The sequence below is a fragment of the Roseomonas sp. BN140053 genome (assembly GCF_047690175.1).
Taxonomy (GTDB): domain Bacteria; phylum Pseudomonadota; class Alphaproteobacteria; order Acetobacterales; family Acetobacteraceae; genus Roseomonas.
The window spans coordinates 1-164,151 of record NZ_JBLLEB010000010.1; the positions used below are offsets into that span (position 1 = coordinate 1).

143 protein-coding genes, 1 tRNA gene and 3 pseudogenes are annotated in these 164,151 nt (G+C 73.9%); 82 read left to right on the forward strand and 65 right to left on the reverse strand.

The features are described from left to right. The 4 genes from ACLIBK_RS11630 to ACLIBK_RS11645 form a co-directional block, all read right to left on the reverse strand. On the reverse strand, positions 1 to 150 hold a 150-nt coding region (locus tag ACLIBK_RS11630), incomplete at its 3' end, for a transposase (protein ID WP_415387560.1). A 357-nt stretch (positions 151 to 507) separates the two neighbouring features. Next, positions 508 to 1,017, reverse strand: a complete 510-nt coding sequence (locus ACLIBK_RS11635; RefSeq protein WP_415387422.1) for a ferritin-like domain-containing protein — start codon at positions 1,015 to 1,017, stop codon at positions 508 to 510. Between the two features lie 74 nt (positions 1,018 to 1,091). Beyond that, complete coding sequence (locus ACLIBK_RS11640) at positions 1,092 to 1,589, reverse strand: ferritin-like domain-containing protein (protein ID WP_415387423.1); 498 nt, start codon at positions 1,587 to 1,589, stop codon at positions 1,092 to 1,094. Positions 1,590 to 1,939: 350 nt separating this feature from the next. After that, positions 1,940 to 3,379, reverse strand: coding sequence for a lipopolysaccharide biosynthesis protein (locus ACLIBK_RS11645; RefSeq protein WP_415387424.1), 1,440 nt, complete (start codon positions 3,377 to 3,379; stop codon positions 1,940 to 1,942). A gap of 283 nt (positions 3,380 to 3,662) precedes the next feature. Between ACLIBK_RS11645 and ACLIBK_RS11650 the strand changes: the two genes are divergently transcribed. The 4 genes from ACLIBK_RS11650 (at position 3,663) to spt (ending at position 8,386) form a co-directional block, all read left to right on the forward strand. Then, entirely contained in the window at positions 3,663 to 5,489 is a 1,827-nt protein-coding gene (locus tag ACLIBK_RS11650) for an AMP-binding protein (RefSeq protein WP_415387425.1), read from the forward strand. Positions 5,490 to 5,807: 318 nt separating this feature from the next. Beyond that, positions 5,808 to 6,782 (forward strand): NAD-dependent epimerase/dehydratase family protein, encoded by a 975-nt coding sequence (locus ACLIBK_RS11655; RefSeq protein WP_415387426.1) that lies wholly within the window; start codon positions 5,808 to 5,810, stop codon positions 6,780 to 6,782. 123 nt (positions 6,783 to 6,905) lie between these two features. Continuing rightward, positions 6,906 to 7,172, forward strand: coding sequence for an acyl carrier protein (locus ACLIBK_RS11660; RefSeq protein WP_415387427.1), 267 nt, complete (start codon positions 6,906 to 6,908; stop codon positions 7,170 to 7,172). Between the two features lie 2 nt (positions 7,173 to 7,174). Beyond that, entirely contained in the window at positions 7,175 to 8,386 is a 1,212-nt protein-coding gene (gene spt, locus ACLIBK_RS11665; protein ID WP_415387428.1) for a serine palmitoyltransferase, read from the forward strand. A 296-nt stretch (positions 8,387 to 8,682) separates the two neighbouring features. On the opposite strand, the gene ACLIBK_RS11670 is transcribed toward spt, so the two are convergent. Genes ACLIBK_RS11670 through ACLIBK_RS11680 form a run of 3 tightly spaced genes read right to left on the reverse strand, consistent with a single transcriptional unit; the run spans position 8,683 to position 11,857 of the window. Further along, complete coding sequence (locus ACLIBK_RS11670; protein WP_415387429.1) at positions 8,683 to 9,666, reverse strand: hypothetical protein; 984 nt, start codon at positions 9,664 to 9,666, stop codon at positions 8,683 to 8,685. Then, positions 9,663 to 10,619, reverse strand: coding sequence for a diacylglycerol kinase family protein (locus ACLIBK_RS11675; protein WP_415387430.1), 957 nt, complete (start codon positions 10,617 to 10,619; stop codon positions 9,663 to 9,665). Before ACLIBK_RS11675 ends, ACLIBK_RS11670 begins: the two co-directional genes overlap by 4 nt. Next, on the reverse strand, positions 10,616 to 11,857 hold the full coding sequence (locus ACLIBK_RS11680) for a CDP-alcohol phosphatidyltransferase family protein (RefSeq protein ID WP_415387431.1): 1,242 nt from the start codon (positions 11,855 to 11,857) through the stop codon (positions 10,616 to 10,618). The genes ACLIBK_RS11675 and ACLIBK_RS11680 overlap by 4 nt, the downstream gene beginning before the upstream one ends. On the opposite strand from ACLIBK_RS11680, the gene ACLIBK_RS11685 reads away from it, so the two are divergent. The 7 genes from ACLIBK_RS11685 to ACLIBK_RS11715 all read left to right on the forward strand — a co-directional run bounded on the left by ACLIBK_RS11685 (position 11,856) and on the right by ACLIBK_RS11715 (position 19,311). Continuing rightward, positions 11,856 to 12,890, forward strand: coding sequence for a metallophosphoesterase family protein (locus tag ACLIBK_RS11685; RefSeq protein WP_415387432.1), 1,035 nt, complete (start codon positions 11,856 to 11,858; stop codon positions 12,888 to 12,890). The two genes, ACLIBK_RS11680 and ACLIBK_RS11685, sit on opposite strands and share 2 nt — an antisense overlap. A gap of 31 nt (positions 12,891 to 12,921) precedes the next feature. Further along, positions 12,922 to 13,368: an HIT family protein gene (locus ACLIBK_RS11690; protein WP_415387433.1), complete on the forward strand. Its 447-nt coding sequence runs from the start codon at positions 12,922 to 12,924 to the stop codon at positions 13,366 to 13,368. Between the two features lie 144 nt (positions 13,369 to 13,512). Next, a complete protein-coding gene (locus tag ACLIBK_RS11695; protein ID WP_415387434.1) occupies positions 13,513 to 14,835 on the forward strand; it encodes an LptF/LptG family permease in 1,323 nt (440 codons plus the stop codon). A gap of 214 nt (positions 14,836 to 15,049) precedes the next feature. Then, a complete protein-coding gene (locus ACLIBK_RS11700; RefSeq protein WP_415387435.1) occupies positions 15,050 to 16,111 on the forward strand; it encodes an LptF/LptG family permease in 1,062 nt (353 codons plus the stop codon). A 428-nt stretch (positions 16,112 to 16,539) separates the two neighbouring features. Then, on the forward strand, positions 16,540 to 17,331 hold the full coding sequence (locus ACLIBK_RS11705; protein ID WP_415387436.1) for a sterol desaturase family protein: 792 nt from the start codon (positions 16,540 to 16,542) through the stop codon (positions 17,329 to 17,331). A 14-nt stretch (positions 17,332 to 17,345) separates the two neighbouring features. After that, the gene (locus tag ACLIBK_RS11710; RefSeq protein ID WP_415387437.1) at positions 17,346 to 18,473 is read left to right on the forward strand and encodes a dATP pyrophosphohydrolase; all 1,128 of its coding nucleotides are present in this window, start codon (positions 17,346 to 17,348) and stop codon (positions 18,471 to 18,473) included. Between the two features lie 52 nt (positions 18,474 to 18,525). Then, the gene (locus tag ACLIBK_RS11715) at positions 18,526 to 19,311 is read left to right on the forward strand and encodes an NTP transferase domain-containing protein (RefSeq protein ID WP_415387438.1); all 786 of its coding nucleotides are present in this window, start codon (positions 18,526 to 18,528) and stop codon (positions 19,309 to 19,311) included. 10 nt (positions 19,312 to 19,321) lie between these two features. Here the strand turns inward: ACLIBK_RS11715 and ACLIBK_RS11720 are convergent, their stop codons facing one another. From ACLIBK_RS11720 to ACLIBK_RS11730, 3 genes are all read right to left on the reverse strand, one after another. Further along, positions 19,322 to 19,648, reverse strand: coding sequence for an Hpt domain-containing protein (locus tag ACLIBK_RS11720; protein ID WP_415387439.1), 327 nt, complete (start codon positions 19,646 to 19,648; stop codon positions 19,322 to 19,324). 286 nt (positions 19,649 to 19,934) lie between these two features. Next, positions 19,935 to 20,780 (reverse strand): TIGR01459 family HAD-type hydrolase, encoded by an 846-nt coding sequence (locus ACLIBK_RS11725; RefSeq protein ID WP_415387440.1) that lies wholly within the window; start codon positions 20,778 to 20,780, stop codon positions 19,935 to 19,937. Further along, entirely contained in the window at positions 20,777 to 21,862 is a 1,086-nt protein-coding gene (locus ACLIBK_RS11730) for a quinone-dependent dihydroorotate dehydrogenase (protein WP_415387441.1), read from the reverse strand. The genes ACLIBK_RS11725 and ACLIBK_RS11730 overlap by 4 nt, the downstream gene beginning before the upstream one ends. A 132-nt stretch (positions 21,863 to 21,994) precedes the next feature. On the opposite strand from ACLIBK_RS11730, the gene ACLIBK_RS11735 reads away from it, so the two are divergent. The 10 genes and pseudogenes from ACLIBK_RS11735 to rbfA all read left to right on the forward strand — a co-directional run bounded on the left by ACLIBK_RS11735 (position 21,995) and on the right by rbfA (position 33,201). Then, complete coding sequence (locus ACLIBK_RS11735) at positions 21,995 to 22,852, forward strand: DMT family transporter (RefSeq protein ID WP_415387442.1); 858 nt, start codon at positions 21,995 to 21,997, stop codon at positions 22,850 to 22,852. Between the two features lie 113 nt (positions 22,853 to 22,965). After that, positions 22,966 to 24,153 (forward strand): methionine adenosyltransferase, encoded by a 1,188-nt coding sequence (gene metK / locus ACLIBK_RS11740; RefSeq protein ID WP_415387443.1) that lies wholly within the window; start codon positions 22,966 to 22,968, stop codon positions 24,151 to 24,153. 94 nt (positions 24,154 to 24,247) lie between these two features. After that, positions 24,248 to 24,982: a tRNA (guanine(46)-N(7))-methyltransferase TrmB gene (gene trmB / locus ACLIBK_RS11745; RefSeq protein ID WP_415387444.1), complete on the forward strand. Its 735-nt coding sequence runs from the start codon at positions 24,248 to 24,250 to the stop codon at positions 24,980 to 24,982. A gap of 15 nt (positions 24,983 to 24,997) precedes the next feature. Further along, positions 24,998 to 25,888, forward strand: coding sequence for a mechanosensitive ion channel family protein (locus tag ACLIBK_RS11750; RefSeq protein WP_415387445.1), 891 nt, complete (start codon positions 24,998 to 25,000; stop codon positions 25,886 to 25,888). A gap of 426 nt (positions 25,889 to 26,314) precedes the next feature. After that, the gene (gene rimP / locus ACLIBK_RS11755; protein ID WP_415387446.1) at positions 26,315 to 26,863 is read left to right on the forward strand and encodes a ribosome maturation factor RimP; all 549 of its coding nucleotides are present in this window, start codon (positions 26,315 to 26,317) and stop codon (positions 26,861 to 26,863) included. 4 nt (positions 26,864 to 26,867) lie between these two features. Beyond that, positions 26,868 to 28,487, forward strand: a complete 1,620-nt coding sequence (gene nusA / locus ACLIBK_RS11760) for a transcription termination factor NusA (RefSeq protein ID WP_415387447.1) — start codon at positions 26,868 to 26,870, stop codon at positions 28,485 to 28,487. 52 nt (positions 28,488 to 28,539) lie between these two features. Then, positions 28,540 to 29,391: an RNA-binding protein gene (locus ACLIBK_RS11765; protein ID WP_415387448.1), complete on the forward strand. Its 852-nt coding sequence runs from the start codon at positions 28,540 to 28,542 to the stop codon at positions 29,389 to 29,391. Positions 29,392 to 29,482: 91 nt separating this feature from the next. Beyond that, positions 29,483 to 29,569: pseudogene (locus tag ACLIBK_RS11770) on the forward strand (translation initiation factor IF-2 associated domain-containing protein); the annotation flags it as partial. Between the two features lie 961 nt (positions 29,570 to 30,530). Continuing rightward, positions 30,531 to 32,695, forward strand: a pseudogene (gene infB, locus ACLIBK_RS11775) (translation initiation factor IF-2); the annotation flags it as partial. Positions 32,696 to 32,772: 77 nt separating this feature from the next. Beyond that, the gene (gene rbfA, locus ACLIBK_RS11780; RefSeq protein WP_415387449.1) at positions 32,773 to 33,201 is read left to right on the forward strand and encodes a 30S ribosome-binding factor RbfA; all 429 of its coding nucleotides are present in this window, start codon (positions 32,773 to 32,775) and stop codon (positions 33,199 to 33,201) included. A gap of 251 nt (positions 33,202 to 33,452) precedes the next feature. Here the strand turns inward: rbfA and ACLIBK_RS11785 are convergent, their stop codons facing one another. The 3 genes from ACLIBK_RS11785 to ACLIBK_RS11795 all read right to left on the reverse strand — a co-directional run bounded on the left by ACLIBK_RS11785 (position 33,453) and on the right by ACLIBK_RS11795 (position 35,421). Continuing rightward, a complete protein-coding gene (locus ACLIBK_RS11785; protein WP_415387450.1) occupies positions 33,453 to 34,427 on the reverse strand; it encodes a UDP-glucuronic acid decarboxylase family protein in 975 nt (324 codons plus the stop codon). Between the two features lie 161 nt (positions 34,428 to 34,588). Then, entirely contained in the window at positions 34,589 to 34,813 is a 225-nt protein-coding gene (locus ACLIBK_RS11790; protein ID WP_415387451.1) for a hypothetical protein, read from the reverse strand. A 68-nt stretch (positions 34,814 to 34,881) separates the two neighbouring features. Then, positions 34,882 to 35,421 carry a TlpA family protein disulfide reductase gene (locus tag ACLIBK_RS11795; RefSeq protein ID WP_415387452.1) on the reverse strand — a complete coding sequence of 180 codons (540 nt, stop codon included), beginning with the start codon at positions 35,419 to 35,421 and terminating at the stop codon, positions 34,882 to 34,884. 5 nt (positions 35,422 to 35,426) lie between these two features. Here ACLIBK_RS11795 and argH point away from each other — a divergent pair, with 5 nt between their 5' ends. Further along, the gene (gene argH, locus ACLIBK_RS11800) at positions 35,427 to 36,914 is read left to right on the forward strand and encodes an argininosuccinate lyase (RefSeq protein ID WP_415387453.1); all 1,488 of its coding nucleotides are present in this window, start codon (positions 35,427 to 35,429) and stop codon (positions 36,912 to 36,914) included. Beyond that, complete coding sequence (locus tag ACLIBK_RS11805; RefSeq protein WP_415387454.1) at positions 36,911 to 37,039, forward strand: hypothetical protein; 129 nt, start codon at positions 36,911 to 36,913, stop codon at positions 37,037 to 37,039. Before argH ends, ACLIBK_RS11805 begins: the two co-directional genes overlap by 4 nt. 388 nt (positions 37,040 to 37,427) lie before the next feature. Here the strand turns inward: ACLIBK_RS11805 and ACLIBK_RS11810 are convergent, their stop codons facing one another. Beyond that, positions 37,428 to 38,096, reverse strand: coding sequence for a hypothetical protein (locus ACLIBK_RS11810; RefSeq protein WP_415387455.1), 669 nt, complete (start codon positions 38,094 to 38,096; stop codon positions 37,428 to 37,430). A 346-nt stretch (positions 38,097 to 38,442) separates the two neighbouring features. Between ACLIBK_RS11810 and ACLIBK_RS11815 the strand changes: the two genes are divergently transcribed. Both ACLIBK_RS11815 and ACLIBK_RS11820 read left to right on the forward strand, forming a co-directional pair. Further along, positions 38,443 to 39,291, forward strand: a complete 849-nt coding sequence (locus tag ACLIBK_RS11815; RefSeq protein ID WP_415387456.1) for a VacJ family lipoprotein — start codon at positions 38,443 to 38,445, stop codon at positions 39,289 to 39,291. A gap of 28 nt (positions 39,292 to 39,319) precedes the next feature. After that, positions 39,320 to 39,952, forward strand: coding sequence for an MlaC/ttg2D family ABC transporter substrate-binding protein (locus ACLIBK_RS11820; RefSeq protein ID WP_415387457.1), 633 nt, complete (start codon positions 39,320 to 39,322; stop codon positions 39,950 to 39,952). Positions 39,953 to 40,037: 85 nt separating this feature from the next. On the opposite strand, the gene ACLIBK_RS11825 is transcribed toward ACLIBK_RS11820, so the two are convergent. From ACLIBK_RS11825 to ACLIBK_RS11870, 10 genes are all read right to left on the reverse strand, one after another. Beyond that, positions 40,038 to 40,568: a GNAT family N-acetyltransferase gene (locus ACLIBK_RS11825; protein WP_415387458.1), complete on the reverse strand. Its 531-nt coding sequence runs from the start codon at positions 40,566 to 40,568 to the stop codon at positions 40,038 to 40,040. Positions 40,569 to 40,650: 82 nt separating this feature from the next. Continuing rightward, positions 40,651 to 42,330, reverse strand: coding sequence for an energy-dependent translational throttle protein EttA (gene ettA, locus ACLIBK_RS11830; RefSeq protein ID WP_415387459.1), 1,680 nt, complete (start codon positions 42,328 to 42,330; stop codon positions 40,651 to 40,653). Between the two features lie 299 nt (positions 42,331 to 42,629). Next, on the reverse strand, positions 42,630 to 42,998 hold the full coding sequence (locus ACLIBK_RS11835) for a restriction endonuclease (RefSeq protein WP_415387460.1): 369 nt from the start codon (positions 42,996 to 42,998) through the stop codon (positions 42,630 to 42,632). A gap of 75 nt (positions 42,999 to 43,073) precedes the next feature. Then, positions 43,074 to 43,544, reverse strand: coding sequence for a hypothetical protein (locus tag ACLIBK_RS11840; protein WP_415387461.1), 471 nt, complete (start codon positions 43,542 to 43,544; stop codon positions 43,074 to 43,076). A 227-nt stretch (positions 43,545 to 43,771) separates the two neighbouring features. Next, positions 43,772 to 44,440: an RraA family protein gene (locus ACLIBK_RS11845; RefSeq protein WP_415387462.1), complete on the reverse strand. Its 669-nt coding sequence runs from the start codon at positions 44,438 to 44,440 to the stop codon at positions 43,772 to 43,774. A 5-nt stretch (positions 44,441 to 44,445) separates the two neighbouring features. Further along, positions 44,446 to 45,234, reverse strand: a complete 789-nt coding sequence (locus ACLIBK_RS11850; RefSeq protein ID WP_415387463.1) for an ABC transporter permease — start codon at positions 45,232 to 45,234, stop codon at positions 44,446 to 44,448. Between the two features lie 295 nt (positions 45,235 to 45,529). Next, positions 45,530 to 46,360: an ABC transporter permease gene (locus tag ACLIBK_RS11855; RefSeq protein ID WP_415387464.1), complete on the reverse strand. Its 831-nt coding sequence runs from the start codon at positions 46,358 to 46,360 to the stop codon at positions 45,530 to 45,532. Next, positions 46,357 to 47,640: an ATP-binding cassette domain-containing protein gene (locus ACLIBK_RS11860; RefSeq protein ID WP_415387465.1), complete on the reverse strand. Its 1,284-nt coding sequence runs from the start codon at positions 47,638 to 47,640 to the stop codon at positions 46,357 to 46,359. The genes ACLIBK_RS11855 and ACLIBK_RS11860 overlap by 4 nt, the downstream gene beginning before the upstream one ends. After that, positions 47,640 to 48,767 (reverse strand): extracellular solute-binding protein, encoded by a 1,128-nt coding sequence (locus ACLIBK_RS11865; RefSeq protein WP_415387466.1) that lies wholly within the window; start codon positions 48,765 to 48,767, stop codon positions 47,640 to 47,642. Before ACLIBK_RS11865 ends, ACLIBK_RS11860 begins: the two co-directional genes overlap by 1 nt. A gap of 48 nt (positions 48,768 to 48,815) precedes the next feature. After that, a tRNA-Ile gene (locus ACLIBK_RS11870) sits at positions 48,816 to 48,888 on the reverse strand. A gap of 488 nt (positions 48,889 to 49,376) precedes the next feature. Between ACLIBK_RS11870 and ACLIBK_RS11875 the strand changes: the two genes are divergently transcribed. Continuing rightward, positions 49,377 to 50,315 (forward strand): hypothetical protein, encoded by a 939-nt coding sequence (locus tag ACLIBK_RS11875; protein ID WP_415387467.1) that lies wholly within the window; start codon positions 49,377 to 49,379, stop codon positions 50,313 to 50,315. Between the two features lie 328 nt (positions 50,316 to 50,643). On the opposite strand, the gene ACLIBK_RS11880 is transcribed toward ACLIBK_RS11875, so the two are convergent. Continuing rightward, positions 50,644 to 51,840, reverse strand: coding sequence for an E22 family MetX-like putative esterase (locus ACLIBK_RS11880; protein WP_415387468.1), 1,197 nt, complete (start codon positions 51,838 to 51,840; stop codon positions 50,644 to 50,646). 261 nt (positions 51,841 to 52,101) lie between these two features. Between ACLIBK_RS11880 and ppa the strand changes: the two genes are divergently transcribed. Then, a complete protein-coding gene (ppa, locus tag ACLIBK_RS11885; protein WP_415387469.1) occupies positions 52,102 to 52,632 on the forward strand; it encodes an inorganic diphosphatase in 531 nt (176 codons plus the stop codon). A 157-nt stretch (positions 52,633 to 52,789) separates the two neighbouring features. Continuing rightward, positions 52,790 to 53,965, forward strand: a complete 1,176-nt coding sequence (locus tag ACLIBK_RS11890) for a CaiB/BaiF CoA transferase family protein (protein WP_415387470.1) — start codon at positions 52,790 to 52,792, stop codon at positions 53,963 to 53,965. 58 nt (positions 53,966 to 54,023) lie between these two features. On the opposite strand, the gene ACLIBK_RS11895 is transcribed toward ACLIBK_RS11890, so the two are convergent. After that, positions 54,024 to 55,301 carry an alpha-hydroxy acid oxidase gene (locus ACLIBK_RS11895; protein WP_415387471.1) on the reverse strand — a complete coding sequence of 426 codons (1,278 nt, stop codon included), beginning with the start codon at positions 55,299 to 55,301 and terminating at the stop codon, positions 54,024 to 54,026. Positions 55,302 to 55,612: 311 nt separating this feature from the next. On the opposite strand from ACLIBK_RS11895, the gene ACLIBK_RS11900 reads away from it, so the two are divergent. Genes ACLIBK_RS11900 through ACLIBK_RS11955 form a run of 12 tightly spaced genes read left to right on the forward strand, consistent with a single transcriptional unit; the run spans position 55,613 to position 67,576 of the window. After that, complete coding sequence (locus ACLIBK_RS11900) at positions 55,613 to 56,269, forward strand: cytochrome c3 family protein (protein ID WP_415387472.1); 657 nt, start codon at positions 55,613 to 55,615, stop codon at positions 56,267 to 56,269. Further along, positions 56,257 to 59,247 carry a 4Fe-4S dicluster domain-containing protein gene (locus ACLIBK_RS11905; protein WP_415387473.1) on the forward strand — a complete coding sequence of 997 codons (2,991 nt, stop codon included), beginning with the start codon at positions 56,257 to 56,259 and terminating at the stop codon, positions 59,245 to 59,247. The genes ACLIBK_RS11900 and ACLIBK_RS11905 overlap by 13 nt, the downstream gene beginning before the upstream one ends. Beyond that, positions 59,244 to 60,593 carry an NrfD/PsrC family molybdoenzyme membrane anchor subunit gene (gene nrfD, locus ACLIBK_RS11910; protein ID WP_415387474.1) on the forward strand — a complete coding sequence of 450 codons (1,350 nt, stop codon included), beginning with the start codon at positions 59,244 to 59,246 and terminating at the stop codon, positions 60,591 to 60,593. The genes ACLIBK_RS11905 and nrfD overlap by 4 nt, the downstream gene beginning before the upstream one ends. Further along, a complete protein-coding gene (locus ACLIBK_RS11915; RefSeq protein ID WP_415387475.1) occupies positions 60,590 to 61,120 on the forward strand; it encodes a DUF3341 domain-containing protein in 531 nt (176 codons plus the stop codon). The genes nrfD and ACLIBK_RS11915 overlap by 4 nt, the downstream gene beginning before the upstream one ends. Continuing rightward, positions 61,117 to 61,641 (forward strand): c-type cytochrome, encoded by a 525-nt coding sequence (locus ACLIBK_RS11920; RefSeq protein ID WP_415387476.1) that lies wholly within the window; start codon positions 61,117 to 61,119, stop codon positions 61,639 to 61,641. Before ACLIBK_RS11915 ends, ACLIBK_RS11920 begins: the two co-directional genes overlap by 4 nt. Further along, positions 61,638 to 62,762, forward strand: coding sequence for a hypothetical protein (locus ACLIBK_RS11925; protein ID WP_415387477.1), 1,125 nt, complete (start codon positions 61,638 to 61,640; stop codon positions 62,760 to 62,762). Before ACLIBK_RS11920 ends, ACLIBK_RS11925 begins: the two co-directional genes overlap by 4 nt. Continuing rightward, positions 62,752 to 63,174, forward strand: a complete 423-nt coding sequence (locus ACLIBK_RS11930) for a hypothetical protein (protein ID WP_415387478.1) — start codon at positions 62,752 to 62,754, stop codon at positions 63,172 to 63,174. Before ACLIBK_RS11925 ends, ACLIBK_RS11930 begins: the two co-directional genes overlap by 11 nt. Further along, positions 63,171 to 63,956: a hypothetical protein gene (locus ACLIBK_RS11935; RefSeq protein WP_415387479.1), complete on the forward strand. Its 786-nt coding sequence runs from the start codon at positions 63,171 to 63,173 to the stop codon at positions 63,954 to 63,956. Before ACLIBK_RS11930 ends, ACLIBK_RS11935 begins: the two co-directional genes overlap by 4 nt. Beyond that, positions 63,953 to 64,888 (forward strand): cytochrome c oxidase subunit II, encoded by a 936-nt coding sequence (gene coxB / locus ACLIBK_RS11940; RefSeq protein WP_415387480.1) that lies wholly within the window; start codon positions 63,953 to 63,955, stop codon positions 64,886 to 64,888. Before ACLIBK_RS11935 ends, coxB begins: the two co-directional genes overlap by 4 nt. Before the next feature lie 5 nt (positions 64,889 to 64,893). Beyond that, positions 64,894 to 66,585, forward strand: a complete 1,692-nt coding sequence (locus ACLIBK_RS11945; RefSeq protein ID WP_415387561.1) for a cytochrome c oxidase subunit I — start codon at positions 64,894 to 64,896, stop codon at positions 66,583 to 66,585. After that, positions 66,582 to 67,205, forward strand: coding sequence for a cytochrome c oxidase subunit 3 (locus tag ACLIBK_RS11950; RefSeq protein WP_415387481.1), 624 nt, complete (start codon positions 66,582 to 66,584; stop codon positions 67,203 to 67,205). Before ACLIBK_RS11945 ends, ACLIBK_RS11950 begins: the two co-directional genes overlap by 4 nt. Then, on the forward strand, positions 67,202 to 67,576 hold the full coding sequence (locus ACLIBK_RS11955; RefSeq protein ID WP_415387482.1) for a cytochrome C oxidase subunit IV family protein: 375 nt from the start codon (positions 67,202 to 67,204) through the stop codon (positions 67,574 to 67,576). The genes ACLIBK_RS11950 and ACLIBK_RS11955 overlap by 4 nt, the downstream gene beginning before the upstream one ends. A gap of 93 nt (positions 67,577 to 67,669) precedes the next feature. Here the strand turns inward: ACLIBK_RS11955 and ACLIBK_RS11960 are convergent, their stop codons facing one another. After that, complete coding sequence (locus ACLIBK_RS11960) at positions 67,670 to 69,166, reverse strand: aldehyde dehydrogenase (RefSeq protein ID WP_415387483.1); 1,497 nt, start codon at positions 69,164 to 69,166, stop codon at positions 67,670 to 67,672. Positions 69,167 to 69,757: 591 nt separating this feature from the next. Between ACLIBK_RS11960 and ACLIBK_RS11965 the strand changes: the two genes are divergently transcribed. Next, positions 69,758 to 71,344, forward strand: coding sequence for a Na+/H+ antiporter (locus ACLIBK_RS11965; RefSeq protein ID WP_415387484.1), 1,587 nt, complete (start codon positions 69,758 to 69,760; stop codon positions 71,342 to 71,344). A gap of 31 nt (positions 71,345 to 71,375) precedes the next feature. Here ACLIBK_RS11965 and ACLIBK_RS11970 read toward each other — a convergent pair whose 3' ends face one another. The 5 genes from ACLIBK_RS11970 to ACLIBK_RS11990 all read right to left on the reverse strand — a co-directional run bounded on the left by ACLIBK_RS11970 (position 71,376) and on the right by ACLIBK_RS11990 (position 76,453). Continuing rightward, the gene (locus tag ACLIBK_RS11970) at positions 71,376 to 72,164 is read right to left on the reverse strand and encodes an ATP-binding cassette domain-containing protein (protein ID WP_415387485.1); all 789 of its coding nucleotides are present in this window, start codon (positions 72,162 to 72,164) and stop codon (positions 71,376 to 71,378) included. Next, positions 72,161 to 73,117: a sugar ABC transporter substrate-binding protein gene (locus tag ACLIBK_RS11975; RefSeq protein WP_415387486.1), complete on the reverse strand. Its 957-nt coding sequence runs from the start codon at positions 73,115 to 73,117 to the stop codon at positions 72,161 to 72,163. The genes ACLIBK_RS11970 and ACLIBK_RS11975 overlap by 4 nt, the downstream gene beginning before the upstream one ends. Positions 73,118 to 73,134: 17 nt before the next feature. Continuing rightward, the gene (locus ACLIBK_RS11980; protein ID WP_415387487.1) at positions 73,135 to 74,106 is read right to left on the reverse strand and encodes an ABC transporter permease; all 972 of its coding nucleotides are present in this window, start codon (positions 74,104 to 74,106) and stop codon (positions 73,135 to 73,137) included. A gap of 33 nt (positions 74,107 to 74,139) precedes the next feature. After that, the gene (locus ACLIBK_RS11985) at positions 74,140 to 75,675 is read right to left on the reverse strand and encodes a xylulokinase (RefSeq protein ID WP_415387488.1); all 1,536 of its coding nucleotides are present in this window, start codon (positions 75,673 to 75,675) and stop codon (positions 74,140 to 74,142) included. A gap of 241 nt (positions 75,676 to 75,916) precedes the next feature. Next, positions 75,917 to 76,453, reverse strand: a complete 537-nt coding sequence (locus ACLIBK_RS11990) for a septal ring lytic transglycosylase RlpA family protein (protein ID WP_415387489.1) — start codon at positions 76,451 to 76,453, stop codon at positions 75,917 to 75,919. 280 nt (positions 76,454 to 76,733) lie between these two features. Between ACLIBK_RS11990 and ACLIBK_RS11995 the strand changes: the two genes are divergently transcribed. Together ACLIBK_RS11995 and ACLIBK_RS12000 are read left to right on the forward strand one after the other, a co-directional pair. Beyond that, positions 76,734 to 77,783, forward strand: coding sequence for an SDR family oxidoreductase (locus ACLIBK_RS11995; protein WP_415387490.1), 1,050 nt, complete (start codon positions 76,734 to 76,736; stop codon positions 77,781 to 77,783). A gap of 7 nt (positions 77,784 to 77,790) precedes the next feature. Further along, positions 77,791 to 78,999 carry a patatin-like phospholipase family protein gene (locus ACLIBK_RS12000; protein WP_415387491.1) on the forward strand — a complete coding sequence of 403 codons (1,209 nt, stop codon included), beginning with the start codon at positions 77,791 to 77,793 and terminating at the stop codon, positions 78,997 to 78,999. 256 nt (positions 79,000 to 79,255) lie between these two features. On the opposite strand, the gene ACLIBK_RS12005 is transcribed toward ACLIBK_RS12000, so the two are convergent. The 6 genes from ACLIBK_RS12005 to ACLIBK_RS12030 form a co-directional block, all read right to left on the reverse strand. Next, the gene (locus tag ACLIBK_RS12005) at positions 79,256 to 80,260 is read right to left on the reverse strand and encodes a hypothetical protein (RefSeq protein WP_415387492.1); all 1,005 of its coding nucleotides are present in this window, start codon (positions 80,258 to 80,260) and stop codon (positions 79,256 to 79,258) included. Beyond that, the gene (locus ACLIBK_RS12010) at positions 80,224 to 80,718 is read right to left on the reverse strand and encodes a MaoC/PaaZ C-terminal domain-containing protein (protein ID WP_415387493.1); all 495 of its coding nucleotides are present in this window, start codon (positions 80,716 to 80,718) and stop codon (positions 80,224 to 80,226) included. Before ACLIBK_RS12010 ends, ACLIBK_RS12005 begins: the two co-directional genes overlap by 37 nt. Beyond that, positions 80,708 to 81,721: an NAD(P)-dependent oxidoreductase gene (locus ACLIBK_RS12015; protein WP_415387494.1), complete on the reverse strand. Its 1,014-nt coding sequence runs from the start codon at positions 81,719 to 81,721 to the stop codon at positions 80,708 to 80,710. Before ACLIBK_RS12015 ends, ACLIBK_RS12010 begins: the two co-directional genes overlap by 11 nt. Beyond that, positions 81,718 to 83,562 (reverse strand): feruloyl-CoA synthase, encoded by a 1,845-nt coding sequence (locus ACLIBK_RS12020; protein WP_415387495.1) that lies wholly within the window; start codon positions 83,560 to 83,562, stop codon positions 81,718 to 81,720. Before ACLIBK_RS12020 ends, ACLIBK_RS12015 begins: the two co-directional genes overlap by 4 nt. A gap of 193 nt (positions 83,563 to 83,755) precedes the next feature. Continuing rightward, positions 83,756 to 84,508 carry a class II aldolase/adducin family protein gene (locus tag ACLIBK_RS12025; protein WP_415387496.1) on the reverse strand — a complete coding sequence of 251 codons (753 nt, stop codon included), beginning with the start codon at positions 84,506 to 84,508 and terminating at the stop codon, positions 83,756 to 83,758. Beyond that, positions 84,508 to 85,359, reverse strand: coding sequence for a TetR family transcriptional regulator (locus ACLIBK_RS12030; RefSeq protein ID WP_415387497.1), 852 nt, complete (start codon positions 85,357 to 85,359; stop codon positions 84,508 to 84,510). Before ACLIBK_RS12030 ends, ACLIBK_RS12025 begins: the two co-directional genes overlap by 1 nt. Before the next feature lie 248 nt (positions 85,360 to 85,607). On the opposite strand from ACLIBK_RS12030, the pseudogene ACLIBK_RS12035 reads away from it, so the two are divergent. The 5 genes and pseudogenes from ACLIBK_RS12035 to ACLIBK_RS12055 form a co-directional block, all read left to right on the forward strand. Further along, positions 85,608 to 86,339: pseudogene (locus ACLIBK_RS12035) on the forward strand (hypothetical protein); the annotation flags it as partial. A 45-nt stretch (positions 86,340 to 86,384) separates the two neighbouring features. Beyond that, positions 86,385 to 86,813, forward strand: a complete 429-nt coding sequence (locus ACLIBK_RS12040; protein WP_415387562.1) for a hypothetical protein — start codon at positions 86,385 to 86,387, stop codon at positions 86,811 to 86,813. Next, on the forward strand, positions 86,810 to 88,333 hold the full coding sequence (locus ACLIBK_RS12045) for an AMP-binding protein (protein ID WP_415387498.1): 1,524 nt from the start codon (positions 86,810 to 86,812) through the stop codon (positions 88,331 to 88,333). Before ACLIBK_RS12040 ends, ACLIBK_RS12045 begins: the two co-directional genes overlap by 4 nt. A gap of 281 nt (positions 88,334 to 88,614) precedes the next feature. Further along, positions 88,615 to 89,727, forward strand: a complete 1,113-nt coding sequence (locus ACLIBK_RS12050) for a hypothetical protein (protein WP_415387499.1) — start codon at positions 88,615 to 88,617, stop codon at positions 89,725 to 89,727. Between the two features lie 140 nt (positions 89,728 to 89,867). Next, on the forward strand, positions 89,868 to 91,055 hold the full coding sequence (locus ACLIBK_RS12055) for a hypothetical protein (RefSeq protein WP_415387500.1): 1,188 nt from the start codon (positions 89,868 to 89,870) through the stop codon (positions 91,053 to 91,055). A 266-nt stretch (positions 91,056 to 91,321) separates the two neighbouring features. On the opposite strand, the gene cysG is transcribed toward ACLIBK_RS12055, so the two are convergent. The 4 genes from cysG to ACLIBK_RS12075 all read right to left on the reverse strand — a co-directional run bounded on the left by cysG (position 91,322) and on the right by ACLIBK_RS12075 (position 94,837). Next, entirely contained in the window at positions 91,322 to 92,644 is a 1,323-nt protein-coding gene (gene cysG, locus ACLIBK_RS12060) for a siroheme synthase CysG (protein WP_415387501.1), read from the reverse strand. Positions 92,645 to 93,133: 489 nt separating this feature from the next. Then, entirely contained in the window at positions 93,134 to 93,454 is a 321-nt protein-coding gene (locus ACLIBK_RS12065) for an AzlD family protein (RefSeq protein ID WP_415387502.1), read from the reverse strand. After that, the gene (locus tag ACLIBK_RS12070) at positions 93,451 to 94,137 is read right to left on the reverse strand and encodes an AzlC family ABC transporter permease (RefSeq protein ID WP_415387503.1); all 687 of its coding nucleotides are present in this window, start codon (positions 94,135 to 94,137) and stop codon (positions 93,451 to 93,453) included. The genes ACLIBK_RS12065 and ACLIBK_RS12070 overlap by 4 nt, the downstream gene beginning before the upstream one ends. 46 nt (positions 94,138 to 94,183) lie before the next feature. Further along, positions 94,184 to 94,837, reverse strand: a complete 654-nt coding sequence (locus ACLIBK_RS12075) for a RecX family transcriptional regulator (protein ID WP_415387504.1) — start codon at positions 94,835 to 94,837, stop codon at positions 94,184 to 94,186. A gap of 174 nt (positions 94,838 to 95,011) precedes the next feature. On the opposite strand from ACLIBK_RS12075, the gene ACLIBK_RS12080 reads away from it, so the two are divergent. The 4 genes from ACLIBK_RS12080 (at position 95,012) to argF (ending at position 98,842) form a co-directional block, all read left to right on the forward strand. Beyond that, positions 95,012 to 95,917 (forward strand): PRC-barrel domain-containing protein, encoded by a 906-nt coding sequence (locus tag ACLIBK_RS12080; RefSeq protein ID WP_415387505.1) that lies wholly within the window; start codon positions 95,012 to 95,014, stop codon positions 95,915 to 95,917. Between the two features lie 206 nt (positions 95,918 to 96,123). Beyond that, on the forward strand, positions 96,124 to 96,474 hold the full coding sequence (locus tag ACLIBK_RS12085; RefSeq protein WP_415387506.1) for a hypothetical protein: 351 nt from the start codon (positions 96,124 to 96,126) through the stop codon (positions 96,472 to 96,474). A 209-nt stretch (positions 96,475 to 96,683) separates the two neighbouring features. Further along, the gene (locus ACLIBK_RS12090; protein WP_415387563.1) at positions 96,684 to 97,886 is read left to right on the forward strand and encodes an aspartate aminotransferase family protein; all 1,203 of its coding nucleotides are present in this window, start codon (positions 96,684 to 96,686) and stop codon (positions 97,884 to 97,886) included. Next, positions 97,883 to 98,842, forward strand: coding sequence for an ornithine carbamoyltransferase (gene argF / locus ACLIBK_RS12095; protein ID WP_415387507.1), 960 nt, complete (start codon positions 97,883 to 97,885; stop codon positions 98,840 to 98,842). The genes ACLIBK_RS12090 and argF overlap by 4 nt, the downstream gene beginning before the upstream one ends. A 319-nt stretch (positions 98,843 to 99,161) precedes the next feature. Here the strand turns inward: argF and ACLIBK_RS12100 are convergent, their stop codons facing one another. Beyond that, a complete protein-coding gene (locus tag ACLIBK_RS12100; protein WP_415387508.1) occupies positions 99,162 to 99,740 on the reverse strand; it encodes an NADH-quinone oxidoreductase subunit B family protein in 579 nt (192 codons plus the stop codon). A 267-nt stretch (positions 99,741 to 100,007) separates the two neighbouring features. On the opposite strand from ACLIBK_RS12100, the gene ACLIBK_RS12105 reads away from it, so the two are divergent. After that, a complete protein-coding gene (locus tag ACLIBK_RS12105; RefSeq protein ID WP_415387509.1) occupies positions 100,008 to 100,394 on the forward strand; it encodes a DOPA 4,5-dioxygenase family protein in 387 nt (128 codons plus the stop codon). A 190-nt stretch (positions 100,395 to 100,584) separates the two neighbouring features. Here the strand turns inward: ACLIBK_RS12105 and ACLIBK_RS12110 are convergent, their stop codons facing one another. From ACLIBK_RS12110 to ACLIBK_RS12130, 5 genes are all read right to left on the reverse strand, one after another. Continuing rightward, positions 100,585 to 102,102 carry a hydrogenase expression protein HypE gene (locus ACLIBK_RS12110; protein WP_415387510.1) on the reverse strand — a complete coding sequence of 506 codons (1,518 nt, stop codon included), beginning with the start codon at positions 102,100 to 102,102 and terminating at the stop codon, positions 100,585 to 100,587. 265 nt (positions 102,103 to 102,367) lie between these two features. After that, the gene (locus tag ACLIBK_RS12115; RefSeq protein ID WP_415387511.1) at positions 102,368 to 103,768 is read right to left on the reverse strand and encodes a proton-conducting transporter membrane subunit; all 1,401 of its coding nucleotides are present in this window, start codon (positions 103,766 to 103,768) and stop codon (positions 102,368 to 102,370) included. Then, positions 103,768 to 104,412, reverse strand: coding sequence for a hypothetical protein (locus ACLIBK_RS12120; protein WP_415387512.1), 645 nt, complete (start codon positions 104,410 to 104,412; stop codon positions 103,768 to 103,770). The genes ACLIBK_RS12115 and ACLIBK_RS12120 overlap by 1 nt, the downstream gene beginning before the upstream one ends. A 1-nt stretch (position 104,413) precedes the next feature. Beyond that, positions 104,414 to 105,361: a formate hydrogenlyase gene (locus tag ACLIBK_RS12125; RefSeq protein ID WP_415387513.1), complete on the reverse strand. Its 948-nt coding sequence runs from the start codon at positions 105,359 to 105,361 to the stop codon at positions 104,414 to 104,416. Positions 105,362 to 105,431: 70 nt separating this feature from the next. After that, positions 105,432 to 107,450, reverse strand: a complete 2,019-nt coding sequence (locus ACLIBK_RS12130; RefSeq protein ID WP_415387514.1) for a proton-conducting transporter membrane subunit — start codon at positions 107,448 to 107,450, stop codon at positions 105,432 to 105,434. Positions 107,451 to 107,595: 145 nt separating this feature from the next. On the opposite strand from ACLIBK_RS12130, the gene ACLIBK_RS12135 reads away from it, so the two are divergent. The 4 genes from ACLIBK_RS12135 to ACLIBK_RS12150 all read left to right on the forward strand — a co-directional run bounded on the left by ACLIBK_RS12135 (position 107,596) and on the right by ACLIBK_RS12150 (position 112,841). Next, positions 107,596 to 108,738 carry a TRAP transporter substrate-binding protein gene (locus ACLIBK_RS12135; protein WP_415387515.1) on the forward strand — a complete coding sequence of 381 codons (1,143 nt, stop codon included), beginning with the start codon at positions 107,596 to 107,598 and terminating at the stop codon, positions 108,736 to 108,738. Between the two features lie 28 nt (positions 108,739 to 108,766). Then, entirely contained in the window at positions 108,767 to 109,315 is a 549-nt protein-coding gene (locus ACLIBK_RS12140; RefSeq protein ID WP_415387516.1) for a TRAP transporter small permease subunit, read from the forward strand. A 13-nt stretch (positions 109,316 to 109,328) separates the two neighbouring features. Further along, complete coding sequence (locus ACLIBK_RS12145) at positions 109,329 to 110,735, forward strand: TRAP transporter large permease (RefSeq protein WP_415387517.1); 1,407 nt, start codon at positions 109,329 to 109,331, stop codon at positions 110,733 to 110,735. A gap of 123 nt (positions 110,736 to 110,858) precedes the next feature. Further along, positions 110,859 to 112,841, forward strand: a complete 1,983-nt coding sequence (locus tag ACLIBK_RS12150) for an amino acid permease (RefSeq protein WP_415387518.1) — start codon at positions 110,859 to 110,861, stop codon at positions 112,839 to 112,841. A gap of 131 nt (positions 112,842 to 112,972) precedes the next feature. Here ACLIBK_RS12150 and ACLIBK_RS12155 read toward each other — a convergent pair whose 3' ends face one another. Together ACLIBK_RS12155 and ACLIBK_RS12160 are read right to left on the reverse strand one after the other, a co-directional pair. After that, on the reverse strand, positions 112,973 to 114,211 hold the full coding sequence (locus tag ACLIBK_RS12155; protein WP_415387519.1) for an NAD(P)/FAD-dependent oxidoreductase: 1,239 nt from the start codon (positions 114,209 to 114,211) through the stop codon (positions 112,973 to 112,975). Positions 114,212 to 114,332: 121 nt separating this feature from the next. Beyond that, a complete protein-coding gene (locus ACLIBK_RS12160; RefSeq protein WP_415387520.1) occupies positions 114,333 to 115,235 on the reverse strand; it encodes a hypothetical protein in 903 nt (300 codons plus the stop codon). A gap of 129 nt (positions 115,236 to 115,364) precedes the next feature. Between ACLIBK_RS12160 and ACLIBK_RS12165 the strand changes: the two genes are divergently transcribed. Next, a complete protein-coding gene (locus tag ACLIBK_RS12165; protein ID WP_415387521.1) occupies positions 115,365 to 116,228 on the forward strand; it encodes an SDR family oxidoreductase in 864 nt (287 codons plus the stop codon). An 82-nt stretch (positions 116,229 to 116,310) separates the two neighbouring features. After that, positions 116,311 to 117,456, forward strand: coding sequence for an epoxide hydrolase family protein (locus ACLIBK_RS12170; protein ID WP_415387522.1), 1,146 nt, complete (start codon positions 116,311 to 116,313; stop codon positions 117,454 to 117,456). Positions 117,457 to 117,708: 252 nt separating this feature from the next. On the opposite strand, the gene ACLIBK_RS12175 is transcribed toward ACLIBK_RS12170, so the two are convergent. The 3 genes from ACLIBK_RS12175 to ACLIBK_RS12185 form a co-directional block, all read right to left on the reverse strand. Then, positions 117,709 to 118,935 (reverse strand): ABC transporter substrate-binding protein, encoded by a 1,227-nt coding sequence (locus ACLIBK_RS12175; RefSeq protein WP_415387523.1) that lies wholly within the window; start codon positions 118,933 to 118,935, stop codon positions 117,709 to 117,711. Between the two features lie 230 nt (positions 118,936 to 119,165). Continuing rightward, complete coding sequence (locus ACLIBK_RS12180) at positions 119,166 to 119,489, reverse strand: 2Fe-2S iron-sulfur cluster-binding protein (RefSeq protein WP_415387524.1); 324 nt, start codon at positions 119,487 to 119,489, stop codon at positions 119,166 to 119,168. An 11-nt stretch (positions 119,490 to 119,500) separates the two neighbouring features. After that, complete coding sequence (locus tag ACLIBK_RS12185; RefSeq protein ID WP_415387525.1) at positions 119,501 to 120,736, reverse strand: cytochrome P450; 1,236 nt, start codon at positions 120,734 to 120,736, stop codon at positions 119,501 to 119,503. Between the two features lie 518 nt (positions 120,737 to 121,254). Here ACLIBK_RS12185 and modA point away from each other — a divergent pair. The 4 genes from modA to ACLIBK_RS12205 all read left to right on the forward strand — a co-directional run bounded on the left by modA (position 121,255) and on the right by ACLIBK_RS12205 (position 124,430). Next, positions 121,255 to 122,046, forward strand: a complete 792-nt coding sequence (gene modA, locus ACLIBK_RS12190; RefSeq protein WP_415387526.1) for a molybdate ABC transporter substrate-binding protein — start codon at positions 121,255 to 121,257, stop codon at positions 122,044 to 122,046. A 28-nt stretch (positions 122,047 to 122,074) separates the two neighbouring features. Next, positions 122,075 to 122,797 carry a molybdate ABC transporter permease subunit gene (modB, locus tag ACLIBK_RS12195; protein ID WP_415387527.1) on the forward strand — a complete coding sequence of 241 codons (723 nt, stop codon included), beginning with the start codon at positions 122,075 to 122,077 and terminating at the stop codon, positions 122,795 to 122,797. 13 nt (positions 122,798 to 122,810) lie between these two features. Continuing rightward, complete coding sequence (gene modC / locus ACLIBK_RS12200; RefSeq protein WP_415387528.1) at positions 122,811 to 123,923, forward strand: molybdenum ABC transporter ATP-binding protein; 1,113 nt, start codon at positions 122,811 to 122,813, stop codon at positions 123,921 to 123,923. A 126-nt stretch (positions 123,924 to 124,049) separates the two neighbouring features. Beyond that, positions 124,050 to 124,430, forward strand: coding sequence for a winged helix-turn-helix domain-containing protein (locus ACLIBK_RS12205; RefSeq protein WP_415387529.1), 381 nt, complete (start codon positions 124,050 to 124,052; stop codon positions 124,428 to 124,430). A gap of 117 nt (positions 124,431 to 124,547) precedes the next feature. On the opposite strand, the gene ACLIBK_RS12210 is transcribed toward ACLIBK_RS12205, so the two are convergent. The 4 genes from ACLIBK_RS12210 to ACLIBK_RS12225 form a co-directional block, all read right to left on the reverse strand. Next, the gene (locus ACLIBK_RS12210) at positions 124,548 to 125,585 is read right to left on the reverse strand and encodes an MYG1 family protein (protein ID WP_415387530.1); all 1,038 of its coding nucleotides are present in this window, start codon (positions 125,583 to 125,585) and stop codon (positions 124,548 to 124,550) included. A 187-nt stretch (positions 125,586 to 125,772) separates the two neighbouring features. After that, entirely contained in the window at positions 125,773 to 127,206 is a 1,434-nt protein-coding gene (locus ACLIBK_RS12215; protein ID WP_415387531.1) for an NAD-dependent succinate-semialdehyde dehydrogenase, read from the reverse strand. 463 nt (positions 127,207 to 127,669) lie between these two features. Beyond that, on the reverse strand, positions 127,670 to 128,245 hold the full coding sequence (locus tag ACLIBK_RS12220; RefSeq protein ID WP_415387532.1) for a CsbD family protein: 576 nt from the start codon (positions 128,243 to 128,245) through the stop codon (positions 127,670 to 127,672). Between the two features lie 41 nt (positions 128,246 to 128,286). Beyond that, a complete protein-coding gene (locus ACLIBK_RS12225; RefSeq protein WP_415387533.1) occupies positions 128,287 to 128,544 on the reverse strand; it encodes a GlsB/YeaQ/YmgE family stress response membrane protein in 258 nt (85 codons plus the stop codon). Positions 128,545 to 128,774: 230 nt separating this feature from the next. On the opposite strand from ACLIBK_RS12225, the gene ACLIBK_RS12230 reads away from it, so the two are divergent. Together ACLIBK_RS12230 and ACLIBK_RS12235 are read left to right on the forward strand one after the other, a co-directional pair. Then, positions 128,775 to 129,752, forward strand: coding sequence for a polysaccharide pyruvyl transferase family protein (locus tag ACLIBK_RS12230; protein WP_415387534.1), 978 nt, complete (start codon positions 128,775 to 128,777; stop codon positions 129,750 to 129,752). A gap of 10 nt (positions 129,753 to 129,762) precedes the next feature. Then, positions 129,763 to 130,719, forward strand: coding sequence for a hypothetical protein (locus ACLIBK_RS12235; RefSeq protein ID WP_415387535.1), 957 nt, complete (start codon positions 129,763 to 129,765; stop codon positions 130,717 to 130,719). Here the strand turns inward: ACLIBK_RS12235 and rsmI are convergent. Then, positions 130,698 to 131,657: a 16S rRNA (cytidine(1402)-2'-O)-methyltransferase gene (gene rsmI / locus ACLIBK_RS12240; RefSeq protein WP_415387564.1), complete on the reverse strand. Its 960-nt coding sequence runs from the start codon at positions 131,655 to 131,657 to the stop codon at positions 130,698 to 130,700. The two genes, ACLIBK_RS12235 and rsmI, sit on opposite strands and share 22 nt — an antisense overlap. A gap of 197 nt (positions 131,658 to 131,854) precedes the next feature. Here rsmI and ACLIBK_RS12245 point away from each other — a divergent pair, with 197 nt between their 5' ends. Further along, positions 131,855 to 132,973: a penicillin-binding protein activator gene (locus ACLIBK_RS12245; protein WP_415387536.1), complete on the forward strand. Its 1,119-nt coding sequence runs from the start codon at positions 131,855 to 131,857 to the stop codon at positions 132,971 to 132,973. A gap of 521 nt (positions 132,974 to 133,494) precedes the next feature. Further along, positions 133,495 to 134,844 carry an ATP-binding protein gene (locus tag ACLIBK_RS12250; RefSeq protein WP_415387537.1) on the forward strand — a complete coding sequence of 450 codons (1,350 nt, stop codon included), beginning with the start codon at positions 133,495 to 133,497 and terminating at the stop codon, positions 134,842 to 134,844. A 422-nt stretch (positions 134,845 to 135,266) separates the two neighbouring features. On the opposite strand, the gene ACLIBK_RS12255 is transcribed toward ACLIBK_RS12250, so the two are convergent. Continuing rightward, complete coding sequence (locus ACLIBK_RS12255) at positions 135,267 to 135,623, reverse strand: plasmid stabilization protein (RefSeq protein ID WP_415387538.1); 357 nt, start codon at positions 135,621 to 135,623, stop codon at positions 135,267 to 135,269. Between the two features lie 301 nt (positions 135,624 to 135,924). Between ACLIBK_RS12255 and ACLIBK_RS12260 the strand changes: the two genes are divergently transcribed. The 3 genes from ACLIBK_RS12260 to ACLIBK_RS12270 all read left to right on the forward strand — a co-directional run bounded on the left by ACLIBK_RS12260 (position 135,925) and on the right by ACLIBK_RS12270 (position 138,953). Further along, positions 135,925 to 136,905 carry a CobW family GTP-binding protein gene (locus ACLIBK_RS12260; protein WP_415387539.1) on the forward strand — a complete coding sequence of 327 codons (981 nt, stop codon included), beginning with the start codon at positions 135,925 to 135,927 and terminating at the stop codon, positions 136,903 to 136,905. Beyond that, positions 136,905 to 137,987, forward strand: coding sequence for a WD40 repeat domain-containing protein (locus ACLIBK_RS12265; RefSeq protein WP_415387540.1), 1,083 nt, complete (start codon positions 136,905 to 136,907; stop codon positions 137,985 to 137,987). The genes ACLIBK_RS12260 and ACLIBK_RS12265 overlap by 1 nt, the downstream gene beginning before the upstream one ends. A 126-nt stretch (positions 137,988 to 138,113) precedes the next feature. After that, positions 138,114 to 138,953, forward strand: coding sequence for an aldo/keto reductase (locus ACLIBK_RS12270; RefSeq protein WP_415387541.1), 840 nt, complete (start codon positions 138,114 to 138,116; stop codon positions 138,951 to 138,953). 311 nt (positions 138,954 to 139,264) lie between these two features. On the opposite strand, the gene ACLIBK_RS12275 is transcribed toward ACLIBK_RS12270, so the two are convergent. Genes ACLIBK_RS12275 through ACLIBK_RS12290 form a run of 4 tightly spaced genes read right to left on the reverse strand, consistent with a single transcriptional unit; the run spans position 139,265 to position 144,289 of the window. Then, the gene (locus tag ACLIBK_RS12275; RefSeq protein WP_415387542.1) at positions 139,265 to 141,094 is read right to left on the reverse strand and encodes an acyclic terpene utilization AtuA family protein; all 1,830 of its coding nucleotides are present in this window, start codon (positions 141,092 to 141,094) and stop codon (positions 139,265 to 139,267) included. Beyond that, positions 141,091 to 141,882, reverse strand: coding sequence for an enoyl-CoA hydratase-related protein (locus ACLIBK_RS12280; RefSeq protein WP_415387543.1), 792 nt, complete (start codon positions 141,880 to 141,882; stop codon positions 141,091 to 141,093). The genes ACLIBK_RS12275 and ACLIBK_RS12280 overlap by 4 nt, the downstream gene beginning before the upstream one ends. An 11-nt stretch (positions 141,883 to 141,893) precedes the next feature. Further along, complete coding sequence (locus tag ACLIBK_RS12285; RefSeq protein WP_415387544.1) at positions 141,894 to 143,072, reverse strand: acyl-CoA dehydrogenase family protein; 1,179 nt, start codon at positions 143,070 to 143,072, stop codon at positions 141,894 to 141,896. Next, positions 143,069 to 144,289, reverse strand: coding sequence for a CaiB/BaiF CoA transferase family protein (locus ACLIBK_RS12290; protein ID WP_415387545.1), 1,221 nt, complete (start codon positions 144,287 to 144,289; stop codon positions 143,069 to 143,071). Before ACLIBK_RS12290 ends, ACLIBK_RS12285 begins: the two co-directional genes overlap by 4 nt. A 217-nt stretch (positions 144,290 to 144,506) precedes the next feature. Here ACLIBK_RS12290 and ACLIBK_RS12295 point away from each other — a divergent pair, with 217 nt between their 5' ends. After that, the gene (locus ACLIBK_RS12295; protein WP_415387546.1) at positions 144,507 to 145,562 is read left to right on the forward strand and encodes an NAD(P)-dependent oxidoreductase; all 1,056 of its coding nucleotides are present in this window, start codon (positions 144,507 to 144,509) and stop codon (positions 145,560 to 145,562) included. Positions 145,563 to 145,886: 324 nt separating this feature from the next. On the opposite strand, the gene ACLIBK_RS12300 is transcribed toward ACLIBK_RS12295, so the two are convergent. Further along, a complete protein-coding gene (locus ACLIBK_RS12300; protein ID WP_415387547.1) occupies positions 145,887 to 146,996 on the reverse strand; it encodes an NAD(P)-dependent alcohol dehydrogenase in 1,110 nt (369 codons plus the stop codon). Positions 146,997 to 147,284: 288 nt separating this feature from the next. Here ACLIBK_RS12300 and ACLIBK_RS12305 point away from each other — a divergent pair, with 288 nt between their 5' ends. The 8 genes from ACLIBK_RS12305 (at position 147,285) to ACLIBK_RS12340 (ending at position 159,071) form a co-directional block, all read left to right on the forward strand. Beyond that, entirely contained in the window at positions 147,285 to 148,505 is a 1,221-nt protein-coding gene (locus tag ACLIBK_RS12305) for an ABC transporter substrate-binding protein (RefSeq protein WP_415387548.1), read from the forward strand. 452 nt (positions 148,506 to 148,957) lie between these two features. Then, positions 148,958 to 150,541, forward strand: coding sequence for a phytoene desaturase family protein (gene crtI / locus ACLIBK_RS12310; RefSeq protein WP_415387549.1), 1,584 nt, complete (start codon positions 148,958 to 148,960; stop codon positions 150,539 to 150,541). A 12-nt stretch (positions 150,542 to 150,553) separates the two neighbouring features. Next, entirely contained in the window at positions 150,554 to 152,179 is a 1,626-nt protein-coding gene (locus ACLIBK_RS12315; RefSeq protein WP_415387550.1) for a phytoene desaturase family protein, read from the forward strand. 11 nt (positions 152,180 to 152,190) lie between these two features. Continuing rightward, entirely contained in the window at positions 152,191 to 152,991 is an 801-nt protein-coding gene (locus tag ACLIBK_RS12320; protein ID WP_415387551.1) for a lysophospholipid acyltransferase family protein, read from the forward strand. A 288-nt stretch (positions 152,992 to 153,279) separates the two neighbouring features. Then, positions 153,280 to 154,488 (forward strand): glycosyltransferase, encoded by a 1,209-nt coding sequence (locus ACLIBK_RS12325; protein WP_415387552.1) that lies wholly within the window; start codon positions 153,280 to 153,282, stop codon positions 154,486 to 154,488. After that, on the forward strand, positions 154,485 to 156,200 hold the full coding sequence (locus tag ACLIBK_RS12330; protein WP_415387553.1) for a squalene/phytoene synthase family protein: 1,716 nt from the start codon (positions 154,485 to 154,487) through the stop codon (positions 156,198 to 156,200). The genes ACLIBK_RS12325 and ACLIBK_RS12330 overlap by 4 nt, the downstream gene beginning before the upstream one ends. Beyond that, a complete protein-coding gene (locus tag ACLIBK_RS12335) occupies positions 156,197 to 157,414 on the forward strand; it encodes an FAD-dependent oxidoreductase (protein WP_415387554.1) in 1,218 nt (405 codons plus the stop codon). Before ACLIBK_RS12330 ends, ACLIBK_RS12335 begins: the two co-directional genes overlap by 4 nt. A 367-nt stretch (positions 157,415 to 157,781) precedes the next feature. Continuing rightward, positions 157,782 to 159,071: an aldehyde dehydrogenase family protein gene (locus ACLIBK_RS12340; protein WP_415387555.1), complete on the forward strand. Its 1,290-nt coding sequence runs from the start codon at positions 157,782 to 157,784 to the stop codon at positions 159,069 to 159,071. Between the two features lie 408 nt (positions 159,072 to 159,479). On the opposite strand, the gene ACLIBK_RS12345 is transcribed toward ACLIBK_RS12340, so the two are convergent. Beyond that, a complete protein-coding gene (locus tag ACLIBK_RS12345) occupies positions 159,480 to 161,156 on the reverse strand; it encodes a bifunctional metallophosphatase/5'-nucleotidase (RefSeq protein ID WP_415387556.1) in 1,677 nt (558 codons plus the stop codon). A gap of 180 nt (positions 161,157 to 161,336) precedes the next feature. On the opposite strand from ACLIBK_RS12345, the gene ACLIBK_RS12350 reads away from it, so the two are divergent. The 3 genes from ACLIBK_RS12350 (at position 161,337) to ACLIBK_RS12360 (ending at position 163,915) form a co-directional block, all read left to right on the forward strand. Then, positions 161,337 to 162,248, forward strand: a complete 912-nt coding sequence (locus ACLIBK_RS12350) for a sulfite exporter TauE/SafE family protein (protein WP_415387557.1) — start codon at positions 161,337 to 161,339, stop codon at positions 162,246 to 162,248. 44 nt (positions 162,249 to 162,292) lie between these two features. After that, positions 162,293 to 163,246, forward strand: a complete 954-nt coding sequence (locus ACLIBK_RS12355; protein WP_415387558.1) for a TIGR02186 family protein — start codon at positions 162,293 to 162,295, stop codon at positions 163,244 to 163,246. Between the two features lie 201 nt (positions 163,247 to 163,447). Further along, positions 163,448 to 163,915, forward strand: coding sequence for a universal stress protein (locus ACLIBK_RS12360; RefSeq protein WP_415387559.1), 468 nt, complete (start codon positions 163,448 to 163,450; stop codon positions 163,913 to 163,915). Positions 163,916 to 164,151 lie beyond the last annotated feature (236 nt).

Consider the following 164,151-nt stretch of genomic DNA (forward strand, 5'->3'; position numbering starts at 1 on the left):
GCCTGTCTTGACCACGTAGCGCAGCCCGTTGAACACCTCGCGCAGAGCGTGCCGCCGCTGCCCCGCCGCCTCGGGCAGCAGCACGAGGTAGGGTGCGACCAGACCCCATTCCTCATCGGATACGTCGGACGGATAAGCCTTGCGGGTCATCCCGCAAATCTGGACCTCCCCTCAGTCCACAACAGCCTCTAGGGTGTTCTGGCCTGGGCCAGAGGGGCTCTGCCCCTCTGGACACCCCGCGAGGAGCCCGGGGCTCCTCGACCTCATGAGTGCCTCCGGCGGGGGCGGGTTGGCCGACGGTGCCCGCCATGCCCGACGTGGATCATCCCGCCCCCGCCGGAGGCACTCAACGTGGGGGCCGGGGAGTTCGTAACTCCCCGGCGGAGGTCCAGGAGGCAGAGCCTCCTGGCCACGGCCAGGGTCACCCAGAACCAACCGGACCCACGCGAACCGGAGCCCCCGCCCGGAACCCGGACGGCGCTGAGGCGCCGCCGGGGGTGGGCGGTGTCAGATGCCGGCCTTGGCGCCCTGGGCGGTGAGGGTGGAGTACTTGCGCACGGTGGCTTCGAGGTTGTCGCTGCACCACTGGGCCATGCGCTCTTCCTCGGCCAGGGACTGGCGCAGGGCGGTGGGGCCCTGGTTGTCGCCGGCGAGTTCCGCCATCACCAGCAGCGAGCGGTAGGAGGCGATCTCGAAGTGCTCGAAGGCGTAGTTCGCCATGGAGTTCTTCAGGATCTCGTCCTGCATGGGCGCATGCGCCAGCGCGGCGAGGTTGCCCATCAGCCCGGTGACCACGTCCTTCACGCCGGAAGCGGAGGTGCCCAGCGAGGACAGGATGCTGTCGAGGCGGTCGCGCTGTTGCTCGCTCTCGGCGATGTGGCGGCGCAGGGCCTCTGCCATCTCGGGGTAGCTGTCGATGCGCTCGACCTGGCGGGACAGCAGCTGGATGGCCTGGGTTTCCAGCGCGCGCGCGTTCACGAGGCCGGTGACGTAGAGCTCCTGATAGCTTTCCTGCATGGTTCCGTCTTTCCTTGTGGTGGTGTGAAGGCCGGGTCGGGCGCGCCGCCTGCGGGCCTGCGCGCCGGGCCCGGTTATTCCGCCTCGGCTTCCAGGGCCGCGGGCAGGATGGCGCTGCGCGTGACGTCCGTGAGCGCTTCGTCCTGCGACTTTTCTTCCGCCAGAGTCTGCGCCAGCAGTTCCGCCACCCCATCCTGGCCGAGCGCCTTGGACAGCTCCACCATCGTGCCGTAGGCGGAAATCTCGTAGTGCTCCATGCGCTGCTGGCTGGCGATGATCACCAGGTCCAGCACGGGGCCCTTCTCGTATTCCTCGACCTCGTGCTGCGCTTCCTCGACCAGGCCGCGCATCGCTTCGCAGACCTTGCGGCCCGGGCGGGCGCCCAGCTTCTCCAACGCCTGCTCGACGCGATCACGCTGTTCCTCGGTCTGGGCGATATGCGCTTCCAGGCCTTCGCGCAGCTTGGGGTCGGTGGCCTTGCGCAGCATCCGCTTCATCGCCTGGATGCCTTGCTTCTCGGCGCTGAAGGCATCCTTCAGCTGGTCGACCATCATCTCGTTCAGCGGCGTCATGCTTGCTTCCGTCGTTGGCTGGCGTGCTGGTGGCGCAGGGAAACGGTGCGGTGCGCGATCCCTGCGTCCCGGTCCCGGCGTGACCGTGTCGTCTGCCGATCCAACGCGGCGGTTCCGCGAGCGTCGCCGCGGGCGGACCTGACATTCGCGCTATCGAGGGAAGGCTTTGCGGGCATCCGGGAAGGGTGCGGTGCGGGCGGGCAACGGCGACGTGGCGCAACGATACGGACGGCCCGCGGCAGCGGCGGCGCCGATGCTCAGAAACAACGGATGCGCGGCTCCTATGCCGGCGCCATGGGGCAGCCGCAGTTGCTGTCCGGAACCCCGGTTCCCGAAGCCCGGAGCGCGGCTCAGGACCTCGCGCCGCGCCGCATGGCGGCCACCGCCGCCAGCATGGTGGCGGCCATGGCGGCGCTGCCGAGCACATAGGCCAGGGCGGCCCCCGGCAGGCCCCAGGTCGCGGCCAGGAACCAGAGCACCCCGAGGTAGAGCAGTGTCACCACGGCCCGAACCAGCAGCGCCGTGCCGGCGCGGCCCAGCGTCAGCAGCAGCGGCTCCAGCGGAAAGGCCGGCACGGTGGCCAGCAGGGACGCGGCCATGATCGCCAGCAGCGGCGCCGCCTCGGCGTAGTTCGCCCCGAAGGCGAGGCGCATGAAGGGCCCCGCCGCCGCCATCACGATCAACATCACCGCGCCCGCGCCCAGTGCCGCCAGGGCGGCGGAGCGGGTGGACAGGCGCCAGAACTCGGCCGTGCGCGCCGCTTCGCGCAGCCGCGCGGCTTCGGGGTAGAAAACGCGGGCCAGCAGCTCGGCCGGCTTGCCCAGAGCGTCCACCACGGTTTGCGCCACCCGGTAGAAGCCGGCTGCCGCCGGCCCCAGCAGCGCCCCCACCACTAGGTTGGACAAGGGCCCCCAGGCCACGCCCAGGGAGGAGCCGAGATTGGCGAACCACACGAAGGGCCAGATCCCCTGCCCCGGCCGCAGCGCCGCGCGCCAGTTCACCCGCACGCCCCGCCGCAGGCCGCGCCGGCCCAGCTCGCGCCAGGCGACCCAGCCGAGCACGAGGTCACCCGCCAGGTCCGAGGCCCACCAGCAGAGCACATAGGCCCAGAAGGGCAGCCCCACCCCCCAGCACAGCAGCACCCCCGCCAGCCGCAGCCCCGGCAGCGTCAGGCTCTGCCAAGCCATCAGGTCGAAGCGGTCCAGCAGGCGCAGGACGCCGCTGGGGGTGGCGATCGTCATGGTCGGCACCAGCGTGGCGTAGGCGATGCAGAGCGGCACCAGCGCCTCGGGGATGCCCAGGCGTTCGCCCAGAAAGGGCAGCAGCGCCATCGCCCCCAGCATGCCCAGCACCCCCGTGCCGAGGTCTAGCACCAGGGCGAAGAGCAGCACGTCCGCCAGTTCCTGCGGGTGGCCGCCCGCGTGCTCGATGCGGTGCAGGGCGGGAGTGCCGAACTGGATGATGGCCTGCCAGGACTGGAAGCGGGCCAGGCCGCTGGCGGTCAGGGCATAGGTGTTGATCAGCACCAGCACGCCGAAGGCGTCCGGCCCCAGGGCGCGGGCGGCCACGGCCAGCCCGAGGAGGTGCAGCAGCGCCCCCGCTCCCTTGCCGGACACCAGCAGCCCGGCATTGCGCAGGATCGCCCGCAGCGCCCGGTCGCCGCGCCAGGCCTCCAGCCAGCGCCGGGGCTTCGCGCCGGGGGAGGCAGCGGAGGAAACGCCGGCGGATGCGCCAGCGGAGGCGCCTGCGGGGGCACCGGGTGAGGTGCCGGCGGAGGCGCCGGGGGCCATGGCGGGCGGTGCGACGAGGGGGGGCGCGGTAGGGTCTGATCCGGGGCCGGGAAACATCCGGCGTCTTGTGCGAGGGGCGTGCCGCCGCGTCCAGCCACCGGCCCACAACCCCCGGCCAGTTGACGCTCGCCCGGCCGTGCCGCTACCGGGAAGCGCCGACCGACCCCGGCGCGCCTTTCGGCGTGCCCCGGCCGGCGGCCCCATTTCCCCACCCCATCCGGCGGTGCGGGGCGCGGCGCTCCTGCCCGCGTCCTGCCTCCCCGGCGGAATGCCGCACCCCACCATGCCGACGCCGACCCCCACCGAGAGCGGCCTGCCCCTGCGCCCGGCCGACTTCGCGACCTTGCCGGAGGCGCTGGACTACGCCGCGCGCGGGGCGAGCGGGCTGAACCTGTATTCCGGCCGGGGCGACCTCCTGGAAGCCCTGCCCTGGTGCGACCTGCGGGAACGCGCCGCGGCCATGGCGCGGCGGCTGCTGGGGGCCGGGCTGCGGCGGGGCGACCGGGTCGGGGTGGTGGCCTCGGCGGACGGGGACTTCGCCCGCTGCTTCCTGGCCTGCCAGCTGGCCGGGCTGCTGCCGGCGCCGCTGCCGCTGCCGCTCGCCTTCGGGGGGCGCGACGCCTATGCCGAGCATGTCGGCCGCCTGGCCGCGGCGGCGCGGATCTCGGCGCTGATCGCCCCGCCGGCGCTGGCCGGCTGGCTGGAAGGGCTGCGCGAGATGCCGGCGCTGCGCCTGCTGGCCACCGCGGCGGAGCTGGACGCGCGGCCGGATGCGGCGGCGGACCTCGTGCCGTCCGGGCCGGAGGAGGTCGGCTACCTGCAGTTCTCGTCGGGCAGCACGCGCTTCCCGATGGGTGTGGCGGTGACGCAGCGGGCGCTGATGAGCAACCTGGGCGGCATCACCCGGTACGGCCTGCGCATCGGCGCCGCCGACCGCACTGTCAGCTGGCTGCCGCTGTACCACGACATGGGCCTGGTGGGCTTCTTCCTGGCCCCCCTGGCCAGCCAGCGCTCGCTGGACTGGCTGCCCACGGCGGAATTCGCCCGCCGGCCGCTGGAATGGCTGCGGCTGATCTCGCGCAACCGCGGCACGCTCTCCTTCAGCCCCTCCTTCGGCTACGAGCTGTGCGTGCGCCGGCTGCGCGGCGCCCTGCCGGAAGGGCTGGACCTGTCCTGCTGGCGCGGGGCGGGGATCGGCGGCGACATGATCCGGCCGCACCACTTGGCCGCCTTTTCCGACGCCTTCGCCGCCGCCGGCTTCCGCCGCGAAGCCTTCGTGCCGAGCTACGGCATGGCGGAGGCCACGCTGGCCCTGTCCTTCGCCCCCCTGGACCGCGGCGCCGAGGTGGACCGCGTGGACCTGGACCGGCTGGAGCGGGACGGCGTGGCGGTGCCGCCCGAGGCGGCAGTGCCGTCCGGGACCGCAGTGCCGTCCGGGACAGGGATGTCGTCCGAGACCGTGACGCCGCCCGGGGCAGCGACGCCGCCCGGGGGCGAGCGGACGCGCGACCTCGTGCTCTGCGGCCCCGCCCTGCCCGGCCACGCGCTGGAAGCCCGCGACGAGCTCGGCCGGGCCCTGCCCGACCGGCAGGTGGGGCGCATCTTCGCCAGCGGCCCCTCCCTGATGCAGGGCTACGACAACCAGCCGGGCGAAACCGCCGCGGTGCTGGGCGCCGACGGCTGGCTGGACACGGGCGACCTCGGCTACCGGCTGGACGGGGCGCTGGTGATCACCGGGCGGGCCAAGGACCTGATCATCGTCAACGGCCGCAACGTGTGGCCGCAGGACCTGGAATGGACGGTGGAGCACGCCATGGCCGGCGGCCGCGGCGGCGTGGCGGCGTTTTCCCTGGAAGGCGGCGAGGCCGGCGAGGCGCTGGTGGTGCTGGTGGAAGCCCGCACCTCCGACCCGCAGGCGCGGGAACAGCTGCGGCAGGACGCGCTGCTGGCGCTGCGCGGGGCGCACGGGCTGGAAGCCCAGGTGATCCTGGTGCCGCCCGGCAGCCTGCCGCACACCTCCTCGGGCAAGCTGAGCCGCAGCCGGGCGCGCGCCCTGTTCCTGGACGGCGCCTTCGCCCCCGCCGCACCCCTGCCGGCCGCGGTGGAATGACGGCGGCCGGCCGCGGCGCGCGCTGGCCCGCACCCGGGGCTGTTCGGGGTCTTCGGGGCTCCGGCGTTGGCCAGGGGGCGCCGCCCCCTGGACCCCCGCCGGGGAGTTTAAACTCCCCGGGCCCCACGTTGAGTGCCTCCGGCGGGGGCGGGATGATCCACGGCAGTCATGGCGGGCACCCTCGGCCATCCCGCCCCCGCCGGAGGCACTCATGAGGTCCAGGAGCCTAAGCTCCTGGCGGGGGTCCCAAGGGGGCAGAGCCCCCTTGGCCGCGGCCGAACACCCCAGACCCGACCGCCCGGGCCGGGAGCCCGCGGCGTGAGCGCCCCGCTCGCGGCCATCACGGGCGGCACGGGGTTTCTCGGCCGCTACGTGGTGCGGGCGCTGGCGGAGGCGGGCTGGCGGGTCCGGCTGCTGACCCGGCGCGATCCCGCCCATCCCCTGCTGGACGACCTGCCGCTGGAGCTGGAGCTGGGCGACCTCGGCGACTCGGCGGCGCTGGACCGGCTGGTGCGGGGTGCCGCGGCGGTGGTGCACGCGGCGGGGCTGATCAAGGCGCTGCGGGCGGAGGATTTCGTGGCGGTCAACGTCGGCGGCAGCGCCGCCTTGGCGGGGGCGGTGGCCCGGACGACGCCGGGGGCGCGGCTGGTGGTGGTGTCCTCGCAGGCCGCGCGCGCCCCCGGGGTGTCGCCCTATGCCGCCAGCAAGCGGGCCGGGGAGGATGCGGCGGTGGCGGCGGCCGGCGGCGCGCCCTGGGTGGTGGTGCGCCCCTGCGCCATCTACGGCGCCTGGGACGACGCGAGCCTGTCGCTGCTGCGCCTGGCCGCCCTGCCCGCCGTGCCGACGCCGCGCGGGCGGGAACCGCGGCTGGCCATGATCCACGCCGCCGATGCCGCCGCGGCGATCGCCCAGCTGTGCCGGGCGGAAGCGCCGGCCGGGGCGCGCTTCGAGCTGTGCGACGCCCGCACCGACGGCTACGGCTGGCGCGAACTGCTGGGCCAGTGCGCCGCGGCGATCGGCCGTCCGGCCCCGCCGCGCTTCCTGCCGCTGCCCGACGGCGCCTTCCGCCTGGCCGGCGCGGCGGCCGCCGGCTGGGCCGCGGCGACCCGGCGAGCCGGCTTCTTCGGCCCCGGCAAGGTGGGGGAGATGCTGCACCGGGACTGGGCGCCCGATCCGGCCGCGCTGTTGCCGCCGGCGGTGTGGCAACCCCATATCGGGTTGCCGGAAGGGCTGGCCGAGATGGCGGCCTGGGACCGCCGGATGCGGTGTAGCCGCGGGGCCGCACCGGGCTGAGGAGCGGCGGGCGCCGGTGGAAGACACTTGCGTCGCGACTTCGCGATCCTACAGTGCTGTCTCAGACTTGTTGCAGTTGCGAGGCGGGGCCGGGACGCCCACGCCGGGGGATAGTGGTTCGACATGACGGATGACGATGAAGTCCTGCTCCTGATCGAGCAGGAACTGAGACCCCTGTTGCGCGAAAGCCGGGAGATCACCCCGGACTCGCAGATCATGGCGGATCTCGGCCTCGACTCCCTGGCGGTGATGGATTTCATCATGGTGCTCGAGGAGCGTTTCGAAATCGTTATCCCCGTGGACCAGCTGGCCGATGTGCGCACCGTGCGCGACCTCGCCCGGACGGTGCAGGAGATCCGCGCCCGGACCCCGGCCAGCACCGCCGCCTGACCATGAACATCCTCGACAAGTTCGCGCCCCTGCGGGCCGCCTATGCGGGCGTGCGCGCCGCCGGGCAGGACCCCTTCGCCGTGCGCTTCGAGCGCATCGCCTCCCCCACCGAGGGCATCCTCAACGGGCGGCCGGTGCTGCTGCTGGGCACCAACAACTACCTGGGCCTGACCTTCGACCCGGCCTGCCTGGAAGCCGCGGTCAGCGCCACGGAACAGGCCGGCACGGGCACCACCGGGTCGCGCATCGCGAATGGCACCTATGGCAGCCACGCGGCGCTGGAAGCGCGCATCGCGAACTTCTTCGGCCGCCGTGCCGGCATGGTGTTCACCACCGGCTACCAGGCCAACCTGGGCATCCTGTCCACCCTGGCCGGGCGCGACGACCACCTGGTGCTGGACGCCGACAGCCACGCCAGCATCTACGACGGCGCCAAGCTGAGCGAGGCGCGGGTGACGCGCTTCCGCCACAACGACCCCGAGGACCTGGCCCGCCGCCTGCGCCTGCTGCGCGACGTGCCCGGCCACAAGCTGATCGTGGTCGAGGGCATCTATTCCATGCTGGGCGACACTGCGCCGCTACGCGAGATCGCCGCCGTCAAGCGCGAGGCCGGCGCCACGCTGCTGGTGGACGAGGCGCATTCGCTGGGCGTGCTGGGCGCCCGCGGCCGCGGCCTGGCGGAAGCCGCGGGCGTGGAAGCCGACGTGGACTTCGTGGTCGGGACCTTTTCCAAGTCCCTGGGCGCGATCGGCGGCTTCTGCGTGTCCGACATGGACGGCTTCGAGTCGCTGCGGGTGGCCTGCCGCCCCTACATGTTCACCGCCTCCCTGCCGCCCTCCGTCACCGCCTCGGTGACGCAGGCGCTGGCGGAGCTGGAAGCGCGGCCGGAGTTGCGGACGTCCCTGACCCGCAACGCCCGGCAGCTCTATGACGGGCTGGTGGCGGCGGGCTTCCTGCTGGGCCCGGCGGCCAGCCCGATCGTGGCGGTGCGCCTGTCCTCGCCCGAGCGGGCCGTGGCCGCCTGGAACGCGCTGCTGGCGCGCGGCGTCTACGTCAACCTCGCCCTGCCGCCCGCCACGCCGCGCGGCGAGGCCTTGCTGCGCCTGTCCGTGTCCGCCGCCCATACGCCCGAGCAGATCGCCCGCGCGGTGGACGCCGTGGCCGAGGTCGGCAGCATGCTGGGGCTGACGGATACGCTGCTGGCGGCGGAGTAGCGCCGGGGCGTGGCGCTGGGTGGCCCACGAGGGCGCTCTGCCCCCTCGCGCTCCCCCGCCAGGAACCTGATGTTCCTGGACCTCCCATTCGTAAAAGTATGGCGCTGGTGGACAGGTGGGTCCCCCCCGCGGCGGCTTCGCCCGCGGGGGGGACCCACCTGTTCACCAGCGCCAACTCACGGCGGGGTCCGGGGACCTACGAGGTCCCCGGCGGGGGTGCAGGGGGCGGCGCCCCCTGCGGGGCCACCCGGTGTGCCGCCTCCGAGCCCAGCGCACCGCTTCCCAGCCCACCTCCATCACCGCACCGCCCCCGCCCGTCGCAGCCGCCACAGCAGGGCCGGGGCGGCCAGGATGGGGTGGCGGCGCTGCCAGGGGGTCAGGTGCAGCGCCACGCCGGAATGGCGCTCCACCTTCCAGGCGAGGTAGTCGGCGCCGCCGGCAAAGGTGAAGGCGGCCTTCACCAGGCGCGCGACGTTGAGCGGCTTGCCCAGGGCCCGGCGCAGCGCCCAGCCGCGCCGGGCGGCGGCGCGCTGCGCCGGGCCCAGCCGCGGGCGCAGGCGGCCGTCCGGGGCCGGCGCGGCGTCGGGCAGCGCGGCGCGCAGCAGGGCGTCGTAGCGATCGGCGGCGGCGGCGTGCACCAGGGCGGCGCGGTCGCCGCGCTCGGCCCGCAGCTCGGCGCCGTAGGTGGCGCGGAACAGCGCCCGCCAGTAGTCGGCGGGCGTGCCCTCCTCCGGGCCCAGCCGGACGGCCCAGTTGACGGCGGTGCGGACCGCGGCGGCCACGCCGGCCCGGGCCTCGGCGCGGGCGGCGTCGTCGCGGGCGTGCAGCAGGGCGACGGGCTGGCAGAAGCGAGCCCAGATCGTGGTGTCCAGCGAGGCCGGGCGTAGGGCGCGCCGGAAGCGGGCGCGCGGGATGATCGCCACCTTGGCGCGCAGGGTCCGGTCGCCCTGCGCCACCGTCCAGTGCTCCACGTCGGGCGGCAGCAGGGCGGTCAGGGCGGCGCGCAGCCCGGGGCCGCCGTGCCAGTCGCGCGGGCGGTCCACCAGCACGTAGAAGTCCAGCAGCCCGGACGGGTCGCCGGTGCGCAGGCAGGAGCCGTAGAACAGGATTGCCGCCACCGCCGCGCCGTGTTGGGCCAGGATGGCCGCGGCCATCGCCCGGGCCTCGGGCATCACGGGCTGGTCCAGCTCGGCGGCCAGGATGGCCTCCACCGGGCTCGCGGCCCAGCGTTCCGCCGGTTCCTGCGCCGGCCATCCCGGCCCGTTCCCGCCCGAACTCACGGCGGCGACACGAAGACCTGGGTGGTGGGGGCGGACAGCACCACGCCCCCCGGGCCGGGCGCATAGGCTTCGCCGTCCAGCACGAAGGGCTGCTCGGCGGCGAGCTCGATCCGCGCGGCGCGGCCGCCGGCATGGCCGGGGCGCGGCGGGCCGGGCCGGCCGCGGCGGGCTTCCCACAGCGCGCGGAGGAGCTGCCGGGGCGGCGCCGCCACGTCCAGCCAGTGCAGCGGGCCCTGCCCGGCCTCGCGAAACGGCCACAGGCCCAGGGGCAGCCGTTCCAGCGTGGTGGCCAGCACCAGGAAGTGCCGTTCCTCCGGCGCGGGGGCACCGTCCGCCCGCAGCCGCATCGCCTCGCCCGCCGCCAGGGCCCCGCCGCCGCCGAGCAGGGCGCGCCCGAGCACCGCGGCCACGGCCAGGCCGACGGCGACGTTGCCGAAGGCGCCGCCGGGGTGCAGGCGCTGGTTGGCGACGCGGTGGCCGTGGGCGAAGGCGGCGGCGCCGCACAGGAAACCGCGCAGCCGGCGCTGCGGCTCGCCGGGCCAGTCCACCTCCAGCACCGGGCGGGTTTCCCGGCGCAGCGGCGCGCCGCGCTCCAGCGCGTCCAGCAGGCGGCCCAGCCCCCTCGCGCCGCGGCCGGCGCCGCCGACGTCGCCGGCCGCGAGGTCGGTCTTGCCGGCCGGCAGCAGGGCGACCGCCGGGGCGGGGCCGGTCCAGGCCGTGGGCAGGGCGGTCAGCACCTCGCGCAGCGTGCCGTCGCCGCCGCTCACCGCCAGGATCGGCAGCCCCGCCGCGGCGAAGCCCGCCAGGGCGTCGCGCAGGGCGTCGCGGGTGGCGGGCTCGGCCAGGATCACGCCGGGATGGCCGGCTGCCAGGGCGCGCAGGGCTTCCCCGGTCCGGCCCTGCGCGCCGTGGCTGCGGGGGTTGCGGATCAGCCCGATCGGGGGCGGCGTCACCCGGCCAGCCAGGAAGTGGGCGGCTGCCCGCGGGCGGTGGCGCGAAACGCCTGGGCGATCTGGGCGGTGTGCACGACCAGCGAGAGCAGCGTCCAGGCGGCCACCGCCAGCATGCCCCAGTCCGGGCGGCCGGCCAGGGCGAAGGCGCTGAGCAGCAGCAGGTTGGGGTTGCGGCGCGCGGTGACGGAGCGGAAGGCGCTGTCGAAGCGGCGCCAGACATGCATCTCGATGCCGAAGCGGGAAATGAACAGCCCTTCCTCCAGCCGCTGCAGCACGTAGCCGCCCAGCACGACCGCCAGCACCCACCAGGGCTGCGGCACGGGCATCCCGACATGGGCCAGCCCGACCACCCAGGCGTAGTACCAGAAGGGCGGGTGGATCAGGTCGGTGCCGTGGTCCAGCACGTTGCCGAACTTGGTGGAGCGCAGGGTGGTACGGGCCAGCTTGCCGTCCACCGTGTCCAGAAAGGTCATGCCCCAGGCGGCCAGCAAGCCGGGCAGGAAATGCCCCTGGGCGAACAGCCACATGGCCAGGAACACCAGCCCCAGGCTGACCCAGGTCACGGGGTTGGGCCCGATGCCCAGCGCGGCGCACAGCCGGGTGACGTGAAAGGCGGGCACCGGCCAGACATGCTTGGTGACGATGTCCGTGACGCCCTTGTAGGAGCCGGTGAAGGTGCGCCATTCCGCCGCCCGCACGGTGTCGGCGCGCAGCGGCAGCAGGTAGGGGACCTCGCGCTTGCGCAGCGCCTTGTTGTGGGCGTCGCCCAGCTCGGCCGGGCCGCCGGCGCGCATGGCGGCAAAGGCGGGGTCGGTGCGGGGCGCCCCGGCCAGCAGCGCGGCGGCGACGCCGGCGGCCCGGTCGGCGGTGCCGGCACCGGTCCGGTTCGCGGTGCCGATACCGGTTCCGGCCGTGGCGGCGTCGCCGGTTCCGTCCGCGGCGCCAGCGGCAGCCCCATCGGCGGCGAGGTGGGCCGCCACGGGCAGGCCGCCCTCGGGCGAAAGCAGCAGCGTGCCGGGCTGCCGGACCAGGGCGGCGATCAGGCCGGGGTCGTAGACCTGGTCGGCGCGCAGCAGCAGCAGGCCGCGGTCGGGGGCGGCGGTGCCGGGCCAGGGCGCGACATCCTCCACCCCGGCGCGGCTGAGGGAGCGGCGCAGGCGCTCGGCGGAGCTCATGCTCCAGATCGGCACCGGGGCCTCGCCCAGGATGCGGGCCGCCGGCGGCGGGGCGTCAGCCATGCCGGCCGGCCCGCCCGGGGTTGCCCGCGCCCTGCCCTGGGCGGGGCGGGAGCCGCCGCGCTATCCTGCCGCCCCGCAGCACGGCGCCGGCATGCACCAGCCCTTCACCCTCGCGCATCTGTCCGACCCGCACCTGCCTCTGTCCCCCGGGCTCGCGCCGTCCTGGCGGCAACTCGCGAGCAAGCGGTCCCTGGCCTTTCTGTCCTGGCGGCGCAAGCGGGGGCGCGCGCATTCCTCGGCCGGGCTGGCCGCGCTGCTGGCCGACATCGCCGCGGCGCGGCCCGACCTGGTGGCGGTGACGGGGGACCTGGTGAACCTCGCCCTGCCGGGGGAGTTCGCGGCGGCCCGCGACTGGCTGGCGGAACTGGGGCCGCCCGCGCGGGTGGTGCTGGTGCCCGGCAACCACGACGCGCTGGTGCCCGTCCCCGCGGCCGAGGGCCTGGACCTTTGGGCACCCTGGCTGGCGGGCGATGCCGGGCCGGGCTTTCCCAGCCTGCGGGTGCGGGATGGGGTGGCGGTGCTCGGGCTCAGCTCCGCCGTGCCCACCCTGCCGCTGCTGGCCGGCGGGCGGCTGGGCGCGGCGCAGGTGGCGGCGGCGGAGCGGATGCTGGGGGAACTCGGCCGGCGCGGGCTGTTCCGGGTGGTGCTGGTGCACCATTCCCCCGTGGCCGGGCCGGGCGGCTGGCGCAAGGCGCTGTGGGACGCGGGGCCGCTGCGCGACGCCCTGGCGCGCGCGGGGGCGGAGCTGGTGCTGCACGGCCACCACCACGTCCGCCGCTTCGCGGTGCTGCCGGGGCCGGGGGGCGGCCGGATCCCCGTGCTGGGCGTGCCGGCGGCCGCCTTGGGCGCGCATGGCGGCAGCTGGCACCGGCACGTGGTCGCGCCCGACCCGGCGGGCGGCTGGTGGCTCGACACGGAGCGGCGCGCCTGGGACCCGGCGCGGGGCGGCTTCCGCGCCGCCGGGCGCTGGCGGCTGCACCTGGCGCCGGGCCCGCCGGCGGCGCGGCACGGCCCCGCGCGGCCGGCGGCTTGACGCCGCCCCGGGAAAGGGGCGGAGATCGCGCATGGTCCAGGCCACGCTGCAGAAATTCGGCTACCCCGGCACGCTGGTGGCGGAAACGCCGCGCTGGGCGGTGCTGTGCCGGCCGCAGCAGCCCACCCTCGGTTCCCTGGTGCTGGTGTGCCGCGAACCGGTGACCGCCTTCGGCGCCGCCAGCCCCGCCGCCTTCGCCGAGCTGGGCGGCGTGGTCGCGGCCGCCGAGCGGGTCCTGGCCGGCTTCACCGGCTACAGCCGCATCAACTACCTGATGCTGATGATGGTGGACCCCGACGTCCATTTCCACGTGATCCCCCGCTACGAGGGCGGGCGCGACTTCGGCGGGCTGCACTTCCCCGATGCCGGCTGGCCCGCGGCGCCGGCGCTGGGCACCTTCGTGGAGCCGCCGCCGGAGGTCCTCGCCGCGCTGGTGGCGGCGCTGCGCGACCGCTGGCAGGGCGCTTCCCCGGCGTGACCCCCCGGCGGCTCTGCCGTCCGGCCCGGCGGCTCGGCCGTCCGACGGGGTGGCTCTGCCGTCCGACTCGGCGGCCCAGCCGTCCGGCGGAGTGGCCCGGCCGTGGGCGCAACCTTGCGGCCCGCCGCGACGGTACCTGATCCTTTGGCGGACCTGCCCATCCCCTCGCCGGAAGCGGCCGGGAACTCCCCCGCGCCGCCCAGCCCCTTGCCGGTGCGCCGGGCGCCCCCACGGCGCCGGGGCGGCCGGCCGGCGCGGCTGGACCGCTACATGCTGGCGCAGCTGCGCGCGCCCCTGCTGGCGGCGCTGCCGGTGCTGCTGCTGGCGCTGCTGCTGGAACGGCTGCTGCGGCTGCTGGACATCGCCGCCCGCACCGGCGGACCGCTGGACCTGGTGGTGGGGATGGTGGTGAACCTCGGCCCGCACTACCTCGGCCTGGCGGTGCCGGCGGCCTTCTTCGCCAGCATCTACGTCGCCGTCAGCCGGCTGGGCGAGGCGCACGAGCTGGACGCCATCTGGGGCACCGGCCTGTCGCTGGCGCGGCTGGCGCGGCCCTTCGTGCTGCTGGGGCTGGTGCTGGGGCTCGGCGGGGTGGGCCTGTACGGCTACGCCCAGCCCTACGGCCGCTACGCGTACCGGGCGCTGTACGACGCCTTCATTCACGCGCCCTGGAACGTCACCGTGCCGGCCGGGGTCTTTACCCCCGTGGGCAGCGGCGTCACCGTCACCGCCGATGCCGCCGCCCCCGGCGGCCGCGTGCTGCAGCGGGTCTTCGTGCACCAGCGCCACCCCGACGGCACGGAAACGGTCACCACCGCCCGCCGCGGTCAGCTGGAGCCCACGCCCGAGGGCGGGCGCATCGCCCTGCTGCTGGAGGATGGCGAACGGCTGGAAACCCTGCCCGACGGCCGCGGGCGCCTCACCCGCTTCACCGAGGCTTCGGCGCTTCGCGACGCCGCCCTGGCCCTGCCGCCCTTCCGCCCGCGCGGCGACGACGAGCGCGAGATGCTGCTGGACGAGCTCTGGGCCGGTCGCGCCGCCACCGGCAACGCGCCGCCGCCCGCCACGCGCATCCGCTCGGAACTGCACGCCCGGCTGGCGCGGGCGGCGTCGCTGCCGCTGCTGGCGCTGCTGGCGGTGCCGATGGGGCTGGCGGCGCAGCGGTCGCGCCGCTGGCACGGGGCGGCGCTGGCCGCGGTGATCCTGGTGGCCTACCAGCACGCGCTGCAGCTGGGCGAGGCGCTGGGCGATGTCGGCCGGGTGGACCCGCGCCCGGCGATCTGGGGCGCCTGGGGCATCTTCGCGATCTTCTGCCTGCTGGTGTTCCGCCGCGCCAACCAGCACCCCTCCGAGGGTCCCTTCGACGCGGCACTGGAAATCCTGGACCGCGGGGCGCGCAGCCTGGGCCGGGCGCTGACGCCGTGGCGCCGCGCGGCCCGGCGGCGACGCTCCCTGGCGGCGCCGTGATGCCGATGAAGTTCGGGGCCCGCTCGGGGAAGGCAGGAAGCCGGGGGGAGGTATCCCCCCGGACCCCCTTCTATTTTCGGGAGTCTGGGAGCGCGCCCCTGGCCACCGGAGCTCTCCTACTCCCGAAAAAAGGAGGGGGCCTCGGGGGAGTTCACTCCCCCGACCTTCCCTTCCCCCTCGGGCCCCGCCACCCGCCCGGCGGCACGGGGGCCCCGTGAGCGTCCTGTCCCGCCACCTGTCACGGCTGTTCCTGGGCCGCTGGCTGGCGGCGCTGCTCGCGTTGTCCGTGCTGCTGCAGATGCTGGACCTGCTGGACAACGCCACGGCCGTGCTGACCCGCGGCGGCGGCGCGCTGGGGGTGCTGCACTACGCCGCGCTGCGCCTGCCCTCGGCCGCCGAGCGGCTGGTGCCGCTGGCCGCGCTGCTGGCGGCGCTGCTGACCTTCGCCCGCCTCGCCGCCGGGTCGGAGGCCGCGACGCTGCGCGCCCTGGGCGTCGGCGGCCCGGGAATGGTGCGGGCGCTGCTGCCGGCCTGCGTGCTGGTGGCGGGGCTGCAATTTGTCCTGACCGACCAGGTCGTGCCGCGCACCCAGCGCGCCTTCGCCGACTGGTGGGCGGCGCTGCCCAAGGCCGACCCGCCCTCCGACAATGACCGCCTGTGGCTGCGGCTGGGCGACGACATCCTGGCGGTGCGCCGGGTGGAGGAGCGCGGCACCCGCCTGTCCGGCGTGCTGCTGGTGCGCCGCGACGCGGAGGGCGAGGCGGTGGCGCGGCTGGACGCCGCCGGCGCCGCCTTCAGGCCGCAGGGCTGGGAACTGCGCGACGTCCGCGTCGCCTCGCTGGACGGCAGCCTGCCCCGGCAGGTGGCCGCCATGCCCTGGCCGGAAGGGCCGCGGCCGCGCAACCTCGCGGAACTGGCGCTGCCGATCGAGTCGGTGCCGCTGGAACAGATCCTGCGCGTGCTGGACGGCCGCTGGGTCGGCAACCGCGGCGAGGGCTTCTACCGCACCCGGCTGCAGGAACGCCTCGCGGCGCTGCCCTCCGCGGCGATCATGCTGCTGCTGGCCTTTCCCGCCACCCTGGCCCTGCCGCGCCGCGGCGGCGCGGGACGCTGGGCGGCGCTGAGCCTGCTGCTCGGCCTGGGCTACGTCGCCCTGGGCGGCGGCCTGGCCGCACTGGGTGAGGCCGGCGTGCTGATGCCCGCCCTGGCCGCCTGGACCGCCCCGGTGGCCTTCGGCTGCGCCGGCCTGGTCCTGCTGCTGCACCTGGAAGGCTGACCCCACAGAACAGCCGTCGCCACTTCGGGCCGGGCGCCCTCCGGTTTCCTCCGAGTGGTGTCCGTTGCGCCTGGGTGTTCGGCCGCGGCCAAGGGGGCGCTGCCCCCTTGGAGCCCCCGCGAGGAGCTTAGGCTCCTCGACCTCATGAGTGCCTCCGGCGGGGGCGGGATGGCCGACGGCAGCCATGATGGACAGCGCTGTCCAACCCGCCCCCGCCGGAGGCACTCAACGTGGGGTCCGGGGAGTTTAAACTCCCCGGCGGGGTCCAGGGGCAGCGCCCCTGGCCACGGTCGAACACCAAAGGACCAACCGACACCACCCGAGGCAAACCGGAGGCCCCCAGCCCAAAGCGGTGATGGCTGATCTTCGGGGGGCAGGCTTGCAGGCTGGAACTGGAAGGGCGGGCGCGGAGGGGCTAAATCCCGGGCATGTATCAGCGTTGGCGACATCACGGCCGCAGCTTCGACCTCGGGCGCATGACCCTGCGGGAGCTGCTGGTGGCCTGGGGCACGCATCCCGCCATCCACGCCTATGCCGTGCTGGCGGTGTTGTCCGGCGCCTGGGCCGTGCAGCGGACGCTGGCGGACGGCACGCCGCTGTGGCGGCTGCTGCTGGCCGTGGTGCTGGCGGAGGCCGCCTATCCGGTGGTGTGGTACGGACTGCACCGCTTCGTGCTGCACGGGCGCTGGCTGTACCGCTCGCGCTGGACGGCGGCGCTGTGGAAGCGGGTGCATTTCGACCACCACCAGGACCCGCACCGGCTGGACGTGCTGTTCGGCTCGCCGCTGAACGTGATCCCCACCATCGTGCTGCTGCTGTGTCCGGTGGGCTGGCTGGTGGGCGGCTGGGCCGGGGCGGGGGCGGCGCTGTGCGCGGGGTTCCTGACGACCTGCGCCTACGAGCTGGTGCATTCCATGCAGCACCTGAACTACAAACCGCGCGCCGCCTGGCTGCGCCGGGCCAAGGAACTGCACCTCGCGCACCACTTCCACCATGAGGGCGGGAATTACGGCATCACGGAATTCGCCGTGGATCGCGCGCTCGGCACCTTCTACGCCGGGGTGCGGGACCGGCCGCGCTCGCCGCACGTGTTCAACCTCGGCTACGACCGGGCGGAGGCGGAGCGCTTTCCCTGGGTGGCGGAGCTGAGCGGCGGCCCGCCGCGCGACCGCCCGCCGCCGGCGCGGGACCGGCAGGCAGCGCCCGGCCCGGCGGAGTGAGCGCGGGGATCGAGGTGGTCCCCGTCCGGGGCCGCCTCGCCCTGGACCGCTTCATCCGGCTGCCCTCCCGCCTGCAGGCCGCCGACCCGGCCTGGGTGCCGCCCTTGCGGATGGAGCGACGCGACGCGCTGTCGCGGGAAAAGAACCCGTATTTCGAACACGCCGAGGCTGCCTACTGGATCGCCCGGCGGGACGGCCGCGACGTCGGCCGCATCAGCGCCCAGGAGGACCGGCTGGCGCCGCCGGACGCGGACGGCACGCGGCCCGGGCATTTCGGCCTGCTGGCGGCGGAGGACGACCCGGCAGTGCTGCGCGCCCTGCTGGACACGGCCGAGAACTGGCTGCGGGCGCGCGGGCTGCGGCGGGTGCTGGGCCCCTTCAGCCTGAGCATCAACGAGGAAACCGGCCTGCTGGTGGACGGCTTCGACACGCCGCCGATGCTGATGATGCCGCACGACGCGCCGCATCTCGGCCCTCGGCTGGAAGCGCTGGGCTACGCGAAGGCGCGGGACGTGCTGGCCTATCGCTTCGACCCGCGCGAGGAACTGCCGCGCGGGGCGCGCGCCGCCCTGGCCCGCGGGGTGCCGGCGGGGGTGGTGCTGCGGCCGCTGCGCCTGGCCGAATACCGCGGCGAGATCGGCCGCATCGTGGCGATCTTCAACGACGCGTGGTCGGGCAACTGGGGCTTCACGCCGCTGACGGCGGCGGAGCTGGACCACATGGCGACGCAGATGCGCCCGCTGATCCACGAGCGGCTGGTCTGGATCGCCGAGGTCCACGGCGAGGCAGCGGCCTTCATCGTCTGCCTGCCCAACCTGAACGAGGCGATCCGCGACCTCGGCGGCCGGCTGCTGCCCTTCGGCTGGGCCAGGCTGCTGTGGCGGCTGCGGTGGCGCCTGCCGCGCACCGCCCGGGTGCCGCTGATGGGGGTGCGCCGCGCCCATGCCTCGGGCGTGCTGGGGGCGATGCTGCCCTTCCTGCTGATCGAGGCGCTGCGCCGCGAGGCGGCGCTGCGGGGACTGCACGCCGTGGAACTGTCCTGGATCCTGGAAGACAACGCGCCGATGCGCCGCATGATCGAGGCGCTGGGCGCGCAGGCCTACAAGACCTACCGCATCTACGAGAAGGCGCTGGTGCCGTGAGCGGGGGGCGGCGGCCACCCCGCGGGCGTGACGGCATGGGCGGGGCGGCGCGGTGAGCGGCATCGCGGCCCTGGTGCTGGCCGGCAGCCGCGGCGGTGCCGCGGACCCGGTGGCCGCCCTGGCCGGCGTGTCGCACAAGGCGCTCGCCCCCGTGGCGGGGGTGGCGATGCTGGACCGCGTGGTGGCCGCCCTGGCCGCCAGCCCGGGCGTCGGGCGCATCCACCTGTCCGGCGCGCCGGAGGAGGCCGCCCGGGCGCTGCCGGGGGTGGCGGCGCTGCTGGCGGCGGGGCGGCTGGGCTTCCTGCCGGCCACCCTCTCCCCCAGCGGAAGCGTCGCGGCGGCGCTGGAGGCGCTGGGCACGCCGCTGCTGGTGACCACGGCCGACCACGCGCTGCTGACGCCCGCCATGGTGGCGCATGTGTTGCGGGCGGTGCCGCCCGAGGCGGATGCCGCGGCGGCGCTGGCCCCGGCGGCGCTGCTGCGGGCCGCCTTCCCGAACTCGCGCCGTACCTTCCTGCGCTTCCGCGACGGCGCCTGGAGCGGCTGCAACCTGTTCCTGTTCCGCAGCCCGCGCGCCGCGGGGGCCGTGCGTTTCTGGCAACGGCTGGAAGCGGAGCGCAAGCGGCCGCTGCGGATGCTGTGGCTAGTGTCGCCGCTGCTCGTGCTGCGGCACGCGCTGGGGCTGCTGACGCTGCGCGGCGCGCTGGACGCGCTGGGCCGCCGCACCGGGGCGCGGCTGGAGGTGGTGGAGATGCCGGAAGCGGAAGCGGCGGTGGACGTGGACTCCGCCGCCGACCTGGCGCTGACGGAAGCGATCCTGGCGGCGCGGGCGGGCTGAGGCGGGCGCTTCAGCCCAGCATCCGGCCCAGCGCCGCCACGGCGTTTCGGGCGCCGTTCTGCAGCTCGGCCAGCAGGTCGGCGTCCGGCTCGGCCCCCGGCCGCATCGCGCCGCGCGCCAGGGCTTCCAGCTGCTGGGCGCCCACGCCGCCGGCCGCGCCGGCCAGCCCGTGCGCTGCGTCCCGCCAGGCCGCGGCATCGCCGCTGGCGGCCGCCGCGGCCATGGTGCGCAGCAGCCGCGACTGGTCCTCGGTGAAGCTTTCCACGAGGCTCTGCACCACCTCGCGGGGGAAGTCCTGGCTGAATTGCCGCGCCGTTTCGGGATCGATGGCGTCCAACGCTCGACTTCCTGCTCCCTGTTCCCGCCGGCGATCGACGGGCTGCGTTTCGCATGAGGCATCGCGCCGGGCAGGATGCAAGACGGCACCGGCCAGGAGATCACGATTTCGTTATGGCACCTATCCCGGCGTGGGGCCCGGAAGGTTGGGCGCGCTTTCCCCGGCGTGATGCGGCCGAGGGTGGTGCCTGCCGGTGCGCGGGGCCTGGAGGCGGCTGAGACGGCGGGCACCGCCGGGGAGCAAGGAGGGACAGCCCGGGGCAGCGGGGGACGCCCGGAGGCGCCGCCTACCAGCGCAGGGCGCGCAGGGCGGCGATGGGGGCGACGCCCTCGGCCGCCGCCACCTCGTCCAGGGTTTCGGGGTCCAGCCCCGCCGACAGCCCGCCCAGCACCCAGACCGCTTCCAGCCCCGCCGCCGCAGCCCCGGCGAGGTCGGTGCGCGGCCCGTCGCCCAGCGCCAGCACGCGCTCGCGCGGCAGGCCGAGGCGGCGCAGCACCGGGCCGTAGACGGTGGGGTCGGGCTTACCGACCTCGAAGACCGGCCCGCCGCCCAGGGCGCGGTAGCGGTCGGCGAAGGCGCCGGCGCAGAGCAGGACTTGGCCGCCCACCACCACCTCGCGGTCGGGGTTGACGCAGACCATGGGCAGGCCGCGGGCGGCGCAGCGCTGCAGCAAGGGCTCGTAGGGCAGCAGGGCGCCGGGGCCGAGTTCCGGGTCCGGGCCGGTGTTCAGGATGAACTCCGCCTCTTCCGGGGTGGCCACCAGGGAGAGGTCCAGCTCCTCCACCACGGAGCGGTCGCTTTCCGGGCCGAGCTGCCAGGCGCGTCGGCCCAGGGCGGCGAACCAGGGGTGGGTGCGGTCGCGCAGCAGCTCCCAGGTCACCTCGCCCGAGGTCACCACCGCCGTGTACAGGTCCCGCGCGATGCCGAAGCGCGCGAGCTGCGCTTCCGCCACCCAGGCGCGGCGCGGCACGTTGCTGAGGAACACCACCGGCTTGCCGGCGTCGCGCAGCGCGGCCAGGGCTTCCGAGGCGCCGGGCAGGGCCTGGCGGCCGTCATGCACCACGCCCCAAAGGTCGATCACGAAGCCGTCGTAGCGCTCCGCCAGGGGGGCAACGCTGTCCAGGACCTTCATGCCGCAACTCCCTCGCGCGCATCCACGCCCACCGCTTCCGCCACCGAGCGGAAGCCGTCGCGCCGCAGCAGTTCCGCCAGGCCGCGCTTGAGCCGGGGCACCAGCGCCGGCCCCTCATAGGCCAGGGCGGCATAGAGCTGCACCAGCGCGGCCCCGGCGCGGATCTTGGCATAGGCCTGTTCCGGGCTGCCGACGCCGCCGGCGCCGATCAGCACCAGCCGCCCCTGCGCCAGCCGAAAGGTCCGCGCCAGCACGGCGGTGGACAGGGCAAACAAGGGTGGCCCCGACAGCCCGCCGGTTTCCGGCGCGTGGCGCGAGCGCAGCGTGTCCGGGCGGGAGATGGTGGTGTTGGACACGATCAGCCCGGCCACCCCGGCGGCCACGCAGGTCTCGATCAGGGCGGGCAGCGCGTCCTCGGCCAGGTCGGGGGCGATCTTCACCAGCAGCGGCGGCTGCCGCTTCAGGGTGGCGCGGGTGGCGGCGGTGGCGGCGGTGGCGGCCAGGATGGCGGCCAGCTGCGCCTCGCCCTGCAGGTCGCGCAGCCCGGGCGTGTTGGGGGAGGACACGTTGAAGGTGACGTAGTCAGCCGTCTCCGCCACCGCGGCGTAGAGGGCGGGATAGTCGCGCTCCGGCACCGCGCCTTCCTTGTTGATGCCGACATTGGCGCCCAGCACCGCCGGCAGCGGCCGCGGCAGGGCGGCGAGCCGGGCGGCGAAGGCGTCCAGCCCGCGGTTGTTCATGCCCATGCGGTTGATCACCGCGCGGTCCTCGCTCAGCCGGAACAGCCGCGGGCGCGGGTTGCCCTCCTGCGGGCGGGGGGTGGCGGTGCCGGCTTCCACCAGGCCGAAGCCCAGCCGCATCAGCGGCAGGATCGCCGCGCCGTTCTTGTCGAAGCCCGCCGCCAGCCCGATCGGGTTGCGGAAGCGCAGCCCCAGGGCTTCCGTGGCGAGGATCGGGTCCTCGGCCCCGCGGTCCCGCCCGGCCAGCCCGGCCGCCAGGGCGCGCAGCGACCAGCCATGCGCCCGCTCCGGGTCCATCAGTCGCGCGAGGGGCATCAGCCGGGAAGCCAGGGCGGGGGTCATCGCCCGCCCTTATGGCGGCGGCGGGGGTGGCGGGGAAGCGTTGCTCCACTTCGTCGGGAGGCGGGCCGCCGCGTTGACGCCGCCCGTGCCGGCGGGACACAAGGCGGCGCCGGGTTGGGGAAAGAACGGGTTTTGCGCGGACCGCTGTTGCTGCTGGCCGCGCTGGGCCTGTTTGCCGTGCTGGACACCAACAGCAAGCTGCTGTCCGGCACCTATCCGCCGGCCGAGGTCATCGCCATCCGCCACGTCACGCTGCTGGCGCTGCTAGTCGTGCTGCGCCTCGGCTGGACGCCGGCGCAGACCACGCTGGCGACGCGGCATCCCGGGCTGCACCTGCTGCGCGCCGGGGGGATGCTCGGCTCCTCCTTCGGCTTCTTCCTGGCGCTGCGCTCGCTGCCATTGGCGGAAGCCTACCTGGTGTACTTCACCGCCCCCTTCATGACGCTGACCCTATCGGTGCTGTTCCTGGGGGAACGAGTGCCGGCCGCCGCCTGGGGCTGGTGCGTGGTGGGCTTCGGCGGCGTGCTGCTGGCGCTGTTTCCCGGGCTTTCCGCCGGCGGGGCGCTGTCCGCCTATCTCTGGGCGCTGCTGGGCACCGCCTCCTACGCCCTGGTGATGACCATCAATCGCGGGCTGAAGCACGAGACGGGCTTCGCACGGCTGGTGCTGTGGTCCTCGGCGCCGGGGCTGCTGGCGGTGCTGCCCTTCGCGGCCAACCACTGGGTGGCGCCCGGGCTGGTGGATTTTCTGGCCCTGGCCGGCAACGGCGTGCTGTCCGGCGCCGCGACGCTGTGCTTGGCCGGCGCCTTCCGGGCCGCCCCGGCCTCCCGCCTCGCACCGCTGGAATTCTCCGCCCTGGCCTGGGGGCTGCTGGCGGATTTCGCGGTCTGGGGCGTGCTGCCGGGGGCCTGGACCCTGGCCGGGGCGGCGGTGGTGGTGCTGGCAGGGCTGATGAGCCAGCGGGTCACGGTGGCGCCGGGCGCCGGTTGACCGCGGCGTGACCCCCGGTTGACCCCCCCGCGGCGCGCTGCGAAACATCCGCGCCCGCCGGGTCCCCGGGGTGGCGTTTCCCAATCCACCGCGACAAGAGGACGAAGCGAGCCATGCGCGACAAGGGTGAGTACCTGTTCACCTCGGAGTCCGTTTCCGAAGGCCATCCCGACAAGGTCGCGGACCGCATCAGCGACACCGTTCTGGACGCCTACCTGCGGGAGGACCCGTATTCGCGCGTCGCCTGCGAAACGCTGGTCACCACCAACCGCATCGTGCTGGCGGGCGAAACCCGCGGCCCCGGCAACGTGACGCCCGAGCTGCTGATGCACCTCGCGCGGCTGGCCGTGCACGACATCGGCTACGACCAGGACGGCTTCTCCTGGAAGCGCGCACACATCGAGTGCCACCTGCACGCCCAGTCCGCCCATATCGCCCAGGGCGTGGACGCGGCCGGCAACAAGGATGAGGGCGCCGGCGACCAGGGCATCATGTTCGGCTTCGCCTGCACCGAAACGCCCGAGCTGATGCCCGCCCCGCTGTACTACGCCCACCTGATCCTGCGCCGGATCAGCGAGCTGCGGCGCAACAACGACCAGTCCGTGGCCGGGCTGCTGCCCGATGCCAAGTCCCAGGTTACCCTGCGCTACGTGGACGGCAAGCCGGTGGGCGCGACCTCCGTGGTGGTGTCCACCCAGCACGAGGAAGGGCTGAACCAGGAGCAGATCAAGGCCATGCTGCGGCCGCTGATCGCCTCCACCCTGCCCGAGGGCTGGATGCCCGGGGACGACGAGATCTACGTCAACCCGACCGGCACCTTCATCATCGGCGGCCCGGACGGCGACTGCGGCCTGACGGGCCGCAAGATCATCGTGGACACCTATGGCGGCGCGGCCCCGCACGGCGGCGGCGCCTTCTCGGGCAAGGACCCCACCAAGGTGGACCGTTCCGCGGCCTATGCCGCGCGCTACGTCGCCAAGAACGTGGTGGCGGCCGGGCTGGCCGAGCGCTGCACCATCCAGGTCTCTTACGCCATCGGCGTGAGCAAGCCGCTGTCGGTGTATTTCGACCTGCACGGCACCGGCCGCGACGTGGACGAGGTGAAGCTGGCCAAGGTGGTGGACGAGATGGTGAACCTCTCCCCCCGCGGCATCCGCGAGCACCTGCATCTCAACCGGGCGATCTACGTGCCGACCTCGGCCTACGGCCATTTCGGCCGCACGCCGGACGAGGAGAAGGGCACCTTCACCTGGGAACGCACGGACCTGGCCGCCGAGCTGCGCCGGGCCTTCGGGCGCTGAGGCCGCCGGTGCCGTCGCGCGGCGCGGCCCGGAGCGGGCGCCCGGCGGCGGCACCGCCGCGCCCCGTCCGGGCCTTCCGGCCGGGGAAGGAAGCGTGACCGCGGAACGGCCGGGCACCGCCCCGGACCGTCCGCCCGCGCCGGTCGAGGGCGTCCCCGACCGGCTCTATGGCCGCCGCCGCGGGCACCCGCTGCGCGCGCGGCAGCAGGCGCTGCTGGATGCCGCGCTGCCGCGGCTGTCGCTGCGGCCCGAACAGCTCGGCGATCCCGCTGCCGCGTTTACCATCCGCCCGGAACAGGTCTGGCTGGAGATCGGCTTCGGCGGCGGCGAACATGCCGATGCGCTGGCCCGCGCCCATCCCGGGGTGGGGCTCATCGCCTCGGAAGTGTTCGAGAACGGCATCTGTTCCCTGCTGTCCCGGCTGGTGCCGGAAGGCGAGGAAGCCACCGGCCCCGGCCTGCCCAACCTGCGCTTCTGGACCCGCGACGCCCGGCACCTGCTGGCCGCCCTGCCCGCCGGCGCGCTGTCGCGCCTTTACCTGATGTTTCCCGATCCCTGGCCGAAGGCGCGGCATAGCAAGCGCCGCTTCGTGCATCCCGCCACCCTGCCGCTGGTGGCCCGTGCCCTGCCCTCCGGCGGCGAATGGCGCATCGCCAGCGACCACCCGGTCTACCAGGCCTGGGTGGAGGAGGTGATGGCGGCGCAGGCGCTGTTCGACCCTGCCCTGGACACCACGGAACGCCCCGCCGACTGGTTCCCCACCCGCTACGAGGGCAAGGCGCACCGGGAAGGCCGCACCCCGCGCTACTGGATCTGGCGCCGGCGCTGACGGGAGCCATCGGGTATGGAGCATCCGGAGCAGCTGACCGACCACAAGCTGCAAAGCATGGCCGAGGGCTTCTTCTGGCTTCTGCCCAACATCGGCATCGGCCTCCTCGTGCTGCTGGGCTTCATCCTGGGCGGCTACGCGGCCTCCCGCACCGTGCGTTTCGCCTTCGGCCGCCGCGGCCGGGCGGAGCTGGGCGACCTGCTGGGCGCCTTTCTGCGCTGGGGGCTGATCTTCGTCGGCGCGCTGGTGTTCTGCACGGTGGTGTTTCCCTCGGTGAAGCCCTCCGACCTGCTGGCGACGCTGGGCGTGGGCTCCGTCGCGGTGGGGCTGGCCTTTCGCGACATCCTGCAGAACTGGCTGTCAGGCCTGCTGATCCTGTATTCTCGTCCCTTCCGCGCCGGCGACCAGATCGTGTCGGGCGCGCATGAGGGCACGGTGGAGCGGGTGGAAGCCCGCGCCACGCTGCTCAAGACCTATGACGGGCAGCGCGTGCTGATCCCCAACAGCAACCTCTACACGCGCTCCATCATCGTGCGGACGCATTTCCCGGTGCGCCGCACCGCCGTGGTGGTGGGCATCCGCCACGATGCCGACCTGGCCGCCGCGCGGGAGGTGGTGCTGTCGGCCGTACGGGAGGTGGAGGGCGTGGTCGCCGACCCCGCCCCCGACGCCATGGCCTGGGAATTCGGCGACAGCGCCGTGGTGATGCGGGTGCGCTGGTGGACCAAGTCCCGCCGCAACGAGGTGGTGGCCGCCCGCGGCCGCGCCGTGGCCGCCATCCGCCACGCCCTGGCCGAGGCCAAAATCGACCTCGCCTTCCCCATCCGCGACCTGCGCGTGCACGAGATGCACGACGAGGACACCGGCAACGACGCCCTGTTCCCGGCGCCCAGCGCCCGCGGCTGAGGGCCGGCCCGGATCGGGGGCGCCTGGGTGTTCGGGCCGTGGCCAGAGGGGCCCTGCTCCTCTGGACACCCCGCGAGGAGCTTAGGCTCCTCGACCTCATGAGTGCCTCCGGCGGGGGCGGGATGGCCGAGGGCAGTCATCCGGGACGACGTGTGACATCCCGCCCCCGCCGGAGGCACTCAACGCGGGGTCCGGGGAGTTCGTAACTCCCCGGCGGGGGTCCAGGGGGCAGCGCCCCCTGGCCAACGCCTGAACACTCAGGCGCAACTCATCAGGCAGCCATGGCCCGGGCGAGCGGGGCGCCGGCAACGGGCCGGGCGTTGCGATGGTGAAACCCCTTGCTCCTACTCGGGCGGGGTACTACATGCTGCTGCGTTGACAATCCGCCTATTCAGGGGGGTGGCCTTCGCGGGCCGCCTTTTTTTGTTGCCGAAGCCTGACGCCACCGAAGACGCTGCCCTGCACGAAGGGCTGGAAGCTCGCCTCGCCCGCGCGATCGAGCCGGCCATCACCGGCATGGGCTATGAGCTGGTGCGCGTGCAGGTGTCGGGGACCCGGACGCCGACGGTGCAGATCATGGCCGACCGGGCCGATGGCTCGCTGATCGGCGTCGAGGATTGCGAGGCGATCTCCCACGCCGCCGGCGCGGTGCTGGACGTCGAGGACCCCTTCACCGGGGAATGGAACCTGGAAGTGTCCTCGGCCGGCATCGACCGGCCGCTGACCCGCACCAAGGACTGGGTGCGCTTCGCCGGCCACCTGGCCACCGCGGAGCTGGCCGTGCCCATGGAAGGCCGCCGGCGCTTCAAGGGCCGCATCCTGGCGGCGGACGACAACGAGGTGCGGCTGCGGCTGGACGAGGGTGGCGAGGTCACGCTGCCTCGCGACGCCATTCGCCGCGCCAAGCTGGTGCTGACCGACGAACTGATGGCCGCCACCGCGGCCGATGCCCAAGCGGCAGAGAAGAGGAACTAAGGCCATGGCCCTGGACGCCTCCGTCCTTCGCCCGGAACTGTTGCAGGTCGCCGACGCCGTGGCGCGCGAGAAGATGATCGAGCGCGACGAGGTGCTGGAGGCCATGGAGCAGGCCATCCAGAAGGCCGGCCGCGCCAAGTACGGCGCCGAGAAGGACATCCGCGCCACCATCGACCGCCGCAACGGCGAGGTGAAGCTGAGCCGCTGGACCGAGGTGGTGGACACCGACACGGTCGAGAACGAGGAAACGCAGATCCCGCTGCGGATCGCGCTGAAGTTCCGCCCGGGCATCTCGGCCGGCGAGTTCATCGTGGACCCGCTGCCGCCGATCGACTTCGGCCGCATCGCCGCGCAGACCGCCAAGCAGGTGATCGTGCAGCGCGTGCGCGAGGTGGAGCGCAAGAAGCAGTTCGACGAGTACAAGGACCGCGTGGGCGAGGTCATCAACGGCGTCGTCAAGCGCACCGAGTACGGCAACCTGATGGTGGATCTCGGTCGCGCCGAGGCGCTGCTGCGCCGCGACGAGACTATCCCGCGTGAAGCCTTCCGCAACGGCGACCGCGTGCGCGCCTACATTTACGACGTACGCGAGGAAGCCCGCGGGCCGCAGATCTTCCTGTCCCGCACGCATCCGGGCTTCCTGGCCAAGCTCTTCGCCCAGGAAGTGCCCGAGATCTACGACGGCATCATCGAGATCAAGGCGGTGGCCCGCGACCCCGGTTCCCGCGCCAAGATGGCGGTGATTTCCCGCGACAGCTCCATCGACCCGGTGGGCGCCTGCGTCGGCATGCGCGGCTCGCGCGTGCAAGCCGTCGTCGCCGAACTGCAGGGCGAGCGCATCGACATCATTCCCTGGGCGCAGGACCCCGCCACCTTCCTGGTGAACGCGCTGGCCCCCGCCGAGGTGAGCAAGGTGGTGCTGGACGACGAGGGCCGCCGCGTCGAGGTGGTGGTGCCGGATGACCAGCTCTCGCTCGCCATCGGCCGGCGCGGGCAGAACGTCCGCCTCGCCTCGCAGCTGACGCGCTTCGACATCGACATCCAGACGGAGGCCGAGGAGAGCGAGCGCCGGCAGGAGGACTTCCGCAAGCGCACCAGCCTCTTCGTGGAAGGGCTGGACGTGGACGACGTGATCGCCGGCCTGCTGGTGGCCGAGGGCTTCGGCACGATCGAGGAGATCGTGGACACCGCCGATGAGGAGCTGGCGGAGATCGAGGGCTTCGACGAGAGCGTGGCGCAGGAGCTGAAGCGCCGCGGCATGGCCTGGCTGGAAAGCCGCGACGCCGAGCTGGACGAGAAGCGCCGCGCCCTGGGCGTCGAGGACGCGGTGGCGGAAGCCGGCGGCTTCTCCCCGGCCCTGCTGGTGACGCTGGGCGAGAAGGGCATCAAGACGCTGGACGACCTGGGCGACCTCGCGGCCGACGAGCTGATCGAGATCCTGGGCGAAGGCGCCGTGGACGAGGAAACCGCCAACGCCATCATCATGGCGGCGCGGCAGCACTGGTTCGAGGGCGAGAACGGCGCGGAAGGCGGGGATGCGGCGAATGACGCCGATCCTGCCGCCACCGCCGGCAGCCCCGTCCCGGGTGGCGAGGAGACGAACAACGTCCCCCCCGCACCATGACCGGCGCCATGTCGCACCACTAGACGGCGGAGGTTCCGCGGCGGCGGGCAAGATGCCCGCCGCCGCGGACCGGCCCGTCGACCTGTCCGAGGCTCCGTCCGCAGCGCCGGCCGGTTCCCCTTCCCCCGCACCGGGCAAGCCCGGCCGGGCGGATCTGGGCCGGCGGCGGCGTGCCACAGGGTCGGGAAAGCCCGGCCCGGGCGGTTCGGAACGCAAGGCCCCGACGGGGCCGGGCCGTTCCGATCCGGCGGCACCGAGAACGTCCGGCGCGGCGGGATCAGGGGAACCTGACCCGGCGACACCGGGCGAGCCCGACCCGGAGGAGAAGGGTCCGCTGCGCCGCTGCGTGGCCACGCGGACCAGCCTGCCCAAGGACGGGATGCTCCGTTTCGTGCTCGGACCAGGTCGGGAACTCGTTCCCGACCTCGGCGAGCGGCTGCCCGGACGGGGAATGTGGTTGAGTGCGCGAGCCGATGTGCTAGAAGCCGCCCTCAAACGCGGTGCTTTCGCCAAGGCGGCCCGCGGGCAGGTGCAAGCCCCCCCCGACCTGAGCATGCGGATCGAGGCCGGACTGAGGCATCGCCTTCGCGACCTCGTCGGCTTTGCCCGTCGCGCCGGGCAGGCGGTGTGCGGCTTTCAGCAGGCGCGGGAATGGCTGCAGTCCGGTCGGGCCGGGCTGGTGGTGCAGGCCTCGGACGGCAGCGCGTCGGAACGCGCGCGGCTGGTCGGGTCAAAGGAGGTCCCGGTGGTCGCTGCCCTTTCGGCGGCGGAACTGGGAAGCGTTTTCGGGCGCGACCACACGGTGCACGTGGCGGTGGCGCGGGGCCGGCTGGCCCAGGAGATCGCGCGGGAGGCGGCCCGTCTGGGTGGCTTCACCAGCGCCGTGGAGAGTGTGCGTGGCTGACGAGAATTCGGGTGCAGACGGCGGGCGGATGAGCGACGGGAACGAGCAGGACGCGGCCAAGAACCGGCTGAGCCTTCGGCCCGGCGGACGGATGGAGCTCGGCAACAAGACGGTGGATGCGGGCAGCGTCCGCCAGTCCTTCAGCCATGGCCGCTCCAAGACCGTGCAGGTCGAGGTGGTGAAGAAGCGCAACCCTGCCCCCGCGGCGGCCGCGACCGGGGCCCGCCCCGCCGCCACCGGTCCCGGTGGGCGGGCGAGCGGCCCGGCGCGTCCGGGCAGCGGCGGCGCGGGTGCCCCCCGCGGCGCGGCGCCGCAGGCCGGCCGGCCGCTGACCCAGGCCGAGCTGGCCACCCGCCAGCGCGTGCTGGAAGAACAGCGCCGCGTCGAGAGCCAGCGCCAGCGCGAGGAGCGCGAGCGCCAGGCGCTGATGGTGCGCTCCGCCGCCGAGGAAGCCGCCCGCAAGGCGGAAGAGGATGCGCGCCGCGCTGCCGAGGCCGCGGAAGAAGCGGCCGAGGCCCGGCGCCGCCAGGCCGAGGAAGAGCGGCAGCGCGCCGCCGAGGCCGCGCAGCGCGCCGCCGAGCAGGCGGCCGCCCCGGCGGCAGCGCCCGAGGCGCCCGCCCCTGCCCCGCGCCCCGCCGCGCCCGAGCCGATCGCCGCGCGCGCCCCGGTTGCCCGTCCGCCGGTGCGGGAAGACGTCCGTCCGCCGCTGCGCGACGAGCGCCCGCGCGACGACCGCGACATGCGCGGCCCGCCGCCGCGTGACGGCGGCCGCGACGCCGGCGGCTACGCGCCGCGCAGCCCGGGTGCGGGCGGCGGCTACGGCGCCCGTGCGCCCGGCGGTGCCGGTGCGGGTGCCGGCTACGCGCCGCGCTCGCCCGGCGGTGCCGGCGGCGGCTACGCCCCGCGTGCGCCCGGTGGTCCCGGCGGTGCCGGTGGCGGTTACGCCGCCCGCGGCCCGGGTGGTCCCGGCGGTGCCGGTGGCGGTTACGCCGCCCGCGGCCCGGGTGGTCCCGGCGGTGCCGGTGGCGGCTACGCTGCCCGCGGCCCGGGTGGTCCCGGCGGTGCCGGTGGTGGTTATGCGGCGCGCGGCCCGGGTGGTCCCGGCGGCGCCGGTGGTGGTTATGCGGCGCGCGGCCCGGGTGGTCCCGGCGGCGCCGGTGGCGGCTACGCCGCCCGTGGTCCGGGTGGCCCCGGCGGTGCCGGCGGCGGCTTCGCCGCCCGCGGCCCCGGCGGTGCGGCCGGTGCGCCCGGAGCGCGCCTGTCCCTTCCCCCCGGCCGTCCCGGCGAGGGCGAGGACACCGAGCGCCGGCTACCGACGCGGCGGCTCGGCCCGCCCGCGACCCCGGCCACGCGTCGCCCGGTGGCGACCCCTGCCCGCAAGCCCCCCGTCGGCGCCGACAAGCGCCGCGAGGGCCGCATCGACGTGCAGGCGGCGATCGAGGGCGAGGACGACCGGTCCCGGTCCCTGGCCTCCGTCCGCCGCGCCCGTGAGCGCGAGCGGCGGCAGGCGGAGCTCGCCCGGCTGCGCTCGGACGGCGTCAAGGTGGTGCGCGACGTCACCATCCCCGACGTCATCACCGTGCAGGAACTGGCCAACCGCATGGCCGCCCGCGGCGGCGAGGTGGTGAAGGCGCTGTTCCGCATGGGCGTCATGGCGACGCTGACGCAGAGCATCGACGCCGACACCGCCGAGCTGGTGGTGCAGGAATTCGGCCACCGTCCGCGCCGCGTGTCGGAAAGCGACGTCGAGCTGGGCCTGGAAGGCGCGCTGGACGAGGAAGAGGCGCTGCTGCCGCGGCCGCCCGTGGTCACCATCATGGGCCACGTGGACCACGGCAAGACCTCGCTGCTGGATGCGCTGCGCAAGACCGACGTCGCCGCCCGCGAGGCCGGCGGCATCACGCAGCACATCGGCGCCTACCAGATCAGCACCCCCGACGGTCAGCGCGTGACGTTCATCGACACGCCCGGCCACGAGGCCTTCACCGCCATGCGCGCCCGCGGCGCCAGCGTCACCGACATGGTGGTGCTGGTGGTGGCGGCCGATGACGGCGTGATGCCCCAGACCATCGAGGCGATCCGCCACGCCCGCGCGGCGCAGGTGCCGCTGATCATCGCCGTCAACAAGATCGACAAGCCCGGGGTGAACCCCGACCGCGTGCGGCAGGAACTGCTGCAGCACGAGGTGGTGGTGGAATCCCTCGGCGGCGAGACGCAGGAGGTCGAGGTTTCGGCGCTCAAGAGCACCAACCTGGATGGGCTGCTGGAAGCGATCTTCCTGCAGGCCGAGGTGCTGGACCTGCGCGCCAACCCCGATCGCGCCGGCGAAGGCACGGTGATCGAGAGCAAGCTGGACAAAGGCCGCGGCCCGGTGGCCACCGTGCTGGTGCAGAAAGGTACGCTGCGCCAGGGCGACATCGTGGTGGCCGGCACCGAATGGGGCCGGGTGCGGGCGCTGAACAACGACCTCGCCAAGCAGGTCAAGGAAGCCGGCCCGTCGCTGCCGGTGGAGATCCTGGGCCTGAGTGGCGTGCCGTCGGCCGGCGAGAACTTCGTCGCCGTGGAGAACGAGACCCAGGCGCGCGAGGTCAGCGAGTTCCGTCAGCGCAAGGCGCGCGAGAAGCAGGCGGCTTCCGTCAGCGCCGCCCGCGGCACCCTCAACGACATGCTGGCCCGCATTCAGGCGGGCGAGCAGAAGGAGGTTGCGGTCGTCGTCAAGGCGGACGTGCAGGGTTCCGCCGAGGCGCTCGGCGTCACCCTGGCCAAGCTGAGCCGCGACGAGGTGAAGGTGCGGATGCTGCACAGCGGCGTCGGCCAGATCACCGAGAGCGACATCCAGCTGGCCAAGGCCTCCGACGCCGTGGTGGTGGCCTTCAACGTCCGCGCCACGACCCAGGCGCGGGAGCTGGCACAGCGCGACGGGGTGGAGATCCGCTACTACTCCATCATCTACGAGGTGGCCGACGACATCGAGAAGCTGGTCAAGGGCAAGCTCGCCCCGATCCAGCGCGAGAAGTTCCTGGGCTACGCGCAGATCCTGCAGGTCTTCGAGGTCAAGCGGCTGGGCAACATCGCCGGCTGCCGCGTGACCGAGGGCGTGGTGAAGCGCGGCGCCGGCGTCCGCCTGCTGCGCGACGGCGTGGTGATCCACCAGGGCACCCTGTCCACGCTGCGGCGCTTCAAGGACGACGTCCGCGAGGTCGCCAACGGTTACGAATGCGGCATGTCCTTCTCGAACTACAACGACATCCGCGTGGACGACCAGATCGAGTGCTACGAGACGGAGACCGTCGCCGCCGACTGAGGCGCGGCCTTCCCCGTTGCGAACCGGACCCCCGCGACTCATCTCGCGGGGGTTCTGCTTTTTCAGGACCCATACCCATGAGCAAGAAGCCGCCCCGCCGGGGATCGGAGGACGGGCCGACCCAGCGTCAGCTCCGCGTGGCCGAGGAAATCCGCCACGCCCTGGCCGCCGTGCTGGCGCGCGGCGACGTGCGCGACCCCGAACTGTCCGAGGCGCGCGTCACCGTGACCGAGGTGCGCGCCTCGCCCGACCTGAAGCACATGACGGTGTTCGTGTCGCGGCTGGGCCAGACGGCGGACAAGCCGCTGCTGGACGCGCTGAAGCGCTCGCAGCCCTACCTGCGCACGCAGGTGGCCAAGGCCGTGCGCCTGCGCGTGGCGCCGGAACTGCACTTCCAGGCCGACACCGCCCTGGACCACGCCATGCACATCGACGCCCTGATGCGCCGGCCGGAGGTCGCGCAGGACCTGGGCAAGCCCGCGGAGGAGAGCGAGGCCGAGGGGTAATGCTTCGGGGTTCGGGCCGCGGCCAGAGGGGCTCTGCCCCTCTGGACACCCCGCGAGGAGCTTAGGCTCCTCGACCTCATGAGTGCCTCCGGCGGGGGCGGGCCGGACGCCGTTGTCCCCCATGACTACCGTCAGCCATCCCGCCCCCGCCGGAGGCACTCAACGCGGGGTCCGGGGAGTTCGTAACTCCCCGGCGGGGGTTCAGGGGGCGGCGCCCCCTGGCCACGGCTAGAACACGAAGCGCTACCCCCTCAGACCCGCATCAGCTCACGGCTGCCCGGCTCACTCAGCAGGCGGTCGAAGTGGGCGATGGTGGAGCGCAGGCCGTCGCGCAGGGCGATGGCGGGCTTCCAGCCCAGCAGGCTCTCGGCCTTGGTGATGTCGGGGCGGCGCTGGCGGGGGTCGTCGCTGGGCAGCGGCTTGCTGATGATGGAGCCGCCGCGGCCGACCTCGGCGATCACCAGCTCGGCCAGCTCGCGGATGGTGAACTCGACGGGGTTGCCGAGGTTGATGGGGCCGGTGACGTCGGCCTCGGAGTCCATCAGCCGCACCAGCCCGTCCACCAGATCAGAGACGTAGCAGAAGGACCGCGTCTGGGAGCCGTCGCCGTAGATGGTGATGGGCTTGCCCAGCAGCGCCTGGATAATGAAGTTCGACACCACCCGCCCGTCATTGGGGTGCATGCGCGGGCCGTAGGTGTTGAAAATCCGCGCCACCTTGATCTCCAGCTGGTGCTGGCGGTGGTAGTCGAAGAACAGCGTTTCGGCGCAGCGCTTGCCCTCGTCGTAGCAGGAGCGCAGGCCGATCGGGTTGACGTGGCCCCAGTACTCCTCGCGCTGCGGGTGCATGGCGGGGTCGCCGTAGACCTCGCTGGTGGAGGCTTGCAGGATCCGCGCCTTCAGCCGCTTGGCGAGGCCCAGCATGTTGATGGCGCCGTGCACGCTGGTCTTGGTGGTCTGCACCGGGTCGTGCTGGTAGTGGATCGGCGAGGCCGGGCAGGCCAGGTTGTAGATCCGGTCGACCTCCAGATAGATCGGGAAGGTCACGTCATGCCGGATCACCTCGAAGAACGGGTTGCCGATCAGGTGCGCGATGTTGTCGCGCGTGCCGGTGAAGTAGTTGTCCAGGCACAGCACGTGTTCGCCGCGGTTCAGCAGCACCTCGCAGAGATGCGACCCCAGGAAGCCGGCCCCGCCGGTCACCAGAACGCGCTTGCGCAGATGCATTCGTTGTCGGCTCCTGGTCCGGGTCGGCGAGGCAGAGGTTCAGGCGAGCGAGGCCGAGGCCCCGGCATTGCTGCCCCGTCCTAACACGAAGCGGCGGCTGCCGCTTCCCCCGGCCGGGCAGGATGCCATTCCGGCCCGGCGCCCGCGTCCCGGTGACGGGATCAGTTCTCCCGCGGGGGCGCCGCCTCGTCCTCCTCGTCCTCGTCATCGTCGTACTGGACCTCGGCACCGCCCACCACGGCCAGGCAATCGGCGTAGGTGGACAGGATCCAGTCGCGGTCGAGGCTCGCCGCCGCCTCGCCCTGGGCCTGCATGATCAGCTGCAACAGGGCCAGCGCCACCGCCGGCTCGCTGTCGCCCTGAATCTCCACCTTCGGCTCGGTCACAGTGTTTCCCTTCTCCGCATTCGCACGAACCCGTGCATCCCCTGCAACGCGGGAAAGGGCGCGCCGGTTCAGGTGGCCGTGGGCTGCCCGGGCGCCGCAGGCTGCCCGGGCGTCGCGGGGGCAAGGATCAGGCGGCGGATGGTGGCCAGCATGTCCGGCCGGTCCCATTCGGTGGAGCCTTCCAGCCGCGCCCGCTCCTGGCCCTGGCGGTCCACCAGCACCGTGGTCGGCAGCCCGCGCAGGCCCAGGGCGCGGCCAGCGGCGCCGCGCGGGTCCAGCCAGATGCCCAGCTTGGTCAGCCGGCGCGCGGCGTAGAAGGGTTCCACCTGCGTCCGGCCGCCGCGGTCGGAGGAAAGCGGCAGCACCTTCAGCCCCTCGCCACCCAGGGCCGCCTGCAGCCGGTCCAGCGCCGGCATCTCCGCCACGCAGGGCGGGCACCAGGTGGCCCAGAAGTTCAGCAGCAGCGACTGCCCGGTGAAATCGGCCAGGCTCTTCGCGTCGCCCTCGGCGTCGGTGAAGGTGAAGGCCGGCAGCGGGCGGGGCGGCGTTTCCATCAGCCGGCCCAGGTTGGGCGACTGCGCCCGTGCTGGACGGGCCGGAAGGGCCATGCTCAATGGGGCTCCCGCCGCCAGCAGGCCCAGTGTCAGCGCGCGGCGCTCGATCCTCAGCAACGGGAAACCCTCCGTTCGTGTCCGACAAGAGCAGCAACAGCCAGTGGGGCGGCCGCTACGCCGAGGGCCCCTCGGCCGTGATGCAGGCCATCAACGCCTCCATCGGCTTCGACCGGAAGATGTGGCGCCAGGACATCCGCGGCAGCCTCGCCCATGCCGCCATGCTGGCGCATGTGGGGATCATCTCCGGCGATGACGAGGCCGCGATCCGCGCCGGGCTGGAGAGCATCGCCGGCGAGATCGAGCGCGGCGAGTTCCCCTTCTCCGAGGCGCTGGAGGACATCCACATGAACGTGGAGGCCCGCCTGACCGAGCGCATCGGCGAAGCGGGCAAGCGGCTGCACACCGGCCGTTCGCGCAATGACCAGGTGGCGCTAGACGTGCGGCTCTGGGTGCGCGACGCCATCGACGGGCTGGACGCCCAGATCGCCGACTGCATGCGCGCCCTGGTGGAACGCGCCGCCGAGCACGCCGGCACCGTGATGCCGGGCTTCACCCACCTGCAGCCGGCGCAGCCCACCACGCTGGGCCACCACCTGCTGGCCTATACCGAGATGCTGTCGCGCGACCGCGGCCGGCTGCGCGACGCCCGCGTCCGGATGAACGAGAGCCCGCTGGGCGCCGCGGCCCTGTGCGGCACTGGCTTCCCCATCGACCGGCACATGACCGCGGCAGCCCTGGGCTTCGACGGCCCGACCCGCAACAGCCTCGACAGCGTCGCCTCGCGCGACTACGCGATCGAGTTCCTCGCCGCCTGCGCCATCTGCGCCACGCACCTGTCGCGGCTGGCCGAGGAGCTGGTGATCTGGACCAGCCCCTATTTCGGCTTCGTGCGGCTGTCGGATGCCTACACCACCGGCTCCTCCATCATGCCGCAGAAGCGCAACCCGGACGCGGCGGAGCTGGTGCGGGCCAAGACCGGCCGCATCGCCGGCGCGCTGGTGGGGCTGCTGACCGTGATGAAGGGCCTGCCGCTGACCTACGGCAAGGACATGCAGGAGGACAAGGAAGGCCTGTTCGACGCCGCCGCCTCCCTGTCGCTCGCCCTGGCGGCCACCGCCGGCATGGTGCGCGACCTGCAGCCCGACGTGGCGCGGCTGCGCGAAGCGGCAGGGGCCGGCTTCTCCACCGCCACCGACCTGGCGGACTGGCTGGTGCGCGAGCTGAAGCTGCCCTTCCGCGACGCCCACCACGTCACCGGCAAGCTGGTCGCCGCCGCCGAGCGCCGCGGCCTGGACCTGTCCGGCCTGAGCCTGGAGGAGTTGCGCGCCGAGGAGCCGCGCATCCACGATGGCGTTTACGGCGTCCTGTCGGTGGAAGCCTCCGTCGCTTCCCGCACCTCCTTCGGCGGCACGGCCCCGGCCAACGTGGCCGAAGCGGCGGCGCTCTGGACCGAGCAACTGCGCGACACGGGGGAGAACCCGGCATGACCCGCACCCTGCTGCTGTTCCTGGCTGCCGGTCTGCTACTGGCCGCCTGCGGCCGCCCCGGCCCGATCCGCGCCCCCGGCCCGCAGGATCAGATCACCTATCCCCGGACCTACCCGTCCAGCTGACGACCGGCCGCCCGCGGCAGCCCCGCGCAGAGGCCGCCATCCTCGGTCCGCCTCGGAAGGGTTGTCGGTCCGGGTGAGGCTGGTGGCGCTTCGGTGTTCGGGCCGTGGCCAAGGGGGCTCTGCCCCCTTGGAGCCCCCGCCAGGAGCTTAGGCTCCTGGACCTCATGAGTGCCTGCGGCGGGGGCGGGTTGGCCGACGGTGCCCGCCATGACCAACGTCGGACATCCCGCCCCCGCCGGAGGCACTCAACGTGGGGCCCGGGGAGTTTAAACTCCCCGGCGGGGTCCAGGGGCAGCGCCCCTGGCCAACGCCAGCAAACCCAGGCGCAACCGCATCCACCAGACCAACAGCCCTCCCAACGCCGGCCCGGTGATCGCGACCTTTCGCGTCAGGCGCCTGGGCGGGCGGGAGGTGCGGTGCCCTCGGCCAGCCAGCGGTCCAGCACGCCCGGCTCCAGACTGCGCGTGAGGTTCTGCCGCGCCCGTGCTTCCCAGTCCGGCGGGGTGGCGGGGTGCTGGAACAGGCGGGGGTGCTGCAGCACGCCGCGCAGAAAGGCGGCCCGCCCTGCGGCGAAACCGGCATCGGTGACGCCGGGGTATTCCCGGCGCAGCGCCAGCGTGTCGGCCCGGTAGCCGTCCCAGCTCCCGGCCAAGCCGGACAGGTCGAGGTCGCACAGCGCCGCCGCCAGGGCGGAGCCGGCGGGTGAGAAATGGTCGGCGGTGGCCAGGATGGCGGCCGCCACGGCGTCCACTTGGTCCGGCGGCAGTCGCAACGGGCCCGCCGCGGCGCGGAACCAGGCGGCCGAGGCGGCCTCGTCCGCTCCGCGCGCGGTGGCGGGGTTGAGCACGAAGTCGTGGAAGGCGATGGCCAGGGCCATGGCGTCCCGGTCCACCGCCCAGCCGCCGGCCTCGAAGAGCTGCCACAGGCGGGCGAGGTGGGAAGGGCCGTGGTAATGGCAGCGCGGCTCGCGCCCGACGGCCTCCGCCACCCAGCGCCCGGCTTCCCCGGGCAGGTGGTGCAGCAGCGCCGACAGGGCAGGTTCCGGCGAAGGGGACATCGGCTTCTCCAGGTCGGGCACGGCGGCGGTCGCGGGCCAGAGGGTAGCCCCGGGAACGGACCCCAGGGATGGTTCTGCAGATGGGCCCCCAGGGAGCGTTCCAGGGAGTGGCCCCGGATGGCCCGGACCTGGCCCAGGGAAGCTGGCCCGCGGCGGTGGGGCAGAGATGCCGGCCGCGGGTGGAACACGGCCAGGCGCCTGCGCTCCGCGATCACGCCGCGGCATGGCAGCACGGCTCGCCGCAGGACGCTATGTCGCTGTTCACGGCTTCGGTCTAGAGATGGCGGTTCAACCGTTCGGCCGCCCTCCCCCGGGGGCGGTTCCGCCGAGGAGCCACGACCCCGAGATGCGTTCCCTTCGCCTCCTCGTTCTCTGCCTCGCCCTGGGCGCCTCGGCCTGCGCCACCCGCCCCGACCCGTCCGACCCCGACGCGGTGGCGGAGTTCGAGCAGAACAACGACCCGCTGGAGCCGACCAACCGCGCCCTGTTCTCCGTGCACCAGACGATCGACAGGGCGGTGCTGCGCCCGGCCGCCGTGGCCTATCGCGCCGTGGTGCCGCCGCCGGTGCGCACGGGCATCCGCAACGTGCTGGGCAACCTGCGCGCGCCGGTGATCTTCCTCAACGACGCGCTGCAGGGGAACCCGGAACGCGCCCGCGACACGCTGGCGCGCTTCATGCTCAACAGCACCGTGGGCCTGGGCGGCATCTTCGACGTTGCCGCCGCCATGGGCCTGCCCGGCCACACCGAGGATTTCGGCCAAACGCTGGCGGCCGCCGGGCTGGGCGAGGGTCCCTACCTGTTCATCCCGCTGCTCGGGCCCAGCAACCCGCGCGACCTAGTGGGCACGGGCGTCGACATCGTTTCCAACCCCTTCACCTACCTAACCTTCGGCAGCGACGGCTTGAACAACGCCTACGACTACGGCGTGCCCGTGGCGCGCGGCCTAGACCTGCGCGAGGGCGTGATCGAGACGCTGGATGCCGTGAACAGCACCAGCCTCGACCCCTACGCCACCATCCGCTCCGGCTACCGTCAGCAGCGCAACCGCGAAATCCGCAACGCCGAAAGGGTGCCGACGCCGGGGGCTTCGCCCGCCTCCTCCAGCACCGGGCTCGGGGTCGGCTCGCCCGACAGCGGTTCCGCCGCCGGGGCCGGCACCGGCGGGGGAACCGCGCCTGCGCCGGCGCGTTGACCCCCGAGCGCATACGAACAGGACCAGCATGACCACGTCGCGACGCACCCTGCTGACCGCCAGCCTGACACTTCCCGCCCTGCTGGCGATCCGCCACCCGGCCCTGGCCCAGGTGGATACGGGGCAGGCGGCGTCCTTTATCCAGTCCACCGGCCAGGAGCTGGTGGCGGCCATCAACGGCAACGCCCCGGTGGCGCAGCGGCGGCAGCAGGTGGCCGGCATCCTGCGCCGTGCGGTGGATGTGGACGGGGTCGGCCGCTTCATCCTCGGGCGCTGGTGGAACCAGGCCAGCCCAGCCGAGCAGGGGCAGTACCGCCAGCTGTTCGAGGAGACCCTGATCCGCAACCTGTCCGCCCGCTTCGGCGAGTACCAGGGCGTGCGCTTCTCTCTCGGCCGCACCCAGCAGCGGAGCGAGGAGGATGTGCTGGTCAACACGGTGGTGGAGCGTCCCGGCAACCCCGCTTTCGGGCTGGACTGGCGGGTGGGCCAGGTGAACGGCCAGCTGCGCATCGTGGACGTGATCGCGGAGGGCGCCTCGCTACGGCTGACGCAGCGGAGCGAGTATTCTTCCGTGATCAGCCGCAACGGTGGCCGGGTCTCGGCCCTGCTGGACGCCATGCGCAACCAGATCGCTCAGCTGGCGGCCCGCGAAGGGCGCTGAGCCGCCCGCCGCCTCCGGCATCCACGTGAGGCCGGGGTCTTACGCGACTGCGGGCAGGGCTTGAGCGTCTGGGCCTAGCCCCCGGTCAGGCGCCGCGGCGGCTCTCGAAAGTCAGCATGCGGTGGCCCTGGTAGGTGAACTCCCCGCAGGGCGTCATGCCGAGGTCGGTCAGCACGGCGCGGGAAGCGGCGTTGCTGTCGCGGGCCACGGCGATGATGCGGGGCAGGCCCGCCGTGTGGCCGAATTCCAGGGCGGCGCGGGCCGCTTCCCGGGCGTAGCCCTTGCCGCGGCATTCCGGCCAGAGGGCGAAGCGCAACGCCACGCCGCGGCCGTCGGGGCGCTCCATCAACCCAGCGAGGCCCAGGAAGTTCCCGGTTTCCCGCTCGAAGACGCTCCAGGTGCCGTAGCCGCGCACCAGCCAGAACTCGATGTCGTCCTCCAGCTCCTCGCGCGTGCGCTCGGGCGTGCGGACGCCGTGCAGCATCAGGCCGAAGGCCTGCTCGTCACCTTTCAGCCGAATCAGCTCGGGCAGGTGATCCCGGCTGGGCGGCCGCAGCGAGAGCCGCGCGGTGGTGATCCCGCGCGGCGCCGAAACGAGGTGGCCACGCTCGATCACCGCAGGCCCACCCGGAACCAACTCCCGAAAGAAGATGGGGGCTCGGGGGAATTCCTTCCCCCGACCTTCCCCTCCCCCGGGATCACCGGGTCAGCGGCCGGTACTTGAGCCGGTGCGGCTCGTCCGCCGCCGCTCCCATGCGTCGCTTCTTGTCGGCCTCGTAGGCCTGGTAGTTGCCCTCGAACCACTCGACGTGGCTGTCGCCCTCGAAGGCCAGGATGTGCGTGGCCAGCCGGTCCAGGAACCAGCGGTCGTGCGAGATGATCACGGCGCAGCCCGCGAAGTCGGCCAGGGCTTCTTCCAGGGCGCGCAGCGTGTCCACGTCCAGGTCGTTGGTGGGCTCGTCCAGCAGCAGCACGTTGTGCGGCGTCTTGAGCATCTTGGCGAGGTGGACGCGGTTCCGCTCACCACCCGACAGCACGCCCACCGGCTTCTGCTGGTCGCCGCCCTTGAAGTTGAAGGCGGCGCAATAGGCGCGCGAGGGCACCGCGCGCTTGCCCATGGTGATCAGGTCCATGCCGTCGGAGATTTCCTGCCAGACGGTCTTCTTGTCATCCAGGCTGTCGCGGCTCTGGTCGACGTAGCCCAGTTCGACGCTGTCGCCGACGCGCAGCGTGCCGCTGTCGGGCTGCTCGGAGCCGGTGATCATGCGGAACAGCGTGGTCTTGCCGGCGCCGTTGGGGCCGATCACGCCGACGATGCCGCCGGGCGGCAGCTTGAAGGACAAGTCGTCGATCAGCAGGCGGTTGCCGTAGCCCTTGCGGACCTGCTCGGCCACGATGACCGTGTTGCCCAGGCGCGGAGCCGGCGGGATCTGGATCTCGGTCGGGTCCGGGGCGCGGTCCTGCGACTTGAGCAGCAGCTCCTCATAGGCCTGGATGCGGGCCTTGCTCTTGGCCTGGCGCGCGGCCGGCGAGCGGCCGATCCATTCCTGCTCCTCGGCCAGCTGGCGCTGCCGGGTGCTCTCCTCCTTTTCCTCCTGCTTCAGGCGCTTGCGCTTCTGGTCGAGGTAGGCGGAGTAGTTGCCCTGGTAGGGGATGCCCCGGCCGCGGTCGATCTCCAGGATCCAGTTGGTGACGTTGTCCAGGAAGTAGCGGTCGTGGGTGACGATCAGCACCGCGCCCTCATAGTCGCGCAGCGTCTTTTCCAGCCAGGACACGCTCTCGGCGTCGAGGTGGTTGGTGGGCTCGTCGAGCAGCAGCATCTCGGGCTTCTCGAGCAGCAGCTTGCACAGCGCCACGCGCCGGCGCTCGCCGCCCGAGAGCTTGGTGACCGGGCTGTCGAAGGGCGGGCAGCGCAGGGCGTCGAGGGCGATCTCGACGGTGCGGTCGATCTCCCAGCCATTGGCGGCGTCGATGCGCTCCTGCAGCTCCGCCTGTTCGGCGAGCAGGGTGTTCATCTGGTCGTCGTCCATCGGCTCGGCGAAGGCGTTGGAGATCTCGTTGAAGCGGGCGAGATCGGCCTGCACCGCGGCGAAGGCTTCCATGACGTTCTCGCCCACCGTCTTGGTCGGGTCGAGATGCGGTTCCTGGCTGAGGTAGCCGACGCGCACGCCCTCCGCGGCCCAGGCCTCGCCGCCGTATTCCTTGTCCTGGCCCGCCATGATGCGCATCAGCGTGGACTTGCCGGCGCCGTTGGGGCCGAGCACGCCGATCTTCACGTCCGGCAGGAAGCTCAGGGTGATGCCTTTGAAGACCTCGCGGCCACCCTGGTAGGACTTGGTGAGGTCCTTCATCACGTAGGCATACTGGTAAGCGGGCATGGGGCGGTCTCTTCGGCAAAACGGGGGGAGCGTCGAGGCCGGTTCTACCGGCCGGGGGATGGGGCGTCGAGCATGGCGCGGTTTCCGGCCCGGTGCGCTGATGCGGCCGGGCGTTCATTCCGGTGCTGCGGGGTAAGAAAGCCGGGGGAAGGTATTCCCCCGGACCCCCCTCTATTTTCGGGAGTTTTCGGGTGCGCCTGTGGAGCCGGGCACACCCGAAAACTCCCGAAAGAAGGAGGGGGACCGGGGGAGTTCACTCCCCCGGCCTTCCTGATCCGAGGCTGAAACATTTGCGCCGGTCAGCGCCACTTGCCCGTGCGGGACTTGGCGGCGCGGGTCGGCGCGTGAAAGCCGGGCGGCTTGCTGCCGACCCAGTGCAGGAAGCCCGCGAGTTCCGGCGCCGCGCGCAGCGCCTCCGGCTCGGCCAGGTGCCGGGCCAGCTCGGCTTCCGTGAAGCGAGCGTGGATGGCGCTGTGGCAGAGCTGGTGCAGCCGCACCGTGCCCAGATGCGTGCCGCCCTTGAGGCGGGGCGTCAGGTGGTGGCGGCTGGAACGCGCTTCCGCCGGAATGGGGCGGCGGCACAGCACGCAGATCTCGTCGGCGGGGGGCGGTAGGGGGTCGGCCCGCCGCTCGTCGCGGGCCGCGCGCCGTTGATGGCGTCGGGACACGCCCGGAATATGAGAAGCCGCCCCGCCGGGGAGAAGGGGCGGGAACGCGCGACGCGCACCCCCGCCGGCCCTGGCTCAGCGCCCGTTGGTGGCGCGGTCCACGGCCCGGCCCACCGCCGTGCCGGGCGGGTTGGCGGCGGTGCCGTCGGACTGCGACGGGTAGGCGCCGGAAGTGTTGGTGCCGGCCGCCCGGTCCACCGCCCGTTCCGCCGCGGTGCCCGGCGGGTTGCGGGTGCCGGCGGTGCCCGTCGTGGTGCGCCGCTGGGTCGCCGTAGTGTTGCGGTGGGTCGTCGTGGCGCGGCGGGTGCTGCTGGTCGCGCGGTCGGCGGCGCGACCCGCGGCGGTGCCGGGCGGGTTGGCGCGGGTGCCGTCGGACTGCGACGGGTAGGCGCCGGAAGTGTTGGTGCCGGCGGCGCGGTCCACGGCGCGGCCCACCGCCGTGCCGGGCGGGTTGCCGGGGGTGCCGTCGGCCTGGGCCCAGGCAGGGGCGGAAGCGGACAGCAGCGCCGCGGCGGCGAGGCCGAACAGAGAATGGCGGATCAGCATGACAGGTTCAGCCCTCCAGGTCCGGCACGGATCGGCCGGTCTCGGAAAGGCAACCGAGGAGTTGCCCTCAGGGTTTCGTGAAGCCCACGACAGATTCCGCTCGGCCTAGACGACGGAAGCGTGCGGGCGCACGCCCATCCGCGCCGGCCCACCGGGCCGCGGCCGGGATCGGCCGGCGCAGCCCAGCCCCGTCGGCCCGAGCAGCCCGTGCCGGCCGGGTGGCCGGCTCAGCCCAGCCCGGCCAGCACCTTGGCCGTGGCGCCGCTGATGTCGCCCAGCTTCTCGCCGGCCGCCACCCGGGCCTGGGTGCGCAACCCGCGCTCCTGCCGGGCGATGGCCTCGCGCGCCTCGGCCTCGGCCTCCTCCGGCGGCAGCACCAGCACGCCGGAATCGTCGCACAGCACCGCGTCGCCCGGCGTTACCACCACGCCGCCGATCGCCACGGGGACGTTGATCCGCCCGCCCAGGTCGTAGCCGCGGGTGGTGATCGGCGCCATGCCGCGGCACCACAGCGGGAAGTCGGAGGCCTCGACCTCCTCCTCATCCGTGCAGGGCCCGTCTACCACCCCCGCCACCGCGCCGGCCGCCTTGGCCGCCACCGTGACGCCGCCGCCCCAGCAGGCGTGGCGGTCGTCGCCCAGCCGGTCCACTACCAGCACGTCGCCGGGACGCAGCAGCCCCAGCGCGTGGTGCAGCAGGGTGGAATCCGGCCCGGTGATCTGCACCGTCACCGCGGTGCCGGCGACACGGCGGCGCTTCAGCACCGGCTGCACGCGGCGGTCCACGAAGCCCCAGTGGCGCCAATGGCCGACGGTGGCCGTCTCGGTCTGCTGCAGCAGCGCGATGACCTCGGCGCTGATCTGTGGCGCCATGGGTCCGACGACGTATTTGGGCATCTTTCTCACTCTCTCCCGAGGGCACGCTGGAACCCGACCAGCCGCTCCACCAGCAGCACCACGGCCAGGGCCACGGCGATCAACGACACCGCCAGCGCTGCCACCATCGGGTCGGAGCGGCTCTCGGCGTAGCGAAACATTTCCACCGGCAGGGTGTTCAGCCGCGGCCCGACCACGAACAGGCTGATCACCGTCTCGTCGAAGGAGACCAGGAAGGCCAGCGCCGCGGCCGCGATCGCCCCAGGGGCGGCGATCGGCAGGGTCACCCGCAGCGCCGCCCGCCAGCGCGTGGCGCCCAGCGTCCAGGCGGCCTGCTCCAGCTCCTCCGGCACCGCCGAGAAGGCGGTCACCATGATCCGCACCGCGAAGGGGATGGCCACCAGGGAATGCGCCAGCACCAGCCCGGGCCAGGTCGCCACCAGCCGCAGCGGCTGGAAGGCCAGCAGCAGCGCCACGCCCAGCACCAGCGTCGGCAGCAGCAGCGGCGCCGCCAGTACCGTGGCCACCACGCCCCGCCCGGGAAAGCGCAGCCGCGCGATGGCGTAGGCCGCCGGCCCTCCCACGGCCAGCGCCAGCGCCGCCACCAGCGCCGCCAGCACCAGGCTGTGCTGCAGGGCCAGCATCAGCTGCCCGTTGCCCAGCAGCGCCTCGTACCAGCGCAAGGACAGGCCCGGCGGCGGAAAGGTCAGGTACTGCCCCGCGCTGAACGACACCACGAACACCACCACCGCCGGCGCCAGCAGCATCCCGTAACCGGCCAGCGCGCAGGCTCGCAGAATCAGGCCGGGCTTCATGGGCGTGGCTCCGTCGGCGTCGGGTTGTTGCGCTGCCCGGCCCGCAAGGGGCTCTGCCCCCTGCACCCCCGCCGGGGACCTCGTAGGTCCCCGGACCCCGCCGTGAGTTGGCGCTGGCGGACAGGGGTGCACCTGCGACGGCGTAGCCGCGTCGCAGGTGCACCCCTGTCCGCCAGCGCCGTACTTTTACGAACGGAAGGTCCAGGAAACTCAGTTTCCTGGCGGGGGGTGCAGGGGGGCAGAGCCCTCCCTGCGGGCCACGGGCGCAACACCTCCACGCGCAACGCGACCACCCTCATGCCGCCCGGCCCCATCCGGCGATGCGGCGCAGGGCCAGGGTGGCCAGCAGGGCGGCGAGGAGCAGCATGGCCAGGGCGGCGGCGGCGGGCCAGTCCACGGTTTGCAGGGCCTGGTCGTAGATCTCGGTGGCGATCGTGAAGACGCGGCCGCCGCCCATCAGGCGGGGCGTCACGAAGGAGGACACGCCGAGCACGAGGCAGAGCAGGAAGGCGGCGCCCAGGGCGGGGGCGGCCAGCGGCAGGGTGACGCGCAGGAAGGTGCGGGCACGGGTCGCGCCCAGCGTGGCAGCGGCCTCGTCCAGCCGGGGGTCGAGGCGGCCGAGGCCGGCGATCAGCACCAGCACGGCGTAGGGCATCAGGCTCTCGATCAGGCCGATGCGCACGCCGGTCCAGTTGTTGATCAGCGGCACGGGGGCTTCCGTCAGGCCGAGGGCTTGCAGCGCCACGTTGATCATCCCGAGGTCGCCCAGGATGGCGCGCCAGCCCACCACCCGCGCCGTGCCGGACACCAGCAGCGGCGAGATCGCCAGCAGCGCCAGCATCGGCCGCCAGCGGGGGGCCGCAGTGCGGATCAGCAGCGTCACCGGCAGGGCCAGCGCCACGGCCAGGGCGCTGCTGCTGGCGGCCAGCAGGGCGGTGTCGCGCGCCAGCTGCCAGGTGAAGCCGTCGCCGGCTACCCGCGCGTAGGTGTCCAAGGTCAGCGCCGCCTCCATCGCGCCGGTCTCGGCGGTGCGGTTCAGGCTGACGCGGAACAGCAGCGCCATCGGGTACAGGAAGGCCAGCGCCATCACCGCCAGGGCCGGGGCGGCCAGCAGCCAGCCGGTCATGCCGGGAACACCCGCAGGTCGGCGGGGCGGAACAGCAGCCGCGCGGCGTCGCCGGGGCGCAGGGCGGCGGCGATGGCATGGGCGGGCAGTTCGGCCAGCACGGGGCCGGCGGGGGTTTCGGTCTCGATCGAGACCACCTCCCCGGTGTAGGTGCGGCGCAGGACGCGGCCCTCCAGCGCCTGCATCCCCGCTTCCGGGCTGGCCGGACCCAGGGACTGCCAGAGCCCCTGCGGCCCCCAGCCCTGCGCCATGCCGCCCGGCAGGACCTGTCCCCGGACGTGCTGGCGCGACGGGGCTCCTCCGGACGCGTCCGGCCACGCGGAAGCCTGTCCTGGAACGGCCTGTCCCGCGGGATCTCGTCGCGCGGAAGCCAGCCCTGGCGAGGCCCCGGCCGCAGCCGGTCCCGTCCCGTCCCCTACCCCGCCCGGAACCGGCAGGACCTGCACACGGTGCGGGCGCAGAAAGGCCTCCGCCGCGCCCGCCGGCGTGTCTGGCGGCACCGGCAGGGCGAGGCCTCCCACGCGGAACACGCCGCCCGGCTCCACCGTTCCGGCGAAGCGCGTGGCACGGCCCACGAAGGTGGCAACGAAGGGCGTGGCGGGGCGCTCGAACACCTCCTCCGGCGCCGCGATCTGCTCGATGCGGCCGCGGTTCATCACCGCCACCAGGTCGGCCATGGCCAGCGCCTCGGTCTGGTCGTGGGTGACGAACACCGCGGTGGTGCCGAGCTTCTGCTGCAGGGCGCGGATTTCGTCGCGCACGCCCTCGCGCAGCTTGGCGTCCAGGGCGGAGAGCGGCTCGTCCAGCAGCAGCAGGTCGGGGCGGATGGCCAGCGCCCGGGCCAGCGCCACGCGCTGCTGCTGCCCGCCGGACAGGGCGCGCGGCTTGCGCTCGGCGTAGCCGCCCAGCCCCACCATCTCCAGCGCCTCGCGCGCCCGCGCCTGCCGCTCGGCGCGTCCGACGCCGCGCATTTCCAGCCCGAAGGCGGCGTTGCCCAGCGCCGTCATGTGCGGGAACAGCGCGTAGGACTGGAACACCACCCCCATGTTGCGCCGGTGCGGCGGCAGGGCGGACACGTCGCGCCCGGCCACCAGCACGCGGCCGGCATCGGGGCGTTCTAGCCCGGCGATGATCCGCAGCGTGGTGGTCTTGCCGCAGCCCGAAGGCCCCAGCAGCGCCAGCAGCGCGCCCTGCGGCAGTTCCAGCGACACGCCGTCCACCGCGGGCGCGCCGCTGCCGAAGCGGCGCTCCAGCCGCTCCAGCGTCAGGTGTGCCGGCATCAGCGCCCGGCGGCCGGGATCACCTCGCGCCGCCAGCGCTGGTTCCAGCCGTCGCGCAGCCGCACCGCCTCCACCCAGTCGATCGGCAGCACGCGCGAGCGGTATTCCGGCGCCAGGGCGGTGCGGCCGATGGCAGCGGCGCTGCCTTGCGCCCGGGTATTCACGGGGCCGTAGAACATGCGGTCGGTGAAGGCGGCCTGGGCTTCGGCCGACAGGGCGTGGTTCACGTAGGCCAGGGCCTGGGCGCGGTTCTTGGCGCCGGTGACGATGTTGATCGTGTTGATCTGGAAGGCCGTGCCTTCCTCCGGCAGCGCCACGCCGAGGCGGCCGCCCGATTGGTCGCGGTACAGCTGGGCGCGGGCGTTCCAGCCGGTGGCGGCGCGCACCTGCTCGCTCAGCACCATGCTGTAGCCGTCCGGGCTGGGCTCGAAGGTCTGCACGTTGGGGGCGATGCGGGTCAGCAGCGGCAGGGCGGCACCGATGTTCTTCCAGTCGCCGCCATTGCTGTGCGCCAGGATCGCGGTCAGCGCCAGCGCCTGGATGTTGGGCAGGGTGCTGAGCGCCACGCGGCCCTTGAGGTCCGGCCGCGCCAGGTCCGCCCAGCGGGTCGGCGCCGGCGTCACCGCCCGGCTGTCGTAGACCAGCGCGAGGTGGTCGTAGGTCACCGCCGGGCCGCAGCCGTTGCCGGCAGCGCGGGCCTGGTCGTCCAGCTCGGCCCAGGGGGCGATCTCGGCGGGGTTCACCCGCTCCACCAGCCCTTCGGCGCAGGCGGCGGCAGCCGTCGTGGCGTCCATGATCACCACGTCCACCTGCGGGTCGGCCTTCTGCGCCCGCAGGCTGCCCAGCATGGCGGCGGAGCCGCCCAGGCCGGTGTCCACGTAGTTCACCGCCGTGCCGGTGCGCTGGGTGAAGGGCGCCACCACCACGGGGGTGTAGTTGTCGCGGAAGATGCCGGAATAGGTCAGCAGCGTCATGCTGCCGCCCGCGGGCGCGGCGGGCTGGGCCAGAATGGCGGCAGGCCCGAACAGGCAGAGCGCGGCGGCGAGGATGGGCAGGCGCATGGTGTCGAGAACTCCCGGCATCAGGTTCGGCGCGGCCCGCCCGCGCATCGCGAACAGGCCGTGCAAGCCCCGGGCCGCCCGGGCAGCCCCGCAGCCTGCCCGGGCAGGGTGGCATGGGCCGGGCAGGAATCGAACCCGCAACCAAGCCGTTATGAGCGGCCCGCTCTAACCGTTGAGCTACCGGCCCCGCCAAGAGCCGGTGTAGCGCGACGGTGCTACCGGCCTCAATGGGGCGGAGCAGGGCGTCGCAGGAAGCGCGCTGGAGGGCGCATACCCCCGGTCCCCCGCTGCTTCGTAGGCTTTACGGAGAAGTCGTGGGCTAGCAGGCGGCCCGGGCGAAGCCGGAAGGGGTCAGAGCCATGCCGTTGCTGTCGGCCCGAACCGCGCTCTCTCGGCAGCAATCGGAACGGTCGGGTTCAGCCAGAGCGAATGAGTTTGTTGCACCCTTTCGGAGTAGGGTGACATGCTTCCGCCTGTTCTGATGAAAGAAGGAAAAGAGTGTCAGATCCGCCCGCTGTGCCCGCCATCCCGCCGGTTCCGAACGGATCGCATGATGGGGCGTTGACGCCGGCTGGGGCGAGGAGCCCGGCAGATCCTACTAAAAAAACGGATCCAATCCCCGGCCCTCCTCGGAAACCCGTAGATCATGCCTGGCAAAATTGGATAGATGCAGTGTTGCCCCTCGTTCTCATCACCATTCTCGTGAGCATAGCCGGTCTGGTTCTTTTCTGCCTCGTTCATGCTATGGCGCCGATCAACATCACCCTGGAAACTGTCCCAGCCGCAGGCTGCCGTGACACCAAGATGGCCAAACCCTGCGCCAACATCCTGAACGGGCTAGCTCTGTATGGCTCCTTCTGGACGATCCTCGCCGCCGTTGCCGTCGCAAGCATTGTGGCCGCCCGGTCTTCGCTGAAATTGAACTTTTCGGCGAAATTCCAGAACTGGATGTATGGAACCTTCGCCGTTGCCACAGTGCTTTTCACCGCGTCCTTCGTACAAGAAACTTTTCCATACTGGAGGATCGCCGGCAGGATATTCACGAATACGGTGTCTGCCTTCGGGCACGGAGCGTGGTTCAAGCCTAGCCTGCATGTTGCCAACTTCCTGACCGCTGCGGGAGCCATCGCCATAGCCGTTGCTTGCGTTTCCCAGCCCTATAGGGAGTGTGATGCCGAGGCCGATACTGAGTGGGGCCCGCATTATGGTTCCACCATGGCGTCTCTCAGAAACCTAGTGACGCTCGGCGCCCTGTTGCTGGTTGTTGGAATCATGTTTCTCTCGACTTGGCTGGCCATACCGGTCGCGTTGATACCGGCAGAGGAGCAAGCCAAGACCTATCGCAGCCTGATAGATGCGATCGTGACATTGCATGGAGCGGCCTACTCGGCCGCCTTGTTCATCCTGTATTTCGTTTCAGCTTCCAGGATCCAGAAGAAGGCCCTAACAGAGCAACTCAAAATCAACAAACAGACCGACAAAGAAGCATACCTGAAGAAATATTCCTTGACCCTCGCCCCGCCCGCATATTTGTTGGATGCGATAAAGGTCGTGGCGCCACTCCTCACGGCCAAGCTCTTCGAGCCGTTGGCTAAGTATTTTTCGACACTTTGACGACCATTGGCGTGCGCTGGCGCGCATCTGCTGCGAGGCGCTGCTTGTTGCGCCCGACGATTGCCCCACGATCAGGTCGACAAATGTTTAGCCTTCGACATCCGGAAGCCCGGACGAAGGATGGAAAGGGGCGCAAAGCGGTACGCGAAGCGTTCACCGGCCAGCTCCGATCCCCACCCAGCCGCGCCCGTCCGGCACAATCACGACCTACCGCCGGACCCACGCCCACCGGCAGCCACCGGCACGCGTGAACTCCTGAAAAAAGGAGGGGGACCGGGGGAGTTCACTCCCCCGGCCTTGCTGTTTCCGCCACCAGGGCCCCGGCGTCTCAGGGCGCCAGGAATGCGCGGATCGCCGCTTCCGCCTGGGCCACGTTGCTGACGCCCTCCAGGTGGCCAGAGCCGCCGCGCAGTTCCACCAGCTGCACCGGCCGCCCAGCGGCGCGCAGCGTGTCGGCCAGCTGGCGGCCGTACTCCACCGGAAACACCCGGTCGCCCAGGCTGGGCATCACCAGCCAGCGCGCCTGGCTGCGCGCCAGCGCCGCCGCCGTGTCGGGATACTCGTTGAGGAAGAGCTGGTTGGCGCGGGTCAGGTAGATGAAGGAGTTGGCGTCCGACACGCGCGCCCGGGCCAGCGCCGCCTCGTTGAGGAAGCGCTCCACCGCGAAGCCGTCGCCAATGCGGCGGGCGGGGTCCTGGCCTTCCAGCGGCGCGCGGTTGAAGCGCGCCAGGTCGCCGCGGTCGCGCGCCTGCAAGGTGACGATCTTCAGCGCCTCGGCCAAGCCGCGGGTCGGCGGCTCGCGCCCCTGGGCGTAGTAGTCGCCGTTGCGCCAGTTGGGGTCCAGGCGGATCGGCGCTTCCCAGACCTCCATCCAGCCCTGGAGATAGGCGTCGAACTCGCCGGTGCCGACCACGGGCATGACGCGCTCCACCATCTCCGGATAGGCGGCGGCCCATTCAATGGCCTGCAACGCGCCCATGGAGGGCCCGGCCACCAGCGCCAGCCGCCTCACGCCCAGGCTGTCCAGCAGGCGCTTCTGCACCTCCACGAAGTCGCGCATGGACAGCACGGGGAAGTTCATCGCATAGGGCCGGCCGGTGGCGGGGTCCATGCTGGCGGGGCCGGTGCTGGTGGTGCGCGGGTCGCGGATGTTGAGGTTGATGGGCGTGTCGCTGGCCACCACGAAGAAGCGGTCGGTGTCGATCGCCCGGCCCGGCCCCACCAGCGCGTCCCACCAGCCGGGCGTCCCGCCGGGCTCGTAGCGGCCGAAGGCGTGGCCGTTGGCGGAGAAGAAATGCGTGATCAGCACGGCGTTGTTGCCGGCGGCGTTCAGCGTCCCCGCCGTCTGGTAGCCGATACGCATGTTGGCCACCGTGGCGCCGCTGCGGGTGCGGTACTCGCCGCCCTCGAAGACCCGCTTTTCCACGATCAGCTCCGGCGCCGCCGGTTGCGCCGCGGCGGGAACCAGCGCGGACAGCAGCAGGGAAGCGAACAGCAGGGCGGGCAGCGCGCGGCGGGGCAGCATGGCTCTTTCTTCCGGTCGAGGACGTCGGGGCGGATGCTGCCGCCCGTCCCTTCCCGGTGCAAGGCGCCCGGCCTCGTCCCGCCCGGCAGGGCCGGGTTAGCCGTCCGGGTCGGGCCGCTGCGCCTCGGCCGCCGGGGTGGCGGCCCTTGCTCCCGGCCGCCGGCCGGCGCCCCCGCGGGCCACCCCGCCGCGTTGCCGGGCCGGCCGCTTTGCTGTTACCTCCGGCCCGGCTCAACGCACGGCTTTCCGAACAGGACCACCATGAATCCGACCCTGATCCCCACCGGCAAGGCGCCGCCGCACGACATCAACGTGGTTGTCGAGATCCCGCAGGGAAGCCAGGTCAAGTACGAGCTGGACAAGGACAGCGGCGCCATCGTGGTGGATCGCTTCCTGTTCACGCCCATGGCCTATCCGGCCTGCTACGGCTTCATCCCCGGCACATTGGCCGATGACGGCGACCCGACGGACGTGCTGGTGCTGACCCCCGCCCCCGTGGTGCCGGGCTGCGTGATCCGCTGCCGCCCGATCGGCGTGCTGCTGATGGAGGACGAGGCCGGCCAGGACGAGAAGCTGGTGGCCGTGCCGCACGACAAGATCCACACGATCTTCACCAGCGTGAAGACGGTGGACGACCTGCCCGCCATCACCCGCCAGCAGATCGAGCACTTCTTCACCCGCTACAAGGACCTGGAGCCCGGCAAGTGGGTCAAGGTCACGGGCTGGGGCACGCTGGACCAGGCGATCGGCCTGATCGAGAGCGGCATCGCCGCGGCCAACAAGGCCGGCTGATCGCCGCAGGGAAGCGCCGGGGGCCGGGGTCGCGCGGCTCGGGCTCCCCGGCCGTTGCAGGGATGTCCGGGGCGCGGCACGCGCGGCCCCGGATCACCGCGAGCCGTTCCGGGGCCGGCGCCGCACCGCCGGATTTCGCCCGCGCCGGGAGACCAGCATGTCCGAACCGCTGCCGCTCGCCGGCATCCGCGTCGTCGAGTTCTCGCACATGGTAATGGGGCCGACCTGCGGCCTCGTGCTGGCCGATCTCGGCGCCGAGGTCATCAAGGTCGAGCCGCCGGGTCCGGGCGACCGCACCCGGGCGCTGACCAGTTCCGGCACCGGCTTCTTCGCCGCCTTCAACCGCAACAAGAAGAGCGTGCAGCTCGACACCGCCGACGCGGCGGAGCGGGAGGTGCTGCTGCGGCTGATCGACACCGCCGACGTGGTGGTGGAGAACTTCCGCCCCGGCGCCCTGGACGCGCGCGGCCTGGGCTACGACGCCCTGTCGCAGCGCAACCCGCGGCTGGTCTACTGCTCGCTGAAGGGCTTCCTCCGCGGCCCCTACGAGCACCGCACCGCGCTGGACGAGGTGGTGCAGATGATGAGCGGCCTGGCCGTCATGACCGGCCCGCCCGGCCGCCCGCTGCGCGCCGGCGCCCCAGTGAACGACATGATGGGCGGCATGTTCGGCGCCATCGCCGTGCTCGCCGCGCTGCGCCAGCGTGACGGCACCGGGGGCGAGGGCACCGGGCGCGGCCAGCACGTGCAGTCCGGCCTGTTCGAGAACGCCGCCTTCCTGGTGTCCACCCACATGCTGCAGCAGGCCATCACCGGCGTGGCACCGCCGCCCATGCCGGCCGGCGGCCGCGCCTGGGGCGTCTACGACGTGTTCAACGCCGCCGACGGGGCGCAGATCTTCATCGGCGTGGTGACCGAGCGGCAATGGCAGATCTTCACCGCCGCCCTGGGCGCGCCGGCGCTGCTGGACTCCGCCTACGCCACCAACACCGAGCGCGCCAGGGCCCGCCCCACGCTGATCCCGCTGGTGCAGTCCATCCTCGGCCAGCGCCCGGTGGCCGAGCTGGAGGAGCTGTGCGAGCGCGCCGGCCTACCCTTCGCGCGCATCAACGCCCCCGGCGACCTGCTGGACGACCCGCACCTGAACGCGGAAGGCGGCATGCTGCCGCTGCTTCTGCCCGATGGCCGCCCGACCCGCGTGCCGGCGCTGCCGATCCAGTTCGGCGAGGACCGCCTGGGCGTGCGCCGCGGCCTGCCGCAGCCCGGCGAGCACACGGCCGAGATCCGCGCGGAACTGTCGGCCGAGCCGCCGCCCCGGCCCGACCGGGGCTGACGGGGCGAGCGGACAGGCCTGGGCCGGAAGGGCAGGCCCCTCCCCGGCCCAGGCCCGCTCACCCCACCTGGGTGGGCCGCCCGGCCGTGGCCGGAAAGTTCGCGGACCAGGCCACCCCGCCGCGGTTGATCTCCGCGGCGCGGGGGCAGCCGAGCTGGCCCAGGGCGCGGTCGAACTCGTCCAGCAGGATGCCCACCGCGCGGTCCACGCCCGCCTCGCCGCCGGCCCCGGCGCCGTAGAGGGTGGGCCGGCCGGCGAACACGAAGCTGGCGCCAAGGGCCAGCGCCTTGAGGATGTCGCCGCCGCGGCGGACGCCGCTGTCGAACAGCACGGGTACCTTGCCGGCCACCGCCTCCACCACCGCGGGCAGGGCGTGCAGGGGCGCGGGGCCGGCATCCAGCTGGCGGCCGCCGTGGTTGGACACCGCCACCCCGTCGGCACCGCGCTCCACCGCGATGCGGGCGTCGGCGGCGGTCAGCAGCCCCTTCACCACCAGGGTGTGGGGCCACAGCCGGCGCAGGTCGTCCAGCAGGCTCCAGTCGTTGCTGGGGGCGATCTGCTCGGCCATGAAGGCGGCCAGGGTCTGCGCGCCGGAGCGTTGCGGCACATAGGGCAGCAGGTTGCGCAGCCGCGGCGCGCCCGCGCGCAGCGTGGCCAGCGACCATTCCGGGTGGGTCGCCAAGTCCAGCAGGTTGCGGGCGTTGAGCCGCAGCGGCAGCACGAAGCCGTTGCGCAGGTCGCGCTCCCGCTTGGCCGGGATGGGGACGTCCACCGTGACCACCAGCACGCGGATGCCCGCGGCGTCGGCGCGGCGCAGCAGGTCCTCGCGCACCCGCCGCTCGCGCGGGACGTAGAGCTGGAACCAGACCTGGCCGGGGGCGGCGGCGGCCACCGTCTCGATGTCGGTGGAGGCGGGGGTGCTGAGCACGAAGGGCAGGTTGCGGGCGCGGGCGGTGCGGGCGATGGCCAGGTCGGTGCCGGGCCAGGCAAGGTTGCCCAGGCCGGTGGGGGATATGCCGTAGGGCGCGGCGTAGCGCTTGCCGAACAGCTCCACGGAGGAGTCCCGCACGGACACGTCCACCATGTAGCGCGGGAACAGGGTGACGTCGTCGAAGGCGGAGCGGTTGCGCGCCATGCCCTTCTCGCTCTCCACCCCGCCGTCGAAGTAGTCGAAGGCGATGCGCGCCACCCGGCGGCGGGCCATCCGGCGCAGGTCGTCGATCGAGTGCGCCGCCGCCATCCGCCGCGACACCCGCCAGCCCGGCCGCCGGGCAGTGTCCGACACGGCGCTGCCGCCCTCGGGGATGGTGCGGGCGCCCAGCGTCTCCTCGGCCATGCCGGAACTCACTCCTCGATCACGCAAGGTTGGGTGCCGCGGCACCGATGCGTTCCGGGTTGTCCACGATCCCCGTCCGGGCGCAAGCCTGCCGCGGTACGGCGGCCGCGGGCGGCTCGCCACCGCGAAGATGAACCCGCTGTAATCGCTCATTCTTGAGCGCCGCGCGCGAGGTTTGTGCCCGGGCCCTGCTGGACGGAAGCGCGGCACCGGACCAAGGCTGCGATCCGTGCGATCCCCCCCGCGAGCCCCGTCCTTGCTTCCACGTCGCCCTGCTTCCCGCGTCCTGAACGCCGCCTGACCGGGTCTGCTTGGCGCAGGTCTTTCCCCCTTACGCGAACACCCTGGCGCGGGCCGTGCTGCTGGGCGCGGCGGCGCTCGGGCTGGGCGGGCTCGGGCTGCTGGTGGCCCTGCCCTTCACCCCGCACGTCACCCGGCAGGACATCACGATCGAGCAGCCCGTGCAGTTCAGCCACGAGCACCATGCCGGGGGCCTGGGGATCGACTGCCGCTACTGCCACACCGCGGTGGAACAGGGCCGCTACGCCGGCATCCCGCCCACCGACACCTGCATGACCTGCCATTCGCAGATCTGGACCAATGCGGAGCTGCTGGCGCCGGTGCGGCGCTCCCTGGCCGAAGGCGTGCCGCTGCGCTGGCAGAAGGTGCACGTCCTGCCGGACTACGTGTTCTTCGACCACAGCGTGCACGTGAACAACGGCGTGGGCTGTTCCACCTGCCACGGCGCGATCAACCGCATGCCGCAGGTGCGGCAGGTGGCACCGCTGACCATGGGCTGGTGCCTGGACTGCCACCGCGACCCGGCGCCCAACCTGCGTCCCGCGTCGGAGATCTTCAACATGGAATGGACGCCGCCGGCCGACCAGGCGGCGCAGGGCGCGGCGCTGGTCGCGCATTACGGGATCCGCACGGAACACCTGACGGACTGCTCGCGGTGCCACCGGTGACGGACGCGCCGCCCCTGTCGCGCCGGCAGGCGGCGCTGGCGCTGCTGGCCGCCGCCGCCACCCTGTCCGCCTGCGACCGGCCGGACGAGGAGATCGTCCCCTATGTCGAGCAGCCCGAGCAGGTGGTGCCCGGCATCCCGCTGCGCTTCGCCACCACCCTGCCGCTGAACGGCTACGGCCGCGGCGTCCTGGTCACCAGCTTCGAGGGCCGCCCGGTCAAGGTGGAGGGCAACGCCGCCCATCCCGCCAGCGGGGGCGCCACCGACGTCTTCGCCGAAGCGGCGGTGCTGTCGCTCTACGACCCCGACCGTTCCCGCGCCGTGCGGGAAGGCGGGCGGATCAGCTCCTGGGAGGGCTTCCGCACCGCGCTGCGGCCGCACCTGCGCCGGCTGGACGCGACGCGCGGGGACGGGCTGCGGCTCCTCACCGGCCACGTCACCTCGCCCACCACCCTGCGGCTGATCGCCCAACTGCGCGCGCGCTTCCCGGCCCTGCGCTGGCACGCGCACGAACCCATCGGCGAGGAGAACGCCCGCGCCGGCGCCGCCCTGGCCTTCGGTCGCCCCTTCGCGGCCCTGCCGCGGCTGGACCGCGCCGCGGTCGCGCTGTGCCTGGATGCCGACCCGCTGGGGCCGGGGCCGGACCAGATCCGGCACGCGCGGGGCTTCGCGGCGCGGCGTCAGGCGCGGCGAAACGGCATCGCGCGCTATTCCCGCCTCTACGCGGTCGAGCCGGCCATGACCGTCACGGGCGCCAAGGCGGATCACCGCCTGGCCGCCTCGCCCGAGCTGGTGCGGCGCTTCGCCGCCGCGCTGGCGGCGCGGCTGGAAGCCGGGCCCGCCGCGCCGCCCGCCGCCGACACGCCGCCCGGGCCGCCCGGGCCGGGGCAGCCGGAACCGGAAGCTTCCGGGCCGGCCCTGCCGCCCGCGGCGCAGCGCTTCCTGGAGGCCGTCCTCGCCGACCTGCTGGCGCATCCCGGCGAGGCGCTGGTGCTGGCCGGCGAATGGCAGCCGCCGGAGGTGCATGCCCTTGCGCACCGCATCAACGCCCGGCTCGGCGCCCCGGTGGAATACCGCGAGCCGGTGGGCCCGGCGGAACCGCCCGAAGCCCTCGACGCCCTGGTCGACGACCTGCGCGCCGGGCGGGTGGACACGCTGGTGGTGCTGGGCGGCAACCCCGGGCACGACGCGCCGGCGGCGCTGGATTTCGCGGGCGCGCTGCGGGCGTCCGGCGCCTTCGCCGTGCATCTCGGCCCCTACGGGGACGAGACCGCGGCGCTGTGCCGCTGGCACCTGCCGGAATCCCACCCGCTGGAGGACTGGGCCGACCTGCGCGCCACGGACGGCACGGTGTCGCTGGCGCAGCCGCTGATCCGGCCGCTCCACAACACGCGCTCCGTGCCCTGGCTGATCGGCGTGCTGCTGGGCAGCGACGAATGGACCGCCCGCGACGCGGTGCGCGACACCTGGGCGGCGACGCGGCCCGCCGCGGGTTTCGAGGGCTGGTGGCGCCGGGTGCTGCACGACGGCGTGGTGCCGGACAGCGCCGCGCCGCTGGTGGCCGCGCCCGCCCTCGTTCCGCCCGCCTCCATGCCGCCGGCGCCCGTCCTGCCGGCGCCCGTCCCGCCGACGCCCACCCCGCCGGGCCCTGTTCCGGCCGCGCCCGGTTCATCGGCCGCCCCCGCTGTCAGCCCCGCCGGGGAAGCGATGACCCTGCTGCTGCGGCCGGACGCTTCCGCCTGGGACGGCCGCTTCGGCAACAACGCCTGGCTGCAGGAATGCCCGCGGCCGCTGACCCGGCAGGTCTGGGGCAACGCCGCGCAGATCGCGCCGGAGGAGGCGCGCCGCCTCGGGCTGGAGGACGGGGAAGTCGTGCGCCTCCGCCTCGACGACCGCAGCCTGGAGGCGACGCTGATGCTGCGCCCCGGCACGGCGCCGGGCGTGGTGGTGCTGCCGCTGGGCTACGGGCGGCGGGCGGCGGGGGCGATCGGCAACGGGCTGGGCGCCGACGCCTACGCGCTGCGCCGGCCGGAAGCGCCCTGGATCGCCGCCGAGCTGGTGCTGGAAAGGACCGGCCGGCGCGGCGAACTGCTGCGCGACCGCCCGGAACACCGCATCGAGGGCGAGGAGCACGAGCTGTTCCGGACCCTGCGCGCCGCGGAGTTCGCCCGCCGCGTCGCCGACCCGCCCCCCGAGCCGGAGCGCCCGCCCGCCTTCTACGCGTCGAAGGAGAGCGACACCGCCGCCTGGGCCATGGTGATCGACACCTCGCTCTGCATCGGCTGCAACGCCTGCGTGGTGGCCTGCCAGAGCGAGAACAACGTCCCCGTCGTCGGGCCGGAGGAGATCGCCCGCGGCCGCGACATGCACTGGCTGCGCATCGACACCTACGACCCCGGCCCGGCCGAGGCGCCGCGCCCCGGCTTCCAGCCCGTGCCCTGCATGCACTGCGAAACCGCGCCCTGCGAGCCCGTGTGTCCCGTGGCCGCTTCCGTGCACGACGCGGAAGGGCTGAACGTGCAGGTCTACAACCGCTGCATCGGCACCCGCTTCTGCCAGGCCAACTGTCCCTACAAGGTCCGCCACTTCAACTTCCGCGGCTACGCCGACGGGCAGGAATACGCGAACCAGGGCGCCCCCGTGCTGGCGGCGCAGCGCAACCCGGAAGTCACCGTCCGCGCCCGCGGCGTGATGGAGAAGTGCACCTACTGCACGCAGCGCATCTCCGCCGCCCGCCGCGCCGCGGAGCGCGAGCACCGCGAGCTGCGCGAGGGCGAGGTGAACACCGCCTGCGCCGCCGCCTGCCCGTCGCGCGCCATCGCCTTCGGCGACCTCCGGCGCGACGGTTCCGCCGTCTCTGCCTGGCGGCAGGAGCCCGGGCACTACGCGCTGCTCGGCCATCTCGGCACCCGGCCGCGCACCACCTACCTGGCCGAGGTCCGCAACCCCAACCCCGCGCTGGACGAGGGGGACGCGTGAGCGACCCGGCGCGCGGGCTGCTGCCGGACGGGGCCACCTACGGCTCGCTGGTGGGCACGGTGGCGGACCCGCTGCTGCGGCGGCGGGTGGGGCGGTTCTACTGGTTCGCCCTCGGCACCGGGGTGCTGGGCACGCTGCTGATGCTGGTCTCCATCACCTGGCTGTTTATCGAGGGCGTCGGCATCTGGGGCGTCAACACGGGCATCGTCTGGGGCTTCGCCATCGCCAATTTCGTGTGGTGGCTGGGCATCGGCCATGCCGGCACCTTCATCTCCGCCGCGCTGCTGCTGACGCGGCAGCCCTGGCGCGCCGCCATCAACCGCTTCGCCGAGGTGATGACGCTGTTCGCCGGCGCCATCGCCGGGCTGTTCCCCATCCTGCATCTCGGCCGGCCCTACCGCGCCTACTGGATCCTGCCCTACCCCAACACGATGGACCTTTGGCCGCAGTGGCGCTCGGCGCTGGTGTGGGACGCGGCGGCGATCTCGACCTACCTGATCTTCTCGCTGCTGTTCTGGTTCATCGGCCTGGTGCCCGACCTCGCCACGCTGCGCGACCGGGCGCCGTCCCGCGCGGGGCAGGTGGTCTACGGCGTCCTCGCCCTGGGCTGGCGCGGCTCGGCGCGGCACTGGCACCTGCACGACGTGCTGTACCGCACCATGGCGGCGATGGCGCTGCCGCTGGTGGTGTCCGTGCACAGCGTGGTGGGCATGGATTTCGCCGCCAGCCTGATGCCGGGCTGGCAGGAAACCATCTTCCCGCCCTACTTCGTGGCCGGCGCGCTGTTTTCCGGCTTCGGCATGTGCATCGTGGTGGCGGCGCTGATGCGCAGCGGCCTGGGCCTGCAGGAGGTCATCACCCACCGGCATTTCGAGGTGATGGCCAAGATCATCCTGGCCGGCTCGCTCACCCTCGGCCTGTCCTACGGCACGGAATGGTTCAACGCCTGGTATGCCGGCGACCACGTGGAGCGCGAGCACGTCCGCTACCTGTTCACCGGCGACTACGCGCCGCTCTACGTCCTGCTGCTGTTCTGCAACCTCGTGGCGCCGCAGCTGCTCTGGCTGCCGCGGGCGCGGCGCAGCATCCCCACCGTGGTGATCGTCACGCTGGTGCTGAACCTCGGCATGTGGCTGGAACGCATCCTGATCATCTGGAACACGCTGTCGCACGGCCACCTGCCCAGCACCTGGTCAGTGTTCCACCCGACCTTCTGGGACTGGAGCCTGCTGGCCGGCTCGATCGGCTTCTTCCTGCTGCTGTTCCTGGGCTTCGCCCGCCTCCTGCCGGTGATCGCCATGCACGACCTGGGCAAGCTGCTGCACGAGCGGGAGCGCGGCTCGTGACCGCGCCGCCGCCGCCCCTGGTGCTGGCCGAGTTCCGCGACCCCGACACGCTGATCGCCGCGGCGCGCCGGGCGCGCGAGGCCGGGCTGCGCGGGCTGGACGCGCATACCCCCTTCGCGGTGGAAGGGCTGGCCGCGGCGCTGGACCTGCCGACGCCGCCGCTGCGCCGGATCATGCTGCTGGCGGGGCTGGCGGCGGCGGGCTTCGTCTACGCCCTGTGCTGGTACAGCGCAGTGATCGACTACCCGCTGGTGCTCGGCAGCCGGCCGCTGCATTCCTGGCCGGTCTTCCTGGTGCTGAGCTTCGAGGCCGGGGTGCTCGGCGCCACGCTGGCGGGGATCGCCGGGCTGTTCGTTTCCGCCGGGCTGCCGCGGTTGAACCACCCGGTGTTCGACGGGCGCGGCTTCGACCGCGCCAGCCAGGACCGCTTCTTCCTGGCCGTGTCCGACCCCGAGGCCGATCCGGCGCGGCTGGAGGCCATCCTGGACGGGCTGGCCCCGCTCTCCGTGCGGGCGGTGGCGACGTGACGCGGCGCGCGCCCTGGCTGCTGCTGCCGCTGGCCCTCGCGGGCTGCCGGCTGGAAATGACGCAGCAGCGCCGCATGGACACCTACGAGCCGACGGCCGTCTGGCCCGACGGCACCACCGCCCGCCCGATCCCCGCCGGCACGGTGGCGCGCGGCGCGCTGGATCGGGCGCGCGCGCTGGAGGAGCCGCCCGCGGTGACGCCGGCGCTGCTGGCGCGCGGGCAGCAACGCTTCGCCGTGAACTGCGTGCCCTGCCACGGCGCGGCCGGCGACGGCGACGGCATGATCGTGCGGCGCGGCTTCCCGCCGCCGCCCTCCTTTCACACGCAGCGCCTGCGCTCGGCCCCGGCGCGCCACGTCGTGGACGTCATCACCGACGGCTACGGCGTGATGTATTCCTACGCGGCGCGCGTGGCGCCGGCGGATCGCTGGGCCATCGCCGCCTATGTCCGCGCGCTGCAGCTGTCGCGCCACGCGGTGCTGGCGGAAGCGCCGGACGCCGCGGAGCACCTGCCCCCGTGAGCGCCGCGCCGGAGAACGCCCGCCCGATGCCCTGGCTGCGGCAGCGGGCCGGGCGCGCTGCCCTGCTGGGCGCCGCCGCGACGGCCCTGCTGGGCGGCTGGGCGCTGGTCTCGCCCGGCAGCCCGGGCGCCGGCTGGCTGATCGGGCTGTTCTTCTGGCTGACGGTGGCGCTGGGCACGCTGCTGCTGCTGGAGGTGCACGCGCTGACTGGCGGCCGCTGGGGCGACGCGCTGCGCCCGGCGCTGCTGCCCGCCGCCACCAGCCTGCCGGCGTTCCTGCTGCTCGTGCTGCCGCTGCTGCTGGCGCTGCCGGCGGTCTATCCCTGGGTGCGGGGCGGCGCGGCGGACACGATGCACGGGGACGTGGCGCGGCTCTGGCTCAACCCGCTGGGCTTTTCCCTGCGCGCGCTGCTGCTCCTCCTGGGCTGGTCGGCGGTGGCGCTGCTGCTGGTGCGGCTGCGCGGCGGCGGCTGGCGCACGGGGATCGGCGCGATCGGGCTGGTGTTCCACATCGCCGCCACCACGCTGCTCGGGCTGGACTGGCTGCTGTCGCTGGACCCGCATTTCCGCTCCACCGCCTTCGGGCTGGCGGTGGCGGGGATGCAGCTGCTGGCCGGGCTGGCCTGGGCCGCGATCCTGCGGCCGGAACCGCAGGGCGACAACCAGCCGGGCCGCGCCGGCGACCTGGCGGCGCTGCTGATCGCGGCCGCCCTGGCGGTGCTGTATCTCGGCTTCGCGCAGTACCTCGTGGCCTGGTACGGCAACCTGCCGGAAAAGGCGGCCTGGTTCCTGGCGCGCGGCGGCTGGGGCTGGACGGGGGTGCAGGCGGGGTCCGTGGTGCTGGCCTCCCTCCTGCCGATCGGCCTGCTGCTGCGCCGACGCGTCCGGCGCAGCCCGGTGGCCCTGGCCAAGCTGGGGCCCTGGGTGCTGCTGGGGCTGCTGCTGCACCTGGTCTGGATCGTGGCGCCGGTGTTCGGCTGGGGCGCGGTGCTGGCGGGGGGGCTGGGCGTGCTGGCGGTGGGCGGGCTCTGGGTCGGCCTCGCCTACGGGCCGCTCACCGCCTGGGCGCTGGGCGGAAACGGCGCGACGGAACCGCCGGGGGAGGCGTCGCATGCCGGGTGACGTGGGGCTGCGGGCGCGGCGGCAGCGGATCGAGATCCGCGCAGGGACAGTGCTGGGTGTCGGCTTCGGCACGGCCGCGCTGCTCGCGGTGACGCTGGGCGGGGTCTACGGCTATTTCCACTGGGCCGGGGTGCGGACCGACATCCCGCGCCCGGCCCGCTTCCCCGAGCCGCGGGTGCAGAGCGACCCGGCCGGCGACCTGCGCGACCTGCAGGCGGCGCAGCGCGCGCAGCTGGAGGGCTACGCCTGGGTGGACCGCGAGCGCGGCCTGATCCGCATCCCCGTGGCGCGGGCCATGGCGATCCTGGCGGCGCGCGGCGAGGCCGCCCTGGCGCCGCTGGAAGCACCCGACCCCGCCGTGCCGATGCCGGTGCGCCCCGAGGCCGCGCGCCGGGCGGAGGGCGGACGGTGAGGCGGCCGCTGCTCCCCCTGCTGGCGGCGCTGCTCCTCTTCGCGGCCCCCGCCGCCCGCGCCGCGCTGACGCCGGCCGAGCTGGCCGCGGTGGAGCTGGCCCCGCCGCCCGGCGCGGCGCTGCCCCCGGCCCTGCCCCTGGTGGACGCGACCGGCCGCGCCGCGACGCCGGCCCAGGCCATGGCCGGGCGGCCCGCCGTGCTGGTGCTGGCCGACTTCACCTGCGTCACGCTCTGCGGCACGGCGCTGGCCATGGCGGCCGCCTCGCTGGAGGAAACCCGGCTGCGGCCGGGGGCGGACTACCACCTGCTGGTGCTGGGGCTGGACCCGCGCGACGGCCCGGCCGAGGCGGCGGCGATGCGCGGCGCGCAGCTCGGCCGCTCGCCGCTGGCCGCCGCGGCGGTGTTCCTGACCGGCGACGCCGCCACCCTGGAGGCGGCGCAGGCGGCGATCGGCTACCGCGCCCGCTACGACGCGGAGCACGACCAGTACGCCCATCCGCTCGGCGCCCTGGTGCTGACCGCGGACGGGCGGGTGTCGCGCGTGCTGGGCGGGCTGCAGCTGGACCCCGACGCGCTGCGCCTCGCGCTGGTGGAAGCTTCCGCCGGCACGCTGGGCAGCCTGGGCGAGCGGCTGCGGCTGCTGTGCTACGGCTTCGACCCGGCGCACGGCGTCCTCAACGGGCTGGTCAAGCGCGCCCTGGCGGCGGGCACCCTGGTCACGCTGCTGGCGCTGGGCGCCTTCCTGCTGCTGCTGTCGCGGCGGCGGGAGCGGCGGGCGTGATCCGCTTCTGGCCCGAGGCCGCCTCCGACACGGCGGTGCAGGTGGACAGCGTCGTGCTGCTGCTGCTGGCGGTGTCCGGCGCCATCCTGCTGCTGGTGCTGGCGCTGGTGCTGGGCTTCGCCATCCGCTACCGCCGCGGCTCCGCCGCCCCGCGCGGCGAGCTGCCCGAGCTGCTCAAGAAGGAGGTCGAGGTCGGCTGGACCTTCGCCATCCTGCTGCTGGCGCTGTTCATCTTCTCCTGGGCCAGCGTCACCGAGCTGGGCGCCCTCCGCCCCGACCCCGAGGCGATCGAGATCCACGTGGTCGCCAAGCAGTGGATGTGGAAAACGCAGCACCCCAACGGCGCGCGCGAGATCGACGCGCTGCACGTCCCCCGCGGCGAAACGGTGCGGCTGCTGATGACCTCGCAGGACGTGATCCATTCCTTCTTCGTGCCGGCCTTCCGCATCAAGCAGGACGTACTGCCCGGCCGCATCACCAGCCTGCAGTTCCGCGCCACCGCCGTCGGCGAATACCCGCTCTTCTGCGCCGAATACTGCGGCACGCTGCACGCCCGCATGGGCGGCACCGTCACGGTGATGGAGCCGGAGGACTACGCCCGCTGGCTGGCCGCCCAGCCGGAGGGCGACGACCTCGGGCGCGAAGGGGCGGCGCTGTTCGTCTCCCTGGGCTGCGCCGGCTGCCACAACGGCTCCACCGTCGTGCGGGCGCCGGGCCTGGCGGGCGTCTACGGCCGCGACGTGAACCTGGCCGACGGCCGCGTGGTGCGCGCCGACGAGGCCTATCTCCGCGATTCCATCCTGCAGCCGCGCCGCGACGTGGTGGCGGGCTTCGAGCCGCTGATGCCCTCCTTCGCCGGGCTGGTCGGCGAGGACGAGCTGCAGCGCCTCGTGGCCTATCTCCGCTCCCTGCGCGAGGGAGGCTCCCCGTGAGCGACATGGCCGCCGGGCGCGCGCCCCCGCTGGACGCACCATCCCTGGACGCGCCGCGCGGCGACGCCAGCTACCTGACCGCGGAACCCGGGCTGCTGTCCTGGTTCCTGACCACCGACCACAAGCGCATCGCGCTGCTCTACGCCGCGACGCTGACGGTGTTCTTCTTTATCGGCGGCGCGGCGGCGGTGGCGATCCGCTGGGAATTGTTCACCCCGCGCGCCGACCTGCTGTCGGCCGACGGCTACAACCGCATGTTCACCCTGCACGGCACGGTGATGGTGTGGTTCTTCCTGGTGCCGTCGATCCCCACCACCTTCGGCAACTTCCTGCTGCCGCTGATGATCGGCGCCCGCGACCTGGCCTTTCCGCGGCTGAACCTGCTCTCCTGGTACCTGTACGTCGGCGCCGGCGCCCTGCTGGTCTTCGCTCTGGTGGCGGGCGGGGTGGACACCGGCTGGACCTTCTACACGCCCTTCTCCACCGCCTATTCTAATTCCTACGTGATGCTGGCGGCGCTGGCCGTGGTGCTGGTGGGATTCTCCTCCATCGCCACGGGGGTGAACTTCATCGCCACCGTGCACCTGCTGCGCGCCCCGGGGATGGACTGGTTCCGCCTGCCGCTGCTGGTCTGGGCGGTCTACGGCACCTCCCTGGTGATGGTGCTGGCGACGCCGGTGCTGACCGCGGTGCTGCTGCTGGTGGTGGCCGAGCGCGGCTTCGGCCTGCCGGTCTTCGACCCCGCCCGCGGCGGCGACCCGCTGCTGTTCCAGCACCTGTTCTGGTTCTACTCGCACCCCGCCGTGTACATCATGATCCTGCCCTCCTTCGGCGTGATCAGCGAGATCGTCACCTGCTTCTCGCGCCGCCAGGTCTTCGGCTACACCTTCATGGTCTACGCAATCCTGTGGATCTGCCTGGTGGGCTTCCTGGTCTGGGGCCACCACATGTTCGTGTCGGGCCAGTCGCTCTACGTCAGCCTCGCCTTCTCCTTCCTGAGCTTCGTGATCGCCGTGCCCTCGGCCATCAAGGTGTTCAACTGGACCTTCACGCTGTACCGCGGCCAGATCACCTTCGCCGCGCCGATGCTCTACGCGCTGGGCTTCATCGGGCTGTTCACGATCGGCGGGCTGACCGGGCTGTTCCTGGCCTCCATCCCGATCGACGTGCACGTCACCGACACCTACTATGTCGTGGCGCATTTCCACTTCATCATGGTGGGCGGCGCGGTGTCGGCCTTCTACGGCGGGCTGCACTTCTGGTGGCCCAAGGTCACCGGCCGGATGCCCCCCGACGCCTGGGCGCGCTTCGCCGCGATCCTGATGTTCTTCGGCTTCTCCTTCACCTTCTTTCCCATGTTCATCATGGGCTTCCTGGGCATGCCGCGGCGCTACCAGATCTACCCGCAGGAATTCCAGGTCTGGCACGTGCTGTCCTCGGCGGGCGCGGTGCTGCTGGCGGCGGCCTACCTGCTGCCGATGGGCTACCTGGCCTGGTCGCTGATCTGGGGCCGGCGCGCGCCCGAGGACCCCTGGGACGCCACGGGGCTGGAATGGCGCACCGCCTCGCCGCCGCCGCGCGACAACTTCCGCTCGCCGCCGGTGGTGGACACCGGCCCCTACGCCTACCACGACGACGTGGAGGGCCCGCGCCACGACGTGCGCGCGCCGCACCGCAACCAGGGCCGCGAAACGTGAGCGGCGCGCTGCGCGAGCCCTGGGGCAGCCTGCGCCGGCAGCGCGAGGCGGCCTCCTTCGGCACCTGGGTCTTCCTGGGCAGCGAGGCGCTGCTCTTCGCCGGGCTGATCCTGGCCTTCGCCTTCAACCGCGCCCTGCACCCCGAGGCCTTCGCCGCGGCGGGGCACGAGACCAACCTCGTCTTCGGCATGGCCAACACGCTGGTGCTGCTGACCAGCAGCCTCGCGGCGGCGGTGGCGGCGGAAGCCGCCCGCGCCCGGCTGCGGACGCTGGCGCTGCGGGCGCTGGGGCTGACGATCCTGCTCGGCTTCCTGTTCCTGGCCATCAAGGGCTTTGAGTGGCGCGAGGATGTCCGCGAGCACCTGTTTCCCGGCCAGGGCTTCAGGCTGGAACAGCCGGAAGCGCAGATCTTCTTCGCCCTGTACTGGATCACCACGGCGCTGCACGGGCTGCACCTGTGCGGCGGCCTGGGCGCGCTGGGCTGGCTGTTCTGGCAGGCCTGGCGCGGCACCCGGCCGCTGGAAAGCCCGGCCTTCGAGGCGGCGGCGCTGTACTGGCACCTCGTGGACGTGGTCTGGGTGTTCCTGTTCCCGCTGCTCTACCTCGGGGGGCGGGTGTGACCGGGCTGGGCGAGGACCTGCCGCGCGACGCCCGCACCATCCTGCGCCGCGGCCTGCTGGTCTGGGGCGCGCTGGTGGTCCTGGCGGCGGCCACGGTGCTGCTGGCCTTCGTGCCGCTGGGCCGGCTCAACATGGCCGCCAGCCTGGGCATCGCCGCGGCCAAGGCGCTGCTGATCGCGCTGTTCTTCATGAACCTGCGCCGCCCCGACCCGCTGCTGCGGCTGGCCGGCTTCGCGTCGCTGCTGTGGATCGGCTTCCTGTTCGCGCTGACCTTCGCCGATCAGCTGACCCGCGCCCCCGTGACCCAGCCCGGCACGGTCACGCCCCGCACCTTGTCCTCCGGGCCCGGCACCGGCCAGCGCCAGTTCTGATCGGCCGGGCGGTTCCGGGTGGCCGTGCCGGCCAGGGGGGCGTCGCCCCCTGGCCACGGTCGGGCCGCCGAGCCCGGCGGCCCCCCCCGCGGATCAGTGCGCCCCGGGCGTCGCCGCCGGGGGCTCCGAGGCGGCCGGCGGGAAGGGGTACTGGCCCGGCTGGGTTTCCACGGTGATCCAGCGCAGGTCGGTGAACTCGGCGATCCCCGCGCGCCCGCCGAAGCGGCCGTAGCCGGACGCCTTCACGCCGCCGAAGGGCATCTGCGCCTCGTCGTGCACGGTGGGGCCGTTGACGTGGCAGATGCCGCTCTCGATGCGCCGGGCCAGGGCGATGCCGCGCGCCACGTCGCGGGTGAAGATCGCCGCCGACAACCCGTATTCCGTGTCGTTGGCCACCTGCACGGCCTCCTCCGCGTCGCGCACGCGGATCATGGACACCACGGGCCCGAAGGACTCCTCGTTGTAGATCTCCATGTCGGGGGTCACGCGGTCCAGGATGGAGGCCGGCATCACCGTGCCCTGGCGCGGGCCGCCGCCCAGCAGCACCGCGCCCTTGGCGGTGGCGTCGGCGATCAGCCGGTCCACCTTGGCCGCCGCCGCCTCATCGACCACCGAGCCGAGGAACACGTTGCCGGAACGCGGGTCGCCCACCGGCAGCTTCGCCACGAAGGCGGCGAGGCGGCGGCCGAACTCCTCGGCGATGCCCTCCACCACCACCAGCCGCTCGGTGGACATGCAGATCTGGCCCTGGTTCATGAAGGCGCCGAAGGTCGCGGCCTTCACCGCCTCGTCGAGGTCGGCATCCTCCAGCACGATCATCGGCGCCTTGCCGCCCAGTTCCAGCAGCACCGGCTTCAGGTGCTCCGCCGCCAGCTTGGCGATGATGCGGCCGACCTTGGTAGAGCCGGTGAAGTTGATCCGCTTGACCGCCTTGTGCGCCACCAGCGCTTCCACCACCGCCGGCGCGTCGGCCGCGGAATGCGTCACCACGTTCAGCACGCCCGGCGGCAGCCCGGCCTCGCGCAGCACCTGGCCGATCAGCCGGTGCGTGGCGGGGCAGGTTTCCGACGCCTTCAGCACCACCGTGTTGCCGCAGGCCAGCGGCAGCGCCAGGGCGCGCACGCCCAGGATCACCGGCGCGTTCCAGGGCGCCATGCCCAGCACCACGCCGGCGGGCTGGCGGATCGCCATGGCCAGGCAGCCCGGCTTGTCGGAGGGGATGACCTCGCCGGTGGTCTGGGTGGTCATCGCCGCCGCCTCGCGCAGCATCCCGGCCGCGAGGTGGACGTTGAACCCGGCCCAGCCGGCGGTGGCGCCGATCTCCTCGGCCATCAGGCGGATGAACTCGGGCGTCCGGGCGTCCAGCCCGTCCGCGGCCTTGAGCAGCAGCGCCCGGCGCGCGTTGGGGCCCAGCGCGGCCCAGGCGGGAAAGGCCGCCGCCGCGGCATCCGCCGCCGCCACCGCGTCCGCCACCGTGGCCGCGGCGGCGCGGCTCGCGACCTCGCCGGTCACGGGGTTGCGCCGCTCGAAAGTGGCGTTGCCCGTGGCGGGCAGGTCCCGTTCGCCGATCAGCAGGGCGACGTCCAGCATGGTGCTTCTCCCGTTCCGCGCCTTGATCGGCGCTTGGTGGCCTCCGGGTGGCAGGGCAGCGCCGCGGGGTCCCGGCGCATCGCCCGCCCCCGCGCTCGCCGTGCCCTGCCGCCCGCCCAGGACCGGGCGGCCGCAGGGCCGGCCCTCGCCCGCCACCCCGATCCGGGCGGCCGACGGCGTCGGCCGGGCCCGGAGTTCCCATATCCGATAGCGGAAAACCCCGCCCCTGGGCAGCGGGCCAGGAGCGGCCGGAGGCAGCCGTTGCCGAAAATTCGCCGCCGCCGCCGGAACTCGTCCCTCTGGGCGCCGGGCCTGCCTTTCCCGGCCGGCATCGGGTGGAGCCCGCCGGAACCGCGCCCCCGAACCGCGCTTCCGGGATCACGCGCCCAGGACCGGACCTCCGGCACCACGCCGGTCGCCGCCCGTCGAGCCGGCTCCCGCTCTCCGGCAGTTCCCCACGGGGCACCCCTCGCCCCCCGGCAGCAGGTCGCCTCCCCTGCCCGGCCACGGCTGTTCCGCTCCGCCCCGGGCCGCGTAGAATCGCCCGGCAGCAGCGCGGCGCCGGGCCGCGCCGCATCGGGAAGAAACCGCATGTCGCCGGTGGGGCAGCTCGAGTTCATCCTGTGCCTGATGCTGGCGGTGCTGGCGCTGGCCCTCGTGGCGCGCCGCCTCGACCTGCCGCCGGCCGCGGCCTTTATCCTCGGCGGCGGCGTGCTGGCGCTGGTGCCGGGCGTGCCGGCGCTGGAGCTGAACCCGGAACTGGTGCTGGTGCTGTTCCTGCCGCCCCTGCTGATGAGCGGCGCCTATTTCACCGTGTGGCGGGAATTCCGCGCCAACGTCGCCGGCATCCTGCTGCTGGCGGTGGGCGCCGTGGTGTTCACCACCCTGCTGGTGGGGGTCGTCACGCACTGGCTGCTGCCCGGCCTGCCCTGGGCGGTGTGCTTCGCGCTGGGCGCCATCGTGTCGCCGCCGGATGCCGTGGCGGCGGAAGCGGTGCTGGAACGGTTGCAGCTGCCCTCCCGCGTCACCGCGCTGCTGCAGGGCGAGAGCCTGCTGAACGACGCCGCCGGGCTGGTGCTGTTCCGCTTCGCCGTAGCCGCGGCGCTGACCGGCAGCTTCAGCATCGGGGACGGGGCGGTCACCTTCGGGCTGCTGGCGGTGGGCGGCGTCGCGGTGGGCCTCGCCGTGGGCTGGGTGGGCATGGCCGTGCTGCGCCGGCTGGATGACACCCAGCTCGCCATCACCACCACGCTGCTGCTGCCCTGGGCCTCCTATATCGGCGGCGAGCACCTGCACGTCTCCGGCGTGCTGGCCACCGTGGCCTGCGGCATGCTGCTGGGCTGGCACCAGCACGCCGACCTTTCAGCCGGCACGCGCATCCGCGCCCATGCCTTCTGGCAGGTGCTGGTGTTTATCCTGGAATCCCTGGTGTTCATCCTGATCGGCCTGTCGCTGCGCGGCGTGCTGTCGCGGCTGGGCAGCGCCGCGGAGGCCACGGAAGCGCTGCTGCTGCCGGTGGCCGCGGTGGTCGCCACCGTGATCCTGTCGCGCTTCGTCTGGGTCTTCGGCTCGGACCTGCTGCGGCGGCTGTTCCGGCGCTGGCGTCCGGGCTCCGGCCCCGCCCCCTCCTTTGCCGTGGCCACCGTCATGAGCTGGGCCGGCATGCGCGGCGTGGTCAGCCTGGCCGCGGCCCTGGCCCTGCCGGAGGAGCTGCCCGGCCGCGACTTCGTGCTGGTGGCGACCTTCGGCGTGATCCTGGTCACGGTGCTGGTGCAGGGCGGCACGCTGGGCCCGCTGATCCGCCGCCTGGGCCTGGACGGTGCCGAGGAGCGCGACCCGAGCCAGCTGCCGGAGGAGGTCGCCTGGTCGCGCGTGGCGCAGGCACAGCTGGCGGTGGTGGCCGCGGCCTCACGGCAGGAGGACGGCACCGAGCGGCACCCGCGGCTGCTGGAACAATACGGCTACCGGGCGCGCATCTCCGTCAACTATGCCGCGAACCGGGACATCTACCGGCCAGACGAGATCGCGCATTTCACGGTGGTGCTGCAGGCCATCCAGGCCGGGCGGGCCGAGATCCTGCGCATGCACCGCGCCGGCGAGATCCACGACCACGTGCTGGCCGCGCTGGAACAGGAGCTCGACCTGCAGCAGATGGTGGCCGAGCTGTCGCGCGGCTGAACGGACGGCGTCCCCCCGGTTACGGGGCCGGTCACGCCCGCAGCGGCACCGTGCCGGCGGCAGCGGCCGCGTCGCCCTCCTGCCCGGTCATCACCATATGCGCCAGCGTGTCGGCATCCAGCCCCGCGGTGGGGCGGTCGATCACCTTGCGGCCGCTCTTCAGGATCGCCACCCGCGTCGCCACGGCACAGACATCGGCCATGTTGTGGCTGACCAGCAGCACGGCGCGGCCTTCCGCGTGCAGCCGCCGGATCAGCTGCAGCACCACCGCGGTTTCCTTCACCCCCAGCGCGGCGGTGGGCTCGTCCAGGATGATTAGCCCGGCCTGCCAGCGCAGCGCGCGGGCCAGGGCCACGGCCTGCCGCTGCCCGCCGGACAGCCGCTCCACCGGCGTCGCCATCTCCGTCACCGCGGCGCCCAGGCGGCCCATGAAGCCCGCCGCCTCGCGCGTCATGCGGCGCTTGTCCAGCAGCCGTAGGACGCCCAGGCCCCGCGTCAGCTCGCTGCCCAGGAAGATGTTCTGCGCGATCGACATGCGCGGCGCGAGCGCCAGGTCCTGGTAGATGGTGGCGATGCCCTGCCGCAGCGCATCCTCCGGCGAGCGCAGCACCAGCGGCGCGCCGCGCCACAGCAGCGTGCCGCCCGTGGGCGGATGCGCGCCGGCGATCACCTTCACCAGGCTCGACTTGCCGGCGCCGTTGTCGCCGCACAGCGCCAGCACCTCGCCCGCGCGGATCTCCAGGTCGACCCCGCGCACGGCCTGCACCGCGCCATAGGCGCGCTGGATGCCGTGCAGCGAGAGCAGCGGCGCTTCGCTCACGGGTTCAGGTATTGCCGGACGTTGTTGGCGTCCACCAGCGCCGCATCCAGCAGCATGTAGGGCCCCGCATTGACGCTGGCGGGCGGCTGCTTGCGCACCGCCACCGCCTCCACCGCCGCCACGGCGCGGCGGCCCATCTCCTCGAAGGGAATGGCCACCGTGGCCATCAGCGTGGATTCCGGGTCGGCGATGCGGCGATAGGTTTCGGCGCCGCCGTCGATGGACACCACCGGCACTTGGCCCTTCTTCATCCCCTGCGCCTGCAACAGGTCGTCGATGATGTAGGCCTGCCCGTCGAAGGAGGCCCAGAGCCCCTGAAAGCGCCCGCGATGGCGCAGCAGCAGCGCCTGCATCCCCGCCCGCACGTCGTCCTGCCAGCTGGCGGTGCGCGCCATGCTGTGGCTGCCCAGCACGGAAACCGCCTGGTTCTCCGACAACACGGCGTCCAGCATCTTGCCGCGGATGCGCGTGCCGACATTGCCGTCGAAGCGCTCCGTGAGGATGGCACCGCGGTAGTTCATCCGCCCCAGCAGCCACAGCGCCGCCTGCGCGCCCACCTGGTACTCATTCACGGCGACGTCGAACAGCGTGTGCGGCGAGGTGCCGGACATCACCGTGACCACCGGGATGCCAGCGGCCCTGGCAGCCTCGAACTGCGCGTCCGCCTCGGTGGGCTTGCCCATGCAGACGATGATGGCGCCGGGCTTGCGCTGCACCAGCGCGCCGAACTGCTCGGCATGCTTGGGCAGCGAGCCTTCGGAGTTGAGCAGCGACACGTTCCAGCCCTTCTCGCGCGCCGCCGCAGCCGCGGCATTGGCCGCGCGCGCATGGGTTTCCGAGGACATCTGGAAGCCGATCACGGCGAGGCTGAATTCCTGCGCCGCCGCCCGCCGCGTGGCGAGGGTGGCCGCCGCCAGCGTGGCGGTGATGGCGAAGTCGCGTCTGGACAGCATGAAACCGTTCCCTCGATTCAGGTGGCGTTGCCGAAATTCAGCGTCTTGGTGAAGGCGGTGCGCCGCATCGCGGTGGCCGACAGCGCCACCGAGCCGAGGATGATGCAGCCCAGCACGATGTCCTGCGTGTAGTAGGGCGCGTCCAGCAGCACGAGCCCGTTGCCCAGCGCCTTGAGCGTGAAGGCCGCGATCAGCGTGCCGCCGATATTGGGCCGCCCCGGCTCGATCATGGTCATGCCCAGCAGCACCGCCGCGATGGCGTAGAGGAACAGGTCGTTGGCCATGCCCGGCGCCGCCGAGGACAGGCTGGCGGCCAGCAGCACCGCCGTCACGCCGGCCAGCAGCCCGGCCAGCCCCAGCCCCAGCCGCTTCATCCGGCCAGTGCGGATGCCGGCCAGCCGCGCCGCCTCCTCCGCCTCGCCGGTGGCCAGCATGTGCAGCCCGGTGCGGGTGGATTTCAGCAGGATCGCCGCCGCCCCGGCCACGAGCAGCAGCCACCACACCAGGTTCGGCACGCCCAAAAGGCTGCCGCGTGCCAGCCCGGTGAAGTCGCGCGGCCAGCGGCCCACAAAGGCCACGCCCTGGGTGATGGCGAAGCCCGTGCCCTTGGCGATGGCCGCGGTGCCCAGCGTCGCGATCAGCGAGGGCACCTTGAGCAGCGTCACCGCCGCCCCGTTCAGCAGCCCCGCCAGCAACCCCGTGCCCAGGCCCGCCGCCACGGCCAGCGCCGGTGCTGCGCCGCCCTGGATCAGCGCCCCCGTCACCACCGCGGCGAGGCTCGCCACCTCGGCGATCGACAGGTCCAGCTCCGCTGTGGCCAGCGCCAGCGCGAAGCCCACCGCGATGATCGCCAGGAAGCTGGTGTCTTGCAGGATGCCGGCGAGGTTGGCCGGCGTGGCGAAGTTCGGCGCCGACACGGCAAAGAACAGCAGCACCAGCAGCCCGGCGATCGCCGTCCCGAACCGTTGCAGCACCCGCCGCATGCGCATCCCTTTGCCGAAACCCCGTGCGCCTTCACCGCATCAATTCGGCGAGGGGTCAAGCCTCGGCGGCGTGCGCAGCGCGGCCAGCGCCGGGGCCAGCGGGCGGGCCGCCGCCACCGCCGCGGTCCAGGCGGCAAACAGCGGCGCGTAGGCCGCGTGGCGCACCGGGTCGGGCGCGTGCCGCCGCGCCACCCGCACCAGCACCGCCTGCGCCGCGGCGAGGTCCGGAAAGGCACCCAGCCCCGTCCAGGCCACGGCGGCAGCGCCCAGCAGCCCGGGCTCCGCCGCCTCCCCCACGATCACCGGGCGGCCGCAGAGATCGGCCTTGATGCCGCACCAGGCGGGGTTGCCAGCCCCGCCGCCGCCGATGCGGATTTCCGCCACCCGCTGTCCCAGCGCCGCTTCCGCCCGTTCCAGCACCGTGCGGTTGAGGCAGGCGAGGCCTTCCAGTACCGCGAAGGCCAGGTCGGTCGGCCCGTGCCGCCGGTTGAGCCCGAGAAAGGCGCCGCGCAGCGCCGGGTCCCAGAAGGGCGTGCGCTCGCCCTGCAGGAAGGGCAGGAAGATCGCCGGCGCCGCGTCGCGCGGGCCCGCCAGCAGCCGGTCCAGCGCCGCGCCCGCATCCGGCCCGGCCGCCGCCGCGGCGTCTCGCCCACCCGCCCCCGCCAGAAGGTCCAGCACCCAGGCGATGCCGTCGCCGCCGGACTGGCTGGGCCCGCCGAGCTGCTGTGCCCGCTCGCCCCAGTCCACGCTGGGCAGGCCGGGCGCGACGGCCGCCTCGGCGCCGATCACGCCGAAGACCTCGGTGGTGCCGGCGATGTTGTAGGCCAGCCCCGGCCGCATCGCGCCCAGCCCGACCACGGCCGCCCAGGTGTCGTTGGAGAGGGAGAACACGGCCCGTCCGGCCAGCTGTCCCAGCGCGCCGGGCAGCCCCTCCCGCACCGTGCCGAGCTGCGCCGTGGGCAACAGTTCCGGCACCACCACCCCGGCGCCGAGGCCGAGGCGATCCAGCAACCGGCCCCCGCGCGTGTCGGGGGCCGCCGCCGCGGCCAGCCGGGCGCCCGAGACGCGGTCCGTGGCCATCCGGCCGGTCAGCCGGAAATTCAGGAAATCCTTGGGGTCCAGCACGGCGCCGAGGCGGCCGAAGCGTTCCGGCTCCCGCTCCCGCAGCCAGGCGAGGCGGGCGGCAGGGTGGAAGGCGTTCAGCTGCGCGGTTTCCGGCCAGTCCGCCGGCAAGGTCGCCGCCAGCGCTTCGGCCACCCCGGCGGCGCGGCGGTCGGCCCAGGTGATGGCCGGGCGCAGCACCCGCCCGTCGCGGTCCAGGAAAACCTGCGTGCGGGTGATGCCGCAGATCGCCACCGCCCGCACCGCCTCGAAGGCTGCGCCCGCCGCGTCCTCCAGCACCCGCGCCGCGTCCTGCAGCAGCCGCCACCAGTCTTCCGGGTCGATCTCGGAACGCTCACCTTCCACCGGCAGGCGGGCGGGCGCCTGGTGCTGCCAGCGGACATGGCCGGCCGCATCCAGCAGGGCGGCGCGGAAGCTGCTGCTGCCGAGGTCGCAGGCGAGAACGAGGCTCATGGCGCCGGGCCGATGTCCTGACCGGAAGGGTGCGGGAAGGCCGGGGGAGTGAACTCCCCCGGCCCCCCTCCTTTTTTCGGGAGCAAGAGAGCCCCGGCGGCCACCGGCGCACCCCAAGACTCCCGAAAACAGAAGGGGGTCCGGGGGAATACCTCCCCCCGGCTTGCTGCTTCCACCCAGTCCGAACAAAGACCCGGCGGTTTCATGCGCGAGTGGCCGACACGGCCAGCCTGGACCAGGTCTAGTCCCGCGGCCTGTCGCTGACCGCCGTGGCGGCAATCTGCCCGGCCAGCCCAGTGCCCTCGCCCAGCCGCACCGTGCCGTCGGGCTGCGGCACCGCCAGCGGCGCCACCTTGACCCGCACCACCCCGGCATTCAGCCCGATGGTGCGCGCGATGCCCGGGCTGAGGTCCAGCAGCCGGTCGCTGCCGGCCATGCCGAGATCCTGCACCTGCACCATGGTGACCTGGCCGTTTTCCAGGTTGGTCACGCGCAGCGTGGTGCCCAGCGGCAGCACGCTGCTGGCCGCCACGGCGCCGGCGGGGTCGAAAGGCGGGCCGTAGGCCAGGCGCTCGCCGGGGGCGCGGTTGGTCATCACCCCCGCCTGCCCTTGCCGCGCCCGGCCGGAATGGTCGCTGCCCGCGCGGCTGGTGACCCGCCCGGGGCGGGTCAGCGTGACCACGGAACCGTCCCGGTCAGGCGGCGCGGCCGCGACGGGGACGCAGAGCGTCGCTGCGCTCAGGCCCAATCCGAACACCACCCGATACCACGCTGTCATCGCTGGAACTCCGATGCGGCGATTCTAGCGGAAACATGGCGGCGATGGGCAGCGATTCGGGCGGATTTCCGGCAACACCCGAGCACGGAATGGTGACGCAGCGGCCCGCCGGAACCGGGCGCGGGATGCCTGACGCCGCTGTGACCCCGCCGCCCCGGCAACCGCGCCGCGACACCGCTCGTTAGCCGACCAAACCCCCGCTGCAATCCGTGACCGGCGCCGGAAGTCGAGGCTTCCGCCCGCGATCCGCACATCCAGCGCAGCCCATCAGGAATCCGCGATGCCCTCGCACACCGACACCCCCGTGGTGGTCATCACCGGCGCGTCCAGCGGCATCGGCCGCGCCACGGCGCAGGCCTTTGCCCGGCGCGGCGCCAACCTCGTTCTCGCCGCGCGCCGCACGGAAATGCTCGAGGAAGCCGTGCGGGAATGCGAGGCGCTGGGCGGCAAGGCGCTGGCCGTGACCACCGACGTGACGGAGGAAGACCAGGTCGAGGTGCTCGGCCGCCGCGCCCTGGACCGCTTCGGCCGCATCGACGTCTGGTTCAACAATGCCGGCGTCGGCGCCTTCGGCCGCCTGGAATCCATCCCGATGGAGGCCTGGCGGCGGGTGATCGAGATCAACCTCTTCGGCTACGTCCACGGCGCCAAGGTCGCGATGCGGCAGTTCCGCGCCCAGGGCCACGGCGTGCTGGTGCAGAACGCCTCCATCGTCGGCCAGACCGCCAAGCCGGACGGCACCGCCTACGCCACCAGCAAATTCGCCATCCGCGGCTTCTCCGAAGCCCTGCGGCAGGAGGTGCTGGACCAGCCGGGCATCCAGATCTGCACCGTGCTGCCCTCGGTGATCGACACGCCCTTCTTCCAGCACGCCGCCAACTACAGCGGCCGCCGCGTGCGCGCGGCCCCGCCCGTCTACACGGCGGAGGAAGTGGCCGATGCCGTGGTGGCGCTGGCCGCGCAGCCGCAGGCCGAGGTGATCGTGGGCGGCTTCGGCAAGCTCGCCGCCGCGCAGAAGCAGCTGGCGCCGGGCTTCACCACTTGGTTCACCGGCCGCGCCCTGCACACCGGCTTCCTGTCGGAGGAACCGAGCGGCGACACCGCCGGCATCCTGTTCGAGCCGACGCATGACGGCCAGGGCGTCGGCGGCGGCTGGCGCGCCAGCCCCGAGAGCGGCGGCGCGGGCCTCGCGGCGGTGACCTCGCTGGCGGCGCTGCCGCTCGACCTGGCGGCGCTGCCCTTCCGCATGGCCGATATCGGCCTGACCGCCACCTTCCGTGCCCTGGAAACCCTGACGCCGCCCGGCCCGCCCGGGCCGGTGTCGAAGTAGCGCGCGCATGGACGGCGCAACGCTGCCGCCCCACCCCGAAGCCGACGCCCCGCCCGCGCAGGGTGGGCCGCGGGGGGCCGAACCGGTTGGCCGAGCGGCGCCCCCGGCCTGCGCCCTGGTGCTGTCGGGCGGCGTCGCCCTGGGCGCCTTCGAGGCCGGGGCCTTCGCGGCCCTGGCCGAGGCGGGCGGCCTCGTCCCGGACTGGCTGGTGGGCACCTCCATCGGAGCGGTGAACGCCGCCATCATCGCCGGCAACCCGCCGGAACGGCGGGTGGAGCGGCTGCGGGGCTTCTGGGACGCGATGGCGGGCGACCCCTTCCCGCTCGCCTCCTTCTGGTTCGGCCCGCCGCCGGCCAGCGGCGCCTGGCGGGACGTCCACAACCAGGCCGCCGCCTGGCAGTCCCTGCTGCTCGGCCGGCCCGGCCTGTTCCAGTCGCGCTTGGCGCCCGGCGCGCTGGCGGGCAAGGTACCGTCGCTGTTCGACCTGCAGCCCCTGCGCGCCCGCCTGCCGGAATGGCTCGACTTCGACCGGCTCAACGGCGCCGGCGCCCCCCGGCTCACCATCCTGGCCACGGAACTCGGCACCGGCGAGCGGGTGGTGTTCGACACGGCGCGCGGCGACCGGATCGGCCCGGACCACCTGCTGGCCTCCTGCGCCCTGCTGCCGCTCTTCTCCCCGGTGGAGGTGGAAGGGCGCCTCCTGGCCGATGGCGGCTTCGCGGCCAACACGGCGCTGGACCTGGTGCTGGACGCGCCCCTTTCCGGCGACCTGACCTGCTTCGCGGTGGAGCTTTTCGCCCGTCACGGCAGCGTGCCGCGAACCCTGCCGGCCGCGCTGGCGCGGGCGGGCGACCTCGCCTTCGGCAACCAGACGCAACGCCTGCTGGAAGGCCGCGGGCAGGCGCAGCGCTGGCGCGCCCTGTTCGGGCGCCTCGCGGCGCAGTTGCCGCCGGAGTTGCGCAACCGGCCGGAGGTCGCCGCCATCCTGGCGGAGGCCGGGGACGCGAAGCGTTCCGCCACCCTGCTGCTGCTGGGCTACCGCGCCGCAATGGACGAGGCCGGGCCCGGCAAGTTCTTCGACTTTTCGCGCGCCACCCTGGCGGATCGCTGGGTGGCGGGCAGCCGCGGCATGCGGGACGCGCTGCAACGGCTGACCTCGCCGGCCGGCGGCACCGCGCTGGCGCCGGGCCTGCTGCTGCACGAGGTGGAGGCCTGAGGCTTCGCCGCCGCGCCGGCAGCCCGCGCGCGGCCGGGCGCACCGCCGCGGGCGGGGAGCCGGTGCTCGCGCGGCCAACCCGTCGACCCAGCCGCGCCCACGGCGGCCACGGACCCCGGCCGCCCCGATCTCGGCGCAGCCCGATCGCAGTCCGACCCGGGTGCAGTTCATCCGGGCTCAGTCCATCCCGGGCCAAGGCTGATCCGGACTTAGCCCGCCCCGCGCTCGGGCCGACCCGACCTGCGGCCACCCAGGCCTAGGCCGGACCGGCCTCGCCGGCGGCCGGCGCCGGGGCCGCGCCGGCCGCGCTCGCCCCCGCGACGTTCATCGCCAGCATTCCCGCGGCCAGCCGCGTCAGCCAGCGCGCGGCGCGCAGCCGCACCGCGGCCTGCCCGTCCACCCCGTCCGGCAGGGTGCAGCCCGCCAGGGTGATGGCGGTGCCGAGGATGCGCGCTTCCAGCGCCGCGGCCAGCGCTTCCGGCGCGGCGTCGCGGCCGAACTCCCGGTCCACCGCCTCGCCCGCGCGGTCGATCTCCGCTTCCACCCGCCCATCCTCCGCCGCCAGGCCGAGAATCTCGGCCGGCGGGTCCGGCTCCTCGCCCGACAGGACCGCCATCAGCCCCATGGCGGCGATCAGCGACTGCATCGCCCCGCTGGTGTCGTTGCCGCGGGACGCGAAGGCGCCGTAGGCCACGGCCAGCGCCGCCTCGCCCAGCACCTCCCGCGCTTCCGGATCCAGCGCCTCGATGGCGGGGGATTCGCCCTCCGGCGCGGCCTCGGCGGCATCCACCCCGGGCATGGACGGCACGCCGCCATCGGCAAAGGCGCGCGTGAGGGTGGCGAGAGCGTCGAACAGGCGCTGCTCGGAAACGGCAACCATGGTGTGCCTCCTTGAACTGCTGGCCGGACCCAGCCGATCCGCGGTGTGCGCCGCGCGTCCCAGCACCCGGCAGGCGCTGCCCCGCGACGCGATCCTCCTGGGGCCTGGCCGACGGCCCCCGCCCGCAAACGCCGGCCGGGCGGAATGGGTGCCGGTTGCATCCCGAACTTGATGCGCGCAGGGGTGACGGCCGCGCGGACCGCCACGCACCAGCGGCGGCAACGGCAGCCGCAGCCGCAGCCGCAGCCGCAGCCGCAGCCGCAGCCGCAACGCTAGCGCCAGCGCCAGCGCCAGCGCCAGCGCCAGCGCCAGCGCCAGCGCCAGCGCCAGCGCCGCTGCCGCGCCTACTCCGCCGCGTCGAGCAGGAAGGCCACGATCCACTCGGCCGCGATCACCGGCCGGCCGCCGCTTTCCCGCTCGGCGGACACGCCCAGGTGCAGCCGCACCATCGGCCCGGGGGCGTCGCGCAGCCCCTGCAGCACCACCCGCCCGCGCACCGGCTCCCCGGCCTTCAGCGCGCCGAGGATGCGGACCTTGTCGTAGCCGTAGTTCAGCGGCACCGCGGGTTCCGGCAGCCAGGCGCCGACCGCGCGGATCCAGGCCCCAAAGCGCGCCATCAGCAGCGAGGCCTGCACCAGCGGCGCCCCGAAGCGCGAGGCCGCGGCGCGCTCGGCATCGGTGTGGATCCACAGATCCTCCCCGGTCAGCGCGCCGTAGGCGCGAATGGCCGCGAGGTCGTGGCTTTCCCACGCCGTGGTGCCCAGCTCCTCGCCCACGCGCCCGCGCAGCGCCCCCAGCGCCGCCGCCACCGCGTCGCGCCCCGTTGCCTCAGCGGGCATCGTGGCGCGCCCGGTCCAGCAGGTGCGCATTGACGCAGCTGCGCAGCACCCCGTCGCGCAGCGCGTCCAGGGCGGTGCGGATCGCCAGCCGCCGCAGGTCGGCCGCGGCATCGGGGCTGAGGAAGCCGATATGCGGCGTCAGGATCAGCCGCCCTGCCAACCAGGCCTCGCCGGCGGCATGGGCGCGCAGCAGCGGATGCGCCGGGTCGGGCGGCTCGTCGGGCAGCACGTCCAGCGCCGCGCCGCCGAGCCGGCCGGCGCGCAGCGCGTCGTGCAGCGCGTCGAGGTCGAGGATCTCGCCGCGCGCGGTGTTCACCAGCAGCGCGCCGGGCTTCATCCGCGCCAGGGTGGCCGCGCCGAACAGCCCGCGCGTGGCGGGGGTCAGCGGCACGTGCAGGCTGACCATGTCCGCCTCGGCCAGCGCGGCACCGAGGTCGTCCGCCCGCTCCATCCCCAGCGCCAGTTCCAGCCCCGGCGGGCGGCGCGGTGCGTAGAAGCTCACCCGCATGTCGAAGGCCGCCGCCCGCCGCGCCACCGCCAGGCCGATATTGCCCAGCCCCACCACCAGCAGCCGCGCCCCGCGCAGCCGGCGCGCCACCGGCTGGGCGACGCGCCAGTCCCAGCTGCCGGGCCGGCTGCGCTGGGCGGCATCGGCCACCACCACGCCGCGGGCGAGGGCCAGCAGCAGCGCCATCGCGTGGTCCGCCACCTCCGTGGTGCCGTAGTCCGGCACGTTGCACACGGCGATGCCCGCGCGCCCGAACGCCTCCAGGTCCACGTTGTCGTAGCCGGCGGCGGAACGCACCAGCACCTTGCAGCGCGTCATCCGCGCCGCCAGCGCGGCGTCGAAGCGGCGGCGATGCGTGGCGATCACCGCCCGCGCCGCGGCCCAGTCGGCCTCCGCCACCTCGCCCTCCCGGTGCAGCCGCACGGGTTCCGGGGCGGCGGCCGCGCGCTCGGCGGCGTGGTCGTCGGGAAACAGCGCGTCGGGAAAGAAGATCACGGCCGCAGCACCGCCGGGTCGGCATCGTCGAACAGGGTCGCCACCAGCGCGGGGCGGCGCGCCACCGCCAGCTTCTGGTTGATATGCCCCTTGTCCGTGGTTTCCCCCGCCGCGAGGGAGGGCACGTCGTGGATCGGCAGCACCCGCGCGATCCGCCGGCTGGACGCCGAGTTGTCGCGGTTGAACGCCGCGATCGCGTCGCGCAGCCGCTCGCGCAGCGCCGGCAGCGCGGCCAGTTCCGGCAGCGTCATCTCGGGGCGGCCGAAGATTTCGCGCCCGGCGGACAGGTTGGGGATGGCCAGCACGCCCAGTTCGGTGCGGTTCTCCCCCACCACCAGCACGTCCTCCAGCAGCGGCGAGGCCGCGGCCACCACGGCGGTGCGCAGGTTGCCCACCTGCACCCAGGTGCCGCTCTGCAGCTTGAACTGGTCGGTCAGCCGGCCCTCGAACAGCAGCCCGCGCGACGGATCGTCGGGGTCGACGAAGCGCACGGCGTCGCCCGAGCGGTACCAGCCTTCCGCGTCGAAGGCCGCCGCCGTCAGCGCCGGCTCGCGGTGGTAGCCGGGCGTCAGGTTAGGGCCCCTGGCGCGCAGCTCCAGCTTGTCCGCCACCGGCACCAGCTTTACCGCCGAGCCCGGGATCGGCAGGCCGATCATGCCCGGACGGCCCTCGTGCCAGTGCAGGCTGGTGTGCAGCGGCGCCATCTCCGTCATGCCGTAGGAGGACACCATCGGCACCCGCGCGCCGCGTGCCGCCACCGACAGCCGTTCCAGCGCCTCCCACAGCGGCGGCGGCATGGAGGCCGCGGAATACACGATGCAGTCCAGCTCCGCGAAGAAGCGCCGCGCCAGCACCGCGTCGCGCGCCAGGTGGAAAGCGAGCCGGTCGTAGCCCTGCGGCACGTTGAAGTGCAGCGTGGGCGACACCTGCCGCAAGGCGTGCAGCGTCGGCGCGAAGGCGGCGTCGGTGGTCGGCTTGCCGCGGTCGATGTGGTAGGTGCCGCCGTTACTGAGGGCGGCGTGGAAGTTGTGGCTGCTGCCGCCGCAATGGTGCCAGGGCTGCCAGTCCATCACCACCGGCGGCCGCTCGCCCAGGAAGGGAAACAGCTGCCGCTGCGCCTGGGCGTTGGAGCACATCATGCGGTGGGTGTTGATCACCGGCTTGGGCTCCCCAGTGGAGCCCGAGGTGAACAGGATCTTGGCCGGCGCGTCCGGGTCCACCGCCGCGAAGGCGGCCTCCACCGCCGGGCCCGGCACGGTGTCCAGCAGTGCGGCGAAGGGCAGCGCCTGGCGCCGGCCCGGCGGCGGCCGGGTCTCGAACACCACCGGCACGTCCTCGGGCAGGGCCGCCACCGCCTCGGCAAAGGCCTCGCCGTCATCCACCAGCACCAGCGCCGGCGCCGCGGCGCGCAGGCAGGACAGCAGCCGTCCGCGCGCTTCGGGCCGCAGCGAATAGGCGGGCGAGATCGGGGCCACGGGGATGCCGACCTGCAGCGCCGCCAGGGTCAGCAGCGCGTGCGGCAAGCTCTTCTCGGACAACAGGGCGACCGGCCGGTCCGCGCCCAGGCCGCGGTCCAGCAGCGCCTGCGACAGCGCGTCGCAGTGCCGGCGCAGTTCCGCGTAGGTGATGCCGCGCGGCTGCCCCTGCTCGTCCCAGTCCCCCAGCGCCAGCCGCTCCGGCGCCGCCGCGGCCCAGCGCCGCACCCAGTCGCCGACCTGCCGGTCATAGGGCGCGAGCTCGATCGCGTGCCGCAGCACCAGGCAGCCATCCGCGTCGCGCGACACCCGCGCCCCGGGCGGCGCGAAGCCGCTCGGCGATGGCCCGGCGTTGATCTCAGCCACGTTGCGTTCCTGCCCTCTCGTCATCGTCGCGCCTGTTTCGACCGGCGGGGGGAAAGCAAGCCGGGGGGAAGTATCCCCCCGGACCCCCTTCTATTTTCGGGAGTTCGGGGGTGCCTTTCAGGGCACCCCAAACTCCCGAAAGAAGGAGGGGGCCCGGAGGAGTTCACTCCCCCGGCCTTTCCCCCATCGCCCGTCAGCCCCGCCAGTCCGGATAGGTCCGGTCCAGCAGCCGCAGCAGCGCCGGCCATTCCAGCACGTGTGGCCCCACCGGGTAGCTCCACAGCTGCTCCGCCGTGTGGGCGCAGACTTCCGGCGGCGGCAGGTGCAGCGGCACCCCCATCGCCAGCGCGTCCACCTGGGCGCGGCAGGCCAGGTCCAGCTGGTACATCAGGCTGAAGGCCTCGGCGCAGTCGCGGCCGCAGGTCAGCAAACCGTGGTTGCGCAGCACCATGGCGCGGTGCGGCCCGAGATCGGCGATCAGCCGGTCACGCTCGGCCATGTTGAAGGCCAAGCCCTCGTAGTCGTGGTAGCCCAGGCGGCCGTAGAAGATCATCGACTTCTGGCACACCGGCAGCAGCCCGTCGCGCAGCGCCGACACCGCCATGCCCGCCCGGGTGTGGGCGTGCATCACGCAGTGCGCGTCCTCGCGCGCCATGTGCAGCGCGCTGTGGATCACGAAGCCCGCCTCGTTCACCCGCCCTTCGCCGGCCACCACGCGGCCATCCGCGTCGATGCGGATCAGGCTCGACGCCGTGATCTCCGAGAACAGCGTGCCGAAGGGGTTGAGCAGGAAATGGTCGGTGCCGGGCACGCGCAGCGAGATGTGGGTGTAGACGATGTCGTCCAGCCCGAAATGCGCCGCCAGCCGGTAGCAGGCGGCGAGGTCCAGCCGCGCCTGCCGCTCCGCCGCATCACCCATCCCGGGCACCTCGCTCGCCGCGTCCATCACGCCTTCTCCCCCGTCATGCCGCGCCGCGCCGAACCGGGTTGCGCCGGATCGGCCCGCGCCGAACTGGCCCGCGCCGAACCGGACAGCGCCGAATTGGATGGCCCCGAACCGGATGGTGCCGAACCGGATGGCGCCGAATTGGCTCGCGCCGAGCCGGATAGTGCCGAACCGGACAGATCCGAACCGGATGCCGCCGGCACGGCCCCTGCCGCGCCGGGCCGCAGCAGCCCGCCCAGCGCCAGGGTGGTGTAGCTGCGCACGAGATCGGCCATCGCCACGCCGCCATCCGGCCGGTACCAGCCGGACACCCCGTTGCACATGCCCAGGATCGCGAAGGCGGCCATCTTGGGCTCGTGCGCCGGGTCGAACTCGCCCGTCGCCTGCCCCTGCCGCACCAGCTCCACCCAGTGCTGCTCGTAGCGCTTCCACACGCGGCGCAGCTCCATCAGCCCGGGCGCCGGGTCCTGGCCGGACAGTTCGCGGAACGCCACGCTCATCTCGAGGTAGTTGGGGTTGAAGCGTTCCAGGTGGCTGCCGATCGCCAGCGCCAGCCGCGCCGCGGCGGGGGCGTCCAGCGCCATCAGCCGCTCCATGCCGTGCAGCAGCGCCTCGCTCTGCGGCCGGATCACGTCGCACAGGATCTCGGTCTTGTCGCGGTAGTAGTAGTACACCGCCTCCCGCCGCAGCCCGACCGCCGCGGCGATGTCCTCCAGCGAGGTATGCGCCACGCCCTGGCGGCCGAAGATTTCCGCCGCCCGGCGCAGAATCTCGCCCCGGCGGCGGCCGCGCCGCGCCGGCGCCGGTTCTCCCGCCTCGGGCTCCCGGCGCCGCGTGGGCAGCGCGCTCACCCGCGCCACGCCGCCGCCCCGCCGTCCCGGCGCGGGCGCACCGCCGCCGCGCCGCCCCCGGGCCGCACCGCCGCACCGCCGACCAGCCCGCTGAACCGCACCCCGGACACCCCCGCCATGCCGCGCAGGTTAGAAGGCGTTTTACGGCAACGTAAACAGCCAATCGCACGGAAGCGAGCGGGGATGTTGCTTTCCGCGCCGGGGTGTGGAGGATTCTACGCCGGCATAAAAAACAGCGGGGTCACCCGATGCGAGCGGCAGCCATTCCCTACGGCGCCTACTGGAGTACGCCCTTCAGCAAGTGGCAAGGCGCGCTGGCGCACCTGCACGCCCTGCTCTTCGCCGCCCACGTGGCGCGCGACGCCCTGGCCCGGCGCGGCATCGAGCCCTCCGTGTTCGACGGCGGCGTGCTGGGCAGCACCGTGCCGCAGCGCGGCATCTTCTACGGCCTGCCCTGGCTGATGGGGGAGCTGGGCGCGCCCGGCGTCGCCGGCCCCACGGTGAACCAGGCCTGCGCCACCGGCGTGCGCTCGCTCGCCCTGGCCGCGTCGGAGGTGCGCGACGGCGCCGCCAGCACCGTGCTGGCGGTCTGCGCCGACCGCGTCAGCAACGGGCCGCTGCTGTACCACCCCGACCCATCAGGCCCCGGCGGCCACGGCGCGCACGAGGACTGGGTGCTGGACAACTTCGCCCGCGACCCCTTCGCCAAGCTGCCCATGGTCGCCACCGCCGAGAACGTCGCCCGCCGCTTCGGGATCGAGCGCGCCGAGCAGGACGCCGTGACCCTGCTGCGCTACGAGCAGTACGGCGCCGCCCTGGCCGACGACCGCGCCTTCCAGCGCCGCTACATGGACCTGCCCTTCGCCGTGCCGGACGCCAAGTTCCGCCGCAGCGTCGCCACGATGGACGGCGACGAGGGCATCCACCCCACCACCGCCGAGGGCTTGGCGAAGCTCAAGCCGGCCACGGAGGGCGGCAGCGTCACCTTCGGCGGCCAGACCCACCCGGCCGACGGCAGCGCCGCGATGGTGGTCACCACGCCCGAGCGCGCGCGGGAATTGTCGCGCCGCCCCGAGGTCGCCGTGCGGCTGCTGGGCTTCGGCTCCGCCCGCGCCGAGCCCGGCTACATGCCGGAAGCGCCGATCCCCGCCAGCCGGCGCGCGCTGGACGCGGCGGGGCTGGGCATCGCCGACATGGACGCCATCAAGTCGCACAACCCCTTCGTGGTGAACGACATCGCCTTCTGCCGCGCCTTCGGCCTCGCGCCGGAGCGGATGAACAATTTCGGCTGCTCCCTGGTCTGGGGCCACCCGCAGGGCCCCACCGGGCTGCGCGGGGTCATCGAGCTGATCGAGGAGCTGGCGGGGCGCGGCGGCGGCCGCGGCTTGTTCCTGGGCTGCGCCGCCGGGGATTCCGCCATGGCCGCCGTGGTCGAGGTGGGCGACGCGCGATGAGCGCCCCGCTGCCGCCGGTCCACCCCACCGTGGTGCACATGCTGGCCGAGGCCGCGCGCCGCCACCCCGGCGGCGAGGCCCTGGTCTGCGGCGAGGAACGGCTGAACTACGCGGAATACCTCGGCGCCGTGGGCGGCTTCGCGCGCGAACTGCAGGGGCGCGGCGTGGCCGGCGGGCGCGTGGCGCTGCTGCTGGGCAACTGCGTGGACCTCGCGATCGCCACCTTCGCGGTGCAGGCCGCCGGCGCCCAGGTGGTGGCGCTCAACCCCGGCTACACCGCGCACGAGCTGGAACCGATCCTGGCCGACGCCGCCCCGGCGCTGGTGCTGCACGGGCCGGACACCGCGGCCGCGCTGGCCCCGATTGCCGAACGGCTCGGCATCCCCGGCACCCTGGCGGTGGGGCCGGGCGCGCGCCGCCTGGCCGCCGTGCCGCCCGCGCCGCTGCCCGCCCTGCCCGATCCCGAGAGCCCGTCCACGCTGCAATACACCGGCGGCACCACCGGCCGCTCCAAGGGCGTGGAGCTGATCCACCGCACCGTGTCGCTCAACGTCAGCCAGCGCGAAGCCCTGCTGCCCACGGCGCCCGGCGACGAGCGGGTGCTGGCCATCACGCCGCTGTTCCACGTCTACGCCACGGCGATGTGCCTCTACCTCGCGGCCTATTGCCGCGGCGCGCTGGTGATCCTGCCGCGCTACCACCCGCAGCTGGTGCTGGAAGCCATCGCCCGGGAACGCATCACCCTGTTCTCCGGCAGCCCCACGATCTTCAACGGGCTGATGGGCTACGAAGGCTTCGCGAACACCGACTTCTCTTCCCTGCGCCTGTGCTTTTCCGGCGCCTCGGCCCTGGCGCCGGCCACGCTGGACCGCTGGGAGGCCGCCACCGGCGCCCGGGTCTGCGAGGGCTTCGGCCTGTCGGAAAGCGGCCCGGTGCTGGCCTTCAACCCGCGCCACGGTGTTCGCAAGCCCGGCTCGGTGGGCGTGCCGGTGCCGGACACGCGCATCGAGATCGTGGACACCGAGGCCGGCACCCGCGTCCTGCCGCCGCGCGAGCCGGGCGAGATCCGGGTGCGCGGCCCGCAGCTGATGCGTGGCTACCGCAACCTGCCGGACCAGACCGCCGCGGCGCTGCGCAACGGCTGGCTCTACACCGGCGACATCGGCTGGCTGGACGAGGACGGCTACCTCCACATCTCCGACCGCAAGAAGGACATGGCCATCGTGTCCGGCTTCAACGTCTTTCCGCGCGAGGTGGAGGAAGCCCTGCTCCTGCACCCCGCGGTGGCCGAGGCTGCGGTGGTCGGCACCCCCGACAGCTATCGCGGCGAAGCGCTGGTGGCCTTCGTGGTGCCGCGCCCCGGCCAGGCCGTGGCCGCCGCGCCGCTGGAGCAGCACCTGCAGGACCGGCTGGCCGGCTACAAGGTGCCGCGCCGCTACCAGGCGCTGCCGGCACTGCCGAAAACCGTGGTCGGCAAGGTGGACAAGCAGGCGCTGCGCCAGCTCGCTGCGGGGAACTGAAGCAGGCCGGGGGGAAGTATCCCCCCGGTCCCCCTTCTATTTTCGGGAGTTTGCGCGCGCGCGCCTGGCCACGGGCGCACCCGAAAACTCCCGAAAAAAGGAGGGGGACCGGGGGAGTTCACTCCCCCGGCCTTCCCCACCCCACCGGCACCGGCGTGCAACCCGGTCCGGGATTCGGCGCTGGGGAGGAGGGATGCTAGATCGCCGGGGTATCCGATGGATCGCCGCGGGGACCGGTCGCGCCCGCCCTCCGGCGAGGCTGCGGAAAAGGAGCGCACGGCTTGAAGGTCATCATGGTTCCCTGCGTCGAGGGCGGCATCGGCCACGTGTCGCGCACGGCGACGCTGGCCCGGGCGCTGCGCCGCCTGGATCCCACGGTAGAGGTGGACTACGTCCTCGACACTGTGCGGCTGCGGCCGGTCAACGCCGAGATGACCATGCAGATGGGCTACCGGCCGCGCCTGCTGCCGCCGCTGTCGCGCGACAACCGCGACGCCGTGACCCGCGCCTGCCTGGGCGATGCCGACGTGATCGTGGACGACACCGCGCGCTACCTCCTGCCGCTGCGCGCCTGCGTGCCCCAGGCCGCCTGGGTGTCCATCCCCATCCACCCCGTGGGCGACGAGCTGTTCGGCGACTGGCCCTTCATGGCGCAGATGGACGCCTTTATCTGGGCCTACGCGCCGCTGGTGGGCCTGCCGCCGGAATTGGCGATGTTTGCCGACAAGGTCACCGAGACCGGCCCCTTCCTGGACCTCGGCGGCGTGCCGGACCGAAACGCGGCGCGCGCCGCGCTGGGCCTGCGCCCCGAGGAGCCGATGCTGCTCTACGCCGTGCGGAACTTCCCCTTCGGCCGCGAGTTCGGCCACCGCGTGGTGGGCAGCCTCTACGGCGCGGCCGAGGCGCTGCGCCGCACCACCCACCCCGCGCTGCGGCTGCACCTGCTGGCGGTCAAGGACCGCGAGGAGCTGCGCGGCGTCCCCGGTGTGCCGGACGAGCTGCCGGACTGGGTGCATGTCCACGGCGTGATGCCGCAGCCGGACGCGCTGCTGCACATCCGCGCCGCCGACCTGCTGCTCGGCGAAGGCACCAGCACGGTGCACGAAGGAGCGGCGCTGCGCACGCCGATGGTGCTGGTGCCCGGCCCGATCAGCGAAACCCTGCTGCTGGCCCGCGGCCTCAAGCGCAACAACGCGGCGCCCTGCTTCGAGCCCGCGGAGCTGAGCCCGGACGCGCTGGCCCAGGCCTTCCGCGCCGTGCTGGACAACCGCGCCGAAACCGCGGCGATGCTGGACCGCGCCCATTCCCTGGTGACCGGCGGCGGCGGCGTGGATGCCGCGGCGCGGCTGGTGCTGGAGATCGGCGCGAAGCGGCTGGCCGCGCGCAAGGCCTGACCCCGCCGACGCCGCGCCGCGCGCCCCGAGGACCGGGAACCGCCTCCCCGGCGCGCGGTGCCCCCGGACCGGGGCGCGCCACGCCGGGCCGCGGCACCCACGACCCAATCCCCACCACCGCCCTGCCGACCGGAGCACCGATGGCCCCGCACGCCGAACCCGCCTCCCCCGCCGCCGGCCCCGGGAGCGACGGCACCTCCGACCTGTTCCGCTCCTTCTTTATCGGCGGCTTCGAGTGTTCCACCCAGCGCCGCCGCGACGGCCGCCGGCTCGACCTGCTCGCGGGCACCCGGCACGACGTGCTGGTGGCGCAGGACTACCGCCAGCTGGCGGAACACGGCATCCGCAGCGCCCGTGACGGCATCCGCTGGCACCTGGTGGAAACGCGGCCCGGCCATTACGACTGGAGCTCCGTGCTGCCCGCGCTGCGCGCCGCGCGCGACACCGGCACGCAGGTGGCCTGGGACCTGTGCCACTACGGCTGGCCGGACGCGGTGGACGTCTTCTCCCCCGCCTTCGTGGAGCATTTCGCCCGCTTCGCCGGCGCCTTTGCCCGCCTGCACCGCGACGAGATGGGCTTCGCCCCGACCGTGTGCCCGGTGAACGAGATCTCCTTCTTCGCCTGGGCCGGCGGCGACGTCGCGCTGATGAACCCCGGCCAGACGCACCGCGCGAACGAGCTGAAGCTGCAGCTCGTGCGCGCCGCCATCGCCGGTGCGCGGGCGGTGCGCGACGCGGCGCCCGGCGCCTGCATCCTGGCGATCGACCCCATCACCAACATCGTGCCCCGCCCCGACCAGGACCCGGCCGACGCCGCCGCCCACAACGAGAACCAGTTCCAGGCCTGGGACATGCTGTGCGGGCTGCAGCACCCCGAACTCGGCGGCGGCGCCGACAGCTTCGACGTGCTGGGGGTGAACTACTACTGGAACAACCAGTGGCTGCATGGCGGCCACCGCGAGGCGGTGCTGCCCTCCGATCCCCGCCACCGCCCGCTGCGCGACCTGCTGGCCGGCGCCTATGCGCGCTACCGCAAGCCCATCTTCATGGCCGAAACCAGTATCGAGGGCGACGAGCGCGCCCCCTGGCTGCGCTACATCGGCGAGGAGGTGCGCGCCGCCATGCGGGCGGGCGTGCCGATGGACGGCATCTGCCTCTACCCCGTGCTGTCGCATCTCGGCTGGGACGACGACCGCTACTGCCCCAACGGGCTGTTCGAACTGCAGCCCGAAGGCGACCGCCGCCCCGTGCACGCCCCCCTGGCGGCGGAACTGCGCGAGCAGCAGCGGCTCTTCGCGGAACTGCGGCGGTCGCGGGCGGCGTCCTGACCTGGGGAAAGGTCGGGGGAGTGAACTCCCCCGGTGTCCCCTCCTTTTTTCGGGAGTTTTTCGGGTGCGCCGGCGGCCAGGGAAGCGCTCCTGAACTCCCGAAAATAGAAGGGGACACCGGGGGGATGCCTCCCCCCGGCTCGCTGTTTTCCCCACATCAGAACGGCCGCTTCGCAGCGCGTGGGGCGGTCGGTCCTGGGTTGGCTGGCCTGGGCCAGAGGGGCGGCCCGCCACGGAGGCAGTGCCCGGCCTGCGACGGCGGTGGTTCAGGCGGCGGTGGCCAGGTCCGGGGCGGCGGTGCGGCGGGCCACGGCCTCGCCCACCAGCAGCAGGGCGGGGCCGCCGCGGGTCCAGCCCGGGGCCTGCGCCGCCACCTCCGCCAGCGTGCCGGCTAGGACGCGCTGGTCGGGGCGGGCGCCGTTCTCGATCAGCGCGGCCGGGGTGGTGGCGGGCAGGCCGGCGTCCAGCAGCCCGTCGCGCACGCGGGCCAGGGTATGCACGCCCATGTACACCGCCAGCGTGTGGCCGGGCCGCGCGAGGGCGGCGAAGTCCAGCCCGACCTCGCCGTTGCGGGTATGGCCGGTGGCCAGCACCAGGGCGCGGGCGCAGTCGCGATGGGTCAGCGGGATGCCGGCGGCCGCGGCGCAGGCCAGGGCGGCGGTGATGCCGGGTACCACGGCGTGCGCCACCCCGGCGGCGGCCAGGGCTTCCGCCTCCTCGCCGCCGCGGCCGAACACGAAGGGATCGCCGCCCTTGAGGCGCACCACGCGCTTGCCCTCGCGCGCCAGCTGCACCAGCAGGTCGTTGATGCCCTCCTGCGGCACGCAGTGGTTGGCGCGCTGCTTGCCCACGAAGATGCGCCGGGCATCCCGCCGCGCGAGGTCCAGCACCGCCTCCGGCACCAGCCGGTCGTGCACGATCACGTCCGCCTCGCCCAGGATGCGCAGGGCGCGCAGCGTCAGCAGGTCCGGCGCCCCCGGCCCGGCGCCCACCAGGTGCACGAAGCCGGGTGGGGTGGCTTCCGCCTCGGCCAGGGCGCGGTGCAGCGCCGCCTCGGCCTCCGCCTCCCGCCCGGACAGGGCAAGGTCGGCCACCGGCCCGCTCAGCACCCGTTCCAGGAAGCGGCGGCGGGCACCGGTCTCGGGCAGGGCGCGGCGCACGGCGTCCTTGCAGCGCCCGGCCAGGGCGGCCAGCGAGGCGAGGCCCGGCGGCAGCACCGCCTCGATCTTCTGCCGGATCAGCCGCGCCAGCACCGGGGCGGCGCCCGACGTGGAAATGCCCACCGTCACGGGGTCACGGTCCACGATGGCCGGCACGATAAAGGAGCACAGCTCCGGCCGGTCCACCACGTTCACCGGCAATCCGCGCCCCCGCGCCGCCTCGGCCAGGGCGCGCAGCTCTTCCTCCGGCGCGCCGGCGGCAAAGGCGGCGGCGCAGCCTTCCAGCAGTTCGGGCGCGAAGCGGGCGGCCTCGCGCAGCTCGGCGCCGGCGGCGCGCACCAGCGCGGCCTTGGCCTCCAGCGCCTCGCCCTGCCCCAGCAGCAGGACGGTGCGGCCGCGCAGGTCGAGAAAGGCGGGAAAGTGGCGCATTGGGGGCTTTCGGCAGCAGGGGCCCGCGGGCTGCGGCCTCGGGCAGGAAAGGCGTGGGCGGGCGGGCCGGGGCAACACGGCGTCACCGTCGCCGTCACCCCGTCGTGGCGCGATATGGGGGTCCCGCGCGGGCGGTGACAGCCCGGGCGAGCCGCGATGGCCGCGCCCCGGCCGGGATCATGCGCTTGGCGGCAGGCGATAGCGCTGCCTGGCCCCGGGAGGGAGAAGGAATTCTCCCTCCCGGACCCTCCCTCATCTTTTTTCGGGGTGCTGCCGCGACACGGGGTGGAAACCGCCGCCGCGCTGCGGCCAGGGAAAGCCCGCGCTGTCAGCGCTTCCTGGCGTCGCCACCGCCGGAGGGCATGGCCCTCCGGCGCACCCGAGGTGTCAGCCCCGCCCGCGAAAACGAAAAAAGATGAGAGGGAGGGTTCGGGAGGGGGAGAATTCCTTCTCCCCCGCCCGAAGGGCCAGCCCACCGCGCCGGTCGCCTCACAGCCCCGCCAGCCGCGCCAGCGCGATCGCCACCACCCCTGCCGGGATCGACAGCGCCAGCTGCCGCGTGCGCCATTGCACCAGCATGGTCGCCACCGTGGCCACCAGCCCGGCCAGGCCCTGCGCCAGCACCGAGGGCGCCACATAGGCCACGAACAACGGCCCCGGCAGCTCGCGCAGCAGGGTTTCCACGGCCGGCGGCAGGCGCATCAGGCGCCGGATCACGTAGCCCCCGGCCCGGCAGGCAAAGGTCACGGCCGCCGCCACCAGGATGGCCGACAGCACGTCCGGGCGCACCGCCCAGTCCTCGGGACTCATCGCGCCCGCCAGGCGCCCAGCGCCGCGCCACTCAGCGCCCCCAGCAGCAGCGGCACCGGCGGCGGCCAGCCCGCCGCATTGGCCCCGATCGCCACCACGGCGGCCAGCGCCCAGGGCAGCAGGTCGCGCCGGCGGTCGCGCCACATCGGCACCAGCAGCGCCACGAAGGCCGACACGGCGGCAAAGAACAGCGGGTTCCCCGCACCCAGCCGCACCGCCGAGCCCAGCAGGTGCCCCCCGGCCGAGATCACCACCCAGCCGGCCCAGGACACCAGCCCGACCCCCAGCAGGAAGCCGACATCCAGCCGGCCGGCCCGCTCCTCGGGCACGGAAAAGGCGAAGACGTGGTCGGTCATGGTGGCCAGGGTCAGCCAGACCCGCCAGCCCCGGACATGCCGGAACCAGGGTGCCAGCGCGGCGCCCATGGGCAGCAGCCGCAGGTTCACCACCAGCGCCGCCAGCCCCACCGCCAGCAGCGGCACCGGGTCGGCCCACAGTTCCAGCGCCAGCAACTGCGACGCGCCGGCGAAGACCAGCGCGCTCATCAGCACCGTCTCGGCCAGCGTCAAACCCTTGCCGCCCGACACCACGCCCACCACCAGCGCGAAGGGCAGCAGCCCGATCAGCAGCGGCAGCGCCACCTTCACCCCGCGCCGCAGCCCGGCGCGGGTGAAGCCGCTCACGGGCGGCCGCGGGGCCGCGGGCGGCACGGAACCGGGGGAAACCATCTCAGTCCCGCCGCGCCGCGATCAGCCGCGCCTCGGCCGCCTCGGGGTCCAGCTCCAGCGCCCGTTCCGCCACGTCGCGCGGAAACCCCGCCCGCGCCAGGGCGCCCAGCGCCTTGAGCCGCGCCGCGTCGTCGGGCGGGTTCACCGCGAAGGGCCCCTGCCGACGGCGGCGCAGATGCGCCAGGGCCGCGGCCACCTCGTCCGTCTCCGCCGCCTCCAGCGTGTCCGCGGCGGTGGCGGGCGCCACGCCCTTGGCCGCCAGATGCGCCGCCACCGCCCGCCGCGACCGCCCCGCGCGCGACAGCCGCCGCGCCCGGCTGGCCGCGAAGGCGGCATCGTCCACCGCGCCGGCCGACACCATCGCCCGCGCCACCGTCACCGCTTCCGCGCGTGCCGCGGCCACGGCGGCGGCCACTGCCTCGCCGGGCTGGCCTTCCGCCGACGCGCGCTGCGCCCAGCGGGCGATGCGCCGGCCCAGCACCCGCACCAGGTTGGCCTCCGTGCTGCTGAACTTCGCCAGGTGGTTCAGCGCCGCTTCCCGCAGGCTCGCGCCCCCCGGCGGCGGCCCCGCGGGAATGTCGCGCCGCGCCCGCGCCGGGTCGCGCCGCCCTTTCCCGGGCCGCCGTGCCGCCCCGTCCGCCTCGCCATCCGCCATGGCGGCCATCCTGCCACGGCGGCGGCGACGGCGCATCCCGACCGCGCCGCCCTTCCCCCCCCGCGCCGCCGGTTGCACGCCGCCCCGTGACCGCCTCCGCGGCAACCGGGCCGCGGTGGGCGACGTTGCCATCCTGTCATTTTCAAACAACGCCACACGGGAGTTCCCGCCGCCATGACGTCGCGCCACGGCCTGCTGACCATGACCGCCATCGCCGCCCTGCTGACCACGCCGGTGCTGGCGCAGACCAGTCCCGCGCCGCGCGACGGCACGGCCGGAAACCCGCCCTCCACCGCCACGCAGCGCGCCGCCGACGCGGTGACCGGCAACCAGACCCCGGCCGACGGCACCCCCGGCAACCCGCCCGGCACGGCGGTGGGCCGCGCGGTGGATCGCGCGCTGGGCACCAACATGTCCGGCGCCAACCCGCAGAACAGCGACGGCACCGCCAACAACCCGCCCGGCACCGCCGTGGGCCGCGCCGTCAGCGGCGCCACCTCCACCAGCGGCACCTCCACCAACGGCGCGCCCGCCAGCGGCACCGCCCCCGGCAACGCGGGCTCGGGCAGCACGGGCACCTCGGGCACCAGCACCGTGAACCCGCCCTCCCCGCCCGCTTCCACGGCGGCGCCGCGCGCCCCCACCACCGGTTCCGTGTCGCAGCCCTCCACCCTCGGTACCTCGCCCTCCCTGCGGGAAGGCACCGGCGGCACCACGGGCAGCGGCACCGGCAGCGCCACGGGCGGCGCCGCGGCGGGCACCGCCCCCAATGCCCGGCCGATGAGCGGCACCGCCAGCCCCGATGCCGACCGCGCCAGCAAGATCATCGGCGCCAGCGTCTACAACGACCGCAATGAATCGGTGGGCTCGGTGGACGACCTGCTGTTCCGCCGTGGCCAGCCGCCGCTGGCGGTGGTGTCGGTGGGCGGCTTCCTGGGCATCGGCGCCAAGCTGGTCACCGTGCCCTTCGAGGAAATGCGATGGAACGAAGGCGAGAGCCGCTGGCAGGTGATGGGCGTCACCCGCGAAAGCCTGACCTCGCTGCCGGCCTTCTCCTACGGCGACGCCCGCCGCGGCTGATCCCGCCCGGCACCCGCCGGACGGCACGGAACGGCCCGGTGCATCACGCGATGCACCGGGCCGTTTCCACCTGCAGCCGCCGGCGCGTGTAACCTTTCGCGACGCTTCACGTTCAGGTTTTCACCTCCGTGCGAATGGGGGATGCAACACTCTCGAGGAGTTCCATAAGAATGCTCAGTCGCTCGCTGCTCCGTGGCACGTTCGCGATGGCTGCCCTGGTTGGCCTCGCCGCCTGCGGTGGCCCCAGCGAAGGCCAGCGCGGCAACCCCCCCGGCACCGAGGCGACCCGTGCCCTGGACCGCGCCGCCGGCACCAACACCTCCGGCGCCTATCCCGCGCAGTCCGACGGCCGTCCCGGCAACCCGCCCGGCACCGAGGCGACCCGCGCCCTGGACCGCGCCGCCGGCACCAACACCTCCGGCGCCTATCCCAGCCAGTCCGACGGCACCGCCAACAACCCGCCCGGCACTGCCGTGAGCCGCGAGCTGGGCACCACGGACCGCAACACGACGCAGCGCCGCACGCCGCGCCGCGCCACCAACAGCTCCACGCGGTAACGGGCAGACGGCACGCGGGGAACCGGCGCGCCCTCACCGGCGCACCGGTTCCCCGCGGCAGGGTCGCGGCGGGCGCGGAGCAGCAATGCCCCTGCCCGCCGCTCTGCGTTTTTGACCCCGCGAATCCTTTGCGTCATGGTCCCACGCTTCCCCTTCGGCGCTGCGATGGGCGTGGCGCGGAGGGGAGCCGCCCGATGGAGGGCTCCTGCGTGATCCCCGCCCTGATGCCGACCTACAACCGTGCCGACCTCGCTTTCGAGCGGGGCGAAGGCGCCTGGCTGTGGACGGATGACGGGCGACGATTCCTCGACTTCGGCGCCGGCATCGCCACCACCTCCATCGGCCACGCCCACCCGCATCTGGTCTCCGCCATCGCGGAACAGGCGGGCAAGGTGATGCACACCTCCAACCTGTACCGGGTGCCGCAGGCCGAGCGGCTGGCGCAGCGCCTGGCCGACAGTTCCTTCGCCGACAGCGTCTTCTTCTGCAACTCGGGCGCCGAGGCCAACGAGGGCATGATCAAGGCGGTGCGCAAGCACTACGCCGAGACCGGCCGCCCCGATCGCTTCCGCATCATCTGCTTCGAGGGCGCCTTTCACGGCCGCACCCTGGCCACGCTGTCGGCCACGGGGAACGCCAAGTACCTCGCGGGCTTCGGCCCCGTGGTGGAAGGCTTCGACCACGTCCCCTTCGGCAACATGAACGCCGTGCGCGACGCCATCGGCCCGAACACCGCCGCCATCATGATCGAGCCGATCCAGGGCGAGGGCGGCGTCCGCCCGGCGGATCTGCGCTTCCTGCAGGAGCTGCGCCGCACCTGCGACGAGTTCGGCCTGCTGCTCGCCCTCGACGAGGTGCAGACCGGCATGGGCCGCACCGGCAAGCTCTGGGCGCACCAATGGGCCGGCATCGAGCCGGACGTCATGTCCTCCGCCAAGGGCATCGGCGGCGGCTTCCCGCTGGGCGCCATCCTGGCCAAGGAGGCCGTGGCCGAGCATCTCAAGCCCGGCACGCACGGCACCACCTATGGCGGCAACCCGCTGGCCTGCGCCGCCGGCAACGCCGTGCTGGACGTGATCCTGGCGCCCGGCTTCCTGGACCGCGTGGACGGCGTGGCGCGCTATCTCTGGCGCGGCCTCCACGACCTCGCCGCCCGCCACCCGGCCGTGATCGCGGGCGTGCAGGGCGCCGGCCTGCTGCTGGGGCTGCGGCTGCGCGACGGCGTGGTCAACACGGAGATGCAGTCCGCCGCCGCCGCGGAAGGGCTGCTGACGGTGGCCGCCGGCATGAACGTGCTGCGCGTGGCGCCGCCGCTGATCGTCACCGAGGCCGAGTGCGACGAGGCGATCGCCCTGCTCGACCGCGCCGCGCGCCGCGTGACCCCCTCGGATGCGAGGGTCGCGGCCAAGTGAGCGCCGCGCTGAAGCCCGTGCACGGGGGGGCATCGCCGCCGCCCCGGCACTTCCTGGAACTGATGGACCACGACGGCCCCACGCTGCGCCGCATGCTGGACCTCGCGGTTCGGGCCAAGCGCGGCGAGATCACGCAGCGCCCGCTGGCCGGCAAGACCGTGGCCCTGATCTTCGAGAAGCCCTCCACCCGCACCCGCGTTTCCTTCGAGGTCGGCGTCCGCCAGCTCGGCGGCGAGGTGGTGGTGCTGAGCGGCGCGGACAGCCAGCTCGGCCGCGGCGAAAGCCCGGCCGACACGGCGCGCGTGCTGAGCCGCTACGTGGACGCCATCATGCTGCGCACCAGCAGCGTGGCCAAGCTGCGCGAGCTGGCCGCCCACGCCACCGTGCCCGTCATCAACGGCCTCACCGAAGTCTCGCACCCCTGCCAGCTGATGGCCGACGTGCTGACCTTCGAGGAACACCGTGGCCCGATCGCCGGCCAGGTCGTGGCCTGGACCGGCGACGGCAACAACGTCGCCCAGTCCTTTATCCAGGCCGCCGCGCGCTTCCGCTTCACCCTGCGCATCGCCACCCCCGCGGAACTGGCCCCCCCGGCCGAAGTGCTGGACTGGGCCCGCGCCGAGGGTGCCACGGTGGAACTGTTCCGCGACCCGGCCGAGGCGGTGCGCGGCGCCCGTTGCGTCGTCACCGACACCTGGGTCAGCATGTCCGACGAGACGCCGGACGCCGCCACGACCAACCGCCACAATCTCCTCGCCCCCTTCCAGCTCAACGCCGCGCTGCTGCGCCACGCCGCGCCCGACGCGGTGGTGATGCACTGCCTGCCCGCCCATCGCGGCGAGGAAATCACCGACGAGGTGATGGACGGGCCGCAGTCGGTGGTGTTCGACGAGGCGGAGAACCGGCTGCACGCGCAGAAAGGTGTGCTGCTCTGGGCGCTGGCCGAGCGCGGGTGACACCCTTTCCGGGAGGGAGAAGGAATTCTCCCTCCCGGACCCTCCCTCATCTTTTTTCGTTTCTCGGTGCCGCAACGGCACCGGCATGCCATCACGCCCGCGGCAGCCTCCCGGAAAAAGATGAGGGGGAGGGTTCGGGAGGGGGAGAATTCCTTCTCCCCCTCCCGAAAACACCGGCGCATGGCAGAAAACGCGAAAAATGACACATCCGTCGCCGCGCTTGACTGCCAACCTTCTGTTATCTTAGGATTGTTTTCCGAAAGACGCCCGGAAATGGCCATCCGCGGTAAGGAAGTAAGGGCGTAAGAAAGTAAGGCGATCAGCCCCGTCCGTCGGGCGCCCCGGCCTTCGTGCTGTCGGCCCGCGAATGCGCGTCCAGCAGTGCCAGCAGCCCTTCCAGCAGTTGCACCGGGCTGGGCGGACAGCCCGGGATCACCAGGTCCACCGGCAGCACGGCGCCCACCCCGCCCTCCACCGCGGCGGAGGTGCGGAAGCAGCCGCCATCGGCGGCGCAATCGCCGGCCGCCACCACCCAGCCCGATCCGGGCCTGCCGCCATGCCCGGGCATGCAGGCATGGGCGCGGCGCAGCGCCTCGGCCATGTTGCGCGTCACCGGCCCGGTCACTAGCAGCAGGTCGGCATGGCGCGGGCTGGACACGAAACGCAGCCCGAAGCGCTCCAGGTCGTAGGCGATGCCGGACAGCGCCGCGATCTCCAGCTCGCAACCGTTGCAGGAACCGGCGTCGATCTCGCGGATCGCCAGCGAGCGGCCGAGCCGCAGGCGGGCGCTCTCGGCCAGCCGCACCGCCAAGGCGGCGGCGGCATCGGCCGGCACCTCCGGCGCGGGATTGGGCAGCGGGCGCGACAGCAGCGCCTGCGCGAGCCGGGTCCATAGCATGGGCTAGCGCACCCCCCGCGATAGGCAGGCCGGCGCCCTGCCGGCCCGCGGATTCCGCCCGCACGCGCCGCCCTGCGCGACCCGGCCGCGGGCACCGCCCTGCGGCACTAGGAGGCCGACGCCGCCGCGCAGGCCACACCCGCAGGCGCCACCCTGCACGACACTGCCGTGCACGACCCCGTTGCGCGCCGTCCCACGGCGCGCGAGGGGTAGGGTCCTGATCATCCCGCAGGCCCGGCGCCGGGCCGAGGCACAGGAGCGTCCCGCATGACCTCGCCCACCAGCCCCGCCGCCCCGGCCCCGCGCGACCCGGCCGGCATCACGGAATACCACGCCCACATCTACTACGACCCCGCCGCCACCCGCCCCCAGGCCGAGGCGATCCGCGCCGAGCTGGCGGAGCGCTTCCCCGATGCCCGGCTGGGCCGCTGGCACGATACGCTGGTCGGCCCGCACACGCGCTCCATGTTCCAGGTCGCCTTCGCGGCGGCGCAGCTGCCGGCGATCCTGCCCTGGCTGCTGCTGAACCGGCGCGGCCTGGCGGTGCTGCTGCATCCCGAAACCGGCAACGCTTACGCCGACCACGCGCACCACGCTGCCTGGCTGGGCGAGGTGCTGCCGCTGCGGCTGGACGCGCTGCCGGGCGAGCGGTGACGCCGGGGCCGGCTGACGGGGAAGGGAAGGCCGGGGGAGTGAACTCCCCCGGACCCCCTCCTTTTTTTCGGGAGTAAAAGCGGCCCCGGCGGCCACCGGCGCGCCCGAAGACTCCCGAAAATAGAAGGGGGTCCGGGGGATACTTCCCCCCGGCCTGCTGCCTTCCTCACCTCCTGAAGCCTCACCCGCATCACAGGTCCACCCCGCTGCAGGACGGGTTGATCGAGGCGGCGCAGAGCGCGAAGTCGGCCACGCTGCCGCCGGCCATCGCGGCTTCCAGCAGCGGCCAGTGCAGCCAGCTCGGGTCGCGCGGAAAGGCGGCACGGAGCAGGCCGGTCTCGTCCAGCGCGATCCAGTGCAGCACCTCGCCGCGGAAGGATTCCACGATGCCCACGCCCTCCCCCGCCCGGCCGCGCGGCGGCGAGGGCAGCGGCACGGCGACCTCGCCCGGCGGCAGCGCGTCCAGCAGTTCCGGCAGCAGGCGCAGGCTCTCGCGCAACTCGGCGATGCGCACCCGCAGCCGCGCCGCCGCGTCGCCCGCCGTCAGCACGGGCACCGACACCTCGCCGTAGGGCGCCAGCGGCAGCACGGCCCGCGCGTCCATGCCCCGGCCCGAGGCGCGGCCCACCACCCCGCCCGCCGCGAAGCGCGCCGCCAGTTCCGGCGACACCACGCCGGTGCCCCCCAGGCGGTCCGCCAGCCCGGCATGGCCCTCGAACACCGCCACCAGCCCGGGCAGCGCCGCCGCCACCGCGGCCACCGCCTGCCGGATCGCCGCGTCCCCCGCCACGTCCAGGTCGGCCGCCACGCCGCCGGGGATCACGCGCTCCATCATCAGCCGGTGGCCGAAGGCCTCGGCGCAGGCGCGCAGCAGCATCTCCCGCAGCAGGCCGCAGCGCCCTTCCAGCCACGGGAAGCCCGCGGCGGCGCAAGTGTTGCCCCAGTCGCGGAGGTGGTTGGCCACCCGCTCCAGCTCGGCCATGACGGCACGCAGCACCGTGGCGCGCGGCGGTGGCACCGCGTCGGTGGCGGCTTCCGCCGCCAGGGCGAAGGCCCAGCCATGCGCCACCGTGCTGTCGCCCGACAGCCGCGCCGCGAAGCGCGCCGCCGTGCGCGGCGTCTTGCCCAGCATCAGCCCGATCGTGCCCTTGTGGGCGTAGCCCAGCCGCGCTTCCAGCCGCAGCACCGTCTCCCCCCGCACGTGGAAGCGCAGGTGCGCCGGTTCCGCCACGCCGTCGCGCACGGGGCCGAGCGACACCTGGTGCACGCCCTCCCCCGCCACGGGCAGGAATTCCGGTTGTGGCGGCGGGGCGGAACGGCGCACCGGCCCGGCCGAGAGCGGCGCGTCGAACACCCAGCGCCCGTGGTCCAGCCAGGGCCGCCCGTCCGTGCCGCCCTCGGCCACCAGTCCCCACAGGTCGCGCGCCGCCCGCTCCATCAGCGATGCCCCCGGCCGCGCCGGCGACAGCGCGGCGTAGCGCCCGTCCCGCGCCGGGGCGGAACACAGGATCACCCCGCCCACGGCCTCGTCCAGGAAGGCCGCGTGCACCGTGCCGGGCTCGCCCCACAGCCCCAGCAGCGCCAGCGTTGGCTCGGCCAGCAGCGCGCCGGGCAGCAGGGCCCAGCTCTCGGGCGGCAGGCGGAAACGCTCGTAGGGCAGCGCGCCCTGCAGCTGGCCGGCGCGGATCAGGGCAGTGGCGGGGGTCATCGCTCGTGGCCCGCAGGGAGGGCTCTGCCCCCCTGCACCCCCCGCCAAGAAACTGAGTTTCCTGGACCTTCCGTTCGTAAAAGTGTGACGCTGGTGGACAGGGGTGTCCCTTCGCAGGCGTAGCCGCCGCGAAGGGACACCCCTGTCCACCAGCGCCAACTCACGGCGGGGTCCGGGGACGGACGAGGTCCCCGGCACGGGCGAAGGCGAAGCCTTTGCCCAGGGGGCGGGGGGCAGCGCCCCCCGCGGGCCACCCGCGACACACTCATCGCAGCACCGCCGCCGCCTCGGCCAGCAGGGGCGGCGCGGCGAGGCCGAGCAGCACGGCCAGGGCGAGGTGGAGCCAGAGCGGGCCCAGCACCGCCCAGTCGGCCCGGAAGGCAGGCTCGGCGGCGGGCGGGGCGGCGTGCAGCGCCTGCATGGCGGCCGCCAGGGCCGCGCCCACCGCGAGCAGGCCCAGCAGCAGGAAGGGCAGCCACCAGCCGGACACCCGGGCCGCGGCGAGGCCCAGGCCGAGCTCGGCGAAGAAGGGCGCGAAGGGCGGCAGGCCGGCGAGGCCCGCCAGGGCCAGCCCCAGGCCCCAGCCCAGCGCCGGCTGCGCGGCCACCAGCCCGGCCAGCCCGGAATCGCCGCGCAGCGTCGCGGCCCGCCCCAGCGCGAACAGCGCCGCGCCCCGCAGCAGCGCCTGGCCGGCCAGCTGCACCAGCCCGGCCGCCGGCGCCCCCAGGCCGAAGCCCAGCGCCGCGAGCCCAATCTGCGCGTTGCCGGCCCAGCCCAGCAGGTGCCGGGCGTCGCCGCCGCGCGGCAGCGCCGCCGCCAGCAGCAGCGCCGCGAGCCCGAAGGCCGCCAGCCAGGGCCCGGGCGGCAGGGCCGCCGCGGCGGCCGCGGGCACCGCCGCGGCGCGCAGCACGGCGTGCAGCGCCGCCACCGGCAGCAGCCCCGCCAGCAGCGGCGCCAGGGACGCGGGCGCGGCGGCCTGGGCCGCGGGCAGCCAGCCCGGCAAGGGCACCAGCCCGGCCATCGTGCCGTAGCCCAGCAGCAGGAACACCCAGCCCAGGTTCAGCAGGCCGGCATCTGCCCCCGGCGCCGCGGCGCGCAGGGCGGCCCAGGACAGCGGAACCGCCGCCTCGGGCGGGACGGCCAGGATCAGCAGCACCGTGCCGAACAGCGCCAGCGCCAGCCCCGCGCCGCAGAGCACCGCCATCCGACGCGCCGCGCGGAGGGCTGCCGGGTCGCCGGACAGCGCCACCGCCCCGGCCGCGGCCAGCACCGCCGCCGCCAGCGCCAGCCAGCACAGGCCGGGATGGTCGGCCAGCAGGGCGAGGTGATGGGTGCCGAGCAGCAGCTGGAACAGCACGGGCTGCCCCCGCGCGGCCGCGGGCAGAACCGGCGGCGGCTGCGCGGTGGCGAACAGCGCCGCCGTCAGCCCGAGCAGGCTGCCCGGCAGCAGCAGCCACAGCGCCAGCGCATCGGCGCGCAGGAGGCCCAGCGCCCCCGACCCGCGCGGGGCGGCCAGCAGGCCGAGGCAGAGCAGCAGCCCTAGGGCGGCCGCGGCGAGGTTGCCCCAGCCCGCCTCGCGCGGCCGCGGCACGGAAAGCAGGGCGGCGGCCGCGGCGAAGGGCAGCAGCACCAGGGCCCAGGCCAGCACGGCGGCGAGGGAGGGCATCAGTGCGGCGTGCTCCCCGGCGGGTCGGGCGCCCCGTCCCGCAGGTGCCGCAGCAGGCCGCCCCGCAGCGCGACCAGGAGCGCGGAGCCCGGCAGCACCACGGCCAGGGCCACGGGCAGCGGCAGGCCGGGCACCGCCAGCGCCGCCAGCACCAGCCCGTGCCCCAGGCTCAGCAGCCCCGCCACCTGCATGGCCGCGCCGCGCCGCAGGATCGTCACCAGCATCCCCAGCAGCAGCATCGCCAGCGCCACGGAGAGTTCCTCGCGCACGGGAAAGGCGGCGGGGCTGCCGCGGGTCGCCGGCAACAGCAGCAGCGCCGCCACCGCCACGGTGGCGACGCCCGCCACCGGCCCCGCCACCGGCGCGCCGCCGCGTTCCGGCGGGGCGGGCCACCCGGCCAGCAGGCCGCGCGCCCCCCAGAGCAGCCCGGCCCCGAGCAGCAGCACGCCGGCCGTGGCCAGCAGCTCGGCCGAGCCCTGCCCGCCGCCGCGCCACCCCGCCACGGCGGCCAGCAGCACGCCCTGCGCGGCCAGGGTAGCGATCGCCGTGCCGCCCCGCGCCACGCGCAGCAGCGCCAGGGAGCAGAGCAGCAACCCGCCCACCAGCAGCGGCACGAGGCCGGGAAGGAGGTCCGCGCCGGCCATCTCAGCCGATCGCCGTGCCGACCGAGAGCAGCACCGCCCCCAGCAGCGCCAGCAGCAGCGCGCCGCCCAGAAAGGCCGGCACCCGCCGCGGGGCCGGCGCCGCCAGCAGCGTCCGCGCCGTGGCGAGGGCCAGGCAGAGCAGCGCCAGCTTGCCCGCCCAGCCCAGCAGCCCCACCGCCCAGGCGAGCGGCCCGGCTCCGGCGGGCGCGGTGCCGAAGGGCAGGAACAGGGTGATCAGCAGGTCGAGCCAGACCAGCAGCAGCAGCCCTTCCTGGAACTCCCACACCGCGAGGTGGCGGCCCGAAGCTTCCGCCAGCAGCGCCCGCCGCCCCGACCCTTCCCCGGCCGCGAAGGCGGGCAGCTGGTCCGTGGCGGCGAGGCCCAGCGCGGCCAGCGCCCCGGCGGCCAGCAGCAGCGGCAAGGGCCGCCCCTCCGTGCCTTCCGCGAGGCTGGCGGCCAGCAGGTCCAGGTTGGTGCCGCCGCCCAGCACCGCCAGCACCAGGGTCGCCACCAGCAGGGCGGGCGCCCCGAAGGCGGCGGCCGGCAGAGCGCGACCGACGGCCAGGCCGCCGGTGGCGGTGCCGCTGTCCAGGGCCGCCAGCAGCAGGGCGGCGCGGGCCAGCGCCAGCAGCCCGAACAGCAGGGGCAGGTCGGCCAGCGGCGCCAGCAGCATGCCGCGCGCGAAGGAGGGCACCAGGACGGCCGCCGCCAGGGTGGCCCCGGCCGCGAGATAGGGCGCGACGCGAAACAGCGGCGAAGCGTGTTCCGGCAGCAGCGGCGGCAGGGCGAGGTGCTTCAGCAGGTCGCGCCAGGGCTGCCAGGGCGCGGCGCCGCGCCGCCCTTCCAGCCGCGCCGCCAGCCAGGCCGGCAGGCCCAGCACCACCGGCGCCGCCAGCAGCACCAGCAGCAGGTGCAGCGCCTGGGTGGCGAGGCCGGACAGCGCCGTCATGCTGCCCCCCGGCGCGCGGCGTCGCCGCCGGCCGGGCGCGGCCGGCCAGGGGCTGCGGGCGGCACAGGCCTCACGGCCGCGGCCCCAGCCAGGTGGCCAGCACCAGCGCGGCCAGCAGCATCCCCAGCAGCAGCGCCAGCCCCCGCCGGGCGGAGCCCTCGCCCAGCCCGCCGCGCCAGCGCCCGCCCAGGGCGAGCAGCAGCGCCCGCGCCGGTTCGCGCAGCGTGTCCGGCGCGGGAACCGCTCGTTCCGGCCGCCCGTGCGCTTCGGCCGCCGCGACGGCCGCGGCGGGGCGCGCCCGCTGCGGCGGCCAGTCCAGGGTCAGGCCGGCGGCGCCGGGCTGCGTCGCCGGGTCGCCGAAGGGCAGGTGCGGCGGCGGTGCCATGAAGCCGCCCTCCCAGGCCGGGCCGCGCGCCGCCGGCGGGGCGCCGCCGCGGGCGCGAGTGACCCAGACCAGCGCCCCCGTCGCGGCCGCGAGCAGCAGGGGCACCGCCAGCGGCAGCAGGCGGCCGCCCTCGCCGCCGGCCTGCACCAGCAGGGGCCCCGCGACCTCCGCCGCCGCCGTGCCGGTCAGCCGGCCCAGGGCCGGTCCCGCCAGCAGCAGCAGCGGGCCGGGCAGCAGCCCCAGCCCCAGGGACAGCGCGGCCAGCCCCGCCAGCACCGGGCGGGCCGGGCCGGCAGCATCGGCCGCGCCCGCCGTGCGGGGGTGGCGGGGCCGGCCCAGGAAAGCCAGGCCGAGCAGCCGCAGCATCGCCACCGCGGTCAGGGACGCCGCCAGGGCCACGGCCGCCAGCACGCCCGCGACCACCAGCTGCAGCGCCACGTCGCCGGCGCGCCACGCCGCCAGGGTCGCCTGCAGCAGCAGCCAGCCCGAGGCGAAGCCGGCCGAGGGCGGCAGGAAGCAGGCCGCCGCCGCCCCGGCCGCCGTGCAGGCGGCCACGGCGGGCATGCCGGCCACCAGCCCGCCCAGCCGGTCCAGCGCCCGGGAACCGGCCGCGGCGGCGACCTCGGCGGTGCAGAGGAACAGCAAGGCCAGGAACAGGGCGGCGTGCAGGGCGTGCAGCAGCGCCGCCCCGGCTGCCAGCGCCGCCAGCGGCCCCAGGTCGGCGGCGCGGAACACCGCGGCCAACCCGAAGCCCAGCACCACCAGCCCGGCCTGCACCGCCGCGGTGCCGGCCACCAGCCCGTCCAGTTCAACCGCCGCCTGCGCCCGCTGCGCCCCGAGCAGCGCGACGGCGGCCCCCAGCACCGACAGGCACAGCCCCCACCAGGCCGGCTGGGCGGGGCCGGCGAGGTCGAGCAGCAGTCGCGCCACCACGTAGGCGCCCAGCGCCGCCGTGCCGCCTGCCAGCAGCGCCGCCACGTGCCCGGGCGCCGTGCCGGCCGCGCCGCGCCGGGCCCGCAGCAGCCCGGCCGGCGCCCCGGCCCCCAGCAGCACGAGGCCGAGCACCGCCGCGGCCCGCCAGCCTTCCGGCGGGGCGGCGCGCAGGGCGGCGAAGCGCATCGAGGCCGCACCCGGCGGACCGGCGCCGAGCAGCGCCAGGGCGGCCAGCAGGCAGGCGCCGCCGAGCAGCGCCGCCAGCAGCGCGGGACGGGCGGGCGCGGCGTCGCCGGGACGCGTCGCCTCGCCGTCGGGGGCCAGCATCGCCCAGGCGGCCAGGGCGGCCCCCTGCAACCCCAGCAGCAGGGTGAGGCCGTCGGCACCGGCCAGGCACAGCACGGCGCCGCCGAGAAACAGCGGCAGTGGCACGCGCTGCGACGGCGCCGCGCCCCGCCCATCCGGCAGGGCCCAGGCGCAGGTGGCCGCCGCCAGCAGGCCGAGGATCAGCAGGAACCAGCCCGACAGCCCATCGAGCCCCAGCGTCACGCCGGGATGGTCCGGCCCCAGGGCGGGCAGGAACCATTCCACCACGGCCGCGTCGGGCGCCACCAGCGCCAGCAGGCCCAGCCCGGCGCAGCACAGCCCCGCCAGGGCGGAGCCGCCCAGCACGGCGGTGTCGGCGGCGGGCCCGCGCAGAACCGCCCCGGCCAGGGCGAGCACGAGCAGCGACGCCAGCAGGACGAGGAGGAAGAACAGCACGGCCGCCACGATAGCAGGCGCGCCGGGGGGAGCCAGGGGGTGCGGCCGGCCGCACCCCCTGGCATACGCAAGCTGCTTCTCAAGGGGCTGTCCTCACCGTATTGAGAGCAATAAAGGGCCGCAATCGCGCCCGCTGGAGGAGTCCTCGAACACCATGGATCGCCGCAGCCTGCTCACCGGGGCCACCCCGGCCGTTCTGGCCACCGCCCTGGCCGCACCGCTGGCCACCACCCTGGCCACCCCGGCCCTGGCGCAATCGGCGCCCGAGATCCGCTGGCGCTGCGCCAGCTCCTTCCCGAAGTCGCTCGACACCATCTACGGCGCCGGCGAGCACGTGGCCAAGCGCGTGGCTGCCCTGACCGACAACCGCTTCCAGATCCGCATGTTCGCCGCCGGCGAGCTGGTGCCCGGCCTGGCGGTGGCCGACGCGGTGCAGAGCGGCACGGTGGAATGCGCCCACACCGCCTCCTACTACTTCGTGGGCAAGGACCCGACCTTCGCCTTCGACGGCACCGTCCCCTTCGGCGCCAACTTCCGGCAGATCAACGCCTGGCTGCAGGGCGGCGGCGGGCGCGAGGTGCTGCGCGAGTTCTTCGACGGCTTCGGCATCGTGTCCATCCCCGCCGGCAACACCGGCGCCCAGATGGGCGGCTGGTTCCGCAAGGAGATCCGCACCGTCGCCGACCTCAACGGTTTGAAGTTCCGCATCGGCGGCTTCGCCGGCAATGTCCTGCAGAAGCTGGGCGTGGTGGCGCAGCAGATCGCCGGCGGCGACATCTACCCGGCGCTGGAGCGCGGCACCATCGATGCCGCCGAGTGGATCGGCCCCTACGACGACGAGAAGCTCGGCTTCAACCGGGTGGCGCCCTACTACTACTACTACCCCGGTTTCTGGGAAGGCGCGCTGAACCTGTCGCTCTATATCAGCAAGGCGAAGTACGACGAGCTGCCGCCGCTGTACAAGGACGTGCTGGAAAGCGCCTGCCGCGACGCCACGATCGAGACCATCGCCAAGTACGACGTGCAGAACCCGCTGGCGCTGCGCCGGCTGTTTGCCTCGGGCACGCAGCTGCGCGCCTTCCCGCGCGAGGTGATGCAGGCCGCCTACAAGGCCTCCTTCGAGCTGTACGAGGAGACGGCGGCGTCCAATCCCCGCTTCAAGAAGGTCTACGAGCACTTCAAGGCCTTCCGCGACACCCAGCTGCAATGGTTCCGGGTGGCGGAGAATTCCTACGACAGTTTCGTCTACCTGATGCAGGCGCAGGAGCAGCAACAGGCTGCCCAGCCGCGCCGCTGAACGCCCCGCCGGGGTTTCCAAGGACATCATGAAGCCACTGCTCATCTTCAGCCGCACCGTGGACAGCATCAGCGCGCAGTTCGGCAAGCTCGCCGATTGGATGACGCTGCTGGCCGTGCTGATCAGCGCCGGCAACGCCTTCATACGCTACGGGCTGTCCTATTCCTCCAATGCTTGGCTGGAGGTGCAGTGGTACCTGTTCGGCGCCATCGTGATGCTGGGCGCCAGCTACACGCTCCAGCGCAACGAGCACGTGCGGGTGGACATCGTTTACGGCAACGTGTCCGACCGCACGCGGCTGTGGATCGACGTGTTCGGGCTGATCGTGTTCCTGCTGCCGGCCATGGCGCTGCTGAGCTGGATGACCTGGCCCTTCTTCACCGACAGCTGGATCCGCGGCGAGGGCAGCCAGAATGCCGGCGGGCTGCTGCGCTGGCCGGTCAAGATCCTGCTGCCGCTGGGCTTCCTGCTGGTGACGCTGCAGGGGCTGAGCGAGCTGGTGAAGCGCATCGCCCTGCTGGTGGGCGAACAGCCGCCCAGCGAGGCCGTGACCACCTACGAACGTCCCCTGCAGTAGGATCTAGGCTTCCATGAACGTGGATATCATGCCGCCGATCATGTTCGGCGGGCTGGTGCTTTTCCTGCTGCTCGGCTTTCCCGTGGCCTTCTCGCTGGCGGCCACGGGCCTGTTCTTCGGCTTCATCAGCATCGAGCTGGGCTTCTTCACCGAAGCCTACCTGTACAACCTGCCGCTGCGGGTCTTCGGCATCCTCAGCAACGACCTGCTGCTGAGCATCCCCTTCTTCACCCTGATGGGCGCGGTGCTGGAACGCTGCGGCCTGGCCGAGGACCTGCTGGAAGGCACCGGCCAGCTCTTCGGCAAGATCCCCGGCGGCCTGGCCTACGCGGTGATCCTGGTGGGCGCGGTGCTGGGCGCCATCACCGGCACGGTGGCGGCCTCGGTGATCGCGATGGGCATGATCTCGCTGCCGATCATGCTGCGCTACGGCTACGACGTGCGCATCGCCACCGGCGTCATCGCGGCGTCGGGCACCATCACGCAGGTGATCCCGCCCTCGCTGGTGCTGATCGTGCTGGGCGACCAGCTCGGCAAGTCGGTGGGCGACATGTACGCGGGGGCCATCGGCCCTTCCATCCTGCAGATCGTGCTGTTCGTGGGTTTTATCGCGGCGGTGTCGATCCTCGCGCCCCACAAGGTGCCGCCCCTGCCGGAATCGGCGCGCACGCAGCGCGGCTGGCCGCTGATCTGGCGGGTGTTCAAGGGCATGGTGCCCTCCGTGGTGCTGATCTTCCTGGTGCTCGGCACGATCTTCCTGGGCCTCGCCACCCCCACGGAGGCCGGCGCCATGGGCGCGGTGGGCGCCATCGCCCTGGCGATGGTGAACGGCCGCTATTCCTGGAAGCTGCTGCGCGAGGCGATGAGCAACACCATGCGGATCACCGCCATGGTGATCTTCATCCTGATCGGCGCCACCGTGTTTTCCCTGGTGTTCCAGGGCGTCGATGGCGGCATCTGGCTGGAACACCTGCTGTCGCACCTGCCGGGCGGTCAGATCGGCTTCCTGGTCTTCGTCAACATCTTCATCTTCTTCCTGGCCTTCTTTCTCGACTTCTTCGAGATCGCCTTCATCATCATCCCGCTGCTCGCCCCCGTGGCGGCCAAGCTGGGCATCGACCTGGTGTGGTTCGGGGTGCTGCTCTGCGTGAACATGCAGACCTCCTTCATGCACCCGCCCTTCGGCTTCGCGCTGTTCTACCTGCGCGGCATCGCGCCGCGTTCCGTGAAGTCCTCGGATATTTACTACGGCGCGATCCCCTGGCTCCTGCTGCAGCTCGCCCTGGTGGGAATCCTGATCCTGTGGCCGGAAAGCGTGACCTATTGGCTGGACAAGGGTTCGGGCGTGGACCCCTCCACCGTGCGGATCGAGGTGCCGATGCCCGACATGGGCGAGGAGCCGCCGATCGAGTTCAAGTAGCGCTGCCGGCGCGGTCCGGGCGGCGCGCTCCGGGCCGCGACCTTCGCTGTTGTCCGGCGTTACCCCAGGCTTTCCGCAACGGGGGAAACAGCCGATGACGCGTGACAGCCGGGGCCGGCGCGCATGTCCTTCCTGAAATTCCTCCTCGGCCGCCCGGTCGCCAACCGGGAAGCCGAGGGGCGCAAGATCGGCGTGGTCGCCGGCGTGCCCGCCATGGGGCTCGACGGGCTCGGCTCCGCCTCCTACGGGCCCGAAGCGGCACTGGCCGTGCTGGCGGTGGCGGGCACGGCGGGACTGGAACATCTGACGCCAATCATCTGGGTGATCCTGGCGCTGCTGGCGGTGCTGTTCCTGTCCTACTGGCAGACCATCGCCGCCTACCCGAACAACGGCTCCTCCTACCTCGTGGCCCGGGAGAACCTGGGCGAGAAATCCGGGTTGCTCGCCGCGGCGGCGCTGATGGTGGACTACCTGCTCAACGTCGCCGTCGGCATCTCGGCGGGGGTGGGGGCGCTGACCTCGGCCCTGCCGGTGCTGCACCCCTACACGCTGCCGCTCTGCCTGGGCATCCTGGCCGTCATCACCCTGGTGAACCTGCGCGGCACGCGGGAGGCCGGGCTGGCGCTGTCGGTGCCGACCTACCTGTTCATCGCCAGCCTGGCCGCCGTGCTGGTCTGGGGCCTGTTCAAGATGATGGGCGCCGAGGGCCCGCCGCAGCCGGTGGTGCCGCCCCCGCCGCACCCCCAGGGCCAGGAAGCCCTGACGCTGTGGCTGCTGCTGCGCGCCTTTGCCAGCGGCTGCACCGCCATGACCGGCGTGGAGGCGGTGAGCAACAGCATGAGCGCCTTTCGCGAGCCGCGGGTGAAATACGCCCATGGCACGCTGGCGGCCATCGTGGCGGTGCTGGGCCTGCTGCTGTTGGGCATCGCCCACCTCGCCCAGGGCTACGGCATCATGGCCATGGACCAGACCGCCGAGGGCTACCAGAGCGTGCTGTCGCAGCTGGTGGCCGCCGTGGCCGGGCGGAACTGGCTGTATTACCTGACCATATCGAGCGTGCTGGCGGTGCTGTGCCTCTCGGCCAACACCAGCTTCGTGGGCTTTCCGCGCCTGTGCCATCTGGTCGCGCAGGACGGCTACCTCCCGCGCCCCTTCGCCGTGCCCGGCCGGCGGCTGGTGTATTCAGTGGGCGTGCTGTTCCTGACGGTGGGCGCGGGTGGGCTGCTGATCCTGTTCGGCGGCATCACCGACCGGCTGATCCCGCTGTTTGCCGTGGGGGCGGTGATGTCCTTCACCTTGTCCCAGGCCGGCATGGCCGCGCATTGGTGGCGCGCGGGCAAGGACGGCGAGGCCGGCAGCCGCGGTGGCACGCGGCTGAAGCTGGCGATCAACGGCACGGGCGCGCTGTTCACGGCGGCGGCTCTGCTGGTGATCCTGGTGGCCAAGTTCACCGAGGGCGCCTGGCTGACCGCCATCATCATTCCCGCCGCCCTGCTGCTGCTGGTGACCGTGCGCCACTACTACGACGGCGTGGACCGGCAGGTGCTGCGCGGAGCCGAGCGCCGCATCGCCGTGCGGTCCGACCCGACCCCGCCCGCCGTGCTGGTGCCGATCGCGCGCTGGGACCGGCTGAGCCGCAAGGCGGTGGAGGTGGCGCGGCAGCTCTCGCCCGAGGTCACCGTGCTGCACGTCACCGAGCTGGCCGGCCCCGATGAAGAAGCGCCGGACGAAGCCCAGTCCAAGGCCCTGCGCGAGGAATGGCGCGACGCGGTGGAGCAGCCCCTGCAACGCGCCGGCGCGCCCCTGCCCAGGCTGCGGCTCCTGTCCTCGCCCTTTCGCAGCGTCCTGGCGCCGCTGCTGCGCGAGGTGGAGGCGGTGCAGCGTCGCTCCCCCGGCCGCGCCATCGTGGTGGTGCTGCCGGAACTGGTGGAAGGCCACTGGTGGGCCCGGGTGATGCACGAGCACCGCGAGCGCCGCCTGCGCGCCCAGCTGCTGCGCCACGGCGGGGCCGGCCTGACCGTGCTGTCCGTGCCCTGGCAGCTGGTGCCGCCCGCCCCGGCCGAAGCCATGGCCGAGGAAGAGCCCGCGCCGGAACCGGCGGGCTGAGGTTGGTCTTCGGTGTTCTGGCCGGGGCCAGAGGGGCGCTGCGCCTTTGCCCTGGTGTCCAGGGGCAGCGCCCCTGGCCAACGCTCAAACCACCCGGAACCGGCCGCCCCGCCCGGAGCGGATGCCCCGGCTCAGGCCGGCTTCGCGGTGCCGGCGGACAGGCGGGCCTTCAGATTGAAGCCGAGATCGGCGGCCTCGTCCGGCGACACCGGGACGCCGGCCGCGATCAGGCGGCGCGCCACCACGTGGTCGGCAGCGCGGTTGACGCTTTCCACGCCGCGCAGCACGTCGCCCTCGTAGCAGAATACGGAGAAGCTGCCGCTCTCGACGTCGCCGCGCACCACGGTGCGGTCCTGGTCGATGGCCAGGCCGGCGATCTGCAGCCGCAGCTTGCCCTGGTCGCTCCAGAACCAGGGCACGGCGCGATAGGGCAGGGCAGGGCCACCGGCCAGGCGTGCCGCCAGGGCGCGCGCCTGGTCCACCGCGTTCTGCACGGATTCCAGCCGCACGGGATGCCGGGCATAGGCGCCGGGATACAGGGCGCAGTCGCCGATCGCCGCCACGTCCGGGTCGGGGGTGAACAGCGTCTCGTCCACGATGATGCCGTTGCCCGTGGGCAGGCCGCAGTCTCGCGCCAGTTCCTGGTTGGGCTGCACGCCGATGCCGACCACCACGAGGTCCGCCCGCACCACCTGCCCGCCGGCCTCCACCCCCGCGGCGCGGCCGTTCTCGGCGATGATGCGCGTGGCGGGGGCGTTGAACAGGAAGCGGATGCCGGCCTCGGCGTGGCGGGCGCCGAAGAACAGCGCCGCGGTCTCGGAGGTGGTGCGCGCCATCGGCCGCGCGGTGGCCTCGATCACCGTGACCGGCAGGGGCTGGGCCACGGCCAGCGCCGCCACCTCCAGCCCCACGAAGCCGGCGCCCACCACCGCCACCTCGCGCGCCGTGGCCATGGCTTCGCGCAGCGCCCGCGCGTCGGCCAGGCTGCGCACCATGAACACGCCGGGCAAGTCCGAGCCCGGCACGGGCAGCACGCGGTTGCGGGCGCCGGTGGCGAAAACCAGCCGGTCGTAATCCAGTGCGGTGCCGGAGCGCAGCCGGACGCGCTTGGCCGGCCGGTCCACGGATTCCACCGTTTCGCCCAGCAGCAGTTCCACCCGCTGCTGCGCGTAGTAGTCGGCGGCACGGAAGAACAGGGACTGTTCCGTGGCCTGCCCGGCGAGGAATTCCTTGGACAAAGGCGGCCGCTGGTAGGGCGCCTCCACTTCGTCGCCGATCAGCGTGATCGCGCCGTCATAGCCGCCTTCCCGCAGGGAGGAGGCGAGTTGCGAGGCGGCCTGCCCGGCCCCCACCACGACGATCCCGGGCATCAGCCCCGTCCCCGCACCGCGACGCCGAGCCGCATCCTGACCGCTCCCCCGTGTTGATCGGGCGGCACCCTACGGTGGCGGGCGGACGGCGGCAAACCGGCGCGCTGCTCCTGCCGCCCGGTCAGATCGCCGGGCTGCCCGCTCCCATGCCCGCCACCCCGGCCGAGCGCGTGGCACCGTAGGGCACGCCCGCGAAGTCGCGCAGGCGCTGTTCCACGTTGTTGAAGGCGTTGCGCTGCGCCGGGGACAGCGGCGCATCCGGAGTGCGGGCGCGGTGCTCCAGCCAGCGCGCCACCGTGGCGGCGCCGCGGCGATGCGCGGCCGCCACCAGCCCGGCCTCGGTCAGCGGCACGGGTTGGCCGTCCAGCCCCGGCAGCACCTGTCCCACCGTCGCCATGCTGCCATTGGCCGTCAGCTGCGACGCCTTGCGCTGCAGGTAGGTATCCATCGCCGCTTCCTGCGCCGCGGCATTGCCGAGGAAACCGGCATCGCTGGTCACGCCCTGCCGCGCCGCGGTGTCGGTCCAGCGGCCCTGCGCGTCCTGCCAGCCGATGTCGCGCAGCGCGACGGGCATGAACTGGTAGCGGCCCAGCGCGCCGGAGGAGGCGTTGCGCGCGCCGTAGCCCATGCCCGGCTCCTGCCCGCTTTCCAGCAGGGCGATCCGCGCCCGCAGTTCCGCCTCCCCTGCCCCGGGCGCGGCGGCGAAGGCGCGCGGTGCGGGGGTGCGCAGCGCCACCACCTGCACCCCGGCGGGGGCGGCCGTGCGGTCCGGCCCGGCCGCGGTTCTGGCCAGGCTGCGGGCAGCAGCGGCGGCGTCTCGCGCCTGGCTGTTCGCTTCCGCCTGGGCCAGCAGCGCCAGGGACTGGGCGTTGATCCGGGCCGCCTGGGGCCGGGCGGGCGGAAACGGCGCCTGCGCGCGGGCGAGGGCGCCCTTGAAGTCGGCGGTCTTGGCCACGGCCTTGCCGCCGGCCGTGGGCGCGGGATGAGATGTGGGCGCGAGGCGGCCGGTGGCCTGGGTCGTCACGGTCCGAAGCGCCTCCTCTGCGTCCCATTGCATCCTGGGGCGCATTGGTTGACGGGACGTGAACGATGCCGGCTGCACCCCGGCCCGCCGGCGCGCCGTTGTGTTGCGCACCAGCGCAGGAAACCCGCCATGTCCGAACAGCAGCGCCCCCCGCAACACCAGGACAAGCAGCCCGGCATCGAGGCCGAGATGACGCCCCGGCCCGAGAGCGAGATGCGCCACTGGAAGCCGGCGAACAAGCTGGCCGGCAAGGGCGCGATCGTGACGGGCGGGGATTCCGGCATCGGCCGCGCGGTCGCGATCGGCTTCGCCAAGGAGGGCGCCGACGTGGTGATCCTGTACAAGGACGAGCATGGCGACGCGCAGGACACGCAGCGCTTGGTGGAAGCGGAAGGCCGGCGCTGCGAGATCATCGCGGGCGATGTCGGCGACAGCGGTTTCGTGCGCGAAGCCGTGAACCGCGCGGCGCAGTTCCTGGGCGGCACCATCGACATCCTGGTGAACAACGCCGCCGAGCAGCACGAATGCGAGGACGTGGCCGAGATCCCCGAGGAGCAGGTGGAGCGCACCTTCCGCACCAACATCTTCGGCTATTTCTGGATGGTGAAATACGCCGTGCCGCACATGAAGGAGGGTGGGGCGATCATCAACACCACCTCCGTCACCGCCTATCGCGGCAGCCCGCAGCTGCTGGACTATTCCGCCACCAAGGGCGCGATCCTGGCCTTCACGCGGGCGCTGTCGCAGCAGCTGTGGCAATCGCGCAAGATCCGGGTGAACGGCGTGGCGCCGGGGCCGATCTGGACGCCGCTGATCCCCGCCTCCTTCGACGACGAGAGCACGGCGAAGCACGGCGCTTCCGCCAAGATGGGCCGCGCCGGCCAGCCGGACGAATGCGCGCCGGCCTATATCTTCCTGGCCTCCAACCTCGACAGCTCCTACATCACCGGGCAGGTGATCCACCCCAACGGGGGCGACGTGGTGAACGGCTGACGGTTCGGGGACGCGCGCCCCCGCCGGGCCACGCGTCCCCTGCCACCCCAGGGCGGTGTGCGCGCCGCCGAGGAGCGAGCCCTTGCCCGTCACGCCTTTCACCGTGTCCTGGGACGCCGAGGCGGTCCGCCGCGTCCTGGACCGCGTCCGGCAGCATCCCTTCCCGCCCGCGCCGCAAGGCAGCGGCTGGCGCTACGGCGTGGAGGACGGTTTTCTGCGCGACCTCTGCGCCTACTGGACCGATGGCTTCGACTGGCAGGCAGCGGTGGCGAACCTCAACCGCTTCCCGCAATTCACCGCCACGGTGGACGGCTTCCCGCTGCACTTCCTGCATGTGCGCGGCGAGGCGACAGAACGGCGGCCGCTGCTGCTGACCCATGGCTGGCCGGGCTCGCATTTCGAGTTCTGGAAGGTGATCGAGCCCCTGGCCTTTCCGTCCCGCCACGGTGGCCGGGCGGAGGACGGTTTCGACCTCGTGATCCCTTCCCTGCCCGGCTTCGGCTTTTCCGGCCGGCCCGCCGCGCCGATTGACCAGCGCCGCACGGCGGAACTGTTCCGCCAACTGATGACGGAGGTGCTAGGCTATCCCCGCTTCCTCGCCCATGGCGGCGACTGGGGCGCGATGGTGACGGGCTATCTCGGGCTGGACCACGGCGACGCGGTGGCGGCCGCCCACATGACCATGCTGTTCCCGCAGCCCGGGGCGGAGCCGGACACCGCCGAGGAGAAAGAGTGGGCGGCGAAGCCGCCAATGATCGAGCAGGCGCTCGGCGGCTATCGCCACGTGCAGGCCACCAAGCCGGGTGGGCTGGCGCAGGCCATGGCGGGCAACCCCGTGGGCCAGGCCGCCTGGATCATCGAGCGTTTCCACGACTGGGCCGACCTGCGGGAACGCCCCTTCGAGGACGTCTTCACGCGCGACGAGCTGCTCACCAACGTCATGATCTACGTGATGACGGAAGCCTTCGCCACGAGCACCTGGTTCTACGTCGCCGCCGTCGAGAAGGCGCTGCGCAAGCTGCAACCCGGGCAGCGCGTCACCACGCCCACCGCCTTCGCGCGCTTTCCCGACCCGCTGCATCCCTGGCCGCCCCGACCTTTCGTCGAGAAGGGCTACACGGTGAGCCGCTGGACGGACATGCCGCGCGGCGGGCACTTCGCGGCGCTGGAAGCGCCCGACCTGCTGGTGGACGACCTGCGCGACTGGGCGGCCGCGGCCTGGCGCTGAGCTCGTCGCGCAGGGGCGGGTGGGGTTGTGGCCGTCGCCGCCGGACGATGGCCTGGCCTGTGGCGGCGAGGAAGGCCGGGGGAGTGAACTCCCCCGGTCCCCCTCCTTTTTTCGGGAGTAAGAGAGCCCCGGCGGCCACCGGCGCCCCCCCCAAGACTCCCGAAAATAGAAGGGGGTCCGGGGGGATACCTCCCCCCGGCTTGCTGCTTCCACCCAGTCCGAACAATGGCGCGAGGTGAGCGGCTGCCTTCCTCAGCGCACCAGCGGGCAGCCGCCCTCCGCCATCGGCCGGAAGGCCTGCTCCGCCGGCAAGCTCTGCACGAGGTTGTAGTAGTCCCAGGGATAGCGGGATTCCGACGGCTTCTTCACCTGGAACAGGTGCATGGCGTGGATCGCCCGCCCATCCGCGCGCACCGTGACCTGGCCGAAGAGCGGGTCCTGGATCGGCGCGCGCTTCATGGCCGGTACCGCCTCGCGCGCGTCGTCGCTGTTCGCGGCGGCCACGGCGTTCAGGTAGGCCAGGGTCGCGGAATACACCCCGGCGTGGTTGGAGGACGGCATGCGGCCGTTGTTGCGCTCGGCGAAGCGGCGGCTCCAGGCGCGGGTGGCGTCGTCCATGTCCCAGTAGAAGGCTTCGCTCAGCAGCAGCCCCTGCCCGGTCTGCAGCCCCATCGCGTTGATGTCCTGCACGAACAGCAGGAAGCCCACCAGGGACTGCCCCGATCCCGGCGCGCCGATGCCGAACTCCGCTGCCTGCTTCACCGCGTTCAGCGTGTCCGTGCCGGCATTGGCCAGCCCGATCACCTTGGCCCGCGACCCGCGCGCCTGCAGCAGCAGGGAGGAATAGTCGGTGTTGCCCAGCGGATGCCGCGCGGTGCCCAGCACGCGGCCGCCGTGGCCGGTGACGTACTCGCTGGCGTCGCGGGTGATGGACTGGCCCAGCGCGTAGTCCACCGCCAGGAAGTACCAGCTGTCGCCGCCGCGCTGCACCATGGCGGCGGCAGTGGAATTGGCGATGGCCCAGGTGTCCGTCACCCACTGCACGGTGTTGGGCGAACAGGCCCGGCCCGTCAGGTCCGACGAGGCCGTGGAGGAAGCCAGGAACGTCGCGCGGGAATTGCGCAGGAGGTCGTTCACCGCCAGGCCGACGGCGGAGTTCGGCACGTCCACCACCGCATCCACCCCGTCCACGTCGATCCAGCGCCGCACCAGGGCGGAGCCGACATCGGCGCGGTTCTGGTGGTCGCCGCCCACGATCTCGACGCGGATGTTCTTGCCGCCGCCGTTGAAATCCTCCGCCGCCATGCGCGCGGCCAGCACGGAGCCGGGGCCGTTGTAGTCCTGGAAAATGCCGGAGGTGTCGTTCAGCACTCCCACCCGCACCACGCCGCCCGAGATGTCCGCCTGCGCCGGCCGGCACAGCCCGGCCAGCAGCGCCCCCGCCATCAGCATGGCGAGCCCGATCCCCTGATGCCTCAACGCACGTCCTCCCTCTCGTTCTGGTCGTGTTTTCTGCTGGCCCGGTTTTCCGGGAATGGAACGGGCCGCACCGAGGGCGCCCCGCCGCAACATGGTCGCCGCCGGCACTGGCCGCGGCCGGCTGCCCGCCTCCTGCGGGCAGCAAGGCCCCGCAGTGATCTGCCGCCGGACCCGATCCGCGGCGGCCGGCAAGAGCCGGAGCGCCGGGTCGGGCCTGCGAACAGCGGTTTCTAGACTTGCTGCTCCGGCAGCCGCACCACCAGCCCGTCCAGGGCCGCCGTCATCTCGATCTGGCAGCTGAGGCGGCTGTTGGGCAGGCGGTCGCTGGCGGTGCCGTCCAGCAGCGCGTCCTCGTCCGCCGACATGGCCGGCAGCAGCGCCAGGAATTCCGGCTCTACGTAAACGTGGCAGGTCGCGCACATCGCGTTGCCGCCGCATTCCGCGACGATGCCGGCGATGCCGTGCGCCACGGCGCCGTGCATCACGCTGTCGCCGGCGGGAAGCTCCAGCGTCTGTTGGCGGCCGTCGGGGTGGAGGAAGCTGACATTCGGCATGGGATGGTGTCTCACGCGCCCGCGGGGCGAAGGGTGACCGGCAGGCTCGCCAGCCCGCGCAGCGTGTTGTTGTACTTGCGCACCGGCTCGCCGGTGATCTCGATGGCGGAAACCTTGCGCGCCAGGGCGGCCAGCATGACCTCGCCCTCCAGCCGCGCCAGCAGCTGGCCCACGCACATATGCACGCCCGAACCGAAGCCGACATGGCCGCTGGTACGGCGGGAAATGTCGTAGCGTTCCGGCTCCTCCCAGCGGCGCGGGTCGCGGTTGGCGGCGCCCAGGAACATCAGCACCTTCTGCCCTTCGCCCACGGTGGTGCCGCCGACCACCACCGCGCGGGTGGTGGTGCGGAAAAAGGTCTGCACCGGGCTCTCGAAGCGGATCGCCTCCTCGAAGGCGCCACGGGCCAGGGACGGGTCGGCGTGCAGCCGGGCCCATTGGTCCGGGAAGCGCGCCAGGCAGTAGATGGCGGCGCCGATGCCGTGCACGGTGGTGTCCAGCCCCGCCGTCAGCAGCGAGCGCACCAGCATCGCCGCTTCCGCGGGCGTGATCTCGCCGGTGTCGGCGGCCGCGTGCACCTGGGCGCCGATGCCGTCCGGCGCGAGGTTCTCGCGCTGGCACTGTTCCGTCACCCAGGCGACGTGCGGCGCCGCATCCGCCAGCGCCTGCCGGCGCAGCGCGTTGTCGGGGCCGAAGGCGTTGAAGGCCAGGCCGCCATAGGGCAGCAGGTGCTCGCGCCCGTCCTGTCGCAGCCCCACCGCGTCGGGAAACACGGTCAGCGGGAAAGCCTCGGCGAGGTCGGCGATGCCGTCGAAGGAACCACGCCGCACCAGCTCCTCCGCCTTGCGCTCGGCGGCGGCGGCGAAGCCTTCGCGCAAGCGCTTCATCACCGCGGGGGACAGCGCGCGGTTCAGCACGGCCCGGGCGCGGTCATGCTCGGGCGGGTCGGTTTCCAGCACCAGGCTGGGCGGGCGCCAGGGCTTTTCCCGGGCGAAGTCGCTCATGCCCACGCCGCGGCTGGAACAGAAGGTCTGCCAGTCGTTCAGCACGGCATGGACCTCGGCGTAGCGGGCCACGGCATAGATGCCGTAGCGGTCCAGCCACACGATCGGGCCGGCTTCGCGCAGCTCCTCGTGGATGCGGTGCGGGTTCTCGAAGAACTCCATCGAGAAGGGGTCGGCGTGGGACACCGGCGCCGCCGGGTGTGCCGCCGTGTCGGTGGCGGGTGGCTCGGTGGTGATGCTCATGCGGTGTCCTCCGGGTGGAAGGGATGCCATTGCGCCGTGCCCAGGACCGCCGTCGCGCGCCGCGCGGCTGGCGCGGCGGCGCGGGGCGGCCCGGAGATGCGGCGGCGGAAAGGCGCGGAAGCCGTGGCGGATCGGGGTCGCGCCGGGCAGGACGGCGACGCCGGAACAGGCAACGCCGCCGGCCGGGCCGCCGTCGCGCCCCTGCTGCCGGTCCGGGCGCGCGCGCCGGGGGCGCTTCGCTGCGGGAACGCCTGCCTCATCCCTGGACCCTGTTTTCCTCGATCAAAGGCGGGTTGCTCCGCTCTCGGCGCGGCCGGTGGCCGTTGCCCGGCATTGTCGCCCAAGGTCGGCGGGGGGAGCAATCTCCCATTCCGCTCCCCCGCGCCGCGGCCGGAATGCCGCGCGCGGCATCGGGCGCACGGTGCGTCGCGTGACGTCGGGTTCCGGTCCTGCGTATTGCGCGCTCCCCCGAAACACCGATATGTCCTGTTGGGAATAGCGAGCGGGAGAACGCTGCCATGCTGCGTCGTCGGCCCCTGGTGGCGGCACTCGCTGCCGCCGTTCCGCTCGGCTGGCCCGCCCTGTCCCGGGCGCAGGGCGCCGAGGGCCCCACGGTGTTCGCCGCCGCCAGCCTGACGGACGCGATGCGCGCGCTGGGCGAGCAGTGGCGCGCCAAGGGCCACCCGGCGCCGCGCTTCTCCTTTGCCGCGTCCTCGGCGCTGGCGCGGCAGATGGAGCAGGGCGCGCCCGCCGACCTCTTCGCCTCCGCCGACGAGCCCTGGATGGACTACGTCCAGGGGCGCGGCCTGATCGTGGAAAGCACCCGCTCCAGCCCGCTGAGCAACAGCCTCGTGCTGATCGCGCCCGCCGACCGGCCCGGACCGGCGGTGACGCTGGACCGCGGCACCGACCTCGCCGCCCTGCTCGGCCCGGACGGACGGCTCGCCACCGGTGATCCCACCAACGTGCCGGTGGGCCAGTATGCCGAAGCCGCGCTGCGCTGGATGGGGCAGTGGGAGGCGCTGTCGCCCCGCATCGCCCGCGCCGACAATGTCCGCTCCGCCCTGCTGCTGGTGGAGCGCGGCGAGGCGCCGCTGGGCATCGTGTATGCCACCGATGCCGCGGCCTCGCGCGGGGTGCGGGTGGTGGCCAGCTTCCCGGCCGACAGCCACCCGCCGGTGACCTATCCCTTCGCCCTGGCCCGCCGCGCCGCCGGCCATGCCGAGGCGCGCGCCTTCCTGGCCTTCGCCACCGGCGCCGAAGCAGCCGCCGTTTACCAGCGCTTCGGCTTCGGGTGGCGGGCGGAATAGCGGCCCTGCCGGGGAGCCCGCACCGCCCATGCCGCTGCCCGACGGCGCGACCGCCTGGCTGAGCGCGGAAGAATGGCAGGCCGTGCGCCTCAGCCTGGCGGTGGCGCTGCGCTCGGTGCTGTTCGGCCTGCCGCCGGCGGTGCTGGCGGCCTGGCTGCTGGCGCGGGGGCGCTTTCCCGGCCGGGCGCTGCTGGACGCGCTCGTGCACCTGCCGCTGGTGATGCCGCCCGTGGTGGTGGGCTGGCTGCTGCTGGTCACCTTCGGGCTGCGCGGGCCGCTGGGGGCGCCGCTGCACGAATGGTTCGGGATCCGGCTGGTGTTCACCACCGCCGGCGCGTCCCTGGCCACCGCGGTGATGAGCTTTCCCCTGATCGTGCGCGCAGTGCGGCTGAGCCTGGACGGGGTGGACCCCGGGCTGGAAGCCGCGGCGCGCACGCTGGGCGCCGGGCCGCTGGACCGCTTCGTCACCGTCACCCTGCCGCTGATCGCGCCGGGCATTCTGTCGGGCGCCATCACCGCCTTTGCCGCGGGGCTGGGCGAGTTTGGCGCGGTGATCACCTTCGCCTCCAACATCCCCGGCGCCACCCAGACGCTGCCGCTGGCGATCTACAGCGCCACCCAGACCCCGGGCGGCGAGGCGACGGCCGCCAGGCTCGCCGCCGTGTCCCTGGTGCTGGCCGTGGCCGGCCTGCTGCTGGCCGAGTTCCTGGGGCGTCGCCTGCAGGTGCTGCTGGGGCGGGCGCCGCGTTGAGGCGGCCCCGCTGATGCTGGAGCTCGCCCTGCGGCATCGCTTTCCCGGCCCGGACGGCTTTTCCCTGGATATCGACCTCGCCCTGCCCACGCCGGGCGTGACCGCGATCTTCGGCCCGTCCGGCTGCGGCAAGTCCACGGTGCTGGCGGCGGTGGCCGGGCTGCTGCGGCCGCAGGCCGGGCGCATCGCACTGGACGGGCGGGTGCTGTTCGACGCGGCGCGGCGGCTGGAGGTCCCGGCGGAACGGCGCCGCTGCGCCGTGGTGTTCCAGGATGCGCGGCTGTTTCCGCACCTCTCGGTGGCGGGCAACCTGCGCTACGGGCTGCGCCGCGCGCCCTCGGGAGCAATAGGGCCAGGCTTCGCCGAGGTGGTGTCCCTGCTGGGCATCGAAGGCCTGCTCAGCCGCCGGCCGGCGGGGTTGTCGGGCGGGGAGAAGCAGCGCGTGGCGCTGGGCCGGGCGCTGCTGTGCCGCCCGCAGCTGCTGCTGATGGACGAGCCGCTGGCCGCGCTGGACGCGCCGCGCAAGGCCGAGCTGCTGCCCTTCCTGGCGCGGCTGCGCGACGCGCTGCGGGTGCCCGTGCTCTACGTGACGCACGCGCTGGACGAGGTGGACCACCTCGCCGACACGCTGGTGCTGCTGCAGGCGGGCCGCGTGCTGGCCAGCGGCGGGGTCGAGGCGCTCTCGGCCCGCACCGACCTGCCGCTGCTGCTGGATCGGCGCGACGCCGGGGTGGTGCTGTTCTGCACCGTGCTGGCGCACGAGCCGGGGCGCGGCCTGTCCCGCCTGGGCTTCGCGGGCGGCGAGCTGCTGGTGCCGCTGCAGCCGGGCGCCGCGGGATCGGCGCTGCGGGTGCGGGTGCGCGCCCGCGACGTGGCCGTCGCCACCGAGGCCCCGCGCGGCCTGTCCGTGCAGAACATGCTGCGGGCGGTGCTGGAGGCGATCGAGCCCGGGCGGCCGCACGAGGTGACGCTGCGGCTGCGCGTGGGACCCAGCACCCTGTTGTCGCGCGTGACGTCGGATGCGGTGGGGCGGCTGGGGCTGGCGCCGGGCATGCCGCTCTGGGCGCTGGTGAAGTCCGTGGCCTTCAGCCCGGGGCCGGGACGACGGGAGGAGGTGGAGGCGTGACGCGCCCGGCGCAGCCCGCATTCTGCCGGGTGGCCCGGGCGCGCGGTGCCGGCGGCCGGCACGGCCGGCCCCGCGTCGCCGCCGCGGCGATTGCCCCCCTGGTCCCCGCGTGATTGGGTCGCCGCGATGCCCAAGCCGAGAACAGCCACCGCCGCGGATGCCGACGCGCCCCCGAGGCTGAGCGTGCGCCTGGACCTCGGCGCCGGCCTGCGCATCGGGCCGGGCAAGGTCACGCTGCTGGAGGAGATCGGCCGCAGCGGCTCCATCTCCGCCGCGGGACGGGCGCTGCGGATGTCCTACCGGCGAGCCTGGGAACTGGTGGAGGACCTCAACCGCGGCATGGGCACGCCGGTGGTAGAAACCGCGGCGGGCGGCGCCGGCGGCGGCGGGGCCCGGCTGACGGCGGCGGGCGAGGCCGTGGTGCAGCGCTACCGCGCCATCGAGGCCGACACCAACGCGGCGGCCGGGGCGCATCTCGAAGCGCTGGCCCGCATCCGCCAGGGCTGACGGCGCGGCCGGGTCGCCGCCCCGCACCGCGCCGTCTCCGGGGCGGCATCGCCGGCCGAACCGTGCCGCCCGTGTTGCGGGCCGGTCACACCGCCGGGGTGAAGCGGCGCGCGGCGGCTACCGCCCCCAGGCCTTGCGCAGCGCCTCGGCGGGGGAAAGCTTGTTGGCTAGGCAGGCGCGGGCCATGGCCAGCGCCGCGTCGCGGGTCGCGGCGATGGCCAGGTGGCCGCCGCGATGGGCGAACACCGCCCCGGGAATGCCGCAGGCCTTTTCCAGCGCGGCATCCTGCAGGCCGCGCCAGGCTTCGGGCATGTCGAGGCGGTTCTTGAGGCTGCCCTTCTCGGCCGGCATCGCCTGCAGCTTCCAGCGGCCATCCGGCTCGGGGCTCATGACGTAGAGGATGGGCATGGCCAGCTCGGAGGCCGTGCGCTGCCAGGGCATGCCGCGCGGCAGTTCCAGCAGGTCGGGGTGCTGGCCGCTGCGGCCGGCCTGGCAGTCTTCCCAGGCCTGCGCCACCGCCCGGTGGGCGAAGGCGGCGCCGCGCTCCTTCTCGACCTGCTGCGCCAGTGCCACGGCGACCATCCGGCTGGCCCGCCGGAAGCCCGCGAGCTGCCGCGCCTCGAAGGCCGCGGGGTCGGACTGGCTCGGCTCGTCCCAGCCGCTGTTGAAGGCCTCCACCAGGGCGGTGAGGTCGGTGGGGGCGGCGCGCTCGACGCCGTTGTCCACGAGGTCGACGTGGCGCACGAACTTGTACCCGACATTCTCGGCGATGCGGACCACCACCTCGCCGGCAACGTCGGGGAAGCCCGACCGCGCCAGGGTGTTGCGCACGTAGAGCTGCCCCAGGCTCAGGCCGCTTTCCGGGCTGTCGGTGCGCCACACCAGCCCCGCCGAGCTCAGCGGGTCGCCGTTCGGCGCCTTGGGGGCCCCGGGCTGGTGGTGGTCGAAGCGCCAGCGGGCCGCGTCGGCGGTGCCGCCGACGTCCCACACGATGTCGGCCGCATCCAGGGTGGCGCGGTCGCGGGTGCGGAGCAGCTCGTGCGTGCCGTCCTCCAGCCCGAGGGCGCCGGTCAGGACGACATAGGCCAGGCAGTCGTCGGCGTGAAAGGTTCCGCTGTGCGTGGCCAGCCGGAGCGGTCGATCGGTGGGGAGCATGCAACAGGCTCATCCACGGCTTCGGGGCTGCTGGCAACTGTTGGGGGAAGCAAAAAGCCGGGGGGAAGTATCCCCCCGGACCCCCTTCTATTTTCGGGAGTTTCCGGGTGCGCCCGTGGTCAGGTCGCTCTTCTACTCCCGAAAGAAGGAGGGGGACCGGGGGAGTTCACTCCCCCGGCCTTCTTCGTCAGATCCCGGCCTGGGACACGAACTTGGGGTTCAGGTAGGCCTCGATCGCCTCCGACCCGCCTTCCGATCCGTAGCCGCTGTCCTTCACCCCGCCGAAGGGCACTTCCGGCAGAGCGAGGCCGAGATGGTTGACCGTCATCATGCCGCTCTCGACCTCGGCCGCGATCGCCTGCGCCGTGCGGGCGGAACGCGTGAAGGCGTAGGAGGCGAGGCCGTAGGGCAGCCGGTTGGCTTCCTCCACCACCTCGTCGAACTCGCGGAATGGCACCATCACGGCCACCGGGCCGAAGGGCTCCTCGTTCATCACCCGCATCTCGCGGGTCACGCCGGTGACCACCGTGGGCTCGAAGAAGTAGCCCTTGTTGCCGATGCGGTTGCCGCCGGTGCGGATCTCGGCGCCCTTCTGCCGGGCATCGCCCAGCAGGGCTTCCATCGCGGGGATGCGGCGCTCATTGGCCAGCGGGCCCATGGTGACGCCCTTGTCCAGCCCGTTGCCGACCTTGATCTCGCGGCTGGCGGCGACGAAGCCGTCCACGAAACGGTCGAAGACCTGTTCCTGCACCAGAAAGCGGGTCGGCGAGACGCAGACCTGGCCGGCATTGCGGTACTTGCTGCCCGCCAGCAGCTTGGAGGCCGCGTCGATGTCGGCATCGGCGAAAACGATGGCCGGGGCGTGGCCGCCCAGTTCCATGGTGGCGCGCTTCATGTGCAGCCCCGCCAGCGCCGCCAGCTGCTTGCCCACGGGGGTGGAGCCGGTGAAGGTCACCTTGCGGATCACCGGGTGCGGGATGAGGTATTCCGAGATCTCGGCCGGCACGCCGTAGACCAGCTGCACCACGCCCGCCGGCACCCCGGCATCCACGAAGGCGCGGATCAGCTCGGCCGGCGAGGCGGGGGTTTCCTCCGGCGCCTTGACGATGATGGAGCAGCCCGCGGCCAGCGCCGCCGACAGCTTGCGCACCACCTGGTTGATCGGGAAGTTCCAGGGCGTGAAGGCCGCCACGGGGCCCACCGGCTCCTTGACCACCAGCTGGTACACGCCCTCGGCGCGGGCGGGGATCACCCGGCCGTAGGCGCGGCGGGCTTCCTCGGCGAACCAGTCGATCACGTCGGCGCCCGCGAGCGTCTCGCCCTTGGCCTCGCCCAGCGGCTTGCCCTGTTCCAGCGTCATCAGCCGGGCGATGTCGCCGGCGCGCTCGCGCAGCAGGTCGGCCGCCTTGCGCATCAGCTTGGCACGGTCGTAGGCCGAGGTCCGGCGCCAGGTCCGAAAGCCGCGCTCGGCCGCCGCCAGGGCCTCGTCCAGGTCGCCACGGGACGCATGCGCCACCGTGCCGACGACCTCCTCCGTGGCCGGGTTCAGCACGGGAATACTGCGGCCGCCCTCCGCCGCCCGCCAGTGGCCGTCGATCAGGAGCTGGACATCGGGATACATGGCTTCTCCGCAGTGTTCTGGCCTTGGCAGGCGAAGCCATCCCCGTGGGCAGGCAGGCCGGCAGGCGTTACGCAGGCATAAAGGCGCCCCGGGCCGCCGCGGCAAGCCGCGAAACGGCGGCCGCCCCCGCCGGGGGTGCCGCGCGCGAGGGGGCTCAGCCCTTGCCCAGCCGCACGCCGGGCCCGCCGGACTCGTCGGCTTCCAGGAACGCCCCCTGCTCGCCGCTGGGAACGGCGGATGGTGGCGGTGGCACGGTGCACCCCGTGCTGCCCACCCCCGGAGCTGCGAACGGTGGAGCGTCTGATGGCAGCGCGTTCGGGCAGGCCGCATTCCACGATATCGGCACGTCCCGGCAGGTTGGGGACGAAAAAGGGGCAGCGGGCGGTCCGATGAACCGCCCGCCGCCCCGGGAAAGGCCACCTTGCGACCGGCGCGGCGAACCGCGCCGGCCGTTGCGCCGCGCTCAGTAGCGGTCGGCGGTCAGCCGGCCGATCACGAAGGCCACCGCCGCCACCACGGCCACGGAGATCAGCGGCTGTTCGCGCACGCGGGTCGTGGCCGCCTGCGCCTGGTCCGAGATCAGCCCCCTGGCCTGCTGGGCGTAGTCCCCGGCAATGTTGGCGGCGTCCGTCAGGGCGGGCTTCACGCGGTCGCGCATCAGCTCCTCGACCTGCGCCCGCAGCCGGGCGAGCTCGGAGGTGGCGGTGTCGGCGGCATCGGTCGCCACCTCCCGGACCTGGCCCGCCACGTCGCGCGCCTTGTCCGCCGCGTTGCCGGCCACGTCACGCGCCTTGTCCGCCACGTTGCCGGCGGCATCGCGGGCCTTGTCCGCCGCGGTGGAGGCGACGTCGCGCGCCTTGTCGGCCACGTCCCCGGCGGCGTCCTTGGCCTTGCCCAGCGTGTCCTGGGCCTTGCCCTCGACCTGCCGCGCGCTGCCTTCCGCCTGGGTCTTGCTGTCGCCGGTCACGTTGCCGACAGCCTCCTGGGCCTTGCCGCCGATGTTCTTGGCGGTGCCCTCGATGCGGTTCTCATCGACCATGTTGGGGTCCTCGTGCTCGCGTGGTGTGCTGGGTGCCGGGATCAGACGGCGCGACGGCCGGTCACCGCGTGGTAGATCAGCAGCACCACGACGGCCCCGACCACGGCCACGATCATGCTGTAGATGTTGAAGCCGGTGACGCCGGCCCCGCCGAAGGCGTTGAACAGCCAGCCGCCCACCACGGCGCCGACGATGCCCAGCACGATGTCGAGAACGACACCCTGGCCGGTCTTGTTGACGATCTTGCTGGCGATGAAGCCAGCGATCAGGCCCAGTACGATCCAACCCAGGATGGACATGGAACAACGATCTCCTCTGCGTCTCGGTGTGCTTGCATGCGGCTTTGCAGGTGCCGTGTTCCGCTAACGCGCATTTGAGCAGAGCGTTGTAGAAGAATCTCGCACCCCCATCTGGGTGTGTCGCCGAAGCCGCATCCGGCCGGCGGCAGGGGTGGCTGCGCCCCTCCCCCCAGGGCAGGCAGCGGCGGGCGCCCTTGCGCCGGGCCGGGCCCGCGTGGCACCCCCCACCCATGCGGACCGCGTTCATCGGCGCCTACGGCTACGGCAACCTCGGCGACGAGCTCTGCCTCCTCGAGGCGCGGCAGGAGTTCCCGGCGGCGGAGGCCTTCGCCTTCACCCAGAACCCGGACTGGACGCATCACTGCGTCCCCGGCCTGGCCGGCACCTTCGCCAACCTGGAGGAAATGCTGGCCACGGACCCGCAGCGGGTGGTCTATGGCGGCGGCGGCATCGGCGGCCGCGCCGACTTCGAGGAATACCTCCCCTGGCTCGCCGCGGCGCTGGACCGGGGGATCGAGACGCATATCCACAATATCGGCGTCGCCCGGGTGGGCGGCGAGGGCTGGCCGCACCCGCTGCTGGCCCGGGTGATGCACGACCTCGCCTCCTTCTCGGTACGCGACCACCGTTCCGTGGACATGGTGGCGGAATGGGGCCTGTCGGTGGTGCCGCAGGTGACCCGCTACCCCGAGCGCAACATCCCCCCCGAGCACGACCTGGCCGACGCCATCCTGCCGCGGGGCCGCCCGCTGCTGGGGGTGTCCATCATCAACACCGACCTCATGGCCCGCATGATGGAAGCAGATGGCGACACGGTGCGCGCCCTGCTGAACCGCTTCCCCGACCACGCGATCGTGCCGATCTGCTCCACCCTGCACGTCGTGTCCGACGAGGAGGATGACGGTTCCGGCTTCCACCGCTTCGCCAGGATGTTCCTGGGCGAGCGGGAGATCGTCTGCCCGCATCTCACCACCCGCGAGTTCTGGTCGGCGGAGGTCACGCCGCGCCGCCTGAAGGGCATCGTGTCGCGGCTGGACACGCTGGTGTCGCAGCGCAAGCACAACTGCATCCACGGCCTCGGCGCCGGGGTGCCCACCATCGGCCTGGCGCCGATGGAGGATGACAGCGTGCGCCGGGTCTTCGTCACCCTGGCCAACCAGCTGCCCCCCGGATCGCACTGCATCGGGCTGGAGGCACCGCGCGCATGAGCACGCTGCCATGAGCACCCTGCTGCTGGGCGAGTTCGGCCGCGGCGACCTGGCGGGCGAGGCGGCGCTGCTGCACGCCGCCGGCGACCCCGCCAATCGCGGGCCGGGTTCCTCCCCCCTGCTGGTGGCCACCGACGACCCGGAAGGGACGCTGCGCCTGCTGCCCGGCGCCGTGCCGGTGCCGCCCAACACGCCCACGCCGGAATCGGCGCGGCGCGCCGCCCTGTGCGGCCCGCAGGCCGATATCGGCCGCGCCGCCGACCTCGTGCGCCGGCTGGGCGTGCTGGCCGAGGCGCGCGGCCTGCGGATCGGGCTGAGCAACCTCAGCTTTCACCCCTGGGGGCCGCTCTATCGCCCGGAGCCGACGCTGCGCGCCGTGCTGGAACGGCTGGACTGGGCGGGGGCGCGGGACCACCGCACCCTGGGCGCCATGGTGGAATGGCGCCCCTCCTGGTGGCCCAGCCTGGACGCCTACCCGGAGGCGGTGATCCTGCCGGAACTGCCGGAACAGCTGCCCCCCGGGCCGCGTCTGGGGCTGGCGATCCGCGACGGCGCCAAGCCGCGCGAAGCCCATGCCGCCCATGCCGCGGCGATCGAGGCGCTCTGCGCCCCCTATGACGGCTGGACGGTGGTGCCGCTGCCGGTGGTGCGCAACGAGGGCGTGGACGACCTGCGCGCCATCCGCGACTTCGCCGCCCGCTTCCTGCCCAACTCCCCGGTGGCGGACACCGTGCCCGAGAGCCCGGCGGAATGGCGCCGGGCGGCGACGCCGCAGCGGCTGAAGGGCTGGGTGGCCTCCTGCGACGCGGCGATCGCCGGGCGGGAACTGGTCATCGCCTTTGCCGCCGCGGCGGGCGTGCCCTGCCTCGCCCTGGCGCCGCACGCGGACGACGAGGCCGGGCGGGCGGCGGGCACCCTGGCCAACCGCCTCGCGCCCGGCAGCCGCTACCGCGTGCTGCCGAGTTGAAGGGCGCGGTTGTAGACCTGACGCCGCGGCAGGCCGGTGGCGGCCGCCACCATCGCCGCGGCGTCGCGCAGCGTGGCGCCGGCGTTCAGGGCCTCGCGCAGCTTGGCATCCAGGGCGTCCTCGTCTGGCGCGGCTTCCTCCCCGGCGGGGCCGACCACCACCACGATCTCGCCGCGCGCGGCCTGGGCGGCGTAGTGGGCGGCCAGTTCCGCCAGGCTGCCGCGCCGCACTTCCTCGAAGCGCTTGGTCAGTTCCCGCGCCACCGCCGCGGGGCGCTCGCCCAGGCCCTCGGCCAGGGCGGCCAGGGTTTCCGCCAGCCGGTGCGGCGCCTCGTAGAAGATCAGCGTGGCGCGCAGCCCGGCGCGTTCCAGCGTCGCCAGCCGCGCCACCTCCGCCGCCCGCGCCCCGGCCTTGCTGGGCAGGAAGCCCGCGAACAGGAAGGGGTGCGGCGGCAGGCCCGAGAGGGTCAGCGCCATCACGGCCGCGTTGGGGCCGGGCACGGCGGAGACCGGCAGCCCGGCCTCGATCGCCGCGCGGGTCAGCCGGAAGCCGGGGTCGCTCATCAGCGGGGTGCCGGCATCCGACACCAGCGCCAGCCGCTGCCCCGCGCGCATCCGGTCCAGCAGCCGCGGGGTCACGGCATCCTCGTTGTGATCGTGCAGCGGCAGCAGCGGCGTGCCGACCCCCTGGCGCGACAGCATCGGGCCGGTCACCCTGGTATCCTCGCACAGCACGGCGTCGGCCTGCCGCAGTGTTGCCACGGCGCGGGCCGACAGGTCGCCGAGATTGCCGATCGGCGTCGACACCAGCACCAGCCCCGCGGCACCCCCGGCCGGGGTCGCCGTTTCCGAAGGGAGTTCGTCCAGTGAAGCCTCGGTTCCCCCATCCGTCGCTGGATCAACGGCTGGCTTCCCCCCTGCAGGCTCCCTGCCGGCCATCGGCGGCGGTTCCCCGGCCATCGGCTCCGCCTCGGGCATCCTTTCCTTCCAGGATTCTCCGGACACGCTGGCATCTCCCGCTGCTGGGGGCGGTCCTCGCACTCGCGGCCTGCGCCCCGCAACCCCGCGGCCCCGTGATGGGCGGCGGCTACGCCCCCTCCCCCGGTGGTTTCCCGGTGGCCGCGCCGGAACCGGAGGTGCCGCGCGCCCGGGTGGCGATGCTGCTGCCGCTCTCGGGGTCGCAGGCGCCGCTGGGGCAGTCCATGCTGAACGCCGCCACCCTGGCCCTGTTCGAGCAGGCCGGGCCGGCGGTGGAGTTCCTGCCCATCGACACCTCCGGCACCGCCGCCGGCGCCGCCCAGGCGGCCCGGGACGCGGTGAACCAGGGCGCGCGGGTGATCGTGGGGCCGCTGACCGGCCCTGAGACCGGCGCCACCGCCCCGGGCGCGCGCGCTGCGGGGGTGCCGGTGCTGGCCTTCACCAACGACGCGACCTTTGCCGGCGGCGGCGTCTGGACCCTGGGCGTCACCCCGGCGCAGCAGGTGCGGCGCCTCGTGCTGGCAGCGCAGTCCAACAACATTTCCCGCATCGCGCTGGCGGCGCCCAACGGCGCCTTCGCCAACCAGCTGGCGGCCGCGCTGCGCGACGCGACGCGGCAGGCCGGGCTGCCGCCGCCGGTGGTGGCCACCTATCCCGGCGCGGCCTCGCTGCCCATGGTGGCGCGCGACATCGCCAGCCGGCTCGGCATTACCCCGCCCGCCCCCGCCGCTGCCCCGGCCGCCGACGCGGCCGAGAGCCCGGAGGCGGCCGCCGCGCCGCCCCCCGTCGCCCCGCCCGCCGAGGGCCTGCTGCTGGTGCTGGGCGAGAGCGGCGCCCGCGCCCGCCAGCTGGCCGCCGCCCTGCCCGCGGCCGGGCTGACCGTGCCGCCCGTGCGGGTGGCCGGCCACGCGCTCTGGGCGCAGGAGGGCGTGTCCCTGGCGGGGGAGCCGGCGCTGGCGGGCGCCTGGTTCCCCGGCCCCGACACCACGGCCCGGGCGCAGTTCGAGGACCGCTACCGGCAGGCCTTCGGCGAGGTGCCGCCGCGCCTGGCCGCGGTGGCCTATGACGCCGCCGCCATCGCCGCGCGCGCCACCCGCGGCGGCCCCGCCGCCCCCGCCACCCTGCCGGTGGGCGAGATCGTGCTGGGCGCCGACGGGGCGCTGCGCCTGCTGCCGGACGGGCAAACGCAGCGCGCCCTGGCGGTCTATGCGCTGGAACCGGGGGCGGAGCCGCGGCTGATCGAGGCGGCGGCGCTGCCGGGTTCGGTCGGATACTAGGGGCGCCGTTGCGGGCCGCGGCCGCGAGATCCGGGGCGGCGGCCCGCCTTACTTCCTTACGCCCTTACCTCCTTACCGTGGCCTCCTCCGGAAGGGTCATTCTCGGAAAATAATCCTAGAACATCAGGGGGTTGCCGGTCAAGGCCGGCGATCGCCGTGGCAGAATCGCGGGTTTCTGACACTTTCGGCGCTCCCTGCCAGATTCCGCCCATTCTGCCACACCCGGCCCGTGCGGGCCGGTTCGGTTCCGCGGTGTTTTCCGCCGGAAGCCAGGCCGGGCGGGGTGCACCGCTGGCCATTCCAGGGACAGGCGTGGCAGCTGTTTTCCGCGGCGGGCCGGTTCGCCGCGGCGCCGGGAGTGTCCTTTCACCGCGGCCGGGCGGGATCAGGGGTGTGGCGCCCGCCGAAGGCCCGTTTCGCGGAAATTCGCGTGACGGTGGCACCGGGGGTGCAGGCACCACCCGCACGGTGGTGGTAGATGCCCGCTTTGCCGTTCGCGGCGCCCTCCAGACCGGTTCCGCATGATTCGCCCGCTGCTTCTCACGCTCCTGCTGGCCGGCGTGCCCGTGCTGGCCCTGCTGCTGCTGGCCGCCACCGGCGCTGCCTCCTGGGGCGCCACGCTGCTGGCGGTGGCCGCCACGCTGCTGGCGTCGCTGGCCCTGGCCCGGGCCGCGCTGCGGCTGGTGTCCGGCCTGGCCGCGGCGCTGCGCGGGCTCGCGGGCGGAGAGCCCGCGCCCTTGCCGGCCTCGCCCTGGCTGGGCGACGTGCCGGAGGAAATGTCCCGCCTCGGGCGCGACCTGCTGGAACGGGGGGCGCTGGTGGGGCGGCTGCGCGCCGCCGACGCCGCCATCATCGAGGCCCTGCCCGACCCGCTGCTGGTGCTGGGCACCGACCGGGCACCGCTGCGCGCCAACACCGCCGCCCGGACGCTGTTCGGTGTGGCGGTGGGGGCGCCGCTGTCGGGCGACGTGGCGGCGCTGCTGCGGCATCCCGCGCTGGCCGGCATGGTGGACCGCGCCCTGGCCGGCGGCGGGCCGGAGGTCGCGGACCTGTCCCTGCCCGTGCCCGTCGCCCGCGACCTGGCCGCCCATGTCCTGCCGCTGGAGCCACCGCTGGCCGATGGCGGCCGCCTGCTGATCCTGCTGGCCGACCGCACCCGCGCCCGCGCGGTGGAGCGGATGCGCGCCGATTTCGTGGCCAATGCCAGCCACGAGCTGCGCACGCCGCTGGCCAGCCTGATCGGCTTCATCGAGACGCTGCGCGGCCCCGCCGAGGACGACCCCGTCGCCCGCACCCGCTTCCTGGGCATCATGGCCGAGCAGGCGGAGCGGATGCGCCGGCTGATCGACGACCTGCTGGGCCTGTCGCGCATCGAGGTCAGCGAGCACCAGCCCCCCGAGGGCGAGGCGGACCTCGTGGCCCTGGCGCAGGCCGAGGCGGAGGCCATGACGCCGATCCTGGCTTCCCGCGGGGTGCAGCTGCAGCTGGAGCTGCACCCCGCCGTGGCGCGCCCGGCCGAAGCGGGGCAGATCGCCCAGGTGCTGCGCAACCTGCTGGAGAACGCGGTGCGCCACGGCCGCGAGGGCGGCTGCGTCCGCCTGTCCGTCGCCCCGGCGGAAGGCGGCGTGCTGCTGGCCGTCACGGATGACGGCCCGGGCATCCCGCGCGAGCACATCCCGCGCCTGACCGAGCGCTTCTACCGCGTGGACAAGGGCCGCTCCCGCACCGCCGGCGGCACCGGGCTGGGGCTGGCCATCGTGAAGCACGTGATCAACCGCCACCGCGGCCGCCTGACCGTGGACAGCACCGAAGGCCAGGGCGCCACCTTCCGCGTCTGGCTGCCGGGCGGACCGGGTCAGACCGCGGACTAGCACGAACACCGGCCCTCGGCGGAGTTGTCGCGCAGGGTGGGTTCGGTCGGGCCTGAGTGTTCGGCGTTGGCCAGGGGCGCTGCCCCTGGACCCCAGGGCAAAGGCGAAGCCTTTGTCCCGAGCCGGGGAGTTACGAACTCCCCGGTATCCCGCGTTGAGTGCCTCCGGCGGGGGCGGGATGATCCACGTCGGTCATGGCGGGCACCGTTGTCCAACCCGCCCCCGCCGGAGGCACTCATGAGGTCGAGGAGCCTAAGCTCCTCGCGGGGGCTCCAAGGGGGCAGAGCCCCCTTGGCCCAGGCCCGAACAGCACCGAGCCACCGATCCCCCCTGCGCGACCGCCACGCCGGGGCCCGCCGCCGCGGCCAGCCGCCGGTCCTAGGCGGCCGGCAGCGCGCGTGCGGGACCGTGCACGTCCGCGGTCAGTGCTGGGTGGCCTTGGCCTTGCGGGTGGCGGCGGCCTTGCGGGCGGAGGCCGAGCGCTCGGCCGGGCTGCGCGCGGCGGCCGCCTTCTTGGCCGAGGCGGAGCGGGCGCTGGCGGGGCGGCTGGCGGCGGCGGCACCGCCGCGTGCGCCACCCTCGCGCGACGGCGCGTGCGACACGGCGTGGCCGCGGCCGGAACCGCTCTTCTTGCCGCCGCCGTCCTGCTTGTTCACCGTGGCCCAGGCGCGGGCCTCGGCTTCCTCCTCGGGCAGGCCGCGGGATTCGTAGCTTTGCTCGATGTGCTGGGCCTGCCGCTTCTGCTTCTCGGTGTAGGCGTCCTTGCTGCCCCTGGGCATGTGCCTGCGCTCCCTTCTTTCCAGCCCATGTTGCGAAACGTCGCGGCCGGAGCAGGGTTTTCTCTGGGCGGGGAGGCGACGCCGGGGGGCGTGCCGGCGCAGGGGTTTTTCGGACACCCGGGGCCGGTGCCGGAGGGCTCGGGCATGCGGCCAGCGCCGGGGGGGGCTCCGGGCAGGTGGCCGCGGGGCGGTCCAGGTAGGGCAGCCCCGCGTTGCAACGCCCCCCGTGGCCTGGGCGGAGGGGGCTACTATATAACGCCGCGAACCGTTTCCGAACGTCACCGAGGGGTTGCTGCCCGCCATGTCCGACACCGCCGAACGCCTGCCCGTTCCCGTCACCGTGCTGACCGGCTACCTCGGCGCCGGCAAGACCACGCTGCTGAACCGCATCCTGACCGAGAATCACGGCCGCAAGTTCGCGGTGGTGATCAACGAGTTCGGCGAGATGGGCGTGGACCAGGACCTCGTGATCGACGCCGACGAGGAAGTGTTCGAGATGAACAACGGGTGCATCTGCTGCACCGTGCGCGGCGACCTGATCCGCATCCTCGGCGGTTTGATGAAGCGGCGCGAGCGCTTCGACGGCATCATCGTCGAGACCACCGGCCTGGCGAACCCCGCCCCCGTGGCCCAGACCTTCTTCGTGGACGAGGACGTCAAGCGCGCCACGCGCCTGGACGCCATCGTCACCGTGGTGGACGCCAAGCACCTGCTGGACCGGCTGGGCGACAGCGCCGAGGCGGAGGAGCAGGTGGCCTTCGCCGACCTGATCGTGCTGAACAAGATGGACCTGGTGACGACGGAGCAGGCCGACGAGGTCGAGCGCCGCATCCGCGGCATCAACCCGACGGTGGAGATCCGCCGCGCCACCAAGTCCGAGGTGCCGCTGGAGGCGGTGATCGGCCGCGACGCCTTTCGCCTGGACCGCATCCTGGACCGCGAGCCGGACTTCCTGAGCGGCGAGGACCACCACGAGCACGACAGCGAGATTTCCTCGCTGAGTTTCGAGGTGGACCAGCCGGTGGACGCCGAGAAGTTCAACGCCTGGATCGGCGAGGTGCTGCAGACCCAGGGCCAGGACCTGCTGCGTACCAAGGGCATCCTGCACTACAAGGGCGATGATCGCCGCTTCGCCTTCCAGGCCGTGCACATGATCGCCGACGGCGACTTCATCGGCCCGTGGCGCGAGGGCGACCCGCGCAAGTCGCGGCTGGTGTTCATCGGCCGCAACCTGAACCGCCCGCGCCTGCGCCGCGGCTTCGAGAGCACGGTCGCGGCCTGATGTCGGGCTATACCCCCGGCTACCCGCCGGGCACCGGCCCCGCCGCCGGCGGCGCGGCCGAGGTGGACTTCCTGCTGGAACAGCGCGGCGCCGGGCATGAACTCGGCGCCTGGGTGGTGGGCGTGGCCTTCGGGCGCGAAGGGCGTTCCGCCGCCTTCGCCCTGGGCGACGGCCGCATCCTGCTGGCGCGCACGGCCGAGCCCAAGGGCGAGTGGCGCGAGATCGCGGCGCATGACGGCGCCGCGCAGAGCCTGGTGGCCGATTGCGCCGAGGGCTTCCTGTCGGGCGGCGACGACGGCCGCCTGCTGCGCACCACGCCCGAGGGCGAGGTGAGCGAGTTGGCCGCCTTCGGGATGATGAAGTGGGTGGAGCACCTCGCGACCCATCCCTCCGGCGTGCGCGCCGCGGCCGTGGGCAAGCAGCTGCACCTGCTCGACGGCAAGGGGGAGAAGCTGAAGACGCTCTCCACGCCGTCCACCGTGGGCGGCGTGGCGCTGGACGCCAAGGGCAAGCGCGTGGTGGCCAGCCACTACAACGGCGTGTCCATGTGGTTCGTGGCCTCGCGCGAGGGCGAGGCGCGCAAGCTGGAATGGAAGGGCAGCCACCACGCCGTGGCCATCTCGCCCGACGGCAACGCCGTGGTCACCGCCATGCAGGAGAATGCCCTGCACGGCTGGCGCCTGAGCGACAGCCAGCACATGCGGATGTCCGGCTATCCCGGCAAGACGCGCTCGTTGAGCTTCACCGCCAAGGGCCGCTGGCTGGCGACCTCGGGCTCCGAGGCGGTGGTGCTGTGGCCCTTCTTCGGCGGCGGCCCGATGGGCAAGGCGCCGGAGGAGATCGCCGGCGGCGACGGCGTGCTGTGCTCGGTGGTCGCCTGCCACCCGCAGCACGAGGTCTTCGCCGCCGGTTTCTCCGACGGGCTGGTGCTGATGGCCGAGATCGCCTCGGGCAAGATCGTGCCGATCGCGGCCCCCGGCCGCGGCGCGGTGTCGGCACTGAGCTGGAATGCGGCCGGTACGCAGCTGGCCTTCGGCACCGAGACCGGCTTCGCCGCGTTGATCGACCTGTCCCGCCAGTAGCGCGCCGTTTTCCCCGGCGCCCTTCCGGCCGATCCGCCCGCAGCGCGCCGGGTTTTCCGGCGCCGCTGCCATCGTCCCGCCAGCAGCGCGCCGGGTGTCCGGCGCCCGTCCCGAAGGAAACCCCCGATGAGCGTGACCATTCCCCGCGCCGAAACCGCGCGCCTGTCCATCCCGCGGCTCGGCCTGGGCACCTGGCGCCTGGCGGGGGCCGAGGGGCAGGCGGCGATCGAGGGCGGCATCGCCCTGGGCTACCGCCACCTCGACACCGCCGAGATGTACGGCAACGAGGTGGAGGTCGGCGCCGCGATGGCCGCCAGCGGCGTGGCGCGGGAGGAGCTCTTCCTCACCAGCAAGGTGTGGCACGACCACCTCGCGCCCGAGGCGATGCGGGCGGCGATCGAGGGGTCGCTGGGCAAGCTGAAGACGCCCTATCTCGATCTCTTCCTCGTCCACTGGCCCTCGCCGGAGATGGACCTGGACGGCACCATGCGCACCCTGCGGCAATTGCAGGAGGAAGGGCTGACGCGCGCGATCGGCGTGGCGAACTTCCCCGCCGGGATGCTGCGTCGCGCCCTGGACACCGGCGCGCCGCTGGCCTGCGTGCAGGTGGAATACCACGTGAACCTGTCGCAGGAGCGGCTGCTGGCCGTGACCCGCCCGGCCGAGATGGTGCTGACCGCCTATTCCCCCCTGGGCAAGGGCGGGCTGGTGGACGACCCCACCCTGGCCCGGGTCGGCGCCCGCCACGGTGCCACCGGGGCGCAGGTCGCTCTGGCCTGGCTGCTGCGGCAGAAGGGCGTCGCCGCCATCCCCAAGGCCTCGCGCCCCGAGAGCCAGACCGCGAACCTGCAGGCCGTGCCCCTGGCGCAGCAGCTGACCGCGGAGGACCTGGCCGAGCTGGACGCCCTGCCCAAGGACCGCCGCTTCGTGAACCCGGCCGGCTTCGCGCCGAACTGGGAAGACTGATCCCGCAAACCGCGGTCGCCGGCCGGCGCGGGGGGCCTTGGTCCTGTGGCGGCGGTGGCTCTGGGGTGTTCGGGCCTGGGCCAGAGGGGCTCTGCCCCTCTGGACACCCCGCGAGGAGCTTAGGCTCCTCGACCTCATGAGTGCCTCCGGCGGGGGCAGGCTGGCCGACGGCAGCCATGATGGACGACGTTCCCCAACCCGCCCCCGCCGGAGGCACTCAAGTGGGGTCCGGGGAGTTTAAACTCCCCGGCTCGGGATAAAGGCTTCGCCTTTGCCCTGGGGTCCAGGGGGCGGCGCCCCCTGGCCAACGCTCAGGCCACCCAGGCCCCACTGTCCCCACGGGACCGATCCCACCCGCCGCGAACCAGCGGCAGCAGGGCGCGGGGCACCCGGACGGTCATCTCCAGGGCGCGCTGGCCGTAGGCCTTGCCCTGCGGGTCGATGCGGCGGGAGGCCATGCCGCCGCCGCCCAGGGCATTGTCCAGCAGGAAGTTGAGGGCGTGCAGGCCGGGTGCCTCGAAGCGGCGCACCGGGCCGGCGACCACGGAGCGGAACTGCGCCGCCATGCGCTCCGGCGTGACCTCGCGCCGCAGCACCGGCAGCAGGGCGGGGTGGCGGGCGATGATCGCGATGTTGGAGGAGTCGCCCTTGTCGCCGGAACGGGCCAGGGCGAGGGCCAGCAGCGGGACCTCCACCGTGTCGGCGGGGGCCGCTTCTTCCGCCGCGGCGGGCGCGGGTTCGGGACGGCTGTCCGGCTGGCCGGGGGGAACGGGCACCTCGCGCAGCGGCCCGTCGCCGAGCTGGATGCGCGGCGGGCCGAGCACGGGCTTGTCGAGGAAGAAGGTGAAGAGCCGCACTACCGGGGTCGGCTTGGGGCGGCCGCCGGGGATGCCGGTGGTACCGGGGGCGCAGCTCAGGCCGATGGAGCCGAGTTCGCGGGCGAAGCGGTCCAACGCTTCGCGCGCGGAGTGGTCCACCACCAGCCGCAGCAGCACTTCCCGCGTGGCGCGGGCGCGGGAGTCGGCACCGTAGGAGGCTTCGGCACCCAGAGCTTCGACGTGGGTGGCGGTGAAATCGGGCAGGCCACGCTCGGCCAGGATGGCGCGGCCGCGTGCCAGCAGGGCCTCGGCCGTGCGCTCCGCCTTGCGGGCGGCGTCGGGGCCGACGATGGAAACCGTGGCGGTGGCGCGATAGCCGTCCTGAAAGGTGGCGGACACCTTGTACTGCGGCGTGGGCGGGCGGCCGCGGGCGCCCTGCACCAGCACGCGGTCCGGCCCCGCCGCCGTCACGGACACGCCGGAGAAATCGGCCACCACGTCGGGCAGGATATAGGCGGCGGGGTCGCCGACCTCGTAGAGCACCTGCTCCGCTACGACGCCGGGGATCACCAGCCCGCCCGTGCCCTCCGGCTTGGAGAGCACGAAGGAACCGTCGGCGCGGCACTCGGCGATCGGGTAGCCGATGCGGTCCCAGCCCGGCACGTCCTCCCAGTCGGTGAAGGTGCCGCCGGTGGCCTGGGGGCCGCATTCCAGCACGTGCCCGGCCAGGCTGCCGGCGGCGAGCAGGTCGTGGTCCTCCGGGCTCCAGCCGAACTCGTGCAGGAGGATGCCCAGCGCCAGGGCGCTGTCGGCGCAGCGGCCGGTGACCACGATGTCGGCCCCGGCGTCGAAGGCGGCGGCGATCGGCAGGGCGCCGAGATAGGCGTTGGCGGTCAGCAGCCGCGGCGGCAGCGGCTCGCCGGACACCGCCTCGCGGATGCCGGCCGCGCGCAGCTCCTCCAGGCGGGGCAGCACGTCGTCGCCCTCCACCACCGCGACCTTGAGGTCCAGCCCCAGCTCCGCGCAGGCGGCTTCCAGCGCGCGCTTGCAGCCCTGCGGGTTCACCCCGCCGGCGTTGGAGGCCACCTTGATGCCGCGCCGCGCCAGTTCCGCGAGGTGCGGCTTGAGGTAGGACACGAAGTCGGGTGGGAAGCCGGCCTCCGGGTCCTTCAGCCGGGCCCGCGCCAGCAGCGACATGGTCACCTCGGCCAGGTAGTCCATCATCAGGTACTGGACGTCGCTGTTCAGCAGCTGGGCGATGGCGCGCGGGCTGTCGCCCCAGGCCCCCGAGGCGCCGCCGATGCGGACGGTGCGGTCGGTCACGCGCCGCCCTCCGCCAGCCAGCGCGGCGGGCGCCGCTCGTTGAAGGCGGCGAGGCCTTCCTCCGCGTCCGCGGTGCGGGAGGCCACGGCGATCTGCGTTTCGGCGAAGGCCAGGGCTTCGTGGAAGGCCATGCGCTCCATCGCGGCGATGGCGTACTTGCCGCGGCGCAGCGCCACCGGCGAGGTGGCGGCGAGCTGCGCCACCAGCTCCTCCACCTTGGCGTCCAGTTCGGCGGCGGAAACGACGTGGTTGATCAGGCCCATCTCGCGCGCGCGGGCCGCGTCGATCAGCGCGCCGGTCAGGCACAGCTCGTTGACGTGGCGGGCGCCGATCATGCCGCGCAGGTAGACCAGCACCTGCATGGCGAAGACGCCGACCTTGGCTTCCGGCAGGCCGAAGCGGGCGTGGTCGGCCGCCACGGCCAGGTCGCACAGCGCCATCAGCCCCATGCCGCCGGCCACGCAGGCGCCGTTGACCCGGGCGATCAGCGGGATGCCGAGCTCCCGCGCCTCGCGCGCCAGGCGGCCGAAATCGGTGGTGGGCTCTTCCAGCCCGGCGGTGAAGACGCCGGTGCCGGTGCTGAGGTCGGCGCCGGCGCAGAAGGCCTTCTCGCCCGCGCCGGTCAGCACCACCGCGCGCAGCGCGGGGTCCGCCGCCGCGTCGCGCAGCGCGGCGTGGATGCCGGCGATGACGCGCGGGTTGATGGCGTTGCGCCGCGCTTCGCGGTCGATGGTGACCCAGAGCGCGGCGCCACGCCGCTCCGTGCGGGTTTCCGGGCGGTCCGACATCGCGGCGGCCCTCAGTAGGACTTGGGCAGGCCGAGCACGCGCTCGGCCAGGAAGCACAGGATCAGCTCGCGGGACACGGGGGCGAGGCGGGTGGCCACCGCTTCGCGGAAGTAGCGCTCCACGTTGTACTCGCTGGCGTAGCCCATGCCGCCATGGGTGCGGATGGCGCGGTCGCAGGCGTGGAAGCAGGCATCGGCGGCCAGGTACTTCGCGGCATTGGCCTCGGCGCCGCAGGGCTGGCCGGCGTCGTAGAGCTGGGCGGCGCGCAGCGTCATCAGCTCGGCGGCGTAGAGCTCGGACCAGCTCTCGGCCAGCGGGTGCTGGATGGACTGGTTCTTGCCGATCTTGCGGCCGAACACCACGCGCTCGTCGGCGTACTGCACCGCCTTGCTCAGGGCGCGGCGGCCGATGCCGATCACCTCGGCGGCGTTGAGGATGCGCTCGGGGTTGAGGCTGTCCAGGATGTAGCGGAAGCCCTTGCCTTCCTCGCCGATGCGGTCTTCCACCGGCACGGGCAGGTTGTCGATGAACAGCGCGTTGCTGTCCACGGCGCCGCGGCCCATCTTGGGGATCTCGCGCGCTTCCACGTAGCGCTTGTCGAGGTTCGTATAGAACAGCGACAGGCCATCGGTCGGCTTGACGCACTGCTCCACGGGCGTGGTGCGGGCCAGCAGCACGATCTTGTCGGCTTCCTGCGCCGTGCTGATCCACATCTTGCGGCCGTTCACCAGGTAGCGGTCGCCGTCGCGCACCGCGCGGGTGGAGAGCTTGGTGGTGTCCAGCCCGGCATCGGGTTCGGTGACGCCGAAGCAGGCGCGGGTTTCGCCGCGGATCAGCGGCGGCAGGATGCGCTCGCGCTGTTCGGGGCTGCCGTGCTTCACGATGGCATGCGGGCCGAAGATGTTGATGTGCACGGTGGAGCAGGCGGCGAAGGTGCCGGCGGAGGAGCCGATGGTCTGCATCATGATCGCGGCCTCGGTCACCCCGAGCCCGGCGCCGCCGTATTCCGGGGGCATGGCGATGCCGAGCCAGCCGCCCTCGGCGATCGCCTGGCTGAACTCGAAGGGAAAGGCGTGCTCCCGGTCCTTTTCGCGCCAGTAGTCGTCGTCGAAGCGGTCGCAGATCGCGCGCACGGCGTCGCGGATCTCGACGCGCTCGGGGGTGTCGGCGAGGGGCTCGATATCGATCATGCGGATGGTTCCTCCTGCGGCGTCGTTTCCGGGCGTGTGGGATGGCCGCCATGCTCGCCGAGGTTCGGCGCCAAGCGGCGGATATCGGCGGGGGTGCGGTCGAAACGGACGGGGAAGCGGGTGGTGGTGAGCGTGCCCTCGGTGGGGTGCTCGACCTCCTGGAACAGTTCCACCGCGCGCAGGTGCGGGTCCTCGCGCAGCATCTCCAGCGAGTTCACGGCGCAGCACGGGATGTCGGCGGCTTCCAGCAGCGCGATCCACTCGGCGGTGGTGCGGCTGGGCAGGCGCTCGGCCAGGAACTGGCCCATGTGCTCGGCGTGGACGGTGCGGCTTTCCTGGCTGCGGAAGCGCGGGTCGGTGTCCATCAGTTCGGGGATGCCGAGCATGGCGCTGAAGGCGCGCCAGTGGCGGTCGGTGTAGACCACGATGGAAAGGTGGCCGTCGGCGGTGGGATAGGGGCCGCGGAAGCGCGACAGCAGCCGGCGGTAGCCCATCGGGCCGGCGGGGGGTGCGAAGGCGCCGCCGCCCATGTGGTCGGCCAGCACGAACTGCGCCATGGTCTCGAACATCGGGACCTCGATCTGCTGGCCCTCGCCGGTGCGCTCGCGGTGCAGCAGGGCGCTGGTGATGGCGATGGTCAGGTACAGGCCCACCACGCGGTCGCAGATGTTGACGGGCGCGTAGCGCGGCGTGCCGTCCACCGTGCCGAACACCCCGGCGATGCCGGAGGCGGCCTGGATCAGGTCGTCGTACACGGCCTTGCCGGCGCCCGGCCCGTCGCTGCCGTAGCCCACGGCGCCGACATAGAGGATGCCGGGGTTGACCGCGCGGATCGCCTCGTAGCCCAGGCCCAGCCGCGCCATGGCCTGCGGGCGGACGTTGAACACGAAGACGTCCGCGCGCGGCACCAGATCCAGCAGCGCCGCGCGGTCGGCGGGGTCCTTCAGGTTCAGCACCACGCTGCGCTTGTTGCGGTTGCCCTGCAGGAAGAGCGGACCCATGCCCTCGTGCCGGAAGGGGCCGATCCAGCGCATGGAATCGCCGGCGGCGGATTCCACCTTCACCACGTCGGCGCCGAGGTCGCCCAGGATCTGCGTGGCCGAGGGGCCCATCACCACGCTGGTGAGGTCGAGCACCCGCACGCCGCGCAGCGGGCCGGTGGAGTGTTCCTCCGGCGCGGCGGCTTCCGGCCAGATTTCCGACAGCAGCCCGGACATAAACGCTCCCTTTCCCCCGGGACGCGGCGGCGCCCCGTTTCGCTGTCGACCCTGGCCGGCCCGGGGCCTTTCCTGCGGCCGGGGCCGGGGTGATCCTGCGGGCTGCCCGGGCGGCGACGTATTCGCCCTGGCGTAGTATTATTCGCTTGGGCGATATAGCTTCGGTGCGGCCCTGTCAACGCAAAGCTGTGCCCGGGGCCAGAAGGAGAAGCAGGTCATGCAGGCCGTGTCGTTCCGCATCGGCTATCTCGACCGCCCGGCCGACCAGGCCTTTCTGGACACCGCCGCGGGGCTGCCGGGGCTGGAGGTGCTGCGGATCGCCTCCGACCTGCCGGATGCGGAGCTGCTGGCGCGGCTCGCGGCCTGCCACGGCTATTACGTCACCTCCGCGCGCGACGAGGTGCCGCATCGCTGGCACGTTTCCGCCGACCTGCTGGCGCAGCTGCCGCGGCTGCTGCTGGCCGTCAGCTACGGCGCGGGCTTCGACACGATCGACGCCGCCGCCTGCACCGCGGCCGGGGTAGCCGTGGTGAACCAGGCCGGCGGCAATGCCGAGGCGGTGGCGGAGCACGCGCTGGCCCTGATCATCGCGCTGCGCAAGCGAGTGCCGGAAGCGCATGCGGCGATGCGCGCCGGTGCGGCCGGGCGGCGGGAGGACTTCATGGGCCGCGACCTGGCCGGGGCCACGGTGGGGCTGGTGGGGCTGGGCCATGCCGGCACCCGCGCGGCGCAGCTGCTGGCGGCCTTCCGCTGCCGGGTGCTGGCCGTGGACCCCTTCCTGGACGCGGCGGAATGCGCCCGGCGGGGTGCCGCCAAGGTGGAGCTGCCGGAACTGCTGGCGCGCTCCGAGGTGGTCAGCCTGCACTGCCCGCTGGACGCGTCCACCCGCGGGCTGTTCGGCGCCAAGGCCTTTGCCGCGATGCGGCCGGGCACGGTGTTCGTGTCCACCGCCCGCGGCGGCATCCACGACGAGGCGGCGCTGCACGCGGCGCTGCAGTCCGGCCATCTCGGCGGCGCCGGACTGGACGTGTGGGAGCGCGAGCCACCCCCGGCCGACCACCCCCTGCTGCATCACCCGCGGGTGCTGGCCTCACCCCACACCGCGGGGGTGACCTGGGAAAGCCGCTCCGCCATCGGCCGCATGGCCGCCGAAGCCTTCGCCGCCGCCGCCCGCGGCGCGTTGCCGCCCCGGCTGGTGAACCCCGCCGTGGCCGACCGCTTCCAGTCCCGCTGGCACGCCACCTTCGGCCCCGCCGCCCCCGCCGCAGGCTGATCGCCTTCCCGGGTCTTCCGGGCGGGTTGCGCCCGGGTGTTCCGACCTGGGCCAGGGGCGCTGCCCCTGGACCCCGCCGGGGAGTTACGAACTCCCCGGACCCCGCGTTGAGTGCCTCCGGCGGGGGCGGGATGTCCGACGGTAGTCATCGGGGACAGCGTTGTCCTGGCCCGCCCCCGCCGGAGGCACTCATGAGGTCCAGGAGCCTAAGCTCCTGGCGGGGGCTCCAAGGGGGCAGAGCCCCCTTGGCCACGGCCCGAACACCCAGGCGCGACCGAGCCCGGAGAACCGGAGAGCAACCGCCGGGGCGGTGTCGCCGCCCGGTCAGGGCATGCGGAGGATGGGCTTGATGGCGGTGCCGGCTTCGACGTCGTGGAAGGCTTGGTTGATGGCGTCGAAGGGGTAGAAGCTGACGAGGCGGTCGAAGGGGAAGCGGCCCTGGAGGAAGAAGTCGACCAGCCGGGGGATGAAGAGGTCGGGGTTGCTGTTGCCCTCCACGATGCCGCGGATCTTGCGGCCCAGCAGCAGCTGGTGGACGGGTACCGGCAGTTCGCGGCGGTCCCAGGGGCCGGTGACGAAGCCGCAGGTGCCGCGCGGCGCCAGCACGTCGATGGCCTCGCGCATCACGGGCAGCACGCCGGTGGTGTCCAGGGCGAAGTCCACGCCTTCGCCGGTCAGGCGCATGATCTCGGCGGTGGCGGGGGTGTCGTTGACGTCGATGGCCTCGTCCGCGCCCAGCTCGCGCGCCAGTTCGAGGCGGTGGCGGTGGCGGTCCACGGCGATGATGCGGCTGGCGCCGGACAGCCTGGCGGCCATGATGGCGCTCAGGCCGAGGCTGCCGGTGCCGAACACCGCCAGGGACTGGCCGGGGCGCAGGGCGAAGTCGTTCAGCACCGCCCCCGCGCCGGTCTGGATGCCGCAGCCGAGCGGGCCCAGCAGCTCCAGCGGCGCGTCGCGGCGCACCTTGATGGCGTTGCGCTCCTCGGCGATGGCGTGGGTGGCGAAGGCGGACTGGCCGAAGAAGTCGCCATGCACGGGGCCGGGGTTTTCCACGGCTTCCGCCCGCAGGGGGGTGGTGCCGTCGGGGCGGCGGCAGCCGAAGTTGAGCGGCCACTGGTGGTAGCAATAGGCCGGCTCCGCCTCCTGGCAGGAGCGGCACTGGCCGCAGAAGGCGAAGGTCAGCACCACGTGGTCGCCGGGCACCAGCTTGCGCACGGCGGAACCGACCTGCTCCACCACGCCCGCGCCCTCGTGGCCCAGCACCACCGGCCGCGGCACGGGGCTGAGGGCGGAGGCGGATTTCAGGTCGGTGTGGCAAACGCCGGTGGCGACGATGCGCACCAGCACGTCGTTGGGCCGCAGCGGGCCGAGTTCCAGGTCTTCTAGGCTCAGGGCGGGGTTGCCGTCCCGGGCAACGGCGGCGCGGATATGCATGCGGCTGCGTCCTTGCTGTCTCGGCCGGGGTTTCCCGGCCCGGCGGGCCCGCGGCGGGGACGGGGCTGGTGCGGTTCTGCCCCGCCCTGTCCTTCCCGCAACAGGCCAGCGTCGCGAAACGCCGCCTGCGCGGGAAAGGAAGCGGCGGGGTGTTCGCGCGCCTTGCCCGATCCGGCCGAAAGATCGCCCTTCGTCTATGGCGAACCATATTCGCTGATCGCGGAACGCGATAGCCTGCGCGCGAAGCCGCCCGGCGGCGGCCCGACCCGAGCGGAGGCAGCGATCAGGATGCAACAACGAACCCCCGGCCACGGCCCGGCGGCCACGGCCACGCGCCGGCAGATCCTGGGCACCGCGCCCCTGGCGCTGGCTGCGGCGGCGGGGCTGGCGCGGCCGGCCATCGCGCAGGACGTGCTGCGGATCGGCTTCGTGGGGCCGATGACCGGCCCCTTCGCGCCGCTGGGCTTCCAGACGCTGGGGGCGATCCGCCTGTGCCTGGCGCAGCAGAACGAAACGGCGGGCGGGCGCCGCCTGTCCCTGGTGGTGCGCGACGACGCGGGCGAGCCGCAGGCGACGCGGCGGCTGACGCAGGAGCTGGTGCTGAACGAGCGCGTGGGCGTGCTCTGCGGCATGGGGCTGACGCCGCAGGCCTTCGCCGCGGCGCCGATCGTCACCCAGGCCAAGGTGCCGGCGGTGGTGATGAACGCCGCCACGTCAGGCGTGCCGGCGGCATCTCCCTTCTACGTGCGCTCCTTCGTGGCGGTGCCGGCCATCATGGCGGTGCTGGCGCAATGGGCGGTGCGCGAGGGGCTGCGCAATGTGGTGACGCTGGTGTCCGACTACGGCCCTGGCATCGATTCCGAGACCTGGTTCAAGAAGCCCTTCGAGGCCGCGGGTGGCCGCATCCCCGCCGCGTTGCGGGTGCCGCTGGCCAATCCGGACTTCGCCCCCTTCCTGCAGCGCGCGGCGGACGCCAAGCCCGACGCGGTGATGGTGTTCGTTCCCGCCGGGCTGGGCACGGTCTTCATGAAGCAGTTCGCCGAGCGCGGGCTGGTGGCGGCGGGGGTCAAGCTGATCGGCGGCGGCGACCTGACCGATGACGACATCCTCAACAGCGTCGGGGAAACGGCGCTGGGGGTGGTGACGGCCTACCACTACTCGGCGGCGCATGATTCGCCGGAGAACCGGCGCTTCGTGGGCGAGTTCGCCCGGGCCAATGGCGGCAGGCGGCCGAACTTCATGGCGGTGGCGGGCTACGACGGCACCACCCTGATCTGCAAGGCGCTGGAAAAGACCGGCGGCGCCACCGGCCAGGCGCTGGTGGACGCCATGGGCGGCCTGTCCTGGGAAAGCCCGCGCGGCCCGGTGACGATCGACCCGCGCACCCGCGACATCGTGCACGACATGTACATGCGCCGGGTGGAAAAGCGGGACGGCGAGTACTGGAACATCGAGTTCGACCGCTTCCCGCAGGTGAAGGACCCCGCCAACCCGCTGAACGGGGGCTGAGGCGCCCGGCGGTCCCTGTGGCCTCGGGAGGGAGAAGGAATTCTCCCTCCCGAACCCTCCCTCCTCTTTTTTCAGGAGGCTGCCGCAGAACGGTGGATAGGCGGGACGCTGCACGGCACAGCCAAGCCTGCGGCAGCACCCTGAAAAGAGATGAGGGGGAGGGTCCGGGAGGGGGAGAATGCTTTCTCCCCCTCCCGGGCCACCGCCGCACCGGGCAGGACGCCCAGGCGTGACACCCGGCCCGGCCCGGTTCAGGCTTCCCGGGATGAACGCCGCAGCAGGACCGCGCCGGTGCCCGGCCCCGGCGGGGCCCTTGCCCGACCGCCGGGACACCGGCCGGACAGGGCGGGAAGGCGGAACGATCCCGCCCGCGCGATCGTGAGCCCCTTGCGCGCGGCCGCTTCGGGGGAACATCTGGCACCCCAGCGGATAGACGGGCACACACACGCGCGATGAATGCCTCGCTTCAAGCACCCTCCCTTCAGCGCTCCCGTCCACAGGTCGCCATCGTGGGAGCCGGGCCGGGGGGGCTTGCCGCGGCGATGCTGCTGGCCTCGCGCGGGGTGCGCGTCACCGTGCTGGAAAAGGACGGGGTGGTGGGCGGGCGCACCCGCACCCTGACCGCGCCGGGGGGCTACCGCTTCGACCTCGGCCCCACCTTCTTCCTGTATCCCCGCATCCTGGAGGAAATCTTCGCCGAGTGCGGCGCCGACCTGCGCGAGGAGGTGGAGATGATCCGCCTCGACCCGCAATACCGGCTGGTGTTCGAGGACAGCAACGGCGGCGTGACCCTGGACGCCACCCCCGACCTCGACCGCATGGAAGCGGAGATCGCCAAGCTCGACCCGCGGGACGCGCGCGGCGTGCGGCCCTTCCTGGCGGAGAACCGGGCCAAGCTGGCCTCCTTCCGGCCGGTGCTGGAGCGCGCCTTCACCAAGGCGGGCGACGTGGCGGCGATGGACATGCTGCGCGCCCTGCCGCATCTGCGGCCCACGCGCTCGGTGGATGCCGAGCTGCGCCGGCACTTCCGCGATCCGCGCTCGCGCCTCGCCTTCTCCTTCCAGACCAAGTACCTGGGCATGAGCCCGTTCCGCTGCCCGAGCCTCTTCACCATCCTCAGCTTCCTGGAATACGAGCACGGCGTGTTCCACCCGCGCGGCGGCTGCGGCACGGTGTCGGAGGCCATGGCGCGCGTCGCCTCCCGCCTGGGGGTGGAGATCCGGCTGGACACGCCGGTGGACGCCCTGGCCTTCGAGGGCAAGCGGGCGCGGGGCGTGGAGTTCGGCGGCCAGCGGCTGAACGCCGACGCGGTGGTGGTCAACGCCGACTTCGCCCACGCCATTCCGCGCCTGATCCCCGACGCGCTGCGGCGCAAATGGTCGGACAGCAAGATCGAGAAGGCGCGCTATTCCTGCTCCACCTTCATGCTCTACCTGGGCGTGGAGGGCACCTTTCCGCAGCTGGCGCACCACACCATCCTGCTGGCCGAGGACTACCAGCGGAACCTGCGCGAGATCGAGACGGGCACCATCCCCGACATGCCCTCGCTCTACGTGCAGAACGCCGGGGCGACGGAAGCCAGCATGGCGCCGCCGGGCCACACCGCGCTGTACCTGCTGGTGCCGGTGCCCAACCTGCGGCACGGCACGGACTGGGTGGCGGAAGCGCAGCGTTACCGGCGGCTGGCGATCGACCGGCTCAAGGCGCTGGGCATCACCGACATCGAGAGCCGCATCCGCTACGAGAAGATGGTGACGCCGCTGGAATGGCGCGACGAGTTCTCGGTGGGCTACGGCGCCACCTTCAACCTCGCGCACGACCTGCGGCAGATGCTGCTGTTCCGGCCGGGCAACCGCTTCGGCGGGGTGGAGGGCGTCTACCTCGTGGGCGGCGGCACGCATCCCGGCTCCGGCCTGCCGGTGATCTTTGAAGGCGCGCGGATCAGCACGGATCTGTGCCTGCGCGACCTCGGCCTGACCGGGATGGATACGCGGATGCATGGGGCGCTGGATGCCGCCCCGGCCTCCCAGGTTTAAGGACGAAACACGATGGCACGCGTGGTGGTGATCGGCTCCGGCCTGGGCGGGCTGGCGGCGGCGGCGGTGGCGCAGGCGCGCGGGCACCAGGTGACGCTGCTGGACAAGAACCCCTGGCTGGGTGGCAAGGCGGCGGTGCTGCACCTCGACGGCCCGGCGACGCCGGGCGGGTCCAACGGCGGTTCCTTCCGCTTCGACATGGGCCCGACCATCCTGACCGTGCCGCGGGTGCTGCGCCGCATCTTCGCGGAGGCCGGGCGCGACCAGGAGCAGGACTTGCCGCTGATCCGGCTGGACCCGCAGTGGCGCTGCTTCTTCGACGACGGCACGCAGATCGACCTGCAGGAAGGCGTGAAGCCCATGGCCGAGGCCATGGACCGTTTCGCCCCCGGCAAGGGCGTCGGCGCCGGCTACGAGAAGTTCCAGAAGGTGGCCGAGCACCTGCACGGGGTGTCGGAGAAGTTCTTCTTCTGGAAGCCGGTGGAGGACCTGTTCGACACGGTGAACTGGCGCGACAACCTGCAGCCCGGCACCATGAAGGACGTGCTCAGCCTGCGCATGGGCCAGAACGTCGCCAAGGTGATCCGCGGCCACGTCCCCGACGAGCGGCTGGCGCAGATGCTGGACCATTTCTGCCAGTATGTCGGCTCCAACCCCTACCTCGCGCCGGCCGTGCTGTGTTCCATCGGCGACATGCAGGCGGCCGAGGGCGTGTGGTACCCGAAGGGCGGCACGCGCGCGGTGGCGGAAGGGCTGGCCAAGCTGGCCGGCGACCTCGGCGCCGAGCTGCGGCCGAACACGGAGGTCACCGGCTTCGACATCGCCGACGGCCCGGACGGCAAGCGGGTCAAGGCGGTGCTGGTGGGCAGCGAGCGCATCGCCTGCGACGCCGTGATCTCCAACATGGACGCCATCCGCACCTACAAGGAGCTGGTGGGCGGCCCGGTGGGGCGGAAATACGAGAAGAAGGGCTTCGAGCCGGCCTGTTCCGGGGTGGTGCTCTATCTCGGGCTGAACAAGCGCTACGAGCACCTGGCGCACCACGATTTCGTCTTCTCCCGCGACGCGGAAGAGGAGTTCGACGCGATCTACAAGAAGGGCGTCCCGGCGCCCGACCCGACCGCCTACCTCGCGGCGCCTTCCGGCACCGACCCGACCGTGGCGCCGGAGGGCGGCGAGGCGCTGTACGTGCTGGTGCACACGCCCTACCTGCGGCCCGGCCAGGACTGGTCCAGGATGTTCCCGGCCTACCGGCAGGTGATCCTGGACAAGCTCAAGCGCACCGCGGGGCTGGAGGACATCGAGGAGCGCATCGTCGCCGAGCAGGCGCTGACCCCCGTGGACATCCACGAGCGCTACAAGGTGCTCAACGGCGCCATCTACGGGCTGGCCAGCCACGGCACCTTCCTGGGCGCCTTCAAGCCGGGCAACCGGTCCAAGGCGGTGAAGGGGCTCTACCTCGCGGGCGGGGCGGCGCATCCCGGGCCGGGCATGCCGATGGTGATGATGAGCGGCTGGATCGCCGCGGACGCCATGGACAAGGACCTCGGCGGTGCGGGCATGAGCGAGGCGGCCGACCTGGCCGGCCAGCGCGACTCGCTGCGGGCGGCCCGGCTGCAGCCGCACGCCGCGGAGTAGGGACGCGGGCGGTGGCGGCGGCGCCGGAGGAGCGGAACCCGGTCGCGCTGTTCGACCCGCGGCTGCACCATTTCTTCCACCGGATGTTCTCGCGCTTCTTCCGCCGCCACATGCGCGCCGCCCGGCTGCCGCACTGGGGCGTGCCGGAGCCCGGGCCGGACGACGCACCCCTGGTGGTCTTCGCCAACCACCCCTCCTGGTGGGACGGGGTGGCCTTCATGCTGCTGGGCGCCCGGGTGCTGCCGGACAAGACGCTGTTCGCGCCGATGGATGCGGCGGCGCTCACCCGCTACCGCTTCATGCGCCGCATCGGCGTCTTCGGCATCGAGACCGAGACGCCGCGCGGCGCCGTGGCCTTTCTCCGCACCGCCGGGCAGGTGCTGGCCGCCCCCGGCCACGCGCTGTGGATGAACGCCCCCGGCCGCTTCCAGGACGTGCGCGAGCGGCCGGTGGGGATCGCCCCCGGGCTGGTGCGCCTCCCCGAGATCGCCCCCGGGGCGCGCTTCCTGCCGCTGGCGCTGGAATACCCTTTCTGGACCGAGCGCAAGCCGGAGATGCTGGCCGCCTTCGGGACGCCGATCACCGGGGCGGAGCTGCTGGCGCTGGACCGCGCCGCCCGGGCCGAGCGGCTGCGCGACGCCCTGACCGACACCATGGACCGCCTCGCCGCGGACGCCCTGAGCCGCGACCCCGAGCGCTTCGCGGTGCTGCTGCAGGGACGCGAGGGCATGGGCGGCATCTACGAGCTGTGGCGCCGCGCCCTGGCCGCCCTGCGCGGCCAGCGCTTCGATGCCCGGCACATGGCCCGGTGACCCCATCGCGGCTTCGTCCTGATCGGGGGAAACCGGCAAGCCGGGGGGAAGCATCCCCCCGGACCCCCTTCTGTTTCCGGGAGTCTGGGGTGCGCCCGTGACCTCGCAGGCTCTTTCTGCTCCCGAAAAAAGGAGGGGGACCGGGGGAGTTCACTCCCCCGGCCTTCCCTGCCACCTCCGATCAAGACCTCAGCTCAGCGACACAGGACGCCGCGCACAGCGTCCCCGGCCGGGCGGCCAGTGTCGGGGATGCAGGGGACGGCGCCCCCTGCTAGGACGCCGGAACCGATGACGCATCTCGAGCTGATCGCGCTGTACCTCGCCGTGTTGCCGCTGGTCATGGCGGCGGTGAACCTGCGGCTGCTGAGCGACCCCCGCGGCAAGCCGCTGGACGGCACGCTGGTCTCGGTGCTGATCCCCGCCCGCGACGAGGCGCACAACATCGCCGCCTGCGTGCGCGCCGCCCTGGCCTCCGTCGGCACGGCGGTGGAGGTGGTGGTGATGGATGACGGCTCGCGCGACCGCACCGCCGCGATCGTGCTGGAGATCGCCGAGCGCGACCCGCGGGTGCGGCTGCTGGCGGCGCCGCCGCTGCCGGAGGGCTGGACCGGCAAGGTGCATGCCTGCGCCCGGCTGGGCGAGGCGGCGCGCGGGACGCACCTGCTGTTCATCGACGCCGACGTGCGGTTGGAACCGCGCGGCGCCGCCGCCATGGCGGCCGCGGCGCAGGAACAGAACCTGGCCCTGGTGACGGGCGTGCCGCGGCAGGTGATCCGCTCGCTCGGTGAGGCGCTGACGGTGCCGGCGATCAACCTGCTGATGCTGGGCTACCTGCCCGGCGTGGGCCGCGCCTTCACCGCGCATCCCGCCCTGGCCGCGGCCTGCGGCCAGCTGATCCTGATGGAGCGCCACGCCTACAACGACATCGGCGGCCACGGCGCGGTGCGCGGCGTGCTGCATGACGGGCTGGCCCTGGCCCGGCGCATGCGGCTGCAAGGCCACCGCACGGAGGTGGTGGACGGGGCGCGGCTGGCCTCCTGCCGCATGTACGACGGCTTCGCGCCGGCCTGGGAAGGCTTCCTAAAGAACGCGCGGGAAGGCATGGCGACCCCCGTGGGCCTGCCGATCTGGACGGTGCTGCTGGGCGGCGGCCACCTGCTGCCCTGGCTGCTGCTGCCCGGCCACCTGGCGGTGGCGGCGCTGCTGGCGGGCTACCTGCTGCGCGCGGCGGTGACCTGGCGGATGCGCGAGCCGCTGTGGACGATCCCGCTGCACCCGCTGACGGTGGCAACCGCCCTGGTGATCCAGTGGACGGCGCTGATCCGCTCCGGCCTGGGGCAGAAGGCGGGCTGGAAGGGCCGCGCCTATGTCGCGCAGGGGGTGGATCAGGGCGTGGTCGGGGACGCGGTTCCGGCGGAAAGGCCCAGGCCGGCGCCGGCGCGGTCCCGGGACGGCAAGCCGGCCGCGCCGCGGCGCGAAGGCGTCGGCGGCCAGTGAACGCTTTTCCCCCGAGCGCCACCCCGGGTGGCGACGCTGCGCCGCTGCAGGCCGCTTCGCCCGGCGCCCCCACGCGCGGGCCGGGCAGCGAGAACTTCCCCGTCGCCTCGCTGCTGCTGGCGCGGGCGGTGCGGCCCAAGGTGCTGGCCTTCTACCGCTTCGTGCGCGCCGCCGACGACATCGCCGACCATCCCCGGATGGACCGGGCGGAAAAGCTCGCCCGGCTGGACGCGCTGGAAGCGGCGCTGGACGACCCGCGCACGGCCCTGCCCGAGGCGGTGGGGATGCATGCGGAGGCGATGGACCCGGCGGAAGCGCGGCGGATGCTCTCCGCCTTCCGGCAGGACGCGACGCAGAACCGCTACGAGGACTGGGCAGGTTTGCAGGATTACTGCGCCCGCTCCGCCGCGCCGGTGGGGCGGATGCTGCTGCGGCTGCACGGCACGACCGATCCGGCGGCGCTGGCCGCGTCCGACGCGCTGTGCGAGGCGCTGCAGATCCTGAACCACCTGCAGGACCTGGTGCCGGACCGCGACGCGCTGGACCGCGTCTACCTGCCGACCCCCTGGATGGCGCCGGCCGGCGGCGAGGCGGGCTTCTTCGCGCCCGAGAACGCCGCGCCGCGGCGGGCGGTGCTGGATGCCGCGCTGGACCGGGTGGAGGAAGCGCTGGACCGCGCCGCCGCCCTGCCCCGCCTGATCGCCTCGCGCCGGCTGGGGCTGGAAGCGGCCGTCACCCTGAACTGCGCGCTGCGGCTGCTGGCGCGGCTGCGCGCGGCCGACCCGGTGCTGGGGCGGGTGGCCCTGTCGCGCGCGGACTTCTCCGCGGCGCTGCTGGCGGCGCCCCGGCGCGGCGTCGCGGACGCGGCGGTGGTGCGGGCGCGGGTGGCGCGGTCGGGTTCCTCCTTCGCGCGCGGCATGGCGGCGCTGAAGGGCGAGCGGCGGCGGGGGCTGTGGGGCGTCTACGCTTTTTGCCGGGCGGTGGACGACATCGCCGACGGCGCCACGCCCGAGGAGGAGAAGCGCCGCTTCCTGGGGGAATGGCGCGGCAAGCTGGTGTCGCCGGACTGCGCCCTGTCGCGCGAGCTTGCCTGGGCGCGTGCCCGCTTCGACCTGCCGCACGACGAGTGCGAGGCGATGATCGCGGGGATGGAAACCGACGCCGCCCCGCGCGTCCGCCTGCCCGACGAGGCGGCGCTGGACCTGTATTGCCGCCGCGTCGCCGGCAGCGTCGGCGCCATGGCGGTGCGGCTGTTCGGCGCCGCCGATGCCGGGGCGTTCGGCCTGGCGCTGGGCCGCACCTTTCAGCTGGTGAACATCCTGCGCGACGTGGACGAGGATGCCGAGCGCGACCGCGTCTACATCCCCCTCAGCCTGCTGGGCGAGGACGCGCCGGCCGCCGAGCTGCTCGCCCGCCCCGCCCTGGCCCGCGCCTGCGAGGCGCTGGGCGAGCAGGCGCGCGAGGGTTTCCGGCGCGCCGAGGCGGAGCTGGCGGAGCTGGACGCCCGGGCGATGCGGCCGGCACGGGTGATGATGTGGGGCTACGAGCGGCTGCTGGAGCGGCTGCTGCGGCGCGGCTTCGCGCAGCGCGGCGAGCGGCCGCGGCTGACCCGGGGCGAGAAGCTGCGCATGGCCTGGTTCGCCCTGGGCGGCCCGATGGGCGCGCCCGGCGCCGGGGCCGCGACGCGCGAGCGGGAAGCGCGCGCGGCGTGATCCACGTGGTGGGCGCGGGGGTCGCCGGGCTGGCGGCCGCCCTGGCATTGGCGCGGGCCGGAAGAAGCGTGACGCTGCACGAGGCGTCGCCCGAGGCCGGCGGCCGCGCCCGCGCCCTGCCGGACGGCACGGACAACGGCACCCACGCGCTGGTGGGCGCCAACCGGGCGGCGCTGCGCTTCCTCGACCGCATCGGCGCCCGCGACGGCTGGATCGAGCCGGAGCCGGCCGGCCTGCCGGTACTGGACCTCGCCGATGGCAGCGCCCGGCGCGTCGCTCTGGCCCCCGCCGGCTGGCGCGACCCGGCGCTGCGGCCGGCCGGGCTGACGCCGGTGGGGCTGCTGGCGCTGCTGCGCCTCGCCCTGCCGGGCCGCGACCGCGCGGTGGCGGAGGCGATGCGCGCCCACCCCGCCCTGCTGCGCGGCTTCGTGGACCCGCTGGTGATCGCGGCGCTGAACACCCCCGTGGGGGAAGCCTCGACGCGCCGGCTGGCGGCGGTGCTGCGTCGGGTGGCGCTGCCCGGCGCGGCGCGGCTGCTGGTGGCGCGGCGCGGGCTGGGGCCGGACCTGGTCGCCCCGGCGCTGGCGGCGCTGCAACGGGCCGGCGCCCGCTTCGCGCCCGGGGCGCGGCTGCGCGAGATCGCGGTGTCCGAGGGCCGCGCCACCGCCCTGCGCTTCGGCCCGGCAGAGGTGGCGCTGGACCCGGCGGATGCCGTGCTGCTGGCCACCCCGCCCTGGGAAAGCGCCCGCCTCCTGCCGGGGCTGCGGGTGCCCGACGCCCATGCCCCCATCCTGAACCTGCACTTCGCCCGCCGCGCCGAGGGCCCGGTGCGCTTCCTCGGCGTGCTCGGCGGGTTGTGCCAGTGGGTGCTGGTGCGCCCCGAGGGCGTCGCCGTCACCGTGTCCGCCGCCGACGCGGAAGCCCAGGAAGACAGCGCCACCCTGGCCCCCCGCGCCTGGGCGGAGATCCGCGCCGCCGCTGCCGCCTTCGCCCTGCCCGGCCCCTGGCCGGAGGAGCCACCCCCCTGCCGCGCCATCAAGGAACGCCGCGCCACCCCGCGCCACCGCCCCGGCCCGCCGCTGAACCCGCCGATGCGGCCCCTGGGCAACCTGTGGCTGGCCGGCGACTGGACCGACCCCGTGCTGCCGGCCACCATCGACGCCGCCGTGCGCTCGGGCGAGGCCGCCGCGCGCCGGCTGTTGCGGGCGGGGTGATGGTGCGGCGCTGGTTCGGTGGGGGGTGCCTGGGTGTTCGGGCCGCGGCCAGAGGGGCTCTGCCCCTCTGGACACCCCGCGAGGAGCTTAGGCTCCTCGACCTCATGAGTGCCTCCGGCGGGGGCGGGATGGCCCACGTCGTCCACCCGCACAACGCGTCCCGGCCCGCCCCCGCCGGAGGCACTCAACGCGGGGTCCGGGGAGTTCGTAACTCCCCGGCTCGGGACAAAGGCTTCGCCTTTGCCCTGGGGTCCAGGGGCAGCGCCCCTGGCCTCGGCCCGAACATCCAAGCGCCCCCCCGCCGAAGCCACGCACCGGCCGGCGACCAGCGCCACGCGGCCCGCCGCAGCACTGGGGACCTGCCGGCATGACCTCGGCGGAGGCCCTGGCCACGCTGCGCCGCGCCGAAGCGCGCCCTTCCCTGGCCGAGCGTCGTCGGCGCCTCGCGGCGCTGGCGGCGGAGCTGGTGCGGCGGGCCGAGGACGTCGTGGCCGCGACCAATGCCGATTATGGCGGCCGGTCGGCGGAAGACACGCTGCTGGCCGATGTGATGGTCTGCGTCCAGGCGGCGCGTCGCGCACGGCGCTGGCTGCGCTGGTGGGCGCGGCCGCGGGTGGTGGTGGCGCCGCTGGCCTTCCAGCCCTGCTGGGCCTGGACCGAGCCGGTGCCCAAGGGCGTGGTGGGGGTGATGGCGCCCTGGAACTACCCCGTGCAGCTCGCGCTCTGGCCGGCGCTGGAAGCGGTGGCGGCGGGCAACCGCGTGGCCATCAAGCCCAGCGAGCAGGCGCCGCGCACCGCCGCCCTGCTGGCCGAGATCGTGGCCGCCGCCTGGGGACCGGAGGTTGCCCTGGTGGTGCAGGGCGGGCCGGACGTGGCGGCGGATTTCGCGGCGCAGCCCTGGGACCACCTGGTTTTCACCGGCGGCACGGAAACCGGGCGCAAGGTGGCCGCGGCGGCGGCGCCCAACCTGACGCCGCTGACGCTGGAACTGGGCGGGCAGTGCGCCGCCATCGTGTTTCCCGGCGCCGAGCTGGACGCGGCGGCGCGCGCCATCCTGGCCGGCAAGGCGGTGAATGCCGGCCAGACCTGCGTGGCGCCCGACACCGTGCTGCTGCTGGGCCATCGGCGCGCCGTCTTCGCGGCAGCGGCGCGGAACACCGGCATCGCCGCGGAAACGCGGGTGGCTCCCTGGCAGGCCGACCGTCAGGCGGCGCAGTTGCCGGGCACGGAGGTCCTGACGGCTGGCCCGACGCCGCTGCGCCTGGGCGGCGACTCGACCGAGGAGCGCTTCGGCCCGGTGCTGGGCGTGGTGGAATGCAGCAGCGCCGAGGCCGCCATTGCCTGGCTGAACGCACGGCCGGCACCCCTGGCCCTGTTCCTGTTCGGCGCCACCCGGGCCGAGGAAGCGCAGATCGCGGCCCGCACCCGCGCCGGCGCCATCGCCCTGGGCCGCACGCTGGACCACGTGGCCTTTCCCGCCCTGCCCTTCGGCGGCGTCGGCGGCTCGGGCCACGGCCGCTACCACGGTCGCGCCGGCTTCGACAGCTTCAGCGACCGCCGCGCCCGCGTCCGCCACGGCCCTTTCGCCCTGGCCCGCCTGCTGGACCCGCCCCGCGGCGACTTCGCCCGCAAGCTGGCCCGCCGCCTGATCCGCTAACCGCCTGCGCCGGCTGCCGGCCCCCGCCACTCGGCCGCTGCCCGCGCCGGGGACGCTCCAGGCTCGGCGGCGCGGTTCGTTGGTCCGGGTGGTGCCGGTTGGTGCTTGCTGTTCTGGCCGTGGCCAAGGGGGCGCTGCCCCCTTGGATCCCCCGCGAGGAGCTTAGGCTCCTCGACCTCATGAGTGCCTCCGGCGGGGGCAGGTTGGGACAGGACGGTCCACTGGGACGACGTTGGCCAACCCGCCCCCGCCGGAGGCACTCAACGTGGGGTCCGGGGAGTTTAAACTCCCCGGCGGGGTCCAGGGGCAGCGCCCCTGGCCGACGCCAGAACAGCAAGCACCAACCGAGACAACTCGGACCAACGGACCCCCGGCACCGAGCAGGGGACCGAGCGCCGGCGGGACCGGTCAGCGGCGGGCGAGGCGGCCGTCGATGCCGGCCACCGGGCGGCCGTCGCTGAGAAAGGCGATCAGCGAGTCCTCCAGCGGGGCGCCGTTGTCGTAGAACTCCAGGGCGTCGTCGCGCATGGAGACGTAGTCGTCGCCGCCGCGGCGCATGAAGTTGTTGGTGACGATGCGGTAGGGGCGCTCGGGGTCGAAGGGGGCGCCGGCCACCTCCAGGATCGTCACGCGCTGGCCGGGCGGCGCGTCGGCGGTCCATTGCACGCGCAGGCCGGCGACCTGCGGGAAGCGGCCGACGGTGTCGGGCACCTTGGACACGCCGTTCTCCAGCGCCGCCTTCAGGTCGCGGCCGCGCAGCGTCACGGTGGCGATCGTGTTGGCGAAGGGCAGCATGGCCAGCACGTCGCCCATGGTCACCGTGCCTTCCACCAGCCCGGCGCGCATGCCGCCGCCATTGGTGATGGCCACCTCGGCGGAGGGCACCGCGGCCAGCATGGCGTCGGCCATCAGGTTGCCGATGGCGCATTCGCCGGAACGGCAGCCCTCGATGCTGAGCGTCGTGGGAATGCGGGCGATGGGGCGGCGCTTCAGCTCCTCCAGGGGGGCGGCGAAGCGGGCGACCACCTGCGCCACCTCCGGGTCCTCCGCCACGTCGGTGCCGAGCTCGCGCATCACCCCCTGGTGCGACACCACCCGCCCGGCATCCGACAGGTCGAGGTCGAGGCGCCCGAGGTAGCGGCCGAAGCAGCCGGCCTGCACGATGCGCACCGGGCCGGCGCTGCTCTCCTCCATCACGGGATCGGGGCCTTCCGCCTCCGCCAGGCCGTTGGCCAGCAGCGTGTGGGAATGGCCGCCCACGATCACGTCCAGCCCCGGCACGGCGCGCGCGAGGCGCCGGTCGGTTTCCAGCCCGAGATGCGACAGCAGCACCACCGTCATCGGCCCCTGCTGCGCCGCCTGCGCGCGCAGCTGCGCCAGCACGCGTTCCAGTGCCACGGCGGGGTCGCCGAAGCGCACGGTGGGCCCGGGCGAGGAGGAGGTGGCGGTATCGGGGGTGGTCAGCCCGATCACCGCGAAGCGCCGGCCGCCGGCCTCCAGCACCGTCCAGGGGGTGACGCGGTCGCGCAGCAGCGGCTCGTCCGTGAGGTCCAGGTTGGCGGACAGCACGGGGAAGGGCAGCTGCCCGAGATAGTTCGCCAGGTTCTGCGGGCCGTGGTCGAACTCGTGGTTGCCCAGCGTCATGGCCTGCACGCCGTTGGCCTTCTGCACCGCGGCCTCCGCCGCGCCGCGGTGCAGGGTGTAGAACAGCGAGCCGGTGAACTCGTCGCCCGCGTCCAGCAGCAGCGGCGCCCGGCCTTCCGCCGACACCGCGTCCTTGGCCTGCCGGATGGCGCCGGCCAGCCGCGCGGCGCCGCCGAAGCAGGGGCGGCCGGGGCGGCAGGTCGCGCCGCCGGCCACGATCGGGTCGTGGTGCGAATGGAAGTCGTTGAAGTGCACCAGCGACACGCGCCCCGCGGCCTGGGCGGCGGCGCGGCGGATCGCCGGCGCGGCCAGGGGCAGGGCCAGGGCTGCGGCCAGCAGCCCGCGCCGGGACAGCGGCAGGAGCCCCGCGCCGGGGCTGCCGGCGGCCTCCGCCGGCAGGGGGGCGCTGGGCAGGGATCGTGACGGGGTGGGATGCTGCACGAGCTGAGGTCTCCGGAACCGCCACCGCATCGCGAACCGTGGCGGAGATCGATGGCTCATTAACCTGATTCACGCCATGATCTCATGTTGATTGCGCGTCACGGAAGCGGGTCCACGAGTCGCGCTCCCGCACGTGGTTTCTTGTGTGCGCTGGTCCAGGAAGGGCCCGGAAAGGCCGCGATGCAGGTCTACTTGCCCATCGCCGAGATGTCGGTGGATGTCGTGCTGTTGCTGGGCATCGGCGGCGCCGTGGGCTTCCTGTCCGGGCTGTTCGGCGTCGGCGGCGGCTTCCTGCTGACCCCCGTGCTGATCCTGATCGGCATCCCCGCCCCCGTGGCCGTGGCCTCGGGCGCCAACCAGACGCTGGGCGCTTCCGTATCGGGGCTGATCGCGCAGTGGCGGCGCGGCAACGTGGACCCCAAGCTGGGGCTGGTGCTGCTGGCGGGCGGGCTGACCGGCTCGGCGCTGGGGACGCAGCTCTTCGTGCTGCTGCGCAAGCTCGGCCAGGTCGATCTGGCGGTCAGCCTGTTCTACGTCGTGGTGCTCGGCAGCGTCGGCGCCCTGATGGTGCGGGAGAGCGTGCGCGCCATCCTGCGCCGCCGGCGGGTGGTGATCCCCGTGCGCCTGCACGAGCACGGCTGGGCGCACGGGCTGCCCTTCAAGATGCGCTTCCGCAAGTCGCGCCTGTACATGTCGGTGATCCCGCCGGCCACGGTGGGCTTCGGCATCGGCATCCTGTCCTCCATCATGGGGGTGGGCGGCGGCTTCATGCTGGTGCCCGCCATGATCTACCTGCTGGGTGTGCCGACGCAGACCACCATCGGTACCTCGCTGTTCCAGGTCACCTTCGTGACGGCCAGCGTGACGCTGCTGCAGGCGCTGCAGACGGGGTCGGTGGACATCGTGCTGACGCTGCTGCTGCTGGCCGGCGGCGTGGCGGGGGCGCAGTTCGGCGCCGCCATGGGCGCCCGGCTGCGCGGCGAGGAGATGCGCGCGCTGCTGGGCGCGCTGGTGCTGGCCGTGGCGCTGAGCCTGCTGTGGGACCTGGTTCGCACGCCCGAGAGCCTCTACGCCATCGGCCCGGTCCGTTGAGCCGCGCGCCGCGTTCCGGCGGCCCGCCCCGGGCGTGGCGGGGAATGTACCCCGTTGCCCCGGCGCGGCGGCGCGCGCGGCCCGCCGCCCTGGCCGCGGCGGTGCGGCTACGCCGGGCGCTGCTTTTCCTGATCCTGGCCGCGCTGCTGCCCGGGGCGGCGGCGGCGCAGGCCCCGGCCGCGCGGCCCGGGGTGCCGGTGGCCCCGCCCGCCCCCTCCCCGGCCCGGCCGGCCGCGCCGGCGGCCCCGCCGGCCACCGCCAGCCCACCCGCCGCAGCGGCCCCACCTGCCGCGGCCGCGATACCGCCGGCCAGTCCCGGCGGCCCCGCGCTGGTGGCCGAACTCGGCGCGCCGCGCATCGAGGTCACCACCGCCTTCAGCGGCACCGACGTGCTGGTGTTCGGCGCCACGGAACGCCTGCTGGGCCCGCAGGGCGACAACGTGCTGGTGGTGGGCCAGGGCCCGCTCCAGGCCCAGGTGGTGCGGCGGCGGGTGCGGGTGCTGGGCGCCTGGATCAACGGCCCCTCGGCGCGCTTCGACGACGTGCCCTCCTGGTACACGCTGACCGGCACCGCGCCGCTGCGCGACCTGCTCGGCCAGCCGGAGCGGCGGGAATTGCAGCTGGGGATCAACGCCCTGGCCCGCCGCGCCGTGGGCCGCAGCGACCCCGACTTCCGCGACGCGCTGCTGGAACGCAAGGTCGCGGCCGAGCTGTGGAACGAGGACGAGCAGCCGGTGGACGTGTCGGGCGGCCGGCTGTTCCACGCCCGCCTGCCGCTGCCGGCCATCGCCCCGACCGGGGACTACGTGGTGCAGGTGCTGCTGATCCGCGGCGGACGGGTCGCGGCGCGGCAGGAACTGGCCTTCCGGGTGCAACGCGTCGGCACGGCGGCCGAGATCGCCGATGTTTCCCGTGAAACCCCGCTGCTGTATGGGCTGGCCTGCATCGCGCTGGCCGCGCTGGCGGGATGGCTGGGCAGCGTGCTGTTCCGCCGCTGAGCGGCACCCGCATCCTGCGGCCACGGGGCGGCCGTGGCGCCGCCGGCCTTGCCACGCCGGGCCTTGCCACACCGGGCCGGGCGGCGCGGGATGCGGGCGGCCGGGATGCACGGCTGCGGGAGGTCGCCCGGAATCCTGGCCTTCCGCGCGCCGGGAATGGCAGCCTCCGGCGGCCCAACTGAGCCGGGGAACAGGGGAACCATGCCCAACGACCGCGTTTTCCTCGTCGTGGTGGATGACAGCCCGGAGCGCCGGGTGGCGCTGCGCTACGCCTGCCTGCGGGTGCGCAAGTCCGGCGGCCGCGTCGCCCTGCTGCGCATCACCGAGCCGGTGGAGCTGCAGGAATGGGCCAGCGTCGGCGCCCTGATGCAGGAGGAACAACGCCAGGACGCCGAACAGCTGCTGGCCGGCCTCGGCACGGAAGTGCAGGAACTGACCGGCGGCCTGCCCCTGCTCCTGATCCGCGAGGGCGAGCCTGTGGAGGAGATCCTGTCCCTGCTGGAGGAGGACCCCCGCATCTCCATCCTGGTGCTGGCCTCGGCGCCCGCGGGCAGCACCCCGGGCCCGCTGATCACCGCCCTGGTCGGCCGCCAGTCCCCGCGCCTGCGCTGCCCCCTGACCGTGGTGCCCGGCGGCATGAGCGACGCCGAACTGGAACGGGTGACCTGAGAGCAGGCATCCTTCGCCCTCCCGCCGGGGCGGGGCTCGTGGGGCGCGTTGTGCCTGGGTGTTCGGGCCTGGGCCAGAGGGGCTCTGCCCCTCTGGACACCCCGCGAGGAGCTTAGGGTGTGTGACTGAAGTGAGTGATGGGCTGGGTGTGATGGGGGTTTTCTGGCCGTGCCACTCTGAAAGTGTTCGACGCTTTCGGGGATGGCACGGCCATGACCAGGTCCAGCCTGGACGAC

What these genes read in the sequence shown, in the direction of transcription:
- ACLIBK_RS11635 (WP_415387422.1), bottom strand. Translation starts at nt 1,017, where the DNA reads ATGCAGGAAAGCTATCAGGAGCTCTACGTCACCGGCCTCGTGAACGCG.
- ACLIBK_RS11640 (WP_415387423.1), bottom strand. Translation starts at nt 1,589, where the DNA reads ATGACGCCGCTGAACGAGATGATGGTCGACCAGCTGAAGGATGCCTTC.
- ACLIBK_RS11645 (WP_415387424.1), bottom strand. Translation starts at nt 3,379, where the DNA reads ATGGCCCCCGGCGCCTCCGCCGGCACCTCACCCGGTGCCCCCGCAGGC.
- ACLIBK_RS11650 (WP_415387425.1), top strand. Translation starts at nt 3,663, where the DNA reads ATGCCGACGCCGACCCCCACCGAGAGCGGCCTGCCCCTGCGCCCGGCC.
- ACLIBK_RS11660 (WP_415387427.1), top strand. Translation starts at nt 6,906, where the DNA reads ATGACGGATGACGATGAAGTCCTGCTCCTGATCGAGCAGGAACTGAGA.
- spt (WP_415387428.1), top strand. Translation starts at nt 7,175, where the DNA reads ATGAACATCCTCGACAAGTTCGCGCCCCTGCGGGCCGCCTATGCGGGC.
- ACLIBK_RS11685 (WP_415387432.1), top strand. Translation starts at nt 11,856, where the DNA reads ATGCCGGCCGGCCCGCCCGGGGTTGCCCGCGCCCTGCCCTGGGCGGGG.
- ACLIBK_RS11680 (WP_415387431.1), bottom strand. Translation starts at nt 11,857, where the DNA reads ATGGCTGACGCCCCGCCGCCGGCGGCCCGCATCCTGGGCGAGGCCCCG.
- ACLIBK_RS11690 (WP_415387433.1), top strand. Translation starts at nt 12,922, where the DNA reads ATGGTCCAGGCCACGCTGCAGAAATTCGGCTACCCCGGCACGCTGGTG.
- ACLIBK_RS11705 (WP_415387436.1), top strand. Translation starts at nt 16,540, where the DNA reads ATGTATCAGCGTTGGCGACATCACGGCCGCAGCTTCGACCTCGGGCGC.
- ACLIBK_RS11725 (WP_415387440.1), bottom strand. Translation starts at nt 20,780, where the DNA reads ATGAAGGTCCTGGACAGCGTTGCCCCCCTGGCGGAGCGCTACGACGGC.
- ACLIBK_RS11730 (WP_415387441.1), bottom strand. Translation starts at nt 21,862, where the DNA reads ATGACCCCCGCCCTGGCTTCCCGGCTGATGCCCCTCGCGCGACTGATG.
- metK (WP_415387443.1), top strand. Translation starts at nt 22,966, where the DNA reads ATGCGCGACAAGGGTGAGTACCTGTTCACCTCGGAGTCCGTTTCCGAA.
- ACLIBK_RS11750 (WP_415387445.1), top strand. Translation starts at nt 24,998, where the DNA reads ATGGAGCATCCGGAGCAGCTGACCGACCACAAGCTGCAAAGCATGGCC.
- nusA (WP_415387447.1), top strand. Translation starts at nt 26,868, where the DNA reads ATGGCCCTGGACGCCTCCGTCCTTCGCCCGGAACTGTTGCAGGTCGCC.
- ACLIBK_RS11765 (WP_415387448.1), top strand. Translation starts at nt 28,540, where the DNA reads ATGCCCGCCGCCGCGGACCGGCCCGTCGACCTGTCCGAGGCTCCGTCC.
- rbfA (WP_415387449.1), top strand. Translation starts at nt 32,773, where the DNA reads ATGAGCAAGAAGCCGCCCCGCCGGGGATCGGAGGACGGGCCGACCCAG.
- ACLIBK_RS11785 (WP_415387450.1), bottom strand. Translation starts at nt 34,427, where the DNA reads ATGCATCTGCGCAAGCGCGTTCTGGTGACCGGCGGGGCCGGCTTCCTG.
- ACLIBK_RS11795 (WP_415387452.1), bottom strand. Translation starts at nt 35,421, where the DNA reads ATGGCCCTTCCGGCCCGTCCAGCACGGGCGCAGTCGCCCAACCTGGGC.
- argH (WP_415387453.1), top strand. Translation starts at nt 35,427, where the DNA reads ATGGGGCTCCCGCCGCCAGCAGGCCCAGTGTCAGCGCGCGGCGCTCGA.
- ACLIBK_RS11805 (WP_415387454.1), top strand. Translation starts at nt 36,911, where the DNA reads ATGACCCGCACCCTGCTGCTGTTCCTGGCTGCCGGTCTGCTACTGGCC.
- ACLIBK_RS11810 (WP_415387455.1), bottom strand. Translation starts at nt 38,096, where the DNA reads ATGTCCCCTTCGCCGGAACCTGCCCTGTCGGCGCTGCTGCACCACCTG.
- ACLIBK_RS11815 (WP_415387456.1), top strand. Translation starts at nt 38,443, where the DNA reads ATGCGTTCCCTTCGCCTCCTCGTTCTCTGCCTCGCCCTGGGCGCCTCG.
- ACLIBK_RS11820 (WP_415387457.1), top strand. Translation starts at nt 39,320, where the DNA reads ATGACCACGTCGCGACGCACCCTGCTGACCGCCAGCCTGACACTTCCC.
- ettA (WP_415387459.1), bottom strand. Translation starts at nt 42,330, where the DNA reads ATGCCCGCTTACCAGTATGCCTACGTGATGAAGGACCTCACCAAGTCC.
- ACLIBK_RS11840 (WP_415387461.1), bottom strand. Translation starts at nt 43,544, where the DNA reads ATGCTGATCCGCCATTCTCTGTTCGGCCTCGCCGCCGCGGCGCTGCTG.
- ACLIBK_RS11845 (WP_415387462.1), bottom strand. Translation starts at nt 44,440, where the DNA reads ATGCCCAAATACGTCGTCGGACCCATGGCGCCACAGATCAGCGCCGAG.
- ACLIBK_RS11850 (WP_415387463.1), bottom strand. Translation starts at nt 45,234, where the DNA reads ATGAAGCCCGGCCTGATTCTGCGAGCCTGCGCGCTGGCCGGTTACGGG.
- ACLIBK_RS11855 (WP_415387464.1), bottom strand. Translation starts at nt 46,360, where the DNA reads ATGACCGGCTGGCTGCTGGCCGCCCCGGCCCTGGCGGTGATGGCGCTG.
- ACLIBK_RS11860 (WP_415387465.1), bottom strand. Translation starts at nt 47,640, where the DNA reads ATGCCGGCACACCTGACGCTGGAGCGGCTGGAGCGCCGCTTCGGCAGC.
- ACLIBK_RS11880 (WP_415387468.1), bottom strand. Translation starts at nt 51,840, where the DNA reads ATGCTGCCCCGCCGCGCGCTGCCCGCCCTGCTGTTCGCTTCCCTGCTG.
- ppa (WP_415387469.1), top strand. Translation starts at nt 52,102, where the DNA reads ATGAATCCGACCCTGATCCCCACCGGCAAGGCGCCGCCGCACGACATC.
- ACLIBK_RS11890 (WP_415387470.1), top strand. Translation starts at nt 52,790, where the DNA reads ATGTCCGAACCGCTGCCGCTCGCCGGCATCCGCGTCGTCGAGTTCTCG.
- ACLIBK_RS11895 (WP_415387471.1), bottom strand. Translation starts at nt 55,301, where the DNA reads ATGGCCGAGGAGACGCTGGGCGCCCGCACCATCCCCGAGGGCGGCAGC.
- ACLIBK_RS11930 (WP_415387478.1), top strand. Translation starts at nt 62,752, where the DNA reads ATGCCGGGTGACGTGGGGCTGCGGGCGCGGCGGCAGCGGATCGAGATC.
- ACLIBK_RS11945 (WP_415387561.1), top strand. Translation starts at nt 64,894, where the DNA reads ATGGCCGCCGGGCGCGCGCCCCCGCTGGACGCACCATCCCTGGACGCG.
- ACLIBK_RS11960 (WP_415387483.1), bottom strand. Translation starts at nt 69,166, where the DNA reads ATGCTGGACGTCGCCCTGCTGATCGGCGAACGGGACCTGCCCGCCACG.
- ACLIBK_RS11965 (WP_415387484.1), top strand. Translation starts at nt 69,758, where the DNA reads ATGTCGCCGGTGGGGCAGCTCGAGTTCATCCTGTGCCTGATGCTGGCG.
- ACLIBK_RS11975 (WP_415387486.1), bottom strand. Translation starts at nt 73,117, where the DNA reads ATGCTGTCCAGACGCGACTTCGCCATCACCGCCACGCTGGCGGCGGCC.
- ACLIBK_RS11980 (WP_415387487.1), bottom strand. Translation starts at nt 74,106, where the DNA reads ATGCGCATGCGGCGGGTGCTGCAACGGTTCGGGACGGCGATCGCCGGG.
- ACLIBK_RS11985 (WP_415387488.1), bottom strand. Translation starts at nt 75,675, where the DNA reads ATGAGCCTCGTTCTCGCCTGCGACCTCGGCAGCAGCAGCTTCCGCGCC.
- ACLIBK_RS11990 (WP_415387489.1), bottom strand. Translation starts at nt 76,453, where the DNA reads ATGACAGCGTGGTATCGGGTGGTGTTCGGATTGGGCCTGAGCGCAGCG.
- ACLIBK_RS11995 (WP_415387490.1), top strand. Translation starts at nt 76,734, where the DNA reads ATGCCCTCGCACACCGACACCCCCGTGGTGGTCATCACCGGCGCGTCC.
- ACLIBK_RS12000 (WP_415387491.1), top strand. Translation starts at nt 77,791, where the DNA reads ATGGACGGCGCAACGCTGCCGCCCCACCCCGAAGCCGACGCCCCGCCC.
- ACLIBK_RS12010 (WP_415387493.1), bottom strand. Translation starts at nt 80,718, where the DNA reads ATGCCCGCTGAGGCAACGGGGCGCGACGCGGTGGCGGCGGCGCTGGGG.
- ACLIBK_RS12025 (WP_415387496.1), bottom strand. Translation starts at nt 84,508, where the DNA reads ATGGACGCGGCGAGCGAGGTGCCCGGGATGGGTGATGCGGCGGAGCGG.
- ACLIBK_RS12040 (WP_415387562.1), top strand. Translation starts at nt 86,385, where the DNA reads ATGGTGGTCACCACGCCCGAGCGCGCGCGGGAATTGTCGCGCCGCCCC.
- ACLIBK_RS12045 (WP_415387498.1), top strand. Translation starts at nt 86,810, where the DNA reads ATGAGCGCCCCGCTGCCGCCGGTCCACCCCACCGTGGTGCACATGCTG.
- ACLIBK_RS12055 (WP_415387500.1), top strand. Translation starts at nt 89,868, where the DNA reads ATGGCCCCGCACGCCGAACCCGCCTCCCCCGCCGCCGGCCCCGGGAGC.
- cysG (WP_415387501.1), bottom strand. Translation starts at nt 92,644, where the DNA reads ATGCGCCACTTTCCCGCCTTTCTCGACCTGCGCGGCCGCACCGTCCTG.
- ACLIBK_RS12065 (WP_415387502.1), bottom strand. Translation starts at nt 93,454, where the DNA reads ATGAGTCCCGAGGACTGGGCGGTGCGCCCGGACGTGCTGTCGGCCATC.
- ACLIBK_RS12075 (WP_415387504.1), bottom strand. Translation starts at nt 94,837, where the DNA reads ATGGCGGATGGCGAGGCGGACGGGGCGGCACGGCGGCCCGGGAAAGGG.
- ACLIBK_RS12080 (WP_415387505.1), top strand. Translation starts at nt 95,012, where the DNA reads ATGACGTCGCGCCACGGCCTGCTGACCATGACCGCCATCGCCGCCCTG.
- ACLIBK_RS12085 (WP_415387506.1), top strand. Translation starts at nt 96,124, where the DNA reads ATGGCTGCCCTGGTTGGCCTCGCCGCCTGCGGTGGCCCCAGCGAAGGC.
- ACLIBK_RS12100 (WP_415387508.1), bottom strand. Translation starts at nt 99,740, where the DNA reads ATGCTATGGACCCGGCTCGCGCAGGCGCTGCTGTCGCGCCCGCTGCCC.
- ACLIBK_RS12105 (WP_415387509.1), top strand. Translation starts at nt 100,008, where the DNA reads ATGACCTCGCCCACCAGCCCCGCCGCCCCGGCCCCGCGCGACCCGGCC.
- ACLIBK_RS12110 (WP_415387510.1), bottom strand. Translation starts at nt 102,102, where the DNA reads ATGACCCCCGCCACTGCCCTGATCCGCGCCGGCCAGCTGCAGGGCGCG.
- ACLIBK_RS12115 (WP_415387511.1), bottom strand. Translation starts at nt 103,768, where the DNA reads ATGCCCTCCCTCGCCGCCGTGCTGGCCTGGGCCCTGGTGCTGCTGCCC.
- ACLIBK_RS12120 (WP_415387512.1), bottom strand. Translation starts at nt 104,412, where the DNA reads ATGGCCGGCGCGGACCTCCTTCCCGGCCTCGTGCCGCTGCTGGTGGGC.
- ACLIBK_RS12125 (WP_415387513.1), bottom strand. Translation starts at nt 105,361, where the DNA reads ATGACGGCGCTGTCCGGCCTCGCCACCCAGGCGCTGCACCTGCTGCTG.
- ACLIBK_RS12135 (WP_415387515.1), top strand. Translation starts at nt 107,596, where the DNA reads ATGGATCGCCGCAGCCTGCTCACCGGGGCCACCCCGGCCGTTCTGGCC.
- ACLIBK_RS12140 (WP_415387516.1), top strand. Translation starts at nt 108,767, where the DNA reads ATGAAGCCACTGCTCATCTTCAGCCGCACCGTGGACAGCATCAGCGCG.
- ACLIBK_RS12145 (WP_415387517.1), top strand. Translation starts at nt 109,329, where the DNA reads ATGAACGTGGATATCATGCCGCCGATCATGTTCGGCGGGCTGGTGCTT.
- ACLIBK_RS12150 (WP_415387518.1), top strand. Translation starts at nt 110,859, where the DNA reads ATGTCCTTCCTGAAATTCCTCCTCGGCCGCCCGGTCGCCAACCGGGAA.
- ACLIBK_RS12155 (WP_415387519.1), bottom strand. Translation starts at nt 114,211, where the DNA reads ATGCCCGGGATCGTCGTGGTGGGGGCCGGGCAGGCCGCCTCGCAACTC.
- ACLIBK_RS12165 (WP_415387521.1), top strand. Translation starts at nt 115,365, where the DNA reads ATGTCCGAACAGCAGCGCCCCCCGCAACACCAGGACAAGCAGCCCGGC.
- ACLIBK_RS12180 (WP_415387524.1), bottom strand. Translation starts at nt 119,489, where the DNA reads ATGCCGAATGTCAGCTTCCTCCACCCCGACGGCCGCCAACAGACGCTG.
- ACLIBK_RS12185 (WP_415387525.1), bottom strand. Translation starts at nt 120,736, where the DNA reads ATGAGCATCACCACCGAGCCACCCGCCACCGACACGGCGGCACACCCG.
- modA (WP_415387526.1), top strand. Translation starts at nt 121,255, where the DNA reads ATGCTGCGTCGTCGGCCCCTGGTGGCGGCACTCGCTGCCGCCGTTCCG.
- modB (WP_415387527.1), top strand. Translation starts at nt 122,075, where the DNA reads ATGCCGCTGCCCGACGGCGCGACCGCCTGGCTGAGCGCGGAAGAATGG.
- modC (WP_415387528.1), top strand. Translation starts at nt 122,811, where the DNA reads ATGCTGGAGCTCGCCCTGCGGCATCGCTTTCCCGGCCCGGACGGCTTT.
- ACLIBK_RS12205 (WP_415387529.1), top strand. Translation starts at nt 124,050, where the DNA reads ATGCCCAAGCCGAGAACAGCCACCGCCGCGGATGCCGACGCGCCCCCG.
- ACLIBK_RS12210 (WP_415387530.1), bottom strand. Translation starts at nt 125,585, where the DNA reads ATGCTCCCCACCGATCGACCGCTCCGGCTGGCCACGCACAGCGGAACC.
- ACLIBK_RS12215 (WP_415387531.1), bottom strand. Translation starts at nt 127,206, where the DNA reads ATGTATCCCGATGTCCAGCTCCTGATCGACGGCCACTGGCGGGCGGCG.
- ACLIBK_RS12220 (WP_415387532.1), bottom strand. Translation starts at nt 128,245, where the DNA reads ATGGTCGATGAGAACCGCATCGAGGGCACCGCCAAGAACATCGGCGGC.
- ACLIBK_RS12225 (WP_415387533.1), bottom strand. Translation starts at nt 128,544, where the DNA reads ATGTCCATCCTGGGTTGGATCGTACTGGGCCTGATCGCTGGCTTCATC.
- ACLIBK_RS12230 (WP_415387534.1), top strand. Translation starts at nt 128,775, where the DNA reads ATGCGGACCGCGTTCATCGGCGCCTACGGCTACGGCAACCTCGGCGAC.
- ACLIBK_RS12235 (WP_415387535.1), top strand. Translation starts at nt 129,763, where the DNA reads ATGAGCACCCTGCTGCTGGGCGAGTTCGGCCGCGGCGACCTGGCGGGC.
- rsmI (WP_415387564.1), bottom strand. Translation starts at nt 131,657, where the DNA reads ATGGCCGGCAGGGAGCCTGCAGGGGGGAAGCCAGCCGTTGATCCAGCG.
- ACLIBK_RS12250 (WP_415387537.1), top strand. Translation starts at nt 133,495, where the DNA reads ATGATTCGCCCGCTGCTTCTCACGCTCCTGCTGGCCGGCGTGCCCGTG.
- ACLIBK_RS12255 (WP_415387538.1), bottom strand. Translation starts at nt 135,623, where the DNA reads ATGCCCAGGGGCAGCAAGGACGCCTACACCGAGAAGCAGAAGCGGCAG.
- ACLIBK_RS12260 (WP_415387539.1), top strand. Translation starts at nt 135,925, where the DNA reads ATGTCCGACACCGCCGAACGCCTGCCCGTTCCCGTCACCGTGCTGACC.
- ACLIBK_RS12265 (WP_415387540.1), top strand. Translation starts at nt 136,905, where the DNA reads ATGTCGGGCTATACCCCCGGCTACCCGCCGGGCACCGGCCCCGCCGCC.
- ACLIBK_RS12270 (WP_415387541.1), top strand. Translation starts at nt 138,114, where the DNA reads ATGAGCGTGACCATTCCCCGCGCCGAAACCGCGCGCCTGTCCATCCCG.
- ACLIBK_RS12280 (WP_415387543.1), bottom strand. Translation starts at nt 141,882, where the DNA reads ATGTCGGACCGCCCGGAAACCCGCACGGAGCGGCGTGGCGCCGCGCTC.
- ACLIBK_RS12285 (WP_415387544.1), bottom strand. Translation starts at nt 143,072, where the DNA reads ATGATCGATATCGAGCCCCTCGCCGACACCCCCGAGCGCGTCGAGATC.
- ACLIBK_RS12290 (WP_415387545.1), bottom strand. Translation starts at nt 144,289, where the DNA reads ATGTCCGGGCTGCTGTCGGAAATCTGGCCGGAAGCCGCCGCGCCGGAG.
- ACLIBK_RS12295 (WP_415387546.1), top strand. Translation starts at nt 144,507, where the DNA reads ATGCAGGCCGTGTCGTTCCGCATCGGCTATCTCGACCGCCCGGCCGAC.
- ACLIBK_RS12300 (WP_415387547.1), bottom strand. Translation starts at nt 146,996, where the DNA reads ATGCATATCCGCGCCGCCGTTGCCCGGGACGGCAACCCCGCCCTGAGC.
- ACLIBK_RS12305 (WP_415387548.1), top strand. Translation starts at nt 147,285, where the DNA reads ATGCAACAACGAACCCCCGGCCACGGCCCGGCGGCCACGGCCACGCGC.
- crtI (WP_415387549.1), top strand. Translation starts at nt 148,958, where the DNA reads ATGAATGCCTCGCTTCAAGCACCCTCCCTTCAGCGCTCCCGTCCACAG.
- ACLIBK_RS12315 (WP_415387550.1), top strand. Translation starts at nt 150,554, where the DNA reads ATGGCACGCGTGGTGGTGATCGGCTCCGGCCTGGGCGGGCTGGCGGCG.
- ACLIBK_RS12325 (WP_415387552.1), top strand. Translation starts at nt 153,280, where the DNA reads ATGACGCATCTCGAGCTGATCGCGCTGTACCTCGCCGTGTTGCCGCTG.
- ACLIBK_RS12340 (WP_415387555.1), top strand. Translation starts at nt 157,782, where the DNA reads ATGACCTCGGCGGAGGCCCTGGCCACGCTGCGCCGCGCCGAAGCGCGC.
- ACLIBK_RS12350 (WP_415387557.1), top strand. Translation starts at nt 161,337, where the DNA reads ATGCAGGTCTACTTGCCCATCGCCGAGATGTCGGTGGATGTCGTGCTG.
- ACLIBK_RS12355 (WP_415387558.1), top strand. Translation starts at nt 162,293, where the DNA reads ATGTACCCCGTTGCCCCGGCGCGGCGGCGCGCGCGGCCCGCCGCCCTG.
- ACLIBK_RS12360 (WP_415387559.1), top strand. Translation starts at nt 163,448, where the DNA reads ATGCCCAACGACCGCGTTTTCCTCGTCGTGGTGGATGACAGCCCGGAG.